Raw genomic sequence first — 230,686 nt, forward strand, 5'->3', positions numbered from 1 at the left:
GGCAGCTCCCTAGTGGCTTATGTGATGAAAAATAGCGTTGAGTTCCATGGCCCATTAGATTTTTCTGCATTGGAAGTGGCATTTCTAACCGTGATCGAACGTCATGCGCCACTACGCACCAAATTTATTAGTGTTGATGGTCAACCGTTACAACAAGTTATGCCGGCGCCGGACAGCTTCGTCATTCAACGTGATGGCGAATTTGTGGTCGAATTTGACTTAAACGAAGGCTATCTCATTCGCGCTCATATTGCAGAGCAAGATCCAAACACCCACACATTAACGATTGCGATGCACCATATCATTTCAGATGGTTGGTCAACCCGGATCATTCTTAATGAGTTAATTGCTGCATACAACAGTGAACTGTCTGGAGCGCCGTTGGATTTAGATTCGTTACCTATTCAGTACGGAGATTACGCTCGTTGGCAACAGACTCATTATCAAGGTGAATGGTATGAAAATCAAAAATCTTACTGGTTTGAACAGCTAGAAGGTATTCCTGAATGTGTCTCTTTGCCGTTAGATTTTGTCCGCCCTGAGCAGCAAAATTATGCAGGACTCACGTTCCCAATCACAATTGATCATGAACTAACGCAGAACATTAAAGCATTAGCACAGCGTCATCACAGCACATTGTACATGACGTTACTCGCCAGTTTCTCGTTGTTAATCGGGCGATTATCCAATCAAACGGATGTGGTGATTGGAACACCGATTGCCGGGCGTAACCGTACTGAGTTAGAAGATTTGGTAGGGATGTTTGTTAATACGCAGGCATTACGTGTGAACTTAGACCAAGTGACTGATGTTTCATCGTTAATCCACCAAGTGAAAGCGACGGTTCTTAAAGCACAAACCAACCAAGATGTGTCATTTGAGCAAATCGTAGAAGCGGTGGCGCCCAATCGTAATATGGCACATAACCCTATCTACCAAGTGATTTTTGCACTCCATAATACGCCAAACCAACTGGCTCAAATGCAAGATGTTGATGTCCAAGTAGTGATGGGAGACTCGGATACTGCTCAGTTTGACTTAAGTGTTGGTCTTTATGAAGTGGATGGTCAGCTTAGTGGCTATGTAAACTTTGCTACTGCGCTATTTAAACAAGAAACGGTTGAGCGTTTCATGGCATGTTGGCATACGTTACTTAGCCATATGGTGCAGCAAGATACTCTTCAACCGCTAGCGTTGCCTATGCTGCCAGAACAAGAGCAGCAACGTGTTGTTGAGGACTTTAACCGCGGTAAGCAGGACTTTTTTTCGCATGTAACGATCACACAGCGCTTTGAAGAACAAGCTGAACGTTTCGCCGATCGTATTGCGGTAAGTTATGAAAACAACCACCTTACCTATGCTCAGCTAAACGCACGAGCCAACCAGTTGGCGCATTGGCTAATGGCTAATGGGGTTAAACCAGATAGTCGAGTTGCTATTGCACTTGAACGCAGTGAAAAGCTATTAATTGCGATTTTGGCAACGCTGAAAGCTGGCGGCGCTTATGTGCCACTTGATCCTAATTACCCACAAGAACGCTTGCAATACTCACTGCAAGATAGCGAGCCAGAAGTGGTTATTACCACGAGTGCACTGGTTGATAAACTCGGTAATTTGCCGGTCAATACACAATTAGCCTTGTTAGATAAGCCAGAGTGGCTTGATCTTACCATCGACAACATTGCCGCTGAGTGCAGTGGTCTCACCGCCCAACATATGGCGTATATTATCTACACTTCAGGTTCGACAGGTAAGCCGAAAGGAGTGATGGTTGAGCATCATAATGTGATGCGTCTGATGGCCGCCACACAGGGTGATTTTCAATTTAATGAGCGCGATGTCTGGACCTTATTCCACTCCTATGCATTTGACTTTTCAGTATGGGAGATTTGGGGAGCGTTGCTGTTCGGTGGTCGTTTAGTCGTGGTGCCACACTTAGTATCAAGAGCCCCTGACGACTTCTATCAGCTATTGTGTAACGAACAGGTTACCGTATTAAACCAAACACCAAGTGCATTTCGCCAACTGATTGCTGCTCAATCAGAACAGCCACATGATTTACGCTATGTGATCTTCGGTGGTGAAGCTCTTGAGTTATCCGCGTTATCACCTTGGTACCAAAAATCCCTTAATCGTCATACCCAGTTGATTAATATGTATGGCATTACGGAAACCACCGTACATACCACATATTATCCACTGACGGCTGCAGATGTGTATCGCACGGGTGCCAGCCCCATTGGACGTGGTCTAAACGATCTGCGGTTATATATTCTCGATGAATTCCGTCAGCCGGTACCTGTTGGTGTCACGGGTGAACTGTATGTCAGTGGAGCAGGTGTTGCACGCGGTTATCTTAACCGTGCAGAACTCACCGCTGAGCGATTTATGCTGGACCCATTTGTTGCCGATGGTCAAACCCGAATGTACAAATCCGGAGACCTAGGGCGTTGGTTAGATGATGGCAGTATTGAGTATTTGGGTCGTAACGATGACCAGGTGAAAATTCGAGGCTTCCGCATTGAATTGGGCGAGATCGAAGCTTGTGTCCGTAGCTTTGACCAAGTACAAGATGCCGCCGTTATCGCTGCCCCCAATGCAAGTGGTGACTATCATATCGTTGCTTACTATGTGAGTGAACCAGCTCAATCGGCGTTCGATCTTGAAGCATTACGGGCTCACGTGGCTGATTTAGTGCCAAATTATATGGTGCCATCGGCTTGGATGCAGCTTGATGTGATGCCATTAACCGGAAACGGTAAACTGGATCGCAGAGCGTTGCCAGAGGTGACAACGCAAGATGTGGTCCGCCACGCTTACCAAGCACCACAAACCGACAATGAAATGTTGTTAGCTTCCCTGTGGAGTGAATTGCTGGGCGTTGAACAAATTGGACGTCAAGATAATTTCTTTGAACTGGGCGGCCACTCATTGCTTGCGGTTCAATTGATGGCCATGCTGCGAGAGCATCATTGTGATATCGCAGTTAAACATCTCTTTAATCAACCAGACCTCGCTTCGTTAGCGGCAACCATGGATCCAAGTGAAGACAGTCACGTTGTGATTGAAGAAAATCGCATTCCGCAAGGGTGTGACTCCATCACTCCAGAGATGTTGCCTTTAGCTAACTTATCCCAAGAGAGTATCGATGGCATCTGTGCTCAAGTGTCGGGTGGGGCGAGTAATGTTCAAGACATCTATCCATTGGCGCCTTTACAAGAAGGGATTCTGTTCCACCATCTCGTTCAAGAACAAGGTGATGCTTACCTGACGCGTTTCATTACTGGATTTAGCACAGAGTCACAACTTGATGCGTTTTTAAGTGGCTTACAAGCGGTGATTAATCGTCATGACATCTTACGCACAGCAGTCGCATGGCAAGGATTAAACCAGCCAATGCAAGTGGTGTGGCGTGAAGCGAAGATGCCAATTCAAACGTTATCGTTTGATCAACAGAGCCAAGCAACAGGGGAGAGCGTGGCAGAATGTTTTCAACGGCACTTCGATCCTGCCACAACGCGTATTGAATTATCGGCCGCGCCATTGATTCACGCCTACCGTGTCTACGACCAACAGGAGCAGCGGTGGTTATTGTGTCTGTTAATTCACCATTTGATCAATGACCACACAACGCTAGAACTCTTGGTCGAAGAGGTCTTTGCCCATATTGATGGTCGTACTGATCAGTTGTTAGAACCAGTGCCATTCCGTCAATTTATCGGCCAAATAGAGCGACGTCGTGATGCTGACCGCGAGCGTGAATACTTTACGGCACAACTTGCTGATATCGATGAGCCTTGTGCGCCATTCGGACTGTTAAATGTGCAAAATTCTGCACAAGACATTGAGCAATCAACTACTTACATTGATAGCGCCAGTGCTGTGCAGTTACGCCAGTTAGCTAAACAACACAATGTCAGTACGGCCAGTATGTTCCACCTCGCTTGGTCGATGGTATTACGTGCGGCAACAGGGCGTCATGATGTGGTGTTTGGTACCGTGTTATTTGGTCGTATGGGCGCGGGAATTAATTCTGATCGTACTTTAGGTATGTTCCTCAATACCGTTCCATTACGTTTGACACTGGCAGACCAATCAGCCAGTCAATTGGTGGCAATGACTCACCAAGCACTCGCTGAATTATTAGACTATGAGCATGCCTCATTGATCATGACTCAGCAGTGCAGTGGTGTAGCTGCGCAAACGCCATTATTTACTAGCTTGCTGAATTATCGTTATCAAGGTGGGAGTGATGCGCAAGCTAAAATTCTCGACCGCATTGATCTCGTGTTCAGTGCTGAGCAAACCAACTATCCAATATCGCTGGATATTAACGATCATGCCAGTGGCGAGTTCTCGTTTGATTTGCACGTAGATCGCACTATTGGTTGTGAACGTGTTGCTATCATGCTGAATAATGCTATTGAACAGTTGGTGGATGCACTAGCAAACTCATCAGAAAATAGCTTCAATCCATCCATTCTAGCCGTAGCAGAGCGCACTCAAGTGCTGGAAGGCTTTAACCAAACTGAGCGTGATTACCCAACCGATACTTGCATTCATCACCGTATCGAACAAACCGCAGCACACTATGCCAATGACATTGCCGTGGTCGATGAAGACAAACAACTCACTTTTGCCGAGTTTAACGCGCAAGCGAACCAACTGGCACACTGGCTGGTGCAACAAGGGGTGACACCGGATAGTCGCGTGGGCGTTTCCCTTGACCGTAGCTGTGAATTAGTGGTTGCTCTGGTGGCGATTCTTAAAGCGGGCGGTGCGTATGTGCCAATGGACCCGGGTTATCCAGAAGACCGCTTGGAATATATGGTGCAAGACAGCCGCCCAGTGGTGCTGTTAACAACGTCTGAGTTGCGTCCTCGATTAGGACAAGTACCAAGTGATGTGCAAATCGCTTATTTTGAAAGGGCACTCCCTTGGGCCAATGAAGCTGCAACCAATCTCGACTCAGCCAGCTTAGGCTTAAGCGCTCGCAGCTTGGCGTACTTGATTTACACCTCGGGCTCAACGGGTAAACCGAAAGGTGTCATGAATGAACATTGTGGCGTGGTCAACCGTTTAAGCTGGATGGCTGAAGATTATGGCTTTAGCCGTGACGATGTGATTTTGCAGAAAACCCCATTCAGTTTCGATGTCTCCGTATGGGAATTCTTCTGCCCACTGTGGGTGGGCGCGACCCTTGTGATGGCCAAGCCTGAAGGGCATAAAGACCCACAATATCTGCGTGAGCTTATCGAGCGTCGCCAAGTGTCGATATTGCACTTTGTGCCACCGATGCTGCAGATGTTCCTAGAAGGCTGTGAGGCTGATGATTGCCCAAGTCTGCGTTTGATGTTCTGTAGTGGTGAAGCGTTACCAGCAGAAACCATTCGTCGCACGTACCAGATGTTGCCTCATATAGAACTGCATAACCTATATGGCCCAACGGAAGCAGCGGTGGATGTGACCCAATGGCACTGCCCACGTAATTTAGCTGGTGACCGAGTCTCTATTGGTTCATCGGTAGCGAACACACGGATGTACGTGTTAGATGCGCAAGGTCAACCCGCGCCGGTGGGCGTAGCGGGTGAAATCTTTATCGGTGGTATTCAGGTGGCGCGCGGTTACTTAAACCGGGATGACCTGACGGCAGAGCGTTTTGTGCGTGACCCGTTTGTTGCTGAAGGCGCCATGTACAAAACGGGCGACGTGGGTCGCTGGTTGCCAGACGGAACTATTGAATACCAAGGCCGTAATGATGACCAAGTGAAAATCCGCGGCTTCCGTGTAGAGCTGGGCGAAATATCGTCGGCCTTGAAAGGTTGCCAAGCGGTACTCGAAGCGGTGGTTATCGCGAAAGGAAGTAGCGCCAATAAGCGTTTGATTGGCTACTTTACCTCGGAAAGCGACTTATCGATTGAAGCGTTAAAAGCAGAAATGGGTGAGCGTTTACCAGAATACATGGTGCCAGCGGCGTTAGTTCAAATTGCAGAAATTCCATTGACGCCAAACGGAAAAATGGATCGTAAAGCGTTGCCAGAGCCAAGTGACGATGCTTTTGTGCGTCGCGACTATGTCGCACCACAAGGTGAGGTAGAGAACGAGTTGGCAACCATTTGGCAAACCTTGTTAGACACTGCGCAAGTGGGTCGTTTTGACAACTTCTTTAGTTGGGCGGACACTCACTGTTAGCCATTCAATTGATTGAACAGTTGCGTCAACGGGGTTATCAATTGGCTGTGAAAGCGCTGTTTGATCAACCGGTATTGGCTGAACTAGCGAAAACCTTAACGGGGGCAGAGCAGCAAGATTGGCAAATTCCAAACTACAGTTTGCCAGCTAATGGTGAGCAGATCACGCCAGACATGCTGCCATTGGTCGATTTGAATCAAGAGCAGATCGCGCACATTGCGGCTCAGGTTGCTGGGGGAATGGCGAATATCCAAGATATCTATCCATTAGCAACGTTGCAGGAAGGTATCTTATACCATCACCGTCTGCAGCAAGAGCGTGACCCTTATATCAGCCCAGTTATTTTGTCTTTTGCTACCGAGCAAGAAGTAGTGTCATTTACTCAAGCGCTGCAGAAAGTGATTGATCGTCATGACATCTTACGCACGTCGATGGCATGGGAGAGTTTAGAAGAGCCAGTGCAAGTAGTGTGGCGCAGCGCGGTATTACCTGTGACACAAATCACTATTGATGCACAAGCACTTGCCGATGGAGATGTATTAAACGAGCTTACTCGTCGTGCAAATGGTGATTATGCGCATCTTGATGTGACTCAAGCGCCGTTGATGGCGGCTTATCACACAGAAGATAGTGTTAATAACCGTTGGTTATTGTGTTTGATTAACCATCACTTAAACAGCGACCACACCACCATGGAACTGCTGGTTGAAGAAGTCTTTGCTCATATGGCTGGGCGTGAGGCGGAATTGCCGACACCATTACCATTTAGAGATTTTGTGGCGACGAGCCGTTTTAACGCTAATAGCGAACAGCATCAGGCATTCTTTACTGAGCAATTCGCGGATATTGATGAGCCTTGCGCACCGTTTGATGTCTTAGACCTAGAAGAAAATGGTGCGGTTGATGTCTCTCACTTAGGTCTTAACGCCGTATTAAGTCAGCGTATTCGAGCGATGGCTCGTAAACAAGGTGTGAGCCCAGCAGCGATGTTCCATCTGGCGTGGGGGCTAGTTATAAAAGCCACCTCAGGACGAAGTGATGTGGTGTTCGGTACGGTATTGTTTGGTCGTATGTCGGCTGGACAAGGTGCAAGTCGGGTACTTGGTATGTTCCTCAATACCTTACCGCTTAAGCTTACGTTAAGCGATGTCACGCTGGAATCAGCATTGCATGACACACACCAATCATTGGCGACGTTACTTGATTATGAGCATGCGTCATTGTCGTTAGCACAGCAATGCAGTGGTTTAGTCGGGGGCGCTCCGCTATTTAGCAGTCTAATGAATTACCGCTATGCAGGGGGCAGCGCGCAACTCGATGGTATTGAAAGCTCAATGGATATCGTCTACAGCGCGGAACACAGTAATTACCCTGTTACCTTATCGGTGAACGACCATATTACGGGTGAGTTCTCCCTTGATTTGCAAATTGACCAACGTCTTAAATCGCGTGGTATCGACACGATGTTGGTGGCGGCACTAGAGCAGATTTCGACGCAATTAGTGTCAGGGTTAGATGTACCGACTCATCAATTATCGGTCTTACCGCAAGCGCAATATCATCAATTGGTGCATCAACTGAATCAAACAACTCGAGTCGTTGATCAAGTTTCGTGTGTACACCAGCTCTTTGAACGCCAAGTTGAAATGTATCCAGATCAACTGGCAGTCGTGAGTGCGGATCGCCAGCTTACTTATGCGGAGCTGAACGCTCAAGCCAACTAACTTGCCCATTGGCTTGTTCAACAGGGGGTAGGTGTAGAAGATAGAGTTGCGCTCTGTTTTGACCGTTCTCCGGCACTGATTGTTGCCATGTTAGCGACATTGAAAGCTGGGGCTGGTTATGTGCCAATTGATCCCGCTTACCCAGCCGAGCGTATCCGTTATATGGTGGACGATAGTCAGCCACTTCTTATGCTGACAGATGGTACCGTGGATATGGCGGTGATCTGGGATACTCAGTCCCAGCCTGTACGAGAAGTGAATGTGATTCGTGATCGTCATTTGTGGGCGGATTCCATCGCAGAGAATTTGGCAATGGTGGGACGTAATAGCGCCAATCTGGCTTATGTTATCTACACCTCCGGATCAACTGGACAGCCGAAAGGGGTGATGGTCGAACACCATAACCTTGCTAACTTGATCGCTTGGCATAATCAAGCGTTTGATATTCAGCCTAATGATTGCGTATCCAGTGTTGCAGGGTTGGGATTTGATGCGGCAGTGTGGGAAATATGGCCACCGTTGTGCGCGGGCGCTTACCTGACATTACCAACCCTTGAAATCAGTAAAGATCCAGAACAGTTACTGGATTGGTGGGTGCAACAGCCGATTAAAGTTGGCTTCTTGTCCACTCCAGTCGCTGAGCTTTCCTTTGCTCGTGGCGTTCATCCCAGCACCTTGAAAACTTTGCTTGTTGGGGGGGATAAATTAACGCGTCAACCCCATGCGAATGCACCGTATCAGTTGGTTAATAACTATGGCCCAACAGAAACAACCGTTGTCGCGACGTCGGGAGTGATCAACCCCACGGACACAAGGTTGCATATCGGTAAAGGCATCACCAATACACAACTTTATCTTCTAGATGAACATGGACAGCTAGTGCCGCGTGGTGTGACGGGTGAGCTCTATATCGGAGGGCTGGGTGTCGCTCGTGGTTATATGAATCGCAATGATCTCACTGCAGAACGCTTCTTGCCGGATCCTCATCGCTCGGAAAGTGACGCTCGCATGTATCGTACTGGCGATTTAGCCCGCTGGTTAGAGGATGGCACGTTGGAGTATCAAGGTCGTAACGATGACCAAGTGAAAATTCGTGGATTCCGTATTGAATTGGGTGAAATTGATGTTGCCTTAAAACGTTGCGCCGGCGTTGATGAGTCGATTGTGATTGCTCAAGACACACCAACTGGTGACAAACGTTTGGTTGCTTATTTTGTTGGTGATGCACAGCGCGAAGCCATTCGTGACCAACTGGCTGAGCAGCTACCTCAATATATGGTGCCTGTTGCTTACGTAAGTTTAAGCAGCATGCCATTAACCGCGAACGGCAAAATAGATCGCCGTTCACTCCCTGACCCTGATGTCGATGCATTTATTACGCATCACTATGAGGCACCGGAAGGGGAAATAGAACAACGTTTAGTAGAATTGTGGTGTGAACTGCTTGGCGTTAAGCAAGTGGGTCGGCATGACCACTTCTTTGAACTGGGTGGACACTCGTTGCTCGCCGTCAAACTCATAACTCGAATTCGTGATGCTTTCAATGTGGAGCTGGCAATCAGTGATCTTTTTGCGCAGCCAACGCTCGCCGAACTGGGCGATACGTTACTGCAGCGCAGCATGACGGATATCGACATGGAAGAGTTGAAAGCGATGGCATTAGCCGCTGGGTATGACGAGTCAGAGCTGGATTTGGTGCTCGCTCAATTGGCAGATAACGAATTGGTGTAAGGGGCGTAAGCCCCTGAAAATAAAAATTATGAATATTCCACAAGATAAAAAATTAGCCGCGCTCAAGGCTATGATGCAAAAGCGAGCATTACAAGGTAAAGCGACTCAATCGAGTGCTGCCATTGACACGCGCATTCCATTAGTTGATCGCGCTCAACCACTACCGTTGTCATTCTCTCAGCAGCGGCTTTGGTTTATTGAGCAGCTCGATCCTAATGCAGAAAGTGCCTACCACATTAATGGTGTTGTCCACTTAACTGGGGCGTTGAATATTGCAGCGCTTACTCAGGCATTAAATAGCATCGTTGAGCGGCACGAAGTCTTACGCACTTGTTTTCCAGCAGAGCAAGAGCAGCCTGAACAAAAAGTGGCACAGCCTAGTATTGGTATGCCCTTTGAGCACTTTTCTTTAAACGATAGCTCTGCCATTGATGACAAAGTCAATGAGTGGTTGCAGCAACCATTTTGTTTAGCTTCTGGTCGATTAGTTCGCACAGCATTATTTGAGTTAGCGCCAACAGAATTTGTCTTAGCTTTGTCGATGCATCATGCGATCGCGGATGGTTGGTCGCTTGGGTTATTGCTAAAAGAGTTGAGCGAGTTATATCAAGCGTATTGTGCCAATCAATCTACACCATTATCATCTCTAACATGCCAATATGCAGATTATGCCGCTTGGCAACGTGATTGGTTAAATAGTGCAGCGGCAGAGCGTCAAAGTGCTTATTGGCAGTCATGTTTAGCTGGTGCTCCCGAACTACTTAGTTTACCGACGGACTTTCCTCGTCCAGAAAAACAGAGTTATGTGGGAGATAAGGTTAAGATCGAATTTGATGCCGAGTTGTCGGCGCAAATCCATCACTTTAGTCAGCGTCATGGAATGACCGATTACATGGTGATGTTGGCAGCATGGTCATCGTTATTAGCCCGTTTTTCTGGACAAGATGATATCGTCATCGGTTCACCAATTGCGAACCGCTCACAACGTGAAACAGAAGTGATGATCGGCTTTTTTGCCAACACATTAGCGCTACGTGTTGATACGTCTGGTCAGCCAAGTGTGGCTGAGTTTCTTGCTCGTGTGAAACAACAAAATATTCAAGCTCAGTCTCATCAAGATTTACCTTTTGATCATGTTGTCGAGAAACTCAAACCTAACCGCTCTCTCTCTTATACCCCGATTTTTCAGGTGATGTTCGCCTGGCAGGATTCAAGTGCCGATCAATTGCAACTGGGTGATGTGAGTGCCCAAGTGATGGATATCGAGAGTGAGGTACAAGCGCAGTTTGATTTATCACTCTCATTGGGATGGTCCGGGGTAAATATTGAAGGGGATATCCGTTATCCGACGTCTCTTTTTAAACGTTCCACCATTGAACAATATCTTAATTGTTGGCGTCAGTTGTTGGGTCAATGGATCGCCAATGATCAGCAGTCCATCGACCAAGTTACTCTTTTAGATGACACGCATTATCAGCAAGTCACACGAGATTTTAATGGTGATAAACAGAGTTACCCTGTCACTGAGTGTATTCACCAACGGTTTGAAGCCATGGCACTACGTTATCCCAATAACGTTGCGGTGAGTTTCGAGCAACAAACGCTCAGTTACCGTGTGCTAAATGAACAAGCTAACCAACTTGCGCATTGGTTACGTGCTCAAGGTGTTGGTCCAGATAGTCGCGTTGCAATCGCCTTGCAACGCAGCGAAACACTGTTGGTTGCTATATTGGCAACATTAAAAGCGGGTGGGGCTTATGTACCGCTTGATCCAAATTACCCACAAGAGCGTTTACAATATTCACTGCAAGATAGCCAACCACAAGTCGTGATTACTACCAGCGAGTTGACGGATAAGTTAGGGCAACTTCCTGTTGGTGCGACCTTTGCGCTATGTGATAAACCGCAGTGGTTACAGGAATCAACGAGCAACCTGGCTCCTGAAGAACTGGGATTAACGCCACACAATATGGCTTATATCATCTATACCTCTGGTTCAACGGGTAAACCTAAAGGGGTGATGGTTGAGCATCATAATGTATTGCGCCTACTGGCAGCGACAGAGGAAGAATTTGGGTTTAATCATCGCGATGTTTGGACACTGTTCCACTCTTATGCGTTTGATTTTTCGGTATGGGAAATATGGGGAGCATTGCTGTTTGGTGGCCGTTTAGTCGTTGTGCCACATTTAGTTTCTCGTCAACCCGATGTATTTTATCAACTATTGTGTGAAGAGCAGGTCACTGTTCTTAACCAAACGCCAAGTGCATTCCGCCAATTGGTCGTCGCGCAAACCGAGCTAAAGCACCAACTGCGCTACGTGATTTTCGGTGGTGAAGCGCTGGAACTTTCTGCTCTTGCACCTTGGTATCAACGCGCAATGAACAGTAATACCCAGTTGATTAATATGTATGGGATTACAGAAACAACCGTACATACCACATATTACCCACTGAGTGCGCAAGATGTGACACGCACGGGGGCCAGCCCAATAGGTGTCGGTTTACGTGACTTAAATCTCTACATCTTGGATCAATATCGCCAACCTGTCCCTGTTGGTGTGACGGGGGAATTATACGTGAGTGGTGCCGGTGTTGCGCGAGGTTATCTTAACCGCGCTGATCTCACCGCCGAGCGCTTTATGTTAGATCCATTCGTTGCCGATGGCAGCACTCGCATGTACAAATCTGGCGATTTGGGTCGCTGGTTAGATGATGGCAGTATTGAATACTTAGGGCGCAATGATGATCAGGTGAAGATTCGTGGTTTTCGTATCGAACTGGGTGAAATTGAAGCCTGTGTCCGCAGCTTTACAGGGGTTATTGATGCTGCGGTGATTGCTGCCCAAAATGCAACTGGTGAGCAACAGATTGTGGCTTATTACGTTGGCGATGTTGCGCTTGATGCGTTGCGTGATCATGTGGCAGATCTGGTGCCAAATTATATGATTCCTGCGGCTTGGATGGCATTGCATGCATTGCCACTCACCAGTAATGGCAAACTTGACCGTCGCGCATTGCCGCAAGTAGATCAAAGTGCGATGGTGCGTCATGAGTACGAAGCTCCAGTCGGGGAAAAAGAACAGCTTCTGGCTCGCCTATGGAGTGAATTACTCAATGTTGAGCAAGTAGGACGCCAAGATCATTTCTTCGAATTGGGTGGCCATTCATTACTTGCGGTTCAGTTAACCTCAAGAGTTCGTGCACAAAGTGAGTGGGAATTATCTCTTGCTGACTTATTTGCTCATCCTGTTTTGGCTGACTTGGCCTTGATGTGTACTGAACAAAATGAGCGCGCAACCATTGTGCCACGTGCTAACCAAGCAGAAGCGCCACTTTCATTGGCGCAGCAACGTTTATGGTTCCTTGCCCAAATGGACCGCCAAGCGAACGCAGCCTATACCATTTCAAGTGGTGTGGTCATTGAAGGTGAGTTAAATATTGCTGCATTACAGCAGGCATTGAATTCACTCTATGTACGCCATAGCGTATTACGCAGCCAATTTATTGATCGCGATGGTATCCCTTATCAAGTGGTTGATGACCTAAAAGTGTCATTCCCATTTAATGTCGTGGAGGGGGACAGTCCATTTACGCCGCAATTTGATCTGGCTACGGGAGAGGTGGTTGCTGCGCAATTGAACCGCATCAACGAAGGCTACGCGCAATTGCGAATTGCCATGCACCATATTGTTACCGATGGTTGGTCTATTGCGACCTTTATCAAAGAGCTGGGTCGTGCTTATGCAGCCTTGGTTCAACATCAACCGGTCCAATTGGATCCCCTTTCTATTAGTTACGGTGATTTTGCTGCTTGGCAACAAGAATTTTTAGTGGGTGAACGTCTGGACAAACAGCAGGCGTATTGGCTAGATCAACTTAAGTCTATGCCGCATTTTCTGCATTTACCGACCGATTATGCTCGCCCAGCGAAGCAAGATTTTTCCGGAGCGAGCCTCGCCGTTGATATTGATGCGGATCTGACTCGTCAGTTAAATCAATTAAGTCAACAACATGGCTGCACCTTGTATATGACATTACTCGCCAGTTGGTCTGCATTGATGTCACGCCTTGCTCATCAAGAGCAAGTGATTATTGGTTCACCGATTGCGGGGCGCACTTTAGCCGAAACAGAAAATTTGCTCGGTATGTTTGTTAATACACAGCCAATGTGTGCCAATGTTGATGCGCACATTACGACAAGCGAACTACTTAGTCAGATCAAACAAACCGCATTAGATGCTCAGGCAAATCAAGATCTGCCGTTCGAACGTATGGTTGAGGCAGTATCGCCTGAGCGTAATCAATCGCACAGTCCTATTTATCAAGTCATGTTTGCATTACAAAATATGCCAAGCGAAACCATTACCTTAGATGGTTTACGCCTGAGTATGTTGAACGAAACGGTAACCACAGCGCAATGTGACTTGAGCCTTTTGGTCAGTGAGAATAATGAGCGTATTGTTGGGCAACTCAACTATGCTACCGCACTATTTGATCAAGCGACCATTGAACGTATGGTGGGGTATTGGCGAGCGTTGCTACGAGGAATGGTTCAATCGGCACAGCAACCGATTCATGCTATCCCTATTTTGTCGGCCAGCGAGTTTGAGCAGGTTATCGTTGAACATAATCAGACAAAAGTAGACTTTGGCCGTGATGTATCGATTACCCAACGTTTTGAAAATTGGGCGCAAGAGACACCTGATGCGATTGCGATTGTGCAAGGAGAGCAGCGTTTAACCTATCAAATGCTGAATGTGCGTGCCAACCGTCTTGCTGATGAATTAATCCAGCAAGGTGTTCAATACGGCAGTGCTGTTGCTATCTGTATTGAACGTTCAATTGAGCTGATTATTGCTGAGCTGGCCATTGTAAAATGTGGCGCCATCTATGTACCTTTGGACCCGAAAGCACCGCAAGATAGGCTGAACTATATCGTACAAGACAGTCAGGCGATGGCTTTAATTATGGCTGATGAAGCGCAGCCTATGGTATTTGACTGCGCACTGCCGCGTATCAATGTGATACAAGCAATTGAGAAAGCAAGTGGCCACAGCCTTGCGAGCGCCAATCCAAATATTAATGTGCGTGGTGATTCAGCTGCTTATATCATGTATACCTCAGGCTCAACAGGCCAACCGAAAGGGGTCGTGATCGCCCATCGAGGCGTTGCTCGCCTGATCAGCCATAACGGTTATCTTGAATTTAGTCGTTATGATCGCGCCTCTTTTGCAGCTAACCCAGCATTCGATGCCACAACATTAGAAGTGTGGGGGCCATTACTCAATGGTGCCGCTGTCGTGGTCATTAGTGATCAACTATTACTTGAACCGACCAAATTAGCCGATGAACTGATAGAGCAAGGTGTGACCATTCTATGGCTCACCATTGGGCTATTTAATCAGTATTCCGATCTGTTAGGTAAAGCCTTTAGCCAAGTGCGCTATTTGATGATAGGCGGCGATGTGGTTGAGCCTCGGACGGTACAAAAAGTGTTGCAAAACACGCCACCTAAGCACTTATTAAGTTGCTACGGACCGACGGAAACCACCACCTTTGCTATGACGCATGAAGTGATGCGGGTCGATGATGTCGAACGCGCTATTCCGTTAGGCAAACCGATTGGTAACACTCAAATCTATGTATTGGATGAACACCATAATCCTGTCCCTATGGGGGTTACGGGTGAAATTGTGATTGGTGGTGAAGGGGTTGCCCTTGAGTATCTCGGACGTGAAGACTTGACGGCGGAACGCTTTTTACCCAACCCATTCAGTTCAGAGCCTGGTGCGCGCATGTATTGCAGCGGTGATTTAGGACGTCGTCTGCCGGATGGCACAATAGAATTTCTTGGTCGTAATGACTTCCAAGTGAAAATTCGTGGTTATCGGATTGAATTAGGCGAAATTGAAACCGCGTTGCAAGCATTACCAGCCATCAATGACGCGGTTGTCATTGCTAAAGGTGACAGTGCAGAGAATAAGCGCCTGATTGCTTATTATACTTTGGCGCCGCACAACGATATCACGGTGGCGGATCTTAAATCTACGTTAAGTCAACAATTCCCGCCATATATGGTACCAGGGGCGTTTGTTGTGATTGACAGCATACCTTTGACACCGAATGGCAAAGTCGACCGCCGCGCGTTACCTAATCCTGACGAATCCGCGATTAATACTCGTGAATATGTTGCCCCACAAGGTGCTTTTGAGCAGCAATTGGCCCAAATTTGGGCGCAGTTGCTTGATGTCGAGCAAGTGGGTCGTGATGACCATTTCTTTGAGTTAGGTGGGCATTCATTACTGGCGGTGCAGTTGATATCGCGTATTAAGGAAAAACAAGCCATTACGTTAACCATCACGGATCTCTTTGATCATCCGACATTAAAAGCACTAGCCGCACGCATGGCCTTCGTCAAATTGGCCGCATTTAAAAAACACGATCTTGCATCGGCAGCACAAAAATTGTTTAAGGGGAAAGTAAATGGCTGATACCAGTTTCGATTTAGAGAGTCTATCACCAGAAGAGATGATGGCGTTGCTCGAACAGCTTGAGCAAGAAGGGGCGCAGCAAGAAGTCGTAGAACAAGAGACTGCGATTACTGCGCAACATCTCGATCACTATCCCTTGTCGCTCGCACAGCAAAGGTTGTGGTTTTTAGCACAAATGGGCGAGGCAAGCGACAGTGCTTACTTAATTGAAGGCGGCATTCGTCTGCAAGGTCAATTAAATGAAGATGCTCTGCAGAACGCGTTAAATCAAGTCTTGATTCGTCATAGTGCACTAAGAACATCTATTGTGATGCGTGGCGATCAGCCTATGCAGCAGATAGATCGTCAGTTACGTGAATTTCCGTTAAGTAAAGTGAACTTAACTCGAGAACAAGCGTTAGCCAGTTCATTTCATCCCCAGTTTGATTTGGCGCAGGGGCCTCTCGTCGCTGCCCGCTTAATCCAAATCGAAAGCAACGAGCACTGGTTACAGCTTGCGATGCACCATATTATTTCTGATGGCTGGTCGATGAGTGTCTTTACGCGTGATCTTAACGAATGTTACTGCGCTCTGATTGAAGATCGCTCCCCATTATTGGCCCCGTTAGACATTGAATATGGTGATGTCGCATTTTGGCAACGCGAGTTTCGTCAAGAGGCGCTAGAAGAAGAGGCAAACTATTGGCGTGAACAGTTATCGGGCATTCCAACGTGCTTAGATCTCTACACTGATTTCCCACGTCCGGAAGTACAAAGCTACGCGGGTGATGCGTTAGCCATTGAATTAAATGAGACATTAACTCAAGCACTCAAAACGCTGTCGAATCGCCATGGCTGCACGCTGTATATGACGTTGTTGGCGAGTTGGTCTGCATTATTGTCACGTATGAGTAACCAAACTGATGTCGTGGTTGGTTCGCCAATTGCTGGACGCAGCCAGCAAGAAACAGAAAATCTGATCGGTATGTTTGTGAATTCACAAGCGATGCGGGTCAATTTTGCTGAGCCAGTGAATACGGCTCAGCTACTAGAACAGGTTAAACAGACCACATTAGCGGCGCAAGAGCATCAAGAGCTGCCGTTTGAAAAAGTGGTAGAACTGGTTGCGCCAGAGCGCTCAATGTCTCATAGCCCAGTGTTCCAGGTGATGTTTGCGCTGCAAAATTTACCAGATGCCAATGTCTCTTTACCGGGTATGACTATTTCAGAGATCGCACAAGAGGTCACTACCGCCAAATTTGATTTGAGTTTGGTGGTCAGTGAAGTCGACGGCCAGCTTAAAGGTCAATTGAGCTATGCGAGCTCACTCTTTACTCCACAAACTGCGCAGCGTTACCTTACATATTGGCAACGTCTGCTTGCCGCGATGGTAGAACATAGCGCTGCTCCGGTGCAGTCTTTGGATATGCTACCTAGCGAAGAATACCAAGAGTTAATTCATCACCTCAATCCAGCATTACCTGACGTGATGAAATCCGGTCTTGTACAGCAGCGTATTGAGAAGATCGCCCTTAATTACTCTGATTCCGTGGCTGTTATCACTGAAGAAAAAGAGCTGACCTATGGTGAATTAAATGCGCAAGCTAACCAGTTGGCACAATGGTTACGCTCACAAGGTGTGACAAACGATCGCCGAGTTGCCCTGTGCTTTGATCGTTCCTGTGATTGGGTGGTGAGCATGCTCGCTATTTTAAAAGCGGGCGCGGGGTATGTGCCAATTGATCCGAGTTATCCAGCCGATCGAATTGAGTTCATGCTAACCGATAGCGCGCCAGATCTATTGCTAACCGATGGTTGTGTTGATTTAGAGCCAGTAACTACACAACTCGCTGAGCGGTTACCTATTGTTAATGTGTGTGAACAAGGGGCGTTATGGGCCAACAATAGCACTAAGAATTTGCCGGAAAATGGTCAAGCGACAACATCATTGGCTTACATTATTTACACCTCAGGTTCTACCGGAAAGCCGAAAGGTGTCATGGTTGAACACCATAACTTGCTCAATTTGATTGATTGGCATAACCAAGCTTTCGATGTTAAAGCGGGAATGTGTACCTCCGCCGTCGCTGGGTTAGGGTTTGATGCTGCAGTTTGGGAAATCTGGCCGGCACTGTCTGCAGGTGCTTGTTTGACGATGCCAACACTGAAAGTATCGAAAGATCCTGAAGCCTTATTAAATTGGTGGGTTGATCAACCTATTGAAGTGGGCTTTTTATCGACCCCACTTGCTGAGCTTGCCTTTGCTCGCGGTGTTCAACCGCCGCATTTAAAAGTACTCTTGGTTGGCGGTGATAAGCTCAACCGCCGTGCTCCAGAAAATGCAACTTACCGTTTAGTGAATAACTACGGCCCGACAGAAACAACCGTGGTAGCGACGTCAGGCGATGTACCGCGCAGCGAAGGGGTGTTGCATATTGGTCAACCTCTGATTAATTCACGAGTTTATATTCTTGATGACTTTGGCAATCTAGCACCGAGAGGCGTGAGTGGTGAACTCTATATCGCTGGCGCGGGTGTCGCCCGTGGGTATCGTAACCGCGATGATTTAACTCAAGAGCGCTTTTTACCCGATCCTTTTGCAGATCAAGTGGGTGTGCGTATGTATCGTTCTGGGGATTTAGTGCGTTGGAGAGAAGATGGCACCATTGAATATCTCGGCCGTAACGATGACCAAATTAAGATTCGCGGTTTTCGCATTGAGTTAGGTGAAATCGCGACAGTTTTACAACGTCAGCCCCATATTGAAGAAGCGATTGTTGTTGCTCAAGGTCAGCAAACCAAGCGGTTAGTCGCGTATTTCACTGTCGCAGATCATCACCAAGTGGATGTGGAGGCGTTACGCCAAGAACTCAGTGATGAATTGCCGGATTATATGATTCCTGCCGCGTTTGTTGAATTAGCCGTGATGCCGTTAACGGCCAACGGTAAAGTAGATCGTCGTGCCTTACCAAAACCGGATAACAGTGCGTTTGTACATAATCAGTATCACGCTCCGCAAGGCGAAGTCGAATGTCAGCTGGCTGACATTTGGGCGCAACTGCTTGACGTTGAACAAGTTGGACGTGAGGACAACTTCTTTGAGCTTGGTGGCCACTCATTAATGGCGACGCAACTTGCCTCTCGAGTGCGTTCACAAATGCAGTGTGATTTATCGTTAACCGCGCTGTTTGCCAACCCTCAATTAAAAAGTTTGGCGGCTTCGTTAACTAATCAAGAACAGAGTTCAGCACTTAGCGCTCCCATCTCGCGTTATGAACAAGAGCAAGCGCCATTGTCCCTTGCGCAGCAGCGTTTGTGGTTTCTTGCGCAAATGGAGCCTGAATCGCAAGCGGCCTATACCATCGCTGGTGGAATAAAACTGATCGGTGATTTGAATGTGACGGCGCTACGTTCTGCGCTCAACGCCATTATGAAACGGCATGATTCATTAAGAACACACATAGCTGTGCAAGATGGCCAACCGGTACAACGGGTGGATAATAGTATTGTTGAGTTTCCTTTGTTGGTCGTTGATCAAGAAGATAATGCGATATTCAAACCCCAGTTTGATTTGGCGACAGGGCCGCTAGTGACGGCGCAATTGGCCAGAATCAATCACCATGAACATCGCATTCAAATTGCAATGCATCATATTATTGCCGATGGCTGGTCGATGGGCGTGCTCATTAACGAACTGACGCTTGCATACCAACAGGCGGTGCAACAGCAGCCAATATCATTGGCGCCATTAGCGATTCAATATACAGATTTTGCCCTGTGGCAGCAGCAAGCACTAACGGGAGATCATTTAGAATCGCAACAAGCTTATTGGGTTAACCAACTGACAGGTGCACCTGACTGTTTAACTTTACCAAGTGATTACCCACGGCCGTTGGAGCAGCGTTATAACGGTGCAAACGTGTTAGTGAATCTTGACCGCCAGTTAACGGCTGATCTCAAAGCGTTATCGCAACGCCAAGGCGCCACGCTGTTCATGACATTGATGGCAAGTTGGGCGACCTTAATGGGGCGTTTAGCCAACCAAAATGATGTGGTGATTGGTACACCTGTTGCTGGCCGAACTCGCACCGAAGTTGAACCACTGATCGGCATGTTTGCCAATACGCAAGCTATTCGAGTGGATTTAGATAACAATCCCACCATGGCTGAGTTAATTACTCAGGTAAAAGAAACGGTGATTGCAGCGCAAGCGAATCAGGATATTCCATTTGAACAGGTGGTTGAGGCGGTATCACCAACACGAAGTTTGGCGCATAACCCAATTTTCCAAGTCATGTTTGGCTTACAAAACTTACCAAAAAGTGAATTCGTACTGCCGGGTCTGCAAGTTTCTACGCTCGATACGGAACAAAACAGTGCGCAATTTGATTTGAGTTTGATGCTCAATGAAGAAAATGGAGAACTCAACGGTTTCTTAAATTTCTCTACTGCATTGTTCACTGCGAGTACACTGGAACGTTATCTAGCGTATTGGCAACGCCTATTGCGTGCGATGGTCGATAATGAAACCGATTATCGAGTTGATCATTCATTGATTCTTGACGATCAAGAACGCACTCAAGTGCTGGAAAGCTTTAACCAAACTGAGCGTGATTACCCAACCGATACTTGCATTCATCACCGTATCGAACAAACTGCAGCGCGCTATGCCAATGACATTGCTGTAGTCGATAAAGACAAACAGCTCACTTTTGCCGAGCTTAATGCGCAAGCGAACCAACTGGCGCACTGGTTGGTTCAACAAGGGGTGAGACCGGATAGCCGCGTGGGCGTTTCCCTTGACCGTAGCTGTGAATTAGTCGTTGCTCTGGTTGCCATTCTTAAAGCGGGCGGCGCGTATGTGCCAATGGACCCGGGTTATCCAGAAGACCGCTTAGAATATATGGTGCAAGACAGCCGTCCAGTAGTGCTGTTAACAACATCTGAATTGCGCACAAGATTGGGACAAGTGCCAAGTGATGTGCAAATCGCTTATTTTGAAGGAGCACTTCCTTGGGCCAATGAAGCTGCAACCAATCTCGACCCAGCCAGTTTAGGCTTAAGCGCTCGCAGCTTGGCGTATTTGATTTATACCTCAGGCTCAACGGGTAAACCGAAAGGTGTTATGAATGAACATCGCGGTGTGGTCAACCGTTTAAGCTGGATGGCTGAAGATTATGGCTTTAGTCGTGACGATGTGATTTTGCAGAAAACCCCATTCAGTTTCGATGTCTCCGTATGGGAGTTCTTCTGTCCACTTTGGGTGGGTGCCACCTTAGTGATGGCCAAACCGGACGGGCATAAAGACCCACAATATCTGCGTGAGCTTATCGAGCGTCGCCAAGTGTCGATATTGCACTTTGTGCCACCGATGCTGCAGATGTTCCTCGAAGGCTGTGAGTCAGGTGATTGTCCAAGTCTGCGCTTGATGTTCTGTAGTGGTGAAGCGTTACCAGCAGAAACCATTCGTCGCACGTATCAGACGCTGCCTCATATAGAGCTGCATAACCTATATGGCCCAACAGAAGCAGCGGTAGACGTAACGCAATGGCACTGCCCACGTAATTTAGCTGGTGACCGCGTATCCATCGGTTCATCGGTAGCGAACACACGGATGTACGTGTTGGATGCGCAAGGTCAACCCGCACCAGTGGGTGTGGCGGGTGAACTGTTTATCGGTGGCGTTCAGGTGGCGCGTGGTTACTTAAATCGTGATGAGCTGACGGCAGAGCGCTTTGTGCGTGACCCATTTGTCAGCGATAGCGACGCGACCATGTACAGAACCGGAGACGTGGGTCGCTGGTTAGCGGATGGGACGATTGAATATCAAGGTCGTAATGATGACCAAGTGAAAATCCGTGGTTTCCGTGTAGAGTTGGGTGAAATCTCTTCAGCGCTGAAAGGATGTGACGCCGTGCTTGAGGCGGTGGTGATAGCCAAAGGCAGCAGTGCGAATAAGCGTTTGATTGGTTACTTTACGTCGGAGAGCACGTTGTCGATTGAAGCGTTAAAAGCGGAAATGGGCGAGCGTTTACCAGAATACATGGTGCCAGCGGCGTTAGTGCAGATTGCTGAGATGCCACTGACACCGAATGGCAAAATGGATCGTAAAGCGTTACCAGAGCCAAGTGATGATGCTTTTGTGCGCCGCGACTATGCGGCACCCCAAGGGGAGTGTGAAACACTGCTGGCCAATTTGTGGGCACAACTATTAGATACCCATCAAGTAGGTCGTTTTGATAGTTTCTTTGAATTAGGCGGTCACTCTTTGTTGGCGATTCAATTGATTGAGCAATTGCGCCAACAAGGGTTTGAGCTCAAAATTAAAGCCTTATTTAGCCATCCGACGTTGGCAGATGTTGCAGCAACACTGCAAACGAAACAGCAAGAGGTTGTGATTCCTGACAATCAGATTCCAGCGACCTGCGCTCACATCACTCCAGATTTATTGCCTTTAGTGACCTTGTCACAAAGTCAAATTGATACCATCGCAAAACAAGTTCCAGGTGGAATGGCGAATATTCAAGATATCTATCCGTTAGCACCTCTGCAAGAGGGCATGCTGTTTCATCATCTGCTAGAACAAGGTGGTGACCCATATGTGAGCCGATTTATTCAGTCTTTTGCACAACGTGAATCATTAGATCAGTTTGTTGCGGCACTTAATGGGGTAATAGCACGTCACGATATTTTACGTACTTCTATGGCATGGGAAGGCTTAGCTGAGCCGGTACAGGTGGTTTGGCGCAATGCCGAGCTAAGTGTGTCAGAACTGTCGTTAAATGGAAGCAGTGATGCAGTCGAGCAGATTAAACACCATTTTGATCCTGCGGTGACGCGTATTGATGTTGCTAGAGCGCCTTTAGTTGAAGCTTATCGCGCTTTTGATCAACAAAATCAACGTTGGTTATTATGCTTGTTAGTTCATCACTTATGTAATGATCACACGACCTTAGAGCTGATGATTGATGAAGTGATGGCGCTGTTAACCGGTGACCATGATCGCCTCACGACACCGGTTCCTTTCCGTCAGTTTGTCGCTTACAACCGTCTACAACAAAATGAAACGGCGCAGCGGGAATATTTTACCCAGCAGTTGGCAGATATTGATGAACCCTCTGCACCGTTTGGTCTACTGGAAGCGAAAGTTGGGCAGCAAACGCAACAGCATATTGAGTTACCGGCTGAATTGGCCCAACAGATTCGTCACTTAAGTCAACGTCACCATTTAAGCAGTGCTGCACTGTTCCATCTGGCGTGGGGTGTGGTTCTGCGCCATGCCATAGGTCGTGATGATGTCGTGTTTGGGACGGTATTGTTCGGCCGTATGGGGCAAGTTGAACAAGCAGATCGTGCGCTTGGTATGTTCCTTAATACATTACCGGTACGGGTGAGTTTTGATTCATCAGCGCCATGTAATGTACTAGAAGCGGTTAACAACATACAGCAAACGCTAGCTCAATTGATGGAGTTTGAGCATGCACCGCTATCATTAGCGCAGCAATGCAGCGGTATTACAGGTAAAACCCCATTATTTAGTAGCATGGTTAACTATCGCTATCAGACAACGGGTGAAGCGCAGCAACGCGATGATATTGATGTAAAAGTAATTTTTAGTGAAGAACGTACCAGTTATCCCGTTAGCGTTAACATTAATGACCATGTGGGAGCTGGGTTCTCACTCGACATTCATGTGGAAAATAGCATCGGTTGTGCACGAGTTGCCGACATGTTTATCCAAGCCATTAAGCAGTTGGTGGTTAGTCTTGATGCGCCTATTACCGCGCTACAAGTACTCAGCGATCAAGAGCGCACGCAAGTGCTGGAAGGCTTTAACCAAACTGAGCGTGATTACCCAACCGATACTTGCATTCATCACCGTATCGAACAAACCGCAGCGCGCTATGCCAATGACATTGCTGTAGTCGATAAAGACAAACAGCTCACTTTTGCCGAGCTTAATGCGCAAGCGAACCAACTGGCGCACTGGTTGGTTCAACAAGGGGTGAGACCGGATAGCCGCGTGGGCGTTTCCCTTGACCGTAGCTGTGAATTAGTCGTTGCTCTGGTTGCCATTCTTAAAGCGGGCGGCGCGTATGTGCCAATGGACCCGGGTTATCCAGAAGACCGCTTAGAATATATGGTGCAAGACAGCCGTCCAGTAGTGCTGTTAACAACATCTGAATTGCGCACAAGATTGGGACAAGTGCCAAGTGATGTGCAAATCGCTTATTTTGAAGGAGCACTTCCTTGGGCCAATGAAGCTGCAACCAATCTCGACCCAGCCAGTTTAGGCTTAAGCGCTCGCAGCTTGGCGTATTTGATTTATACCTCAGGCTCAACGGGTAAACCGAAAGGTGTTATGAATGAACATCGCGGTGTGGTCAACCGTTTAAGCTGGATGGCTGAAGATTATGGCTTTAGCCGTGACGATGTGATTTTGCAGAAAACCCCATTCAGTTTTGACGTCTCCGTATGGGAATTCTTCTGCCCACTGTGGGTGGGCGCGACCCTAGTGATGGCCAAGCCTGAAGGGCATAAAGACCCTCAATATTTGCGTGAGCTTATCGAGCGTCGCCAAGTGTCTATATTGCACTTTGTGCCACCGATGCTGCAGATGTTCCTAGAAGGCTGTGAGGCTGGCGATTGCCCAAGTCTGCGTTTGATGTTCTGTAGTGGTGAAGCGTTACCAGCAGAAACCATTCGTCGCACGTACCAGATGTTGCCTCATATAGAACTGCATAACTTATATGGCCCAACGGAAGCAGCGGTAGACGTAACGCAATGGCACTGTCCACGGGATTTAGCAGGAGACCGCGTATCCATCGGTTCATCGGTAGCGAACACACGGATGTACGTGTTGGATGCGCAAGGTCAACCCGCGCCAGTGGGCGTAGCGGGAGAACTGTTTATCGGGGGCGTTCAGGTGGCGCGTGGTTACTTAAATCGTGATGAGCTGACAGCTGAGCGCTTTGTGCGTGACCCATTTGTCAACGATAGCGACGCGACCATGTACAGAACCGGAGACGTGGGTCGCTGGTTAGCGGATGGGACGATTGAATATCAAGGTCGTAATGATGACCAAGTGAAAATCCGTGGTTTCCGTGTAGAGTTGGGTGAAATCTCTTCAGCGCTGAAAGGATGCGAAGCCGTGCTTGAGGCGGTAGTGATAGCCAAAGGCAGCAGTGCGAATAAGCGTTTGATTGGATACTTTACGTCGGAAAGCGACTTATCGATTGAAGCGTTAAAAGCGGAAATGGGCGAGCGTTTACCAGAATACATGGTGCCAGCGGCGTTAGTGCAGATTGCCGAGATGCCACTGACGCCGAATGGCAAAATGGATCGTAAAGCGTTGCCAGAGCCGGCAGAAGACGCCTTTGTGCGCCAACAGTATGTGATGCCAATCGGTGATATGGAGCTAACACTGGCATTTTTATGGCAAGAACTGCTGGGTATCACCCAAGTGGGTCGTTTTGATAGTTTCTTCGAATTAGGTGGGCACTCGCTATTGGCGGTGAAATTAGTCAATGAGCTGCATCAACGTGGCATTATATTGGATTTAGCCACCTTGTTCGAGACGCCGGTACTGTGTGAATTAGCGGAAACATTCACTCAGCGTCAGCAAGAGCAGCGCTCTTTGACTCTATCGTTCCGTGAAACAGGTAATCAAACACCGCTATTCATCGTTCCTGAAGCAAGTGGTGAAACCTTATATGGGCCGCTATTAACCGCACATATTGATAGTGATATTCCGGTTTATGGCCTAGTGGCTCCTGATCGCAGTGAGCCTTCACTAAAAACCGTGCAAAAAGTGGCGGAGCATTATGTGCGAGCTATTCGTCAGCGCCAATCACATGGGCCATATCGTTTAGTCGGTTGGTCATTCGGTGGCACGATGGCTTATGAAATTGCCGCACAATTAATTGGTCAAGATGAGCAGATTGAGTTTCTTGGCATCTTGGATCGTTGGGCGGTATTACCCAGCTTTGAGCGTGAGTACCATCAAGGCGTTCGTTTCGAGACTATCGAACAAGAAATTGCCTTTATGAGTAAAGAAATTGTCGAATATCAAGTTAACCACAGTGAAGATTGTCGTGTGTCGGCGGAAGATATTCGAACACTTCTGACGGAAAGTGAACGGTGGCAGGACCATTTTTGTCTGGCGCAAAAAATGGCTATCTTACCGCGCGATTGGAATGCAGAATATTTCTATAACTGGCTGATTCATCGCAGAGATTTGCTTCATGCAGATTATAAGGTTCCAACAATACCAGTGTCTATTGATCTATTTGTTGCTCAGCAACGCCCAATGGAAGAGCAGGGGATACATGATCCATACCTCGCTTGGGATCAGGTGCTACCAACCGATGCTATTCGAGTCACCCCATTATCAGGAGAGCATCAATTGTTAATTTCGCAGCCTTGCGTGGCCGAAACAGGTAAGGCGATTAGCGACGCGATTGCTAAACGACGAAATCAGCATGAGGTTCAACAAACGCCAAGTTACGATCCCGTCGTTAAACTGCAACTGGGTAAAGTGGATTGTGCACAGGTATTTTGTATTCCAGGAGCTGGCGATAACGTCTTTAGTTTTATGGATTTAGCTGGGCAGTTAGGCAATGATGTGAGTATTTTTGGCTTACAACCAAGAGGATTATGGGGCAAAGAAGCTCCCCATTCTTCAGTTGCTGCAGCGGCCCGATTCTACTGTGAAGCCATGCATAAACACCTAAATGACCAACCGCTGCATATTGTCGGTCATTCCTTTGGTGGATGGGTCGCTCTGGAATTGGTTAATCAGTTAGAAGAGATGGGAATCCCCGTTGCTTCTTTGACCATTGCCGATTCACGAGTTCCTCAGGCTCATCAAATGGAATATACCGATGTGGCTGCAATGATGAAGTTGATATCGTTATTTGAGATGCAAGGTGTTGAGCTCAATTTAACGGCTGAAATCTTAGAGTCACTGTCATTCGATGAACGATTACGCCGAGTTCATCAAAGCTTGGTAGCCAATCGCATCATGCCAGCGACATCTCGAATCAATCATTTACAAGGGATCTTCCGCGTATTCTCAACCAATATTCGGACTAGCTATTGGCCAGAACGTCGTCCTAACACGACGATCGGGTTGTTGTTATCCGAAGAGGCGAGTCAGCAGCAGCAAGAAGGGTGGTTAGATTGGTCGCCAGAAATACGCGTACAACAATCGACAGCAAACCACGTTAAGCTCCTCAAAGCGCCTTTTGTGCAACAACTGGCTAAATTGATTCAGTTATAAGTGAGTCATGGCTGTAGGGTCCGCTCTACAGCCATGCACAAACAAGGTGGCATTGAGCCTGATAAAAAACAACGGAGGTGAAAAGATGATTAGGACCATTATGATCCGTTGTAAATGGCCCAGTGTTTTCGCCATAACGTTAAGCAGTCTTGCGGCTCTTGCTGGGCTGGGAATGCTAAACAGCATCATTATAAATTTGATGGAACTCATGAGCAGCCATCAAGTTAATCGCGTCGGCTTTATCATCTTTGCTATCGCTGGGATTGGGGCATTACTGTTTGGATTAGGGAGTAGGTACGTCACCGCTAAGTTGAGCGCAGATGTTGTGTGTGAGTTACGCGTTCAACTGACTCAACGCTTAATGTGTACACCCTATTCCATCGTTGAGACGTTAGGTCACCAGCGAATTTTATCGGTCATTAATTCCGATGTGGCTAAATTTGCAGATGGATTGCTGCGAATTCCCGATTTTATCTACAGTGTCGTTACTGTGGCACTTTGCGCAGGGTATTTGGTTGCGTTGTCCTGGCCGTTGTCTCTTGTCGTTTTTGCTTTTTTCATTATATGCGCGCTAGGTGTGCAACTTTTTTCCCGTGCGGGTATACGTCAGTTGCACATTTTACGTGGTCATGAACAAGATCTGTTTGATGGAATGACGACCCTTGTAAAAGGAATGAAAGAATTCAGTATTAATGTTAATCGACGACGCTTTGTGTATAAAAATAGGGTTACTCGCCACTGTAAAGACATTAAAGAACATCGTGTAAAAGTATCTTTTATATTTCCAATGCTAAATCATATCTCAGATAAATTAGTATTATTCCTTGTGGGTTCTATTATATTTTGTGCGGGAAATTATTGGTTAAACACATCGTTTAACATAATTATTGGCTTTATTTTAACAATACTGTATATGGTAAAATATATCGATAATCTGGTCGGATCAATTAACAGATTGGGTGATGTGTACTCTTATTTTAAGAATATTGAAAATCTAGGTTTAAGTCATGCAGCTAATTTTGAGACACATATCCAAAATAATACAAAACTAGTTGATATGAAACAGTGGAATGAAATTAAAATAAACCAATTATATTTTAAATATAATCGTATCGATTTAGATGAATACTGTTTTTCTGTTGGACCTATTACAACACAATTTAAGCGCGGTGATGTGGTGTTTATTACTGGCGGTAATGGCTGTGGTAAAACAACTTTCGCCAAATTGATGTTGGGGTTATATCGACCAACTAAAGGCAGTATTAGTGTAGATGGTTTACCTATCTATCATCAGGATGAATGTGAGCTATATCAACAACTTTGTTCTGCAGTGTTAGCGGATTTTCATCTGTTCAATCAGGTTCTTGGTGCTGATGATGAGCCAGCTAATGATGCGGATATTATGCCGTATTTACAACGGCTAGAAATGGATAAAAAGGTTTCAACACATCATGGTTGCTTCTTGTCAACGTCATTATCTCAAAGTCAAAAAAAGCGTTTGGCTTTGATAATGTCGTGTTTGGAAGACCGTTCTATATGTGTATTTGACGAATGGACGACTGAGCAAGATCCAAAGTTCAAAGAAATTTTTTATACTGAAATAATACCGCAATTAAAACGAAAAAATAAACTGGTTATAGTTATAACTCAGGATGATGAATATTTTGAATTGGCTGATCAACTGATCCGACTTGAAAGTGGTCAGCTTGTAAAAGATATTCATCTAGAGCAAAGTGAAATTAATCTAAAGAAATATTTTGTTAAATAATAAATATACTGTCTAGCTGGATAATTAAATTTAAAGATTATCCAAAAAATTGGAAGTAACGTTTCTGGCTTAAAATATTTGTCTTTTTGTGCAATACAAAAGGGCCCTTTTTAATTGTTAAAATGCGGGTTATCTAAAATGGAAAATCTGAATCGTTTATCACAATTACGTGATGAAACGCAGGCAATGCCTTTGTCCTCTGCTCAACAGGGAATGTGGTTTGCCCAACAGCTTAATTTAGAAGCGAATCCCAAGGTATTCAAAATTACTGAATATTTAAAAATTGATGGGAAAGTGGATGTACAAATTCTACTAGATGCGTTCCAGCATACCCTGAGTGAGACAGAATCTTTTCAACGCATTTTTTATCATACTCAATTAGGTCCACAACAGCAGACAGTGGAGCACCAGCCTTATGTGATCCCTGTTATTGATTGCAGTGAAGCGGCAGACCCAGAACAGATGGCAGGAGAGTGGGTCGAGCAAGAAAGTCAACGTTATTGGGATTTCGACCATGACCGCCTGTTTTCGCTCGCGGTATTAAAAATTAGTGATGAATGCTATTGGTATTTTGCTTGTGCACATCATCTTATTATTGACGGATTTGGCGCGCAGTTACTTTCAGCACGAGTGGCTGAACTATACAGTGCCATGGTTGCTGGAGAGCCGTTGCCTGAATGTGATTTCACTCCGTTAACCAAAATTCTTGATAGCGAAGAACGTTATCGCTCCGCGAAGGCTTATCAAAAAGATCGCCAATATTGGTTAGATCAAATGCAAGGCAAACCGACGCCACTGAGTCTGTCCGATAAACGTGCCGTGTGCACTGATATCTCGCGTCGTCAATCGTATTTGCCTGAGGAGACTCACCAAGCTCTACGTGCATTAGCCGCTCGTTTACACACACCATTACCGCAATTATTAATTTCGTTGACGGCACTCTTTTTACATCGAATTACCGGTGAACAGGATCTGTTAGTGGGTTGTCCTATGACCGGTCGTAGCAACAAAGTCGCGCGCCGTTATGCCGGAATGATGTCTAACGTTTTACCTCTTCGCTTAGCGATTGAGCCGAGTGCTACTTTGGCTACGTTAGTTGAACAAGTACAGGCGCGAGTTCTCAGTACGGTTCGTCATCAAAATTATCGTGGAGAAGAGCTTAGTCAGGAGTTAGGTCTTGTGAATTCTGACGATGCTCTGGTACTGACTCATATCAACATTTTGCCGTTTGAATATGATATGACCTTTGGCGGGTTACCCGTGCAGGCTAATAACGTATCACTGGGCCCATTAGATGATCTATCGATTAACGTGTGTGATCGTGGAGAAGAGCAAGGCCTCGAATTATGTATTGATGCGAACGCAGCACTGTATGATGACGCAACGCTAGATGCGCACTTTAATCGTCTGTTCCGCTTTTATACCGCAGCGACACAAGTACCGCTTGAATGTGAGTTGGGTGACTATCCAATAATGACCTCTCGTGATATCCAACTGTGGGAACAGTGGAATGATAAAGTGGAATATTTTGGCCCTCATCAACCAGCGTATCGCCTTTTTGAACAACAAGTTGAATTACGTCCTGATGCGATTGCCTTATCAGCAGAAGAGGGAATGTTAACCTATGATGCGTTGAATCGTCGTTCTAACCAACTTGCTCACTATTTGCGTGAACGTGGCGTAGGTCCTGAAGTCAAAGTTGCGGTGTGTTGTGATCGTGGTTGGGATTGGTTGATCGCTTTGCTTGGCGTGTGGAAAGCAGGGGGAGCGTATGTGCCGATTGATCCTGCTTACCCAATGGAACGCATCGATTATATTGTTGAAGATTGTGCCCCTAAATTTATGATCTCTGATGGCATTGTGTCGTTTGAAGAAAGCCAGACTCCGGTTGAAGTCTTGCATATGTCTGACGATGAAGTGTTATGGATGTTTGGCAGTGAAGAAAACCTCACACACCCTGAATATGAACCGAATCATTTGGCCTACATCATTTACACATCCGGCTCGACGGGCAAGCCGAAAGGGGTGATGGTAGAGCATTGCACGCTAACAAACTTGATTCATTGGCATAATCAAGCCTTTGATATGGGCGCAAGTAGTGCGACCTCAAGCGTGGCGGGAATGGGATTTGACGCTACCGTTTGGGAAGTATGGCCAGCACTGTGTGTCGGCGGGCGGTTATGTGCACCCAAATTGGCGGTCACGCGCGATCCACAACAACTGCTGACTTGGTGGGCTGAACAGCCGGTTGATGTTAGCTTTCTTCCTACCCCAATCGCGGAGCTGGCTTTTGCTCAAGATATTGCACCGCAAACACTGAAATACTTACTGGTTGGTGGTGATAAGTTAACGCGCAACGCCCCCGAGCATGTAAGTTATCAGTTGGTGAATAACTACGGACCAACAGAAACAACCATCGTCACGACGTCGGGGCTAATGAAAGGTGCAGATGTATTGCACATTGGTGAGCCGATTGTAAACAGTCGTATTTATATTCTCGATGAGCGTCAAAAGCGTGTGCCTTGGGGCGTGACTGGTGAAATCTATATTGGTGGTGCCGGGGTAACACGAGGGTACATTAACTTGCCAGAACAAACAGAAAGCCGCTTCTTAGCTGACCCGTTTTCGGAGTTGCCTGGTGCTCGTATGTATCGCAGTGGAGATCTTGCTCGTTGGCTACCTGATGGCAATATTGAATTTCGTGGCCGTAATGATAGCCAAGTTAAAATTCGCGGTTTCCGGATTGAATTGGGTGAGATAGCCCATGCCTTGCAAGCGTGTCCTGACGTTGAGTTGGGCGTAGTGACTGTCGATAAAGAGAGTCAAGATCAGCGGATTGTTGCGTACTACACGGTGAGTCAAGAAGCACAGCAACGTCCTAGTCCCAAGTTGTTGAATGAGCAACTGACTGAAACTCTTCCTGCTTATATGATGCCTTCTGCTTACGTGGATTTAGAGGTGATGCCTTTGACTGCAAATGGCAAGGTGGATTACCGCGCGTTACCTAAACCGTCTGAAGACGCCTTTATTCATCGTGAGTACGAGGCACCGATTGGTGACGTGGAAAATCGTTTAGCGATTGCGTGGCAAGAGCTGCTGGGCATGGAAAGCATTGGTCGTCAGGACAACTTCTTTGAACTAGGTGGCCACTCATTATTGGCGGTCCAGCTAATTGAAAAACTGCGCCAACAAGGGGATGAATTGGCGATTAAATCGCTATTTACTCACCCAACGTTGCAACAGTTAGCCACCCAAATTAATAGTGACGACTCATCAATAGAGCAAGAGTCGAATGCGCTCGAACAAGCGCATTTAATGGCTTTTGGTCATGATGTTGCTGAGCAAGGAATGGAAGACAGTGCTGGCACAGAAATGACCCAGTTACAGAAAGACATTTTGCAGTATCAAGCTTTGGCCGAAAAACAAGCTGAACCTATGATTGCCATGCATGAGCGTTATAGCCAAGCCCAGTATTGGGACCAATTTATTACCGCTTACAATGAAACGGGCACTCAAGCTCCTCTGTTCTATATCGGTCATGAACATATCGATGCAGAGTGGATTGCTCAGTTAGGGCACGCAATCGATTCGGATGTGCCGTTTTACAGTTTATGCTTAACGTCATCGGTGTTACCTAACTTACATACGATGCAGAAGATCGCTGAATATTATGTTACTGCTGTTCGTCAGCGTCAGCCTCAAGGCCCTTACCGCCTGATTGGTCATGGCATTTGCGGTATGGTGGCATATGAAATTGCAGCGCAGTTACAAGGTGTTGATCAACCGGTAAGTTATTTAGGATTGATTGATTGTTGGGGCGTGACAACGCAAGTTCAGCAAACTCAGTTAAGGGAAAAGGCTTCAACGCCGGTGGTATTTGGTATTGATAGTGTGACTGGCAAAGAGTGGGTCAATCATGAGTATCAGATTCATCGTCTCCCGCTCGCGTTAGATCTGTATGCATCAGAACCGCAACAAGGCTCAATGGGCTGGGAACACTATTTTGCACCAGAGCAATTAACGGTAACGCCGAGCACGGTCGCGACAGATGTGGCTCAAGGGGTCATGCAGTACTTAACGACTAATCCGATGGTAGCCAATTTGGCTGAGTACAATCCTGTTATTCCGTTGCAAACAGGAGATAAGAAAGGCGCTATTGCGATTTGTATCCCTGGTGCTGGGGACAATGTCTTTGCCTTTGTTGATTTAGTTGAGCAATTAGATAGTGCAATGACAGTATACGGTTTACAGCCGCGTGGAATATGGGGCGATCTGCCACCTCATACATCAGTACAAGCAGCTGCTGATTTTTATTTGCATGCCATTTTGCCGCACATTGAGGGGAGACATGTGCATGTTATTGGTCATTCGTTTGGTGGTTGGGTTGCCATTGAACTTGCGCGTAAACTTGAATCTGTCGGTATTCAGGTTGATGAACTCGTGATGGCCGATACGCAAGCGCCTCAAGCGATTCAGCGCGAATATACGGATTTAGAAGTGGTAGCCTATTTAGCTGGATTAATGGAAATGCATGGGGTGAATCTATCCATGACATGGGAAATTCTCGAAACGTTGGAGCCAAACCAGCGCATTGAGAAAGTTTATCAGCAATTGTTACAGCATCATATTTTACCTGTTGCAACGACCAAAGAGCAGTTTATGGGCATTGTTCGGGCATTTGCAACTAATTTAAGAACTGGGTATCAACCTTCGCAATGGCCAGGAGCTCCAACGCGACTATTATTGTCCAATCAAACGATGAGTGAGCAAAATGTTTGGCTAAAACATTTACCGAAATTAGAAGTTGCCCATTCACCTGTTAATCATATGCAGTTATTGAAAAAGCGCCATATTCGTCAATTAGTAGAACTTATTCATGTTGAATAAATAAAACACATAGTACTGTAAAATATAATTTTAATAGTTTTGGTTAATAATTATTTATGTCAACTTGATAATAGATTAATGTTATTTTGTTTATACGAATAAATTATTAATGGTATTTATTGTTACTATAAAAAATGAGACATTGGTCCCATATGTAATCTTGCTATGTAATAATTAAAGTATGAAGTATTAATTATTTTATAAATAGATTAATATATAGATAGTTTTATATATTAATACTGAATTGTTTTTTAACTATATGATTATTAGATAGTTATGCCTATTTGGGGCAGGGTGTTTTTGTGCCTGAATATGGTATAAATATAACTGTTTATAGTCATGAATAGAATGATTATAACGTATGCTATCTAATTTAAACTATTCATCTTAGATAAAAATACCCTGCGGGCATTGTTCTGTGGGGTATTTTTGTTTGTTATTTTTAGAGCCTTTTATTTTTTAAAAGACTAACTTTAATTGCGTAATAGAGAGTCTAAATCTATGATTGATCTGAATCGTTCATCTAATAATTTCGGTGAACAACAGAGCGTTGCATTACCTTTAACAGCAGCTCAACAAGGCATTTGGTTTGCTCAACAATTAAATAATGAGGCAGATGCAAAAGTCTTTAAAGTTATCGAATATATTGAAATTAACGGGCCGATAGAAGCGCCTCTTTTAGTTAAAGCCATTCAACATGTACACAGTGAGACTGACGCGTTGCAGATGAATTTCACTGTAGCGACTGGCGGTGATGTCTGGCAAACCTACCATCCACGCTCGTGTTTGGTCGATGTGGTTGATGTGAGTGATAAGCCATCACCACAAAACGCTGCTCAAGCTTGGTTGGATCACGAAAGTCACCGCACTTTTGACGTGCACAATGGGCCTTTGTGCGCCTTTGCTGTGATTAAATTAGCCAATGACCGATATTGGTACTTCTCCTGTGCCCATCACCTTGTTATGGATGGGTTCGGAGCACGTCTTTTTTGCTCTCGCGTTGCAGATGTTTATACTGCGCTTGCTCAACAACAAGCCGTACCCGATTGTCCGTTTACCCCATTGCATGATGTAATTGAACTTGAAACGCAGTATCAGGACAGTCGCCAATTTAGCAAGGATGAAACCTATTGGTGTGAGCAAATGGATCATCGTCCGGCTGCGCTAAGTTTGTCAAATCGACACGAGACATGTGTTGAAATCGTCCGAAGACAATCCTATCTTCCCCGTCGTCTCCATCAAAAACTTATCGCGCTTGCTCACACTTTACACTCTCCTTTACCCCAACTTCTTATTACACTCAATGCGCTGTACCTTGCCCGAATCACACACCAACAAGACGTGGTGATAGGGTGTCCGATGACCGGACGCCGCCAAAAAGCCGCGCGTTTGTGCCCAAGTATGATGTCAAATGTCTTGCCATTACGCCTAACCATATCACCGGAATGTTGCTTAGCAGAGTTGGTTGATCAAGTTAATGCTAAGGTGATGAGTATGGTTCGCCATCAAGCCTATCGCGGCGAAACGTTGGCGACGAAGCTCGGATTGGTCAGCCAAACGGAATCGCTGTGCTTAACGCACATCAACATATTGCCTTTTGATTACACGATGACCTTTGCGGGTCATTCCGTGCAAGCCCATAACCTGGCGCTTGGGCCAATAGAGGACTTAGCGATCAATATTTGTGATCGTGGTGAACAGAGTGGGTTAGAGCTGTGTCTTGATGCTAACCGTTCGCTTTACAGTGATGAAGAACTAGAGGCTCGTTTCACACGAATTATGAGTTTTTATGAGCAGTCTGTTGAACAAGAACTGACGACAAACATTGGGGTGTTCCCAATTTTGTCTGAGCAGGATAAAACCCATTGGTCTAAGAGTAATGCGACTGAACTGAATTTTGGCGCGTTTCAACCTGTTTATCAATTGATAGAACAACAGGCACAGCACCATCCAGACCTAATTGCACTTAAAACAAAACATGACGTTGTCACTTATTCTCAATTGAACCGTCGAGCGAACCAATTAGCACACTTTTTACGTAACGAGGGTGTGTGTGCTGAACAGAAGGTGGCGGTGTGCTGTGACCGTTCTATCGAATGGGTTACGGCCTTATTGGCCATTTTAAAAGCAGGTGGTGCCTATATTCCTATCGACCCAGCTTATCCAAATGAGCGCATTGAGTACATGCTTGAAAATAGTCAACCTAATGTGCTCATTACAGATGGGATTGTCGATTTTTCGGTAATGCCGTATCAGCAGAGTAACGAGGTTCCGTTAATAAATGTTGTGCGAGACAGTGCACAATGGTCCCAACAAAGTGAACAAAATCTCGATCTATCCGACACCAGCTCGCATGACTTGGCTTATATCATTTACACATCGGGATCAACGGGAAAGCCCAAGGGTGTGCAAGTAGAACATCATACCTTGACCAATCTGATTCATTGGCACAACCACACGTTCAATGTTAAACAAGGCACTGGAGCATCAAGTGTTGCTGGAATGGGATTTGATGCTGCTGTTTGGGAAGTTTGGCCACCTTTGTCTGCTGGTGGATGTCTGCATATGCCATCGGTCAGCGTCAGTAGTGATCCACAACAATTGCTCGATTGGTGGATCGATCAGCCGATAGAAGTTGGATTTTTACCGACTCCGATTGCTGAATTGGCCATGGCACGAGATATCGCGCCAAGCACACTACGTTATTTATTGGTCGGCGGGGATAAATTGACACGTCACCCAGCCGACGATAAGCATTATCAGTTGGTGAATAACTATGGTCCAACTGAGACTACTGTCGTTGCTACCTCTGGGGTAATGAAATCATCAGGGACTCTCGATATTGGCGGCCCAATCGCCAATACAAGGATTTACATCCTAGATGACAGATTGCAGCCGGTGCCGCTTGGTGTCACAGGCGAAATATATATTGGTGGTGCGGGTGTCGCACGTGGCTATCTTAATTTGCCGGAGCAAACTGAGCAGCGCTTTATTGCTGACCCTTTTACGCACTGCTTAGACGCAAAAATGTATCGCACCGGAGACTTAGGTTGCTGGCGTGACGACGGCACTATTACTTATCAAGGTCGGAATGATAGTCAGGTCAAAATACGCGGCTTTCGAATCGAATTGGGGGAAATTGCCAACGCACTTCAACAGTGTGAGGGTGTGGTCAGCGCGGTAGTGATCGCGCAAGGGCAGCACGAAGATAATAAACGTCTGATTGCTTATTATACCAGTGAACAATTGGCACTCGATAATCAGGGGTTACAACAGCATCTTAGTCAGCTGCTACCCGGTTATATGGTGCCAGCTGCCTATGTTTATCTCGCAGATATTCCATTGACTGCTAACGGTAAAGTGGATTATCGGCAGTTGCCAGAACCTGATACTAGCGCATTTATTCAGCGTAAGTTTGAAGCGCCCGAAACAGAATTAGAATGCCTGCTAGCCAATATTTGGCAAGACTTATTAGGCGTAGCAAGTGTCGGGCGTCATGATAATTTCTTTGAATTAGGCGGACACTCACTACTGGCGGTTCGGTTAATTGATCAGTTACGCCAGCATGGGTATTCGTTAGCGATTAAGTCACTGTTTACTTATCCAACCTTAGAGCAGTTGGCTAAGTCGTTAGCCGCATCGGATCATCAAACGCTCTTTAACCAAGTTCCTGAGAACAAGATACCCAAAGGGTGTCGAACCATTACACCAGCATTGTTGTCTCTGATTGAATTAACGCAAGAACAGATCAATATGGTCGTGGAGGCCATGCCGGGTGGTGCGGAAAATATCCAAGATATTTATCCGCTGGCTCCGCTGCAAGAGGGGATATTATTCCATCATATGTTGGCAGAAAAAGGCGATCCTTATATTACTCGGGCGATTAAGGCGTTTCCTGATCGTTCTGCCCTCGATGCGTTTGTGCACGCTTTACAAGCTGTGATTGAGCGTCATGACATATTACGTACGGCCATTTTATGGGACAAACTAGAGCAACCTGTGCAGGTGGTGTGTCGCCATGTTGAGCTGGACGTCGACACTTTATATTTCGATGAGCAGGATAAAGTAGCAGCCCTTAAAGAGCGCTTTGATCCCGACATTACCCGAATTAATGTGCAAAGTGCACCGATGATGGAGTTGCACGCGACACAAGACCCCGACAATGAACGTTGGCTCTTATGTTTAATGATGCACCACCTGTGTTTCGACCATACAACGCTCGAATTGATGATGGAAGAGGTACAAGCACACATACTTGGTTGTGAAGCACAATTACCAGCACCACTGCCATTTAGAAATTTTGTCTATGAAAGCCGCAAAAATATCGATATTGCTGCTCAAACAGCCTATTTCAGCGAACGTTTTGCTGATATTGATGAACCTTGTGCCCCCTTTGGTTTATTGGAAGTGCAAGGCAATGGTAGCGATATTAGTGAATTACGCGTACCGCTCAATGACACATTGGCAAAAGAGGTACGCAAAGTGGCTAAGCAAACGGGCGTCAGTACCGCAAGTCTGTTTCATTTAGCCTGGGCGATGGTGTTAAGAGCAGCAACGGGAACCGATGATATCACTTTTGGTACGGTATTATTTGGACGAATGGCGGCTGGCGATGGTGCCAACCGTGTATTAGGGATGTTCTTAAATACGTTACCGCTAAGATTACAACTCGAGGCGCTGACTGTTACACAAGCGGTATACGAAACGCATCAACGTTTGGCAGAACTGTTGGATTATGAACATGCTTCGCTTTCTTTAGCCCAACAATGCAGTGGGTTAAGTCAGCAAACTCCGCTGTTTAGTGCACTGATAAATTATCGCTACGATGGAGGAAGCAGCCAGCTAGAATTTGAATCTGCACCAGTGGATTTGGTTTACGCAGAGGAGCGGACTAACTATCCAATGGTGATGTCGGTCAATGACAATCCGGGCAAGGGTTTCTCGTTAGATCTGCAAGTCGCCGCACATGTTGGCTGTGAACGGGTGAGTGATATGGTTATCATGGCCTTACGAGGTATTGTAGAAAGTTTAAGCTCTGCTCCTCATCTGCAACTAAACCAAGTGAACGTGTTATCGCAGCAGCAGGTACACACCCTCGTTAACGAACTAAATCAGACCCAATTGACGTTAAATCCGAGCGATACGTTAGTGAGTTTATTTATCCAGCACGCCCTGGCATATCCGAATGATGTTGCCATTATTACCGAAACAAAACAGATAACTTATGGTGAATTGGAGCGCCAAACCAATCAATTGAGTCGTTATCTACGAGCACAAGGCGTCGATAAAGATCAACGTGTAGCTGTCTGCTTTGATCGCAGTGTCGATTCTGTATTAGCCATGTTAGCCGTTCTTAAATCAGGCGCCGCTTATATCCCTATGGATCCTCATTATCCCGCTGAACGTCTGCAATATATGGTCGAAAACAGTCAACCCAGCTTGGTATTGACCGATGGTGTGATTGATTTAGGCGCGGTGTTAGTGCAGCAAGACGTAGAGATCGTGAATACGCTGCGTGACACGCAATGGCAAAATGAATCCAACGCAGGCTTACCACATCATGTTGAACCTGATGATCTTGCCTATATCATTTATACCTCTGGTTCTACGGGCAAGCCGAAAGGTGTCATGGTTGAACATGGTAACTTAAATCATCTGATTCAATGGCATAATCACCGTTTTGCGTTGCAGCGTGGTACTCATGCTTCTGCCGTTGCTGGCGTTGGTTTTGATGCGAGCGTTTGGGAAATGTGGCCGCCGCTTGCGGTTGGTGGCACGTTGCATCTGCCATCAATAGCCGTGTCACGCGATCCAGAGCAGTTAATTGCTTGGTGGCAACAAGCACCATTGGAAGTCGGGTTCTTATCCACGCCGATTGCTGAATTAGTGCTTAAACGTCGTCTCACTCATCCATCGCTACGGTACTTGTTAGTTGGGGGGGATAGACTCAATATTGCGCCCCCAGAGCAGTGCACCTATCAGCTAATCAATAACTATGGACCAACGGAAACCACAGTGGTGGCAACCTCTGGCGAAATTACGGCAACGAATAAAACCTTAGATATAGGTCAGCCAATCAGTAATACGGCTATCTATATTTTGGATGCTCATGGGCAACTATTACCACGTGGTGTCGCCGGGGAAATTTACATTGGTGGTAAAGGGGTTGCTCGCGGGTATCTCGATTTACCCGAAATGACGAGTCAGCGGTTTTTACCTGATCGATTTAGTACCACGAGCAACGCGCGAATGTATCGAACTGGAGATTTAGGTCGCTGGTTAGACAATGGCACGATTGAATATTTAGGTCGCAATGATAGCCAGGTGAAAATTCGTGGCTTTAGGATTGAGCTGGGGGAAATTAGTGCCACATTAGGTACGCATGGTGGCGTTGAAGAAGCCGTCGTTACTGTAACGCAAACAGACAATAAACAACTTATTGCCCACTACGTTGGGCAGGCTCAAGCGTCTGCGCTTAAAGCCTACCTTACCGCGCGTTTGCCAGAGTATATGGTGCCAGTGGCTTATGTTAAGCTGCCCGCTTTACCATTAACCCCGAACGGTAAGCTCGATTATCGATCGTTACCTCATCCGCAGCAAAGTGACTTCGTCACACAAAGATATGAGGCTCCAGAGGGAGAGGTTGAAATTCATTTAGCTCAAATTTGGCAACGTTTGCTTGGTGTTAATCAAGTGGGTCGTCAAGATAGCTTTTTTGAGCTTGGCGGTCACTCAATGTTGGCTGTGCAATTCTTAAATGAAGCGCGTCAGTTGGGCTATGAATTAAGCCTATCGTCACTGTTTACTTCTTCTAAGCTGGTGGATATTGCCGATTCTATTCAACGCCAAGGTCAGCAAGCGGATACTGCAGTGGCACTGAGACCGATAGAGGGCGATCAACGAGCGCTATTTATTGTGCCGGAAGCCAGTGGGGAAATGATGTATGCGCCTTTATTTGCTGCTTATATCGATAGCGATATCCCCGTTTACGGTTTGCAAGCGCCAGATCGTACAGAAGCACCATTTAAAACTGTTGAAGCTGCTGCCGCTCGATTTGCCCGTATTATGTGTCGTACTCAGCCTAAAGGCCCGTACCGTATGACGGGAATCTCTCTTGGCGGTACTTTGGCTTGGGAAATTGCTAAACAGTTATTAGGTCAAGACAAAGAAGTGGAATATGTAGGTATCGTTGATACGACGGCGATTAAACCTCAGGTGGCGCGCCACCAGCAACGTGATTCAATGACCGATGATCAACAACTGCGAGCAATGAGCAAAGAAGTGTTCGATGGTCTAGCGGCGGATATCTTGAGTTTAAATGAAGATAATACCCCAGAAGACAACGATAAAACTTGGTTTGATTATTATCTTATGGCTGCAGAAATGGGCATTCTTCCTTCAGGGTGGAGTGAGCATTATTATCGTCAATGGTTGTTGCATAGAGAAGGGATTTTAGCCGCTGATTATCAATATCGTTCTTTACCTTTGGAGATGGACTTACTGATAGCGGAACTGCGCCCTGAGCATGAAACAGCTGAAGACGCCCGATTCCTGTGTTGGGATCGCTTCATGGAACCGGAAAATATCCGTACGGCGTTAATAAAAGAAACGAACCACTATCACGTGTTCGTTGAACCTTATATTGGCTACATGGGGGAAGCCATTTCTCAAGGCATTCACCAGCGAGAAGATGAAGTTATCAAGCAACGGCCACTAACGCAGGATAAAGGCTATCAAGCGATCACCGTATTGCAATCATCTTCAAGTGCAACCAAGATATGTGTTTACCTTCTGGATCCGTGCGCTTTAGTGACAGGGACGGATAACATTGTGCAGCAGTTTGATGCTTCATGGAACGTCATTGGTATCAATCCACGCGGTATCTATGATACTTCAGTACCTCACACTACGGTTGACGCCGCCGCATCTTGTTACTGGCATGCGTTACAAGCGAATCTCTCTGTTGATTTACCGGTTACCATTATTGGAGAACACCAAAACGGCTGGATAGCTGAGCAATTAGCCCAACTGATGGTACAAGAACAGCGTAATGTTGAAACGGTCTGTTTGTTGAATCCACCGCAGCAAAGTACGTGTGATGTGACAAATCTTGAGGCGATGGCATGGTTTGTCGCGCAAATGTCGATACTCGGGCGAGTAAGTGGTGTGACCGAAAGTGATCTACAACAAATCGATCATCATGAAAGAGTCGCCATGTTGCATCAAATGTATGAGTCTCAGTTAACACTCGACCAGTTTGAGCGACTGCTTTATGTTGTGGCAACGCAACTACGCATGCCAAATATTGGCTCGGCGAACAGTTTAGAAGTAAATGATATCGCGATATCTAAACTGACGGGAGTTACTTCAAAGCTGATTAACCAATTGGTGAAAAACTAAGTAGAGATGGGAGTAGTGGGTTGGCCATTACTCCCTTTCATTGTTCATCATACCCACGTTGATTTATTGTCTCACCTCCGGTGATAGTTTTAATTAATAGACAAAGCTCTTGTTTCTACTATATTTATACTATACGTAAGTGACTTTCTGAGGTTACTTACTTATCGATACCTTTATCTAATACTGTTTTTTTATACAGTTTACTGTTGACACTTTTTTATACAGTTGTATTCTGTACGTATGTACAGTGGTAAAGGAGGTAGCTATATGTTGTGGGAAACCATGGAACGCGTTAACCGCCTGCGCCAAAAGGCGATGTCAGATCCAGAATTTCTTGAATCAGCAAAAGAGCATGAGGACACGCTCAAATGGGTTGAACAAGAATTTGAACCCAAACGGTACCGAAGAGAAAAGGTTAAGAAAGCAAAAACGCTGGCTGATATTTATGAGAAAGCGGCGTTTGGTGACAATCCATCGGGTACAGAACATTAATATTATTTAAGAGGAGCTCATATGAGCTCCTTTTTTATTTTATTTATGACACCAAAAAGTAGATAAAATGTGTGGCGCGATTTATTCGTGGGAGTCATTTCCAGATTATATGCTGCTAGTTCAATATTTTTATGTCGCTCGTTGCATTTGTGTCTTAAATCTATGAATTACCCACTTTGGGTTATCGATTTATAACTTTGGTAGTAGCAGACAAGCCGATCCTTACTAAACTAATTTCAAGCAAAGCTAACTTTCACTCTGGCTAGTGCGTGAGGTAAGCATGACACGTCGACAAGTGATTAAACTTGGGTGGCTCATCGGATTATTGGTCATTATTATTGCAGTCTTAACGATACGAAGGCTGGGAGCGCCTATTGGCAATAATAAACCTGTTCAATCCCAGCCCATCAAAATTGGCGTGTCTCAAACTCCTCTTTCTTCACCACTTATCGTCGCCAAAAGTCTTGGTTTGTTCAAATTACAAGGGCTCAATGTTGAATTAGTTCCATGTAATGGCGGAGTGGCATGTGTTAATGACCTCTTTAATCACCATGTCGAATACGCTACCGCGTCTGAATCTGTGGTGATGTTTCGCAGCTTTCATCGCGACGACTTTGCCATAGTGACGAGTTTTGTGAGCTCTGATAATGATGTCAAGTTGCTGGCATTTGCCCACAACGGAGCAGAACACATTAGTGATCTGGTGGGTAAAAAAATTGGGGTTATCAAAGCCAGTGCAAGTGAGTTTTATTTAGACTCAGTGCTTATTGCATCAGGGCTGAATACCGACGAGGTAACTAAAATTTACTACCCTCCTGAACGTTTGGATCAAGCATTGATTAACCATAGTGTTGATGCGATTTCGGTTTGGGAACCTTGGGGATACAAAATCAAAATGGGGGTTGATAAAGAGGTCACGAATTTAGGCTTAGCAGGCATATATGATTTATCCTTTAACCTAATCGCAATGAAGGATGACACTAAACACAGACAAGCGCAGGATCTTGCCATCTTGGAGGCATTGAGGGCTGCTAATTTGTGGATAGATCAGCATCCGGATAAAGCGCAGCAGGTCATAGCAAGTAAATTGGGGTTAGAACAGCGTCAATTGGATTGGTCTTGGCAAGATTACTCATTCCGTTTGTCGTTGGGCAATTCAATTCTGACAAATTTAGAACTACAAGCGCGGTGGGCGATGGATAATAAATTGGTTTCTGGAATGATGCCAGACTATCGTAACTTTTTAGATTCACATGCTTTAAAGCAACTGATTCGGCTTGAGCAAGGTGAGGTCGTCAAATAATGATCAATTCCATAACAAAAAAATTAACGATTTTGTTTGTTTCTGCCATCTTACTCGTTGGGTTTATTGCTTTTTCTATCGGTAATTTGTGGTATGAACAAAATACAACATTTGTCGAGTTACAACGGATTACTGAAATTCAACGAGATGTAGACGGATTACGCAGTCAATTGTGGGTTTTTCTACAATATGACGATCAAAAAAGTTTAGAACAGGTATACAAAGCGCAAAAGAAATTAGATGCAACGTTAAAATCACCAGTCGATGTGACCTTTAGGGTAGATAAGCTGATTAAGATGAATAACAGCTTAGCCACGTTACTAACGCAAGAAAGAACCATGGTGGCCCGAGATAAAAGGTTCGTGACATCTTCTTTAACCCGATTTGTTGGTACCAGTGAACTGTTACACTCTCGATATAATATGATTGTACAAAATATGACTGAAGAGCTCATTTATTTACAACAAATGGTGTTAGAAAAGAGCAATAAAAATCAAAGTTTCTCTGTCGTCTCTGCGTTAATACAACAGGTCATATTAGGGGTTATCGTATGTAGCCTTGCTTTTATGATCCTCAGAAGATTCAAACACGGTTTCACGTTAATGAAACAAGGTATATCAGATCTTGCCAAAGGCGACTTAGACAGCCGTTTGTCACACCACAATTTGGATTCAGAATTTGTTACCTTAGCTAAATTCTTTAACCAGATGAAAGTTTCACTACAGAATACGACGTATTCGAAAGAAGAACTTCAAAGTGAGGTAGAAAGGCAGACTTACAAACTACAAAAACAGAAGGAACGACTACGGTTTTTGTCAGAAAAAGATGCGCTGTCTGGCTTATATAATCGTCGCGCACTGAAAGATAACCTTAATAAAGCGATTATTCAGGCAAGACGTACTCACTTAAAGTTGGCCGTGTTGTTCATTGATCTGGATAAATTTAAACACGTTAACGATAATTTTGGTCACGATGCCGGAGATAAAGTGATCGTCACGATTGCAGAACGGTTAAATGCGAATCTGCGTGAGTCTGACTTTTGTGGTCGTTTTGGTGGTGATGAATTTATTGTTTGCCTTGACTTGCTCAATGATTACCAAGGCGTTAAAGAAAAGGCATTACAACTTATCGATGAACTGACTCAACCAATCGAATTAAAAGATGGCTCAGTGACGAGGGTTGGTGCAAGCATTGGTATTTCTCTCTATCCGTTACAAGGCAATGATGCTGTGCAGCTTATTAAGGCTGCCGACCAAGCTATGTATCAAGCAAAAAGCAAGAGGGATGGTTCTTATTGCTGTGCTCTTATGGATGAGATCGAACAAGCGCAGTTGGGGTAACCCAACTGCGCTGTGTCACTTAGCTTAGCAAGTCATTAAGCGATGTTAAACATCTGCTTTTTTAACGTAATAAGGATTAGAAAATTTCTTCGGTGCGCCTAATTCGGAGTGCACTAACTTATTCCATAATGTCTTATCAAATGTGCCTTTCGGAATCGAAGGGTAGAGTGTTTCTAGCTCTTCCCGTGCAAGATTTATAAACTCTTTCTTTTTGATTTGGTTGTAGCGTTTAACAACCCGATTATATTTACGCATCCATTCTAATTTAAACGCTTTTAAACGTTGCTCAGCCTCTTCCAGTGGCATTCGAGACAAATAAATACGTTTATAAGCCACTTTACGATCAATCATGGTTAGAATAGTGGTCTGAATATAACGGCCATGATGGGTAATGGATATCTCTTCTTCTGTAAAGGGAACAAGACACCAGCCTTTAGGCAGAAAATCATTATTACGATACTGCTTATTGCGTTCTGAAAGTGCTTTATGAAGCACTAAGTCTGACGTACCTCTAAAGGTCGCTTGCCATTTTGCGATGCGTACCTGAATTGAACCGGGTAGTCGATAGACATTGGTAAATTTATCTGGACTCATTGGCTGTAACGGATTTGTTTTCGTTAATGAAAAAACCTAATCACAAAATGTGAAATGATCAGGAAATAGTAAATAAAGCAATGACGGTTAAATTAGAGAAATGGAATCGTGCCATTGCTCTTCATTCTATCTTAGTTATTCTTACTCTGTGTGAGCGAGTTCGCATATTCTAAATCGATTAATCATTCAATTGCGAGTAAACGAAGAATTAATTGCTCGTCATTGTATTAAAAATTAAATAATTCTCAACTATAGACATTTATCTTTCGGTAACGTTCCCATAATCAAGTTGCGAAACCTTAAAGTGATACTAACGCATTTGCTTATGGATTCAGTGAATAACCGTGTAAAGATTCTGTTATTTTTATCAATATACTCAAATGATCTTATGACATGAGATTTATAGGGTCTTCAATAAGTTCCGACCAAATTCAATGATGCCACTAATAGTGGCTCTCTAGCAACGTGTGCTATCAGTAGAATAATGGCCAAGTTTGTCAATAATCAGAAGTGAAAATTCATTCTTTATCAGTCAATTGTCTCAATAACGTATCAGTTTTTACAAAAATATCATTTATTTCATTAAAATTTGGGAAAAACGTCATGTTTTTGTGTATGATTAGCGCGTTTTTTATCCATGTTATTGATATTTGTGTTTTGGGAATGAAATGAACTTGGCAGACATCGATGTACTACGCTTAGCAACGGTAATCAACAACTCGCTATGTTGTTTTATTGCCTGCATATTTTTGCTTTTACTACGTGGTCAGTTCACCCAGCATAAACGCATGGCTGCGAACTGGTTTATTATTTACTGCTTTCTTTTTGGAATTGCTTACGCTTCAACTTTATCACGAGAGTGGATTGATATACGTATCGTTGTCATGATAAATAACTTTGCCTATCAAACGAATACCTATTTAATGCTACTTGGTGTGTTGTTTTGGTACGAACGAAAAGCATGTTGTTTCGTTCGCCTGTGTGCAGTAGTTCATGTCTCCTTATTTACCACATTTATGTATTGGATGGTTTTGAAACATCCTAACCAATTTCATGTGCGCGTATATGTTGCGGGTGTAAGTCTGGCTGTCGTATTCGGCTATGCCGCATACGTCGCTTACAAAAACCGTACTCCAGGAAAGTTAGCGGATAAGGTATTGACCTACGGGTTATTGTCCTCTTCTGTGATGAGCTTGCTACCGTCACTGTGCTTTTTTATTTCAGAAAAACCGATTTATTTTGTTGGTGGTGTGATTGTTGCGCAAAATGTTGTCACATTTATCCAGTTAGCATCGATATTGTCACTATTATTATTCGATAAAATAGAACTTCATTATAAGCAGGCGATCCACGATAAGTTAACGGGGCTATACAATCGCCACTATTTTGAAGAACGCGCCAAAGATGTATTGAGTCAAAATCTCGGCCCTTACTATATTGCGGTTATCGATATCGATCATTTTAAGCCAATCAACGATCAGTATGGCCATTTACAAGGTGATATTGTGTTAGAAGAAGTCGCCCAATTGTTGGACCTCACTTTTCAAAATGATTTGGTGGCAAGGTTTGGTGGGGAAGAGTTTGCCATTCTTTTCCATCAACAAAGTTGCTCACGGGTGTATGCAAAATTGTCACAGTTTCGTTCTGAGGTCGCTGCGCATCAGATTCCTATCGAAGGGGACATTGTGCAAATTACGGTAAGTCTTGGTGTTGCGGAATTAAAGAGCAATCATTTTGAGCAATTAGCACGCAGTTTCGCTAAAGCAGATGAAGCACTATATGAGGCAAAATCCCGTGGGCGTAATCAATTAGTTTGTTTATAGAAAAAAGCCAAGTTTAGACTTGGCTTTTGGGTAAGATTGGTAGTGCGATATACGATTACTGCAGGAGAATTAATCCACTGGGTAAAGCATCACCATAAGCACGTTTCGACTCACTTTCACTCAGTTCTTTGACCTCGCTGACTAAACTATGCCACGATTCAGGCACTTTACTGTGCGTGAGTTTTTCTAACACTGAATCACTCAGGTCGTCGCGAATATCCAGTGTGCGATCGCCCGTTTTACGGCACATCATCACGGTAGCAAAGGCGATCATCTGTTCTTCATTCCAATCTTGTTCGAGTAGCTTAGGTAGCCACTGCTCGATTTGTTCTCGGGGAATAACATTATGAGCACTGCCATACAGGGGTACACGAGAGCCTAATCGGCCTAGTGCCCACCAATGTGCAGATTGAAACTCCGTTTGATTAAGCGCTTTTTTCATAAACCAAGTGGCAAGCAATACTTTATCATCGATTTCTAAATGCTCTAGTGATGCCGCAAGTCGTACCATAGCTTCGTAGCTTTTGTCTTGGGCATCTTTCCCTGTTTTCGCGTTACGAGCGGCGCCAGGATGAAGATATTTAGCAATATCAGCCAATAGGGTTTCTTGCTGTTCTTGATCTAAGCCTCCAGCAATACGTCGCCAGAATGTCCACCAATCACTCCACGATGCATGGCTTGGAAACTGTAGGCCTTGCTGATAAATCGGCCATATCTGTTCAAGGCGCCAACTGTCGGTTGGGGCACCAAACCCTGGACGTAAGGTATAGCCTGCTAATCTAAACCAATGTTTTTCATGTTGTTCCGAGCGACGTCGACGCTTACGCCCCAGTGCAAAGGTATCAAACAGATGTCGTAGCGTTGTAAAATCCCACGTCTCACGTTTTCCTAATGTTTTCTCTAACGTTTTATTAAGCGTCTTAATTTCTTTAGGGTCGGCGCTCGTTTTGTTACCACTATATAAGCGGCTGATTAACTCTTGGGCGTGTCGTACTTGGTTAGATATTTCTTGTTGGTCGAGCGCTAAACTGTCGCTGTGTTGACCACGAACTTCAAATTCGAGCGACCATCGTTGATTGTCATCTTCTATACTGACACATTCCATTTTTAAGGTGCCCACTTCTGTTAGCTGACATGCTAACTGTACTTCAACACGCTGTTTTTGGTTGGCTTGTAACTCTGAGTTATCGTCGCCAGCTAACGTAGTGATATATGGAGGCAGAGGCTGAAATTTATCGGCATCGACGGGCGTTAAAAGACCATTTTGTACTTTAGTGCCTGGTTGAATTTCATCATGGGTTGACGTCAGTAGGTTAAAACGTACTGGTTCGCCTAAAGTGAGTGAAAAACGTCGACTGGTTAAACGAATTTCCTGACTTTCTTCGGTTCCTTTCGCTAGCAAACACAACGCCTTGGAGCGCTGCTTTTTCTCTGGAAGGTGAAGGAAATAAGAACGAGCTGCACCACCACCTATTTTGAGCTGTGCACCGCGCCTAGCTTTGCCATATGCCACAGCCCCTAGGGCTACAGACCAATCCGGATGAGGGTTGTCTAATACATTGACCTCTTCGCCACGCCAGTGACTCAATAGCTCAGTTAAACGTGAGCGGATTAAATCACTATTGAATACACCGCCATTAAACAGTAATCCAACAGGTACTGCAGGTTTGGTATCGTCGCTATGCAGCGCTTGGCGTGATACCGCTTGGTGTTGATGAATAAACTCGGCAATATGTTTACTGACGGCAGGATCGGCAACATAGGGCAATCCAAATTCAACCATCGCACTGCGGCGTTTGTCTGGTACGTCGTCAAGTTGGCTGATCGGGAAAAACCCTTCGAGAGCGATTTGATGAACTTCCTGTTTAGATAACTCGACACTTTTGGTGCCACCAAGGAGTTTTGAACCACTGCCAAGCAGGGTGATTTTAACCTGCTCAGGTGCATCAGATGACAAAAGTTGCTCTTTGGCTTTACGGGTTTGCTGAATCAGTTTAGTTAGCGACGCAGCGTTAAGCTTTTTGTTTTGCTGAAAGCGTTGTTCGGATAGGTGGGCTAATGCTAAATCCAAATTATCCCCACCCAGCATAAGGTGGTCGCCAACGCCAATACGGTCAAGGCTTAACGAATCGTTATTCATTTGTGCACTGATCAAGCTTAAATCTGTTGTCCCGCCACCTACATCACAAACTAAGATGAGGGGGACATGACTCAGCTCTTCTTGCGCACTGTCTAGATGGCGTGCATACCAGTCGTAACAGACGGCTTGTGGTTCTTCTAATAATAAAATATGAGCTAAGCCAGCCAGTTTAGCCGCTTCTAAGGTAAATTTACGAGCGGATTCGTCAAATGAGGCTGGCACGGTTACCACGACCTCTTGTTGCTCCAGTGGGTGGCTAGGGTGGCGATAATTCCACGCTTGGCGAATGTGATTTAAATAACTGGCGCTGGCAATAATGGGGGAGACTTTATCCACATCATTCGCTCCAGCCCAAGGTAATATAGGCTGTGTGCGGTCTACGCCCGTATGTGATAACCAACTTTTGGCACTGGATACTTGGCGACCTTCGACTTTCGCACCGAGCTCACGGGCCCACTCACCAATAATTGCATTGTCTAAATCACCCTCCACGGGTTGGTTGTGCCAGGGTAATGTGGTGTCGCTGGGAGAAAACTGATGGTGTGCTGGATGGTATCGAAAGGAGGGCAATAGTGGTTTACGTACCACTTCGCCTGGCCCGATTAATTGGTCGATAGGAAACAGTTCAACTTGCTGTTGCTGCAGGTTATCGGTCAACTCACAAAATGCAACTACCGTATTGGTTGTGCCTAAGTCAATGCCGACAAGAAATTGGGGAGTTGTCATAATGACCTCGTTAATTGGTGACACGAGTCGGTTGGTATACCCATAAAATAAACGGCGCCATAAAGGCGCCGAAGATCATTGATTAAACGTCTAGATCTGAGCCTGACTCAGCGACATCACGGACATCAAACTCGACATGCCAACGTTGTTGGTTGTCGACTGCGACAGCGTGAAGTTGAAGTGTACCTAGCTCTGTCACTCTTGATTGTAGAGTAACAGGGACCACTTCGCCTTCATGACGACCTTCTGAGACGGGGAGAGTGACTTGGATTTCGGGTAACTCTTCAAGCTCTTGTGGCGTCCAATAATCAAGGTGGGTACCGGCTTCATCATCTCGACGTACCGTGGAACCATAAAATTGGAAGTGAACCGGCTGACCGATAACAAGACCAAATTGCTGGCTCGGTACGTTAATTTCACTGCCTTCTTCCATGCCAAAGGGAGCCACACACAGCGCTTCCATTGGTGCTGGCATACCTGGGATGGCAGGCATTGCGCTTTCAATTCCCACGTAGTATGAAGAGGCGATACCCCCACGAATACGTACACCGTCACCACGGCGAACCGAACCATAATAGGCCGCACCGCTCGCAACAGAAAGATCGAGGTCTGAGCCTTCAAGCATGATGGCATCTTCTTCAGACGCTTCAATTAACCAACTGTTAATTGTGGTCAGTAAGCGTTCCGCCAGAAGTGATGATTTCAGCACACCACCATTTAGGAGCACCTTATTAGGTTTAATAAAATCGGCTGGTGGGGTTGGCATACCTGGCATCGGGAAAGGCATGCTGTCCGCTTCACTTTGACCACCTTGCGCATTAGCCTGTTTGGTCAAGAATGCAGCGATGTGACGTGTGATACCAGCGTCTTGCGCATAAGGTAGACCCATCTGAGTCAGTGCGCCACGAGGTTTTTGAATTGGGTGATCATTAATGGTCACCAGAGGGAAGAAACCTTCCACAATGGTTTGTTCCACTTCTTCACGGGTCAATTCGGTTTTTAACGTACTACCAAGCAGTTTTGAGCCACGGCTTGGTACGACAATTGGCACAGATTGAGTGTCATTAACACTGAGTAACGTTTCTTTTGCATCGCGGCAGGCGTGAGACATGGCTTGAATTTGCCAAGGTTGCAACTCTTTACCTTGCTGCGCCAATTTCATTTTCAGGCGATACGCTAAGGCTAAATCCATGTTGTCGCCACCAAGTAGGATATGTTCGCCTACAGCAATTCGGTTAAGCGCTAAGTTACCATTTTCCTCGGTGACTTCGACCAATGATAAATCGCTGGTACCACCACCAATATCGATAACAAGAACGATGTCTCCGACATTAACCTGTGTACGCCAAGCATCTTGAGTGTGATCAATCCAGTGGTATAACGCTGCTTGAGGTTCTTCTAACAGCGTAATATTGGTTAAGCCAATATTACGCGCTGCTTCTGCGGTAAGATCACGCGCCGCTGGGTCAAAAGAAGCGGGAACCGTGATAGTGACATCTTGGGTATTCAATGGATACTGCGGATTTTGATGATTCCATGCCTGTTGCAAGTGATCAAGGTAGAGCTCGGTCGCGCGTAATGGCGATACTTTTTCTACTTCTTCAGGGCTACCTGCTGGCAAAAATGCTTGGCGACGGTTCACACCGCCATGGCATAGCCATGATTTTGCACTTGCCACTAAACGAATCGGTGTTTTTGCACCGAGGTTGCGTGCAATGGCACCAACTAGAGCGTTAGGTTCATCTGTCCATGGTAAGCGACGCGCGTTAGTCGCCATTTCATGTTCATGGGGTTGATATAAAAAAGAACCTAATTGTGAGCGGCTTTCGACTGTACCGGGGGCTGTCATTTGTGCGATAGGCATCACCTGTACTTGAGCGCCTTCTTCTTGAAGATTAAGGTACGAAAGAACGCAGTGTGTGGTGCCTAAATCGATACCGACGCTAAATGTCGCTTGTTGATCCATTACAACTCTACCTCTGCTGGTGCAACGATAGAGGCGTCATAGTTTTCAGCTAGCTTAGGCAGATTGACCTCTGTTGCTTGCCAACCTTTGTGAATCAGTGTGCCCGTAAAAGGAGCCTGACCGGTTACATTGCCTGTTAGTCGTACAGATTGAGGATTAAACCCTTCATTTATTGTAACGCGAGTCTCTTCTTCTTCGTTACGTACTGGCGCAAGCGTTAAGTATTCATCCAATACTTTTTTACCACCAGAGTGGATCACGCGTGCAGCGGCGCCCACTTCTTCATCAGAAAATTGAGTCACATCTTCTTGTAAAAAGTCGATAAGACGAGCCTCTTGCTGGAACAGTGATAATAGTTGTAAAGCTGAATCAGTAGGAGCTGTCGCAAGTTTAGATTCAACTTCGACCACTTTCTCTACCACTTTTTCAACTTCGACGACTTTTTCTACTTCAACAATTTTTTCAACTGGTTTCTCAACTTCGACGATTTTCTCAACTGGCTTTTCAATGATCTTTTCGCTGACTTTGCCTTTTTTAGCGATCGCGTAGATAAATAGAGCAACAGTAGATGCAGCGAGTCCCGCATGTACCATATCGAAGGTGGTTGGAATCAAAGTTAAATCGAAGTTCATTTTGAATTCTCTACAGATTTAAGCTGCTAGCGTAAGCTCAACGTTTACGGTAACAGACAGATTATTCATGGGATAACTATGCGCTGATAGTAACATATTCCACTTATGACGCGCGGAGAAATTCACTCAAACCTGACGAATTGAGGTTGATAGCGTATCTTTTAGACATATCTGCGATCTTGGTTATGCTACTTTTTGGATAAATGGGCCACAAGTCCATCTAATTTGCGCGGATATTAGGTTAATTGAGCGTTGGATTGATAGAGCGTCTCAGGTAGAATCGTCCCTTTTTAGAATGTTATGAAAGGATTGGATTAACCGATGAACCATAACCGTGTCGTATGCTTCGATTTGGAAATGTGCTGTTGGAATGAAAACGGAGTAGGTAGCACCGGGGAAATCATTGAAGTTGGTCTAGCTGAGGTTGATCTCAGTGCTGGAGAAATTGTAAAACGAGCGCAATATTACGTAAAACCTGAACACGATGACATTTCACTGTTTTGTGTTGAGTTAACAGGAATTACACCACGTAAAATTGAAAAACAGGGGCGACCCTTAGCGCAAGTGATTCAATCTATGATAAAAAATTTCGGTGGTCCAAAGAAGATTTACGCTTCTTGGGGGCGGGATGACTTAATTCTTCTTAAAGAATGTGAAGCTAAAGGGATTGATGCGCCATTTAAAGAGTTCTTGAATTTAGCGACGTTGTATCGGATTCAACACCGATTAAAAGACAAGCGTATTGGCCACCGTGCTGCGCAAGAGTCTTTAGGTATCGACTGGGAAGGTCGTCAGCATAGTGGGTATGTTGATGCTTATAATTTGGCTAAGCTTGCTTTGGCGATTCTTTAATACCGCATTATATTGTCACAAAACTGTCTAATCAGGGTCATGAAAAAGACACATTCACTTTGTATCGTATGCATACTCGTCCGAGTGACAATATAATAACGATCCCATTTACTGGTTTATGGAAAGCTCACTGATCATGCGCTTTCCTTTTTTTTTTGCCTTAAGTTCTAGCTCTAAGAAAAATCGCGCTATTTCTTGCCTTTCTCTGTCACTAATAACTTCGCACGAATAAATTCACCGTGATCAACATAAAGCAGTTCTGCTGCTTTACGAATGACGGCATCTTCAAGCGGGTCTATCTCACCATCGGCGTGAGCAACTTCCCACATGGCTTTGATTAAATCAAAACGGGCTTCTTGAGACAATTCGCGCAATTGAGTCGTAAATTCATACAGAGAGGCGGATTGTTTAATCTGTTCATCGGCTTGAGTGATCAGTGCTTGAGCGTCACTGTCGCTAACATTAAGCAGCTTCTTGAGCAGTTCCAACTTAGCGTCGTGCTCTTGTTGATTGATATCGTGATCGGCACCCGCCACTTCAGCCAGCAAACAGGCAATAGCAAAATTGGGGTTTTGGCTTTGTTGGCTAAGATCGGTTCCCTCAAGTAATTGTTTAAAGAGAGAATGTAACGAGTTAAACATAAAGCGACACCTTGTTTTGTTTGTTGACTTGGTTGCAGCAGCTAATACTGCTTTCTATCTTTTTGAGTTGTTGCTTGTTAAGCATTATGTAAATGGTGATTATTTACAACTATATCAAGCCCGATGAACTTCATTTTGGTACAGTCGGGGCAAAGACCACTTCATGGCCCGAGCTAGTGATAATACCGACATATGAAGGTTTGCCCTCTTTATCTAATTTGAGTTCTCCGACTGCTGCAGAGTTCACTAAGTGGCGATATTTTTCTTGGTCAGGATGACGTTTACGAATTTTAAGCCGTTTACGTTTAGTGAACCAGTTTAATGGCGAACGTGGGCTATATAAAAGGGTATCGGCATAATCACAGAGGGTCAATAATGGTTCTGGGAATTGGTTCTTAAACCCACTACACGTGATTTGAAATATATTAGGGCTCGATTTACGCGAGCGCAGGTGGATGTCATAAGCAAAAGAGTAGTGCACATCGCCAGACAAAATAACATAGTTCGTTGGTGTTTTACTGTGCGTAAAAATGCTTAACAAGGTATTGGCACTGCCGGGGTGAGCCATCCAGTTTTCTGCATCGACCATCAAGGGTTTGCCAAACCAAGTCATGATACGTTGCAGCGTTTCAATGAACTTAACGCCGAATATAGGCGCGGCAGACACAATCAATACTTTCTCTTGATGGAGAATATTTTGCTGTAGTTCCATTAATGCCTCCCAATCCATCAAACCGGAGGGGCGGTTTAAATTGGATTCTGAGCGCCACCGTTGAGTTCGAGTATCTAACACAATCATCTTTGGCGATGTATCTGTGGTGTAATGCCAATGCTCATAATCGTATAGGTTAGCAATGAACTGATCATGGTGCTCCTTTGTAGGCTGATGAGCGTATTGCTTAACTGTAGCGAAAAATTCATTATCGAACTGCTCAGGGCAATTTCCCCAACCTTGAAAGAACCAATACCCCATCAAAGCATTACCAATGATACGTTTCGCCAGCGGTTGATGCATCGCGGCATATTCCCAACCTGCTGTTAGGTTCCAATCGTCGGTGACATCATGATCATCAAAAATCATATATGTGGGTAGATGAGCGAGCATGCGTTGAATATCGTGAAGACCACGATAAAACTGATTAAGGGCAGACCACTCTGTTTGCCATTCTTGTTGAGTGGCCGAAGGTAAACTCTCAAAAATGGTACGATAATGTTGGCTCTCTAATAGTGATAGGTTATCCCATAACGTAGGGGACCAGACTAAGAGATACATAGCGGCAAACTCGGCAAAACTTATCAGGTGATTATCACTGTCGGTCGAGGTGAAAATTGCCCGATTTTTGCCCCCTTTTAAAGGTGTGTTTTGGGCATTAAATGTTGGTAATAAGTCTTTGCGCCCATAATAACTGCTTGGATGTTGGTAGAGCGCTTTACTGTCAGTAAAATCGGCTTTATCAAACGTTTCATCATATAGTCCTAACTCGGAAATGACGCGGTGAATAGCCGCGAGCATAGGGCCTGCAACATGATCAGCGTATATTTGATCGCCACTCATCATGAAAAGGTCGGGGCGTTCGTGTGGTAACTGTTGAGCGACTTTTTTACTCACTGTATGCAGCGCATCTTTACAAGGATCATGCGGGTTGCGACACGAGCCATGCAAGATGTAATCAGCGCGGCCAGTAAAACGAAAATACGGTTTTGCTTCACCTTCATAGCAGAGGTGGGGATAGAGTTGACTTAACGGACCATGTTGCGTGTTGATGTCATAATAGTAGTGGGTATCAGGTGTTAACTGACAGGGTAAACGCAGTAGATAAATCCATGCCTTAGACCCAATTTGAAAACGGTTCGGGCAAGCAGTTTCAACTGTTTCCTCGATAGAGGCGGAGAAAAATGGGGTTTGTTGCTGCGACTTTTCATCACTACTGCTCCTGCTAAACAGTTCAACGTTACCTTGTAACTCTTCGGAAGTGGCAAGCCAAATCACCACTTCATCGGATGAGCATTTTCTAATAATAGGGCCAACGAGTAGCAGAGGAAGCGATGGGGAATGGTCTTGAGGCAATCGAAACTCCTATTCAGCTGGGGTTCCTTCTTCAAAAATGATGGAGCCCAACATTTCAATGAATTCAGCACTGGTACGCTCATGAGCAACCAAAAGCAGAGCTAATAATGCCTCAGTTTTTGCCTTTTGTCCGCTGTCTTCTTGTAAGATTCGTGCAATTTGTTGTCTGATAAGTTCGACTTCATGTTCAACAAACCCCCGACCTTCTTCTTCACCTTGTTCTTCTTCTGGCGCATTGTCGAAATCTAAAAAGAGGAAATCATCATGGCTATAAGCATTGACGAGTTGTTCAGGCAACCAGATATCGCCAGTAACTAACTCGGGGTCATTACCGTCAGGAAGAGTGTGTAATAGTGCTTTAAGTTCAGACGCTTTCACAGTATCGAATCACTTAGTGAGTAAAGAAAAAGTATTGTAATAGAAAGTGTATCGGTTTGTCTCATATAAACATAAGCACGCAATAACTGTTTGAGCAAACTTTGCGGCGGTTTTTCGACAAAATAGGTAGGACAGCGTTCGCTGATGGGAAAAAATAATAAAGGCCATCACGATGATGACCTTTGACTAACGGTGGTTGACCGATATTGCCTTATAGGCTGATAGCGCTTAGTTCAGCTTTTGCTGTTTCTAGGCCTTTTGCTAGGTTTTCGTCGCCCATGTTTAGTGCTTCAGCGTAAGCAAATTCCACATCAGTGATACCAATGAAACCTAGAATAGTTTTTAGGTAAGCGGTTGCGATGTCTTGCGGTGCATCTTTATGAATGCCGCCACGAGTTGTGATAACGACCGCTTTCTTACCTTTGATCAGACCTTCTGGGCCATTTTCAGAGTATTGGAAAGTCACGCCAGCGCGAGCGATTAAATCAAACCAGTTTTTAAGCTGAGTTGGTACGGTGAAGTTATACATTGGTGCTGCGATCACAAGTGTGTCTGCTGCTTTCAATTCTTCGATTAGCGTATCAGATAAAGCAACGACTTCTTTTTGTTCTGCTGTTTGATCTGCGTTACCAGCAGAACCAAGTGCGTTCACAACTGAAAAATCCAAAACAGGAAGTGGATTTGCAGCTAGGTCACGTAGAGTGGTTTGCTCTTTATCAAATTGAGCAAGGTACTCGTCTAGAAGTTTGCTTGATTGAGAATATTCACCAAGAATGCTTGATTTAAGTGCTAATACACGAGACATAGTGTGTTTCCTTATCCGTTTCATTATTGTGTCGTTGATGGTGTCATCATATCGTTGCGTTAGAAGCATCTTAAGTAGGTAAACTTGCTTAACATGTTCAACTTTTTCGAATATAGACTCTATGATTATCCGCAACTTACTGTTTATTAACAAGCTTAATTCTGTTTAATTAATGCATTTATCATTCGATTGAGTGATATTACATTGCAATATGGCACGTTTGATTTTGTGACAACGGGTTTAGCACTTGCAACTCTGTGTTACAATCCGCGCAGATTTTTGTTTCAACAGAATAAATAGGAAGCGCTTTGACTCATTCTCAAGTCAACTCAGACAAGCCTGCACATGCGCAGGCCAATAGTGCAAAGTCCCTTAAACAAGCACTTAATCAATGTTTGATTAAAGATCGTTTTCGTCTCAGCAAACGCATAAACGGCGCAAGTAAAATTAAAAATAACGAAGCGCGTAGTGCCGTATTTGATGAAATCGCTCTCGATATCGCCAAATCAATGATGGTGGTTCAGCAGCGTCAGCAAAGAACTGTGACGTTGGAATATCCTGAACTGCTGCCAGTCAGTCAAAAGAAAGATGACATCGCAGAAGCGATTGAAAATAACCAAGTCGTGATCATTGCGGGTGAAACCGGCTCAGGTAAAACGACGCAAATTCCTAAGATTTGTGCCGAACTCGGCCGTGGTCAATTTGGTTTAATTGGTCACACTCAGCCACGTCGTCTGGCGGCTCGCTCTGTTGCAAATCGTATTGCAGAAGAGATGCAAACCCAAATGGGAGATGTTGTTGGTTATAAAGTGCGTTTTAGCGATCAAGTGTCTGATCAAACGCAAATTAAACTGATGACCGATGGTATTTTGTTGGCGGAGATTCAAAATGATCGTTTTTTGAATCAATACGACACCATCATTATCGATGAAGCTCATGAGCGCTCGTTGAACATCGATTTTATTTTGGGCTATCTAAAACAGTTATTACCACGTCGCCCTGATTTAAAAGTCATCATTACTTCAGCGACTATTGATCCCGAACGATTCTCAGAGCATTTTTATGATGCACCTATCATTGAAGTCTCTGGCCGAACTTATCCTGTAGAAACCCGTTATCGCCCATTAGGTGGTGAAGAAGAGAGTGAAAGTGACCACGATCAGTTAGAGGGCATCAAGCAAGCGGTAGAAGAACTGTGCGATGAAGGTTTGGGTGATATTTTGGTGTTTATGAGTGGTGAGCGTGAAATTCGTGATACTGCTGACGCGCTAGGTAAAATGAAACTGCGTGATACCGAAATAGTGCCATTGTATGCGCGTTTGTCTGCCGGCGAACAAAATAAGATATTTCAGCCGCATGCAGGACGCCGCATTGTGCTTTCAACCAACGTGGCCGAAACATCGTTAACGGTTCCGGGTATTAAGTATGTGATTGACCCAGGTACCGCGCGTATTAGTCGTTACAGTTATCGCACGAAAGTGCAGCGCTTACCGATCGAACGTATTTCTCAAGCCAGTGCCAACCAGCGTAAAGGCCGTTGTGGTCGTGTTGAAGAGGGGATCTGTATCCGCCTTTATTCAGAAGAGGATTTCAATGCCCGCTCTGAATTTACTGACCCAGAAATTTTACGTACCAACTTAGCCTCGGTTATCTTACAGATGACGGCATTGGGCTTAGGTGATATCGAAGCGTTTCCGTTCGTTGAAGCGCCAGATAAACGCAACATCCAAGATGGTGTTCGATTACTTGATGAGCTTGGTGCGATCAGTGAAAAGACCAAAGGCGACAAGAAGGTAAAAGTATTGACGACAATGGGGCGTCAATTAGCCAATTTACCGATTGATCCGCGTTTAGCGCGTATGGTTCTCGAAGCACCTAAAATGGGCTGTTTGAAAGAAATCATGATTATTGCATCGGCGTTATCGATTCAAGATCCGCGTGAACGCCCAAGTGATAAAAAGCAATCGTCTGACGATAAGCATCGCCGTTTCTTCCATGAAGACTCCGATTTCTTAACTTTTGTTAACTTGTGGGAATACCTGCAGAAGAAACAAAAGGAACTGAGTAACAACCAGTTCCGCCGCCATGTAAAAGAAGAATACATGAACTATCTGCGTATTCGTGAGTGGCAAGATGTGTATACCCAATTGCATCAAGCAATGCGTGACATGGGCGGCAAACTCAATACTGAGCCGGGCAGTTATCAAGGTGTTCACACTGCGATTTTAACGGGTTTACTTTCACATATAGGCCTTAAAGATCAAGAGAAAAACGAGTATCAAGGTGCGCGCAATGCTCGTTATCATATTTTCCCTGCTTCAGGACTCTTTAAGAAACAGCCTAAATGGGTGATGTCAGCAGAGCTGGTTGAAACATCGAAACTTTGGGCTCGTGTGGTGGCTAAAATTCAACCTGAATGGGTAGAGCCGCTGGCAAAACATCTGATTAAACGTAGTTACAGTGAGCCGCATTGGTCGAAAAAACGTGCGGCGGTTATGGCTCATGAAAAAGTGATGCTATTTGGTATTCCTATCGTGGCCAAACGCCTAGTGAATTACGGCAATATTGATTCAGCCGTCAGCCGTGAAATCTTTATCCGCAGCGCGCTGGTGGAAGGTGAATGGGAAACGAAACACGCTTTCTTTAAACAAAACCGCGCATTGCTGCATGAAGTGGAAGAGCTTGAACATAAATCTCGTCGGCGTGATATTTTGGTCGACGATGAAGAACTGTTCCAGTTCTACGATCAACGAATCGGTACTGATGTAGTTTCGGGGCGTCACTTTGATACATGGTGGAAAAAAGTTTCCAAAGACACACCGGAACTTCTTAACTTTGAAAAAGAGATGCTGGTTAAAGGGGATGCAAGCCATGTCACTGAGCTTGATTACCCGAATTTCTGGTATCAAGACGGACTCAAACTTAAGCTCAGCTACCAATTTGAGCCGGGAGAAGATAGTGACGGTGTCACAGTTCATATTCCATTACCTATCTTAAACCAGGTTGAACCCCAAGGATTTGATTGGCAGATTCCAGGGCTACGTCATGAGTTGGTGGTGAGTTTGATTAAATCGCTACCAAAGACGCTACGCAAAAACTTTGTTCCAGCGCCTAACTACGCCGATGCGTTTCTCGCTCGTGTCAAACCGATGGAATTACCGCTGCTCGATGCGCTAGAAAAAGAGTTGCGCCGCATGACTGGTGTCGAAGTATTACGTGAAGATTGGAAATGGGACCAGATACCAGAGCACTTGAAAGTGACGTTTCGTGCAGTCGACCATCGCAATCGTAAGCTTAAAGAAAACAAAGATTTATTTGAGCTAAAAGAGAGCTTAAAAGAGAAGGTGCAAGAAACCTTATCAAAAGTCGCAGACGATGATATCGAGCAAAAAGATCTTCACACTTGGTCATTTGGTGAGTTGCCGCGTGTTTACCAGCAAAAACGTGGGGGCTTCGATGTTAAAGCTTACCCAGCGCTGGTAGATAACAAAGACAGTGTCGAAATTAAACTATTCGAAACCGAACAAGAACAGCATAGTGTGATGCAGCAAGGTCAGCGCCGTTTAGTGTTACTTAATGTTCCATCACCAATCAAATACTTACATGCGAATTTACCAAATAAATCAAAACTTGGACTGTATTTTAACCCCTACGGTAAAGTTCTCGATTTGATTGATGATTGCATCGCATGTGGGGTCGATAAACTGATTGAACAGCACGGTGGCATTGTTTGGGAGCCAGAACAGTTTGAAGCATTGAAGGAACAAATTCGTGGCGAACTCGGCGATACAGTTGTGGACATTGCGCAGCAGGTAGAAAGTATTTTGACGACAGCGTTTAATATCAATAAACGACTGAAAGGGAAGATCGACTTTTCTATGGCATTTGCGCTTTCAGACATCAAAGCACAAATCGAAGGTCTCATTTTTAAAGGCTTCGCTACGGAGTGTGGTTGGAAACGTCTGCCGGATATCCTACGCTATATGAAAGCAATCGAGCGTCGTATGGAGAAATTACCGATCGATCCTAATAAAGATCGGTTGCACATGCTAAAAATAGAATCCGTGACTAACGATTATCAGGAACTCTTGAATAAGATACCGAAAGGAATGGTCGTACCGGAAAAAGTTAAAGAGATCCGCTGGATGATTGAAGAGTTGCGAGTGAGTTACTTTGCTCAGCAGCTTGGAACGCCTTATCCAGTCTCAGATAAGCGAATTAAAAACGCGATAGATGAATGTTAGGTATGGGATTTGCATCTTCCTGATATATCACTATAATCTGGCGGGATATGTGGCAAAGGATGGCCGATTACAACCTTTGCCGCACTTAAATAGAGAAGGTTAATCATGAAAAAGACATTACTAGCATTGGCTCTGATCGGTGCATCTACTTCAGCATTTGCTGATTCATGGGTTTATGGCGGTGCTTCAGTAGGTACGGCTGATTTGAATGGTGAGTCAGGTACAGCATATAACGTGCATGTTGGTACAGGCCTTCTACCTCTTATTGGTGTCGAAGCGGGTTACAACAAATTTGAAGATTTCAGTAACTCTGGCGGTTTAACAATCGATGATACTTACGTGGCTGTAAAACCAAGTATTAACTTTGGCCCACTGCAAGTGTACGGCAAAGCGGGTCTTCATAAATGGGATTCTTCTTATTCTCACGATAACGGTGATGATGGCTATGACACTATGTATGGGGTTGGTGCTGACTACGAAGTCTTTGGTCCAATATCTGTGGGCGCGAACTTCATGAATTACATGGTTGATGGTGATAACGTAGAAACATACTCGCTAACAGTTTCAATCAACTTACTGTAAAGACAAGTATTTATATTTGTTTCAATAAAAAGGAGCCGTGTAAACGGCTCCTTTTTTATGTCATCGAAGTTAAAATCTAAATCGCTAATTCGCTCAAGTGAGATTTAAAGATAACGTGATTTGAGATGCTGTTTGAAGAACGCTGGATTTAACACTTCTCCAGTCGCTTGTGTAAGAATTTCATTGGTAGTGTACAAACTGCCTTTGCTCCAAACATGGTCGTTAAGCCATGTGAAAATAGGAGAAAGATCGCCAGAATCCAAAACACTCTCTACATCAATCGTTTTGCGCATGGCTGCCATAAATTGAGCCGCATACATTGCACCCAGTGTATAACTTGGGAAATAGCCAAATGAACCATCGGTCCAATGAATATCTTGCATGCACCCTTGGCGGTAATTCCCTTTTGTCGATAAACCTAAGTAGCCTTGCATTTTTTCGTCCCATAATTCTGGAACATCGGCACAAGTGATCTTGCCATTCATTAAATCACGCTCAATTTCGTAGCGCAAAATGACGTGTGCAGGGTAGGTTAACTCATCAGCATCAATGCGGATAAAGTCTTTCTTCACCCGAGTGTATACTTTTTGCAGGTTAGCTACGTCAAACAGACCCTCAGTACTATCGTCGAATCGGCCTTTAATGAGCTTGGCTAAATGGGCGATAAAATGTGGGTTGCGGCCCAATTGCATTTCAAAAAATAGGGACTGAGATTCATGCACCCCCATAGAACGGGCTTCGCCAGCACGAGTACCAGCCAATGCACGTGGCAAACCTTGTTCATAACGAGCATGCCCCGTTTCATGAACAATACCCATAATGGATTGAACAAATTCACTTTCATCGTAGCGCGTGGTAATGCGCACATCGGTAGGTACACCCCCACAAAATGGGTGAACACTTTCATCTAACCGGCCATGAGAAAAGTCAAATTGCAGTAGCTTCATCACTTCTTTACCGAGTGCTTTTTGTGCTTGTGCCGGGTAGTGACCTTTGGGCTCAATCACAGGTTCTGACGCTTGCTTTTCTATGGCTTGATCGATCATGTCAGGTAGCCAAGATTTTACATCGGTAAAGACTTTGTCTAGCGACTCACTGGTTGTGCCGGGTTCATATAAATTAAGCATTGCATCATAAGGCGTTGTTCCTGCCACTTCTGCTCGAATTTGTGCCTCTTGCTGAGACAATGTGACCACTTCTTGCCAGTTTGCAATAAATCCTTGCCAATCGTTTTGAGTACGCTGTTCACGCCATGCATGTTCACATTTTGACCCAGCGAGTGATTTGGCTTCCACAAATTCGTCAGGTAGGACGGTCGCTTGTTGCCATTGCTGCTTCATTTCTCTGAGAATAGCACTCTGAGTTTGGTCGAGATTTTCTTGCGCTGCGGATTCGAACCATTCCTCTAGTTGAGGTTGGGTTCTCATTTGATGGATATGAACAGAGAGCTCAGCCATCGCTGCGCCGCGAGCTTCGGCACCACCGGAGGGCATGATAGAAGATTGGTCCCAGCTAGAAATGGCGTATAAGTGCTCAAAATTGGCGACTTTCTTTGAATGCTTAACTAGTTTTTCGAATGCGCTCATAGAATAGACCTACATGATAAAAGAATAAGTTTTGATAATAGCAAACAGGCGCAAATTATCATCTCATTTCTCTTGTGGTTGGGTAGGGTAAAACGCGCATTATCATAGGGTTGGTCGTTATATCCGATGCCAAGTAAATTCTGTCACTCGCTATCAACATCAACATAACTCTGACAGTTGGTTGTGGATGAGGTGACATACTAAATAGTGCTGAGTAGGGCGAGGAACCTTGCCTATGCGAGCAAAAACTTGCTCAGTCTTAGGCAGGTTATTGCTTAAATAAGTGATAGATAATTATAACTATATGAATTTTATAGGTGAGAGACTTGGCATTGACCTTGCTCTTATCTATAGACCATCAACATGATGGAAAAAGTTCACAATGTGGTCATGAGTATGAACGAATCTGATACACAGGCTTAATAAAAAATAGTATTAGAGGGGCATTGTGGAAAATATAAATAAAAACAACCCATTGGTTATTCAACGTTAGAAGGATTTGTTATGCCAACTCCATGTTATATCTCTATTGAAGGTCAAACCCAAGGTCTTATCACGGCCGGAGCTTGCACCGCAGATTCAATTGGTGACTCTTATGTAGAAGGTCACGAAGATGAAATGCTGGTTCAACAATTTGACCACAATGTGACCGTTCCGACCGATCCTCAATCAGGTCAGCCTGCAGGCCAACGAGCTCACAAGCCATTCAAATTCACTGTGTCTCTCAATAAAGCCGTTCCTTTGCTATACAACGCACTGGCTGCTGGTGAAAAAATGACATCGGTTACTTTAAAATGGTATAGAACTTCTATTGAAGGTAAGCAAGAAAACTTCTTCACCACGACACTAGAAAACGCATCTATCGTCGATATTCGTTGTGAAATGCCTCACTGCCAAGACCCAGCAAAATCAGATTTCACACAAAATCTGACTGTCTCAATGACATATCGCAAAATTACTTGGGATCACGTTAATGCAGGCACGTCCGGTGCTGATGACTGGCGCACACCAGTTGAAGCGTAATCTTAGCAAGTACACAACTATCGCCTGCTTATTGGCAGGCGATAACATAAACCTTAAGCACAGAACATCACATTAACAATGATGTGTTTTGTGCTTAAGGTTTTGACGTATATAAAAAGATCATAGGAAATGTCAGGATGGCGACGTTAAGTTATAAAATACAAATTGATGGCTTAGAAGAAGATACGTTTGTAGTTCGAGGATTTGATGGGCACGAATCCATCTCGGATAGTCAGTTTAAAGGCGAGCCCTGCTATGGTTTTCGCTATATGGTGCAATTGGCGAGTCGTCAATCAAATATCACCGCCGATCAAGTTGTCGACCGAGGCGCAGAATTAACTCTGTATCGTAATGGGGAGCTAGTGCAGCGGGTTAACGGTATCGTGCGCAGTTTCAGTAACGGTGATATCGGTCATAATTTTAGTTTTTACGATTTAACACTAGTACCATCGCTAGAGCGTCTCTCTTTACGTCACAATAGTCGTATTTTCCAACAGTTGACAGTTCCTGAAATTATTTCTGTATTGCTTCAAGAAATGAAAATCACCGCGTTTGCTTTTTCTGTCGCGAGAGACTGTGCAAAGCGTGAGTTTTGTGTGCAATATCGAGAAACCGATCTTGAATTTTTACATCGCATTGCCGCCGAAGAGGGCTTAGTTTACAGCTTCGAACATACAGAGGGTAAACATACCATTCTGTTCACTGATAAAACGGAAAGCTTTCCTTGGGTAAGCGAATCTGTTCCTTACAACGTGTTATCCGGTGGCGCTGTTGACACTCAATATGTGTCAAGTTTGGTCGCGAAGACTCAATCAGAAGTGTCCAGCGTTGAACAACGTGATTATAGTTTTAAAAAGCCAACTTATACCTTTGCGCAAAGCTCAGCTGCGACCGATGCGCAATATCAACAGTCAGATTACGAACACTATGATGCGCCAGGGCGCTATAAAGATGACGTAAGTGGTAAAGCGTTTAGTGATATTCGATTAGCCTACTTACGTCGTGATGCTAAAACCCTGACAGGGAAAAGCAATCATATGTCCCTGCGCGCTGGTTATCAGTTCAGTCTTGAAGAACATTTAAATGATGAGTTAAACACGGATTATCTTGTGGTTGGAGTGTCTCATCAAGGTGAGCAACCTCAAGCGTTAGAGGAAGAAGCGGGAAGCGGCGCAACCACTTACGCTAACCAGTTTAAGCTGATTCCTGCAACATCACTATGGGAAGCTGTGCCGCAGCCTAAACCTCAAGTGGACGGTCCGATGATAGCGATTGTCGTTGGCCCTGATGGCGAGGAGATTTTCTGTGATGAGTATGGCCGGGTTAAATTGCATTTCCCATGGGATCGTTATTCTAACACTGATGAACTGAGTTCTTGTTGGGTACGCGTAGCTCAAGATTGGGCGGGTAGCCAATATGGTATGGTTGCCATCCCGCGTATTGGCCATGAAGTGATTGTTTCGTTCCTTAATGGCGATCCCGATCAGCCTATTGTCACTGGCGGTACTTATCACGAGACCAACACGCCTCCTTACGTATTGCCGGATAATAAAACCAAAACGGTAATTCGAACCGAAACTCACCAAGGTGACGGTTATAACGAATTAAGTTTTGAAGACCAAGCTGAGCAAGAACAAATTTTCCTGCATGCCCAAAAAGATTATGAAGGCATTACCGAAAACGATCATAACCGTCAGATTCATAACAATAAGAATCTAACTGTAGATGCCAATCACTACACCCAAGTGAAAAAGAACGTCCATGAAACCATCAAGGGCGAAAAGCGTGAAGCAGTCAATAAAAACCGCACCTTTATCATCGACGGAAACTTACACGTTAAAACCGGTAAAGTGTGGGTGAACGACACCACGACAGAAGTACACATCAAAGCAGGTCAAAAAGTCGTGATTGAATCCGGCTCAGAAATTACCGTTTCTGCTGGTGGCAGCTTCGTTAAAGTCGACCCATCCGGTGTGCACCTTTCTGGCGCTGGAATTAACCTCAACTCAGGCGGCAGTGCAGGAAGTGGTACAGCGATTAGTGCATTGGCAGCAACTCTACCAAAAAGCTTGACGAATGACACCGCAGTAGAAGAAATCGTGAATGGAGATGTTGCAGCGACACAAGCGTCAGGAACAGCCGCTGTAACCACAGGCCAAGGTAAAGATGTTACTATGGCTGAAACAACCACTGCAACGTCTACAAGCACTAGTTCATCATCTTCAAGTACAACAAGTAGTTCAACTTCAACAGCAGCGTCCAGTGCCATAAGCAGCGCAACATCGAGCAGAAGTGCAGCGACAACGACAGCAAGTACAGAAACTACAACATCAACGTCAGAAACAACCAGTGAAGATACTGATGACTCATCTAAATCCGGTGGGGCAGGCTTTAACTACATCTTCTCGGCTTAAGGTTTTATTATGAAATTTGTATACCCAATAACAAAATCAGATGGCAGTGAATTTCCAAATCAAGACGAATTAGAAACAGTCATTAGCCAAGAAACGATAGGCCAATATGGCTTTAACCCAAGCCACAATACATTTCATGGTGGCATTCATTTTACTAAAGTAAATGCGCCTTGGGTAAGAAAGTATTACCCAATTAGAGCAATTGCTGATGGCAATATTATTGCCTGTCGTTTATCTGAAGATTATCCCGAAACTGAATACGGACATCAAAAATTGCCGTTTAGCCACAACTTCTGTCTTATCGAGCATGAATTTGACTATAAAGATGACGACGACAATGATGCCACCTTCAACTTCTACAGCCTTTATATGCATTTAGCGACCATAAATGATGACAAAAGTGATGTAGAAGAAGAACCTATTCAGCATGTATTGGCTCAGTCGTGGTTTGCCAGAGCGATGCCAAAAATTTCTAACGAATTAAATACATACGTTAAACTGAAGAAAGGCACGGTTCTCTTACTTGATGAAGATTCTCAACCACGAACGTTTGAATCTAATGGGATTACTTATAACTTTAAAAAGTACGAAATAAAAGATAATAAAGGACTACGAGATAGTCTTGCAGGGGTGGGTAACAACGTATGGTTAGCGGATGATCCATCACCAAAAGAAAGTGATCCTCAATTTATCATTACAGGGGGACCCGTTGAAAATGCGCCTGAACCTATTTGGTTTTATCAGAAGCTGACAGGTGAAATCACTTGTAATACATCTATTCGTGTTCGTTCTGACCCTAAAACTAACGGTGATGCCGGTGATGTGATTGGTCAAGCATATAATGGGTGCACGATAAGCTTTTCAAGAACCAGTGATACAAAATTCTGTCGCATTGGCGGAAAAAAATATTTGATGGCGCGATGTGATTTTACGAATAATAAAGCGTTTCAAGGTAATCAACAAACCGTTAAGTTAACATCAGGCTGGATTGCCATCACTGATGCTTACGTAAAAGTGAATGAAAAATCGGATATTTTAGATTTTAATGATGAAAATACGCCTGTTACGTCAACGAATATTCCTGTGAAAGCCGGTGAGCCTATCGGCTACTTAGGCCGTTTTGACGTGTTAATTTATGATCAAGAGCGGGGGTATGTGGCAGATAAAAGATATCAGCTTCATCATGAATTAATTTCGCTCGATAAACCACCAAAAGCCTTTTTAACCGCATTCTTCGGCGATGAAAAAGCGGCCAACTTACAATTTGCATCGGATGAAAATTCACATGGATATCTTCTCAAGAAAGATCCAAGTGATTTTTTCCGCGATCTAGCGTTATGCGCTAAAAAGTCAGTAACCAACGCTGAAAAGTGTGACGCTGTCACAGTTGAAGATGATGAGCTAAAATCGGTATTGCTACCTCAAGACGCGAGTAAGTTGACGGTCGTGCAACACACGAGTGAGTGGTATCATAAGTCTGATACTAGTTTGCTATTTCAAGAGTTAACGTATTTGTTTGGTGATAATAAAAGACTTAAACATGAAAAAGACCGTGCAGACCAATTGGCCTGGATGCAAGACACTGCGTTGTTTAAAGATAATGCTGTAGTGTGGAACTGGTGGCCTATAAGTAGTAACATTTTATATAAATATACTTGTCGAGATAATAATATAGTTGTAAAAGCGACCAGATATAATTCAGTGATGGGACCTGTAATTTGGGGAAATCATTCATTAGATTCTGTTAATGAAATTTGGGATAAATTAATAGACAATTCAACGATTACTCAAAATGAAAGTATAATTATAAAGAGTATGGCTAAAAATGAAGGTAAATTGGATTCTGTGCAGAGTTATGATAGTGAATTACTCACTGCTGGAGCAATGCAAAAGACGATAAAAGTAGAAGGGAATGGTGAGTTATTAGAACAATTAATTAAATTTAGTGAGAACAATAAAAAAGAATATATTGAGTATTTTTATGATTATGGATGGATTATTAAAAATGATAACTTGTTTTTTCAACATCAAGATATAGCAGATGGAAGGTTATTATCAGGAAATGAATTAAAAACGATAATAAGATCGTCATGTATAGGAAAGAATGTTGGAGATGTGATTGATTGTATACCTATAAAAAATCTAGGTTATTCAATCCAACAAGATGCATATGTTAAGTTACAAATATTAGATTTTGTGAAAAGGCTCAGATTTGTCTTAAATTCTCAAATAACGATAAAAAATAACTCACACACAATTGGTAGTATTTTTACTGATAATTTATCTCGAGCTGTAATTTTAGATCAAAGTGTTAATAGGCCAGGATACGTTAAGCGAGATCTGGAATTGGCAATAAATACTTATATTAAAAATAGTAATATAAGCTCAATTATTGACTCTTTGGACGATGATAACAGAGGTGACGTAATAGAAGGTATATTAAGAATATACAAATCAAATAGAAGAATGACTGATTCAATAAAAAGATTTGAAAATATTGAGGAAATATTAAATGCATAAATTTAATATATTGACTTTGACGTTAATAAGTTTTAGTTTTTCTGCTTATTCACAGTTATTAAGTGTGAGTAAAAATAATATCATTTACAATGATAATTTAAATTTGTATTCAGATGTTAATAAGTTTTCATTTGGGCAACCGAGCGATATATTTAACTTTTCGCCTGATAAAAAATATGTATTAATTCAAAGGATAGAGAACTATACTTTATATGACAGTAATAATAAAAAAATAAATGGGTCAAAAAATTATTGTGATGTAATACGATTAAGTGATGGTTGTCCTATCAGTTACTTTTCTGGTGCTATTTGTGGTGCATACTGGAATAATAGCAATGAGTTAGTATGGTATGATGGAACTGTAAGTATAAACGATAGAGACGTGAAATTATTAAATCCACATAAACTATCTAAGTTCATCGAGCAACAAGGATTAGTTTATAATATATCCGCATACTCAAGATGTTATCCTGTCAATGTTAATAATAAAGACTCTTATGAAAAAATAGAGTTTTATTTAAATAAAACAAATAGACTTAAAGAGGCGAAAGAACTTAATAATAAATTAAAGAATATCGATAATTAAAATTATTAATATAAATAGTTATGAATTGAATTTACCCCAAAAAAGGTGATGGCTAAGTCCTGATTTCGAAAATTGTTGTGTTCAGGACTAAAATTTTTCTGCAGGGGTTAAATAATTCTGTGTAACAATCAGTGTATTTTAATATTTACCCTTGATATTTTTATATTGAAAAAATAATATTATTAGTTATTGGGCCAAGGAGAATTAAGTGTATAAATTCATATGGTTAATTGGTCTAAGTTCATATTTTTCGAATTGCAGTAATGCGGTTGAATTAAATACTGATAATTTCCCCAATTTAAAATCAACATCAACATCAACATATTCATATACTATTGGTAAGTCAGTTATACATAGCGATTACTCTATAATATTCGATTCGTTTCTTGGTAGCGATGGGAATACTTCCTGTGTTATTCCTGTTTATGATGGGGAAATAGAAAATAAATATTGCTTAACGAGTGCGATTGATTATAGTGAACATAAAATGAAACAATATTTTTATGCTGTTAACTTGGGTCATATAGACATACAAAATTTTACAGACAAAGACGTAAAAGTTAACTATTCCTCCGTATCTAGTGTTAAAAAACATAAATTTATTTTTAATAAGGTTCCAGTCTTAAGTGTATCTGGCAAAGTTGAGCATAGAGCGACATGTTCATTATCAATAGATGATATAAGTGATCCTGAATTCCCAGTTTTAAATATCGAATCGACAATATGTGAATTAGGACAGTAGTTTTTTAGTAAGTGAATACAAATATGATCCTCAGACACTATCCTTTTTGGCAATGATTATTCACAATGAAGTAGAAGAAATAAATCTTGGCTAGAGCCATTATGTGCTTTTATACGTAAGCTTGGATGTTGTAATACTTAACGCTGAAAACTCTTTGTCCAAAAGAAAGGAACAGTTCAGACAACGAACGATACTTTGATAGTTAGGTGATATTTCAAGGTGAATAAGTTACGAACTTGTTGTATGACTGGTGAAACGATAATAGGCTAAGGAGTGTCTCTTCTATGTACGTTATAAATTATTTTAATATAATCAAAGAGATTATGTAATATGGATAATTTTTTCATCATAATTATCTTTAGTTTGTTCATCAACTTTTCAGCATCAGCTAATCAGATTAAAAACTATACTGTAGATGTCGATATTAATAACGACGGTAATGTAGATAAAATTGAAATATTTAATAATGAATTATATTTTTATTTGAATAAAAACAATACCTATAAATTGATTGATCACATCAACGATTTTTCTAGCGATGGTGGATATTCGCTAACGTCTGTAACTTCAGATACAAATTTATTAAAACTTAGCTACAGTTTTTCTAACAGTAATGCTGAAAAATTAGATATATATCTTTCTTATGATGAAACTCTTTTTTTGACAAAAATAATAGGAACGCATAGCTTTCCATTTGATTATGATAATCGAATTGAATCTTGTACGAAATTTATAAATAAAAAACTGATAAATAAAATAGCTCTTGAGGAAGACTTGTTAGACTTCAGTAAAAGCCAATGTATAAATGAGTTTGAAATTACTGATTCACTTAAAGATTTTATAAAAAGAGCTAAATATGAAAGCAAAGATAAATTAATGTTAGTAAGCCGTTACAAAAAACTAATGACTCTATATCCTATAACAAAAAGAAATGAATATATTTATAATAATATTGGATATTTTTTATATAAAAAAGAGATGTTTAAAGAATCTATTTACATACTTAATGAAGTAATTAGTTTTGATAGTAATAGGGTTTTTGCGTTATTAAATATTGCTGATGATTATTGGTTTGACCAACATAAAAAAGATGCGTATAAATATTATTTAATATATATCAATCTTATGAAAAAATTAGGTAAAGAAAATAAAATACCCAAATATGTTGATGAGCGTTTAATATATTATAAGAACAATTAATAAAGGGAATTAGGCTCTAACACAGATTAATCTAATTATAGCGAATCATAAATTGTTGCCTAAGAGCCTGCATTACTTTTTAAGGTGAAACATATCGTTCAGATTTTCATGACGTTACAACTGAGTTCCAAAATGTACGTTGGAAACTTTTTCAGCAAGTATTGTTATCAGGATATACATTTTAGTTAGAATTGGAATTTATGTAAGTTTGGATAAAAGGTAAATCCCCACCTTTAGGTACGACAAAGTGACTAGTGATCTTGGTTATGTAGAAGAAGAATAGTGCGCTACGATAGAACAGAAAATTTATAAATTGACTTTAAAACTCGGTATTTTATGAGAAAAATAATCATATTTCTATTTTTATATATAATTAACTTTGTAACATATTCGTCAATTCTTTCAGATAATGAATTGGCGTTATCTTTAACTAATACTGAAAATGTACCGCTTAACACAAAAGAATTCAAAACAATTAATGGTGATATTGATATAAAAATAAACAAGAGCCCAAAAAACAATAGTTACGAAGATAGGTCTGGTTTCACTATGCCTTCTACTCAAGATATTACTATAAACATAAATGATGGTTTATTTGTGAAAAAATTTTATGATATACCATCATATGGACAGTTTATAAAATTCAATTATTGTTTAGATAGTAATAATGTAATAATACTTTCAATTATTTTAAAAAATGGCGATTTTTCAAAAACGTTTGGTGCCTATTTAGATCATAAACCATTGTTATTAAAGATCAAAAAAGACAAATTAGAAAACTTAACGGAAAAACATCCTAATTTATTCAAAGATGACGATGGTAGAACATATACTAGTACTAGTGGCGTAGTTTATCCGTATATATCATCAAAATCAATTTTAAATAGATTAGTCTCTAAGGAGATTTGTGTATCAAATCTACCAATTGATGAAAAAATCATATCAAGTGATCAGACTATTTCTCCACCTATGGCAAGTAAATTAGCTGAGGAAGGAAAAAACTTACCGTTAAATAATTTATTAGAAATTATAGATGAGTATCCGGTTTCTATAAAAAATGTCGTAGACTATAATAATATCGGATATTTTTTATATAAAAATAAAAACTATAAATCTTCAAAATTTATTTTGGAGTATATTTTACAGATTTTTCCCAAAAGAACGGTTGCATATATTAATTTAGGTGATACCTATTGGAAGTTAGGTGAAATAAATGAAGCTAAACATATGTACAAATATTATATTTATTTTATGAAGAAAGAGGGGAAAGAAAGTAAAATTCCTACATATGTGCTTGAACGTAAAACAACCGAAGTTAAATAAAGGTACTAGTTTTAGGTTTTGTTGCGTAATTCGATGGAACTAAATCAGGAAGTTACGATCTGTTCGGCTACATCCGTTAATCATCGTAGCCTTATGCCGAAACCTCGTTACAAAACAACTAACTGGAAGCAGTAAAACAAAGCCTAAGCCCTAATCAATCGTGGTTCAATCCTTTTCGTCACAAGTGGCCCGAACAGGTTCATGAATGGAGTGGTGAGCGTTGTAATGGTTATGATTTTCCTACCTGTTGTATGAAATAACGTATAAAACGTAACCCCCCATATTCAAAGTGGATATGGGTTTGTAGTGGCATATTAAACTTAAGCCTCTAATTCAACTTCGAAGTGATAGACTTCTATCTTGACTGGAGCTATTCCATACGTGAAGTGCGACACTTGCTAATGTAAGGCAGCCAATGTTATTTCTTTAAATCTTATCGCGTTCATGTTGAAGTCTAAACACTTTCGTTAGAGATAATTAATCGGTAGTGTAGTGAACTTTATATCGTTGTCCGTTACTGTTGTTAGGTTGGTTCCTTTTTCACATGTTTCTTTAAATCATTAGCATTTTCTGCATTCATAAAGTTTATGAGAAATAGTGTGGAATGTATTTTGGCTATATCGATTAATAATTTCACAAAGTAAACAAAAATGTAATAACGCTGAATTTCATCATGTAAGTGAATGTGTTTATTAGGTTAAATTATTTATAATCAACAAATTACAATCCGTTAGGTGGTGTTTGTATACTATTAAAAATCTATGATTAATTGAATTATTCTCGCTGATGTTCACATTATTTCCTCAGTTAATTGCAACAATTTATCAATTTTACATAGGATCGTTATAACCATATTTCAAGGTTGTTTTCTGCTTTTTATAGCGTTATGGTAATAAAGAACTTGCTAAAATGTGCGGGGGATAATGATGAATACATTACCTAAGCTGCCTTTTGAGCAATCTGCAATTTTTTTAGATTTTGATGGGACACTAGTAGATTTAAAACCGACGCCTGATGCAGTGATAGTCACTGATAAAGTCAAAAATACGTTGCGGCAAATAAACCGCGAGACGAATCAAGCGAGTGCCATCATAACCGGACGTAGTGTAGATTCACTCGACAGCTTACTGGCGATGCCTGAATTTAAAGTGAGCGGTAGCCACGGGATGCAGTTTCGTTTTGGAAACAGCCATACCGTTAATCAACATCCAGATGTTGTTGCTTTGCCTCAGTCTTTGTTGGACGAATGCCTACTGTTTTGTGCAGAGCAGCAATTGCTTCTTGAAGACAAGCCTCTTACGCTTGCCATCCATTACCGTGATCAACCGTTTAAAGAGCAGATGGTTGAACATTTTCTTAACGATGTCATAAACCGGTATTCAACACTTAAGCTTGCTGTGCAAAATGGCAAATTTATACGGGAACTGAAACCAGAATTTATTAATAAAGCTTCTGCTCTTACATACTTCATGAATTGTGCTGAATTTGAGGGGCGAGTCCCTTGGTATTTTGGCGATGACGTTACTGACGAAGATGCCTTTAAATGGGTCAACAATCACCATGGTGTGTCCGTTAAAATCGGCGAAGGGGCGAGTTGTGCTAATTATCGCTTGGAGTCTCCCGACGGTGTCATAGAATTTTTTCAAGCTATGCTGGAAAAAGGAGGGAACCAGTGATTGATAACAGTCTTGATCTTGCGTTGATTGGTAACTGCCGTATTAGCGCATTAATCGACAAAATGGGCGAGGTGGTATGGTCTTGTATGCCTCGTTTCGATAGTGACCCGGTATTTGCCTCATTACTTAAGACGGGTGAAAAAACGGAACAAATTGGCACCTATGGTATCGATTTGGATGGCTTTTCTCATAGCAAACAACAATACCGTAAAAATACGGCAATATTAGAAACAACGTTGTTCGACCAAAAAGGAAACGGTGTAAGGATCACTGATTTTGCGCCACGTTTGATGCTTTATGGCCGTGTTCACCGGCCAGTTTCCTTAATCCGAATACTGTCTCCAATTGGCTCACCAAAGATTCGAGTAAGGCTGCGTCCTGCGGATAATGAAACTGGGCAGCCTTATGTCAAAATCGAGGGGAGTAACCATATTAAGTATCTTAACGATACGCTTTCTCTTCGGTTGACCACCGATCTCTCGATTACTTGTATTCAAGATGAAAGTTGGTTCATTCTCGATCAAGATTCTTACTTAATCTTCGGTAATGATGAAAGCCTTGAAGAGCCTATTCAGCAGCTAACACTACGTTTTCTTAATGAAACAGAGCAGCATTGGCGAACTTGGGTTTGTAACTTAGCAATACCTTTTGAGTGGCAGGATGCGGTAATTCGATCGGCAATTACATTAAAGCTGTCAGCTTATGAAGATACCGGGGCGATTGTTGCGGCCATGACGACCTCGGTCCCTGAAGCCAAAAATACTCAACGCAATTGGGACTACCGGTTTTGTTGGTTGCGGGATAGTTATTTTACAGTGCACGCCTTAAACCGGTTAGGTGTCACCGCGACGATGGAGCAATACCTGCGTTATTTGATCAACCTCGCCACTAATATGGATGATGAATATCTTCAACCGGTGTTCTGTATTAATGGCAGTAAGCAGATGGAAGAAAAAATCATCAAGAAGTTGGATGGCTATCGAGGTATGGGGCCTGTTCGATTTGGTAACCAAGCTGCGGATCAAATCCAACATGATGTATACGGAGCTGTCGTACTTTCTGCTACGCAAATGTTTTTTGATGAGCGGATTCGCAAACCTGACGATAAGCGACTTTTCCCAGTTTTAGAACAAGTGGGTGAGAAAGCCGTTCAATACTATAACCAGCCTGATGCGGGATTATGGGAGTTACGTGGAAGTCAACATATCCATACCTTTTCCAGCATCATGTGTTGGGCTGCGGCGGACCGATTAGCTAAAATCGCCGCTAAGCTTCATCTGTCTGGCCGCCAAGAATATTGGGCTCGTCACGCCGAGTTAATCAAGCAGGATATTGATAGTAACGCTTTCAATAAAGAAATAGGCAGTTATACCGCCACATGGGGTGGCGACACTATGGATGCGAGTTTGCTATTAGCCTGCTCACTTGGATTTGTTTCGGGTGATGATCCTAAATTCATTGGGACCGTGGAAGCGATTGAACAACATCTACGGCCAAAAGGGAGTAAATACATCTTTCGTTATGTGATTGAAGATGATTTTGGCGAGCCTGAAAATGCGTTTACGATCTGCTCTTTTTGGTATATCGAAGCGTTATGTGCCATCGGGCGGTGTACCGAGGCGAGGGAATTATTTGAAGACTTATTGCAACGCCGCAATCACGTTGGGTTGTTATCAGAGGATCTAGACCCAGAGACAGGAGAATTGTGGGGTAACTTCCCGCAAACCTACAGTATGGTAGGCATTATTAATTGTGCTCGCATGTTAAGTCAAAGATGGGAGGATGAATTATGAGTCGACTTGTTGTTGTGTCTAATCGTGTTGCCAAGCCTGATACGGTAAAAGGGGGCGCTCATGGCGGCCTTGCTGTTGGAGTGTTTGCTGCGATGGAAGAATCTGGCGGTATCTGGTTTGGTTGGAATGGCAGAATTGAAAACAGACCGAGCACTGAAGTGAGAGAGGAGAGCCGCGGTAATATCGATTTCATTACGGTTGGCTTAAGGCAAAACGAATACAAGAATTTTTATCTTGGATACTCTAACAATGTTATTTGGCCTCTGTTTCACCAACGCCCTGATTTAATGCGTTATCGCAATCATTATCGGGCGGGTTATTTAGGCGTTAACCGAAAATTCGCCAATCATTTACTGCATTATCTAAAACCCGATGACACCATCTGGATTCATGACTATCAATTGATTCCAATGGCAAAAATGTTACGTGAGGCCGGGGTTAAATCTAAAATTGGTTTTTTCCTGCATACACCTTTCCCTGCATTTGATTTACTGCGTGCGTTACCGTATTACGACAATATGCTTGATGAACTGTTGAATTATGATTTGGTTGGGTTTCATACGCCGATTGATCAATTTGATTATCACCAAGCTATCGAACATACCTTTGGCGGTACGATTACAGAAACGAATCACATTACCTGTCACGGTCACGAACAAGACACTGGTGTGTATCCCATTGGCGTCGATCCAGAAGATATAGAAACCGCGGCGAATAAAGGGGTGAGTACTAAAGAGTATCTGCAATTACGTGAAGAACTTGGAGATAGAAAACTGATTATAGGGGTGGATCGGCTTGATTACAGTAAAGGGATATTTCATCGTTTCCAGGCCTATGATCAGCTACTCAAGAATAACCAAGACTTGCATCGTAAATTGGTCTATATGCAAGTGGCACCGACGTCTCGTGGCGACGTCAAAGCCTATGAGCAACTTGCCAAGCAAGTAGAACAATCAGCGGGACATGTAAACGGTACTTACGCAGATTTTGATTGGACACCGCTCCGTTATATTAATCGCGGGTTTAGACGTAGCACGGTTATCGCTTTATATAATATGTCTCATATTGGATTCGTAACGCCCTTACGTGATGGCATGAATCTAGTAGCTAAAGAGTATGTCGCAGCACAAAATCCAGAAGATCCAGGTGTACTCGTGTTATCAAAAATGGCTGGGGCGGCTTACGAGTTGGATGCGGCTTTAATTGTGAATCCATATGATACTGAAGCGGTGGCCGATACGTTAGCCAAAGCGATACGTATGCCGCTTGATGAACGTATTGACCGATGGAAACAAATGATGGCGATCATACGTAAAAACGATATTGTGGCGTGGCAAAGAAACTTTCGCCAAGATTTAAGGCATTACCCGCATAAACTGTTTTGATACGTTTTTAAATCAAGAAGGTTTAATGACGTTGTCACAACATAATTTTGTCTTATAGAGTAATGATTTATTAGAAATAATTTCTCAGTACATGATAATTGTTTACAGACATTCAAGGGCAGTTGCGGTATAACCTGATTAAAGCCGTTTATTGCCCGAGGGATCAATGTACATACAAAATTTTGAAGCTTTTGTCATAGCCATTACCATTTTGACTTTAACACCCGGACTTGATACGGCATTAGTGATTCGTAATACGTCACGTGCAGGTATTAGTGATGGTTGTGTAACGAGTTTTGGTATTTGTAGTGGACTGTTTGTTCATGCCACGTTTTCTGCAATTGGTATTTCTGCAGTGTTAGCACAATCAGCAGAACTGTTTCAAGTCGTGAAAATGATTGGAGCGGCCTACTTAATATGGCTTGGCTACAATAGTTTGAAAGGTTTGATAAAAGGGAACAGTGGTGGTTTGCATGTTGAAACGGCCAATAACTCGAACTTAAGCATTCGTCGTTCGTTGCGCGAAGGTTTTCTATCTAACGTACTTAATCCGAAAACGGCGGTCTTTTACTTAGCATTTTTACCGCAATTTATTAGTCCGGCGCATTCAGCGTTACTGCAATCATTGTTTATGGCAGCGGTACATTTTGTGATCGCAATGATTTGGCAGTGTGCATTATCTGGCGCTCTCAATAAAGCGAGAACTCTGTTGAAAAGCGCTAAGTTTATGCGTTGGATGGAAGGTACAACAGGATGTGTTTTAGTCGGTCTAGGTGTTAAGTTAATGCTTGAACGTCGATAACATTTTGATTGTTTGAATAAAGCCTGGTTGTGTAAAACGTCAACCAGGCTTTTTATTATCCCTATTAAAAGTGTAACCCATGATCAGCAGCAAATTGAGTAATCCACTGGGCTGCGGTAATGAGCAGAGGAAATAAATAGTGGAATGCCACTTCTAATCCCCGTGCAACATCATGAGTCACCACTCTTATCCAGTCGTCATTACCTAATGCAATTCTTACCGCTAACAATGACGATAAAACGAAGAGAATAAATCCCATTAAAGCTTCGTTTTCTGATGCCTTCCATAAATGCAAACAGACTCTGGGCCCAAATGGGAATAGTGGAATACTTCGCCCATTGGGGAGATCTGCAAGTAGATGAATCAATGCCCCGTAAGTTGCGCCAAATAAAGCCCCTTTTGCTAAATCCCAAGCTAATTCACCATGATGAAAGTGGGAGATAAATAGCCACCACCATGAGAATGAAAACAGTCCGATCCAAAGTGCAATATCATGAGACATACCTCGATGATCAAACAGCGTTTTGGATACATGGGCTTTACTGCCATCTTCATTAATTTCTGTGTCACTTTCAGTGGTATAGCGTATTTCTACATCGTCTGGAGCCGTCACACCCCACGCACAACCGATGATAGACATAGCGATAATTGGCCAAGGTAAATGCTGTTTAATACCGATGACGATGGGAACGCTGACGGTAAGAGCCGCGGTAATACGATGTCCTTTGCGGTTCATTTTATACTCCTAGAAGGCACCTACAAAAAAGAGTAGGGAGGTAATTGTTTGATAATCTTAAAGAGTTTATTAAGTGGTGTGTTGGTTTACAGCAAGAATAGAGCAAAGAATTGAATGAGCGATATGATTCGATTAGGTATTGTTCAGAAAGATAAAAAAGCGACACCAATCGGTGTCGCTACAATACAGAATCTTGGTTAAAAGACTTAGTTGGTTTCTAGCGCAACATTATCATCGTTGGCCGTTTGTGCAGGTTTAAAGTACAAACGAGTTTCTTCTGTAATCACTTTACGTAGTAAAATCAATCCGATTAGGTTTGGAATCGCCATTAAACCGTTAACAATATCGGCAATAATCCAAATAAGATCGAGTTGTAAGAAAGCGCCAGAAGCGACCAAGCAAATAAAAATGAATTTATAAGGTAATACTGCTTTGGTGCCCATTAAGAACACGACACAGCGCTCACCGTAGTAGTTCCAACCCAAGATGGTGGTAAAAGCAAAGAACATTAGACCGATAGAGACTAACATTGGGCCAGCATCATGCGCATTTAAACCAACAGCAAATGCGTAGGTTGTCATTGCCGCACCCGCATAATCGCTTTGCCATGCACCGGTAAGAATTAGAGCTAGGCCTGTCATGGTACAAATTAAAATAGTATCAAAGAAGGTGCCGGTCATTGAAATCAGGCCTTGGCGAACACAAGAATCCGTTTTAGCTGCCGCTGCGGCCATTGGAGCACTGCCTAATCCCGATTCATTTGAGAACACGCCGCGAGCAATCCCTGATTGAATCGCTAACATGATAGAAGCGCCCAAGAAACCGCCAGTTGCTGCTGTTGAGGTAAAGGCCGATTCAATCACCAGTGAAATTGCATCCATTAATTTGTCTGCGTTGGTCACAATAATCGCCAAGCAAGCAATGATGTAAAACACGGCCATCGCTGGAACAACTTTACCCGCGACTTTCGAGATCGATTGAATGCCACCAATGGTCACAATAGCAACCAAGAGTGTGAGCACAACGGCAGTCACTTCTTTAGAAATACCAAACGAAATATGGGTAGCATCAACAATAGCATTCACTTGAGCAAAGGTACCGATACCAAAAAATGCTACACCTATGGCAAAAATGGCAAATAATGTCGCAAGTAAATTAGAGCCAACACCATACTTCAAGAAGTACATTGGACCGCCAACCATTTGGCCTTTATCGTCAATTTTACGATATTTAACAGCAAGTAAACACTCAGAGTATTTTGTTGCCATACCAAAAAGTGCCGCTAACCACATCCAAAATAGAGCGCCAGGACCGCCCAATTTGATCGCTGTTGCAACACCAACAATATTACCCGTGCCTATGGTGGCAGATAGCGCAGTACATAACGCAGCAAATGCCGAAACATCCCCTTGTTTTGCATTGCTTTTGTCTTTGCTAAACACCATTTTTAGTGCGGTAGGCAGGTGGCGAAATTGGATCATTCCTAAACGGAACGTAAAGTAGATACCTGTACCGACTAATAAAATGAGTAGTGGTGGACCCCAAACAAAGTGGTCAATAGTTTGTAAAATGTCTTGTAGGTTTTTCATTCGTTTCCCCTTAATAAACAACATATAAGGAGAAGAGGGAAAGGGTGGGTCGTGAAAAAAACGATCGCAAAGCTGCCAAATGGCAACGTTAAAATTAGCCTTTCTCTCCTCTGTCCTTTTGCCTGAGAGTTTCATCTCACCATGTGTGAGATTTGCTCCTTCGGCGACCGATTTAACGGTTCTCTCCAGAGGTTCCTCCAACTACAGTCCTCGCATATTCTTATAAAGAATAAAGCACCTGAAAGATTTACTTCTTCGGCGGGTATGTCTAACCTATTTGTTACTTATAGGTTAACATCCTCTCTCCTGCAGTCTTCATCGGAACAATTATCTGTAACAGATAATTTGCGCAAAGAATACTAACGAAAAGTCAATGTGATGTCATCTACAAAATTGCCATTTATTATCGTTTTTTGCTTTTAAAACTGCGAAGGATATAAGATTTCGGTCTACCCCTATGATAGCGATGATTAATTCATCGAATTTTGTGGGAAATAAAGCCAGTTGGGCAGATTTTTCGAATTTATCAACTTTTCTCTGACCTTTCCCTTTGTTTCAATGGTATAAAATAGAAAACCAAAGGAGCAGACTCATGACCAGACTGATCGCAATTGTGCTATTGCTGGCTATCGCGTATCTATTAATACGGTATCGGACCAATGCTCGGTTACAGAAAGGCGTCGTGATTACAATATTTTCCGCTCTTATTCTTTATACAGTTTCAGTGGTAATCATGGAGTTGTTTCGCTGAGGTACAACTTAGGAGAAAAATGTGGACCATCACAATAATATCGATGACAACGAAGATGTAGTGGTAATAGAGCAGAGAGATAAGCGTACATATATCTATATCGGTATTGCCGCTGTTTTGGGATTGGCATTAGGTGGATTAATTGGCTCGACGCTAACATCGTCAAAATGGCAATCCGCTTACGATTCATTGAATCATAAGTATGAACAATTAACGGATAAAAACTCGGATATATCGAAGCAAGCGCAAAGTGATTTGGCCCAAGCCAATCAACAGCTGCAAGATAAAATTGATGCCGCAGTGACTAAAGCAACTGAGGATAAACAATCTCAAATCACCAAGTTAGAAAAAGAGGTTGCTGAACTGGAGAAAGTGAATGATTCTCTTGATAGCAAGGTAACTAACCAAAAAGCAACCCTAGCTAAAGTGGATGAGCAGAAAGATAAATTAGCTAAGAAAGCGAATTTGCAAGCGAGCGTTTTTGAACGTTCACGCGAGATCTTTCAAAAAGAGTTAAAAACCAAGCAAGAACTAGAAAAATTGCAGAAAGAACGTGATGATTTAGCTCCAAAAATTAAAGAACTGAAAAAAGCGTGTGATCTTTATTTAGCTGGAACCTCTTGGGATGCTAAATCTGACTCTTGTGATAAACAAGATGAAGCAAAGGCTCGCCTAGGACAATTAGATCAGATGATTCATGTCCATCAAATGGATTTGAAACAGATGAAAGCGTTGTCGGAAGATATTGGTTTAAAGTAGATACCACTACATCATTGCCCACATACCGATATCAACAGATATAAAAATCAGCGCTATATAGCGCTGATGTTTTTATAGGCTGATGTTAATCGCGGAAGTTATTATATTGCAATGGCAGTTCTAAATCAGAACCTTTAAACATTGCAATTACAGACTGAAGATCATCGCGCTTTTTACCAGTGACACGGACTTTATCGCCTTGAATCGATGCTTGAACTTTTAGTTTGGCATCTTTGATCATTTTCACCATTTTTTTCGCAGTAAGCGTTTCGATACCTTGCTGGAAGACCACGTCTTTATTCCAGTTTTTACCCGATTGAGATGCAGGCTTTGAATCCATTGAACGGGGATCAACGCCTCGTTTGGCAAGGTTATTCCGTAAAATATCCATCATTTGTGTGATTTGAAAATCACCTTCGGCTTTTAATTTCACAATATCGTTTGATAGATCAAAGCTTGCGTCTACGTTACGAAAATCGAAACGAGTGGAGAGCTCACGGTTAGCATTATCTACAGCGTTACGAAGTTCAACGGTATCGATTTCTGAAACAATATCAAAAGAGGGCATAAGTCACTGAATCCTGTTTTCATTAATTATTTACACGACGCATGTCGCTACTTTATCAAGTAGATCCGATTATCGCGTTAACCAGTATTTTATCACTTTTTTGGTTAGGCGCTTGAATTTGTTTATCATTATGACAATTTATCGGTTTTTATCCTATCAAATCGCGGTTTTTATCTACACTTCGCATATTGAATAGCACAAATTCGTTACAGTGGTTCAATAAACATTCAAAATGATAAGTGCAGGGTCTTTACTCTTGAGTGGCGCTGATGTGGGATGTTTTATTTTTAATCAATAACGAAATTTTTATTAGTAAAGTGAAAATTTATGCAAAATAAATCAATAAATATTGATTTTTGGCTTGAGTTTATTGCCATCTAAAGGTATTTTCAGACTTAACAACATAACGATAAACGGAGCAGTAATGAGTTTTGAACAATCAAGTGTGATCCATGAACAACTCGCTCTGGGAAATAGCTTACCTGGCGCTGATAGTCAGGGAAAAAGTCCATTTTTATTTGTGTCTTTGTCAGAGCTAATTGCAGAGTGCGTTTTCTATCACCCAACACTCGTATGTGGCACAGAAGGACTAACAGAACTAGAAAAAAATTCCTTAGATGCTTTACTGAATGGTCAGTCAATTGAAGAGCACTTTGTCTCAACTTTAGTTGCACAAATTGAACATGCGATAACGGCCGACCACCAAACAGTTCGAGTCTCTTTAAGTAACGCCGATAGCCATGATTTTCAAGCATTGATAGGTGGTAGTGTAGAAAACAGTGAAGTGAACCCAGCGATCGGTTTGCGTGGTGTTTCTCGCTATGCATCGAAATCTTATGCGGCTGGCTTCGCTCTTGAATGTAAAGTGATCAAAGCATTACGTGAAAAAGGGCATGATATTGAAATCGTTGTGCCATTTGTTCGTACTTTAAGTAATGCCGCTACCGTTATTGATCGCTTAGCCGAGCAAGGTTTACCGCGCGGATTAAACGGATTAAAAGTGTCTTACGTTTGTAACGTGCCTTCTTCTGCATTATTGGCTGAACGTTTGCTCAAATATTTTGATGGCGTTGTTATTGATTGGGATCTACTCACACAATGTACGTTAGGTATCGATAAACAGAACCCAGAATTGGAGCATCTCTATAACCCAGAGAGTGAGGCTGTGACTATGCTCGTCGCCGAAGCAGCAAGTGCCGCAGAAAAAGCCAATAAGCCGTTAGTGATTGTCACTACTGCGTTAGCACAATACAGTAAGCTGCAAGCCTACTTGATTGATAATCACCCTAATACCTGTTTGTTTGATTTTTAAATAAGTACGGTTGGTAATAAAAAACACCAGAGTCGTCTTCTCTGGTGTTTTATTTTTAGCTATTTTCTATTTAGCCATCAATGGGATTGAAATTATCGGGCATTGGGATTGACTCAATATCGACAATTTTGCTTCGGTTTAATACGACTTTCCATCGGTAAAATTTAGGTGGAGAGACATGGCTATTTTCTTTAACGATCAAATTAAGCAGGTGACGTTTTTCTACGCGCTCTTTACTCACTTGTCCTTTATTCAATACGTAGATTTTATTTGAACCTTTATCCATTAATCGGGTTATCGCACGTAAATCGATGAGCATTGTTTCCCGGGTTTGTTCGTAACCACTAAGAAAACGTGACGTTGTCATCTTTGTGTTTGAGTGATAGTGGAGTATCTGCTCTTCACGTTGAACAACACGTTTTTTGCGAATAACCTTAATGGTATCAGGGAGCTCTGCGAGTTTTGTGTAATCGAGCCATTCATACTTTTGCCCAACTTGCTTATTCGTTGTGGGATCAAAATAAGCTCGGCACCAACGAGGCTTCCCTTTACGTACCCGACGCCATAGCCACTCTTTCATTTCATCTTTAAATATTTCACGGATAGCGTATAAAAATGCCATTGCGATAATAAAAGAGGCGGTGATTTCACCTAAATAATCCCGCGCCGTTACGGCGAGAATAGTCACGAAAATCATAATAAATCCCGTCGCACCGCCTTTAACCATGCGTTGGACGTTTTTACCAAGAAAAGTGGTGTCTTCTTTTAATACAATAGGGTGTTCTATCAACCGTCTTAACAAGCGCATCTTATTACTCAAACGAGTGATATCTTTATCTGCTTTTCTACTGTTGTAGTGATTTAAGGCTCGATGAGCTTGCTCTTTTTCCGCCAAAGTAATCAAACGTTCTTTGATGGTTTTATAGTCTTGGTCACGGGGTAATCCAGAAACAATCGAAAGAAATTTTTGTTCTGTATACCAAGATAGATAGTTATCGACATTGGCGTAATAACGTTTTAGATGTTCTTCATAGGGAATGGTACGGCGTAACCGTTTTAGAATATCAATCGATAGTTCAATCACAGTGTCGACTTCTTCAGCCACATCAATGACCTCATCATCATCTTCTTCGTTACTACTGCGCTTTATTTTGCTTACCGCGTTATCTAGAGCAATCACATATTGATACGCGTATAAACTTAAACTCACTCGATATTGTGTGGTAGAAAGCCGGCCACGCTGTGCTAAACGGCTGTGTACTAAGGGGAGTAATATTTTATCACTGAAATAAGAGCGCTTTTGGTGAATAGAGCTAATATAAAAATCAACTTCGGTCATCAGTTCAGGACCCAGTCCTAATTCACCGGGGACAAACAGGTAAAGATCTAAGTCAAGTTCCTTACTCTCTGAAACTTGCGTTGCTATTTTTAGCGTCACAGAATCGTGTTTATCTACCGTGATCAAAGAAAACTCCCTAAAAATTAATAAATTTCTTTTTACAGATAAAGAAAGCATAACAGAGATGACGTATAATCTCTGCAAATTTGATGTGAGACAATTTTAGATGATTAATGTAGGTCAGATTAACCGCCTCGAAGTAGTAAAAATTGCCGATTTCGGTGTTTTTTTGGATGCAGGAGAGTATGGCAGCGCTTTGTTACCAAATCGTTTCGTTCCTAACCAAACTGAAGTTGGGCAAACTGTTGACGCATTCCTCTATTTCGATTCAGAAAACCAGATTGCTGCGACCACTGAGCAACCCATTGCCAAAGTAGGCGAATGGGGCCTGATGAAAATTGAGGGTGTTAACAGTATCGGAGCGTTTGCAAACTGGGGAATTAAAGGCAAGGATCTGCTTATTCCATTTAGTGAACAACGTGGGCGTTTGGCTTTAGGGCAAACCATCCTTGTTTATGTATACACAGATAAAGCATCTGGCCGTATTGTTGGTACCACTAAGTTCAATAAATGGTTGGATAATACCCCCGCCAACTATACAAAAAACCAACAAGTTGATTTGATCATTGCGGAACGCTCTGATTTAGGTTTCAAGGCGATCGTTAACGGACAACACTGGGGGATGATTTTCCCGTCAGATGTTTTCGGTAAGTTGTTTATTGGTAAAAAGCTGAAAGGTTTTATTAAGAATGTTCGTGAAGATGGCAAAATCGATTTAGCGCTGCAAAAAGTCGGTGTCGCTAAAATGGATGATCTTAGTTCGAAAATCGTTGATACCTTAGAGAAAAAAGGTGGCTTTTTGCCGCTGAGCGATAAGTCTTCACCAGAAGCTATTTTTGCTGAGTTTCGTACAAGTAAAGGTACATTTAAAAAATCGATTGGTGGATTATATAAGCAGGGTGTGATTGTGATTGAGAAAGACGGCATTCGCCTAGTTTAATCAACACAAGTAGCCCATAAAAAAGGCCCATAACCTTAGAGATTATGGGCTCAGGGGAATGGCTCGTGAGAGCCTGCGCTAATTGGGTTTGAGCGTCAATTTGATACTTTTAATAGTAGTACAGACTGACGAAATAGCGACCATTTCCCACGATTAATTTTTGCGGTTTTTATGAGGCTAAAATAGGTTTTTATCACGAACTAATTCGCGTGGAAGACCATTTTTAATTCGGTTGCCTACCCATTTTCCTAAGCCGATCACGTTCTTATCGTAGCACACGACTACTTCACCTTTTCCAGATAAGTTATCTGGGCGAATATCTCGACCCATATACCACTCTCGAGCTTGCTCAGTATTTAACTCAACGCTGTGATCTATATTCCAAGTTGCTAGAGCTGTTGCAACTTGATGTTGCCAGCGATAACCCTTTTTATGAGTTTCCGCTATTTTAATTCCCATACGAGAAAAACGGACCTCACCGAGCATCTCTTCTAACGCGTCAGGAAATAGCCATACGTCATTATCGCGAATCCAAAGAGTACTGTACTCAGGCAACACAATACCTAAGCTAGATTCTAACTGTTGAGCAATGTCTTGACTGACTTTTTTAGTGGCTTTTGCAAATGGGAATTTACCTAAACGCTTTTTCACTTCTGGTGTCGTGACGGCTGCGTGTTTACGTAGTTTGGCAACAAAGAAGCCTTCACAGTCGTAGACTTGTGGGAAAATATGCAGGAAGCCATCTTCCGTTAATGCTTTATTGGCCTCGGGGAACAGATCGTTTAAAGGCTCAAAACTGACCGCGTCACCATACGTATTTTTCAGGTGCCAACAGACTTGTTGGTTTTCTTCTTGGCTTAAGGTACAAGTGGAGTAAACTAAGGTGCCGCCGACCTTAAGTGATTGAAAAGCGCTTTCTATTAGATCTTTTTGCGTATCAGCGATGCTTATCACTGATTCTGGTGACCAGTTTTTCATTGCATCGGGATCTTTACGTATCGTTCCTTCGCCAGAGCAGGGCGCATCAAGTAAAATAGCGTCAAACTGTTCGGGTAACCAACCACCAAAAATTCGCCCATCGAAATTGGTTAATGCCGCATTTCTCACACCACACCGTTCGATATTCGCGTGTAATACTTTGACGCGGCTGGCTGAGAATTCGTTAGCGACTAACACGCCTTCGTTATCCATTAAAGAAGCCATTTGTGTCGTTTTTGAACCTGGTGCTGCTGCCACATCTAACACACAGCGATACGACGGGGTCTCATTAGTATCTGAAAAAAGTGCGCTGACTGGCATCATGGAACTGGCTTCTTGAATATAAAATAAACCAGCCATGTGTTCTGCCGTGTTGCCAAGTGGGACTAGCGTTTCATCTGCTTCTATCCAAAAGCCTGTTTCACACCAAGGTACAGGGGACAGTTGCCATTGTTTGTTATGCGCTAGTTTAAGGAAATCATCGACACTGATTTTGAGGGTGTTTACACGAATGCTTTTGCGTAAAGGACGCTGACAGGCAGCAATAAAGTCGTCCATGTGAAGAGTGTCAGGCATTATTTTTGCCATCGCTTCTAAAAAGGACTGCGGGAATTGGATGTTAGGGTGCAAAACGGTATCTCTAAAACTGTGAGTAGCGGCATTATACCGATAAGAATAGGATAAGCCAAAGTCGTGTGTAAAAAGAAACACCCTCTAACCGTGATGGCTGAGGGTGTTATGATCATGACGTTTTAATCTGTGTAAAAGGGAACCTAAGGCTTAGGTATCGGTGTTTGCCACTGGGTCCATTCATCTTCTGCGGATTCATGTAATCGAAATGCATGGCCTGATTCAGCGATCGGTTTTAGAGCTCCATTTGCTGGTGGAGTCGCGAAACTTACGCCGCCACGCACAAGGCTATCTAATGTGCCCGCTTTTACTTTCGCGCCCGTAATACCAATCGATACATTGACGCCCGAAGTATTCCAAAACACGGTATTGGTACGAATTAAATAAGCGTATTGAGGTTTGATTTCAATGGTGGAAACGACTCGGTCGGCTAAATCACCGAGTTTAACATCGAGTACTCGGCCAACTTCTATCTGGCGAAAATAGACGGGCGTGTTCGGTGAAAGTGAGTGGCGCATCGGGCTTTGCAATACAAAGCGAACGCCATTTTGTTGATAAGCCGATGAACTCAATTCAAATTGATGCGTTTCTTTGCCTTGTCCCGGGGCGACATTAATGGTCGGGTGCAATAGTTTATCCACATTATCCACCCCGTGTAAGCTAATATTGGCTTTCGCTACCCAAAATCTTGAGCCAGTTCGCGCCACATATTGGCTATATTCGGGTTTAATTTGCACCATAAATGTCATCTCGTTACCAGAAAAGTTAGGTGTGACATGGGTGACACTACCGATATTGACCCCCTGATATTCAAGTGGCGTACCGGCTTTTACGCCATAGTTTTCGGAACTGCGCAGGGTAATTACGCTGCCGTGGCGTTTGGCTTGTTCATAGCTACTATATAAGGTCCAATCATTGCCAGATTTATTTTCAACCCCGTTGAGGGTATCGAAAGCGATCCCTCCCTTAAGTAAACTCTGTAGTGGACCAGCCTGCATACTGACACCAGATAGTGACGCTGTCACTTTTACTCCGGAATGATCCCAAAATACGGAGTGGTCGTTAATCAGGTGACGATATTGGTTATTTATGTTGGCTTCGATGCGTACTCCCTTCGGAGTGAGCGTGTAGTTAGATACACTGCCGACTTGCAAATTGCGGTAGAGAATGGGGCTTCCCTTTTGCACGGATGGCAGAGTATCCGCCACCAAGGATATTTTGCTAGAGCCTGATTGATTAAACTGCGCAAGTTCGGCTAGCGATTGGCTTGAGTACAATTCATAGGAAGAAGCTGGGTGATTATCCCCTTGACTCGTAAAGCTAATTGAACCTGCTACCAGCTGTTTGGCTGAAGGCAGTGACACACTGACACCATTTTCTGTTAGTGAAGCATTGACTGAGTTGGAGAGGTAAAAACGGCTTTGAGACTTCACTAGTGATTGATATTTTTTATCTAATTGCAAATAGAAACGGACTTGCGAATCACCGATTAATTGGACATGTAACACTTTCCCAACGGGAATACCACGGTAAAGTACGGGAGTATTGACTTCAATACCGTACGAATCAGCGGCGTGCAGCGATAGGGTAAACGTATTACTGGTTGCAATACTGCTTTTCGCCTCTGCCGCAAATTGGCGATTACGCTCACCATCTCCTGGAATAAAGCTGAGGTAATTACCTTTAATAAAATTACCGAGATTTTTTACGCCACTTAACGAAACTTGTGGTTCTTCAAGAACAAAGCGAGCATTGGTGGTTAACATATCGGCAAATGCTGGTTCGATAGCCGCATCGGCAATGGTATGAAGTCGTTTGCTGTCTAACGAGAGGTTGGTGATTTGCCCAATTTCTATACCACGAAACATGATTGGGCTTCCGGTCGAGGTAATGCCACTATGATCCGGCAGTTGAATAGTAATCGGGACGCCACGGCCTGCCGTTTTTAAGTTTTTATATAACTTAAACTGAGCGTTCTTTGCCACAGGATCGCCACCATCAGGTGAATCAACGGCAATAGCGCCACTAATTAACGCATTTAAGCTATCAAGATGAACACCGACACCATGGAAACCGACCTCGGCACCGACGCCACTCACATTCCAAAAACGGCTCTGTTTGGTAATGATATGGCGGTATTCATCTTTAATCGATGCTTGAATTAAAACGGCTTTATCGTCTTTGGCTAGCTGATAACTATATACCTCACCAATAGGGATCTTTTTGTACACAATTTGCGACCCAACCGAAATTCCACCCAAATCTCGAGCTTTTAGCGTAACAGTTAACCCATTATTAGCCTGCAAGTTTGCGGGGGCATTATCGAGGCCATGATATTTGGTCGGATAATCAGAATCTCTGTTTTCTCCTGGCTGCAATGCAATATAGTTTCCCGATACTAAGGCATCTAAACCGGAAACGCCGGATAACGATGCTTTAGGTTTGACCAGCCAAAATTGTGTGTCATGGGAGAGCAGCTTAGTCGCTTCTGGATAAATATCTGCAGAGACATAAATGCTATCAAGATCTTGCGAAAGTTTGATGTCTCTGACCATGCCAACTTCAAGGCCTTGATAGCGGATAGGGGTTCGGCCAGCAACGAGCCCTTGGCCGTTAGAAAACTGAATTTGGATTCGTTCACCAGCATCATTGACCGATTTCATCACCAGCCAACCGGCCAAGAGCATGGTGACAATAGGTAAAATCCAAAGTGGAGAGATTCCCCAAGAGCGTTTCATTTTCGGGGAGTGAACAGCATTATTATTCATCGGCAGACCTACAAATGGCGCTTTCCTCATTGGTGCTATCCCAAATCAAACGAGGGTCAAGGCTCTCTGTCGCGAGTAAGGTTAAAAAGACCACCAAGCCAAAGGCGATAGCACCATTGCCTGGAACAAAATTGAGAATTTGCCCACGATCGACGAGAGTGAGCATGATGGAAATGACAAAAAGATCGAGCATCGACCATTTACCAATCACTTTGATGATTTGATAGATTTTCATTTGCCGTATTCGATTGCCTGTCTGAAAGCGAATGCCATATAGGATATAGCCTAGCCCCACGATTTTAGCGATAGGGACTATGATGCTAGCAACGAAAATAATGATGGCGATACTTACCATCTGACTATTCAGTAGGGAAATGACACCGGAAAATATGGTGTCTTCTAATCGTTGCCCGTTGGTGAGCAAAATGGATATAGGCAAAATGTTGGCTGGGATAAGCGCCACAGTTGCAGCCATTAGGTAAGCGCTCGTTCTTTCAATCGAACGGGGTTTTCTTACATGCAAGGTATGATGGCAGCGCTGGCAATGACTTCCTTCCGGTTGAGATAAATGGCAATGGTTACAATGTATGTGTTTATGTTGATGTTCAAAACTCACTTCGGGACGCCATAATTCCCAATAACGACGTAAACTGACGCGGGTTATCAGCAATATGCACAATATTTGTAGACCAATTAACGCGTAAAGCGCCGGGCCGACACTGATGTCTGATATATCACTGAGCTTAATACAGGCCACCAAAATACTGACCAAAAAGACATCAATCATAGTCCAGGTTTTTAAACGTCGAATCAATGAAGTTCCGATTCGCAGCCCAATAAACCAATGTTTATGTAGCGATATATGGCATAACACTAGCGCTAAACACAGGGTGATCGGCGCTACCACGCTGCAGAAGAACACCAATACACCAAGAGGGAAATACCCGGCTTCAATCAGGCACCAGGCGCCATCAACAATGGACCCATGAAAGTTAACGCCAAGCAAATGAATATGAATGAATGGGAAACTGTATGCGGGTATAAAGAGTAATAGACAAGTGAGGGCAATGGCCAAGTTTCCGGATAATGAAGGACTACCGCCGCGGCTTTGCTGAGTACCGCAGCGTGGACAATAGGCATTATTTCCCGCCGTTGGATGAATAGAGAGAATCGGTAATCCGCACCCCTGACATAACCTGACGGGCGGTGCATGGCGAGTGTTGTTTAGTGCTGGCATCGAATCTTTCGGTTGTATTATGTTCGGGTTATAAAAGGTACATTGTCACTTTTTGTGAAAATTAAAATTCAACGCTAAGGACGATGTATCTATTAGGCAGAGGTTTGTTCACCATTACCGTATAAAGTTTGATATAGGCCTTCTTGTTCAACCAGTTCTCCATGTGTTCCTGCTTGCGTGACACGACCATCTTCTAAAACATAAATCAAATCGGCCTGTTTTACTGCAGAAAGTCGGTGAGCCACGATCAATGTTGTTCTGTTTTGTAAGAACACGCTCAGTGCATGGTGTAACGCAGCTTCTGTTGCGGTATCGAGTGCTGATGTTGCCTCATCCAAAATCACAAACTTAGGATTACTCAATATCATGCGTGCAATCGCTAAACGCTGCCGCTGACCACCAGATAGGCGGATACCATTACGACCGATTTCAGTATCGAGCCCATCAGTGAGCTGTTTTATAACGTCTTTCATTTGCGCGACATTAAGCGCATTCCAGAGTTCATGCTCTGAATAAGTGTGGCCTAAAGTCAAATTGTTGCGTAGCGTATCATTAAATAGCACGGGTTGCTGTAAAACTACGGCAATTTCATCGCGTATAACATCGAAACTAATATCATCGGTGGTGGCACCATTATATCGAATTTGGCCACTATCTTGACGATAGACACCGATCAGTAATTGAATGAGGGTTGATTTACCACCGCCACTGGCACCGACGAGTGCCACTTTTTTACCGGCTGGAATCGACAAGGAGAGATGGTCGAGTACAGGGTTTTCTCCATTATAAGAGAAGGTGATATTGTCGACGTTGACGTCAACATCCTGCCCATCCTCAAACGGATTCACCTTACTAACCGGACGATACTCTTCTTCTAAGTCCAATAGCTGATTAATACGCTTTAGAGCAGCTTTCGCTCCATACCATGAAAATTGGATGCCGAGTAACTCTTGAACTGGGCTGAGCATAAACCAGAGATATCCAAATACAGCAAATATCTGGCCGATGGTCATGTCACTGAATAACACCATTAACATGGCGACGGCGCGAAACAGTTCAAAACCCATTAAAAATAGTAAAAATGACAGTCGGCCTGCGGCTTCAGATTGCCAAGCAAACTTATCGGCACTTTCACGGACTTCGTTTGCTTGTTGTTTTAACTGATTAAGGAATTGCTTTTCTCGGTTTGCCGCGCGTAACTGATAAATACCATCAAGTGTTTCAATTAAACGTGTTTGAAAACGTTCGAACGATTGGTTTTCTATTTTTTTTAGTGATTTTACTTTCGCACCTAGTTTACGAGAGAAATAGAGCACGATAGGATTGACCAGCAAAATGAAGAGGCCTAAACGCCAGTCGAGCCAGAGAAGAACCCCAGCCGTGCCCAATACCGTGAGTAATCCAATAATGAACTTGCTGAGTGTTGTGCCGATAAATTGGTCAATCGTTTCAATATCTGTGATTAAATGGGCATTGATTCCACCGCTTCCTCTGGTTTCATATTGTTTTATGCTAATTCGCCCCAATTTATCTATCATCTTGCAACGCATTTGATACGTGATGGTCTTCGAGACCAAAGTAAATTGCCGGTTTTGCAAAATATTAAGCAGTTGTCCCGTGGTGCGCATCAGCACAATGAGGAACAGCGTAAAAAAGATGTACCCAGTGCCTGTTTGCCAAGCACTTGGCAAAATGTGGTTCATAGCATCCAGGCCTTTACCTGGTTTATTTAACAGCACTTCATCCACCATCAAGGGCATGAGTAGCGGAATGGGAACGCTAACTAAAGTAGCAATAACCGCTACTGTGTTAGCGAAGATAAGTTTCGATTTGTGCTGTTTTGCTTGTTTTATTAGCCAAGAACCGCTAATAGTGTCACTGGAGTACGTCATTAGAGTCGTTCAATCATCCTAATCTTCGATAGAGATAGCATTGTACGAACTACTCTAAGTGAAGTCTTTCTTTTTTAATTGGAAATAGTTATGAATATCGAACAGTACCAACGTTTAACCAAACAAGCCGTTTCATTGATTGAATCTGAGCCTAATTTAATTGCGAACTTATCCAATATAAGTGCGCTATTGAATATGGAGCTAGAAGATTTAAACTGGGTGGGCTTCTACTTGATGGATAACGACGAGTTGGTATTAGGTCCCTTCCAAGGTCTACCTGCTTGTGTGCGTATTCCAGTAGGTAAAGGTGTTTGTGGTACTGCTGTTGCAACCAATACCGTGCAGCGTATTTACGATGTTCACGAATTTGAAGGCCACATCGCATGTGATGCGGCGAGTAACTCAGAAATTGTTATCCCATTCTCTATTAATGGAAAAGTCGCTGGTGTGTTGGATATTGATAGTCCAAATATTGGTCGATTTTCCGAAATTGACCAAGAAGGGCTGACAAATTTGATGACAGAAGTAGAAAAGCTGCTTAATTCACACGCTAACAATGCATAAATTCGTGTTTACCTGTGGTTTTTCCTATACAGGTCACTATAATACCGAGCATATTTGTAAAATGTTTAGCGGTCTAGCCGCACAAACCAGGAATCCTCATGGAAAACACTGAAAAGTTAAAAAACAGCAAAGAAGTGATTGCATATATTGCTGAATGTTTCCCTAAATGCTTTACTTTAGAAGGTGAAGCAAAACCTCTGAAAATTGGTATTTTTCAAGATCTTGCTGAACGCCTTAGCGACGATGCTAAAGTCAGTAAAACTCAGCTACGTGCCGCGTTAAGACAGTACACTTCTTCTTGGCGTTATTTACATGGTGTAAAACCTGGTGCAGTGCGTGTTGACCTAGACGGTAATGACTGTGGTGAATTAGAAGAACAGCACATTGAGCATGCTCAAACGGCTCTAGCAGAAAGCAAAGCACGTGTTGATGCTCGTCGTAAGGAAAGAAACAAGAAGGCTCGTGAAGAAGGTAAAGCTAAGAAAACAGCGAAAAAACCTCAAACTCGTCGCCCTCAATCAAAAGCGCCTAAAGCGGATAAAAAGCCAGTTGAAACGCGTGCTTTAAATTCCGATGAAGCAACCATCGGTAAACAAGTGAACGTCAACATGGGCAAAGGCAACATGGCTGCGACCATTGTTGAAATCAATAAGGAAGATGTGCGTGTTCAGCTTGTTAACGGCCTGCAAATGGTTGTGAAAATGGAGCACTTGCGCGCATAAAGGAGACATTCCTACGCATGAAATGCCGTTCAAAATTGACTCTGATTGCTGCTAGCCTTGGGCTAGCAGCCTTTTCAGCTCAGGCTGTAGAAGCCACTATTCATGAAGAAGACTTACCCATGCTGGCGCCTTTGGCTCAACATGAAATCGCTAGCAAACGAGTCACTTCCCGATTTACCCGTTCTCACTATAAACACTTCAATCTAGATGATAATTTTTCCAAAAAGATCTTTGATCGTTATTTGGGAATGTTGGATTACAACCGTAATATTTTTACTCAAGCAGATATCGACTCCTTTAAAACTTGGTCTACCGAACTCGATGATCAACTTAAGGCAGGCGAAAATGATATCGCATTCAAGCTGTATAATTTATCTGAGAAGAAACGTTACGAGCGTTACCAATACGCTTTATCATTGCTTGATCACGAGATTAAATTTGACAAAAAAGAGTCAATTGAACTCGATCGTTCTAAAGAAGCATGGCCAAAAAACGTGGCTGAGTTGGATGATTTATGGCGTAAGCGCGTTAAATACGATGCGTTAAACCTAAAATTGTCGGGTAAAAAATGGCCCGAGATTAAAAAGACTCTGACCAAACGTTATAACAACGCCATCAAACGTCTAACACAGACTCACAGCGAAGATGTGTTCCAGATGTACATGAATGCGTTTGCTCGTTCTATTGATCCACACACTAGCTACCTTTCCCCACGCAGTGCAAAAGAGTTCCAAACGGAAATGAGCCTGCAACTTGAAGGTATTGGTGCTGTGTTACAAGCAACGGACGACTACACTGAAATTCGTTCGCTCGTAAAAGGTGGTCCAGCGTCGAAGAGCAAGCAATTAGCCAAAGGTGATAAAATCATTGGCGTTGGTCAAGACGGCAAGAAAATTGTTGATGTCGTAGGTTGGCGCTTAGATGATGTGGTTGATTTGATCAAAGGTCCGAAAGGGACAAAAGTTCAACTGCAAATCCTTCCTGAAGGGAAAGACGCAAAAAGTCACGTTGTCACAATTGTTCGCGATACCATTCATCTAGAAGACCGAGCGGTTAAATCAAAAGTATTTAATGAAAACGGTAAGAAGATTGGTGTACTTGAAGTCCCTAGCTTCTATGTGGGCCTCTCTAAAGATACGGATAAGTTGATCACTGAGCTTAAACAGAAACATGTTGACGGTATCATTGTTGATTTGCGTAACAATGGTGGTGGTGCACTGACAGAAGCAACGGCATTAAGTGGATTGTTTATTTCTAGTGGTCCTGTTGTCCAAGTTCGTGATAGTTATGGTCGCGTTAACGTCAATAGCGATACCGATGGCAAAACCAGTTATGCCGGACCTATGACCGTTCTGATTAACCGATACAGTGCATCGGCGTCAGAAATCTTTGCCGCAGCAATGCAAGATTATGGTCGCGCAGTTATTTTGGGTGAAAACTCGTATGGTAAAGGGACGGTTCAACAGCATCGCTCACTCAACCATATCTATGATTTGTTCGATCAACCTTTAGGTTATGTGCAATATACCATTCAGAAGTTCTATCGAATTAATGGTGGTAGTACTCAAAATAAAGGGGTAAGACCAGATATTGCGTTCCCGACACCGATTGACCCGAAAGATACCGGTGAAAGTGTGGAAGATAACGCCTTACCATGGGATAGCATTGATCGCGCTGATTATCACCAGTTACATGATGATAAGGCGTTAATTAAAGAATTAACGGCACAGCACAAACAACGCATCGCCCACGATATGGAATTTGGTTTTATTGCGCAAGATATTGCTAAGTACAAAAAAGACAAAGATGACAACACGTTATCTTTGAGTGAACAAGTACGTAAGCAAGAATCTAAAGAAGCCGATCAACAGCGTTTAACACGTATTAATGATCGCCGTAAAGCTGCTGGTAAACCTTTGTACAAATCAATCGATGATGTACCAAAAGATTACGAAGCTCCGGATGCTTACTTAGATGAAGCTGTCGATATTACTGTTGATATGGTTAACGATACCAAATCGTAATATCGAAGCAAAAAAAGATAAAGCGGGCTTATAAGCCCGCTTTTTTCATTATGGTTACACTACAGGTTGTGACTTAATACGATTAATGATTGGTATCATGTGAGCAATCTAGCTTGTTTCTTTCCTACGCTTAATGAATAAGCTGAGATAGGAGAGTAACAATGATGAAGTGGATGCATAAACTATTAGCCAGTGTTGCTCTGCTGGTGGCTCCATACGCGATAAGTCATGAGAACAAATCCCATGATTTGACTCAGTTTGACCAACCGTTACTGCTCGGCGATTGGTATTTTGTTAACCCAGAACCAGAAAAGTCCCAAGACGGTTTTCTCGCCATTAAAATGAGTTTTCATTCAAACTATCAATTTACCATCGATATCCAGAAAAAAGATTATGATATTGACCATTGGGAAGGTCTGTATTCAGCAACAGACCATACGTTAGCCATGGATTTGGGTAATGATTCTCCACATATTTATGAATATAAAGGGAACCACAATATGCTCTATATGAATGGGCTATATTTCACTAAGGGGTTACCTAATGCATTAGCAGGAATGTGGAGTAGTGAGAGTGTCAGCAGTGATGATAACAATATGAGTGACGCTGTAACACATGTTGATTTATTACTGCAACCTGACTTTGTGTTCCTATTTAGAGCGACTGACGCAAAGGGTGAACAGAAAGTACATCAAGGTGTTTACTACACAGAGCAAGACCATTTGGTCTTGATGTATGAAAAAGGTGAGCATGATACAACATTTTCGCTTAAGGATAATAAACTCACTTTGAAAGTAGAAGACGGTGCGATGCTTGCGGTATTGGATAGGGTGAAATAGAAATTTTGAGTTGCATAAAAGTAAGTTGCGTATTTTATCCATTACCCATCACTTAAATGCTGATTATTTAAACACTTAACACGAGGTAATTGCTCTAAATTCCTCGTTTTTTCATTTCTAGGGGTTGTTATTCATCCCAACAAGCCTAAGATCTGATAAGACCCAGATAACATCAAAAGGACTATTTTTCCTGATGTTATTATTTTTTGAATTCTACTCGGTATGAGAATTTTGAATTCAGCGACTTGGCGTTATCTGGGCGATACTAAAGATTACGGCGGAAATTATTCAACGTAAATTTTGGTATTTGCAGTCACATATACATTACGTCAAAAGGATTACGGCAATGGCTCAAACTCCACAAGCCAAACATAGAAAAGATTATAAACAGCCTTCCCATACTATCACTGATATCGAACTGACTTTTGATCTGCACGATACAGCGACAACAGTTACTGCTGTCTCTTACGTTAAACAGTTAGGGAATGAAACCACACTAAACTTAGACGGTGAAGGGTTAAAGCTCGAAGCGGTTAAAGTTGATGGTGCTGATTGGCATGAATACACCGAACTTGATGCAGGATTGGAAATCCGTGACTTACCTGCGGAATGTGAACTAACGATTGTCACCTTGATTAATCCGGAAGCGAATACGGCACTGGAAGGTTTGTATAAATCCGGTGGCGCTTTCTGTACTCAGTGTGAAGCGGAAGGGTTCCGTCGTATCACTTATTACTTAGATCGTCCGGACGTATTAGCCAAATACACGACAACGGTTATTGCGGATAAACAGCAATACCCATTCCTATTGAGTAATGGTAACCGTATTGAAGAAGGGATGACTGACAATGGTCGTCATTGGGTGAAATGGCAAGATCCTCATCCAAAACCCTCGTATTTGTTCGCTTTAGTTGCGGGTGACTTTGATGTTCGTCGTGATGAATATCAAACTCAATCTGGACGCAAAGTCGCGCTGGAAATCTTTGTTGATAAAGGTAACTTAGATCGCGCAAACCATGCCATGGTATCACTTATTAATGCTATGAAATGGGATGAAGAACGTTTTGATCTAGAGTACGACCTGGATATTTATATGGTTGTGGCCGTTGATTTCTTTAACATGGGCGCAATGGAAAACAAAGGCTTGAACGTCTTTAACTCTAAATATGTGCTTGCTAACAATCAAACGGCGACTGATACAGATTACTTAGGTATTGAATCTGTTATCGGGCATGAATATTTCCACAACTGGACAGGTAACCGCGTGACTTGTCGCGATTGGTTCCAGTTGAGTTTGAAAGAAGGTTTAACCGTTTTCCGTGATCAAGAATTTTCATCAGATTTAGGTTCTCGCGCAGTCAACCGTATTAATAATGTACGTATTATTCGCGGCCCTCAATTTGCTGAAGATGCGAGCCCAATGTCTCATCCAATTCGTCCAGAACAAGTGATTGAGATGAACAACTTCTACACGGTAACCGTGTATGAAAAAGGTAGTGAAGTTATTCGTATGATGCACACTCTTCTGGGTGAAGAGGGGTTCCAAAAAGGCATGAAGTTATACTTTGAACGCCATGATGGTACTGCAGCAACATGCGAAGATTTTGTTTCTGCAATGGAAGACGCTTCCGGCATTGATCTTAAACAGTTCCGTCTATGGTATAGCCAATCGGGTACGCCAACCGTCACTGTTTCAAGTGACTATGACGCGCAAGCTAAAACGTATGCGTTAACCGTAGAGCAGGTAACCGAACCAACCCAAGATCAAAAAGAAAAACAACCACTGCACATTCCTTTCGACATAGAATTGTACGCAAAAGATGGTCAAGTGATTGAGTTACAGTGTAATGGAAAGCCCGTTCATCATGTCTTGGATGTGAAAGAAGCAAAACAGACGTTTGTGTTTGAGAACGTGGCTGAGCAGCCAATTCCGTCATTACTTCGCGAATTTTCAGCACCGGTAAAATTGGTTTACGATTACCAAGATGACGAACTTACATTCCTAATGGTTCATTCTCGAAATGAGTTTGCACGTTGGGATGCAGGGCAGATGCTATTAGCAAAATACATCCGCAGTAACGTTGAACAGGTACAAAACGGTAAAGCAGTTGAATTACCGGAAGCCGTTATTGATGCATTCCGCGGGGTATTACTCAGTGATGAACTGGAACCGGCATTTATTGCTGAAATGTTATCACTACCTAATCACAACGAAGTGTCTGGTTGGTATAAAACTGTTGATGTTGATGCCATTGCTACTGTTCTAAAAGCGATCAAGCAACAGTTGGCTGATAATTTAGCTGATGAATTTGGTGCGACTTACCATACGCTGAAACAAACAGAATACACTATCGAGCACGCTGCGATCGGTAAACGAGCATTACGTAATGTATGTTTGAGTTACTTAGCGTTAACTGATCAAGGCGAAGCTTTAGTGAAAGCGCAATACGACAGTGCAAATAACATGACAGATACGATGGCAGCGATGTCGGCAGCAAACTCTGCTCAACTCGCATGCCGTGCTTCTATCATGGAAGACTACAGCAATAAGTGGAAACACGATGGCTTAGTTATGGATAAGTGGTTTATTTTGCAGGGTACAAATCCAGCATCGGATGCATTAGCCAATATCAAAGCAACGATGAACCATGAAGCGTTTAGTTTGAAAAACCCGAACCGTACACGCAGTTTAGTGGGGAGTTTCTTTGCCAATAACGCAGTGAACTTCCATGCGAAATCGGGTGAAGGGTATCGCTTTGCTGGTGAAATTCTTCGTGAATTAAACAGCAGTAATCCACAAGTTGCATCACGTCTTATCGACCCATTACTTAAATTCCGTCGTTATGATGAAGAGCGTCAAGCATTGATTAAAAAAGAGCTTGAAACACTCAAAGGTTTAGACAACCTAGCGAATGACTTGTATGAAAAAGTGACTAAAGCATTAGAAGGCTAAGCCTTTTATCCGTAAAATGAGTGGCACCTAGGGTGCCACTTTTTTATTGTTATGAATCAATATTATTTTTCGCTTAACATCTCTTATCAACGCTTTTTTGAGTATTACTCTGGAGCGGCAGCCACGGTGATGGTCGTGACGGATAATGGGCTGCGACTACAATTACCCGCAGCGCGTTTTCGTCCGCATTTAAGCCAACTGGGAATTCGAGGTCGGTTTCGCTTAACCACCGATAGTCATAATAAATTCAAACAACTAGATAAATTATAATCTCAATATAAAGAGGTAGATGAAACCGGACACAACCGTTTTATCTGTTTAACCGTACTAATCCCTCAGATTATATAAGTGTAAAGTCAATCTAACGCACAATTTTAAACATTTCCTCTGTTAGCGTATTCAAAAGTGTTAACGTGCAGTAAATAAAAGGTAAATAATCTCTTTACAATTAGCAGGCATTATCCAATGTAAGCACTATGCTTACATCATATTAATAGCGAAATGTCATGTTAATCTTGGAGTTGCCTATGACCGCTCGTGAAACTTTGATGCCGGTTCTACTCGAAAAAGTCTATCAATTGATTCAAGATCGATTAGAACTTGCTCAGCAGCCTTTAGTTACTCAACTAGCCCAACATCTTTTCAGTAACATCTCTCAGGATGATTTAGTCTCACGGAATGAGTCAGATCTCTACGGAGCCATTGTGAGTTTATGGCACCATATTAGTGAAAAATCCGCAGATGAACAGTCGGTTAGGGTATTTAATCCAACAGTAAGCCGTCAAGGGTGGCAATCCACTCATACCATTGTTGAAATTGTGGTACCTGATAGCCCGTTTTTAGTGGATTCAATAAAAATGGCATTAAGCCGGTTAGATTTAACCTCGCACTTGATGCTGAATGGACCAACGCAAATTGCGCGTAACAAACGGGGCACGATAACCAGCATTAATCAGAGCAAGGGAAATTGGCATTCACTGTTTCATATTGAAGTTGACCGCCTTAATACCCAAGAAGAAATGGATGAGTTAAAAAACGAATTACTCTCCATGCTTGGCGATACCAAACTTGTTGTTAATGATTGGCAGCCAATGGTGAGCAAGCTCTCTCAGGTGGTGGATCAACTAGAAGCGGATCGTAAACAGATTCCGATCGAAGACGATCGTTTCGCCGAAACAATAGAATTCCTGCGCTGGCTTGGCGATCATAATTTTACTTTTATGGGCTATAAGGAATTCGATCTGGTCGAAAATAATGGTGAGACAGAGCTCGTACCTACCAAGGAGCAAGGATTAGGATTGTTTTCTCAACCAGAAAAAGCTCGCCGTATTAAACTCACCGAATTTTCCGATTCTGCCCGTTTGGAAGCACAAAAACCGTATTTACTGATTGTGACCAAAGGTAATAAGCAGTCTAAGATCCATCGTCCGGCCTATACCGATTACATTGGGATTAAAAAGTTTGATAAGAATGGCAAAGTCGTGGGTGAGCATCGGTTTACGGGCTTGTACACGTCTGCTGTCTATAATCAAAGTGTAGAAAGCATTCCTCTAATTTGTGAAAAAGTGCAGCGGATCATTGAAGCCAGCCGATATCGCTTAGGATCGTATGCTCATAAAGCGCTCCATAATATTTTAGAAAACTATCCACGCGATGAACTGCTTCAATCCTCTGAAGAAGAATTACTGGAAGTTGGTATGGGCGTGGTGCAGATGCAAGATCGGGATCTATTACGCCTGTTTGTCCGGCGTGATCCTTTCGGACGTTTCTTTAGCTGCATGGTTTACGTATCAAAAGATCGTTATAACACCGAACTTCGACGTCAAACTCAACGGATCTTTAAACGCTATTTTGGTTGTCAGCAAGAGGTGGAATTTACCACTTACTTTTCAGAAAGCCCACTGGCTAGAACCCACTATATCGTGAGGGTTGACGACAATAATATGGAAGTGAATATCAATAAAATAGAGCAGAACTTGATGGAAGCATCGACCACTTGGGATGATCGTCTCTCTGAAGCCATCATTGCCAATTTTGGTGAAAGTACTGGGTTGCCACTCTCAAAAGAATATATGCGGGCTTTCCCACGGTCATATAAAGAAGATGTGATGCCAGGCTCAGCGGTTGCTGACATCGAGCGGCTTGAAGAACTTAACGAGAATCACAAATTGGGGATGTTGTTTTACCGACCTCAAGAAGAGCGCAGCAACTCTAAAGCAGTACGATTAAAACTGTATCACCGTGCAGAACCTATCCATCTATCTGATGTCATGCCGATGTTGGAAAATTTAGGGCTACGAGTCATCGGTGAATCGCCTTATGAAGTGGTTAAAACGAATCTCCAAACGTATTGGATTCTCGATTTCTCAATGCTGCATAAAAGCGATAAGGATGTTGATTTACGTGAAGCGCGTGATCGTTTTCAACATGCTTTTGCTCAGATTTGGGCTGGGGAATTAGAGAGTGATGGTTTCAACCGTTTAGTGTTAGATGCTGCGCTCACTGGGCGTGAAGTTTCTATTTTACGATCATATGCACGATATATGCGCCAAGTGGGGTTTCCGTTTAGTCAGCACTATATCGAAGAGACTCTAAATCATTATCCGGATCTTGCGAAAACCCTAGTGGCGTTATTTGTGCGCCGTTTTGATCCAAAATACAAAGGAGCAAATAAAGGTCAGCAAGATTTGATCAAACAGATAACCGATCAGCTCGAACACGTAGAGAGTTTAGATGATGATAGGATCATCCGCCGTTATATGGAGATGATTTTAGCCACATTGCGTACCAACTATTACCAAACTGATGAATTGGGCGCAGTTAAACCTTGGCTTGCCCTGAAAATGGAGCCAAGAGCGATTCCTGAAATACCAGCACCGGTTCCTGCCTTTGAGATTTTTGTCTATGCACCTGATATGGAAGGGGTTCACCTGCGCGGTGGTAAAGTGGCACGGGGCGGATTACGTTGGTCTGATCGCCAAGAAGATTTCCGTACTGAAATTCTAGGACTAGTCAAAGCACAACAAGTTAAAAATACAGTGATTGTTCCTGTTGGTGCGAAAGGCGGCTTTGTGTGTAAGAAGCAACCATTGCTGACTAGCCGAGATGACATCTTTGCTGAAGGGCAACGTTGCTATAAACGTTTTATCCGCGCTTTATTGGACGTGTCAGATAACATTGTTGAAGGTGAAATCGTACCACCGAAAAATGTGGTGCGCCATGATGAAGATGATCCTTATTTGGTTGTAGCTGCTGATAAAGGCACGGCAACGTTCTCTGATTTGGCCAATTCTGTCTCTCAAGAATATAACTTCTGGCTCGGGGATGCCTTTGCCTCTGGTGGTTCTAATGGTTATGACCATAAGGCTATGGGGATTACCGCAAAAGGGGGATGGGAGTCGGTAAAACGGCATTTCCGTGAAATGGGTATTGATTGTCAAACGACAGATTTTACTGCCATTGGTGTGGGTGATATGGCGGGCGACGTGTTTGGTAATGGGATGTTGCTTTCGAAACATACTCAATTGCAAGCAGCGTTTAACCATATCAATATCTTTATTGATCCCAATCCTGATGCTGCAGCGAGTTGGCAAGAACGGGATCGTCTATTTAATCTGCCACGATCCAGCTGGGAAGATTATGATCAGTCTTTGATCTCGAAAGGCGGCGGAATCTTCTCGCGCAAAGCAAAATCGATTCCTTTGTCTCCAGAAATTCAAAAAATGTTAGGGATAAAGAAAGCATCATTAGCGCCAAACGATCTGATTAAAGCGATTTTACGCATGGAAGTGGATCTACTGTGGAATGGTGGGATCGGAACTTATGTGAAGTCTTCCAGTGAAACTCATACTGATGTCGGTGATCGCGCTAATGATGCGTTACGTATCGATGGCCGAGAGTTACGCGCTAAAGTGGTTGGTGAAGGCGGTAACCTTGGTATGACACAGAAAGGACGTATTGAATATGCGCTGAATGGCGGACGTGTTAACACGGACTTTGTCGATAACGTGGGTGGCGTTGATTGTTCTGATAATGAAGTGAACATTAAAATCTTCTTGAATTCGCTGGTGGCTAACGGCGATCTCACGGTGAAGCAGCGTAACCAAACTTTAGAAAAAATGGAGCAAGAAGTCGGAGAGATCGTGCTCGAAGACGCATACTGCCAGTCTGAATCTATTTCGATTACTGAACATCAGGGTGTCTCGGTGATGAAAGAGCAAATGCGCTTTATTCATACCATGGAGAAATCCGGTTATTTGGATCGTGCTCTAGAATACATCCCCGATGACGAGACATTACTAGAACGAGAAAAGCAGGGACAGGGGTTAACTCGACCTGAAGTTTCCGTTCTCATTGCATACAGTAAAATGCTGTTAAAAGAGCAGCTTGCTTGTGAAGGAATAGCCGACGATGAGTACCATGCCAAGCAGTTAGTGCAATACTTCCCAACGGAGTTACGCCGTCACTATTCATCACAAATGCCAACTCATCCATTGCGTGTGGAAATCATTGCGACTGCATTAGCCAATCAGATGGTGAATGAAATGGGCTGTAATTTCGTGACACGTCTTCAGGATGAAACTGGCTCTAATGTGATTGATATTGCGAATGCGTATGCTGCAGCGCGAGATATCTTTAGTTTTCCAACGGTGTTAAGCAAAATTCGTCAGTTGGATAATATTGCCACGTCCAAGGCGCAATATGATGTGTTCTTCGTTGTGCGCCGAACTTTACGCCGTTTAACTCGGTGGTTTTTGCGTAATCGTCAGGGTAAGCAATCGGTACAAACATTGATTGATCGTTTCCGTGGCGATGTTCAAATTGTCATTTCTTCACTGGATCAGTTTATTGTTGAGTCAGAAGTGGCAGAGCACAACCGTATGGCACAGCGTTGGGTTGAGCAGGGGGTTGATAGCGAAACCGCTAATTATGTGGCTCGGTTATCGAGCTTGTATTCAGCGTTGGATATTTCAAGTGTTGCAAAAGAAAGAGGGCAAACAGTACAAAAAACGGCGCATGTGTACTTTACATTGGGCGATAGACTGTCACTGCACTGGTTCTTAAATCAGATCAACAGTCAAGCGGTGGATAATAACTGGCAGGCACTTGCTAGAGCTGCTTTTAGAGAAGATCTCGATTGGCAGCAACGCCAGTTAACTGCTCAAGTGTTAGTTTGCCAATGTTCTCCAGAGGAGCTGGATGTGATGGCCGCTTTAGATGGGTGGATAGCCGCGAATGAGGTATCGTTGCAACGTTGGGAAAACATCCTCAATGAGTTCAAAGTGGGTACTGTGCATGAGTTTGCTAAGTTCTCTGTTGCACTTAGAGAGTTGATGTTGCTCAACTTAAACTGTCAAGCTGCCGAATAATAATTGAATTGTATTGCAAATACGTCAATAATAACGCCCCGTTTACTCGGGGCTTTTTTCTTTCGGAGGCACAATGCTCTACCGCTTAGCCAGATCTGGCTTTTTCAAATTGGATGCTGAAAAGGCACACGAACTTGCCATTCAGAATTTCAAACGTTTTAACGGTACTCCTCTCGATCTTTTCTACCGTCAAACTCTTCCTAACCGACCAGTAGAGTGCATGGGGTTGACGTTCAAAAACCCAGTTGGTCTTGCTGCTGGATTAGATAAAAATGGCGAATGTATTGAAGCATTTGGTGCTATGGGCTTCGGTTTTGTTGAAGTTGGCACAGTCACGCCTCGTCCACAGCCTGGTAATGATAAACCACGCTTATTCCGCATTATACCGGCGGAAGGGATCATCAACCGCATGGGATTCAACAATAATGGTGTTGATGCGCTCGTTGAAAATGTGAAGCAGGCGAAATATGACGGTGTTATTGGTATTAACATCGGTAAAAACAAGGATACGCCAATCGAAAATGGGGTAGATGACTACCTAATTTGTATGGATAAGGTGTATGACCACGCGGGTTATATTGCAGTCAACATTAGTTCGCCAAACACACCAGGACTACGTACGCTGCAATATGGTGAGGCGTTAGATGAATTGCTTGCGGCATTAAAGCAAAAACAAGCCGAACTGGCGAAGCAATACGATAAGTATGTTCCATTGGCACTGAAGATCGCACCAGACTTGAGTGATGAAGAATTATCCCAAATTTGCCAGTCTTTGTTAAAAAATAACATTGATGGCGTGATAGCGACAAATACAACGTTAGATCGCAGTATGGTCGATGGAATGAAATTTGGTACTGAGACTGGCGGTTTAAGTGGTCGTCCATTGACTGCACGCAGTACAGAAGTGATCAAATGCTTGTATAAAGAGTTAGGAGATGAGATCCCGATCATTGGTGTCGGCGGGATCGATGATTATGTCTCAGCGAAAGAAAAACTACTTGCCGGGGCGAAACTGGTGCAAGTATACAGTGGCTTTATTTACAAAGGTCCAGGTTTAGTACGAGACATCGTTAAAAACCTATAGATTAGCTGAATAATAACAGCACTTGTCTATCACTAATAAAAAGTGACAAGGTGACTTTCAGAGGAAATGAGACATTCATTTCCTCTTTTTTTTTCTCTGGTCACTAATAAAATTACCTCAATTCGTTGGCAAAGGTAATTAAGCGTTTACCTAAATTCTAAAAATATAATGGAAATAGAGAGAGGGCATAATGCTTAAACCCAGTGATAAATGGAGCTGGTACTACTCAGATAGTGATGGTTATCTGATGCTCGATCTAGATGATGAGATGGTGTTTCGCACCAATTTAAGCCGCAAACTTTTAGTGGATTGTGCGTTTGAATCTCAGCCATTCTCTGTCGATGATGCATCAGACTATCAGACATATAAAGAGCAGATAGCGCATCTACCACTGAGTGAACCACGCAAAGCAGAACTCGCTTTATATTGTGTTGCAGCTAAGCGCTTCCATAAGCCTGTGCAGCCTAAGAGCTGGTTCTTTGATTACCAAGGCCTAGGGTATCAACCTGAGATGGGGGATATTGTGAGCTTGGTTAATGAATACAACCAGGGACATTTCATTGTTCTCGATGTTGGTGATAGCGCTAGTCTATGTGCTGTTGTCGATTTAGAGGCGTTTAGCCTGAACGGGGCAAAATCATTGAGCTTTGGTCAAGTGATTAAAGTGATGCATGACAGAATGGTCTGTGCCAATGAGATATTGATTTCACATGACATTGCTCTAGTCGGTTAATCCAGTAGGGCAATCGTGTTTCCTTTTTAATTTCCTTAAGTCATTTCGTTCCTTTGTTTTATTTTCCAATCGGCGCTACGCCGATTTTTTTTTGTCCTTTATTCCTCATAAGCTGATTCCTGCTTTGTTTCCCTTCTGCAAAATGTCTCTTTTTTCTGCAATCTGTGTGAGGATTGTGCAAAATCGTACGTCGGATTTCCTGCAAATGTGACAATTTATTCTCCACTTCTTAGTCAATAGATGCCTTAAAATTCCTGTTTTATGCCAAAAAGTAACTAAATTACAGCGCATATTGTTACTTGGTATAGACCAATTTGAATGTGAATAAATACTCACTATCGCTATAAGCCTTTATAAATGGTGAATGATAAAAATAAGAATGAGCCCATTAGAAAACGGACATGAATTGGCGATGTGTTGAACAATTGAGTGAGAATTTTTGAAAATCACCCAGTTACATTTAGGAATGGTTCGCAATGTCAGTTATAATCACAGACCATTTTAAGCAGTCTAAGAGCACTATGAATCAGTATTTGGCGGTAACCTCAAACGGACTTGAGAACCTATTAGTTGATGAACTAACCCAGCTAGGAATTTCTAACGCAAAACCTGTTCAGGCAGGGGTAAAATTTAAAGCATCGAATGAACAGATTTATCGTTGCTGTTTATGGAGTCGTCTCGCTTCACGTTTTGTGCGTATTGTGTCGGAATTTACCTGCCAAGATGATATGGATCTGTATCTAGCGACCACAGCTGTTAATTGGGTCAATCATTTTCATAGCTCGAAAAAGTTCGTGGTTGATTTCAATGGTACTAACCGCGAAATTCGTAATAGCCAATATGGCGCGATGAAAGTGAAAGATGGGGTTGTTGATTGCTTTACGAAGAAAAACCTACCGCGTCCGTCGATCAGTAAAGAAGATGCTGATCTGCGTATTCACGTACGGTTACACCGTGACAAAGCTATTTTAGGGATAGATATGGTTGGCGGTGGACTGCACTTACGTGGATATCGTCCCAAATCGGGTCGTGCTCCACTGCGTGAAACACTAGCGGCTGCGATTGTTTCTCGTAGTGGTTGGGATACCACTAAACCGTTATTAGATCCTATGTGTGGTTCTGGTACGCTTTTAATCGAAGCGGCGATGATAGCGGCGAATATGGCGCCGGGCGTTAAACGCCAGAGTTGGGGTTTTGAAGCACTTGAAGACTTCGAACCCGAGTTATGGGCTGAGATTAAATCGGAAGCCAATGTTCAAGCTCGACGAGGTGTCAAAAAAGTTGACGCTAAGTTCTACGGCTACGATAACGACCCACGAGTCCTTGAAACGGCGAAAGAGAATGCGCGTCGTGCTGGTGTCGACGAGCTTATCGAATTTCGCTTAGGCGATGCGGCGAAACTGACTCGCCCACAAGAGTTTGAAAATGGTGTTATTGTCTGTAACCCACCTTACGGTGAACGTTTAGGTACGCATCCAGGCTTAATTGCCTTATACACGGCGTTTGGCGCACAGCTTAAATCTGAGTTCGGTGGTTGCCAAGCGTCTATATTTTCAAGTGATGACGAATTATTAAGTTGTCTGCGTATGCGAGCAGACAAACAGTTCAAATTGAACAATGGTGCGTTACCGTGTCACCAAAAAAACTATTCCATCAGTCAACGTGCTGCAGGTGATGCAACAACAACGGCGCAAGCAAGCCTTGTTGCACCAGATTTTGCTAACCGTTTAAAGAAAAACATTAACAAAATCGGTAAATGGGCTAAGCGTGAAGGTTTAGATTGTTATCGTATCTATGACGCCGATTTACCTGAATATAACGTTGCGATTGATATCTACTTAGACCATTTGGTGATTCAAGAATACGCCGCACCAAAAGACATTCCAGAAGAAAAAGCCAAACGTCGTTTAACCGATATTATTCGTGCTGCTATCCAAGTACTGGATATGGATGCTAACAATGTCGTGTTAAAAGTGCGTGAGAAGAAAAAAGGGACGTCTCAATATCAAAAGCTTGGCCAACAATCAGAAATGCTCACGATGCACGAGTATGGGGTTAAGCTGCTGGTTAATCTTTATGATTATTTAGATACCGGTGTTTTCCTTGATCATAAGCTGACCCGTCGCCGTTTGGGCGAAATGGCATCAGGTAAAGACTTCCTTAACTTATTTGCTTACACAGGCTCAGCGACGGTGCATGCTGCTGTTGGGGGCGCTCGTTCAACAACGACGGTAGATATGTCTAAAACCTATCTCAATTGGGCAAAAGATAATATGCAGCTTAATGGTCAGGTTGGCCGTCAGCACCGTTATGAACAAGCCGATTGTCTGCAGTGGTTAGAGCAATCAAAAGGTGAGTATGATCTTATCTTTATCGATCCACCGACGTTCTCTAATTCAAAACGCATGGAACAGACATTTGATGTCCAGCGCGATCATTTAAATGTTTTCACTCATCTAAAGCGTTTACTACGTCCTGATGGGACCATCGTTTTCTCAAATAATAAGCGCCACTTTAAAATGGATCTTGATGGATTGGCTGAGCTTGGCCTTGAAGCAACGAATATTTCAAGCCAAACGTTACCGATGGATTTTGGGCGTAACAAACAGATTCACAACTGCTGGATTGTAAAACATAAAGCGTAAGACTCGTGATTACCTTATTCAGCACAATAGGTTGCCACTTATGTGAAATGGCTTACCAACAGCTGCAACAAGCTGGGGTAAGCCATTTGGTCAAGATAGTTGATATTGCCGACGATGAGTATTTGAGTGCTCGTTACGGTGTCACTATTTCAGTGTTGCAATACGCTGAGAATGAACTGAATTGGCCGTTTAATTTCAACGAATTAATCCAATGGTTAGATAGAAATGGCATTGATTACCATCAATAATGGACTGCTTGCGTTTGGCGATCATCCATTACTCGATAACGCAGATTTTGCTCTGCAAGAAAATGAACGTGTATGTCTCGTTGGCCGTAATGGCGCGGGTAAATCGACTTTAATGAAAGTGTTATCTGGGGATATTTTGCTCGATGATGGCAAAATGTCAGTCACACAAGACGTGGTGGTTTCACGTTTGGAACAAGATCCGCCTCGGGATGAGCAAGGCACTGTTTATGATTACGTGGCGGCTGGACAAGCGGAAGTCAGTAAACAACTCAAGATCTACAACGATCTATTAGATCGAGTGGCTGAAGATCCTTCTGAATCCAATATTAAGAAGCTGGCGACGGTTCAAGAACAGCTTGAGCATTCTGGTGCATGGCGTTTTGATGACAGAATCAAGAACGTGTTAGGAGCCTTAAACCTTGACGCACACACTTTATTGACTGAGCTGTCAGGTGGATGGCAACGTAAGGCGGCATTAGCGCGAGCGTTGGTGTGTGATCCAGACGTGTTACTCCTAGACGAACCGACCAACCACTTGGATGTCAGTACTATCGAGTGGTTAGAGGGATTTCTAAAAGATTTCCGTGGCTCTATTATCTTTATTTCGCACGACCGTGCATTCATTAAATCGATGGCTACCCGTATTGTAGATCTCGATCGTGGTCAATTAAGCTCATTTCCTGGTGATTATGAGAATTACTTAATTGCCAAAGAAGAAGCTTTGCGTGTTGAAGATATGCAGAACGCGGAATTCGATAAAAAGCTTGCGCAAGAAGAAGTCTGGATTCGTCAAGGCATTAAAGCACGGCGTACGCGTAATGAAGGGCGTGTAAGAGCTCTTAAAAAACTGCGTGAAGAGCGCAGTGAGCGCCGTGAAGTGCAGGGCAAGGTCAATCTACAAATTGATGATGCAGCCCGTTCTGGCAAGATTGTGTTTGAAGCCGAACATTTGAACTATGCGATTGAAGGCAAGAATATCATTAATGATTTCACTTTCAATGTAATGCGTGGTGATCGAATTGCTCTGATTGGTCCAAATGGATGTGGTAAAAGTACTTTATTGAAGCTGCTGCTCGGTGAAAAAGAACCTGATGCAGGCCGCCTCCATTGCGGTACAAAACTCGAAGTGGCTTACTTCGATCAATATCGTGAGGTATTGGATCCTGAAAAATCGGTCATTGATAACTTGGCCGATGGTAAGCAAGAAGTCATGGTTGGTGGTCGTCAGCGCCATGCATTGAGTTATTTACAAGACTTTTTGTTTGCACCTAAACGCGCTCGTACACCTGTTAAAGCATTATCTGGTGGTGAGAAAAACCGTTTGTTACTCGCGCGTATTTTCCTCAGACAAAACAACTTATTGGTACTCGATGAACCCACTAACGATTTAGATATCGAAACATTGGAACTTTTAGAAGATTTGCTTGCCAATTATCAGGGTACATTATTATTAGTCAGTCACGACCGTGAATTTGTTGATAATACCGTAACCACAAGTTGGATCTTTGAAGGTGATGGCCAGATTGAAGAATTCGTTGGCGGTTATCACGATGCTCAGCAACAACGTGCACAGGTTAAGGCGGCGCGTCAAAGTGATGAACGTAAAGAAAAGGTAAAAGAGGTTGAGGAATCTCCCAAAAATGCCCAATCTAAGCCGAAATCTAAGAAGTTGTCTTATAAACTGCTGCGCGAGTTGGAAGCTCTACCAGAGAAATTAGAACAATTAGAAAATGAAATAGGCTCTTTGCAGGAGCAAGTGAATAATCCAGAATTTTTCGCTCGCCCTGTCGATGAGACCCAACCCATTTTAGACAAGTTGGCTGCAACAGAGCAGGAGCTTGAGATTGCTTTTGAGCGATGGGAAGAGCTCGAAGCAATGCAACAGGACAGTTAATTAAGAAGTTATGAAACAAAAGACATTTAAAAGAACCGTTGTGTCAGCAGCGGTACTGCTCGCATCAGCGAATGCATCTGCTGCTTTATACGAAGTTGTTGAAGTGACGCCTCCTAATAGTGGTTATGCCAGTGCATTTGGTGTTGCGATTCAAAAAGGTAACCTTTCTGGCGATCCAGTACTTGGCTGTTTTGATGATTCAGCAACGATCGGCACATGTGAATCGGATTTTGCTCTCGCTGGTGAAACTCGCTCTGTTGCTATCAATGCTGGTCAAGCGGTGGATGGTATTAGCTATCGAGAAGAAGCGCCTTGGGCAATGGATAACGCCTTTATCTACATTCAAGACCAAGATGCATTTGAGGATTACTGTGACAGCGAATTACTTTACGCTACTTGTGAAAGTTGGGCGAAGGTTCGCTGGGACGTATGGAATGATGAGAAAAGTGGTGATACCACACCTAATGCTATTGCTTTCCTTGAAGAGAGTGGTTCGCCAACGCTAGTTGACACTGATGGTACTAATAATACCGTGATCAATAGTGTGGACAGTAATGGTGATGCAACAGGTATCAAACTAGCCGCTGGCGAAGTTACATATGCGGATGATGACGGTGGTTATGTTCGGAGTGATGTCTCTCAGTTATATTCAGGCTCAACATCGCTGACTGCACCTAGTGGTGATGCTGTTCGTGCTTGGAAATACGACGCGACGAACGACTTTATCTCTGGCAGTATTGGCACCTTTTCTTCTACTGATAATGGTGATTACTATTACACCAAAGCCGCATTGTGGAACGCCGCTGGTACCGCTGTTCAACTGAACTGGCCAAGTGGGGTTCGTGATGAAGACGATCGCTTAGCTCAAGGCAGCATGCGTGATTTTTACGTAGATACAGACACTAGTACGATTTATGGCGTGGGTTACAACACCTTCGATGACGATGAGAACTATATGAATGCCGCAGTATTCAAGGTTTCTTACACTGGCTCATCGGATACAAGCTGGCAAACGGCAAGTAATTGGACAACTACCGTGGTGTCTAACGCAGAATCAGAAGACAGTGATGACTACATCTACAGTAACAGTAAGTTAACTGCTATTAACGAAAACCTTATCGCAATTGGTGAAGCAAAACGTGATGGTGACCACCCGAAAAATGGTGCAGCCAATAATCGTATGTTTGTTGTTTCTGATGTAACCAGTCCATCAGCAACGTATTTCTCTGGTGGTATATTCTTTACTGGTGCTGGTGGTAAAGCAGAAGCGATCAACGATTATAACGAGATTGTTGGTCAGGTTGATGCTGAAAACGTGCGTGAAAAGGATGGTAAAGTTCGCCGTAAACGTGCATTTATATACCCATATAGCGGCACTGGTACCGAGTCAACACGTCGTGCCATCTTTAATAATCAAGCATGGTGGTTAGACAACCTGACTAATGGTGGTACGTATTCTTCTGCAAACAATGCTTATCGTATTATTGATGCCTCTGACATCAATGATGCTGGCGTTATTTCGGCAACCGCATTGAAGTGTGATGGTGGGTATGACTCAACAGATTACGACGCGACTTGTGGTGATGGCAAACAGGATGAAAGTGTCGTTTCTGTGAAGCTTGTTCCAATTCCAGGTGCAACATCGTCAGACATCTCTGAACGTGGTGAATCAGACGATAGTACCTCACGTAGTGGTGGTGCCTTTGGATACGGGGCTTTGATTCTATTAGGATTCCTTGGGTTCCGTCGTAGAAAATAAAAATTTGTCAATAAGGGCACAAACTCACAGATTTGGGTTTGTGCTTTTTTTTAGTCTTGTCATCGTCCAAAAATTAAGCAATTCTTACAGGGTGGTAATAAAAACGCCACATATTAGTCATGTTTAAACACAAGCTAAACTGTATGAGGACTTGAATATGAAGAGACAGAAGCGTGATCGCCTGGAAAGAGCTCAATCTCAGGGATACAAAGCTGGACTAAACGGCAGATCGCAAGAAGAATGTCCCTATACACAACAACTTGATGCCCGTTCCTATTGGTTAGGGGGCTGGCGAGACGCAAGGGAAGACAAACAAATGGGTCTCTATAAGTAAATTCCCCACACAATATGCTCAATTATGTTATCCCTTAATTGGGAACGTTAAGCCCCGTATCAAGGGGCTTTTTAATGGCTAAAATTTATACCTATATCGTTTATAGCATGAGTTTTAATGCACTATAACTAAAGCTATTGTGAACAAAAAAACGACCCTCGGGTCGTTTTTTCTATTCTGTCTGCGATTAAAATGCAGAAGTGTCTTGGAACAAGCCCACTTTCAGATCTTTTGCTACGTAAATTTCTTTACCGTCAACTAAAACGCGACCATCAGCTAGGCCCATTACCAGTTTACGGTTAACCACACGTTTCATGTTGATTTCGTAAGTGACTTTTTTTGCAGTCGGTAGGATTTGACCAGTGAATTTTACTTCACCAACACCTAGTGCACGGCCTTTACCTTTGCCGCCAACCCAACCAAGGAAAAAGCCAACTAGCTGCCACATTGCATCTAGACCAAGACAGCCCGGCATGACTGGGTCGCCTGGAAAGTGGCAATCGAAGAACCAAAGATCTGGAGTGATATCGAGTTCAGCAATGATAAGACCTTTACCATATTCACCTTCAGTCTCAGACATTTTTGACACACGGTCCATCATCAGCATATTAGGCGCTGGCAATTGAGGGTAACCTGGGCCAAAAAGTTCACCACGACTAGAAGCTAGTAGGTCGTCACGGTTGTAAGAATCTCGTTTATTCTGCATTATCAATTACTCCAATATTTGATAGGTGCATGTTAGTGAACACCTGTACGCCAAACAACTCCGATCAGTGGGAAAATAGCCAATTTTTCAGGCGATCGATCAGTGAACTCGGCTGTTCATGTTTTTCAAAATTATCAATACGTTCGGCAATCTTATTTAAGATGCTCGAGTTTTCATCACTTCTAAATGGTTCACCTAAAAGAAGTGGGATGACATCATCAACAGTTGATACCGGCCAAATATTAAATTGACCAGAACGAATACTGTCGACCACAGTAGGGTGCAATGCCAAATGCTTTAAGTTGCTCGCTGGCAAAATAACGCCTTGTTGACCAGTAAATCCTTGGTGTTCGCAAACTCGATAAAACCCTTCGATTTTTTCATTCAGTCCACCTACGGCTTGTACACGCCCAAATTGGTCGACCGCACCAGTGACTGCTTTTTGCTGATCGATAGGGGTCTCTGATAGGGCACTGACTAAAGAGCATAACTCTGCTAATGATGCACTATCGCCGTCGACTTCACTGTAAGACTGTTCAAATACCACCGATGCTGAAAATGGCAGCGGCATATCTAAGTTTAGGGCACTACTGACGAATGCTTGCATTATCATCATGCCTTTAGCATGTAGATTACCACCTAGATCGACTTTACGTTCAACATCAGCAATGTCACCATCACCAAAGTGAATAACGCAGGAAATACGTGCCGGTTCACCATAAGATAGCGGATGCCCAGCCACATCAACCACGGTTAACCCATTCACCTGGCCGATTTGTTCACCTTGCGTCTCAATGATGACTTGCCCGTCAAGAATGTCATCCATTGCTCGTTCTGGTAAATAAGAAGCTCGGTAATAGCGATCTTTAATGACGTCTTCAACATGGACTGCAGTAATGGTTTGACCATGTGATTTACGCTTGCATTCACTCAATATCGAGCGATGCCACAATAAACACAGCGGGGCATAATGTTGGTCTTCAGTATAACGAGCACCGGCTGTCAGTAATGCTTTAATGCCATCAGCGGTAAAATGTGGAATGTCATATTGCTGGCAAAGCCACTTAAGGTAACCTAGATACTGAACTATCGACTGTTCATTGATTTTTAGATCAAGTTCGATTTCACTAAATAGACATAAACCCGAGTGAATATCTGGGTCTAAATAATCCACATCACCAAGTTGGTTACGGTCTCCCACAACAACTAATTTAACGTTATAACGTTTGGCCGTGGAAGACTGGATGGGGGATTTAGGGTCGCAATTTAACGGGTAGGTTTCTTCACCTAACAGTGCCGCCTTAAGCAGTGGCCAACTCACGGGGTTAGCAATGAGTAAATTTGCTGAAACAATTAAATAACCGCCATCGGCTTTATCTAGCAATCCTGATACTTCATGAATCACATGGCCGTTCTCTGCTTTTACTTGGCCAAATAGAGTATCAATATTCAGAGATTCAGAAATGATAACCGGTGTGTCTTCATTCACGCGCTGTTGTATGGTGCCTTGAATAAGATGGCGATAGATTGAGTTATCGGGAGCGTTAATCAACAGTAGGCGAGTAAAGCCATCCATTTCGATAAACTGAGAAAGGGTTACAGACAGGCGAGGTTGCACGTCGAGTAAGTTATTTTCTTCCAAAGATGCATATTGCTCTATCTGGCTGTTGTACGCATCATATTGAGGCGTCACTGAACGCCAAATTTCTTTTGTCATTGAAATGTATTACTGATGAAAAGGAGCTAAATTATATAGAAAAATAGATCTGATACCAATCGAAGTCATGCTCTGTGAGTGATTACATAACAAAAGAGTGCTTAATCGCTCAATCATTAAACATTGATACCCAAGTAACCTCCAATTGGTCAGTGTTATTTTAGTCATGATCTCGCTCTACTTTTTTTGCTTTTAAATTGAATCTATGAATAGTATGGGTTACGCTGTCACCATCAACGAATACGGGCTTGTAAACAATGAAATATCAGCAACTTGAGAACCTTGAATGCGGATGGAAATGGCAATACTTAATCAATAAATGGAAAGCGGGTGAAGCGATTACCAAATACATTGATACAAGTGAATCTGAATTAGCGATTACACAACTAAAAGCCATCGAACATGAACCCATCATGGTCTTAGAGTGGATTGATAAGCACATGGCTCCCGAGTTCGACAATAAACTCAAGCAAGCAATTCGTGCCAAGAGAAAACGTCACTTCAATGCAGAGCAAGTTCATACTCGTAAGAAGTCTATTGATCTAGATTATCGCGTGTGGGAAAAATTATCTGCACGAGCGAATGATCTCGGTTGTACATTATCTGACGCAATAGAATATTTGCTGAGTGAAGCTTCTCGTAGCGAAAAAGCAAGCCGTACCGTAACCAGTTTGAAGGAAGATTTAAGTAAATTACTCTCAGATTAGAGGTGTTCTATGTGGTACCTTATCATTGTTGCAGCCATTGTTATCGTTTGGTTAGTTGCAGATCGGCCAGTGTTGAAAGTCAAATTTAAAACCGACAAGATTTTTTCCATTAAAGGTCATTGTCCACCAACATTTAAACGACATCTTACCGACATTATTGAACATGAGAATTTCAGTGGTGTACTGAAAGTGTATCAGCTGCGCTCAGGAATGAAGTTAGTATTTTCAAACCAAGTACCGAAGAAGATTCAGCAACGTATTAGAAATGCGTTTCCTCATCAAGGATTCAAATCCAACAGCCAAAAAGCGAAATCGCATTAGTCTTCAGTGTTATTTTATGAAGTAATTAATATGAGTTACTTCATAAAACTCCATATTTTAACGCACTATAACTAAATCTATTGCAATAAATGTAATAGCAATATAACGAACTGTTAAATTAACCGCTCCACTAAACTAAGCATTCCAGCAAATCGCCAAGAGTCGTAACATTCATGTTACTTTTGATTGTGGAGCTCAAATCACATAACTATCATTGTTAATGGTAACTTCATCACCTTTAATTCTTTCAAATATGGCTAGCTTTAGAAGTGGTATCAGATAGCCAAGAAAGGTGAACCGTATGCCAAACTATTATCTAGATAAAACCCCTCAAGTGAATGGCGAATATTACGTGCATACTGAGGGATGTATTCAAATGCCTTTACCAAGCGATCGCACTTTTTTAGGTAATTTTAATAGTGTACAAGCCGCATTGGAAAAAGCAGGACGTATACATCACCGTTGTCGTGCATGCGATAATTGCTGCGTTCCTTGTGAAGTGAATTGATGTCGTAATGCTGTGACAAACAATTAGGGTTGTTAGATTTAATAAATATAATTTGCTGATAAGACAAAGCCCCAGAAATGGGGCTTTTATCGTTCATAAAATGGAGTTGGTTGAAGTTAGGGATTACCAGATACGAGCTCAGTAGCCTGTTCTGTCGCACTTTGCGTTCTTGATGCTAATGTTCTGACTTCATCTGCAACGACAGCAAAACCGCGGCCTTGTTCTCCAGCGCGAGCTGCTTCTATCGCTGCGTTTAGCGCGAGTAGGTTAGTTTGTTTAGCTATATCACTAATGATCGTGACAATTTCACCGATTTTAGTAAAGTTGTCTTGCATTTGTTGTTGTGTTTCTAGCTCTGTTTCTCTTGCTCGTTCTTGTTGTTTTTGCGCTTCAATATCGGTTAACGCACCAACTACACGCAGAGGATTGCCATACTGATCACGTTTGGTTTCTCCCTTTGCTCTAAACCAGCGAAATTCCCCTGATTTCATTTTCAAACGATATGAGACATCATAAGGGGTTCGCCCTGATTTGTCGGTTAAGTGATCGACAAACACTTTAAACGTTCTCTCAGCATCGTCTGGATGCAGTCTTGAAGCCCAACTATCAAGGACATTTGGAAATTCTTTTTCAGTTTCAAATCCGAGTAAACGTCTGAATTGATCAGACCACCAAAAAGGGTTGTTGGGATTCACAGGGTCACCAGCAATGACCTCCATATCCCACAAACCGTCAGACAACATTTCATTGGCTAGTTCAAAACGATCAATAAATTTATCGAGTTCACCTTGTTTTATCTTCTGTTCGTGGATATCAGCTAATGCACCTGCAACTCGCAGAGGTTCACCTTTCGAATCCCGTAACGTAGCTCCCCTGGCTTGAAACCAGCGATACTCACCATTTCGATGCTTTAATCTATATTGAACGTCATACCCAGTTTGTCCCGATTTATCATTTAGATGGGCCATAAAGGCATCAAAGGTCGGTTGCTTATCCTCTGGATGTAACCGATCAGACCAACTGCGAGCAACATTTGGAAAATCTCTTTCGTCATTAAAACCTAATAAATGACGAAACCCTTGTGACCACCAAAACGGGTAATCCTCATCAAAGTCTCTGCCGGGAATAAAAGTTAAGTCCCAGAGGCCATCTGCAGTCGCTTCACCCATTAAATGAAAACGCTGCTCTATTGATTGCAATTCATGTTCATTACTTTGCAATTGTTGAGTTAGCTCAGCGATGTCTGATTCAAGCGTCTGCTTATCATTCTCTAAAAGGTGCACCTGTTCGACTAGTGATTGAGTTAAACATAGCAAAGAATCGAATCTATTTTTGGCGTCTAAATTAGAATGTGCCTGTTTGGAGAGCATTAGAGTTAACGCTTGATCTAACAATTGGCTGTTCTTTTTGCTCAGCAGCATGTAGTCCCATCCCATAATGAAAATAATTATAAAAGCATTAGAATTATTATTAACATCAATAGTAGTAAATCTTTTTAGTTTTGCTGAAAGGAGATGAGAAAAAGCCACTACTGTTTATATATACAGTAGTAGCTTTGAGTGTAACACGATGATTTAATGCACGATATGAGCAGGGGTAAAACTCATTGTGATACTTTATTAGACTAATTAGTAATGGGATATCAAGATACTGTATAGTTATACAGTATCTTATATGTAACTGGAAAAGTTTAATTACTTAGCTGAGATATAGACATCCATTTTTTACTAGGCTGTGAACATGATCGGTAGACCAAGTTTTAAATGTGCCATTTTTACGCACCTTAATATTTGCTATGCCGCCATTAGATAGTTTAATTTGTCTTACTCTGAGAGCTCCAAGCTGGGTGGTTACCGTTGGTTCTTTACCCTTATTGTCAGAGGTAATCTTAATGTCACCTTGGGTTTGAATGGTTGTGATTGGAGTAATGCTTTCAGAAGTACCGTCGGTGTGCAAAACATAACTTTGACCGTCGGTGTAAGTGTAACGCTTACTGCCATCTTCAAGTTCGATTTTTTCTTCCAAGACTTTTTTCATGAGATATTTACCCTTATGAGTTTTCTGTCAAGGTCGCTTTTGGTGTACCAAATAGTTGATAAGCATCAAAAATGGCCAATATACAGTTAATTGTATATCGTGAGCTACTATACCACTTTAGAATCATCTCATCAGGTATGCTATTAGGCGATTTAGTCATAAAAATTAGGTGGATAAATTACTCAAGGGAGCAAAAATAGATTAAAAATCGTCTAGTGCGTCGAAAAAATGTGTATATAGAATGGGAATTCACTTCTTAATCGTAGACTCCATCGCATATGTAAATCCGCACTAGAGTAACGGTAAAGCAACTTTAGTAGGGTAGTTGGGAAGGCGCAGTAATTTGCTTTGTACTCCTTTTTTATCCATGCATAACCTTGACCCACGTAAGTGGGTCTTTTTTTTCATTTTGAATATCTATCAACTTTATTAAAGCCAATTGTCTATAAATAGCAGTTAAGTACACTGATGCACTTAGATTAGACATTTTCTATGAATAAAATATATTTAATTTTATCGTATTAGCCCAATAACTATCTAAAGTATCAATTGTAAAATAATGGCAAAGGCATACTTATCTCGCAGTTGAAATAGGACTATGATCAATACAGTTTCTTAGTTGGCAAAGGAGCCTAAAATGAGTTTTCGTGATCTCGAAAATTTTGAAAAAAAACTTCAAAAAGATATAGAGTCGGGTAAGGCGCAAACTAAAGAATACGCGAATAACGTTGATAAACTTTACGCCGAAGTTAGACAATGGGTTAAACCATTAGAAAAAAGTGGCAAATTGAAACTCAACCAAGTTGATGAAACACTATCAGAACTTGATGTTACTGATTACCACTTAAATGCGTTAGAGCTAATTGCTGGTAAAAAATTAGCTTTTTTAAATCCTAAAGGAGTCTCTGCTAAAGCATCAATAACCCATAAGGGTGTTGTTAATCTTGAAGGAGAAGGAGGCTCACCGTCATTCACTATTGCTTTAGCTCCAAATGGAACATGGAAAGTCGAATCAGAAAAAGGTCAGTTCGAAGAACTAAATGAACAACAATTTACTGCTTTGCTAAAGAAAGTTGTTCCAATAAAGTAAAATAACATCGATCTATCATCTTTTAGAAGCTTATAAAGCCCGCACTTCAATGTGATATCGAAGTGCGGGCTTGTCATTTTATAGAACGAATACTCACAGGTTGCCGTTTTCAATAAGTCATATCGGTTAAAAGCCACAGTTAATACCCAAATACCCATGCGATAAAGCCTCTCTTTTCCCTCATAGCACTACGTAAAACCAGAAGAAGTATTAATTAAGTCAGACCAAGAAAACCAAGATATGAATCTGCGGGATTCAACTCTCCAACGTAAATCATTGAATAATTAAACCAATGTGAAGGTAACGCAGCTGGGTAAAACTGAATAGCCCGAGATGAGGCTGTTCTTTCTGAATGGAAATGACTACGCATGTTGATGTTAAAGAAAAATTAACTTAACTATATGAAAATAATTCGAATTATTAACATGAAGATAGGGGATTTGGATGCATGAAGACCTTCGTAAAACGGGCATAAATGATAATTCCTATATATCGACAACCGATTGAAAGGTTTTACCTATATGTATTGAATGCAGTAAAAAATAGTTATTTGTTTATTTTAAATCCTTAATACAACAAATATTCCAAGCTTAAAAAATAATAACTTTTATATATAACTAACTGTTTTAGTTATAAAATATTATAAATAAAAAGCAAATATCTATTCTTCATTTGCACAGAATTAGATAGTTAAACCTTACTGATAAACTTTGAACCCAGTTCAAACAAGATGATGTAATCATCAAGCAATACAATATATGTGTTTATATGCATGGAAATCAGCATCGATTACGACTAAGTTTAAATTGTCCTTAAATGAAGCATGAAGATGACTTTACGCTACTTTAATTTTTGATAGTGCTTAACTCCAATTAGCCCGCGATAAGCGGGTTTCTTTTTTATTAGAACGCACAACATGTCTCGACATCTGAAGGCATTATTGGCCATCGGATTTTCAAAAGCACAGCTACAAAACCTTCAAGGTAGTGCCAACGTTGTGCCATTACTTCAAGTTATAAAAAAAGTCGACTTCACACAACAGCATCCTAGCGATTATGTTGAGCCTAAAGCCGGACATATCTCAAGAATGTATGGGGTCAGTGAAGACGACAACATCATTCGATTACAATATGCTTAGCTAAAATTAGAAATCTTCCCAGAGAACGTGAACGTTGAAACACGAAACATCCCAGCCAAAGACAATCGTCCAGCGCGAGTGATCTGCGAGCAAGTCGCGTATGTGCATCTCGGTGGCAAGTTCCCAGTAGAGATGAAGCTCCAGCTCGAACAAAACCAACCGGCATACACAGCAGGAACATACGGTGTGCATCCATCAAGCTTTAGCGTTAATCAGTTCGGTGGGCTTGAGTTAAAACGTTTTGGCTTAGTGATCGAATCCTTGGGTAAACTTGAACGGCAATCAGCGTAAAATACACAGTCAATAAGCCATTGAAAACCCGTGTTAAAACTTAATATCCAAGTACGCATTATGTAAACTTAAGGTAAATAGTGCGTCAAGTTGCAGTGAAATAAACTCTACCCCTTTGAGGGTAGAAGTTAGTGAAGTACAACGAGATGACCAAAAACTATGTTTTTCGTGAATTAAAATGTGGTTTAACCATCGAAGAAACAGCCGAAATATGTTTTAAAACTGTGAGAACCGTCAAAGAATGGGACGCAGGAAAACCAATACCAAAAGAGTGTAGGCGATTGATGAGAGTTATATCGAATAGAGAACTACACCACAGTGAGCAGTGGGAACAATTCGAAGTAAGGAACGGGAGACTAAAGTTACCAACAGGGCAATACGTTACACCGCAACAAATTTTAACAGGAATTGCACTATTGGAAATCCAATCAATAAACGAAATTGGCGTTAACACAAAACTGTTAAAGTACGCCAGAGCACTTGCCAAGTTAATGCCAAACCGATAAATCATGTCTCATTTTGAGACAAGGGTACACATGTATAAAAAGACAGGGTAAGCGGTTCGCCCTGTATTTATCCTTAAGACTTTCACCCCGTATTACTATACGGGGCGCGCTAAATTCAAAACCCTGCATCTCCAAAAACCGACCGACCGGAGCAAGAACCGGTACGAATTTAAACGCTGAACTACCTCAATGGTCTAGCAGGAGGAAGGGAAGTTTTTTCAACAAAGGCAAGGACGCAGGTTTTCGCACGTTTTATCCTGGCAATCAATTTAGTCCTGGGGGCGTGCTTGTACCGCTAAAGCGGTGAGTCGCTCCGCTCCGTGTCGCGCAAGCGCGAGATAGTCGGGAGGAGTTGTATGTCATTTTTGACATACAGAATTGACATACAAACAAACAGGGGGGGTTATTCCTTTCCTCGGTTCCTCCCCGGCGAAACGGGGCCCCTCCGAGGAAAGGACATAGACTAGAATTTTATTGGGGATGCTTCTGCAATTAAATCCGGCTGAGTCATTACAGCCTCTCTACAAACTACTATTCTTGATGAATCGTGAAAATACGCCTCATAAACACATGAGGCCAATTCTTTAAATTCATAACCCATCTTCTTTAAATCATAGTTATTAAGCGTAAACATTTTCTGAGCGCCAGAATATACATCAAGATAAACACGATTAAATGTATTATCGGCATCGACAACCGTATCGTTTCTTTTTCTGGATATATAGGAAACTTGTTTAGAATATCCAGCCACAAATAAATCATAATCAGCTAATGGGCCAAAATTCTTACGCCTTGGTTTGGGCGAACCGCTAGGAACCTGAGCCTTTGTATTTACAGTAACAGTTGACTGAACTTTATTTACATGGGCATGTTTGACTGTTTTATCTTCCCTTATTACAAGCTGATAGACCAACAAAACAATGGTCAAGCAGAACATGAAACCAGCACCAATGAAAGGCCATGTTTTCCAGAGTGGCTTAACATCAGCCGCAGCAGCCTCGACAACAGCACCGGAACTTTGAGTGTGACTCTGATAGAAGGGAAAATACTCTTTCTTATATCTACGCTGCTCGACGTTTAAGTCCTCGGACGTATCACCAAGGCGCACTTTCTTGGTGTAGGTCTTATCGCTACCAAAAGCGGTATTTTTAGCGCAGTAATACGTCATTTCAATCATTGCCTTAACGTCCTTATGAATCTTGCGTAGATTCTGCGTTAAGAGAACAATATCTATCCCGTAGTGACCATGAAGCGAGTAAAACTCTAATATCTTTGAGTCTAGCTGTCTGTTTGGTAGAACCATATGAGCCTCATCCACAACGAAAAGAGGCCCACGGTTTTGCTCATCACGCCAATCATCTTGGTAATCTTCAAAGCGCGAAAAAGGGCGCTGCATACTGCCGTATTCTGATAACTTGCCGTCTACCACCTTGATAAGGTCTCTAACATGAGGGCCGAATACCTTAACGAACTGGTCAACGTTAAGTGACACATTAGTCACGACCTTGCGACCATCTTGAATGGCAGGAATTATATGATAGACAACAGACTCGTATGATTTACCGCTACGAGGACGGCCAACAATACCATATATCATTATGAGCCCAACCTTGTGAACGGAATCAACTGTAGAACGAGACGAATACCAATGGCAGTCGCTATCAATACCAAGCAATTAGGCAGTCCAATATTGGACAGAACCCAAGCAGCGGTTGAAGGTATAGAATCAGTTAATTCAGACAAATCAAAGGGAGCAAATAACGTCATAATATAACTAATGACGACCTCGATTAAATCAAATATTTGGTCGAATACCCATGCAAATAAATCCTTAAGCGCATCTACCAGACTTAGAAATAACTTATAGAAGAACTCTAATAAGTCATTAAATAATTCTACTATCCAATCCCACATATTAACCCCCGAATATTATTTTGCGGCAAGCAAATAGAGTTGAAATGTACATGATGATTCGGACTAAATAGAATATCGTGTCCCAATCAATATAATCATTAAAATCAAACGTACCCAGTAGCCAGAATTCCATTGTTAGACTCGGTCTAGACGCATTAGACAAGTCGATTGAACCGAATATGTCACTAATGCCACTAGTGACCGTCTCAGCGATGGAATCAAATCGGTCATTAAAGACCCCGACAATTCCGTCAGGATAACTAGGCGTATAGAACGATTCACAAGTTTCCCCATCTAAGCAACCATCACTCAGGCCAGCGCCAGACGTGTCCAAATTCCCAAGGCCCGTGACCGCATCAGCAATTGTTCCAACATCATCACCAATTCCATCAACAGCCGAAGCGATACCATCAACCGATTCACCAACAGCATCAACAGAGTCTTTAACGTCAGACACTGAATCATTCACCAAATCAACGGAGTCTTTGACGTTAGTCACTGCATCAGTATTGGCTTGCATCTTCTCGTTAAAATCACTATTGAGCGCCTCAATAGCCGCTTGAGTTTGATTACCTTCTGAGACGACAGCCGAATCAATAGAATTAAGGGCCGATGTCACACTAGAATTCATGGTATCAACAGCAGACACGACTGCATCTAAATCGGCATCACTGGTTGAATCATCGGAAGAGTCGGAACCATCAGACGAGCCAGAATCGTCCGATGAATCAGAACCATCATCAGAGCCGGAATCGCCAGAATCTGAACCATCGTCAGAACCTGAATCACCTGAATCTGAATCATCGCCACTAGTAGAACGTGAACTAATACCGTCCTCATCGCATGATTCGCCAGTAGAGATAAGCGAAGATGAACAGGTTCCAAGAGTATCGGAGCAAACAGAGGAGTTATCTTTATAGGTACAACTGGACGCACAAACATACACATGAGTGCCGTAAGTACTGTAATCCCAACTATAGGAGCTTGTTTCTAATCCCGCCTCACAGGATTCCGTGTCATCGTCCCCGCCATCATCGGTTGACTCTTCACAAACACCATCATCATTCAAAGACTCACCGTCAGGACATGATTCTGTGGTATATGTACCAAACGCGATAAGTGCGTAAGAAGAGAAAGAACCACTACCATTTTCTGGACTTGTATACGAACCACTACCATAAACACGATTCCCACTATCATAAACCGTTTCTATCGTGTACGTGAAAACACCACGAGTAAACTCCATTCCTACGAAACAATTATATGAAGTGAAAACTTCCCCAACAGTATTTAGGCAAGTTAAGCCCTGCAAACTAACTTGTTCGACTTGGTAGTAAGTTGTCGAATATGAATAAAAGGGTGAGCCGAGAAAAAGGAATAGTAAAAGAAGTCGTTTCATACTGTCACCTAAACAAAAGGGAGCCGAAGCCCCCTTGATTAGTCGAAGTTCTGAGACGCTACAAAGCCAGCGAGTCCACCCAGTAGCGCAAAAACAATTAACTGAATATCGTGCAGGGCAATGAGCATATTCAGACCTTACGCTTTGTTGATAGCGCGCTTAGCAAGCGTAATTGCTTTCATTGCCAAAGCGATACCAACGATAGCCACGCCCGCAGTACCAATGTAACCAGCTACTGTAGAAAGGTCGATTGCGCCAAAAATGTCATCCATAGTCGTTACCTCAAATTGTACGTATTAATCGAATAGCTATCTTGATTGCATAGGTAGATAAGTAGCCAACTGCAAAGACAGCGAAGAAACCGAAGCTAAACGCAGAGCCAGCATCGGCGGCGGTAATCTGTGTGTATGACGACAATGTATTGTACTCATCGACTGTTATACCGATATAACCCGATGAATCACCGCAGTCCTCAAGGGAGGTGTCAGTTACTGCGAGAAATCCATCACTATTAGGTATCAAACAAACAGACATACCGATTCCTTATTTCTGGATTGGTTTAATATCGACAACCCAGTTTTTCTGAATGTTATTAGGGTCAACATCCAAAACTAAATCGCATTCCAAAGGGAACTGGTTTTCAAACGTTTGGAGCTTATGCAGCAAGCTCAGATTGTCCGTACTCATTGGAACGGTTTTTTGCATCAGGCCAACGCGAGTACAGCGACCTGATTGTGATTCTGTCCAACCGTCATTAGCACCGAGAATGTTAACGACAGCGAAGTTGTAAGGTCTGTTAGAGCCTTTTGATGTACCTTGACTGTGTTCGCAGCCAAGAATATGAGCACGAATAGTGTTAGCCATGAGCTAGTTCTCCAGTTTTTTGATGGTGGTATTCCCAGCCGACTGGAAAGTTTATTCGGTCGGGAATGTCGTTTAATTCAAACCCACGTGTCAGAACTTCCATCACGTGAGAGTCATCTTCATAGAGCAAGCGCATAGCGTTAACGAGCTTGCCATATTGAACGCGAGCATGTTTGATTGCATTTTCTAGGTTGGTTTTAAACGTCAGCTTAACCGTAGAAATACGAACTGGTTGCACCTCAGAAATGAGTGAGGCTAGGGCAGGATAAGCACCTGCAAAATAAGGGTCAGGATTGACGATAATATCCAAAGGAATCACGCGATAACGGTTGCCTATTTGAACCTCGAAACGATTCCAATTTGGGTATTCCGTAGAGTTAAGTTGAGCGCCTTTATGGTAGCCACGGAACAACTTTCCGTTATTACGGTCGCCAACATAAAATGTATGGCCCTTATCAGGAACAAAGCCACATTTGCGCTTATCGGTAGCACTAGCGCCAGTACCGCCAAGGAACTCACCCCAACAAGGCGGTTTACCTTGAGTGATGAACATGCCATCTTGATAACGTTCTTTGATTTCATCGATGGTTATGTTTCCTTCTAGGTCATCTAGGGCCAAGTCAACACGGGTTAACTTAGTGCCAGCCATTTGAGACAGTGCCTTGTGTAAACGTTCCATGCTGATAGCGGTGCAGCCTTTACCAGAGAACGACACATAGAAACCAAAGTTAGCCGCACCCCAAGCAACAATCCCAGCTTGGATACCGTTACAAAGAAGTTTTGCACTGTAGCGATAACCGGAATAACCACCGCGACGTTCTACCGTCCAAACGTTGCCGTCATAGGAAATTTCTTCCTGTAACAACTCTAAAAATGATTCGAGTTCACCATGACAAAGGACGTCCAACATATCGATGCCAATGTTTGAAATGAGCTGTTGGTAAGAGTCATGGAAAGATGTGTCCGATTCGATATACAAATCAGCATCACATAACGCGTTATTAAGAGCCGAAAAGTACAGGTCTTTATTGGCGTAGTCGTTTTCATCTACGCATCCGAGAACTTGAGCCAAGTTTTCACCGAAATAGGCGATTTTCTTGTTTTCTTCACGCATAGTAGCCATTGGGTGAGCCGACTTAGCGGAACCATCAGCAAAGGCATAACGTTGTTTGGCCATTTCTTTACAACGCTCAAGAATCAGAGGCGTGCCAGAGAATGATACATAGTCGATGATAGTGCGGCTCATAACCATTCCCCTTGGTTGTCAAACGCACCAGAGGCGCGCAAATCCGGTTCATTTTCTGGCGTAACTTCGATAAGGTCGCGTCCTGAATCACATGCGTATGAATACATTTCCATGCGAGTGCGGAAGTAATCTGGATAACCATCGATTGAGACGTAATAACCGTCATCATCAGCCCAGTAATACACAGGAGAGTTAGTACCGCACATAAAAGAAACCACCTTAACCAGCTTAGGGAGACCGCCAGAATCGGGTTAAGGCCGAAACCAGCGGTCAAAATCGCGAATTAACGCAATCATAGTTGAAGATTTTCGCAATTACTAGATGCGAAAAAACGCAACCAATGAGCTATTATCGGGAAAACGGAGGAATTGCCATGTACCAAAGTAAACTGTTAGATGCCTATAAACAGGCTCAAAACTACGTACAAGACAAGCAAATAGCACATGACTTAAACGTGAACCCGTCAAGAATCTGCGAAATGCGCAAAGGGAAACGTTATATATCTGATTCAGAAGCAGTTTTTCTAGCTGAAAACTCAGGAATTGACCCTGAGATAGCATTGTTAGGTTGTCACGCTGACCGCAATGAAAATCCGCACATCAAGCAGCTATGGGAAACCATCGCAAAAAAATTTAACGGGCATGGATTACATTTAAATTCAATGGCATACGTCAGTTTAGGAACGCTCGCCAGCATGCCTTTAATCGAGCACTTACAGTACGCATTATGTATATTATGTTAAATATAATATCTGGGCACGGTAACTAGTGCTTGGTATCGCCCCCTCTGGGTGTATCTATTGAACATAAGCTATTTACCATAAAGTATATAATATTCCTATTTATCATCTTCGATTAAAAATAGGAATATTATTAAAGCCAGTACGTTATGATTGTTTATCTGGCTTAATAAAGACCAAGCCCAGATTTTCTGGGCTTGGTCTATTGGCTAATTCCCAGGAATGAATTTAGATAACACACCCGATAAGTCTTTAGTTCGAATTGGCTTCATAACAAAGTCATTCATACCGGATTTCAAACAGTCATTTTTATCCTGGTCCATCGTGTGCGCTGTTAATGCAATGATTGGTACGTTGAGACCTTTCAGTCGAATCTGTTTTGTTGCCTCAATACCATCCATTATGGGCATCGACACATCCATAAAAACGAGATCAAACTGTTTATCATGATTAAGGAGTTTAATGGCATCTTGACCATTATCAGCAAGTGTTACAGTGTAACCCAGTCGATTTAAAATGAGCTTGATGACCATTTGATTGGTTTTAGTATCTTCAACTACAAGAATTTGTTTAGCATGATTTTTTTCTGAACTCTGCTCATCAATTAAGTCGAATCGATTAGACTCACGGCTGCTGACTTTTGATTTCAAAGGCAGCATGATTGTAAATGTACTTCCTTGATTGACTTTGCTTTCGACTGAAATCTTACCGTTCATCAACTCAACTAAATGTTTAGTAATGGTTAATCCTAAACCGGTACCACCATATGTACGCGTAATTGAGTTGTCTGCCTGAATGAATGGCGAAAACAACTGCTCAATTCGATCATCATCAATACCAATCCCAGTATCTTTTACCGTGATCATTAACGAGTCAGACACGGTTCTCAAATCAACAGTAACGTTACCTTTCTTAGTAAACTTAATCGCATTACCAACAACGTTAAATAAGATTTGCATTAAACGAGTAGAATCAAGCCAATATACATTTTCGTGACATAGCTGATGTGTCACTGTGAAATTAATCCCTTTTTCTTGGGCCAGTTGCTTGTGATAACTAAGTGAGTTACCCAATTTCTTCTCTAGATCTATCCAGTTACACTGTAACTTAAAGTGCCCCGATTCTATTCTACTCAAATCTAAAATATCATTGATGATGATAAGTAACAGCTCTGCAGAATTTTCCATCTGCTCAAGAAGATCACGTTGTTCCTTTGAAATGTCCTGTCTTAACACATCAATCAAACCCAAAACGGCATTTAATGGTGTACGAAGCTCATGACTCATCATTGCTAAAAATTGGGATTTGGATTTGTTGGCTTGTTCTGCCTGTTGCTGCGCGATTGAAAGTTCGCGAGTTTTAATATTTACTAGTTGTTGAAGTTCTTCTTTATATTCAATATCACTAATCGCGCGCTCTAATAAAGGACGAAACCGTAATAGTGTTGCTTTTGTTTCGAGACTAAACTGCCCTTTTCTCTTACCAATCAAGAGTAAAACGGAGTTGCTTGCTTCAGCGCTAATACCTGTCATTAAGACCGAATTGATCTGTTTCTTGAGACTAGAAGATAGATGGTGAAATTCATCCTGCTCATTAGGTTCAAACAAGACAATACCTTCACCGCTCAGCACTCGTTGAAACTTTGGCGTATTACGCCATTGTTTTCCTTGAAACGCTGGGTTGGAAGTGAGAAATGTATAGTACGAAGAGCAATGCTTACTCTTTGAAATAACAATAAAATCATCGAATTCTATATAGCGCCCAAGAACCCGCTTCAACTCTTCAAAGATTTGATATTTGTTGTCTGCGTTACTCAATGCGGAAAGCGCAGCGAGAATAACACGGTTTTCTTCTGCTAATTGATGCTCTCGTTCCTTACTCCGTTCTAATTCAAGTAAGGTTTCTTTTAATAGCTCTGCTTGGTCCGAATTCATAATCAATTACTGTTACTCTGATTCGTAAAAAATCACTGAAGAAATCATTAGATTCCCATGAGCATTTTCACCGCAAATGAAACGCCCTTGTTCACCGAAGGTAAACGGACAAATGAACGGTTGATTGTTCATTTGTGCAAGTAACTTTTCATATACTTGGTTGATTTTATTTCCTAACCTTAACATTGAGCCGCCACAGTGAATGATAATAGCGCCTAGCACCATTGATTCTCTGTAGTTCTTAGTATTTGCTTCTTTTACTACCCGAGATGCCCGAGAAATCAACTGTTCTAGTGAACCAGTCATTAAACTGATTTCTTCTCCAGTATGAACTTCTGCAAACAACTCCAATCCACCATTTACAATTAATTGTAACGGATGTGTGAGCTTATAATATGGCTGTTGATGTACCGTTCCCGCAATCCGACCAATGGGGAAACGAGCAATATGATCAAAGATATACTGTTCAGAAATATGTTCACCTGCGTGATCTCGAATCCAGCCTTTGTATACATATTTCGCAGGTTTTCCATCTATCTCATAGATGATTCGTCCAGAGGCTTTAGTAATCGTTCCTTTGTACTCTGTTGGTGAATAACCATCACTAAAACCACTAGTTAATGGCTTTGAAGGGAAAAATAGCTGCATTGCAAGACCGTTAGTTGTCGAGCCACTATCGCTAATTAATGACCATTGGTGTTCGATATGGTTGTCTGCTGAACTGCCACCAATGATAGGTACTTGAGTACCAAATTTCATATCAATCGCTTCTATAAAGCGTTCTTCATTTCCTGGAGTGGCATGTAAAACAATTAAACTCGGAACTTCACCGGCTCGGTCTGCATGTTTTAACGCTTGCTCGATAACATGAACGGCTGCTTGCGGATAGTTCTGACATGAAGAAAGATCGACTAACCCAGAACCATAAGCACAAGGTTCTTTATCATAAATCGCCATAATGCTTACAACTGGACCGTGATGAAAGCCTTTTTCGGTCATCACTCCTTTGCAAGAAGAACAACCAATAAAAGGAATTCCGGGAAAGGATTGCTTAATGTTAGCTGACAAGATTTCCGGTTTGTAATCTTGAGTATAGTAGCAGAGCATTGATGCTAGCCCAGTGGTATCAATAGCCGCTAGTAGTTCAGCGACTGCTGAAGCCTCATCTGGCGCGTGACTGACTGAGGTTAAAAAACGCATTGACGTATTCAGTGTTGGATTTATCAGCATTTATACCCCAATTTACAATCTAATTAAAACCGGAACTGTCTAGATGAAATATTGCTCGCAAAAATGGTCGATAACATTACAGTTTTATCGAAATCAACGTCTTATCGTTAATTTTTAATATTGGATTAGACCCTAACTTGTCGGTGTCAACATTTAAAATCCACTGTCCTTTATCTGATTTTTCAATCACACCTTGTTCTGTATTTAAAGACCAAGTTGCGGGAACCTTGTCCAGCTCATATGAACCCATTGAAATCTTAGTAATAGTAAATGCATTTCCTTGCAGGCTCACTGTGCATTGATTTACACCCATACAGTCCATGACTTGCTGATTGCTGTAGGTCCATGTTCGCCAAAAAAAAGCAACGATCAAAAGTGCCAGCACCGCCAGGATTTGTATTAATCGCTGTTTAGTGAGCTTCTCAGCTGCCATGATTCCTCTCTTTGTCACTCATTAAATATACCAATACTAGCGTTACCTAAACGTCCTGTTAAAAACAAATCAAAATGTGGTTCGGACTGATGAATAAATATAGTAACGTTTGGCTTTGGCGCTTATAATGCGCCACGTATTAATCGGAACATCAAACACCACATAGCCTTTTAATATTATCAGTAAATTCACATTGATAATATACTCCTTATGAATAGCATGGCTTAACTGTCAATAAAGTATTCAATTCGTTCATTACCATAACTAAAGTTGATTTAGATTCTTCTCCTATTAAGAAATTACACACATAGATTTTGATCACAAAAACTGAAGTTTATTTTCTCAAATGACACTAGATTACTCAAAAAGATGCCATTTTTAGATAATTAATGACCAAATCTATAGCTTTATAGCTATACGTTGTGATGAGTAGGTAATATTTCCCATTACCAGAGGGACTATTACGTGCTATATGCAGCTAATGTTATATTAATATTATGATTTTAAAGGGATTTATTTTAGCTATGCTTTGAGTTTTAGTAATGCTAAAATATTGATGTACATCAATTAGTGAAGGTTATTATGATTTCTGAAAAGCCTGCTGCGAAACGCATCCAATCTGGTGGCTGTGCCATTCACTGTCAAGATTGCAGTATCAGCCAACTTTGTATCCCGTTTACTTTGAATGAATCAGAGTTAGACCAGCTTGATCAAATCATTGAGCGCAAAAAGCCAATTCAGAAAGGCCAAGAGCTTTTCAAGGCGGGAGATGAGTTAAAATCTCTTTATGCTATCCGCTCTGGTACAATTAAAAGCTACACCATCACGGAACAAGGTGACGAACAAATCACTGCATTCCATCTTGCTGGTGATTTAGTAGGTTTTGATGCCATTACATCAGATAGCCATCCTAGCTTTGCTCAAGCACTAGAAACATCGATGGTTTGTGAAATTCCTTATGAGATATTAGACGATCTATCAGGTAAGATGCCTAAACTTCGTCAACAAATCATGCGTTTGATGAGTAATGAAATTAAAGGTGATCAAGAAATGATTCTCCTGCTTTCAAAGAAAAATGCAGAAGAACGTTTAGCGGCCTTTTTGTATAACTTATCAACTCGTTTCTCTCAACGTGGCTTTAGCCCTAGAGAGTTCCGTTTGACGATGACTCGTGGTGATATTGGTAACTACCTTGGTTTGACGGTAGAAACAATCAGTCGTCTACTGGGTCGGTTCCAAAAATCTGAAATCTTAAGTGTTAAAGGTAAGTATATTACTATTCTCGATCATGCTTCATTGATGGAGATGGCTGGTGTGACACAAGATTCATAGTTTAGTTTCAATGAAGTAGCTCTTTAATGAGCTACTTCATAATTCCCACAAATTCCTTTCCCTTTTCTAAAATAATTCGAAGTTCTGCGCTAAAGTAACCATAGAGTTCTCCTCCACTGATAAGGAGCCCGTTATGAGCATCTATAGCAAAATTTTAGTGGTTGCAGATATTAATCGAGATGACCAACCCGCACTTGCTCGCGCCACTCAATTGGCAGCCCAAAGCAAATCAAGAAGTCACATTTTGTTCTTCTTGTCTATTTACGATTTCTCTTACGATATGACATCCATGCTCTCTTCAGATGAAAGAGATGCTATGCGTCGTGGCGTCATTCAACAAAGAGAACAGTGGATGAGGAAAATTGCCGAGCCTTATCTCAATGATGATTTCGATTTGGATGTCAAAGTGGTTTGGCATAATCGTCCGTATGAAGCCATCATTCATGAAGTTTATGAAGGTCAACATGACATTCTGGTGAAAGGGACTCGCAAGCACGACATGCTTGAATCTGTGCTCTTTACACCAACTGATTGGCATTTATTACGTAAATGCCCCACTCCGGTACTGTTGGTAAAAAATGCGCAATGGCCACACGGTGCGTCAATTATCGCATCAGTGCATGTTGGTTCAGAAATGCCCGCCCACCAAGACCTGAATGACAAAATGGTTGAGCAGTTATTGTGTTTGAGTCAACGCCTTGATGCGATGCCATATTTAGTCAATGCGTATCCGATTACACCAACTAACATCACGGTTGAATTACCAGAGTTTGATCCCACAACGTATACAGAAGCCGTTCGTGGTCATCACCTAACTGCGATGAAAGCATTGAGACAAAAACATGGTCTTGCGCAAGAAAATACCATTGTTCAACAAGGTTTACCCGAAGACATTATTCCTCAGGCTGCCAAGGATCTTAACGCTGGCATGTGTATTATCGGCACTACAGGGCGCACTGGTTTATCAGCAGTCTTTATTGGTAACACCGCTGAACATGTTATCGATAAAATTGACTGCGATATTCTCGCCTTAAAACCACAAGGCTATATCAGCCCACTTGACCCCAATAATACCAAATAGGGTCACAACTTCCCCTTGAAGCAACTTGTTTCAAGGGATTGTTACTTTTCCCGGCGAAAAACTGGAATCTGTTCTATTTATGCGTATCATACGCACTTCATTTTGTTTTCAAAAATATTAAGACTGCAAGCTAATGACTGAGCAAACTCAAGAGCGCACTAAAGCTCAACAATACAATTTCAATAAACTGCAAAAACGTCTGCGTCGTAACACTGGCCAAGCTATCGCTGACTTCAACATGATCGAAGATGGTGATCGCATTATGGTATGTTTGTCTGGCGGAAAAGACAGCTTCACAATGTTAGATATCTTGATGAGTTTGCAAAAAAGTGCACCTGTTTCATTCGAACTAATTGCAGTAAACCTTGATCAAAAGCAACCAGGCTTCCCTGAACATATTTTACCTGAATACCTTGAATCATTGGGTGTGCAATACAAGATTGTGGAAGAAGACACATACTCCATCGTTCAGGACAAAGTACCTGAGGGCAAAACCACATGTTCTCTTTGCTCTCGCCTTCGTCGTGGAATTCTATATCGCACAGCAAAAGAACTTGGCGCGACTAAGATAGCGCTTGGCCATCATCGCGATGATATTCTTGAAACGCTATTTTTAAATATGTTTTATGGCGGTAAGATGAAAGGTATGCCACCAAAGCTTGTTTCTGATAATGGTGAGCACGTCGTCATTCGCCCATTGGCGTATTGTCGCGAGAAAGACATCATTAAATTCTCAGAGATGGCTGGCTACCCTATTATTCCGTGTAACCTATGTGGTTCGCAGCCAAACATGCAACGCCAAAATATTAAACAAATGCTTAATGGTTGGGATAAACAATTCCCTGGCCGTATTGAAACTATGTTCCGTGCCATGCAAAACGTGGTACCAAGTCACCTTGCTGACTTAGAACTTTTCGATTTTAAGTCAATCAACCGTGATTCAGGTGTCATCAATGGTGGCGATATTGGTTTTGATAAAGAAGAAATGCCTCAAAATCAAGTTGATGATGAAGACATGGTGACTGAGTTTGATCCTGGTTTACAACTTGATGTAACCAACCTATAAATTTGAATCTTCTCTTTGTTCGATACAAATAAAGCTGCCAGTGGCAGCTTTATTTTTGCGTAATCATTTTAGTTAAAATATCCACTGGAATACTCTTATTCAAGCCAATATTCCTGATTGTGATCGATCATCGCTTGAATGTCCTGAACGTATTCTTCTCCACGCTCTGAATATTTATTGAGCCCTTTAACCAATTGAATAGCTGCAAAAGTGGTCGTTACACTTTCACCTTTGGTACGTAACTGAGCTCGAATCTGTCGAAGTGCCTTATAAGCGCGATTGCGGTTTACATTCATAAAGTAACGGTGGATAGATTCGGATACCGAAGAAAATTTGGCTACTTCATGCGTCATACCATCCGCTCTATCGCGTGGAACCAAGCCACATCCTTTACTATAACACCACTGGCCAAAGTAGTTATTTGCCTGACGCGCAAATCGCGAGGTGCCCCAAGCTGATTCGTTAGCGGCTTGCGTCAGTACTAATGCTTCAGGTAAGACATCAACACGTAGCAACATTTGCTTTAACCAATCCTTGGTTAACGCGTTCTTCGCTAACTTCACATTGTACAATTCACCCAATAACTTCGCGTTCACAAGATCGCGTGGAGTTACGGAATCGGTTTGATATTTTTCTTTTAAAGCTAGGAGAAAGCCTCTTTCTTTGCTCACGCGAGTATTCTCAGCAGTCACACCTTTACGCATGTACTTAAAAAAGGCTTTCTTGCGAGCGGTAATATTCTTGATCTTTGAGAACTCAGGAGGCCGCGGCAACTGTTCGTATTGCTGCGGCGCGATACCCAACCGTTCATTATCTGTATTGACATAGTAGTAGCTGCAACTTGCCATCACGAGCACAGCAGCAATCACTAAAAATCTAAGCATTAAACACCTGACTTTGGTTATCGTCACCACTGTCATCATTGTTATTGTGGTTTGTCGCGACAATTTTTAGGCGAATACCAAACATATTACGATAGATAATCCCTTTCACATGAAAGAAAAACGGCAATACCAGTAATAGTCCTATTCCATAAAACATTAATGCTGCAACAAATAACCCCATGATAACTAGATAGATAATCGCTAATGGTAACAGTTTTCTATTGACTGCCCTCAACGATAACATAAGTGCATTCAGTGGTCTCATGCGTTTTTCACAAATTAACAACACCGCATTACTAAACGCTAAGGACAAATACAACGCAATGGGTGGCAATAATAAATTCGCTACCCCTTGTAATAGTAGACTAACAAGGGTTGCAATGATAACTGAGATAGTAAACTGTAAGCCGCTCGTCATTTGACGCGTTTTTGTTTTCAAACCAGCTGAATGGCTCATGGCCATTAAACAAACACCGGCAAAAAACGGTGCAGTAACAACCTCATAGCTGAAATTAGCGACATACAAAGCGCGAACAAATCCATCAGGCAATGTACCGTTTTTAGCAAAGTTTTCAAACACGGTAGTTGCGTCAGTCACCTGCATATTCAGAGCAATAAAGAAAATGACAACTTGCAGTATCGCTAAAATAATAATAGCGGGAGTAAAAGAAAAGAAGTGTTTGATGGTGTGATCCCATGCTTCTTTAAATACCTTTGTGACACTTAATTCATATTTTCCAGAAAGTGCAGTCTCGATACTGCCTCCCAAATTAAAATCTTTTTCTATCTCGTTACTCATAAATCGCTCTAGTGGCTATGTATTTTGTCTGAGAGACATAGTGCATACACTATTACCCTGGCATCTTGAGATCATTTGGGTATAAAAAGGCTCAAAAATTGTCTCAGACTCTTAAAAAGTAGTCAGCTATTATACTTAAATGCAACTCAGTCCCAAATTGTAATCCAAATTTCTTTTTTGTTTTTAGCGACAATGGTGAATTCTTCAACAGAATCTGCTGGTATAAAACAATGAAATTGTTAAGGTATGTTACTAAGTTATTTTTCATTACCTTTGCGTAGCAATAGTTTTTGTGTTTAGGTAACAAAAAAGCTATCCATTCGTGCGCATGATGATTATGATTCGCGCCTCAATATAGTGTAAAACAACCGGTCAATATGTAGTCAAAACTGCAGACCAAGGTGGGAGAAAAACAGAAGTTGAACAAACAACATTCCGTTGAGCAACCAGTTGTCAGATTAACTGGTGTGAGCAAAAGTTTTGATGGTAAAGAAATCATTTCAAACCTTCATTTAGACGTAAACCATGGCGAATTCTTAACCATTCTCGGTCCTTCTGGCTGTGGTAAAACCACGGTACTTCGCATGATTGCGGGGTTCGAAAACGTCGATTCCGGTCAAGTCATTCTCGATTCGCATGATGTGACACATACCCCTGCAGAGCAGCGTTATGTGAACACCGTATTCCAAAGTTACGCACTGTTTCCCCATATGACAGTGTTTGACAACGTTGCATTTGGCTTAAGAATGCAAAAAGTGCCCGCCGCAGATATTCAACCTCGGGTTCTAGAAGCATTAAAAATGGTCCGTTTGGAAGAAATGGCGCAACGTAAACCTAGTCAACTTTCTGGTGGTCAACAGCAACGCGTCGCCATTGCGCGTGCTGTAGTAAATAAACCGAAAGTATTGCTGCTAGATGAATCACTATCCGCACTGGATTATAAATTACGTAAACAAATGCAAGGTGAACTTAAGCGTTTGCAACGTCGCTTGGGTATCACCTTTATCTTCGTAACACACGATCAAGAAGAAGCGCTTTCAATGTCTGATCGTATTATTGTGATGCGCGATGGCGTCGTCGAACAAGATGGCTCCCCGCGTGAAATTTATGAAGAACCTAAAAACCTATTTGTCGCCCGCTTCATTGGGGAAATTAACGTGTTCCCTGCTGTTGCTAAATCACGCATCGATGACAAGCGTATTCTAGTGGACATTAATGGTGTTGAGAGCACCGTTTACCACAAAGAAACGATTGCGCAGGCTCAAAAGCTACAAGTGTTACTTCGCCCGGAAGATTTACGCCTAGAAGAAATATCTGATACAGAAAATGAAGGCATCATCGGCTACGTTCGTGACCGCACATACAAAGGCATGACTTTGGAATCTTTAATAGAGTTGGATTCAGGTGACACGGTTATGGTTAGTGAATTCTTTAATGAAGATGACCCAGATGTAGACCATAAAATCGGCCAGAAAGTGGCGATCACTTGGGTTGAAAGTTGGGAGGTCGTACTCGATGACCAGTCGCAAATTTAACTTACAAAAAACGATTGTCTTTGTCGTTGTTGGCTGGTTGGCGCTGTTTGTTTTAGTTCCCAACTTGATGATCATTGCGACGAGCTTTCTTACCCGTAGTGAATCTCACCTGCTAAGTTTCACGCTAACGTTTGATAATTATATTAAGCTGTTAGACCCTGTTTACGCTCAGGTGGTTGCACACTCATTCTACATGGCAATCGTTGCGACCTTAATATGTTTAATCATCGGCTACCCGTTTGCCTATATCATTGCAAAAATGCCGGAACGCCGTCGCCCGATTATGCTGTTTCTTGTGATTGTTCCTTTTTGGACCAATTCATTAATCCGTACTTACGGTATGAAAATTGTTATAGGGACTCAAGGCGTTCTCAATAAATTTTTGCTCTTTGTGGGAATCATTGATCACCCTATCCGGCTCATGTACTCAGAAACAGCGGTCATGATCGGCTTGGTGTATATCCTGATCCCTTTCATGATTTTGCCGCTCTATTCTGCGTTAGAGAAACTCGATATAACTTACATTGAAGCAGCACGCGATTTGGGAGCAAACAAGCTACAGACCTTATTAAAAGTGGTCCTGCCGTTAACGATGCCAGGGATTATCGGCGGCTGTTTATTAGTCTTACTACCCGCTTTGGGGATGTTTTATATCTCTGATCTACTGGGTGGGGCTAAAAACCCGTTGATTGGTAACATCATTAAAAGCCAAGTATTAAATTCTCAAGATTGGCCATTTGGTGCCGCAACCAGTATTGCCCTAACGATAGCGATGGCAATCATGCTGTATGCGTATTATCGCGCCAGTAAGCTGCTCAACAAACAAGTGGAGTTAGACTAATGGGAAAAACAATCCGCTTCAGTTTTATGGGATTGGTATATCTCTTTTTGTACCTCCCTATTGCCGCGCTCATCGTTAATTCATTTAACGCGAACCGATTTGGTTTTCGTTGGGATGGCTTTTCGACCAAGTGGTATCACTCATTGATGAATAACGACAGTTTGATACAAGCTGCCGGACATTCTCTTACGATTGCGGTGATTTCTTCGACAGCCGCGACCTTGATTGGTAGTTTGACTGCCGTTGCACTATACCGATACCAATTTAAAGGTAAACGCATGGTCGGTGGACTGCTTTTCGTGGTTATGATGTCTCCTGATATTGTGATGGCCATTTCACTATTGGCGCTATTTTTGGTGCTGGGTTTCCAACTTGGGTTTATTACCTTGCTGTTTGCCCACATTACATTCTGTCTACCATTCGTCGTCATTACGGTATTTAGTCGCCTAAAAGGCTTTGATGTAAAAATGCTCGAAGCTGCAAAAGATTTAGGTGCTAATGAATGGGTTATTCTTAGAAGCATCATTTTGCCCCTAGCGAAACCGGCAGTGGCTGCGGGTTGGTTACTAAGTTTTACCCTTTCACTTGACGATGTCATTATTAGCTCGTTTGTCACTGGCCCAACCTACGAAATTCTGCCACTTAAGATCTATTCAATGGTTCGAGTAGGCCTAAACCCGGATGTAAATGCGTTGGCAACGGTGATGTTGATTGTTTCGCTGGCACTTGTTGCCATTTCGCAATTCATCGCGCGCGAAAAAAAATGAGATTGTACCGTTAAATAGTGAGTGAGTAAGCATTCATTGTAATGCGTCCTCGTTTGATGAAAACAGAATACCTTTCGGTATTCTGTTTTTTTATTGAGACTGGCTAACTTGTTGGTTCATCGATATAATTTTCAAATGAGATAACAGTTCAAACCTATTAATAAAATAACAATCAATTGCTGTCTATTGCATATTTTGTTGGTATACTAGCGGCCTTATTGCATATGCAGTCATATCAAAAATAAGTGAATGTTGAGATCATTACCTGTGATACACGCTTGAGTCCTACGTAGTGTGGTAGTAAACAGCCATTTATCAAATGCCTGAATACCAACATTCATGAACTCTCCGCACCTATCTAGTTTTTGATCAATACATAGATTCCCTTATCGTATTTGGTATCACTTAACCAGTGAGTTTCTTGCAACAACACATGGACAACATGGAAAAGTAATGAAAAATAAATTGTATGCGAGCGCGCTTTGCGCAGTGGCTTTGTTTAGCGGTAACGCGATGGCTAATGACAATGAGTTGTACTTCTACAACTGGTCTGAATACATTCCTCAATCGGTTCTTCAAGACTTTACTAAAGAGACTGGTATTAAAGTTATCTACTCAACTTATGAGTCTAACGAAACCATGTACGCAAAATTGAAAACACAAGGTAAAGGATACGATCTAGTCGTACCGTCAACTTACTTTGTTTCAAAAATGCGTAAAGAAGGAATGCTTCAAGAAATTGACCATTCAAAACTTTCTCATTTCAAAGATTTGGATCCTAACTATCTAAACAAACCATTTGATCCACAGAACAAATATTCTATCCCTTACGTATGGGGTGCAACGGGTATCGGTGTGAACACTGATATGTACGATAAATCTAAATTCACAAGCTGGGATGATCTTTGGAATACAAAATACAAAGGTCAACTGTTGTTAACCGATGATGCTCGTGAAGTATTTGATATCGCACTGCAAAAACTTGGATACAATCAAAACTCACGTGATCCTAAAGAGATTAAAGCAGCATACAACGAGCTGAAAAAACTGATGCCAAATGTATTGGTTTTCAACTCTGATTTCCCAGCGAACCCATACATGGAAGGTGAAGTCAGCCTAGGTATGCTTTGGAACGGCTCTGCGTATATGGCTCGCCAACAAGGCGCTCCAATCGAAATCGCATGGCCTAAGAAAGGCACTATTTTCTGGATGGATAGCCTAGCGATTCCTTCAGGTGCAGCTCACAAAGAAGCGGCATACAAGATGATTAACTTCCTACTACGCCCTGAGAATGCAGCGAAGATCGCAGAAGAAATTGGTTACCCAACACCAGTTAAAACTGCGTATAAATACCTACCAAAATCATTTTCTGAAGATCCAAACATCTTCCCACCACAAGATGTGATGGATAACGGTGTATGGCAAGATGAAGTGGGTGACAAAACTGAGCTTTATACTGAACTGTTCCAAAAACTTAAAGTAGAAAAGTAAGCGTTCGCCTAATGACAAAAACCGCATCAATTGATGCGGTTTTTTATTTTTCAAATGCTTGGAATTATTCGTTCTGCATCGCAAGTAACTCTTCTACCAATTTTGGAACTTCGACACTTGCCTTACCGTAACGCTTCTCTTCAAACTCACTTTGTACCGCACTTGGCGCTAAGTTAAGTTCGATAGTATGAGCGCCTGATAATGTTGCGTCGTGCACAAAGCCTGCCGCTGGGTAGACAACACCAGATGTACCAATAGAAATAAAGAGATCCGCTTCTTGAATCGCTTCGTAGATCTCTCCCATCTGTAGTGGCATTTCACCAAACCACACAATATGAGGACGTAACTGAGCAGGAATTTGACAGCAATGACACAAATCGCCCATATGCAAATCCGTGGCTTGATCAATCACCTGTCCTGATTCAGAACACCGTGCTTTGAGTAACTCACCATGCATATGAATGATATTTCTACTACCGCCACGCTCATGTAAGTTATCAATATTTTGCGTTACAATAGTTACCCTACCGTCTAATTCCGCCTCTAAACGTCCTAAGGCGACGTGTGCTGCATTGGGGCGAATATGTTCTGACAGAAGATCGCGTCTTCGTTGATTATAAAAGTCTTGAACTAACTCAGGGTTGCGTAGAAAGCCTTCCGGTGTACAGACATCTTCAACTCGGTGATTTTCCCACAAACCATCTTCAGTACGGAAAGTTTGTATCCCCGACTCGGCCGATATTCCTGCGCCGGTCAGCACCACAACATTGCGATATGGAAATTGCATGACACGTCCTTTTTCTTTCTACGATATTAAATCTCTTGATTATACCCAAGTAACCTCAAGATGCTGTTTCAGCGAGAATGTATTCGCTCTTAGGCAAGGCACTGATTTGAAGACATAGTCATTCTACGTAGAAAATCAGTAACACAGCCTAGGAGCGAATAAAACTCGCCCTTCGGGAGCTCATCAACAAACCTATTTCTGCGCCCAATCACGTTAAAAGGGAATGACCATTCCTGCCGTGATTGAGCTTGACCTAGGCTCGTTGATGAAGCTCTGAATCCTGCATCTTGAGGTCATTTGGGTATATAAAAGCTTAACACTTATACCTATATTGCTGTAGTGGTTTGTGTTAGACCTTAGTCTGTAGACCTTTGTTGTAGCAATAAAAAAACGAGTAGGCTCACCGCCTACTCGTTTATCTATCCTTAAAACGGTACTTAATCTTCGTTGGTTGAAGAAATTCGGTGGATACTTAAATCTGCGCCGTTGAACTCTTCCTCTTCAGTGAGGCGCAAACCGGTGGTTTTACTTAATGTGCCATAAACAATAAACGACCCAGCGACTGCCACGATAATCCCAACTAACGTACCTAATAGTTGTACAGTGAAACTAACACCACCAATACCACCTAAGGCTTTCTGACCAAAAATACCGGCAGCAACGCCACCCCATGCACCACAAACACCATGTAGCGGCCATACACCGAGTACATCGTCGATTTTGGTTTTATTTTGTAACGCAGTGAACAACCAAACAAAGAGCACGCCAGCAATAATCCCGGTAATAAAGGCACCAAACGGGTGCATTAAATCAGATCCTGCACATACTGCCACTAAGCCCGCTAACGGGCCATTATGAATAAACCCAGGGTCATTTTTGCCCGCCACAAGAGAGGCTAAAATTCCGCCTGCCATTGCCATTAATGAGTTCATCGCGACTAATCCGCTAATACCGGCCAGTGTTTGCGCCGACATGACATTAAATCCGAACCAGCCGACACATAAAATCCAAGCACCCAATGCGAGAAAAGGAATATTGGATGGCGCAAAGTTGGTATGTTTACCCGCGCGAATGCGACCATGGCGCATTCCCAATAATTTGACAGCAACTAATGCGATCCAGCCGCCTACGCCATGGACAACGACAGATCCAGCGAAGTCATGGAATGGCGCACCAAAAGTCGCCGTAAACCAACTTTGTAAACCCAAGTTACCATTCCAGATGATGCCTTCGAAAAATGGATAAACAACGCCAACCGTAAAGAATGTAGCGATTAACAGTGGATAGAAACGCGCACGTTCTGCCACACCGCCAGAAACAATCGCGGGGATAGCCGCAGCAAAAGTCAGTAGGAAAAAGAATTTCACTAATTCATAACCATTACCTTGTGCAAGTTCTGTCGCACTGCCAAAAAAATGATGACCATACGCAATCCAGTAACCAATAAAGAAATATGCAATGGTTGAAATCCCAAAATCAGCAAGAATTTTGACTAGAGCATTCACTTGGTTTTTACGCCTGACTGTTCCCACTTCTAAAAAAGCAAACCCGGCATGCATCAAAAACACCATGATAGCGCCTAATAGTAAAAATAAAGTGTCGGAACTTTGCGTCAAGGTTTGAATAACACCTTGTACCTGACGGACGTCGTTGATCATTCTCGTTTACTCCATAATGCAATGCGCACCAATAATGTGCTGCGCATAATTGAACTCACCATAATGGTGATTTAGTAATTTTTTATTCTGCTTTTGCAAAAAACGATCCGTTATAGTGCAATGTTAATAAAAAAACCGACTATTTAAATATAACTATTTGAATTAGTTAAAATAGGAAAAGCATTTATGAGGAAAGAGTAGAATTGATTGTCATTTGAAAAATGTTTGCATACGCACCAATATAGTTCATAAGTACAATATTGGTGCGCACTTTATTGGTTAGAGTATTAATCTAAACAACATAAAATCACACATGCGTTAACGGTTTACTGATTATTCGTTATCACTATCCCATTCTTTAAATTTACGCTCTAATGTTTTACGCGCGACGCCTAAAGCGCGGGAAGCGGCTGATTTATTGCCTTCGTGCACTTTCACCACTTGTTCTATATGATGACGCTCAACCTGTTTAAGTGGCCAATCATCAGGGTAGCCCGTACTTTGAACGGGTACTGATTCTTTCGGCTCTGCATAATAGGGAATCTGCGAACCATGTGAGACCGTCACAGTTACCGGTGGACCACTGCTGTATTTTTCACGGTCTCGCCAATATTCACGTGGTGTTTTACCAAGTAAAATACAGTTTTCGATTAAGTTACGTAGCTCTCTTACGTTTCCGGGCCAATCGTATTCACGAATAATTTTAATATCTTGGTCATTCCATTTAGGTAATGGCAGACATAAATCCGTGCATAAACGCCCCGCGAGAAAAGGCACCAACTCGCGCAAATCACTTTTACGATTCTTAAGTGGTTGTACTTCTACCCGAACCACATTTAATCGATAGAGTAACTCACTGCGAAAACGTCCCTGTTGAACGAGTTGATGTAAGTTAACCTGAGTACCAGCAACAACTCGTACATCAACTTTAAATTCATACTTCGAACCTATGGGTCTAATGGCTCGTTCTTCTAGCACATTGAGTAATGTATCTTGTGCACTGAGTGGAAAATTAGCGATTTCGTCTAAATAGAGTGTGCCTCCATTGGCTAATTTAAACACCCCCTCTTTCAATTTGCGCACACCATCACGGGCAACGATTAACTCACCATATAACTGGCTGCTTAATGTCTCCATTGAGATAGATGCGCAGCTGAAAGGCACAAAAGGACCAATGCGTCGGCTCTTTTCATGTAGTTCACGTGCAATCAGCTCCTTACCGGTGCCTGGCTGGCCCTCAATCAATACACTCGCCTTTGAAGGACCAATGTGTTCGATATGTTGACGCAACAGCTTGGTAATTTCTGACTGACCAATAATCTGGCTTGAGCTATGGCGAGTAAAGTTGAAGTGATGTGCACCTAAACGTCGATCTTTGAGTCGCCTTTCCATACAACGTTTAATCATATGGGTAAGCTGATCAGAGTTAACAGGATTAATAATGAAATCACATAGCCCAAGCTTAAACGCAGAAACCACTCGATCGAATTCAGCAAGCTGAACCAATAGCAGAACGTCTGACTTTTCTTCATGCCAATGAGCTAGCTGCTCCCAAATCACCTCTTCCTCGAACACCACATCGACATCGACAATGACCAAATCATAATGATGCTTCTCTGCGCTGTTTACTGCGTCAGAATAACTACTCACGCTATGAATAGTTGCAAACCAATTTTCTAATGCGTGCAATAGATCATGCTGATCTTGTCCTTCGTATTGTATGACCAGAACCGAAAACGCCTGGTACAAAGGCAAATGTTTTAAGTCAGTATTGGCAGTCATTACATTCTCTATCTATTCGAAGACGCTATAAAGGTAGGGGCTCTCTGACATAACGGTTAGTCGCTTTAGATCAATTTGTGCGTTACATTAGAGTTTATTGATAAAATTAACTGAAACGTTGCTTTTTCATAAAAATAATAAATATAAATTAGTAACTTATCTCTGATACTTAAGTGGTAAATTGCACATGGTGTGTGTAACGTATTGAGATATTGCTGATTTATTTATTTTGACTACCGAGCACTGATATAACGCAAGGTTTATACGCGCCTTCTTTAGTAACCTAGCGTCGAACTTTGATAGGGATCTTAACCATGCTTTCTCCTTCACAAACCACATGGGTCATATTAGCGGGTGGACAAGCCAGCCGTATGGGTGGTCATGACAAAGGGCTCGTTCAACTTAATCAAATGCCGTTAATCGAGCATGTAATAGAACGATTGCGCCCTCAAACTTCTCACATTGTCATCAACGCCAACCGTAATCTATCCACCTACCAAGCGTATGCCCCTGTGATTAAAGATCTTTTTTCAGAATACCCAGGTCCCTTGGCTGGTATGCACGCCGGATTAACCGCCAGCAAGAATGAATGGGTTGGGTTTGTGCCATGTGATTGCCCTCGCCTACATAAAGATCTCGTCACGCGTTTCTGTGCTCATGTGACAGATGGAATCGATGTACTCGTCGCAACCGATGGGGATAAGCAGCAGCCAGTATTTGCGTTAATGCACCGCCGTGTATTACCCAAACTGACTGAATTTTTACAACGTGGTGAACGCAAGTTGATGTTTTTTATCCGAGAATGTCGTTTTCAAGAAGTGGATTTTAGCGATGCTCCTGAGTGTTTTCTCAACTTAAATACACCACAAGAGCTAGCAAAATTTGGAGAATTAACACAATGATGTTACCCAATATTCCATTACTGGGTTTTGCCGCCTACTCAGGTACAGGTAAAACCACATTACTTGAAGCATTACTACCAAAACTAACGCAGCGTGGCTTACGAGTTGGGGCTCTTAAACACGCCCATCATGATTTTGATATAGATAAACCCGGTAAAGACAGCTACCGCTTACGCAAAGCGGGGGCAAATCAAATGGTGATAGCCTCTCACCTGCGTTATGCAAAAATCACCGAAACACCGGAAAACGAAGCTGAATTTGCCACCCTACTGCAGCAATTTGATATTGAACATCTCGATATCATCTTAGTTGAAGGCTGCAAAAATATTGCTTTTCCAAAAATCGAGTTACATCGTGAGAGCGTAGGAAAACCATGGCTTTACCCCCATGACGATAGCATTATTGCCGTCGCATCAGATCAGCCTCTATCGGCAACGTCTCATCAACTGACATATCTCAATATTAATGACATTGATGCTATCGCGACATTCGTGACGGAGTACGTAAAACCGCAAGTATCGGCTCCATTAGAAAAACAAAAACAGTCCGGCAGTTGTGACACAGAACATCAACACCAATCCTTGTCGGTTAATGCTGCAATAAAGCGCATTACCGATTCGCTGACACCCGTTAGCGGTACAGAATCTGTGCCACTGAATCACGCTCAACACCGCACAATAAGTGACGTCGTCACTTCATCTATTAATGTCCCTGCCTTTTGTAACTCAGCCATGGATGGGTATGCGATAAGATCAGCCGATATTGAACACACCGAATTCAAAGTTGTGGCGAATGTGCTAGCCGGTCATCACTATTCAGAATGCATTCAATCAGGCCAGGCAGTAAAAATTATGACGGGAGCGCCCTTACCAGAAGGCGCCGATACCGTCATTATGCGCGAACAAGCTCAAGAGGAAAACGGCATGGTCCGTTTCCCTAACGCCGCGATAAAGGCGGGACAAAACGTACGCCAACCTGGTGAAGATCTGCAAATTGGCCAAACTGTGTTCGAATCGGGCCAGCAAATTGGGTCGGCCGAGCTGGGGATGCTTGCAGCACTCGGTCTTGATAGCGTCAATGTTAAACGACGTTTGAAAGTGGCGGTATTTTCCACCGGTGACGAAGTATTTGAACCAGGAAACCATCCCTCTGCTCACGGTCTTTTTGATGCTAATCGCTATAGCCTAAAAGGTTTATTGACCCGTCTACACTGTGATGTGCTCGATATGGGCATCTTGCCTGATAACCTCGCGGTGATCACCGATTCACTTACCGACATGGCGAAACACGTTGATCTCATTGTCACCTCGGGCGGTGTATCCGTTGGCGATGCAGATTTTGTTAAACAGGCGATGGAATCGACGGGTCAGGTTAATTTTTGGCGAATTAACATGCGCCCGGGACGACCATTAGCGTTTGGTCGGATCAAAGATACGCCCATTTTTGGTTTACCAGGTAACCCGGTTGCTGCGATGGTGTCATTTATTAATTTCGTCGAACCGGCCGTTTATAAAATGCAGGGAGACCTCACTTGGCAGCCGTTAAAAACTCAAGCTAAAGCAGTAGAAAAAATGCGTTCTCGCCAAGGAAGAACCGAATTTTCTCGAGGCATTTATACAGTGAACCCACAAGGCCAACTCACCGTATCGACCACCGGGCATCAGGGCTCTGGATTACTGCACTCGATGAGTCAGGCAAATTGTTTAATCGAAATAGCTGAGCAGGTCGATACAATAAAACCCGGCGAATACGTGACAATTATCCCACTACAAGGCAGAATCTAGGCCTTAATGAAACACTTGAGAATTTATCATGTCGCGCACGATTATTTACACCTATAAAAACGAAGAAAAAACGCTGACGTTTACTTATGAAAAGTATCGTTCTATCCATGAAGCAGTTGCAGATGCTGAAGGAATCGATCTCACTGAATATCTAAAAATGGAACAGCAAATCGAAGCGATTTCTGATAAAAAAGCGGTGCGTAATTACCGTGACAATCACTTTAGAAAATTGGGATTTGGCACAATTACGTTGAAGCCCAAAGAAAACTTCGGCGTAGGGAAAAAACCTAAATCATAATATTAGGGCTGCATTTATGCAGCCCTTTACTTTCGGCTGGCATTAACGAATATTCAGAAACGCCGCGCCTCGTACACCACCAGAATCACCATGGCGAGCTTTTACAATTTGTGGGCATTTAGCCACAGAAAGTAAATATTGAGGGATGCGCTTTGGTAACTCTTCATAAAGCAAATCGAAGTTAGACAGACCACCACCTAGCACCACTACATGAGGATCATTGGCGGTAAACAGATTCGCAAAACAGATCGATAAGAACTCAAGAAATTTATTCACAAATTCCGTCGCATCTTTTTCACCCTGTTCGTAGGCGTTGATGATGTCTGGTGCTGATTTTTTCTCACCGTAATCATGGGCATACAAAAGCTCAAAACCACGGCCGGAAAGATAATTATCTAAACACCCTTTTTTTCCGCACCCGCATTGTAGTAACGGAGGATTGTCACCTAAAAAGAACCAAGCATCGATAGGCACACGCATATGCCCCATCTCACCAGCCACGTGATTGCGACCAGAGAAAATTTTTCCGTCATACACCAAACCGCCACCAAAACCAGTGCCAAGAATAAGCCCCATCACAGATGGCGATTGACGAAACTCTTCATCCCACGCTTCTGAAAGAGCGAAACAGTTAGCGTCATTTTCAATCCGTACTGAACGACCAATGGCAGCTTCTAAATCGGCTCGCATCGGTTTACCATTTGCAGAAGCAATATTCACCGTGAGAACCGTGCCATCATCGGCATCTTCCATTCCTGGGATTCCCAGCCCGACTAAGCCTTTTTCGCCAAATTTCTCGTCATAGCGTTCAACAATCTCCGCAATGGATTGAATCAGTCGCTGGTAATCTCCGGTGTCGGTTGGCACACGCTCTGTGGCGACGCGATTTAACTGCTCATCAAACGCACCGAATTCGATTTTTGTCCCACCGACATCAAATCCGTAATACATTACGCTACTCCTCGTATTTGGGTTCTTTACTTTCCTGTTTTACTTAAGCATACCATTAAGATACTGTTTGTGCGGTATTTTCATGCATATTCACTCACTTATTACTTTCTTGTGACGTTATACCGTGTTGCGATAGCGTATCACGATAACGTTGCAGTGCTGGTCTTGCAGAACTGTAAGCGGAGCGACTTTTCCCGCGCATATAGCTTTCCTTAAACGCTTCAAACCAAGCATGTAATACCTGTGCGCCCCAATGTTCACCTACCGCGTCAAGCACTAAACAAGCCACCTCTGCGGTGGCCAAATGCTGTTCATTATCTGATTTACGCATCATATATTCAGATAGTACGGTAGGATGCACAGATATCATCGGCAAATCAGCCAAGTAACTCGATTTTCTAAATATTTTTTTGGCTTCGCGCCAACTTCCATCCAGAAAAATTAACAGTGGTTTTTTACCTGATTGAACCACGGAGTTAGGCTTAATGGTTCTTGCTTGATCCTCCTCATGTTCTGCAGGAAAAACCAACACAGGATAGTAGGCAGGATCGTTTAACAGCGCTAACATGGATGGATCAGGTTGCGTGCGGTTCCACTGATAAACAAAGGTTTCTTTCACTGTGTCTGCAATCAAACGGCCTGTATTACTCGGCTTAAACACCTCGTTTTCAGACAATATCAGTAACACTGCAACGTCTGTTGTAATATTCGGTTGATAGGCGCATAAACAGGTTTTTTTATCGACTCGACAATATGGACAACGATCGATTTTAGCTCCTCTGGCAGCAAATGGACGAGTTGATAGTTGCAAGCGATGTTGATACAAATGGTGAAAACCGTGAATTCTCATTATGACTAATAGTGGTGACAAAAATGGTGAGAATTCTACTGCTGGTTATCTGCTGAAGCCAGCACTAATAGTGAGGGGATGCGAATGAATGGATACAATCAATGGGTACATTGGAGTTTCTTTCTGTTAGTTTTTATTGTATTCGCAATTTGGGAGTCGAACCGCCCTAAACGCACGCTCACCCAAGTCAAACGACTACGCTGGCTAAATCATATCCTGCTCGCGTTTGCCAATTTGTGTCTACTGTATTTTCTGATTCCATTTTATTCGATTACATCCGCTATTTGGAGTCAATCTAATGGGTTTGGTATTTTAAACACTTTTCACTATCCCCACTGGGTCGAGCTAGTGATCACTTTACTCGTGCTCGATCTATCGCTTTACTGTGTTCACGTTTTATTCCATCGCTTACCTTTACTGTGGCGCATCCATTCTACTCACCACAGTGATTTAGATGTTGATGTGACAACGTCACTAAGATTTCATCCTGTCGAAGTACTACTGATGGTCTGGGTAAAAATCGGGATAATTACACTTCTTGGCGCGCCCGTTTTTGCTGTCACTGTCTACGAAATACTATTTGGTTTATCCATCTTGTTTAATCACAGTAATATTCGTTTGCACCCTTTGCGTGAGCGCCAGTTAAGAACATTAATCGTGACACCAGATATGCATCGAGTACATCACAGCAGAAATCCGTATGAAACCCATAGCAATTTTGGCTTTTCAATTTCACTTTGGGACAGGTTACTCGGCACCTACACCGCTCAACCACTAATGGGCCACGAGCGCATGAAGCTTGGTCTCGATCGCTTTCGTCACTCCCGTGAACAGTGGATTGATAGGCTGATTAGTCAACCATTTAAATCTCGTTAACAGTGAATCCTAATCGTTAGGTGATATAAATCCTTCAAGTCAATGAAACGTTAGGGATATTCAAACCGAGAGCAGAAGCAAGCTTTGACATTCTAAATAACTGTATGACAAACGCTCTGCTACACTGCAGTCAAAATAATTGATATTTTTATGTGTATTAATAATGAACTTCAATGCTGTTTGCATTCCTAACATGACCCAATCGCTGTTTACTTGCTGCATCATAAGTGTGCTTTTCATTACCGGATGTTCTTCGTCTCCCAACCTGACTCAGCAGATACGAGCGGATAAAAATGCCCTGCATACGCCAGCTGAGCAGCGAGAGTTACCTCTATTTTCTGTCTATGAAAACTGGCAAGGCGTTCCTTATCGTTGGGGAGGAACTACACAAAGTGGAGTCGATTGTTCCGCATTTGTACAAATTGCTTATCGCGAAGCGTGGGATTTTCAGCTACCGAGAACAACAACAAAACAAAGCCATGTAGGAATAGCAATAAAAGAACAGCAGGCGAAATACGGAGATTTGGTGTTTTTTAAGATAAGTCGAAAATCAGAACATGTGGGGATTTATTTGGGTAACCAGCGCTTTATGCATGCTTCATCATCAAAAGGCGTTATCATATCACGCCTGGATAACCCGTATTGGGCTAATACGTTCTGGCAATTTCGTCGTATCCGCCCTAACTAACTAGATTAGTCGTACGTTGCAACAGCAGTATCAAAAAGGTTTTTGACTAAGGCAATGTATTCATCCAAAAACACGATTTGACTATTAGTTGCTGGTTTTTTCCAAACGCCAGCGAGAACCTCACTCAAATCTTCAACCACGTCATCTGCTTCTTTTAGCAATTTGAAGCGAACGCTTGAGTGTAGTTCAGGGTTCTGTTCAAAGATGGCCATAATATTACTTGCCACCATGTCAGTGACAACATCTTCTACGCTCTCTTCGCCGATATCACCTTTATCGGTGAAAACATCAAGGTTGAACGAAAGGTGCTCTATGAGTGCTAAGTAACCGTCGGTTTCTACAACCACTTTTATTCCCCGCTTATACTGCTAAGAAGTTTAACCAGCTTTTATACTAATTCATGTGCGCCCAATTTAACAAGACCGAAACGGCGAATGTGGCGCTTTGAGCCAAATATTTGAACAATCGATATTTTTGCTAAGTAAAACACAAATTATCATTGACGTATCATTCTAGTTAGGTTGCATATCTTTACGTTCTCATTCTTTGGCTTAACGAAATAAGTATAGGCATAAATATCATCCTTTAGCTCAACTTAAATACCCCTATTATTTCCAACTGGATCACGTTTCAAGAGTGAATTTTAAGTTAAAAGAGATGTACATCTGTTTTACCTAACGTGGCGAATGCTCAACAATTGGCTAAGATAGTATTGGTAGCGCAGTTTGCGGCGCGAAAAGGAGTGTGATTATGTGGCCAGCAATAGCTCAACAACTCTCAGATACCTTGATGTTTGAATACAATATTCAAGAGAAACGCCGCATCTCTGGTGGTGATATTAGCCAGTCCTACATGATAAGTGATGGTCGTGAGCGGTACTTCGTTAAAACGAATGAACGAGAATTTCTCCCTCATTACTTGGCAGAAGAAGCGTCCCTGAAACTACTTAAAGAAACTCGCACTGTCTTTGTGCCCGAAGTCGTATTAACCGGTCAATCCAAGCAGCACTCGTTTATCATTCTTAATTACCTCCCAACTCATTCGCTAGAAGATACTCATTACAGTCGTGAATTTGGTATCCAATTGGCACATCTGCACAAATGGGGAGAGCAAAAACAATTTGGATTTGATGAAGATAACTACATTGGAACCACTATCCAACCCAATGCTTGGACCAATAAATGGTCAGTGTTTTTTGCCGAACAGCGCATCGGTTGGATGCTGCAATTGCTGAAAGAAAAAGGCTTAGAGCTGGTGGACATTCCGACTTTTGTCAGCTTAGTACAAGAGAAACTGTCTCATCACGACCCAAGGCCTTCATTACTCCACGGTGATCTATGGAGTGGTAATGCAGGACAGTGTGACTTTGGGCCTGTCTGCTACGATCCCGCTTCATACTGGGGTGATCGTGAATGCGATCTAGCGATGACAGAACTGTTTGGTGGATTTCACACAACGTTTTATGAAGGTTACGAAAGTGTTTGGCCGCTCGACAATGGCTACTACCAACGCAAAGATATTTATAACCTTTACCACCTGCTCAATCATTACCATCTTTTTGGTGGACAATATTTAACGGAAGTAGAAACGCTGATCAAAAAAATTCAGCAATCATAATCGCCGATCGTTGATGATCATCCTCGGCAACATTAACGGTTTAATACTAGATTAAGCCGTTATCCCCCCTCTTAACTAAATTTAAATAAACCATTGAAATACAATACTATTTATGGTTTTTATTATTCAAAAATGTGAGCAATCGATGTGCTTTTTCTCGCTTAACTTCTATTATTGATAAGTAAGATAGTTACGCTTCGTCAATGGAACGACGATGAACCCGAAGTGAACATGAAGCGAGGGCTTAACCATGAGAGGTATTATTGGTAAAACCATTCAATGTCCACACTGTGGGCATCATATCCCCGTTAATCTGGATACATCACTTGGCAGTGAAGAATTTTATGACGACTGCCCTGCTTGCTGTAATCCAATTCATTTTAATTTGCGAGTCGATGAAAGAGAAAACACCATCGAACTTGATGTTGATGCTGATGATGAACAATATTTCTAATAACCCAGCGCCAGTTGCAGATATTGCCCTCTGGCGCTAACGTTACTATTAATTACTGCGATAAGTGACAATGTCACTCAAAGGGTATCCATTTGCCATACCTAACGCTTAGTGAGCTCTATTTTCCATCACACGTTCCACGGTATCGACAATCGCTTGAGTTTGCGGGTCCAATTCTACATTAACCGCATCACCGACTAGACGTTCACCAAACAGTGTTCTGTCGAGCGTTTCAGGAATCAAATGTACATTAAAACGATTTCCGTCTACTTCCCCAATGGTTAACGAACAACCATCTAAGCCAATGAACCCTTTCGGTAAAACATATTTCATCAAGTCTGTTGGTAATTCAAACCATAAGGTTTTATTGTTCGGTGTCATGATGACTTCAACGATATTGGCCGTCGTCGTAATATGCCCAGACATTGTATGACCACCAATTTCATCGCCGTATTTCGCCGCACGTTCTATATTTACTTGGTCACCCACCTTGACTGAACCAAGATTGGTTAACGCTAACGTTGCTTGCATAAGATCGAACGAAACCAGGGCTCCATTGATTTCCGTTACCGTCAAACAGCAACCGTTATGAGCAACTGACGCACCAATTTCAATGTTCTCATTAAGTGGCGGAGCTAACTCTAGTGTGTGGGTTTGAAATTGTTCTTTTTTGTCGATAGCAACCACTGTTGCTTTCCCTTTTACAATACCAGTAAACATATTTATCCTCTGGACGAGTTTTTCATGGTGCTTAGTGTGACATTTCTTTATCATTCGCTCTAGTCATCTTTCAAGAAACCTATTTACAAGCCTATCGGCCTTGTTTCTGTTCTCTTCGCATACAGCGTGCATTTTTGGAGTCGTTTGTGCAACGTTATAAAAAAGAAGCCTCTAACTTAATTAAGCTAGCGGCACCCGTTTTGGTCGCTTCTATTGCTCAATCTGGAATGGGATTTGTCGATACAATCATGGCAGGCGGTGTGAGTGCCACCGATATGGCTGCGGTTTCTGTTGCATCAAGTTTATGGTTTCCCATCATTTTATTTGGTGTTGGCTTATTGATGTCACTGGTACCTGTTGTGGCACAACTCAATGGAGCATCAAGACAAAAGAAAATCCCATTCGAAATCCAACAAGGTATTTCGATGGCGCTGTTTTTGTCCATCCCCATCATCGTTTTGATTTTGAATACTGGATTTATCATCAAAGCCATGGGAGTTGAAGCTCATATGGCTGTCAAAACCATGGGCTATTTACACGCTATTATCTTTGCCGCACCTGCATTCTTGTTATTTCAAGCATTACGCAGCTATACCGATGGAATGGCATTAACAAAACCAGCGATGGTCATTGGGTTTATTGGGCTGCTATTTAACGTCCCTCTTAACTGGATATTTGTGTACGGCAAATTCGGCGTACCCGCTTTAGGTGGGGTTGGTTGTGGTGTCGCGACTGCAATTGTTTACTGGCTAATGTTTATATTGTTGCTCTTTTATGTCGTGACATCGAAACGGTTGAAACATATCGAACTGTTTTCTACGTTTTATCGCCCGCAGCTCAAAGAACAGTGGAATCTCTTCAAACTTGGTTTTCCCGTTGCCGCCGCGTTATTTTTTGAGGTGACCTTATTTGCTCTTGTCGCTTTATTGGTATCACCATTAGGCTCATTGGTAGTTGCCGCACACCAAGTGGCGATAAACTTCTCGTCCTTAATTTTCATGTTGCCAATGAGTATCGGTGCGGCTGTCTCCATCCGAGTTGGGAATAAGCTCGGTGAAGAAAACTTGCATGGCGCCACAGTCGCGAGCAACGTGGCTTTGATGATTGCAGTATCAACAGCAGTGATCACCGCTACGTTAACCTTTTTACTACGCCAATATATTGCAGAACTGTACACCGATAACCCAGCAGTGATTACGCTGGCAATGCAATTATTACTGTTTGCCTGCATCTATCAATGTACCGATGCCATTCAAGTGACTGCAGCTGGTGTTTTGCGTGGGTATAAAGATATGAGCGCCATTTTTGTCCGCACTTTTATTGCGTACTGGGTATTTGGCCTTCCGACGGGTTACATTTTGGGGCTCACAAATTGGGTTGTTCCCGCCATGGGCGCACAAGGTTTCTGGATTGGGTTTATCATTGGCTTAAGTTCAGCGGCAGTGATGCTCGGACATCGTTTATATTGGGTACAACATCGTGGTGGTGCACAATCGTTGGGTTATACGGATCGGCATGACGCAGAAATGAATATGCCGTTTGAGCGATCATAATTCTCCAGCATTATTATGATCGTGTCTGCCCAGTGAGTACGTATAACCACTGGGTATAACGATTAACTGGCACATAATACGTAGCGTAGAGGAGAGGAGAATGCGATGAGAGTTAGATTGTTGATTATTTCATCCATCTCTCTTCTTTTTCTGAGTGCTTGCCAATGGCAACGCCCGCACATAGAGCAACAGTTTTCAACCTATCTTGCACGCATCGCTAATATCCAAGATGTAGCTCCTATGCCCGAACCAAGCATTCAAACACAATCATTGCCTGACAAACGCGCCCTAAATCATCAGATTCCAGCAGTGACCTTGGGCATTCTCGACAGTTACCAGCTTCGTCATTGTCAGCTATTTCATTTAATTGCCGAGCGCAATTCTATTTTAGGTAAAGTTCAGGACCAATTTCGTAACCTTGACTACCAAATGGCGTTACTGCATGGTCTTCATCATTGCATGAACTCACCCGAAATAGATCCCAAACTGAAACATCAGCTCACTCAAGTGACAAAAACAAAAGAACAGCAGTTACCTTGGCAATGGCATAATTTTTTATACACCAGTGATGTTATGCGACACCAGCTCTCTAGCCATCGTTGGTATCTTCGTGATCGTAATTATGGTGATATTCAATCGGCATTAACTGCACTACTCAAAGTAAACCAATGGGTGATGACGCGGCCTCATTCAACGCCGTTGCCCCAACCTATCACGCCTTATCAAGAAACTTTAGATAAATCGCCTTTGCTTGGCGATCTCATGTTTTCGATGACCAACCTAACCCATTGGCTTAACACCGTAACACAGCAACTTAAGCATCATGATTCCGCGATTTGGTGCGGCTCAAATCGCGACCAGCGACGCTTTCACCAATTACAAAATGTTTTTTACAAATATTACGTCGGTGACATTCAGCCCTATCTCGCTTCTGTCGATGGCGCTTATCAACAAATCCAGTTGATTGCGCCGTTATTCGCCTCATCTTCACTAAGCGCAGTCGCTCCTTTTCCGTTAAAGAAAGTCCATCAAGAATTTCGGCAGGCGACATTACATCACATTGCGTATTGGCAACATCTATTTGAACGCTGTGGCGTTAAAGTTGGAAAATAATACTTATAATCAAACATTTAAAAGAGAAATTCGAGTTCTCCAATGCTTGAGGTGTCGTTTTTCACCGTTCATAACGGTTAAGTTATAGTGCGTTAAAGATCGTAATTATCTTAGATTGATGCAAATACACCGCTAATTCGCATCATAAAATGAGTTGTTTAAGAGTTTTATTTGAATCATAATATGAGTCAAATAAAACTCTCATTTGACTCACTGGTGAACATGATGTGGATATGGCAACGTGAACAATGGCCCAATTTTACCTGGGATAAACACCAAATCGAGCCGCGTTTGCGTCAAGTAAGATTAAACCAAGGTATCTTGGTCGGCAAAGTCAGTGCTCAATCTCAAGACGAAAAGCAAACCATGCTCGACACCCTACTGGCCAATATCGTCCACTCTAGCGCCATTGAGGGAGAAAAGCTTAATGCCTTTTCCGTACGCTCATCGCTGGCGAATAAATTGGGGTTAAGTGAGGAACGTCCATTTCCAACTACCGAACAAACTGATGGCTTAGCCGATATTATGCTTGATGCGGTAGAAAACCTCGATGAACCTCTTACTCTCAATCGCTTATTGCAATGGCATGAGAAGCTATTTCCCGAGGGATATACCCTATTTAACCCCGTGATAGGTGGTCAATTACGCGGTCATGCGCCCATGCAAGTCGTCTCAGGAAGAATAGACCGACCAAATGTGCATTTTGAAGCGCCCGATCGTGCGCGGTTAGACCAAGAACTTGAGCGTTTTATCCACTGGTTTAATGAATCTAAACAGGATTACTCGCTTGATCCACTAGTGCGGGCTGCACTCACTCATCTTTGGTTTGTTACGTTACACCCACTCGATGATGGCAACGGACGTATCACCCGTTTATTAACCGACTTGGCATTGGCACAAGCCGAGCATCAGTCTGTGCGCTTCTATGCGATGTCTGTAGGCATATTGGCTAATCGCAAAAGTTATTATCAGATATTAGAGCATACACAAAAAGGCGATGTGGATATTACTGAATGGCTACTTTGGTTTTTGGATACGCTCGAACATACGTTTGCCAGCGTATTGGCAGACATCGATCAAACCGTTTATAAAACCAATTTTTGGCGCCATATCGACCAAACTAAGCTCAATAGTGAGCAAGTTAAGGTGTTGAATCGTATGCTTGATGGCGACTTTGCCCAAGGTATCAATACCAGTCAATATCAAAAAGTGGCGAAGGTCAGCAGAGCGACGGCGACTCGCCACCTGACCGCCTTGGTAGAACATGACTGTTTAATCCGCTCAGATTCAGGTGGGCGTAGCACCCGATATTTACTGCCATAAATAGCAGCTCTTCCTCAGCCTTGCCAAATCATTTATTAGGGGTTAAAGAAGAGCTGTAACATGTGGAAACTCATAAAGTTATGGATCTAAATAATTTAGTTATAGTGCTTTATGATTCATAAAATAGTGCTGCAAAGCGTCCTTAACGAGCATGGAACGAGCGTACGATCATTCCTTTTGCACTACTAAACATCCACCAGCTTTATAAGCGAGCGGTCAAAAAAACCTATCCCCAAAAACACCCCATTTCATCGGTTTCAAGCACTTCAATAAAGCTTTCCAAGCGATCGACGGTTGGGTCAGGCTTATAAGTATGCCATTTTAGATCAGAGCGCATCCAAAAAATCTTCCAATGTTGTTGAGTGTTGACAAATGTGGCTTTGGCAATCGAATGGGTTTGGATCACGCTTGCATCTTTCCAATGGGGACGAACTTCAAAGACTTCAACACTGTAGTCGTAAACTCGAAAACTTAAATCAACCTTATTGCGAATTTTAGGTTCAGGCCGACGAGATTCAATATACTGACTCATCATTTTTTCGTAGCGTTTTTGTTCAAATTCAGAAAATGCCATCACTACCTCTATACGACAGAATTGCTCATTATTAGAATGCATGTAGTGTACCGAGATATCAGTGAGGAAGTACACCTAAAATACAGCAATGCTAGTCAAAAGAGCATGTTATTCGCTAACCAACCTGATTGTCAGACGCGATAAATTCATAATCACGTTCAATTTTAGCAATGCGCGTTTTAAAACTGGTATACCATTTCTCACGGCCAAGTTTTTGTGCTTCAAGATGTTCAATATTGGTTTTCCAACGTTGTATCGAATCAAGATCTTGCCAATACGACACTGTAATACCGACGTCTTCTCGTGCAGATTCCACGCCTAAAAAACCAGGTTCTTGCTGAGCTAATACCAACATTCTTTCGGCCATAGCTTGATACCCCTGCGTTAATTCACTACGGAGTGAGGTAAAAATAACAGCATAATAAGGGGGTTGTGGTGTTTGAGCGATTAAAGACACAGTGGGATTCTCCTTTTCTTATAAAAATAACGCCTCATCGTGAGGCGTTATTTATATTCATCGTTACGGCAGGGTTACGCTTTCTTGACGAAGGCTGCCGTCACCATCATCTCGCCCGCTTTATCAACTTTACAATCAAGCTGATGATCTTTGCCTTCAACAATCCGACGAATGATCGCTTTCGTCCCGATTTTTAAAACAAGAGAGCTACCTTTTACTTTCAAATCCTTAACTAAAGTGACCTTGTCACCTTCAGCAAGCAAAGTACCATTTGCATCTTTAACGTTAAGGGCATTATCTTGCGCGATTTCGTCAGGATTCCATTCATGAGCACACTCAGGACAAATCAAATGCGCTTGATCTTGATAGACATACTCAGACTGACAATTTGGACAAGGAGGAAACGACATAACAATATACTTCTCTATATAAACACAGTACCAGTACATAGAGTGACATGTTTTCTATCGCGTTACCATAAAGTCTCGAAGAGTCTATTAAGCTAGATTCAACACATTATTGGACATCTATGCCTCCTGCAAGCCTGTGACACTGTAATGTCTAGCGACATTTTTCGTCACTTGTCCCCAATGAGATTGCTTAACCCGGTGTTGATGAGCCATAAAAGCGGCTTGATCGACAAAAACTTCATACACATCAAACCTGCACGCTTGTTCAGGATGGGGCGTAACGTGAAACTCGATACAGCCGGCTTCTGCGCGTGTTAACGCAATATGTGTCGGCAGTTCAGCTTGTACGGCAGCCAATTCTGCTCCTGGAACAACGATATATCCTTGTAAAATAATACTCTGCAACTCTCAATTCCTTACGATCTATTTTATATACACTCTCAACCACTATTTACGCCCTAAGCGCTTTTCAATTTGTTTTTTCTCCCATTGAGGGCCAAAAAGATTCACTAACTGAAATGCATTTAAGCCATGAATGACAATACCAATCCCCCAACCTAATGCTGGCCACACAGCCCAAATATAGTGAGGATTGGTTAATATATTCACGACAAACAGCGCTGCAATAACAATCACATAGGTCACCAGACTGGAATAGAAACCTTTGATGGCCTGAACCTTCTTCTCCACTTTTTACTGTTCATCACTGATTACCGCACTATCGCTATGAAGCGCTGCTGTATCACTAAGTTGCAGCTCTGCGATACTGATTTCAAACACAGCAGCAAGGGATTTTAGAGATTCTAGGCTGGGCTTTTGGCCTCTCTCTATACGTTGAATTGTACGAACACTCAATCCCGAGAATTGGGACAGTTGCTCTTGAGACCAGCCTTTTTGCAAGCGACGTTGTTTGATCAACACCATTTCCTTTGTACGTTCAAATAACATAATCTAACATGGCAATAAAAAACTCACCGTGACATTCACCCGACAGCGCAGCGACATCATATATATTTCAGCCAGTTAGATAACAAAATCAAGCATCATACTAACTGAAGTCGATAGAAATCCGTCTCTTGATGTTTTGGATTAGGCTGGTAAAAACGCCATCCGTGACGATGATAAAACCGCAGAGCAGTAGGATTAGTGCGACTGACTGATAATTGTACTTGAGTGCATCCTGCATCGCGCAGTGTTTCCTCAATCAATGCATGTAACTGACTGGCTAACCCTTGCCCTCGATGCTCAGGTAATAAATAGAACAATTGAACGTAGCCTACCTCTGGTTCATCGTAAAACGTGCGAAACTCCAACTGCCCAATCAGGGTGTGACCCAACCAAACATGCAAATAGTACCAACGAGGATCCAATAAACATTGCTCAATACGTTCGCGATAACCCGCTAAGGATGCTTCATAGCCTTCGTCCGTATGAAAGCTGCAAAAATAGGAATCGCGCCGAGCAGCCAAACAAAAGAGAAAGTCTCGCTTTAGATTGATAGCAGCAAATTTAAGTGTCGTCATAACTCTTCTATACCTATCACATTAAAGGTATGGGGTAATTGCCGACATACATCGCGCAACGGTTTGGGGCTTTTCTCCGACAGGAGCAACGTAATCGATAATCGCTTGTGCCTGTTCGATGCTAAATAATTTAGCAATAACCCAAGCAGATAAGTAAAGTGACGACAAACACCCACCAGCCGTCGCCATATTACCAGCAGCATAGAAAGCCTGATCTAACACAGTGACACCCGATTCGATTACCCACGGTTTAGTCGTTACATCAGTACAAACAGGGATATCCGCCAACAAACCAAGCTTAGCGAGCAGCAACGCCCCTGAACATTGGGCACCAATAAGTTGTGTTTCTGTATTAAGAGATAGGCGATTCATAATATTGCGATCGTTTACAATCTCCCGAGTTTTAGTTCCACTACCTACTAAAACCACATCGGCTGTGTTCGCGAACTCGAGTGGTTGCTGCGCAGTGACTACAATACCGTTCATCGATGTCACCGATTCACTCGGACAGGTAATTTGTATATTCCAGTCAAACGGGCTCATTCGCCCCAATACGCTCGCTGCAATCAACGAGTCCAATTCATTGAATCCATCAAATGTCAGAATCGCGATATCCATATCAGTCCCTTTAAATCTTTATTTTTCGAATGCAACAATCAATGAGAGAACCCCAGGGCGTATCCCATTTAAACAAATCATTCTGCATCCATCGTAGCGTGCGGACGCACCATTTCGATCAACTGATGATCCCCGACTATTTCTACAGGAGCGACATAGCGGAAGCCAAATTGTTGGTAATAATGTTGTAGATATTCATGCGCGTGAACTTCTGTGTGAGTAACGCCTAATTTATCCGCATGAGTCAGCAGTGCTTGCACCACTTTGGCAGCTATACCTAAACCGCGATACGCTTTCACTACCGCCACCCGCGCCAATACAGCCTGTTGATACTCATCAATCACTAGCCTTGCTGTAGCAATCGCTTCGCCATGGGATGTCACTAATGCATGCAGCGCATCACTATCGAAACCATCATCATCTAATGCTTGTGGGATCCCCTGCTCAATAACAAATACCGAATGCCTAATCTGCTGTGCTTGAGCGATGAGATAAGCATCATTGCCGATTTGTATGTTCATACACTGCCTTCTTTCTCTATGACCAAGATACGCGCTTCTCCCTGAGGGTAAGCAACATGTTCTGTGCCTACTGACGCGTAGAAAATATCTCCGACGTGCAATAAGGTTGAGTGCTCTTGTCCTTCTTGCTTAAACAACATCTTCACTATCCCATCTAATACAACGAACACTTCTTCACCATCATTGATGTGCCATTTGTAAGGTTGGTCTGTCCAATGCAACCGCGTCGTTATTCCATTCATGGATGCAATGTCTTTCGCCCCCCATGCTCGGTTGGCAGTAAACTCTTTGCTGCGCGTAATCTCCAAACCTAACTCCCTTTAGAGAGTGCGTTTTAACGCACTTATTGTGTTCGCATTTAATGTAACTAGGCGTATATTGAAATCCTATTGGTTAACGTATCATCAATTAGGAAATAAATTAAATGGATTATGATATTGATAAAGCTGCGGAATTTGCCTTGGCATTGATGTACCTTACCTTTCACGACCAATCAGAGTTTGATACATCATGCCGGGCCTGGAAAGGCATCGATTTTGAAGTGATGGATTATCTTTACCAACAAGGATTGATTGATGATCCGGTGAACAAAAATAAATCCGTTGTGGTAACGCCAGAAGGCGTCAGCAAAGCTGAAGCGCTGTTTGAAACACTCTTAATGAATAGTACTCAAAAGAATCAATAGCATCATATTGAGTGGGTAAAATCAGGGACGAGAGCTAAAGATAAAATCTCGGATCAGTTGGGCACACTCATTTGCTGTGTGCTTACTAGTAGACACAGTAATATCGTAGGTGACGCCTTGATGAACACGACAAGCTTGCTCTATTGCAGAGCCATTAATTCGATCAGGACGTGACCGTTCTCTCTGAGCCAAAGTATGCTCATCACACATGACACCGACAAATATGTGCTTTACCTCTACTAATGCAGATAACCACGCCTGCTGTTCTTGTTCACCATTCATGACATCGTCCACAATCACTTTCAGGCCCGAGTTAGCTAAGTGTTTCACGGTAGAATGATAAGCACGATTGACCTGTTTCCCATAAGTACCGCTGCAGATTCGTTTAACTGTTCCCGCTGCGTGTTGCTGAGTTTGCCAATAAAACCCATCACTCGGCTCATCAGCACGGCTAAGCGCATTACTTTTCTCCGGCATCATCGCAATAAACGTATCAATGCCCATATGCAAATAGTAATCCGGCAATATGGCTTGTAGCGCTTTTGCTATCGAACTTTTACCAGAGCTACTCGCGCCATTTAAAATAACCACATCCATAGTATTGATTATGTCCTTACTGATTCACAGATAACTGCCGTTGATAACACTCAATCAAGTGTGGGGCAAATGCCTGAAAAAGCTCAATACAAGTACCTGATGTACTGACTCCCTGGGTAGCGAGTTGCAGCGCCCACTCTAGCTCATGGCGATAAGCTGGATAATACGGGTAAGCTGCATGCACACAATCATGAATATCGGTGTACCAACTTTGATCTTGTGGCGCTATGAGGTAATAAGCAGAGCGAATGAGTTTTTTCGCCACCACTTTGTTTGCAATATCTGGAGCCACCAATCCTTTAGCTGGCAACCTATCCATGAAGCCATCTAAATCTTCATTAAGCGCGTGCGCAATATGGACACTCGGTTTATGTTTAGCAAAGCCTACCGAGAGATCGTCCCCCCAGACACAGCAGCAACAATGTTTGAGCCAAAAGTGCCAACGATAGGTCTCTTGAGCGTCTAGGACTTCTTCCACATGCCCGGGATCAAAATCGATCTTCGTCACTGTTGAGAAACGTCCACTTAACTGGATCGCAAGCGTCATTAATTGCTCGGCATCTTGGGCTGTTAATGGTGAGTGAAACACCAGCGACATATCCAAATCTGATTGACCAACAATCGCATTGCCACGACCGATACTGCCGTATAAGTAGATACTGTGAATTTTATTAGGAAACTCAACTTGCAGAGCGGCTATCGCTCCCGCAACCACTGGCTTAAATTCTTCTTGAATATGGTCTGCCGAATACGGATTGGTAATATAACCAAGTGGGTCCAATCCCTGATTGATCATATCTGTCACTGTTCAGTCCTAGTATTAGTGATAAATGCACACGATATCGCCGCTGCGAATAACTATCGAATCTTGTCTCGTTTTAGAGGCGATTTAATTTACCAGTTCCACTCGTTCCAACCACATTGACTCTTTTCATCGACCACTTATCTTCTTTTATTCCTTTAAACACGGGCACCGAAACATATACTGAAAAGGGAATGAACTCAATATTTCTGCTGTTGATTCATTAAGATAATAAATTTTTGCAAGCGTAGAAGAGAGTTATGAACTCGTTTTGGCATAACAATGTATCATCTACGACGCCACTCGGTAATACCCTCGCATTCATTAAGCGAGCCTCGAAAAGGTAACCACAACGCTCTGCAACGGCAGTACTTTTGCGATTGGTCGCCGCCATTTTTATCTCAACACGTTTTGCACCGTGGGTTTCAAACGCAAACGATTCGACTAACGCAATCGCCTCACTGATAATACCTTTTCCCTCACAATCAGGATCTAACCAATACCCTATTTCAAAATACGGTACATTTTTATCACGAATAATAAATCCTATCGCTCCGAGATACTTACCAGTGCTTTTTGCCAAAATGTTAAACCAGAACTCTCCAGAAAATTGGTCGTAATCCTGTCTCGCTTGCTCGGTATTATTAAGTAAATCTTGCTTGGCAAATGAGGGCGTTACCCAAGGCAAAAAACGTTGTAATGATTGACGGTTACGATCGATGACTTCGTACATAGCATCGAGTTCATGTATTGAGGGCGGTGTTAACTGGATTCTATCGTTTTCCATCAAGTGGTTCCGTTAATAAAGGCAGCAATACACTAATGCAAAGCGCAATAAAATGGTTATAGCACTTTGTAATAGAAGATTTTATCTATTCCTGGCACTAAATAATCAGGATACCGACCAATCTCTTGATAACCATGCTTTTCATAAAAAGTAGGTGCCTGAAACGTGTAGGTATCGACTGCTATGTTTGAGATGTTTCGTTGCTCACAAAGCTGTTCTACCTGCGCCATAAGTTGACTACCAACCCCTTGTTTTCTCAGTGCGTCATCAAGCCACAGAAAACGAATTTGCACACAACTAATATAGATAAACCCTGTCAATCCACCGACCACCTCTCCAAGATCGTTGCGAACTAGGAGAGCGAATGATTCATCGGTTATCTCTGGAACAAATTTCTGATTATAACCACCCAGCCCTTGATAAATGGCGTCGATATCCTCTGAACGTGGTTCAAGACTCAAAGCGATTTCCACAGAATGGTTCCTCTTAGTTACTTGTTATTTTTTAAAGGTGCAGAATTCACAATCCCCACACCTTATCGTTAAATCGTCAAATCAATGGTTTTAACGCCAATGACACTAGCCGCTCCACCCACTAATACCTGAGTGATTAATTGATCTTGTTGCTCAATTGTCGCGGTAATGTGCGATGTACAGTTCATCGCCCGACCTTGTTCAAAACGAAAGTGATTATGTGTAGAACGGTAGATATGTTTTGTTAAATAACAGGCTAAAGCGCCACAGGCGCTACCCGTCGCTGATTCTTCGGGAATGCCATATAAAGGAGCAAAGTTTCGGCAACTGGCAGTAATATCATCATGTTCGAGACTAAGCTCAAAAGCGTGAATCCCCACGAGTTGATGTTTTTGACAAAAATCACTTAACCCACGCTCATCAATTTTCAGTTGCTCAAGCATGCCTGTCGGCACAGGAACAATCACATCGCTTAACCCCGTCGATATGACTTCTATCGGCAGTTGAGTTGTGGCAAGTTGCATCGCATCGATACCAATAAATGGAGAAATGGTTGCATAATCGAACGTTCCTAAATACTTAGGCAAGGTTTGCTGCATAATAACTTGGCCATTTGCTTCGACATTAACAGCCAGCAAACCCGCTTTGGTTTTTTGTGTATAGCTTCCCGGAGTGATCACCCCTTTCTGATAGAGGGTGGCAAAAGTAGCCAGTGTTGCATGGCCGCAAAAGTCTACTTCTCCCGTTGTGGTAAAGAAAGACACGTGAAAATCAGCTTCTTCTCCATGTGAGACAAATGCGGTTTCGGAGTATCCGACTTCCTGTGCGATTAATAACTTTTGCTTCTCAGATAAGGAGTCGGAATTTAGCACCACTCCCGCAGGGTTACCGCCCTTACTATTAACGGTAAAGGCATTCACTAACACAACCTCAATGTTCATCAACTTAAAATGATCCTTTAAATTCGATTTCGATATGGCTCATTACAAGAATTTTTCTATCAAAATTTCATCAATATATTGATCCGCAATCTTCGCGTGTTTTTTCGCAGTGCCAATCACTTCAAACCCTTGTTTACGATACACCGCCAAAGCACGCTCATTATCACTGCGCACATAAGCAAACAACTTCTCATATCCTTTTTTCTTCGCCACATCAAAAGTGGATTGAAAAAGTTGTTTAGAGATGCCTTGACCTCGGCAGCTTTCATCAACAAAGGTACCAATTACACCAACATGACTAAACGCTTTTGTATAAGAAGCAAATGGCTCAATATTTTGAAAAGCCAACACGTTCGTTTGGTCTTCATTCAAAGCAACAGTAAATACGCCTTGCTTAGGAAAATGAGCAATAAACTCTTTTTCTTGTTTAGCGGAGAACGGTGTATCTAATACTGTATACAATCCCTCTTCAATGATGGGATTTAAGACATCGACAATACCTTGAGCATAGTCGAGAATAACTTGTCTTACGACCAAAGCCATACACCTACACTCCTAACGCTATTTATAACTTATTAAAAATAATGAATTTATCTATGATGATTACGTCACGATACCAACAGAACACCGTGACCGAATTGCATGACAATTTCATTTTCTCGGCGCGAAGTCTCTTGAAAGCCAGCTTGAATATATGAATTTAGGGCTTGCTTGTTATGTTCATAAACCGTTAATACTAAGCCTGAACGTTGATATTGTAACAACAAGGATTTCGCCTTAGAGAGTAAAGCTTGGCCGATACCTTGCCCTTTATATGCACTTTTTACATACATTTGCACGATTGAAAACTGATCATTTTCTATCGTTATTAGTCCGCATAATCCCACAAGCATAGAGTGATGGAATGCTCCTATCATCAGGTTTTCCGAACTTTGATTTTTGATCTGACTTTCGAAAAATAACTCTGACTTTTTACGCTCAGTGTCATAATTGGAACCGTAAGCTTCTGGATGCAATTTTAAACTCTCAAGCCGGATGTCACGATAAGAAGGCACATCATCACTTTCCAAAACTCTACAGTTAATAACCATATTTACCACGTTCATTATAAAACTAAGCTAGTAATTGCTTGGCTTTTACTATGTTATCCACACCAAATACAAAACGATTATTCTCAGCTGGATATCCAAATTTGATCGTTAAACCATTATCGGTCAGTAACTTACAAATACCACCGAATGAACCTGGTTTACCCGTCACTTGCTTTTGGTCTTTGAACAGAATGAAAACATCAGATACTGACTCAATGTCTAGCACTGTTGGTTCTAACGCTTTTATTGCCGCTTGCTCATCATTGACAAGAAAATGCACAACCGACTTGTTGCCTAATGTGGATAAGCTTAAACCTTCAATATTCACTCCAGAATTACCCAGTGCTTCGCCGACTTCAATTAATATCGTTGGATCCGAATCCTGAACAATACATAAATCTTTCAAATCAGACCTCCTTGTCGCAGTTTAAATGCGTAAATTTGAATAGCTTAATAACGTTCCAGTCAATTGCACTGGCTGTTAGCCAGTTTCTTCCAGCTTTAAATATCTATAACTACCACAACTTAACCCGTGTTCTTGGTAACCGGCCAAGCTTTCAAAAACGTTGAAATGAGACACGATAACTACTCTCGAATATTCGTTATATTGTCTGAGTACCTTCTCTGTTCTGGCTTTTAACTCCATCCAAGATTCATAAGGAATATCTTGCGGATGTATGTTGTGTTTTAACGTATCTCTATGCTCGTGCCAACGGCGATCTCTTTCTGATAGTTCGATATAACCGCCAGATAAGTCAGCACGCCATTCTCGCAAATCGTGTTCAACGAATAATTCTAATCCCAAGCTTCGATTGAGAATTTCTGCTGTTTGCAATGCTCTGGTGTAGGGTGACGAGATAATGACTTGCGCATTTTCAGTACGTAATTCTTCTGCGGTGGCACAAATTGCAGGAATTCCATCTCGATTAAGTGGCGCATAGTCCTTTTCAAGTTGGGTCATTTTTCGTTCGTCACATAAGGAATAATCAGGAATGCCATGTCTTACAAAAATTATTTCCATATTAGTTAGATGTATCCTCTGCTTGGCTAACGCCGCAAACAGCGGTGTTTTTTAACCGTTTGACCATAACAAACATTCCTATCTCATACTTGTCAGTTTTATAAGCTATCTCATCAACGATTCCAAATTGATGTCGTTGATAGAATTTCTGGGCTTGTACGTTGTTTTTTAACACATCCAGCCATACGTATTTGCTATTGAGTTCTGATGCCAGTTCCACTACGCGCTCAATTAACGCTGAACCGAGATTATTGCCAACACTATCTTTTTTTACATAGATTTTTTGCAATTCAATGCATGGCTTACCCATACCATTCAGCTCAAAATTAATGTTCAATTTGGCAAAACCTACCAACATATTATTTCTAAAGGCGAGTAGATAGCGATGACTTGATGGCGAATTGATACACGATTTAATCGCTTCAATTGAAAAATCAGCATTTAAAAAGCTCTCACTGTCATTCCAAATATCAGCAAAGTGTTCTTTATATGTCATACGACCTAAAACCGATATTGCTGAAACATCGTCTAAAGTTGCTTCTCTTATATTGAATTCCATTTTGAAATTATTTGTGCCTCATAAGATGAAATATCGACTCCTGTTACTTCATATCCTAGTTTTGTAAAATAACGACTTAAATGTCCTTCTCCGCAACCTAGTTCAAGAAGCTTCCCCTTAGTAGGAATACCTTTGAGTGAAAGAACTCTTTCAATAAACTCTGACTCATGAGCAATTCTTTCGTTACCTCCCCATCCAGTTAAACCTGCATTTTTAACTCGAGTATATATTTCATCATGAATTAAATAATTAGACTCCATAACCTATCCTTGATAGCTAACCTCCGCGACCGCGGCTAAAAATGAACGCCAGTGAATTTTTAGTCCAAAGCCCAGAATGGTCTGGCTGCTTGCGATTGTTAAGGTATTGCCATAACCTGATATTCATCTTCATACACAATTTCACCAATATTCTCAGATTCATGAAGCTGTATTGGACTAATATATTTCTCAGTGATTAATTTAACTTCTTCAACCGCGTCAATAAATAAATGGGCCGTTGGCTTGAACCAGCATATAGCCTTCTTATTTCGATCTGAATCAAATATGTCTGGAGTCGGCAACGAATCTTGAAAAAAAAGAATCCTCCGGCAAAGCCGGAGGTTTTTCATATGCGCCTATAAGGCTCTCCTACTAGCAGCGCCCTAGCAGGCGCATAGTGATCTGACATTTGCATACAACTATTTCTTGCGACCCGTAAACGGGTTTCCTGCATATGGGATCGACAGTTGTTCTCCCATTTTATCTTGCTCCAATTGGTGCTTGATATAATTTTGGATTTTGCCTGTATTCTTACCTACTGTGTCAACGTAATAGCCCCGGCACCAAAATTCTCGATTTCGGTATTTGAATTTCAAATCACCAAATCGCTCGTAAAGCATCAAACTACTTTTACCTTTTAAATAGCCCATAAAACCCGAAACACTCATCTTCGGGGGAATTTCTAAAAGCATATGTACATGATCTTTACAGCATTCCGCCTCGAGTATATTCACATTTTTCCATTCACATAACTTTCGCAATATCTCTCCAACTGCTCGACGTTTTTCCCCGTAGAACACCTGTCTCCTATATTTGGGTGCGAATACTATATGATATTTACAGTTCCATCTTGTGTGAGCTAAGCTCTTCTCGTCCCCCATATTGGGACCCCCTTTCAATTTTTGTTTAACTCTTGTAGTTGCCAGACCACAAGATATTTCTAACAAATTGAAAGGGGTTTTATAACTGACTTATAGCTATAAGCTCGACGGAACCCCCAGCCTAGCTGGGGGTTTTCTTTGCACAATAATTGAAGCTTTTCCAACAAAAGCTCCTTATCGGCTAACTCCATCTCCTCACTTCTAGTCAACTTGAAAGCAGCCCCCATAATCCCTTGAGGTAGATTTGTATTCCCGTTTAGATATGGAACTGTATATCGCCGATACATAAATTCCTTAACGCCCGATTCTCTAGTGTTAAATAGCTCGGTCATTGGCATTTCCTTTTTCATAGCGCTTAAACTCTTTCGCGTCCTACACCTTTATTTGTTAACTAAGTATTGCTATTAAGTTCCTGTTGAATCCAGTTTTCTACTTTCAGTTCTTGGTTGAAAGTAAACTGACACCATATTTCTTTACCGTTTAAAATCTGCTCCAACCAATAACTACTGTCATCCCACATTCTGTCAAATGGTATGTCACTCATACTGTGCCATTCAGGAACGATCTCTTCAGATTCCGCAACTTTTCCTCTGCAAAATATAACTTTTAGTTCAACTCACGACTGCTAGCGCTAATTTGGGGAACAAAAATTCGTTACAGTAGAAGGTCAATTAGAACGTTTTGTTTTTTACTCGATATAATTAATTTCTTTTAACTGTCGCTGTATATAGGCCAGCGCCAACAAGAAACAACCCACCGGTTACATTAAATGCTCTTAGAAACTTAGCTTTTTTAAACAATTGGGTTGTTTTAGACGCCAAGAAAGAATAAAAAGTAACGTTAATAAACGCTAGGCATAAAAAAGTTAGCGCCAAAATACAAAACTGATAAACTACATTACTTTGAGAAACGACAAATTGAGGCATAAATGCAGAATAAAAAACTATACCTTTAGGATTTAAAGCATTCACCAAGAAAACATCTTTAAATAATTTTTTTGAATCAAAATCTGATGAGTCAATTTGTTGAGGGCTTACTGTTGAGCTAGAACTAAACATTTTTACACCTAAGTATATTAAATAGCCTGCACCTAAGTATTTTATCAAAATAAACGCTGTTGAAAACACCGACAAAAATACACTTAAACCTAACAGAGATAATGCAATACATAATGCATCTCCGAGTATTACTCCTATTGATAGCGGCAAACTAGCTCTGCGCCCATGTTTCAGAGATTGCCCCACAACGTAAATAATCGATGGCCCAGGTACAATAAGAATTAAACTGGCTGTTAGTACAAATGCTAACCATATATGTATAGACATGTTCTCCTTTCTCCTTGATAAAACATAACGCTGAGCGACTTGTTGTGAGCGAGGTTAAGACTTGGCTGTTATTAAGCCCAATTCCTTTTGTTTACGTTTACTTAAACTTTGTGAAACTATACGATAGGACTCTGATAAATAATACTTTAGTTCCTCGTTTAGTTTTTCTGAATTGCCTACTTGCTGAATCCATTTCATACCTCGACTGGCAAAGTATGGCGCTGGAATATAGCCCTCAGATTCTCGCAAGAATTCGAAATTGAGATCAGAGGTTTTGAACGTAAATGCGGGGACTCCATTTTTACTTTTGGTACCAATGGCGAATACTTTACCACCGACCTTCCATACATCAGACCCACCCCACTGAACTACATGGGTCGTGGCTCGTAATGAACTGCAAAATTGATTGAATTCTTTGTGACCCATGCTTATTTTCCCAAGAGTTCATAACGTGTAGGTCAATTGTTGACTGCTGGCGCTAATTTATAGAACCCAAATTCCTGTCAGTACGAAACGAAGTCAATTGCAACATTTTGTTTTGCGATTATTCACACGCGAAAGACTCTAGTGATTCACCTGTTAAACGGTAAATTACCCACTCATCTTGAGCTTTAGCACCTATTGATTCATAAAACTCAATTGCTGGCTTATTCCAATCTAATACGCACCACTCGAAACGACCACATCCTCGAGCAACGGCTTGCTTTGCTAAATATTTTAGAATTGCTTTACCTGCACCAATCTGTCGATATTCCGGCGATATATATAAATCTTCAAGGTAAAGTCCGTTTTTACCTAACCACGTAGAGTAATTGTAAAAATATACCGCAAAACCGATTGGTTCATTATTAACCAAACAAATGATCGCATGAGCTGTTGATTCTTTCGAAAAAAGACTTTGCTCTATATCTTCAATTTTAGCTTTTACTGACTGCTGCGATTTTTCGTAAGTGGCTAACTCATTAATAAATCTTAATATGGTAGATGCATCATTTATAGTTGCATTCCTAATCTCAATTTTATTCATTTATTCTCCATTTAATGCTAGGGCTGTTAAACGTTTAACCAAGCAAATAATTTCCAATCGTCACTCAGTTAGTAGAGTTTTTGCATTAAAATGCGAAGCATTGAGAGTCTGCTTGACCAACAGGTTATGCATTTACTTGGCTGCACCTATACAAGCCTGCTTCAGCCTGCATTCTAAAAGTACCTGATTGGTGTTTTTCCAAAATGGATCGAAATAATTTCTTCGCTTTTTTCTATATCACCTGCCTCTTCTGCAAGATAGGCACCTTCAAGTTCTTTTTGCTTTTCTCCGTACAGCTCGTAGCCTAGCTCGTCAATTTCTTTGGCGATCACGGGCTTCAGCTGAGGATATATAGAATAAATGTCATATCTCATATCGTGTAGTTCACAAATAGCACGACCCACGCGTTGAACGTTCTTCTTGCGATCTAGACCTTCTACTTCCTTTACTAAAGGCGCGATCATCACTATACGATCTAGCGCCTCAACCATTAATAATTCAATTATTTTTGCCTTATCTTCCATTACTCTACCTTATGTATAATACCTCACTCAATTGCGCACTACGCAAGAGTGAAGCGAACAAATCACTTTAAATCACAACTGCTGTAATTGACTTCGTATATTGCAGTGGATTGTTATAAGCACCGCCCCGTGAACAGAAAGTGAACCCAGTCATTTCTGCCTTGCTTGCGGGCTGCATTTATCGCCCTTTCAACGTCATACGTTACCCGATGAAAAGCAATGTCCCACTTTTGTTCAGAAGTTTGCTGCAATATTGCATAAGAAGCTTTTGACGAATAGTTTTGCATTGAGTGAACATTTGGTTCGTCATCTGTGTAGGCCTGCAAACCAACACTACCAGGGTTGATGACTATTTGCCCTGTCGATAGTTCAACACATCTTGGTGTATGGGTATGACCGCAAACTATAATTGGAGAGGATATGCCATCTAGTCTTTCAATGATTTCACAATCAGTCCGAACTATTGGTTTTCCAGTACGAATGTCTTCCAACAAATACTCAAGGTCGTCTCTCGGTGTTCCATGACATGCATAAATATCCGTGGTGATTTGCAAGTCGAACGGTAATTGCTTCAACCAACTTAATGGTTCTTGTCCCAACTCATTCAGAATGAATTGCATTGTGGATTTGATGCTATTTCACCTTCTGTAGCTTCATATATCTGCCGGTCTTGATTTCCCGATATAGTTATAAGGTTCAATGATTGCAAGTAATCATATGTCTGCCCGGCGCTATTGGCCCATATAGAATATCGCCAAGGTTAATAAAAGCAGTAACTCCTTTTACTCTCGCATCCTGAACCACAGCATCAAGCGCAAAAACATTACTATGAATATCTGACAATATTGCAAATTTTTCCACTATACACTTCCTGTGCTCATAAAGCCTTGTTATAGCGCTTTGCCGTTTACAAGTGACCAATGATGAGGCATTAACTCACGTATAGTTTTGAAAACCAATGCATTATCTGGTGTCGTAATTGCTGCTTTGACGTCCCCGCCCCAGTGAACTAAACGCTCTTGGCAAATCCCACATGGTGACAAGATTAGAAACTCGTCGTTCTCGTTTTCACGACACAGGCATAGAGAGTGGGTCACTCGCTCATTGAGTTTGTGAGCCTCTAAGTAAGCTCCTACTTCCATACACAATGAAAGAGCATCATTTTTAGTATCAGGGGCAATACTCGTTAATATTTTTCCTGACTCTGTTCTAACAGCCGCAGCACCGCCCCACCCCGAAGGATATCGTATATTTACTAGTTCTACTGCTGCTTGATAAAGCTCTTTTCCTATATCATCCATGACTATCCATATTCAATTTTATTGTGCGCTATGACGTCCACTTAACTTGCTGCCAACTGCACCACACTCAAAAGGGCCACTGTAATCACAAAAGCCAAACCGAACCAAAAACGCCATAGGTTGGAAGTCAGGTTGAAGCGTTTGTTATGTGCGTAGTTTCCAAATGTTACTACTATCTTTTTCAACCAAGCCGTCTTTCTCGAGACGCATTAGGTAAGTTATAACCGTAGAGGGAGCCAAACCTAGTTCACTAGCAATCCCCCTTGCCGAATAACTACCTTTACCTATTGTATCCAAAATATCCATCATTCGAGCCGGCATGGTTTCCTTGGTAATAGTTTTAGCCAATTCTGATTTTGCTCGTTCAAGATCTTCCTGGGATAACTTTGCGCCACGTTGGTTAATAGAGGCAAAAATTTCGTCCATTTGATGATCCACCTTCTCTTTTAAGTTGTTCGCCTGAAGGTAATGATTCTGGTCATCGAAGTCGCTTGGGGCATATAAAACAATATTTTTGAAATATAGAACAAAGAAAAATAACAGTACTATCGCCATAGGAAACGCCATGACAAAGTAAACAAAAATTGCTTGAATCTCTAATGGTAGCTTCACCAAAGCAACTGTGGCTAATGTTTCAGCTACACCTGCAAAAATGGCAATTATTGTCAATGGGTTACTTACTTTCATAACTCTCCAATTTAATTTTGATACCAAGCACATAACGCCCTGTTAAGGTGTGAGCAACGCAATACTGAAGCTCCTGCATACCACCTTAAACACAAAACGCAACGCATAGCAAAAATGCCAAGCGTTGCGAATCACTCTTAAACAGATTGTTATATCACCAAGCCTCAGGGTTCTCACAACGAGGGCAAACGTTCACTAAATTTTCATCCCAATACGACATCTCTTCATTAGCCCAAGGTAAGCCACAAACGTCACAGTCTACTTCAATTTGCCCTGACTCTTCATTCCCGCAGAATGTACATTTATAACCTGTAGGCGATTCACTATCAGGGATAATTGTTTGATTATGACACTCTTCACAATAGTACTCATTCCACTCAATAAACATTTGGTGCTTAGGTCGAGTGCCTCTGAATAATGCTTCCTTTGCTTCATGCACATCCATATGCGCTTCTGCTAAGGCGTGCTCATATTCGTCAGCCAGTACCTTAAAAGTGTCGTAACAATGCTTTCCAACTTCCTTTTCTAAGTTGAATAACGAAAACACGTCTGCAAATTCATCTAACCCTCGAACTAATCGACCAATGCACAAGCGAACTTCCTTTACCGTGAATTCAAACTGAAAGTGTTCAATGGCATTACGAATCCCTTTCATCCAGTCAATATCATCAATAAAGTCTTGATCAACAAAATGGTTACCGGTGATTGAACAAGTTTCGTGTTTGGCGATAGCCAACACATCACTTACGTTAACGGTAAATGGATTGTCGTGACCAGCCACTACAGCTTCGAAATCAAAGTCTTCTTTTTCTAACTCATAGTACGCTGCCAAAAGATCTATTTTCTTTTCTGATGCTCGTTGCTTTACTTTTTTATAGCACTTAGAAAAAACCAAGTTTTCATCAAGGCTTTGTAAATACATTTTCAAAACAAGTTCAATCGCATGGGACAAGTGCAGGATTGTAAATTTATAACCCTTGTCATCACCATTTTGAGCACTCTCTAGCTTAGCCAGTGCTTCGTTAAAACTATCTATTGCGTTCGATTTTATATCTAATTTTATTCTCATTATTGCCCCTAACCTGCTGAGTTTCCAGGTGATATAACGCCCTGTTAAGGTGTAAGCAACGCAATACCGAAGCTCCCGCATATCACCTTAACCACTAAAACCAACGCATAGTAAAAATGCCACGCGTTGCGAATCACTCTTGAACAGTTTGTTACAAGGATTTTACCACCAACATTTTATGGGCCCCTTTTTGAAACCTATACTCACTATCGACTAATTCGCACTTAATACCAAGCTTAGATAGATGATTAATAACTGTTTCTAGATGTGGCGAAAGATTATCTTTAAGAGTGACTAAGGGGTAAACTCGAACCTCTTTTGCAACACGGGTAAGCTCCTGTATTGCGTCTAAATGCTGCTGTAGATTTATTTGTTCACTGTATAAAAACAGGAAGTGAGAACAAACAGCAAGATCAAATTGACCAGACTCAAAGGGCAAAGACGGTAACGCCGCTTCTATGTATCTTTTTTCTTCTTTACCCCGCTCATAGTCAACTAAGAAAGCTTCCATCGCTGACATTCGAACTTCACCAAGTTCTTTTACAGATGCTATGGAATCCCAGATATAGTTATCTTGGTTTTCTTCCATTTGAGGCATGATTTCATCATATACCTCTGCAATTCTGGTTTTTAATTGTTCGCGTGAAAAGCTGTATGTGGGATCAATTGAAATAACAGAACCACCCCGTTTAGTGAGTACCGTATTAAATGATGCCGGACCATCACCACAGCCAAGTATTGACTTGGTAATATCTTGATCAGTAAGGCAGAACATTTTTTTATATTCTTGGAAAGATCTCCCCCACGGTACTATATTTTTCAATTCCATTCGGACTTTCTTAATCCTTGTAACGCTGAGAACAGTTGCAAAATGACGTGCCAATTATTTTGTCAATTGATTCGACTTGTTAGTTGTTGTGTTTCGTATTGACCAAGATTCTGATCTGAAATTTGCTCTCTTAAACCAAACCATTTCTCACAACTAGATAGCCATTGTTTTCCGCGAAATTCCATTTCTTGCGCTTTTTGTCTGAAGTTATCTGAATTAGTTTTGATAGCTAATTCTTCCATCATGTTTTTATTATCTTTCCAACCATCAGGATCGGATCTTCGTGAAATAATAAAATATTCAATAACACCTCTAAGCATCAGAATCATACCAATTTCACGCATTATATCGCCACGAACACTAGACATTATTCTGATAAATTCAGTTGGTATATTGTCTGAATCTAACGACAAATCAATGAGTTCAAAACCCGGGCAACAAGAAGCAACTATATATGCAAGATCGATTTTATGATCTAGAGGTAAGGCTTGATACCAACTTTCAATTCTTTCTAATGGTGAATCCATTTTTTCTCCGAAGCTTAATTAAAACAACTAACGCCCCACTCAATTGCGCACAACGCTGGTAGTGAAGCGAACAAATTACTTTAAACCACAATTGCCAGTGTTAACTGCGTCAATTGCAGTGGATTATAGTTACTCCATTCCACAACTTCTGGTTTACCAAAACCAATGAAAGGTGGAACATGCTTCTACTGATTACGAATATGCATGCGAAAAGCATTCGATGCTCATAACAATACATTCGAACCAGTAGAGGCAACTCGATTTCATCACGCATACTCAGGGACTGCCGTTCCACCGACTCTCTATAATATCTGCGAGAAACGAGTTTTCAGCACGTTCCAAATTCTAATTTACTCTTCGGAGGCTCACCATGAAAGCGTTCTCTCCATCCGATTTTCCTGTTCTAATCGGCATTGATTGGGCTGACCAAAAACATGATATTTGTGAAATTCTTCCTAACCAAACTTCACCGACTTTTTATGTCATTTCATCCAAACCTAATGCCATTCATGATTGGGCTACACAACTCAAATCGCGATTTCCAAACCAAAAAATCGCCATCGCTTGTGAGTTAAAAAAAGGGCCTCTCATTTATGCCTTAGAGCAATACGATCACATCATTTTGTTTCCCGTCAATCCAACTACCGTCTCTAACATCCGCAAAGCTTTTGCCAGTAGTGGGGCTAAAGATGACCCGACCGACGCATTCATTATTGCCGAATTACTCCAACGAAATATGGATAAATTCTCGCCTCTTGTTCCAGATCAACCTTCTATCCGAGCCATTACCCGGTTAGTCGAAGGACGGCGAAAACTCGTGCAAAATCGTGTCGATTTAACCAACCGAATCACTGCACTACTTAAAGAATACTACCCACAACCTGTTGAATGGTTTAAAGAAAAAGACACCGAAATTTTCTGTGACTTTATTACTCAGTGGCCCACACTTGAGCGAGCACAACAAGCGAGACCATCCACTTTACTTAAGTTTTTCAACGCTCATAATGCCCACTATCCAGAACGTAATCAGCGTCGAGTTGAACAGATAAAATCGGCAGTGACGCTCACTCAAGACCAAGGCATTATTGCCCCAAACACGCTCATGGTTATCATCTGTATCGAACAATTACGCCTGCTCATCAGAGCTATTACCGCCATTGATAAAGACATAAAACAACGCTATAAAGCCCAAAAAGATCGTGCTATTTTCGATAGTTTCCCTGGTGCTGGCCCTCAATTAGCCCCCAGATTACTCGTTGCATTTGGAACTAACAGACAACGATACAATAATGCCGCTGAGCTACAAAAATATGCTGGTATTGCTCCTGTGATTGAACGCAGTGGGAAAAAATCATGGACTCACTGGCGATACTGTTGCCCTAAATTCTTGAGACAAACGTTTATCGAATGGGCTGGGCTTTCTGTCCGTTTTTCATTTTGGGCAAAAGCGTTTTATCAGCAACAAATCGAGAAAGGAAAACCACATAATACAGCGATAAGAGCACTCGCTTTTAAGTGGATTAGAATTGCTTTTCGATGCTGGAAAACCAGTACACCGTATGACGAAACTAAGTATTTAGAGTCTTTAAAAGCAAAGGGATCACAACTTCTCACTTACGCATTAAATGGCTAAAATTTTACTTGTTGTCCATCTCAGGGCGTGTTGTTATATTACGTACTCAACATTGTATTTTACTTTTGAATGGATAAAGCCTAGGTGCTTTGATAGCACTTTATCCCATTCGGATAAAAGATCCGACACATAAACATCGTGAAATACATCACCCTGATCATGATTTGCTGAGTAACCACTGACTTTACCTATTTGTAAAGCATGCCTATCCAAAATGAAGCTATGTTCAGTTTCTCCCCGACCACCACGATTGGCTCCATGTGCAGCAAAACTATTACGAATATCGAAGACTTTACATTGACGCAATTCGTTAGCATCAAAGCTAATCCCCATCTTTCTAAGAATGACTAATATAGCTTGTTGCTGCATATAAATTGAATTTAAAACACCATAAAAATATAGGTACAACTCACCAAATGACAGTTCATTGCTACGTGCGACAAATGCATGCTTAGCTAGTTGAGTATCTTCTAACATATATAAGCTATCAATTACGGAGTTATAGTCGCTGCTATTTGTAACTGAGACTATTGGGTAAAGTTCTTCATCGAGGTCAATTTCAATTGCCACATCAGATATCATTTCGCGAACAGAGTCGATTAAATCGTCAATATCCACTTTTATCCTCCGAGTGATATAACGCCCTGTTAAGGGGTGAGCAACGCAATACCGAAGCCGCCGCATACCACCTTAAACACTAAAACCAACGCATAGTGAAAATGCCACGCGTTGCGAATCCCTCTTGAACAGTTTGTTAAATTGCTATTTTCCGTAGCTTTGCATTTGCTGACAACACGATTAAGTCACCTGAAATACGCCTTACGCTAAAATAGCCACCTGACGACGAAAGTTGGTGTACCTGAAGTGAATCTGAGTCAAGCCTGTCAAACCAGTATGGAGCTAAAGAGCATTGAGCAGAACCTGTCGCTAGATCTTCAGATATACCAATTTTGGGCGCAAAATATCTTAAAACGTATCCATTTTCGCCATTCGCTGCAGTCACGATTACAGCATGGTACTTACCAAGCTGCTTAAAACGCATATCATCAGGCTTAAAAACTCTTACAGATTCTATTGAGGGCAAGACTATAACTAGGTCTCGAGTTGAAAATACGTCAATAGCATCAACCGCCAAATCCGCTATTTCTGGTGGAACGACACATGTTTCACCTTTCCAGCTAGGCAACTCAAGAGTATACGCACCATTCTTTTTGGCAATTGAGACGTCTCCGTATTTGCTACTGAAAAGTACACTATCGAGTTTGTACTTAGAAATAATTGCAGCACCAGCCCCTAAGCTGCCATGCCCACACAGGTTAATTTCCCCATCCAGCGCAAACCAACGAATGTGATATTGTCCATTAATTTTGATAACAAAAGAGGTAACTGGAAGTCCTGCTTCACAAGTTATTTTCTGTAACTCTTCATCAGAAAGCCAACTATCAAGCTCTAATACACCACAAGGGTTACCAGAAGCCGACTCACCAACAAACACATCATATGTTTCTAATTTGATAATTCACCACCCTCGATTGCAATTTAACGTTGAGCTCAGTTGCGAAATAATTGGCGCTACATTTTGAGAAGCAAAATTCGTGACAGGTATTTTGTCAATTGAAGCGACTTGTTATACAAACTTACTATCCATATTGATTTTCTAAATATATCAAATAGAGTTTCCATTCCATTGATGATCAGGATCTGGGATAAAAGTTACTCCGCTTCCTATACCATCAGAATCTGCTTCACATGTAGCAATTAACCAGCCACCTGGAATTTTTGTTCGATATGAATAACGAGGACCACCTTTATTCTTTAGCTCTTCCCAGACTAAAACTGGTGCGTCAATATCATCATCACCCTTACGAGAAAATAAACCCATTCAAAAAATCCTAACTTAATTTGTTTGTATAACGTCTAATTCAATGGTGCATGAACACCATTCTTACAAAGAACAAGTAACTTAAAACCAAGAATGCCAGACGTTATATGCATCCATTGCAATTTTTTGTTATAAGCCTTTTTTGTAAGACTTTGCTAGCGCCTCAAAAATAGTTTTCCTCTTTTGAAGCAACTCCTGCCTTACATTATCCATATCACTTTCATTTAACGATTTATTGCCGTCATAATATTTTCTACGCAGATCTTTTAAGAACTCGCCATAATCTCGAACCTGCGTTGATATGTTCGTTAATCCTAAGAGCATTAATTTTGACTCAGCCACAGTCAGGCTTTTAAACTGGTCGAACAGTTCGGACTTTGTTCGCTCTAATTCTTCGGAGCGTTTCTCTGTCAACCCCATGCCTTGTTTGTTATTTCTAACCCATTCAATTATGAGCGCCCAGTAACATAATGAAACATGCGTTACTTCTTCAATATTTGAGCTGACAGATTCAAGCGAATCATAAAATCGTTTGCGACTCTCCTTTTTACGCTCATTTCGATGGTTTAACCACGTAACTAGAAAGGTACCGATTAAGGTAATAAGGCTACCTAATCCAATCTTGATCGCCGTATCAATTACTTGTAATTCTGTTACTTCCATTTTGCTCCTCAGATCGCTGGGCTTATAACAGTTATTATACTGAACCATTCTTTGGGAAAGGTTCTGTATAATCTCCCTTACCTTCCCCCTGTGGACAATTTAACTTCCTGATATCTCGTGGTTTACTCGTTTGCTTTATCCACAAGGCAGAAAAGTACAGAACATGTCTTTATAATCTATCCACAGTAAAAATCCTTATAACTGTATATATGTACAGTTATAAGGATTTTTACACGCTACCGCCCTTCCGTAAACGAACAATAGGCATAAAACTATAACTGTTGCATATAGTTATACCAAATAACTGTCGTCATTCCCATGACGAATATAGCATTCACGTTCACATTTAATGTAAATAAGCTATTGTTTATATTCGTTTTTGTAAAAAGTAGCTCACATAGCCAGGAGGTAAATCACTCAGTTCACCAAAAATGTCATACCCAAGCTTTTGGTAAAATGGTAACGCTTGAAAAGACGTAGTTTCTAAACGAAATCTAGGTATGCCTTTCTCTACCGCATAATCTTCCAATGTTTTGAGTAGCTGCGTTCCATATCCCTTAGCCTGATAATTTGGGGCAACCCACAAACCATGGACATGTAACCATCCCCATTTTATTTCACCTAAAACTCCCCCAACTATCTGTTGGTTATCATTTTTAATAAACGAGGCAATTGTCTCTTTCTCTAAATGGCCCGTATGCATTTCATTAAAGCCGTTAAGGCCTTGTTTCAATATTTCAAAGTCATCATTAGATGGTATGGTCGGATAAGTAATTATCATTAAGCCTCTTTAAAAAAAAAAACCAGCGCCGAAGCACTGGTTTATATTCATAGGTAATAAAATTACATATTAAGCAATTTTAGTTAACCAATTATGAGTATCGGGTGCTCGACCCCACTGAATATCGTTCAGTGCATTACGCAATTTTGTTGCCATTGGGCCAATGTCGCCATTACCAACTTTGTAATCTTTACCGTTGTAGATGAAAGTACCAACGGAAGTAAGCACAGCTGCAGTGCCAGAAAGCATGGCTTCAACACCTGGTTTTGCTGCACGTTCTAGTAGTTCTTCAGTCGATACTTCACGTTCAGAGACAGTCATACCTAAATCTTTAGCAAGAGTAAGAATACTTGAACGAGTTACGCCGTGTAAGAAGCTTGAATCCAGCGCTTTAGTGATGATTTCGTTACCATCAACCAATAGGAAGTTAGCGGCGCCAGTTTCTGTAATGTAACCATTTGGACAGAACAGGATTTGATCCGCTTGATATTTTTCTTTTGCTTCAATTGTTGGGCGCAACGCACTCGCGTAGTTACCACCACTTTTGATCATACCCATGTGAGATGCACAGCGCTGACCTTCTTCGTCAAGCAATAAACGAAGTGCGTGTGCACCACCAGCGAAATAATCACCAACAGGAGACAGTAATACATACTGCATTGAGCTATTGGATGCAGATGCTGCTTTACCAATTTGTGCTTCAGTACCAATGTGAGTTGGACGAATGTACATAGAACCAGGGCCTTCAGGTACATCTGCCGCAAATTCAGCAACGATGTCTTTGATCATCTGTTCTAGTTGAGCTTTATTGATCTCTGGTAGAGCAAGAAGTCTGCTACTTTGAGCAAAACGTTCAATATTTTGGTCCATTCGAAATACGTGGACGCTACCGTCTTCGTGGCGGAATGCTTTCAGGCCTTCAAAACAAGTGCTTGAATAGTGTAAGACGTGAGCACCTGGATGCAGAGAAATACTGTCAGAAGGTACGATCTGCGAATCAGACCATTTATTATCCTCGAATGTTGCTAATGCCATCTTAGGCATAAACACGCTACCAAAAGCCGCCATTATAATTTCCTACTAAATAATGTGATAAAAAGATGTTGTGCGATTAAGTGTGGGCAGGCGTTAGATTGGATGTCCATGACTTAATGCAGAAATACTAAAACAGATCGCTACGCTAAGAAAGAGCCTTCAAACGATTTATTCGATATTGTTAATAAGTGTTAAAAATAAAGAAAAAACAGTACAAAAAACCAATAATTTAAATAATATAAGAATTTCGTATTTTTAAAAACCCGTAGTATTGTGGAATCAGTGGTGCATTCTTCTTCAAAAACGTAAAATTACAGTATTTACCTGGTTACGATACAGCCAACTGAATAAAACGTGACACTGTTGATTCGCTATATTAAGTTGGTTATCTAGGAGCATTAGGCTCTAACTCATTCTTTTTATTTATCATTTAGGCAAGGATAGTTTATGAAACTTATAGGTATGCTGGATTCACCTTTTGTCAGACGAGTCGCCGTTTCCCTCGCCATGTATGAGATTGAATTCGAAAGTCTACCACTTTCAGTATTTGGTGATTTTGCGCGCTTTTCTGAATATAACCCAGTGGTTAAAGCACCAACTCTCGTTTTTGATGATGGAACTCGTTTGTTAGATTCCACACTGATTCTCAATTATTTTGAATCTTTGGCTGACGATTTCCATGCCTTAATGCCATCTGATCCAGCTAAGCTTGCGAGCGATCTGAGTATTCTGGGGCTCATTCTTGCGGCTAGCGAAAAAGCCGTACAAAACGTTTACGAACATAAGTTACGCCCAGATGAAAAACAACATCAGCCTTGGATTGAGAGAGTGACCAAGCAGTTAAATGCAGCGTGTCATGAATGGGAAATAGCATTGAGCAATCGTCCCCTGTCAGAAAAAGCGGATCAAGTGTCAATCACGAGCACCGTTATTTGGAGTTTTATTCAATTAATGATTCCTGATGTGATTAAAGCCAGTGATTACCCAACCATTAATGCCATCGCGAATCATTTTGAAGCCACCCCAGAGTTCAAACGCTTTCCACTCAAATAACCACTTTCGGACTGAATAAACTGCCTAAGATTACTTGGGCAATTTATCGGTAACAAACGAGCGATTACGCGTGGCTAACCACATCAATAGCCCCACCACGCCAACCACCAGTTGAATCGTACCCAAATTAGTAATCAGCGAATGAGGGGAAATCGACACCAACACCATCCCTAGAGAGCCAGAGATCATGCCAAAAAATTGAATTAATGCGACGGCAGAGCCCGTATCTTGATCTTGCTGATCCAGCATTAAGTTCATACCCGGTACGCGCACCACAATGACAGATAAGGTTGCTGATGCCGCCCCCAATGCGAAAATAAATGGCGATAAGCCACCGACTAACAAAGTGAATATTCCAGTCGCAGAGAGAAGAATAAAACTCCCGGTAATTAGGTTCTTAACCTTAATGCGGCGTGATAATTTAATATAAATAGTTGGCCCGAACGAAGCGCACAATGCGTTAAAAGCGAATATGTAGCTAAATTGCTGCTCTGATAGGCCAAACCCTGTAATGTAGATATACGAACCGGCAGCTAAAAATGCCATCATTGCCATTGGCGTAATTGAGAAAATCACCAACAAAATAAAGAATCGATAATTTTTGATAACCACGCCTAAACGTCCCCAAGAATAAAAAATCGATCCCTGATAACGGCTGCGTAACGTTTCGCGATACAACAATGTTAATACACCGGCAAATGCACCAAACAGTGTTAGAGCCACAAAAACAATGCGCCATGAAGCAAATTTCAAAATCAGCGCTCCAAGCACTGGCGCAACCATTGGGGCGATCGTAACCAGAGACATAATCGTCGCCATTACTTTTTCACGCTCACGCCCATCGTATAAATCTTTAACAATCGCGGTGGAAACCACGGTAATCGCACTACCAAAGAATGCTTGTAACACTCGCGAGCCGATCAACTGTTCAATATTCCCCGCCATGGAGCAACACATGCTCGCAACCATATAACCGACAATACCCACGAGCAATATAGGCTTACGGCCAAACTTTTCGCTCAGCGGGCCCCAAATTAATAGCCCAACCGCGTAGGTAACGAAATAGCAGCTTAATGTGAAGTTAACCATGGCTTGCGTGGTATTAAATACATGAATCATTTCAGGTAATGCAGGAAGATAAAGATCCATCGAAAGCGGAGGAAACGCGCTGATGATGACCAGAAAGAACAGCATACCTTTCTTTCCAAGCACCGTTTGGAATTGTGAATGAGATTGAGTCATAAACGTTAAAACTTATACTAGACGTGAAAGAGAAATCGTTTCCATACTACTCCTATCTAAGAAAAATAGATTGATACAAATAGACTTTTGTCTCGAACCTTATGCTTTATAGTGAGCGCAACGATAGCACCACTACTCTATATCTCGTCGTTCTCGCATAAAACGAGCAAAACGCGGTTTACCCGTGCTGGTTTCACCGTTATACCGATAAGTGATGGTTGCACCTACAGCCGGTGGCGACTCTCGCTCAGCATCGGTCAAACCGCTGCCAATATAAAATAAGTGCCCGGCTTCATTGCGCACACGCAATGCGCCTACTTTGCCCCGTAACCGCCCGTTACCCTTCTTATAACCAATTACTACCGCTTCTGCATCTTGATAACTTTTCAGCTTCAACAAACTCTCACTGCGCCCATTTTGATAGGAATCTCGGATCCGGCGTAACATCACCCCTTCCGCCCCATTGTGTTCAACACTATGATGATATGCTCGCAGTGCCTGCTCATCTTGAAACGTGCGGTAACCAACAACTTGAACAAACGGTTTATTTAAAGAATGCACCCAGTGATTGAGCACGGCATAACGCATTGTGTAATCTCCCGCGTGTTCTGGTAAATCAAACACCATCCAGCGAATGTTTTTCCATGCCCGCTCATCGGGATGATCATCTAATACGGTTTTTTGCACTTGATTGAATTGGCCACGGCCCGCCCAAAGTTCACCTTCCACGCGATGATCAGGCGGCATCGAGTCCGTAAACCACTTGGGGGCATGAATCACCTTGCCAGAACGAGTCACTAACTCAGATCCTGTCCATAAGGCGCGAATCCCATCGTATTTTTCACTGACCCAATAATCTCTTAGCGCGAGCCCAGATTGATAGTCTTTAGCTAACGTCAACTTAGGAACATCCAGAGTAAGCGCATGAGCACTGATTAGGACTGGAGAGAGTATGATAACGCTTGTTGCAAACATCGTGACGTTGTAACTCATAATGTATTCCCTGAACTGTTGATACAAATACAGGAATGTTACAAAGCATACCGTCACACGCTAAATGGTAAGAGACCGTCTCCCGGCATACCTCAGAAAAGTCAGCGTAACACCAAGTAGCTTGCACTCAACTTGAGAGAACACTCGAACAATTGATTATTCAGTAGCAACAATTTGGCTGAGCCAATTTCGGCCAGCCACAACTCCCATTCGATAACCTTCGTCTAAAATTGGCTTTTTCATGGTGAGGCGTTTTACCGCAAAATGGCTCGGAGGAGCGATCACATGAACAGTGGCATCTTTTGGTGGGTGATGGATAAACTCCAACGATGCATTGTAATTTTCAGCGCGATGCATCAACGAATCAGCAAGTTTGGGATGACGTGATAATAAACATCGCAACAACCAACCATTTTTAGTCTTACCCATCGTGTAATCGGCAGGGTGCGACAAAATTACGGTGATATCACGCGCGCCACGCCGATACGCTTCACGTACAGGAATAGAATCGGCGACACCACCATCGGTATAACAATCTCCAGCGAAACAAGGAGTATGGCGATACACGATAGGCAGCGCCTGAGTCGCTTCTAATACATCGGCCAAATTGTCTGAGTTAATTCGGTAATAATCAGCATGACCCGTATTAACATTGGTTGCCGCAGCCAAAAATTCAGTGTGATCAAACAGCGTCTGCGTATCTACTGGGTATTGTTGATTCGATGCATCGATTAGCCAACGAACATCGACTAAATCACCACCATGAATAAAACGGCGTAAATTAAAAAATTCTGCGCTTGTCGCTAGGCGTGTAATCACTTCAAAACTGCGTTTAGGTTGATGAGCTAAGTACCCGACCAAATTTGAAGCCCCCGCGGAAACACCGATTGCCAGATCAAATGGCTGGTAATCTTGCTCCATGAAAGCATCCAATACACCGCTGGCGAAAATACCGCGCATGGCACCGCCCTCAACAACTAACGCTGTTTTTGTGATTTGCCCCATAACTCCTCTCCCTATGACGTTACGTAACACTCATTAAATGACTGATAATAAACACCAAGATAACGGCTAATATGACAAACAACAAATTGAAAAAACTGATTACTGCAATTGAATACAACGATGTAAAGCAATCTATCGATGATAGAAAAACAGCAGATACTAGGTATCTGCTGTTTAAAGGAGGTTATGCGACGTGATGATACGGTTCTAACGATTTATTTCTCGCTTTACGCGGGCAGTTACAACAAACATGCCCACCATCACGACGATAATCTTGGCAGCAACTCGCTCGCACCATTCTCAGTGTGCCCGTGCCTTCTTTGCGTTTATAAACATCAAGGTGTTTAAGCGGTAGATCAAGCGCTTCCAGCCAATAAGTCGCTTCTTGAATCACGTCATCATCGCTGAAGTTATCGATGGTCGCACGCAAACGAGCAACGTTCGTCAAAATAGCATCAACAATTAAGTGACGCGTAAAACCAGGACGAATTCGGGTCCAGTCACTCATCGCTTCACGGTACCCCTCAAACAGCACATTAAGTTCATGTGCACAATGGCGGATTAAGCCTTGATGATCGCTTGTTTTCCACTGGCCATTTTTAAAACTGTAACCTGTGACAAAGGTATCATCGCGGTATTGCGCTATTTGGCTGATTGGTGGCACTGCATTGAGTTCATAATCATAAACCGCAATGAAACTTAAAAAGATAGGCTGCCAACACAAGATTTCCCACGTTCTGGTTAACCAATAACTGCTGCCGGCCTCAGGATGATTTCTCTCAAGAGCCTGATAGAGTTCTTTGATCCATGCGCTTATTTCTGGCTGTTTTTGAGGACTGCTTAGTAAGACATTATTGTCAGGACTGCAGATTTTACCATCAAGATATGGAGTTACTGATCGCGCTTTTTCGAACAGTAGTTCAAAGCGAGGATCGATGATAGAAAATAGTTGGAAGGCCATAATAAACGTCTTAGGTAACAGGGAAAGGTAAATAAGGGTAGCCAGAAGCTACCCTATTCCATTAACGCGTTTTTCAGTTAGGATGCGCGACTTTTTTGCACTTGCTTCAATTGAGTCAGATATTTTATCCAACTTTTCGCTTCTGCCGACGGTTCGATGCGATTCGCTGTTTTTGCCTGACTGAGTGCATGATCTAAGCGGTTTAACTTATACAATGCACGGGTACGAGCAAGAGCAACATCAGCTTTGCGTTTTGGATCTTTCACACGATCAAGCTCTGCTAACGCTTCACTGTAATCGCCTTGCTGAGAAAGTAGCTGGGCAACATTCCAGTGGTACTTACCATCTAATTGAGCAGCCAGTTTCCACGTTTTAATCGCATCGTTCCACTCTTTAGCACGCTGCCAATAAATGGCTTGCTCAGTCACTAACTGTACGTCGGAATTCAAGCCTTTAATGCGTTGCATCACTTGTGCCGCTCTTTCAGGCACACCGGCTTGAGCATAGAGCTGAGCCAGTAAATGCAAATCTTGTTTACCAAGATCCAATCCTTGTAAACGTGCCAATGCCAACGTATCGAGCGCATCTTTACGTTTATTCACGCGCATCTCTAGGCTCACTAACTGCATCCACCAGTTTTTCTGGTTGGGCTCAATAGTAATCAAACGTTTGAGTGTCGGAATTGCCGCATTCCACTGCTCCAACTGCAGTTGCGCCCCTACTTTTAATGATAACGGGCCGACTTTATCTGGTAAGTGGTAAGATTCATAACGCTGCATGGCGGTAAGCACTTGTTTCCACTGACCGAGTTGGTAATGCACTTGGCTAATACGCAGCCAAATTTTGTCACCTTTCTCTGTTTTTGGCAGTGTTTTCGCTAACACATAATAGTGTGGTAACGCAGTCTTATACTGTTTATCCATCAAAAGCAGATCGGCAAGCATACGCCGCGTACTCCATGCCGAATCGTCTTTTAACTCGTTACTCTCGACCGCTTTCGTTAGCTCTTGAATCGCCGGTTTGATTTTCTCACTTTGCCAGTAGAACACGCCGAGCATACGTTCAAAATACGCCAAATCATAGCCACGTGTCGGCATATGATCTTTCAATAACGTAATCGCTTGGTCATACTTACCATCTTTCGCCAACTCATTCGCTTTCATCGCTTTAGAGGAGGCATATTGGCTCAGTTCAGCGGCACTGGCTACTGAAGTCACCCCTAAGAGCATTAGACAAGTCATAAATTGTTTAATCATTTGGCTAATTTAAACTCCAATTTAACGGTTTGCCCTGGCTGAGTGACAGCTTTACCGTCAGCCACCTTAGGCTGGTATTTCCAGCTTCTTAGTGCTCGTCTTGCTTCCCGTTCAAACATATGGCGCGGATTCGCTTTTACCACTTCAATATCAGTCGGATGACCGCTTTCGTCGATAGTAAATTTCATAATCACGAAACCTTCAATACCACGTTTCAGTGCGCGCACGGGATATTGTGGTTGCACGCGATACAGTGGCATTGCTTGTTGGTTGGTACCCAAATCACCAAACGATGGCGCTTTAATGGCAATACCTTTAATGCCGGTATCCAAACCCAACGAAGGCACTTTCGCCGCCTGAACGTTTTGCGTGACTTGCTGCGTTGTCGCTTGATGATGTTGAGTCAGCGTTTTTTCTGGCTGCTGCGGCGTTTCTGGCTTTGGTGGCACCGCACGATGACGACGCTGCACATCGTGATCTTGCTCCATCATTACCATATCAAACCGCACTGGCTCGGTTTTTTTCGGCGCTCGATGAGAACCGTTGTCGATCATCCAAGCCATAAATGCAAACAGCATAAAAGAGACGGCCAACGCGATTGGAGTGGCTATCAATAATCGGCGCATCAGCGTTTCTCCGCTGCCAATGCAATATTTTTGATACCTGCCCCTTTGGCTGCATCCATCACTTTAACAACCGTGCCGTTATATGCATGTTCATCAGCCTGAATGACTAATGACGCTTTTGGCTGCTCAGTACGCAAGTGTTCGAGTCTTGCTTGAACGCGCTCAACATCTACATTCTGTTTATCAATATAAATGTCGTTTGCAGCAGTAATAGCAACAAAGATTCCTGCGTTCTTCTGGCTCGTGACATGCGAGGCAGTAGGACGATTTACTTCCACACCCGATTCTTTTACAAATGAGCTAGTTACAATAAAGAAGATCAACATGATGAACACAATATCCAACATTGAAGTAAGGTCAATCTGCGCCTCTTCTTGTTTTGACTGACGTCGACCGAGTCTCATCGTTGACTCCTTAAAGCTTTTTCTAATTTTATTTCAGAGAGTTGGCATTTTTTTGCTAAACGTGAATGTGCAAACATCCCCGCTAATGCGGCAACCATTCCCGCCATGGTGGGCAAGGTTGCGAGCGAAATACCAGATGCCATTAATTTAGGATCACTACTGCCCATCGTCGCCATCACATCGAACACAGAGATCATTCCGGTTACGGTGCCAAGTAAACCAAGCATGGGACAAATAGATACGAGTACTTTGATAAAGTTAAGGTTTTTCATTAACTCATCGTGTGCTTGGCTTAACCAGCCTTGCTTAATTGCTTGCGCGTACCAAGAGCTATGATCTCGGCGAGCTTGCCATTGTTCAATCCAATGTTGGCTCTGTTTAGGAAAACTGAGCACGATGTACAACACGCGCTCAATCACTAACAGCCAACTAATCGCCACAACAGCAGCCAGCCACCAAAGCACCGCCCCACCCTGATTCATAAAATCAGAGATCGGTAACATGGCGTTCTTTAGTGCAAAAAACCAGTCTGCATGAATCATGTTAAATCCTTACGCTGTGGCAACTTGCTTAGCGTTACTTTCTTTTTCAGCTTGTTCAGCCACCAAGCCAATACCTTGTTTTTCTAGGATATTGCGGATGCTTTCAGCTTGAGAACTCAATACGTTGTGGCTTAGTAATAATGGCATTGCCGCCACCAAACCAAGCACCGTGGTGACAAGCGCCATCGAAATACCGCCCGCCATCACTTTAGGGTCGCCGTTACCAAATTGCGTGATCACTTGGAAGGTTTCAATCATACCGGTAACCGTACCGAGTAGACCTAGCATTGGTGCAAGCGCGGCCAACAATTTAAGCATGGATAAACCACGTTCCAAATGAGTTTGCTCATCCACAACCGCTTCAAGTAAACGCAGCTCTAACGCTTCAACAGTAAGGTTTTTCTCTTTGCTGTAAACAGCCAGAACACGACCAAGTGGGTTGTCCGTTTTATTACTAGGATCTTTCAATTGCTGTTTGATTTGTTTACGTGCAATCGCCAACACGACACCGCGGTACCCAGCGATAATCAAGCCAATCACCAATAATGCAATGATGATGTTACCTACCGCACCACCCGCTTCTAAGCGATCAGTCAGTGTTGGCTCTAATGCTAACTGTTGTGTCAATGTGCCGTGCGATGGGTCTAGTACGACATCATCAACGTCACCCTGTAACACGCTATTTAATGACGATAATGTTGGTCCATCTGCTGGTTGACGATCATAAGCAATCGCATCTTTACGTTTGTTATTCCAGTTGACGTAACCTTGCTCAGTCACCAAGCCAAAGGTACCGAGGCGTACCGCTTTTTCTTGAACAGTTTTACCATCACCATTGATGTAGTTAATGCTCACTGGTGCAATATGGCCGCTAGCCTTAACCTGCTCTTCCATTGCATGCCATAAACCCACCAACTGTTTCATGGATGGTAATGATTTGGCGGCGACAATATCATCGACAACAGGTGCAAATTTTTGCGCATCTGCACCAGTCACTGAGTCATCGAGATGACTTTTCAGCTCTTTCGCATTTTGGCGCACAACGCCAAATATTTCGCCAAGCGAGCCAGTTTCTAAACGCAGTTTTTCTTCAAGACGTGCTAGCTGATCTTCGTTTTTACTGAAGGTCGCTGAAAGTTGGTCTGCTTCTTTTTGCAACGCATCACGGCGTGCAGTCAACTCCGCTTTTTGCTTGCGCAATAAACGTTCTTGAGCTTTAAAATCGTTTTCACGGGAACGGTCGTGCGCTGCCTGCTGTTGATTTTCACTGCGCGCTTTAGTAGTTAAATCACCCGCGGCATAACTTGGTAATGCTGTGCCTGAAAGGGCGAAAGTCACGGCAGCCGCTGTTGCGAGTTTTTTCAATGAGATCATGTTATTTGGCCTCCGCTTTAGTCAGTGATACCGGGAGCGTTAAGAATGATGGTGCAATTTCTTGGTTGGCCAATTTAAATGCTTTATCAATGCTCTCTTTTTCACCACTATCTAATTCTTGCCACTGGTTTTGCTTCGCATTCCAACTCCAGTAACGAGTTTGGCTTAAGTTACGAGCTACAAGTGACACGCGGCCTAAATACAGGACATCCGCTTCGACTTGTTGATCTTGTGAAAGAGCAATACGTCCTTGGTAGGTACCAAGTTTGGTGCCGTAGTCCATCTCGATTTGATACGCTTCAAGAATACGACGGAATTTTTCAGCATCAGATACATCTGCACGAGGCATCAATGCTTTGAGTTTTGCAAGACGTTGTTGACGAGTTTCAAGACGAACCGGTTTATCTTGTTTAATTAGAGCGTCTAAACCATCTAACATATCGTACATGAGTGGCACTATGCCCTGACGAGTGGTTTTGATCTCAGCAATTTGGTCATTCAAGCTGTTCATCTCGTCATGTTGACTGCTTACCAAGCCTTTTAAGTGGTCACGATACACTTCAAGATTTTTTGTTTCTTCTTTTAAGTGTTCGACTTCAGCGCGTAATTCAATAGAAGCTTGCGCACTTTTATCCACTTTCTTTTGGCTAACCGCAGAAGACACATTGGTGTTGTGTTCGATTGATTTGGCGTCCTCAAGGGAATTCGCAAAGACAGGCATCGCCGCTGCCAAAGAAATCAGGACTAAGCTAGGTTTCATCATTTTCATCATTTGTTATCAATTACCGCGTGAGGAATTCGGACATGTTATTGATAAACACTCTCATTATCAACATTGTTTCGAATTTTATCGTCTTTTAGTAGTAACCACAATAAATTCACGTACTTTACAGCACGACTGTTGGCAAACGCAGCAATGACGTTAATAATGGGTAAAAAAGGAGTTGATATTATGCAGTTATTAAAACGTATGGCCGCCCTATTATTAGTGACAGTAATACTTGGGGGATGCACTGGGAAACCAGATAATATTGAGCCCGTGACGAACTTTGACCTAAACAAATACCTCGGTACATGGTATGAAATAGCACGCTTAGACCATAGTTTTGAACGCGGCTTGAGTAACATTCAAGCCACTTACCGTTTAAAAAGTGATGGTACCGTGAATGTGGTTAACCGTGGTTGGAACACTGAGGAAAAACAGTGGGCGCAAGCAGTAGGGAAAGCCAAGTTTGTCACCACCAGTGACATTGCCCATCTTAAGGTCTCTTTCTTTGGTCCTTTCTATGGCAGTTACGTGGTCTTCTATCTTGCCGATGATTACTCGCTAGCCCTTGTGACCAGTTACAATAAAGACTATTTCTGGATGTTGTCTCGTACCAAAACCATTAGTAAAGACAAGCTCGATCATGCGCTTGAGATTGCTCAAAAAGCGGGATTCGACACGAGCAAATTTATCTATCCCAAACAGACCGATAACCCATTACTTTAATACGCTAAATTATTGAGTAACAAAATATAACAAAAACAAGTTTAGACGCAAAAATGTCGGGGAAGGTGTTCAACCTTCCCTATTTTTATCCCAGCTTGATTTACAGACTTAATCCCGTTTCCTTTGCTACCTGAGCCATGCTACTGCGCATTTCGTCGGCAATTTGCCCCATAATTTGGCGCTCTTCATCGCTAAACGGGTGAATGAGTATTTTCTCTACGCCGTTTTTACCAATAACAACGGGTAAACTCATTACCACATTATCCAATCCGTATTCTCCACGCAGCAAAGTGCCAACCGGTAATACAGAGTGTTCGTTAATCACAATTGCCTGGATTATACGAAATACCGAAGCGGCAATACCGTGCGTGGTATTATTTTTGCGTTTAAAAATCTCAAATCCAGCCTGACGAACCGACTCGAGTAACTCATCGGCATCAATACGGGGAATACCATTCGCATCACAGTAATAATCGGCAGGCTGACCGGCAATACTGATCAAGCTTTTCGGCGTAAAACAGTGGCTGCCATGCTCACCTAAGACATAACCAAATACGTTTTTCGGATCGAGGTTAATACGCTGCGCCACGATTGTCATTAATCTAGCCGTATCGACAACACACCCCGCTGATATCACTTTACTGGGCGTGTATCCTGTATTCGCAACGATACTATGTGTGACAATGTCACAAGGATTAGTTACCACAATAATAATGGCGTTAGGCGCGACACGCTCGACTTTCTTGGCAATAGCTACCCCAATATTGCTGTTAATTTCAGCCAAATCCATACGGCTCTGGCCTTGTTTGATCTGAGCTCCGGCAGTAATGACTACAATATTTGCGTCTAGTAGATCCATATAGTCATCACTTGGCGTAATACGGGTATTTTTTGTGAACGTTAGCGCCGCGGTGTGGCGAAAATCAAACACTTCCCCTTCTGCACGAGCCAAATCCTGATCTAATAATACTAATTCACTCACACTGCCTAACGTTAATAAGTAATTACAAATACCTACGCCAACTGCGCCCGCACCAATAATACCTATTTTCATTGTCACTCATCCTTATACAATCCATTGGATTCATCATACTCTTTTCAGCAAAATCTATACCAATAAAATACCGCATAATTTCATTATAATAGTGGATGATATAAACATTTAGCCTCAAAGTTGGTCATATACACTATACAACTGCACCAATATCGTGCAGTTATCCATTTATAAATCTCAACTATCGTCATTTAATAAATTGATGTATAAGCGACTATATTTCTTAAGATTTATGCGTAAACTACGCTATTAATACGGACAATTTCATAGGTTAAGGAGTGTGTATGGCACTGACAATCGTCGGCCATCGCGGCGTTGCGGCCCACTATCCAGAAAATACTCGTGTGAGTATTCAGGCTGCGATTGATTTAGGGTTAAATTGGGTTGAGGTCGATGTGCAGCCGACAAAAGATAACATCTTGGTTGTCTGTCACGATCACACCATTAATCGCTGTAGTGACGGTCGGGGAAGAATTGATCGCCATACCTTTGCAGAGCTATCACAGCATGATTTTGGATACTGGTTTGCTCCTCAGTTTACAGGTGAGCCTTTATTAACACTCAGCGAGTTGTTACAGATGGCCAATCAACACCATCTTAATTTAAATATAGAAGTAAAGGTTGACCGGCACCATGATGTCAATCTCGTGGTTAAGTTACTCAAAGCCCAATTGGCTAGCGCCAACTTAACTCACTGTAAATTGCTACTTTCAAGTTTCAGTCACGCCATTATGCGTGAGTTGCACCAGCAATTATCTAATTATCCTCTTGGCGTTTTAACCAGTCGTATCACCCGTCACGATATCGCACTTCTCGATGAAATCGACGCTTTCAGTTGTCACACCAATTACCAAAGACTGCGTCAGCAACACGTAGATAAGCTCAAACAGACCGGCAGGCAGATCTGGTGTTATACCGTTAATGATGGTTCGGACTTTCCCCTTCTCGATCAAGTTGATGCGATCTTCAGTGATGACCCAGCACAATTTTTATAATGATCGATTCACCAATAAAACAAAAGCGCCAGAGTAACACTCTGACGCTTATCATAATCAGCAAAGCTTATATTCTCGACAGCTCATATTCTCAACATAAAATCACCGCTATCGAGTTAGCAAGCCTCAACTTATTTTAAGTTTTCTGGGAAGTTTGCTGGTAATTCACTTGCTGGGCAGTTGATCACTTCTTCGTTATCACGGCCTGCATCACGTACGAATGTGATTTTCGCAAATTCATCAATCACTTCAGTTGGGTATGCAGGACCTTCTGCACGGTAAGCTTCCATTTGTTCAATGTGTTCGTTTTGGAAACATACGGTTTTCTTAGGATCGTTGATTACCCAACGTGGGAAGAAAATAGTACCGTGAAATACTTTATCAGCTAAGTTAGCAATCAAGCTTACATCAGTACCAGTAGGTTCAGTCCAAGACACTTTGTATACGTCTTGTGCAACGCGAACCAAGTAAACACGTTGATCTTTCACCCAACGGTTACCAACGATACCACTGTGAATACGGTAATCAGCTGTGGTTTCATTTTTGAAATAGAATTCATAGTTCCAACCGTTGTCATAAGTGTAGACAAGGTGTTTACCAACGATACCGCTTAAATCATTAATGTCGAACATATCAAATCCCTCATTATTTCGTTTCATTTTTGTGTTGCTGATCACTATACATCAAATTATTAGATATAAAATTCGTAATGTTTGAATAATAACTTTAAAAAATTTTATATGTTAAAAACCACTCTCGAACAATGGCAGGTATTGCGCTCTGTCGTAGAGCAAGGCAGTATTGCAAAAGCTGCTGAGCAGACATTCAAAAGCCAACCGGCCATTAGCTACCAGCTATCACAACTGCAACAGCGGTTGGGGCTTGAAATTTTAAATTTGAAAGGACGTAAACTCGTTCTTACTGAGCAAGGACGAATCCTGTTAGAGCAGGCCGTATTTATTCTGGATCAGTGGCGGGATTTAGAGGCACGCGCAGAAGCACTCACACAAGGTGAGCGTGCCGTCATCAGCTTAGTTGTTGATAGTCTATTCCCTAAAAGCGATCTGTTTAATGGTTTAAAACGCTTTAATCTGGCGTTTCCTAATACTCATGTGCATGTGAAAGAAACCGTTCGTGATGAAGGTATGATGCTACTTAATCAGGGTAATGACGATTTATACATCATTAGTGCTCCCGAGAATCTATCCGTGACCAAGTCAGCGGTGATGACGGTTGAAGTGATACCTGTCGCACATAAAGAACACCCTATTTTTCAAGTACCTTCTCACTTAAGAGAAGCGAAATTAAAATGTGTCCCTATGATTCAGGTTGTCGATAAATATCATCAGCAGCCTAATGATGAAGATAATCGTTATCAAGACTCATGGTTTTTCACGTCCCTTTCTTCAGCGGTCGACGCCATCATTAATCAACTTGGGTATGGTTGGATTCCCATCAGTGAAATTCATCAATATTTGGACAATGGCACCCTATGCCCTATTTTCGATGATCAACAAATGTTAAGAAACTCAACTCTATACCTAATAAAAAATCAGGACGCCCGCCATGACAGCGTGATACACGCTTTGGAGGACGCCCTACTTGAAAATATATTACCCAAAGAGGAGCACCATACTCCCCTTGATTAAGCTTTAAATGACATACCCAAGTTAGCCAGCATATCGGCTTTTTTCTGCACATCATTAGCCAAATCATACACGGTCGTAGCATCGTGTAAGGTTTGCGATGATGCATCTTTGATAGTCGTTAAGTTTTCATTAATTTCTTTCGCAACAACACTTTGCTCTTCTGCGGCGGTAGAAATCTGGTTAGCCGCATCATCAATAACTTGTACCGCATCACGCAGTTCACTGACACTTGATTTAGTATTTTCAGTATCTTCAACACATCGAGTGGCGGCCGCCTCCCCAGTTTGCATCGTTTCTTTTAATGTCGCTAATGTAGTGACGACATCTTTCATTGAAGATTGAATGCCCTCTGTCGCTTTATGCGTACGTTGACTCAACGCTCGAACTTCATCAGCGACCACCGCAAATCCGCGCCCTTGCTCACCAGCTCGCGCTGCTTCAATGGCCGCATTCAACGCCAGCAAGTTAGTTTGTTCTGCTACGCCCTGAATCTCATTCATAACCGAACCGATTTGTTCGATTTTTTCTGCTAACAGCTCAGTCGCCGCTGAGGAATTATTCACTTCACTCGCCACGGAGGAGACTCGCGTTGCTGTTGAATCGATATTTTTCATCACTGTTCGGCACAATGTTGAAGCATTACGCACCTGATCAGATGTTTGTGCACTATTACGCGCCACTTCATGGATAGTCGCTACCATTTGTTCAACCGCCGTTGAAATTTTTTCTAACTCTTCGGTTTGAATTTGAATGGCCTTTTGACTGTTCTTCGACAAAGATTCCATCTGTTTTACTTTAGACAACAGTTCACGTCCACTATCTAAAGTGCGACCGATAATGGTTTTGACCTTACCTTTTTGCATGCGAATATGAAATTCCGCATTATTGGTTGGCAAATCACAATAGAGATAACGTGAGATGCTATCGTAGTTTTTTTGTAATTCAGCGTTATAGCCAGCATGCTTAATAATTTCGCCATAAAATAAAGCAATAAATAGAAATGGAAGAATTACTGAAATATAAGGATTAAAAAGTACCGTCAGGGCAATAACTACAATGCTTAGGATCGCCGACAATGTTAACCGACCGCTGACTCCCATCGCTAAAGGGGACGTAATCCGTTTACCCGCGATCAGCTTCTTGTAAGCGGTTTCTGCCCGTTGACGAATCGCTGGAGTTAAGTTGCGACGAACAGACTGGTAGCCGACCAATTTCCCGTGCTCATAGATGGGAGTAACAAAAGCATCGACCCAGTAATACCGACCATCTTTACAACGGTTTTTAACCGCGCCGCGCCAATTTTGCTCGGTTTTCAAATGGTCCCACATATCCTTAAAGGCTTCTTTAGGCATGTCGGGATGCCGTACTACATTATGATTTTTGTTCACTAATTCTTCTAGTGTATATCCAGCCACCTGACAAAATTCTTCGTTTGCGTATGTAATGACGCCACGAGTGTCGGTTGTAGAAACTAACTCTGAATCTTTAGCAAATGTGACTTCTTCATTTATCACATGTTGGTTTCTGTTACTCATATATTCTTACACCCTTATTAGACGCTACAGATAAGTGTAATCAAGGGTTTGTAATTTGCATGATGAATAAATGAGAAAATGTACCCCTTACGAGCTACACCTTTAGAGGTGTGCAGTACATCAAATTTTTATATGAAGCGCTATTTATCGTTACAATAACAGTGTCGAGATTGATAGATTATGGCCACTTAAATACAAAAACGCGCAAGTGGTAACACCTGCACGCTTTTTCATAACATCGGTCATGATACCGTGTCATTCAAGATACTATTTCTACGCAAATATAGTCGCGTAAGCCTAGGCTCTGATGTGTGCCTCTTGGAATCGTTTGGGTATCGTCGTTATTATTTGCTGCTCTTCCAACGACGCCATGACCAAATAGCAAGTGCGCAAAACAATAATGCAGCAAAGAAGGTCATCTCGTAATGTTTAATATTATGTAAGAAAATTTCTACTGTATTACCAAAGACATACCCTAAAGAGCCGACTGCAATTGCCCACACTAACGCACCAATAATATTGAGAACAATAAATCGTTTTGGTGGAACATTACTCGCGCCGATTAAAAATGGCGTCACCGTTCGAATGCCGTAAAGAAAGCGGAACCCCAAGATAAGCCACACTTGGTGTTTATGGAGTAGAGTCAATACACGCTCTGATTTCGCCTGCCATTTTGGTCGTTTTTCGATAAAGCTACGACCTTTGATACGACCAATAAAATAATACAATTGATCACCAAATAGCGTCCCCAAGAAGGCACTGACAATCACCCAAAATAAATCCAAAAACCCTTTGTGGGCAAATACGCCGCCAATCACCAAAATGGTTTCGCCTTCAAAGAAGGTGCCAATGGCAAGGGCGATATATCCGTAATCTGATACTAACTGCTGCAGAGACATGACGACACTCAAATAACTGGCTATCGATAGCCTTAAAACACTGTGGTCGGTATTCTGCCACTTTATTGAGTCGAAATCATGAGTTTTGTGTTTACCTTATGAATAATCGGGCTATTTTTCACGCTTCATACTAAACAAGACGCGCATCTGGTTGATTTTCAGGCAATGCTTTTATAAAAGCAGGGTCGGATCGTAACGCTTGTTGTATACGCTGGATAATTGGATAAGGTGTAAGGTCAACATCAAAACGTTCCGCGTTATACACTTGCGGAACTAAACACGCGTCCAACATTGTGACAGCGTCACCAAAGCTGTACTTACCTGCGGTCTCCTTTAAACGGGATTCTAACGCGGCAAATCCCACTTGAATCCAGTGATGATACCACGCACCTTTCTCATCTTGGCTCACCCGTAAGTTTGAATCTAAGTAGCGCAAGACGCGCAAATTATTGAGTGGATGGATATCACAAGTGATGTCTTGCGCCATCGATAATAAACGATATTTTTCACCGACATCGTTGGGAAGCAAAGGAACTTGGCGATAAGTTTCATCCAAATATTGCATAATGGATAAACTCTGATTGAGTACGAGTGGACCATCAATGAGCACAGGAACCAGTTCGGTTGGGTTGATTTGTTTGAAATTCAATAAACTTTTGGCAGTTGCGCCACCTAAAATGTTAATCGGCATCTGTACATAATCTAGCCCTTTGAGATTGAGCACAATTCGCACACGATAAGATGCTGATGAACGCCAGTAACTGTATAAAGTTAACTCACTCATGGAATGGCTCCTACCACGTGAACAGTTTGTTCAATCGCCCCAAAAATAGATTCACCTTGTGCATTGAACATTTCAATTTTTATATCATCACCATGGCGCATAAATTGCGTTGTCGCCTCACCATATTTGAGTATTTCGATCATTCTTCGTTCCGCAATACAAGAATAACCAACGCCACCTTTTTCTACTTCAGTGGGCATGTCTAGATGTTGCTTATTAGAGACCGTACCGGAACCAATAATAGTACCTGCCACTAAACTGCGTGTTTTAGCAGCATGAGCAATCAGTTGAGGGAAATTGAACGTCATATCGGCACCAGTATTGGGTCGACCAAATAAGTGGCCGTTGTAAGTACTCAATAAAGGCAAAACGACCTTAGTGCCATCCCATGCAGGACCAAGTTCATCCAAGGTAACGGCAACCGGACTGAAAGATGAAGAGGGTTTGGCTTGATAAAAACCAAACCCTTTCGCTAATTCACCAGGTATAAGGTTTCGTAAAGACACATCGTTAACTAACATCACCAGTTTGATCGAATGCGCCGCTTCTTTTGAACTGCACCCGACAGGTACATCCCCGGTAATAACAGCCACTTCAGCTTCAAAATCTAATCCCCACTGTTCTGTTCTTACTTCAATTGGCGCATGTGGGGCTAAGAACGTGTCACTTCCCCCTTGATACATTAGAGGATCGGTCCAGAAGCTAGGTGGCATCTGTGCGCCGCGCGCCTTACGCACCAATTCAACATGATTAACATAAGCCGATCCGTCTGCCCAATGATAAGCACGCGGTAAAGGAGAATGGCATAACGCTTGATTAAATGGCTTAGCATCAGCACGTTTCCCTGAACATAATCCCAGATACACCTCTTTTAAATCTGGTTCGACTTGCAACCAGTGATCAAGAGCATATTGCATGGTGTTAGCAATCCCAGGCACCGCAACGTACTGAGATAAATCACGGCTTACCACCACAAGTTGACCATCGCGTTGATGGGACTGCAACGTTGCCAATTTCATAAGTTCTCCTACTTGATCAATCGATTCAGTTTCAACTCTCTTGCCAGCTATTCACATAATCAGCGAGCTCTATTTTTCGCGCCTCAGCACTAAAACGAAGCGCATTTTGGGTGTCGATCATAACCGCGACTTCATCGAGAAATGTCGGCGGTGTTTGTTGCGCTTTTTGATAGGCTTTAGGGTGAGGTCCATGGGTAAATCCTGCCGGATGAAACGTCATCATTCCCGGTTTAATGTGGTCACGACTAAAAAATTGCCCCATGTGATAGAACAGAACTTCATCATAATCATCATTATTGTGATAAAACGGCACCTTAAGCGCACCTTCATCTGTTTCAGCCGGGCGAGGGACAAAGGTGCATATAACAAAACCGTCAGCGACAAACGTGGTATGCGCCGAGGGAGGAAGATGATAACGATGAGACATGATTGGCCTTATATCGCGCCAATTAAGTGCGATAACACTGAGATCACCGTGCCAACCAATCGCATCCAGTGGATTAAATGGATAGGTAATAGTGGAGACAGTATCGCCCCTTTTTACAAACACACGCGTGGTGTGCTCGCTGTATTGTGCTTGAAAGCGTTCGTTAATTGCGGGAACACGTAGCACGGCAGGATCGAATATCGCGTGCCGCCCAACCAAGCCTTTATCAGGTAGACCGTAGCGCCCACCTGTATTTTCGATCATTAACAAGGTCAATGGCATATCAACTTCAAGGCGCCAAGTTGTTGAACGAGGCAAGACAACATAATCGCCAGCCGTGATATCTAGATGGCCATAGTCACTAAATAATGCCCCCGAACCTTGATGGACAAACAATAGATCGTCGCCATCAGCATTGCGCACCAATGCATTCATCGATTGGTCTAACTGCCACCAGCGGATTTTACATTGGTCATTATGCAATATGGCCTTGATATGCCAAGGCGACCGATGCGTTGTTTGTTCAACCAAATTCAAATCAAACGCGCATGGGCGAAGTTCACCCTGCCAATCCGACCACGCAGTGGGGGGATGACGATGGTGAAAATGCGTCGCAGGGCCATAAAACCCATCCCGCCCGACTTCCCGCTCATAAATGCCTTTGCTTGGAAAGTCTGCATGCGCCTGATTGGAATGGGTACCTTCTCGATATGGATAATGCATCCTTTTAGTCATGAGAAATCACTCCACGTCGCAGTTGGTCCTCCTCAATGGATTCAAACAACGCTTGAAAATTCCCCTCACCAAAACCGTTGTTACCCTTGCGTTGGATAATTTCGAAAAATACCGGGCCAATAACCGTTTCCGTAAATATCTGCAATAAAATCCCGTCAGTCTCTTCATCACCATCAATGAGAATATGCCGTTTATGGAGTTGAGCCACGTCTTCCTGATGAGCAGTAATGCGATCATCAATATGTTCATAGTACGTGTCTGGGGTTTGCATAAATTGGATTCCCCGCTCTCGTAACGCGTCAACGGTATAATAAATATCATTTGTTGCGAGCGCGATATGCTGAATGCCTTCACCATTGTATTGACGTAAGAATTCTTCAATTTGTGATTGGTTATCGCATGATTCATTTATAGGAATGCGGATCTTTCCGCAAGGGGACGTCATTGCACGGCTGACTAAACTGGTGTATTTCCCTTCGATATCGAAATGACGAACTTCACGGAAATTGCCAATCTTTTCATAGAACTTAGCCCACATATCCATATGGCCGCGTTCGACATTATGAGTAAGATGGTCAACTTGAAGTAACCCAGTGTTGGCATTTTCTAAGCGTTGTCGATAATCCTCATAAAAATGGAAATCGACATCGTAAATCGTATGTTCTCCATATCGATCAACAAAGTAAATCAAGGTGCCTCCAATCCCCTGAATAGCCGGAATATTGAGTTCCATTGGCCCTACCTCTCCTTGGTAAGCTACCGCTCCATGCATACAGGCGTAATCTAATGCCTTCCCTGCATCACGCACTCTAAATGCCATACCACATACTGAGGGACCATGAATTTGCGCGAAGGTTTCAGCTTGGCTACGTGGTTGAGCATTGACAATAAAATGAACTTCGCCATGGCGATACAACCAGGCTTCCTTAGAGCGATGTTTGGCGATTTCGACTAACCCGAGTTGAGTAAACAGCGTTTTTAGAGCATGGAGTTGCTCATCACCGATTGCGGTATATTCAATGAATTCAAAACCATCAGTGCCTAGGGGATTAACAATCGACTTCATATTCATACTCCGAATAGAACACTACTTTCTAATGCTGGAATATAAAGAGGAAAACACAACTATTGATTGTCGTTTTTTTTAACTGCGAACCTATTGAGTTGGCAAAATTTATTTACACTAGGTATAAAATAGGTGACTCACATACTATTTTTATCTGTATATCAGTAAGTTAAACTTACGATTATTAATATATTTTAAACTAACAGTTATGCATAATTTAGCATTACCAAACCCACAGGTCAGACCAGAAAAATAATTCATTAAAATGATAATCATGCTATTGGTTATGCATCATCTCTCGCTTATACTGCAAATTCGATAGAAAGTTTCACTCTTGAGACATATGCAAACTAATGCTTAATAGAATAACTAGACGGCGTAAGACCCTTATTCGGCGAGCCGCGATTTATCTTATACCTCTACCTATATCCCTATTTCTGGGATTACAACTAGCACAGCATAATATCCAACTTAAGATGCATAATATTGCATACGAGTATGTCCAGAAACTCGATAAATTAATTAGTAATATTCATCAAACTAACCAGTCATTACTATTATCAAACGTTCAATGTGACGAACTTCACGATCAATTTTTATTTAATTCGACCATTCGAGAAGTGTTTTTAATCAAAACAGAGGTGCCTTTTGTCTGCTCGTCCAAACGCGGGGTACTTAATAAAGATCTCTCACAATATTACCCATCAGGAATCGTCAGATCAGGCGAACATCTACGTACTCTAAATGCTGATCATACAACACGAACTTTGATTATTCGTGATGGCCAACTGGGTAATCCTCATCACGGTATTTCGACGGTAATTAACGAGCAATTTTTGGAAAACAGCCTAGGCTATACACAAGATACGCGGCTCAAGAGCCTCATACTCTCCTATGATGGCGCAACACTTCCCGAACGAACCCGACTTGACAAAAAAGATGGCCAATACATCGCAGGTTCACGCAAATATCCTTATATGCTCGGTCTAACACCTGCAAAAGCTTTTATTTCTAACCAAACCATTTTGTATTTATACAGCGCCGCCCTTCTATCACTTATCGTTTCTAGCGCGTATTTATTTTTGCATCACTGGTTAGTAAAACGCCTATCACTGTTAGATGAATTAAAAAAAGCACTTAAACGCCGTGAACTCTTTCTCGTCTATCAACCTATTGTTGTAAGTCAATCGAATCAAATCTCAGGCTTTGAAGCTTTGCTGCGTTGGTATAAACCCAAAGCTGGGTTTATTAGCCCAGAACATTTTATCGATCTTGCGGAGAAATCCGGCTTAATCGTTGATATTACGGAATATGTTTTATATCGGGCATGGCAGGATTGGAGCAATAAGAAAGTGGTACAGCCACTACATCTTAGCATCAATATTCCGCCGTCTTATTTGGAAGATCCATCGACGATTACTCAACTAAAACGTTATGCAGATAGATTTAAGACCATTAATATCCAACTCGTAGTAGAAATTACTGAACGCCAGTTACTTAAGTCTTCAGGACAAGCGGTATTAAATGAATTACGCCAAGCCAATATTCATATCGCCATTGATGATTTTGGCATTGGCAGCACCGCACTGTCTATATTGCAAAATATCGAATTTGATTATCTGAAAATCGATAAGTGCTTTATTGATAGTATTGAGGTAGAGGACGGACACACTCCCGTACTCAATTCCATTGTGGACTTAGGACATAGATTGTCGGTTCAATTGGTCGCTGAAGGGGTTGAAAGTCAAACTCAAGCCGATTATTTACACGAACTGAAAGTGGGCTATCAACAAGGTTTTTGGCATGCAAAACCAATGGATATTTTAGCAGCAAGCAAGTTGGTAGCGCAAAACGGATAAAGGTTACACGCTACCACTTTAAGCAAATATTCTCTTTAAACATCTACGTTTTTATGGACTGAAAACCGAATTTGGCGCACTTTCTGCCAATCAAATCCACCAAAGCAGATAAACGCAAATACCAGTACTATCACGCCATAATGAACGTAAGTCACCATTATAGATCCTGGGGTACTATAAGAAACCCATGTTGCTGCAAGGTTAAACAGCCAGTGCAAAAACACAATAGTGGCAGCGGCGGCTAAGCTGCGTAGCAATGAGACTTGCTGTTCAATTTGACGGACTAAAAACATCGCAATTGATGCAGCAGGTAAAATCGCGAGCCAAGTTCTAAACCCTGGTGTTGGCCAAATTAAAGTAAAGACAAGCGTCATGACAGATAGACCTAACCACGCTTTGTACGATTTGAGCAGCCCCATAAAATCATATTCTGAGCGATTTTCTACTTGATATATGTTCCAAGAAACAATCATACCCAAGATACTACCCAGCAACATATCGGTTAAAAATGCGTTTCCGGTAAAGAATTGAGCCACAATCTCCCACACAATCGCGCCGATTAATACCGGCAACCAATACGGTAAATCGATATTGTCTTTTTCTTGCCATAACATGAACACACTACTCACTAAAATCGCGGTAATGACCGATGGCAAACTGTATCCAGCGATATGTGGATATTCAAGAATGGGTAAAAAGACATACGGTCTTGGGCAATGCAGCCCCTGCTGAAGCAATAGACAAAGTAAACTCGTACACGCCATGCTAAAAAACAGTTTCAACACAATTTCTTGTCGTAGGTAATAAAACAAGATGGGGAATAATACTAAGGCCAAGATAGGACTCGTAAATACGTTGCCAAATTGAACAAGACTCACAACCACTTGAGCAACACTGCTTGGCATCGAACTCACACTATTTTGGATATCATAAATCCACTTAAGCTCTAATTGGTTAAGCCATGGCGCCACTTGAACCATGTTACTCACACTACGTGTTGGTTGGCTCGTTGCACGATTGAAAAAATGTTTAATCATTGGCCATTGTTCAGGAAAACGATAATCTGCCGCGTCCACACGATTTGGCGCAATAAGCATTGCCCCTGACGTTTCAATACCATAATCAGGCGCTACCCATGCGGGTAACGTATTACCACCTTCATTATTATCTTGTTGATATACCAATAAATTTGACTGGCTAACACAATCAAAGAAAATACCGGTCTCGGTCTCCCCTAACTTAGCTTTAATATCAACAACCAGTCCGGTTTCTTCCCATGTTTCTCTTTGCGCTGCAAGACGAGCACTTTCACCTTGCTCAATCATTCCCCCTGGAAGGGACAATGTATGGGTAATCAGTTCTTTTACTACAACCAGTTGATCACCTGCTCTAATCAGGCAAAGCGCTCCCTTGCGACCTTCTGCTGCAGTTGCTGACTCGTCTGCGCGAGCTATGTGAGTTATTGAGATCAATAACGCACTTATAATTAATAGACACAACCGCTGATACACGTATTAATTCCTATTTCGGTCGTTAATCGACCGCCTTTCTCAACCAATGAAGATGCTGCACAAAACCAGCATCTTGATAAAAACGCTGCGCATTTTTGTTGAAGTCCCACACTTCAACAAAAATTTGTTTCACAGCGTACTGCTTAAATGTCCACTCAAGTCTACCAAACAAATGTGTTGCAACATGCTGCTGTCGATATTCTGGCAAAACATACAGTTCGTCTATACTGCCCATCAACACAGGTTTGCTAACACTGGATACCAATTCGCAAAAATGACCTGTAATAAACCCAGCAGGACATTCATCCAACATAGCAATAAATACCAAACATTCTGGGTTATCGAGATAACGAGCGATGCTTTTTTCCTGCTCAATCTCGGTGGCTGTTTTAAAATGTTCTGGACAAGCTTGATGGTGTTCATCATGGAGCTGATACATCAGATCATTAAGTAGCTCTAAGTGCTGTGTTTGAGCACTTATCAATGTAATTTCTGCCATACTTGGACATAGAGTAAAAAATATAAGCAGCAATTTTATAAGATTACTTAGCAAAAAAACATCTGTTAATTCAGCTTTTATATGCTTTAAACACCAAGTTTCAAAATAAATTTCCCATATTATTGAACAGTGTTCATAAAAAACCGGTTCCCTGTTTTAGTCTTGTTGTATATCTCCATCAATTAGAGCCAAACGAAACGTAAGATTTGTCTTGTTGAGATAAACAAAATCATTTAGTTACAACTTCTAACAAAATACCTCTTAGGGATATTGGCAACCTAGCGATTTCGCCTAAACTGGAGAAAAGTGAAATGGTGACTACCGACGATTCGTCAGTCAGTAGCGCTCTCTCCATGATAAAACGGGATGAAACTGATGTTGAAACCTATCCGCTGTGTTGTAGCCTTGATTGGTACGTCGGCGATGCTATTTTTTTCAAGCCTGACCATGTCAGCTCCACTCGAAGAGCTCCACTTATTAATTCCTGGAGGTCAAGGCGGTGGTTGGGATATGACAGCCCATGATACTGGGACCGTTTTACAAAGTACTGGGCTGGTTAAATCAGTCACCTATCAAAATATTTCCGGCGGCGGCGGCGGAAAAGCCATCGCCCATTTAATAGAGACAGCACCGCGGCAAACCAACACTCTGATGATCAATTCAACCCCTATTGTATTGCGTTCGTTGTATGGTGTCTTTCCTCAATCTTTCCATGACCTAACGCCAGTCGCCTCCATTATTTCTGATTATGGTGCGTTTGTTGTCCCCGTGAATTCAGAGCTAAAGACGTGGGATGATGTGATACAAGCCTTCAAGAATAATCCACGGAGTATCAAGGTTGCAGGAGGCTCCGCTCGAGGAAGTTTAGATCACCTTATCGCAGCAGCTGCTTTTCAAGGACATGGGTTCAACCCGAGACAAGTACGCTATATTGCCTATGATGCTGGCGGTAAAGCTTTAGAATCTGTGATGAGCGGTGAAACACAACTGCTATCAACGGGCTTTGGTGAAGTCATTCATCTTTATAAAGAAGGCAAAATCAGGATCTTAGCGATTACAGCTCCTACACCTATTGCCAGCGCTCCTGACGTACCGACTCTGGTTGAATACAACAACCCATTTGTGTTTGCCAATTGGCGTGGTTTTTTTGCTGCCCCCAATACATCCCCCGCCCAGGTAGAGCAATGGGTACAGACTTTAAAATCAATGTATAAGACCCCAGAATGGAAAAAGGTCCGAGACAATAACGGTTGGAATGATGCATTTTTGGCGCAAGAAGATTTCAAGTTATTTTTGCTAAAGCAAGAACAACAAATGCGTGATTTACTACGTGAGCTCGACTTCTTGCGTTAGTCCAAGCAGATGCGAACATTAGTAGAACATGATATACTCAGCGCAATTAATTCTTGATATTGCAACATTGCCCATGTTGTGTACCGAGCCCATTCGTATAAGAAAGGAGCTTGTTTATGACTTACCTACTCGCTTTTGCGCTATTTCTTGCGATCATTGTTCTCATGTCTCTAGGTGTTATCGCCCATAGGAAACCCATTCAAGGCAGTTGTGGTGGGCTTTCCAGCGTTGGTGTTGATAAAGTTTGCAACTGCGAAACGCCCTGCAAAGATCATGCAAAACTCCACCAAATTCAAGAACCTGAAGACAAGTAGTCTTATCTATTTTTCATATAGCATGCCGCTCTCTTCCAATCAGAGCCTTGCCTAAGAGTGCTGACATAGTCGACAAAACAGTCTTCTGTGGTTACTTGGATATGTCACTAGCTTAACCAGCAATAAAGCCTGATGTAACAGGCTTTACCTGAGTTACAACGATTCACTTTCAAATATTATTTGAAAGTGAATTAATTTCCTTCGCTTTTTTAAGCGTAATCCGTGCGGTAAGGTGTGCACCTAGCATTCACCTACTAAGGATATCTTCATGGACATTACCGCACACGCTAAATCGCGCTATTCAACTAAAGCATTTGATGCTTCAAAACGCCTTAGCGACGAGCATGTTCAAGCAATCAAAGAATTGATTCGTTTAAGTCCTTCAAGTGTCAACTCTCAACCATGGCACTTCGTCCTTGCAAGCACTGAAGCGGGTAAAGATTCTATCGCTAAATCAACCGCTGAAAACTATGTGTTTAACGAACCTAAAATTCGCAATGCTTCCCACGTATTGGTGTTTTGCGCAAAAACTAATATTGATGAGGATTACTTACTGCAAGTATTAGACCTTGAAGATCGTGCTGGCCGCTTTGCTACCGATGAAGCGAAAGCAGGTGGACACAACGGGCGTCTATTCTTCACTAACATGCACCGTTTCGATCTTAAAGATGAAAAGCATTGGATGGAAAAACAGGTATATCTTGCATTAGGTACGCTACTTCTTGGTGTTTCCACCATGGGTATTGATGCAGTGCCAATCGAAGGCTTTGATTCTAAAGTTCTTGATAACGAACTCGGCCTACGTGAACAAGGTTATACCAGCTTAGTTATTGTCCCTCTTGGTTACCATAGCGATGCAGACTTTAATGCAAAATTACCGAAAGCGCGCTGGTCTCAAGAAGAAGTGATTACGGAGATTTAAGAGATAGCATGTCAACAGTACACGTATTCGCCGAGATAAAGGCTAACCGCGGTTACGAAAACGAGTTAGAAAGCGCATTGTGTAACCTACTTGAACCCTCTCGAGAAGAGCTTGGCTGTTGTCAGTTTGAGTTATATCGTGATAAAGGCGTTGATGATGTGTTCATTTTACAAGAAGTATGGATTTCACAACGCTCTCTTGATATGCACATGGAATCCGATCATTTCCAATCCTTTTTGAATTCTGTGCAAGAAAATCAATGGATCGAATACATTACGCCGCGCACGCTTAACTTTTTGGGTTAACCGTATCGTTACGGTTAACCAAGATTTATGGCTAAACCAAAAAACACCGCTATTAGAACGAGTATAGTGCGTGTTTCCTAGTCAAAGCGGATAACGTTTATCGTTATCCGCTCTTTTCAAATGCCCGCCAATATGTTGTGATTGTTAGCTAATGCTCAACAATTAGACCTACAATAACTTCATGAAAGCGCTTAACGACCTATATATCTTCGTTGAAACAGCAAAACACGGCAGTTTTTCAAAAGCAGCCCACGCAGCTGATGTTACCCCAGCGGCAGTCAGTGCCGCAATAAAACGCCTAGAAACCCAACTTGATGTTGCCCTATTTATTCGTTCAACGCGCAACTTACGCCTGACTCACGAAGGTGAAACCCTACTAGAAAAGGCCTCACAGGCATTGAATACCATTCAAGAAGGTATCGACCATATTTCGCAAACTCAAGGGGAAATTGGCGGGCACATTATGCTATCCGCGCCTTCAGATTTTGGCCGCCATTTATTGCTTGGTTGGCTAGAAGAATTCACTGATATTTATCCTCACATACAAATCACCCTTGAGCTGTCTGATGGAGTGAGCAATCTATACAACAAACCTATCGACATGGCGATCCGCTACGGCGTACCACCCGACTCCCGCTTGGTTGCTCTACCACTATGCACTAGGAATCGACGTATCGCTTGTGCAACACCTAGCTACCTTGATAAGCGCCCACCTATTAGTCACCCTAAAGATCTTATCGAACACAATTGTTTATGTTTTCAATTAGCGAGCTCAACGGATAACCATTGGTCATTCATGCGTGATGGAGATTCTGAAACGATTACCGTCAGTGGCCATTTTAACGCCAATGATGGTGAAGCGGTTCACCAATGGGCATTAAAAGGAAAGGGGGTTATTTATAAATCATTAGTCGATATGAGTAGAGATTTATTTACCCAGCGCCTGCATCCACTACTCCTTGATTGGAAAACCGAGCCTTGCCCGCTTTATGTTGTGTGTGCCGACCGACGCTTACTAAATCCAACCACTAAAACACTGCATGAATTTTTACGCTTAAAATGTGAAAAGGTGCTCACAGAAGCTGAACAATACTTGACTGAAAATTACTACTCACCGAAATAATTTAACCTACCGAACCGACCGATTGTGATCATTAAAGAATGCAATAAACGCGTTCTTTGTTGATGGTGATCACACCTCCCTTCTACATAAATCGCTGTTAAACTCCATGTATTAAGTATTCACTGCTCCAACCAGTGAAGATGCTCGCCTTTAAATAGTGTTTTATAATGCCCAACTTTGCAGCATATTGAACTGCCATTGTATGATCATAAATACCCTAAAGCACATAAACCCCGAATAAGCTTTTGAAACGTAAACATTTATATAATTATGCATTACAAAAAGCCATTGATACACACGTCACTAAATTAGCACAACTCACTTTTATTTAATTAAACATTAGAATAACTGCCAATTTCATTACTTTACGTACTGTTTTTTTTATTGTGTAATCGGACTTTTGACACACTTTTGACTTTGACTAAACGGACTAGAAAAAATGGACCACAACTCTCCTTCTAACAAACTTGGACTCTGGACTGGCCTCGCGCTATGGAAAAAAATCCTGATCGGCATGGTGCTCGGAGTCGCAGTCGGTGCCCTGTTAGGAAAGGACGCAGCCCTACTTAAGCCGATTGGCACGCTATTTATTAACGCGATTAAAATGCTAATCGTGCCATTGGTATTTTGCTCTCTCGTGGTTGGTATTACCTCGATGAAAGATACCCGCAAAATGGGGCGTATCGGCGGTAAAGCGATCGTACTTTATTTATTGACTACCGCTGTCGCTATTGCGATTGGTTTAGGGCTCTCTGCAGTCATCCAGCCAGGCGCAGGATTAAATATGACAGCATCTCAATCGAGTGTGGCGAAAGATGCACCCGCTTTGGTGCAAACTCTGCTAGCGATGATCCCACAAAACCCTATCAAAGCCTTGGCAGCAGGTAATATTTTACAAATTATCGTGTTTGCAATAGGCCTTGGCGTTTCTTTAGTATTGATTGGCGAAGAAAAAGCGGCTCCAGCCGTTAAAGTGTTCCAAAGCCTTGCTGAAGCGATGTACAAACTGACTGAAATTGTCATGGCATTTGCACCTTACGGCATATTTGGTTTGATGGCATGGGTTGCTGGCACTTATGGTCTAGATGTACTACTTCCACTGATTAAAGTGGTCGGCGCGGTTTATTTAGGTGCGCTTATTCACGTAGTTGTGTTCTATTCTGGTGTGTTAACCTTTTTAGGTCGTTTGAATCCACGCCGTTACCTTAAAGCGATCACCAACCCAGCGGCAGTCGCATTTACGACGTCTAGTAGCTCAGGGACATTACCAGCAACTATTAAAGCATCTCGCGAAGAAATGGGCGTTTCAGAGGGTGTATCTGGTTTCGTGCTGCCACTTGGCGCAACGATTAACATGGACGGCACAGCACTTTACCAAGGTGTTTGTGCGTTATTTATTGCCCAAGCATTTGGCATCGATCTATCGATGGCCGATTATATGACAATCATCCTCACTGCGACCTTAGCTTCAATTGGTACTGCAGGCGTACCTGGCGCAGGACTTATCATGTTATCGCTGGTACTTAGCACGGTTGGTTTGCCTATCGAAGGGCTTGCAATTGTGGCAGGTATCGACCGTATCTTGGATATGGCGCGCACCACTATCAATATCTGTGGTGACATGATGGTAGCGGTTGTTATCGCTAAAAGTGAAAAAGAATTGGATCAAGCTGTCTATGATGCTGATTAATCAACATCATAATAGTCGATAGCTGCATATTTCCGACTATAAATAAAAACCGCGCTACACTGTAGCGCGGTTTTTTTATCACTGATAAATCGATATTATCGACAATCACCGAGTCTTATTGGTGCTGACCTAACTTCACTAAGCCATTCGAATGAAACCAAAGTGCTTCTTTACGGCGACGACCGATAAGGATGGGGCCATCATCGTAAAATAGGAAATTTTTCCAATGGCGCTTAAAGACCGACCACTTAGTTTCTAATATATTGTATTTTTCATAGCAAAAATAAACGGTTACATCATCTTGCCAATCGATATGTTGTGTAATCGCAACCGGCATTTCTGGGTCATCACTTTCCCATTCAGCCATCCAATCAACTTCATCACCCCAAGCTTTATTGTGCATTGGCCAATCTTGTGAGCTCAAACGTTCTGAATCCGGGCTTTGCGCACTAATATTGTCTTTCCAAAATTGTGCGGCTCGTTGCGCCGTCATTGGCTTAATCTGTGCCAAATCTTCTTCAGGTAATGGCATTGATTGATGAGTAAAAATCCACTTTCTTTGGTATTGATCCAAAGGCAAATACGACATGAAGTGTCCTTAAACAGTGAGTCGCCTCATGGGGCGACGAGATCTATCATTTTACTTGACTTGTTAAGTCTATTTATACGGTAACTAACCTTGCCAATGCAAATTGGTTAACGACATCATTTTATGATCTTGCCATTGCCCATTAATCAACAAGTAGTCTTTAGCAAAGCCTTCTTCGACAAAGCCGGCTTTGTTTAACACAGCAGCGCTGCGCTGATTATGCGGCATGTAGCAAGCGCTAATACGATGCATATTTTGCATATCAAACATATAGTGACATGCCATTTTTAGCGCGCGCGACATAATGCCTTTTCCTTGGGCACTTTCTGCCAACGAATAACCCACCGTACAAGAATGCATAGGAAAGCGAACCAGATTGCTAAACGAAATGGTGCCATACATGGCTTGCGTATTTTTATCGGTGATCAACAAATAGAAACCGATGCCTAATCGATGCAATTCATTGAGCTTAACCAATCGTTGGTGCCACCCGACATAAGAGTAGAACGCCTCGTCACGTTCAGGTTCCCAAGGTTTTAGAAAATCGCGATTAACCGTAAAATATTGGCTAATTAACTGCGCATCACCGACTTCAGCTGTGCGCAGAACAATATTGTCATCCACTTCATACACCTGACTGGGTGTACTATGCTTGCTCATTAACGTTTCCTAATTCCATATTCACGTAATTTATTCGCGATCGATGTATGCGATACATTCAATCGTTTAGCTAATTTCCGACTCGATGGAAACGATTGATAAAGTCGGTCCAAGACTTGTGATTCATACTCTTTCATGATGTCGTCAAGCGCTCCATCTAGATTAAGTGTGGCATTACCACCCGACATATGTTCGGTTTGTGGTAAATGAAAATGATCGACACTTAGCGGCTCATCTTGCACTTCGGTCAGCGCACGCAACACCATGTTATCCAGTTGGCGCATGTTACCGGGCCACTGATATTGCGTCAGTTGGTCAAGTAACTCATCATCCATCGGTGGTTTTAACATGCCTAACTTGTTACTGTGCTTGGCCATAAATAGCTCCAGCAACGGTTGAATGTCACTTGGGCGTTCACGTAAAGGTGGAATGCGTAGCGTCAAGACGTTTAAACGATAATAAAGATCTTCTCGGAAACCACCATTTTCCGCGAGTTCAGCTAATTGGTGACGCGTCGAGGCAATGACACGCACATCCACATGCATTTCATGCTCTTCGCCCACGCGGCGGAACGTGCCATCTTGTAAAAATCGCAGTAGCTTTATTTGTAAATGAGGGGTCATTTCACCGATTTCATCAAGGAATACGGTGCCACCATCGGCTTGCTCAAAAATGCCTTTATGCCCTAATTCATGGTTGAAAGAGCCAGGCGCATGACCAAACAATTCTGTTTCCGCGACATCATCAGGAATCGCAGCGCAATTGAGTACTAGAAATGGATGATCGCCTCGTTCAGAGCGATTATGACAGGCGCGAGCCAACATCTCTTTACCCGTACCTGTTTCGCCTTCAATTAAAAGCGGTTGATCGAGTGAGGAGAGCTTTTTCGCTTGATTGATGAGCGCCTTATGGCGATTAGAAACCCCAACAAAATGCTCAAACCCAAGATTAGAGTGTAATGGCACTTCTTCTAATAAATATTGCGCTTCTTTTACGCTACGGATCATCATCATCGCACTAGCAAGCGTGGATTCTTTCGATTCACCCGTAATATAAACGGGCATCACTTCGAGTGCATAATCTAATCCGTCTAACACCACTTGATCGCGCAAACGTGATTTGCTGCCTTCAAGCCAGCGCGTGAAATTAAACGAAGGAACGAGTGAGGATATTTGCTGCCCAATCACATCTTCGGCCGTTTTATTCAGCAGTGACAGCGCACTTTGGTTGGCCATATCCACCGACCCTTTCAGGTTGATGGCCAAGACCGAATCAGGAAGATTATTGAGGAGAGAAATCAATTCGGTGTTGTGACGTTCCATAGGCATAAATTGAATTTTACGCACATCTTTGACGCCAGTAATGCGGCGAATTTCAGCCATCAATTCACTGAACGTTTCGAAATCAATATCAGGGCAGTTTAAATAGATAATTCCGCTGATATCAATTTCAATACCACGCAAATCAATATTTCTGGAGGCCAGAATATCGAGCAGTTCTCGGGTCAAACCGAGTCTGTCTTCACAAAAGACTTCTAGACGCACTTCGCTGTTATCCTAATTACAAGTGTCACGAAAAGTTGACAGTAGTTTCTATCAAGCCTACCAGTGCGTCAAGTAATCTCTTCTTTCTATTGTAAAAACTGCTCACTACTTGACTGATATTGCTGCAATTTTAGTCAATATATGTTTACGTACTTCGCTCAGTTTAACCCGGCGTTGCTCGGCCCATGGTAAGGGGCGCAGTAATGTCATCGCTTTAATACCTAAGCGAGCGGTCAGAATGCCGACACCAATGCCCTGCCCAGCTCGTGTTGAGACCTTAGCGGCCAGATCCATCGACATCAAATCAATACTCGCATCCACAACCAACTCGCTAGCACCAGCAGCAGCCATATTGACCAATACGGCTTTAAACAGCTTCAATCGAGACCAATAACCAAGCTCGACGCCGTAGAGTTGCGCCAGTTGATCGACCATTTTTAAACTGCGCCACCCCACTAGCAACATATCAGCCATCGCGAGAGGGCTGACCGCCACCAAAGCGGCGGCTTCGGTCGAGTAACGCGTCACAATCGCGGTTGCCTTCTTGTCTTGCTCCGCCACCACCATGGCATCATAGAGCTCCAACACTTCTGCATCGCTATGGCTACCATTTAGCGCCTGCTGCCACCGTTGCAAGCTAGGTGTATTTGCCGGTAACTCTGACTGCTGAGCAAGATGCTGACAAAAGGCTTCGCCCTCCCCCACAGAATTGCGCGCGATCAGTGATTCGGCCTGCTCTTGAACCGAAAAGTGATTTTTTAATCGCTTAAGTTTCCAAAGCTCACGCCCCAGCGCACCAATACCAAAACTGGCAAGTAATGAAACAAATCCCGTCCAACCAAGACTCAGCCAATCAGACTGCTGAAATGCCTGAACGACATTGTCGATAGCTTGCCAAGCGACAAGCCCTGTAAAGGTGCCCAATACCGCGGTCCATTTCCAAATCCGCCCCGATTTTGGGCGAATGACTTGTTCCAGTTCTTGTTCCGCATCGGTTTCAGAATCGACGGGCATTTCAACCGGAATGAATTTCTCTGGTTGGGTAAATTGCTGTTTAGCGTTAAGTTCCGCTTCTTGTTCTTGGTGTAGTGGCTGGTCAAATATCGCTTTACCTTTATAGTCACTCATCGCAATTTATCTCCTAACAGAATCTCTAAAGCTTTATCTAAACGTATGTGTGCCAACGCTGCGTCACTTTCTGTGGGTAACGGTTTAAATTGCGTAAATTCAAACTGATGCTTATCCCAATAATCTGGGTTAGGCAATTTAGCCGGCACATCTCCCGGATAAAGCGTTAAGTTATCTCCGGCTTGTGTCGTCCCTTGCACTGCGGATTGCTGTCTTTCTCCTTGCTGGATATAACCAGAAATGGTCGAACGTACCGATGCCATACTAATACAGCTCATATCGATATTTTCATACGCCGCATGCTGCCAAGCCGGATGCACCATCTGCTGCAGTAAACTCACCAAATTAACGTGTTGATCTGGCGTTATGTGGTCGGCTTTCGTCGCAGCGAACAATACCTTATCGATTTTGGGAGAAAATAGACGGCTAAGTAACCCAGAACGGCCATACCGGAAACTGTGCATCAGCTGTTCGAGTGCACTGCGCATATCCATAAACGCATCAAATCCCGTATTCAAAGGCGTCAAACAGTCCACCAGCACAATTTGGCGATCGAAAGTGGAAAAATATTTACGATAAAATCGTTTCACCACTTTCTCTTGATACTCTTTGTAGCGCGCTTGCAGTAGCTCCAAATAACTGCCCTTTGTCACCTGTGCACTAGAGATATTGTCGACTGGGAAAAACTGTAAAACCGGCGCTCCGCTCAGTTCGCCCGGCAGCACAAATCGCCCCGGTTGTACCCAATGTAACCCAGCCGCTTTGCATTGGTGTAAATACTCGGTGTATTGTTCTGCCAATTGGGCTAATACTTGTTCGTTAGCCTGCTCATCTAAATCCAACTGAGCCACAGAATCTAACCAAGGCTGGGCCAATTCCTTTCTTTTACCATGCAAAGCGTGATACTGCTGTTCGCTCCAAGTGGCAAAATCCATATCCAATAACGGTAGATCCAATAACCACTCACCGGGGTAATCGATAATATCTAGGTACAAGGTAGCAGTCGAACCCATCAAACGTTTGGTCCGTTTTTTTGGGCGATAACGAATAGCCAGACGAATTTCACTGACGTCTCGGGTCGGTTCTGGCCATATTGGAGGATTGGCATACAACTGACCACATGCCTCATCATAAGTAAAACGAGGCACCATTAAATTGGTTTGCGGTACCCGGCGAGCACCGATCACACGTTTATCTCGCGCTGCAGCCAGCAACGGTAAATTGTCATGAGTAGCGCTATTGAGGAGCTGATTAACTAACGACGTGATAAAAGCCGTTTTCCCTGCGCGAGATAACCCAGTCACTGCTAGGCGCACGTGAGAGTCGGTGCTTCGATGCATAAATTCAGTAACTTCTTTACTGATGGATTTCATTCAACACTCCTAACCAAACACAAAGGAAAGCATACACTTGACGAGATTAACGGAGGATGAATTCCTCCTTGAGAAGGCACGCGAACAACGCGCTTTTTTGTATGTCGAGAACGAGATGAGCTAATCGTCTTCAATCAATTTATAGATGACCCATAAAGCGAGTTCGAGTAACACCAACAAGCCACAAGAGAGCAGTACATATTTATTGTGAAACAGGTTCACGCCATTAAAAATAAAGTCGTATGCAAGAAAGCCCCCCACCACAATCAAAAACAGTAATTGTAAAAAGCGTACAAAACGTGGCATAGAGCCCTCCCATTGATTGATTGGTCTAATGAATAATGGGTGCGCAGCAGGTGAATTTCAATGCGTCATTAGATACCGATCATTTTTCTTAGAGTATACAAACAAAAAGCGCAGCTTTCGCTACGCTTATGTCATTTATTTGCCAGAACTTTTTTGCTTATGCGTTCTGTTTTTCCGCTTCTTGGATCTTCACTTTCCAAGTATCTGGACCAATTTTGTGAGCATTAGCGCCAGTTGAATCAACCGCAACGGTCACAGGCATGTCTTCGACTTCAAATTCATAAATCGCTTCCATACCGAGGTCTTCAAACGCCACAACACGTGCTTTCTTAATCGCTTTGGCTACCAAATACGCAGCGCCACCCACCGCCATTAAGTAAACTGCTTTATGGTTTTTGATTGACTCAACCGTTGCATCGCCACGTTCAGATTTACCGATCATCCCCATCACGCCCACTTCATCGAGCATCATGTCGGTGAATTTGTCCATACGGGTTGAGGTGGTTGGGCCTGCAGGACCAACAACTTCATCACGCACAGCATCAACAGGGCCAACGTAGTAGATGAATTTACCTTTCAGATCAACACCATCCGGTAAGCCTTCACCATTGGCTAACATACCTTGGATACGTTTGTGCGCCGCATCACGACCCGTTAAAATTTTACCGGATAACAGTAATGTTTCACCAGTGCGCCAAGTTTGCACGTCTTCTTTCGTCACTGTATCCAAATTCACGCGGCGAGTATTTTCGTTCGCTTCACGCGTGATTTTTGGCCAGTCTTCCAATTTAGGTGGTGTTAGCTCAGCTGGGCCAGTTCCATCTAGAGTGAAATGCACGTGACGAGTTGCTGCACAGTTTGGAATCATACATACCGGTTTAGATGCTGCATGAGTTGGCGCAGTTTTGATTTTAACATCAACAACCGTGGTTAAACCGCCAAGACCTTGCGCACCGATACCCAATTTATTGACACGTTTGAAAATATCGAGGCGAAGTTCTTCTTCCGCATTTTGTGGACCACGTTCGATCAGCTCTTGGATATCGATGTGCTCCATCAAAGATTCTTTTGCCAATACCGCAGCTTTTTCTGCCGTACCACCAATACCAATACCAAGCATACCTGGTGGGCACCAACCAGCCCCCATAAGCGGTAAGGTTTTTTCAACCCATTCAGCGATATCGTCAGATGGGTTTAGCATCACCATTTTGGATTTATTTTCACTACCGCCGCCTTTTGCTGCGATACGAATATCGACTTTATCACCTGCAACCATGTTGATGTGAACCACAGCAGGTGCATTGTCTTTGGTATTAACACGTTTACCAGCCGGATCAGCCAGTACAGATTTACGCAATGGGTTATCTGGGTTGCAGTATGCTTGACGAACACCTTCGTCCACCATTTCTTGCACTGTCATATCAGTAGCGTCCCATTGCACGTCCATACCGATATCAACAAAACAGGTGACAATCCCCGTATCTTGACATAATGGACGGTGTCCTTCTGCCGACATGCGAGAGTTGATTAATATTTGCGCGATCGCATCCTTAGCTGCTGGGTTTTCTTCACGTTCATACGCTTTTTCAAGCGCTTGCACGAAGTCCAAAGGATGGTAGTAAGAGATGTATTGGAGGGCGTCAGCAACACTGCTGATGACATCCTGCTTGCGTATTACCGTCATTGCATGCCTCATTATTATCGTATGCTTCCATAAACGGCCAGTGATAAGGTGCTGTCGCTAGAACTGCGGCTATTGTCCTTATCTTCAAACCGACTATCACTATAGAATGTCCTAATATTCACCGAAAAATACCCGCTAATGATATGACTTATATCAACATTAGTTCGTAGAAGCCGCCGATAAATGAATGAGTTAACGATTATAGCGATCAAGATCAAAGCCAAAAATTACCGTTACCACTCACTTCAATTAGAACCTTCGTAGCGTGTCTGTTAAGAATAGTTGCTTAAAGCGTTACAACAAAATGTCTTTATCGTTCGCTTTTATTCACAAACTTGCTCACTAGACGTTTATAATATGCGAATTATGATACCCTTGGATTATCGAATACGCCATGTAATCCACTGTTTTCCTTGTTATATATCAAATAAAGCGCATGATTCATCCAGATAAATATCAAATAGAAAGCAAAATGCTGAGTTATCAACCAGATCTTGCTTCACAGCTCTTCAGTCATATCGAGCATCACCCATGGGCGATGCTACTTAAATCCGCTGCTGAGCATCATCAAGATAGCCGATTTGACGTGCTAGTGGCTAATCCTTTGGTCACATTAACCACAATTGGTGAACAAACGACGATTCAAACCGCGGATGAATTAGTGATTTCACCCGATGATCCTTTTGCACTGATACAACACTATCAGCAACGCTATATCCCAGATTGCCATTGTGACTTGGATGTGCCCTTCATTGGTGGGGCCTTGGGCTATTTTGCGTATGATTTAGGCCGCCGAGTTGAGCAGCTCCCGGTTATAGCCCAACGTGACGTGGACATGCCCGATATGGCGATCGGCCTCTATGATTGGGCGCTCGTTATCGACCATGCGCGTCAAAAGGCGATGCTAGTGGGTAATCATGTTGAACAACAGTGGCAATGGCTACAAAGCGAGGCCGAAAGTACTAAAGTTTCTGATGATTTCAGTATTGATCAGTGGCAATCCAATATGACTCAAGCAGAATACTGCGCCAAATTTGCTCAAGTGCAAGAGTACCTTCGCTCAGGTGACTGCTATCAGATTAACCTAACCCAACGTTTTTCTAGCCCATACCAAGGAAGTGAATGGCAAGCCTACTGCTTACTTGAAAAAAGCAACAGTGCGCCCTTCTCTGCCTTTATTCGTTTGGAACAAGGAGCAATATTAAGCGTCTCTCCGGAGCGCTTTTTACAAGTGAACCAAGGTAAAATTGAAACCAAACCTATCAAAGGCACTCGGCCCCGCGGCAAAACCGCTGAACACGATGCGCAGCTGGCTGCTGAACTTGCCGCTGCAGAAAAAGACCAAGCTGAAAACCTGATGATCGTGGATTTACTGCGTAATGATGTAGGTCGCGTTGCTAAACCAGGAACGGTTAGCGTGCCTAAACTGTTTGACATTGAATCCTTCCCTGCAGTTCACCATTTGGTATCCACCATTGAAGCGCAACTCGATGAAAGTTACAGCATGTACGATTTACTCCGTGCTTCTTTTCCCGGTGGTTCAATTACGGGGGCGCCGAAAATTCGTGCGATGGAAATCATTGAAGAGTTAGAACCGCAACGCCGTAGTGTGTATTGCGGTTCAATTGGATATATCAGCCGTCACGGTGTCATGGATACCAGTATTACCATTCGTACTCTTATCGCTTGCCAACAAACGTTGTATGTTTGGGCTGGCGGAGGTTTAGTTGCCGACAGTCAAGATCTCGATGAATATCAAGAGACTTTAGACAAATTATCGCGTATTTTGCCAATATTAGGCGCACCATTTACCGTGCAGTAACCCTCATACCAATGGAGCGATGACGTGTTACCCATCAGTCGTGAAGCTTTACTCGCACACTTTATGCTAAGCCCAACCGTGGATTATCATCCACAAACGCAAGCAAGAGTGGCGCATTTAACCGGAAAGCCGCTGCAGCAAGCATCGGTGCTGATTGGTTTTGTTAAACGCACCACTGGGTTACACGTTATCTTTACTCGCCGCGCTGAGCATTTAAAACATCATCCGGGGCAAATTAGTTTTCCTGGGGGAAAATTTGAAGAAGATGATGGTTGTTTACAAAACACCGCATTACGCGAAGCACATGAAGAAGTCGGTATTCGTACTAACGATGTAGAAATTATCGGCCAGCTTCCCCCTCTCATGACGGTGAGTCAATTCACAGTCACCCCTATTGTAGCTTTTGTTGACCCTCACTACCCGATTCAAACGGATCCCAACGAAGTAGCGGAAGTATTTGAAGTGCCAGCGCATGTTGTGTTAGATCCCAAACAGCTTCACAGTTGCCAATTTGAATTTCGCGCCTCACAACACCGTATCTTTGCCCTTACCTACCAGCAACATTTCATTTGGGGTATGACGGCTCAAATCATTCAAGCAATGCAACAGCAGTTAATTCTACTGAACCAGTAAATTCTGAACAATTATCTAAAATGCCATTAACAAACAAGACAAACACCAAAGCAAACGTTTGCGTAATTGCATCGATTTCGTGATCTAACCAAAAGTTTTGTATTTCTTTTACCTGAAAACAGAGAAAAACCCGCCTCAAGAGTTCCCAGCAGTGAATAATTTTAGGAAAATCACAACTAGCAAAATATTTAATCAATTTAATAACGAAATACCGCATGAATATCAATTCAAATACAATCTATACCACAGAACATACTAATAAATGGAATTATCAAGATTTCGTTTGGTCACTATCTCTATTTGGTACCGCCGTTGGTGCGGGTGTTTTATTCTTGCCAATTAAGGCCGGTGCAGGCGGTTTCTGGCCACTGGTTATTCTGGCGCTACTGTGTGCGCCGATGACATGGTTTGCTCATAAAAGCCTGTCGCGCTTTGTATTATCGGCCAAGAACCCAAATGCAGATATTACCGATACTGTCGAAGAACATTTTGGTAAAATCGGCGCCAACATCATCACTTTTGCGTACTTTTTTGCCATCTACCCTATCGTGTTGATTTATGGCGTAGGTATCACCAATACCGTCGATTCCTTTTTAGTGCATCAAGTGGGTATGGCATCGATCCCTCGCTGGCTTCTTTCTGGCTGTCTCATTATGTTGATGACATTAGCGGTAGTACTCGGTAAATCACTGATGTTAAAAGTGACATCAGCAATGGTGTATCCATTAGTCTTTATCTTATTTGCCCTGTCCGTCTTTCTCATTCCAGAGTGGAATACATCAATGATGGAAGTGGCGCCTAATTGGGGTGCGATGCCAAGTGTGATCTGGTTGGCGATTCCTCTTTTTGTCTTCTCGTTTAACCACAGCCCTATCATTAGTCAATTTACTAAAGAACAGCGCCGTAGATATGGTGATAATGCAGCTGCCAAAACCGATAAGATCACAGGAACAGCAGCGCTAATGTTAATGGCATTTGTGATGTTTTTTGTTTTTTCTGTGGTGCTTTCTCTCTCTCCCGCTCAATTAGCCCTAGCGAAAGAACAAAACATCAGCGTGCTCTCTTATCTTGCTAACATCCATCAGTCACCGATGATTTCGTATCTGGGTCCTATCGTGGCATTTGCCGCCATCACTTCAAGCTATTTTGGCCATTTTATGGGCGCTCATGAAGGTTTGGTCGGCCTGGTAAAATCTCGTTCAAGCATGCCAGTAAAACGCATTGAAAAAGGCTCATTAATCTTCATCGTCGTCACCACTTGGATTGTGGCGATCATCAACCCTAGTATCCTTGGCATGATCGAAAGTATGGGAGCACCGATGATTGCCGCCATCTTATTTTTACTGCCTGTTTTTGCTATGCGTAAAGTGGCGGCGATGAAGCCATTACGCACTTCTGCACTAGTGCAAATTTTTACAGTAATTTGTGGCGTTGCTGCCATTACTTCGGTAATCTACGCGACAGTTTAGTCACAGTGAAAACCCCATGTTTTATCAGGGATAACAACGTATCCTGACGAACAATAAGGGTTCTATTAAAACAGTCATATTTCGCTAGGCAATGCGTAGCGAAATAATGGTATTAGCCTCCCTTACCTGATGATAAGGGAGGCTTATTTTTGAGGTAATCAACATGATTAGTGTTTTTGACATCTTTAAAATTGGTGTCGGCCCATCAAGCTCACACACTGTAGGGCCGATGAAAGCCGGGAAGCAATTTATCGATGATCTACACGCAGAAGGAAAAATCGACCAAGTGGACGCCATCACGGTCGATGTCTACGGATCACTATCATTGACAGGGAAAGGTCACCACACCGATATCGCTATTATCATGGGGCTTGCTGGTCAAGCTCCCGAAACTGTTGATATTGATGCAATTCCATCTTTCATCAGCCAAGTCGAACAAACCGAGCGTTTGCCGATTGACTGTTACAATCATGTTGTACGTTTTCCACGTGAAAGTGG

Annotated in this window: 190 protein-coding genes, 5 pseudogenes and 1 riboswitch (2 of these 196 cut by a window edge); of the genes and pseudogenes, 87 read left to right on the plus strand and 108 right to left on the minus strand. The window is 42.5% G+C overall.

Annotation, left to right across the window (positions count from 1 at the left end; all coding sequences use genetic code 11):
• From I1A42_RS07550 to I1A42_RS07600, 12 genes and pseudogenes are all read left to right on the plus strand, one after another.
• A protein-coding gene (locus tag I1A42_RS07550; RefSeq protein ID WP_196123096.1) for a non-ribosomal peptide synthetase crosses the window boundary here: on the plus strand, positions 1-6,192 show its 3' portion. Its footprint begins 3,240 nt before the window's first position; the window shows 6,192 of its 9,432 coding nt (coding positions 3,241-9,432); the start codon falls outside the window, past its left edge; it ends in the stop codon at positions 6,190-6,192.
• Positions 6,193-6,200: 8 nt separating this feature from the next.
• Entirely contained in the window at positions 6,201-7,916 is a 1,716-nt protein-coding gene (locus I1A42_RS07555; protein WP_196123097.1) for a condensation domain-containing protein, read from the plus strand.
• A gap of 12 nt (positions 7,917-7,928) precedes the next feature.
• Positions 7,929-9,236: pseudogene (locus I1A42_RS07560) on the plus strand (amino acid adenylation domain-containing protein); the annotation flags it as partial.
• On the plus strand, positions 9,225-9,647 hold the full coding sequence (locus I1A42_RS24670) for a phosphopantetheine-binding protein (protein ID WP_230389442.1): 423 nt from the start codon (positions 9,225-9,227) through the stop codon (positions 9,645-9,647). The pseudogene I1A42_RS07560 and the gene I1A42_RS24670, both read left to right, overlap by 12 nt.
• 28 nt (positions 9,648-9,675) lie before the next feature.
• The gene (locus I1A42_RS07565; protein WP_196123099.1) at positions 9,676-16,140 is read left to right on the plus strand and encodes a non-ribosomal peptide synthetase; all 6,465 of its coding nucleotides are present in this window, start codon (positions 9,676-9,678) and stop codon (positions 16,138-16,140) included.
• A complete protein-coding gene (locus I1A42_RS07570) occupies positions 16,133-27,400 on the plus strand; it encodes a non-ribosomal peptide synthetase (RefSeq protein WP_196123100.1) in 11,268 nt (3,755 codons plus the stop codon). The genes I1A42_RS07565 and I1A42_RS07570 overlap by 8 nt, the downstream gene beginning before the upstream one ends.
• Positions 27,401-27,485: 85 nt before the next feature.
• Entirely contained in the window at positions 27,486-29,168 is a 1,683-nt protein-coding gene (locus I1A42_RS07575) for a cyclic peptide export ABC transporter (protein WP_196123101.1), read from the plus strand.
• A 138-nt stretch (positions 29,169-29,306) separates the two neighbouring features.
• Complete coding sequence (locus I1A42_RS07580) at positions 29,307-34,055, plus strand: non-ribosomal peptide synthetase (RefSeq protein ID WP_196123102.1); 4,749 nt, start codon at positions 29,307-29,309, stop codon at positions 34,053-34,055.
• Between the two features lie 501 nt (positions 34,056-34,556).
• Complete coding sequence (locus I1A42_RS07585) at positions 34,557-42,455, plus strand: non-ribosomal peptide synthetase (RefSeq protein WP_196123103.1); 7,899 nt, start codon at positions 34,557-34,559, stop codon at positions 42,453-42,455.
• Positions 42,456-42,722: 267 nt separating this feature from the next.
• Complete coding sequence (locus I1A42_RS07590; RefSeq protein ID WP_196123104.1) at positions 42,723-42,947, plus strand: hypothetical protein; 225 nt, start codon at positions 42,723-42,725, stop codon at positions 42,945-42,947.
• 280 nt (positions 42,948-43,227) lie between these two features.
• Positions 43,228-44,250: an ABC transporter substrate-binding protein gene (locus I1A42_RS07595; RefSeq protein ID WP_196123105.1), complete on the plus strand. Its 1,023-nt coding sequence runs from the start codon at positions 43,228-43,230 to the stop codon at positions 44,248-44,250.
• The gene (locus I1A42_RS07600; RefSeq protein WP_161157895.1) at positions 44,250-45,590 is read left to right on the plus strand and encodes a GGDEF domain-containing protein; all 1,341 of its coding nucleotides are present in this window, start codon (positions 44,250-44,252) and stop codon (positions 45,588-45,590) included. Before I1A42_RS07595 ends, I1A42_RS07600 begins: the two co-directional genes overlap by 1 nt.
• 45 nt (positions 45,591-45,635) lie before the next feature.
• Here I1A42_RS07600 and I1A42_RS07605 read toward each other — a convergent pair whose 3' ends face one another.
• The gene (locus I1A42_RS07605; RefSeq protein ID WP_161157896.1) at positions 45,636-46,184 is read right to left on the minus strand and encodes an MSHA operon transcriptional regulator; all 549 of its coding nucleotides are present in this window, start codon (positions 46,182-46,184) and stop codon (positions 45,636-45,638) included.
• A 668-nt stretch (positions 46,185-46,852) separates the two neighbouring features.
• On the opposite strand from I1A42_RS07605, the gene I1A42_RS07610 reads away from it, so the two are divergent.
• The gene (locus I1A42_RS07610) at positions 46,853-48,007 is read left to right on the plus strand and encodes a GGDEF domain-containing protein (RefSeq protein WP_196123106.1); all 1,155 of its coding nucleotides are present in this window, start codon (positions 46,853-46,855) and stop codon (positions 48,005-48,007) included.
• A 55-nt stretch (positions 48,008-48,062) separates the two neighbouring features.
• On the opposite strand, the gene I1A42_RS07615 is transcribed toward I1A42_RS07610, so the two are convergent.
• From I1A42_RS07615 to I1A42_RS07625, 3 genes are all read right to left on the minus strand, one after another.
• Positions 48,063-50,873 carry an Hsp70 family protein gene (locus I1A42_RS07615; RefSeq protein WP_196123107.1) on the minus strand — a complete coding sequence of 937 codons (2,811 nt, stop codon included), beginning with the start codon at positions 50,871-50,873 and terminating at the stop codon, positions 48,063-48,065.
• A gap of 82 nt (positions 50,874-50,955) precedes the next feature.
• Positions 50,956-52,839, minus strand: coding sequence for an Hsp70 family protein (locus I1A42_RS07620; protein ID WP_196123108.1), 1,884 nt, complete (start codon positions 52,837-52,839; stop codon positions 50,956-50,958).
• Positions 52,839-53,471: a DUF2760 domain-containing protein gene (locus I1A42_RS07625; RefSeq protein WP_196123109.1), complete on the minus strand. Its 633-nt coding sequence runs from the start codon at positions 53,469-53,471 to the stop codon at positions 52,839-52,841. Before I1A42_RS07625 ends, I1A42_RS07620 begins: the two co-directional genes overlap by 1 nt.
• Before the next feature lie 321 nt (positions 53,472-53,792).
• On the opposite strand from I1A42_RS07625, the gene I1A42_RS07630 reads away from it, so the two are divergent.
• Entirely contained in the window at positions 53,793-54,323 is a 531-nt protein-coding gene (locus I1A42_RS07630) for a 3'-5' exonuclease (protein ID WP_161157901.1), read from the plus strand.
• A gap of 188 nt (positions 54,324-54,511) precedes the next feature.
• Here I1A42_RS07630 and I1A42_RS07635 read toward each other — a convergent pair whose 3' ends face one another.
• From I1A42_RS07635 to I1A42_RS07650, 4 genes are all read right to left on the minus strand, one after another.
• Positions 54,512-54,964 carry a tellurite resistance TerB family protein gene (locus I1A42_RS07635; RefSeq protein ID WP_161157902.1) on the minus strand — a complete coding sequence of 151 codons (453 nt, stop codon included), beginning with the start codon at positions 54,962-54,964 and terminating at the stop codon, positions 54,512-54,514.
• 130 nt (positions 54,965-55,094) lie between these two features.
• Positions 55,095-57,032 carry an alkaline phosphatase D family protein gene (locus I1A42_RS07640; protein ID WP_196123110.1) on the minus strand — a complete coding sequence of 646 codons (1,938 nt, stop codon included), beginning with the start codon at positions 57,030-57,032 and terminating at the stop codon, positions 55,095-55,097.
• Between the two features lie 9 nt (positions 57,033-57,041).
• The gene (locus I1A42_RS07645; RefSeq protein ID WP_161157904.1) at positions 57,042-57,410 is read right to left on the minus strand and encodes a VC1380 family protein; all 369 of its coding nucleotides are present in this window, start codon (positions 57,408-57,410) and stop codon (positions 57,042-57,044) included.
• A 211-nt stretch (positions 57,411-57,621) separates the two neighbouring features.
• Positions 57,622-58,215, minus strand: a complete 594-nt coding sequence (locus tag I1A42_RS07650; protein ID WP_161157905.1) for an FMN-dependent NADH-azoreductase — start codon at positions 58,213-58,215, stop codon at positions 57,622-57,624.
• A gap of 308 nt (positions 58,216-58,523) precedes the next feature.
• Here I1A42_RS07650 and hrpA point away from each other — a divergent pair, with 308 nt between their 5' ends.
• Together hrpA and I1A42_RS07660 are read left to right on the plus strand one after the other, a co-directional pair.
• Complete coding sequence (gene hrpA, locus I1A42_RS07655; RefSeq protein WP_196123111.1) at positions 58,524-62,459, plus strand: ATP-dependent RNA helicase HrpA; 3,936 nt, start codon at positions 58,524-58,526, stop codon at positions 62,457-62,459.
• A 105-nt stretch (positions 62,460-62,564) separates the two neighbouring features.
• The gene (locus I1A42_RS07660; protein ID WP_196123112.1) at positions 62,565-63,041 is read left to right on the plus strand and encodes an outer membrane beta-barrel protein; all 477 of its coding nucleotides are present in this window, start codon (positions 62,565-62,567) and stop codon (positions 63,039-63,041) included.
• A 104-nt stretch (positions 63,042-63,145) separates the two neighbouring features.
• Here the strand turns inward: I1A42_RS07660 and I1A42_RS07665 are convergent, their stop codons facing one another.
• Positions 63,146-64,627 (minus strand): carboxypeptidase M32, encoded by a 1,482-nt coding sequence (locus tag I1A42_RS07665; protein WP_196123113.1) that lies wholly within the window; start codon positions 64,625-64,627, stop codon positions 63,146-63,148.
• Between the two features lie 504 nt (positions 64,628-65,131).
• Here I1A42_RS07665 and I1A42_RS07670 point away from each other — a divergent pair.
• The 11 genes from I1A42_RS07670 (at position 65,132) to I1A42_RS07720 (ending at position 80,091) form a co-directional block, all read left to right on the plus strand.
• Entirely contained in the window at positions 65,132-65,650 is a 519-nt protein-coding gene (locus I1A42_RS07670) for an Hcp family type VI secretion system effector (protein ID WP_161157909.1), read from the plus strand.
• 137 nt (positions 65,651-65,787) lie between these two features.
• Positions 65,788-68,064 (plus strand): type VI secretion system Vgr family protein, encoded by a 2,277-nt coding sequence (locus I1A42_RS07675; RefSeq protein WP_196123114.1) that lies wholly within the window; start codon positions 65,788-65,790, stop codon positions 68,062-68,064.
• 9 nt (positions 68,065-68,073) lie between these two features.
• Positions 68,074-70,584 carry a hypothetical protein gene (locus I1A42_RS07680; RefSeq protein WP_196123115.1) on the plus strand — a complete coding sequence of 837 codons (2,511 nt, stop codon included), beginning with the start codon at positions 68,074-68,076 and terminating at the stop codon, positions 70,582-70,584.
• Entirely contained in the window at positions 70,577-71,170 is a 594-nt protein-coding gene (locus I1A42_RS07685; RefSeq protein WP_196123116.1) for a hypothetical protein, read from the plus strand. The genes I1A42_RS07680 and I1A42_RS07685 overlap by 8 nt, the downstream gene beginning before the upstream one ends.
• 208 nt (positions 71,171-71,378) lie before the next feature.
• Complete coding sequence (locus I1A42_RS07690; RefSeq protein ID WP_196123117.1) at positions 71,379-71,912, plus strand: hypothetical protein; 534 nt, start codon at positions 71,379-71,381, stop codon at positions 71,910-71,912.
• Between the two features lie 330 nt (positions 71,913-72,242).
• Positions 72,243-73,112 (plus strand): tetratricopeptide repeat protein, encoded by an 870-nt coding sequence (locus tag I1A42_RS07695; RefSeq protein WP_196123118.1) that lies wholly within the window; start codon positions 72,243-72,245, stop codon positions 73,110-73,112.
• 336 nt (positions 73,113-73,448) lie between these two features.
• Entirely contained in the window at positions 73,449-74,435 is a 987-nt protein-coding gene (locus I1A42_RS07700) for a tetratricopeptide repeat protein (RefSeq protein WP_196123119.1), read from the plus strand.
• Positions 74,436-75,358: 923 nt separating this feature from the next.
• Positions 75,359-76,111 (plus strand): trehalose-phosphatase, encoded by a 753-nt coding sequence (gene otsB / locus I1A42_RS07705; protein WP_196123120.1) that lies wholly within the window; start codon positions 75,359-75,361, stop codon positions 76,109-76,111.
• Positions 76,108-77,904: a glycoside hydrolase family 15 protein gene (locus I1A42_RS07710; protein ID WP_196123121.1), complete on the plus strand. Its 1,797-nt coding sequence runs from the start codon at positions 76,108-76,110 to the stop codon at positions 77,902-77,904. Before otsB ends, I1A42_RS07710 begins: the two co-directional genes overlap by 4 nt.
• On the plus strand, positions 77,901-79,289 hold the full coding sequence (locus tag I1A42_RS07715) for an alpha,alpha-trehalose-phosphate synthase (UDP-forming) (RefSeq protein WP_161154582.1): 1,389 nt from the start codon (positions 77,901-77,903) through the stop codon (positions 79,287-79,289). Before I1A42_RS07710 ends, I1A42_RS07715 begins: the two co-directional genes overlap by 4 nt.
• Positions 79,290-79,455: 166 nt before the next feature.
• Complete coding sequence (locus I1A42_RS07720; protein WP_161154581.1) at positions 79,456-80,091, plus strand: LysE family translocator; 636 nt, start codon at positions 79,456-79,458, stop codon at positions 80,089-80,091.
• Positions 80,092-80,155: 64 nt separating this feature from the next.
• Here the strand turns inward: I1A42_RS07720 and I1A42_RS07725 are convergent, their stop codons facing one another.
• Together I1A42_RS07725 and I1A42_RS07730 are read right to left on the minus strand one after the other, a co-directional pair.
• Positions 80,156-80,827, minus strand: a complete 672-nt coding sequence (locus tag I1A42_RS07725; RefSeq protein WP_196123122.1) for a hypothetical protein — start codon at positions 80,825-80,827, stop codon at positions 80,156-80,158.
• A gap of 206 nt (positions 80,828-81,033) precedes the next feature.
• Positions 81,034-82,416 carry an alanine/glycine:cation symporter family protein gene (locus I1A42_RS07730; protein ID WP_196123123.1) on the minus strand — a complete coding sequence of 461 codons (1,383 nt, stop codon included), beginning with the start codon at positions 82,414-82,416 and terminating at the stop codon, positions 81,034-81,036.
• A 100-nt stretch (positions 82,417-82,516) separates the two neighbouring features.
• A riboswitch (glycine riboswitch) is annotated at positions 82,517-82,615 on the minus strand.
• A gap of 393 nt (positions 82,616-83,008) precedes the next feature.
• Between I1A42_RS07730 and I1A42_RS07735 the strand changes: the two genes are divergently transcribed.
• Together I1A42_RS07735 and I1A42_RS07740 are read left to right on the plus strand one after the other, a co-directional pair.
• Positions 83,009-83,167, plus strand: a complete 159-nt coding sequence (locus tag I1A42_RS07735) for a hypothetical protein (RefSeq protein ID WP_196123124.1) — start codon at positions 83,009-83,011, stop codon at positions 83,165-83,167.
• A gap of 21 nt (positions 83,168-83,188) precedes the next feature.
• Positions 83,189-83,926: a chromosome partitioning protein ParA gene (locus I1A42_RS07740; protein WP_161154578.1), complete on the plus strand. Its 738-nt coding sequence runs from the start codon at positions 83,189-83,191 to the stop codon at positions 83,924-83,926.
• Positions 83,927-84,011: 85 nt separating this feature from the next.
• On the opposite strand, the gene I1A42_RS07745 is transcribed toward I1A42_RS07740, so the two are convergent.
• Entirely contained in the window at positions 84,012-84,494 is a 483-nt protein-coding gene (locus tag I1A42_RS07745) for a YajQ family cyclic di-GMP-binding protein (RefSeq protein WP_196123125.1), read from the minus strand.
• A 424-nt stretch (positions 84,495-84,918) separates the two neighbouring features.
• On the opposite strand from I1A42_RS07745, the gene I1A42_RS07750 reads away from it, so the two are divergent.
• The gene (locus tag I1A42_RS07750; RefSeq protein WP_196123126.1) at positions 84,919-85,806 is read left to right on the plus strand and encodes a putative PEP-binding protein; all 888 of its coding nucleotides are present in this window, start codon (positions 84,919-84,921) and stop codon (positions 85,804-85,806) included.
• A 70-nt stretch (positions 85,807-85,876) separates the two neighbouring features.
• On the opposite strand, the gene I1A42_RS07755 is transcribed toward I1A42_RS07750, so the two are convergent.
• Positions 85,877-87,271, minus strand: coding sequence for a hypothetical protein (locus I1A42_RS07755; protein WP_161154575.1), 1,395 nt, complete (start codon positions 87,269-87,271; stop codon positions 85,877-85,879).
• Positions 87,272-87,371: 100 nt separating this feature from the next.
• On the opposite strand from I1A42_RS07755, the gene I1A42_RS07760 reads away from it, so the two are divergent.
• The gene (locus I1A42_RS07760) at positions 87,372-88,205 is read left to right on the plus strand and encodes a CvfB family protein (RefSeq protein ID WP_196123127.1); all 834 of its coding nucleotides are present in this window, start codon (positions 87,372-87,374) and stop codon (positions 88,203-88,205) included.
• A gap of 177 nt (positions 88,206-88,382) precedes the next feature.
• Here the strand turns inward: I1A42_RS07760 and rsmF are convergent, their stop codons facing one another.
• The 4 genes from rsmF to I1A42_RS07780 all read right to left on the minus strand — a co-directional run bounded on the left by rsmF (position 88,383) and on the right by I1A42_RS07780 (position 95,710).
• Entirely contained in the window at positions 88,383-89,813 is a 1,431-nt protein-coding gene (gene rsmF, locus I1A42_RS07765; RefSeq protein ID WP_196123794.1) for a 16S rRNA (cytosine(1407)-C(5))-methyltransferase RsmF, read from the minus strand.
• Between the two features lie 143 nt (positions 89,814-89,956).
• Complete coding sequence (locus tag I1A42_RS07770) at positions 89,957-92,581, minus strand: PqiB family protein (protein WP_196123128.1); 2,625 nt, start codon at positions 92,579-92,581, stop codon at positions 89,957-89,959.
• On the minus strand, positions 92,574-93,818 hold the full coding sequence (locus I1A42_RS07775; RefSeq protein ID WP_196123129.1) for a paraquat-inducible protein A: 1,245 nt from the start codon (positions 93,816-93,818) through the stop codon (positions 92,574-92,576). The genes I1A42_RS07770 and I1A42_RS07775 overlap by 8 nt, the downstream gene beginning before the upstream one ends.
• 92 nt (positions 93,819-93,910) lie before the next feature.
• Positions 93,911-95,710, minus strand: a complete 1,800-nt coding sequence (locus I1A42_RS07780; protein WP_161154571.1) for an ABC transporter ATP-binding protein — start codon at positions 95,708-95,710, stop codon at positions 93,911-93,913.
• Between the two features lie 90 nt (positions 95,711-95,800).
• Between I1A42_RS07780 and I1A42_RS07785 the strand changes: the two genes are divergently transcribed.
• From I1A42_RS07785 to rmf, 14 genes are all read left to right on the plus strand, one after another.
• Positions 95,801-96,274 carry a GAF domain-containing protein gene (locus I1A42_RS07785; protein ID WP_161154570.1) on the plus strand — a complete coding sequence of 158 codons (474 nt, stop codon included), beginning with the start codon at positions 95,801-95,803 and terminating at the stop codon, positions 96,272-96,274.
• Positions 96,275-96,372: 98 nt separating this feature from the next.
• Positions 96,373-96,996 carry an RNA chaperone ProQ gene (gene proQ / locus I1A42_RS07790; RefSeq protein ID WP_196123130.1) on the plus strand — a complete coding sequence of 208 codons (624 nt, stop codon included), beginning with the start codon at positions 96,373-96,375 and terminating at the stop codon, positions 96,994-96,996.
• Positions 96,997-97,013: 17 nt separating this feature from the next.
• Positions 97,014-99,020 carry a carboxy terminal-processing peptidase gene (gene prc / locus I1A42_RS07795; protein ID WP_161154568.1) on the plus strand — a complete coding sequence of 669 codons (2,007 nt, stop codon included), beginning with the start codon at positions 97,014-97,016 and terminating at the stop codon, positions 99,018-99,020.
• A gap of 164 nt (positions 99,021-99,184) precedes the next feature.
• Positions 99,185-99,859, plus strand: coding sequence for a hypothetical protein (locus I1A42_RS07800; RefSeq protein ID WP_196123795.1), 675 nt, complete (start codon positions 99,185-99,187; stop codon positions 99,857-99,859).
• 346 nt (positions 99,860-100,205) lie between these two features.
• Complete coding sequence (pepN, locus tag I1A42_RS07805; RefSeq protein WP_196123131.1) at positions 100,206-102,812, plus strand: aminopeptidase N; 2,607 nt, start codon at positions 100,206-100,208, stop codon at positions 102,810-102,812.
• Positions 102,813-102,863: 51 nt separating this feature from the next.
• On the plus strand, positions 102,864-103,082 hold the full coding sequence (locus I1A42_RS07810) for a DUF2835 domain-containing protein (protein ID WP_196123132.1): 219 nt from the start codon (positions 102,864-102,866) through the stop codon (positions 103,080-103,082).
• 257 nt (positions 103,083-103,339) lie between these two features.
• On the plus strand, positions 103,340-108,181 hold the full coding sequence (locus I1A42_RS07815; protein WP_196123133.1) for an NAD-glutamate dehydrogenase: 4,842 nt from the start codon (positions 103,340-103,342) through the stop codon (positions 108,179-108,181).
• Positions 108,182-108,254: 73 nt separating this feature from the next.
• Positions 108,255-109,265, plus strand: a complete 1,011-nt coding sequence (pyrD, locus tag I1A42_RS07820) for a quinone-dependent dihydroorotate dehydrogenase (protein WP_161154564.1) — start codon at positions 108,255-108,257, stop codon at positions 109,263-109,265.
• A gap of 190 nt (positions 109,266-109,455) precedes the next feature.
• On the plus strand, positions 109,456-109,998 hold the full coding sequence (locus tag I1A42_RS07825; RefSeq protein WP_196123134.1) for a cell division protein ZapC: 543 nt from the start codon (positions 109,456-109,458) through the stop codon (positions 109,996-109,998).
• A 521-nt stretch (positions 109,999-110,519) separates the two neighbouring features.
• Positions 110,520-112,643 (plus strand): bifunctional 23S rRNA (guanine(2069)-N(7))-methyltransferase RlmK/23S rRNA (guanine(2445)-N(2))-methyltransferase RlmL, encoded by a 2,124-nt coding sequence (rlmKL, locus tag I1A42_RS07830; protein ID WP_196123796.1) that lies wholly within the window; start codon positions 110,520-110,522, stop codon positions 112,641-112,643.
• A 5-nt stretch (positions 112,644-112,648) separates the two neighbouring features.
• Positions 112,649-112,891: a glutaredoxin family protein gene (locus I1A42_RS07835; RefSeq protein ID WP_196123135.1), complete on the plus strand. Its 243-nt coding sequence runs from the start codon at positions 112,649-112,651 to the stop codon at positions 112,889-112,891.
• Entirely contained in the window at positions 112,869-114,785 is a 1,917-nt protein-coding gene (locus tag I1A42_RS07840; protein WP_196123136.1) for an ABC transporter ATP-binding protein, read from the plus strand. The genes I1A42_RS07835 and I1A42_RS07840 overlap by 23 nt, the downstream gene beginning before the upstream one ends.
• A gap of 10 nt (positions 114,786-114,795) precedes the next feature.
• Entirely contained in the window at positions 114,796-116,544 is a 1,749-nt protein-coding gene (locus I1A42_RS07845) for a DUF3466 family protein (RefSeq protein ID WP_196123137.1), read from the plus strand.
• A 157-nt stretch (positions 116,545-116,701) separates the two neighbouring features.
• Positions 116,702-116,878: a ribosome modulation factor gene (rmf, locus tag I1A42_RS07850; protein WP_161154559.1), complete on the plus strand. Its 177-nt coding sequence runs from the start codon at positions 116,702-116,704 to the stop codon at positions 116,876-116,878.
• A 187-nt stretch (positions 116,879-117,065) separates the two neighbouring features.
• On the opposite strand, the gene fabA is transcribed toward rmf, so the two are convergent.
• Both fabA and I1A42_RS07860 read right to left on the minus strand, forming a co-directional pair.
• Entirely contained in the window at positions 117,066-117,584 is a 519-nt protein-coding gene (fabA, locus tag I1A42_RS07855; RefSeq protein ID WP_161154558.1) for a bifunctional 3-hydroxydecanoyl-ACP dehydratase/trans-2-decenoyl-ACP isomerase, read from the minus strand.
• Between the two features lie 64 nt (positions 117,585-117,648).
• The gene (locus tag I1A42_RS07860; protein ID WP_196123138.1) at positions 117,649-119,301 is read right to left on the minus strand and encodes a S16 family serine protease; all 1,653 of its coding nucleotides are present in this window, start codon (positions 119,299-119,301) and stop codon (positions 117,649-117,651) included.
• Between the two features lie 257 nt (positions 119,302-119,558).
• Between I1A42_RS07860 and matP the strand changes: the two genes are divergently transcribed.
• The 3 genes from matP (at position 119,559) to I1A42_RS07875 (ending at position 120,837) form a co-directional block, all read left to right on the plus strand.
• Positions 119,559-120,008 carry a macrodomain Ter protein MatP gene (matP, locus tag I1A42_RS07865; protein WP_161154556.1) on the plus strand — a complete coding sequence of 150 codons (450 nt, stop codon included), beginning with the start codon at positions 119,559-119,561 and terminating at the stop codon, positions 120,006-120,008.
• Between the two features lie 9 nt (positions 120,009-120,017).
• Positions 120,018-120,329, plus strand: a complete 312-nt coding sequence (locus I1A42_RS07870; RefSeq protein WP_161154555.1) for a DUF3634 family protein — start codon at positions 120,018-120,020, stop codon at positions 120,327-120,329.
• Between the two features lie 301 nt (positions 120,330-120,630).
• Positions 120,631-120,837: a hypothetical protein gene (locus I1A42_RS07875; protein WP_161154554.1), complete on the plus strand. Its 207-nt coding sequence runs from the start codon at positions 120,631-120,633 to the stop codon at positions 120,835-120,837.
• Positions 120,838-120,965: 128 nt separating this feature from the next.
• On the opposite strand, the pseudogene I1A42_RS25305 reads toward I1A42_RS07875, so the two are convergent.
• The 3 genes and pseudogenes from I1A42_RS25305 to I1A42_RS07885 all read right to left on the minus strand — a co-directional run.
• A pseudogene (locus I1A42_RS25305) lies at positions 120,966-121,580 on the minus strand (methyl-accepting chemotaxis protein); the annotation flags it as partial.
• A gap of 51 nt (positions 121,581-121,631) precedes the next feature.
• A pseudogene (locus I1A42_RS25310) lies at positions 121,632-122,273 on the minus strand (PAS domain-containing protein); the annotation flags it as partial.
• 262 nt (positions 122,274-122,535) lie between these two features.
• Positions 122,536-122,874, minus strand: coding sequence for a hypothetical protein (locus tag I1A42_RS07885; RefSeq protein ID WP_161154553.1), 339 nt, complete (start codon positions 122,872-122,874; stop codon positions 122,536-122,538).
• 637 nt (positions 122,875-123,511) lie between these two features.
• Between I1A42_RS07885 and I1A42_RS07890 the strand changes: the two genes are divergently transcribed.
• The 4 genes and pseudogenes from I1A42_RS07890 to I1A42_RS07905 all read left to right on the plus strand — a co-directional run bounded on the left by I1A42_RS07890 (position 123,512) and on the right by I1A42_RS07905 (position 125,899).
• Positions 123,512-123,964, plus strand: coding sequence for a hypothetical protein (locus tag I1A42_RS07890; RefSeq protein WP_196123139.1), 453 nt, complete (start codon positions 123,512-123,514; stop codon positions 123,962-123,964).
• An 898-nt stretch (positions 123,965-124,862) separates the two neighbouring features.
• Positions 124,863-125,102, plus strand: a pseudogene (locus tag I1A42_RS07895) (phage/plasmid replication protein, II/X family); the annotation flags it as partial.
• Positions 125,103-125,114: 12 nt separating this feature from the next.
• Positions 125,115-125,393: a single-stranded DNA-binding protein gene (locus tag I1A42_RS07900; protein WP_196123798.1), complete on the plus strand. Its 279-nt coding sequence runs from the start codon at positions 125,115-125,117 to the stop codon at positions 125,391-125,393.
• 131 nt (positions 125,394-125,524) lie between these two features.
• Positions 125,525-125,899 carry a phage protein gene (locus tag I1A42_RS07905; protein WP_196123141.1) on the plus strand — a complete coding sequence of 125 codons (375 nt, stop codon included), beginning with the start codon at positions 125,525-125,527 and terminating at the stop codon, positions 125,897-125,899.
• Positions 125,900-126,362: 463 nt separating this feature from the next.
• Here I1A42_RS07905 and I1A42_RS07910 read toward each other — a convergent pair whose 3' ends face one another.
• From I1A42_RS07910 to I1A42_RS07940, 8 genes are all read right to left on the minus strand, one after another.
• Entirely contained in the window at positions 126,363-127,496 is a 1,134-nt protein-coding gene (locus I1A42_RS07910) for a zonular occludens toxin domain-containing protein (RefSeq protein ID WP_196123142.1), read from the minus strand.
• Positions 127,496-127,813, minus strand: a complete 318-nt coding sequence (locus I1A42_RS07915; RefSeq protein ID WP_196123143.1) for a VSK receptor — start codon at positions 127,811-127,813, stop codon at positions 127,496-127,498. Before I1A42_RS07915 ends, I1A42_RS07910 begins: the two co-directional genes overlap by 1 nt.
• 1 nt (position 127,814) lies before the next feature.
• Entirely contained in the window at positions 127,815-129,212 is a 1,398-nt protein-coding gene (locus I1A42_RS07920; protein WP_196123144.1) for a hypothetical protein, read from the minus strand.
• 137 nt (positions 129,213-129,349) lie between these two features.
• A complete protein-coding gene (locus I1A42_RS25020; RefSeq protein WP_268982045.1) occupies positions 129,350-129,484 on the minus strand; it encodes a hypothetical protein in 135 nt (44 codons plus the stop codon).
• A 10-nt stretch (positions 129,485-129,494) separates the two neighbouring features.
• Complete coding sequence (locus I1A42_RS07925) at positions 129,495-129,746, minus strand: single-stranded DNA-binding protein (RefSeq protein WP_196123145.1); 252 nt, start codon at positions 129,744-129,746, stop codon at positions 129,495-129,497.
• Between the two features lie 9 nt (positions 129,747-129,755).
• Positions 129,756-130,076 (minus strand): hypothetical protein, encoded by a 321-nt coding sequence (locus I1A42_RS07930; RefSeq protein ID WP_196123146.1) that lies wholly within the window; start codon positions 130,074-130,076, stop codon positions 129,756-129,758.
• Complete coding sequence (locus I1A42_RS07935; protein WP_196123147.1) at positions 130,069-131,322, minus strand: replication initiation factor domain-containing protein; 1,254 nt, start codon at positions 131,320-131,322, stop codon at positions 130,069-130,071. Before I1A42_RS07935 ends, I1A42_RS07930 begins: the two co-directional genes overlap by 8 nt.
• Positions 131,319-131,528 carry a hypothetical protein gene (locus I1A42_RS07940; protein WP_196123148.1) on the minus strand — a complete coding sequence of 70 codons (210 nt, stop codon included), beginning with the start codon at positions 131,526-131,528 and terminating at the stop codon, positions 131,319-131,321. Before I1A42_RS07940 ends, I1A42_RS07935 begins: the two co-directional genes overlap by 4 nt.
• A 167-nt stretch (positions 131,529-131,695) precedes the next feature.
• On the opposite strand from I1A42_RS07940, the gene I1A42_RS07945 reads away from it, so the two are divergent.
• A complete protein-coding gene (locus I1A42_RS07945; protein ID WP_196123149.1) occupies positions 131,696-132,064 on the plus strand; it encodes a DUF3693 domain-containing protein in 369 nt (122 codons plus the stop codon).
• Positions 132,065-132,270: 206 nt separating this feature from the next.
• Here I1A42_RS07945 and I1A42_RS07950 read toward each other — a convergent pair whose 3' ends face one another.
• From I1A42_RS07950 to I1A42_RS07960, 3 genes are all read right to left on the minus strand, one after another.
• Complete coding sequence (locus I1A42_RS07950; RefSeq protein WP_196123150.1) at positions 132,271-133,995, minus strand: ATP-binding protein; 1,725 nt, start codon at positions 133,993-133,995, stop codon at positions 132,271-132,273.
• Between the two features lie 12 nt (positions 133,996-134,007).
• On the minus strand, positions 134,008-135,126 hold the full coding sequence (locus I1A42_RS07955) for an FIST signal transduction protein (RefSeq protein ID WP_329604827.1): 1,119 nt from the start codon (positions 135,124-135,126) through the stop codon (positions 134,008-134,010).
• 175 nt (positions 135,127-135,301) lie between these two features.
• Positions 135,302-135,658: a hypothetical protein gene (locus tag I1A42_RS07960; protein WP_161154535.1), complete on the minus strand. Its 357-nt coding sequence runs from the start codon at positions 135,656-135,658 to the stop codon at positions 135,302-135,304.
• A 582-nt stretch (positions 135,659-136,240) separates the two neighbouring features.
• On the opposite strand from I1A42_RS07960, the gene I1A42_RS07965 reads away from it, so the two are divergent.
• The 3 genes from I1A42_RS07965 (at position 136,241) to ttcA (ending at position 139,137) form a co-directional block, all read left to right on the plus strand.
• Entirely contained in the window at positions 136,241-136,990 is a 750-nt protein-coding gene (locus I1A42_RS07965) for an FNR family transcription factor (RefSeq protein ID WP_161154534.1), read from the plus strand.
• 133 nt (positions 136,991-137,123) lie between these two features.
• Positions 137,124-138,071 carry a universal stress protein UspE gene (gene uspE / locus I1A42_RS07970; protein ID WP_196123151.1) on the plus strand — a complete coding sequence of 316 codons (948 nt, stop codon included), beginning with the start codon at positions 137,124-137,126 and terminating at the stop codon, positions 138,069-138,071.
• Positions 138,072-138,204: 133 nt separating this feature from the next.
• Positions 138,205-139,137 (plus strand): tRNA 2-thiocytidine(32) synthetase TtcA, encoded by a 933-nt coding sequence (gene ttcA / locus I1A42_RS07975; RefSeq protein WP_161154532.1) that lies wholly within the window; start codon positions 138,205-138,207, stop codon positions 139,135-139,137.
• Positions 139,138-139,232: 95 nt separating this feature from the next.
• Here ttcA and I1A42_RS07980 read toward each other — a convergent pair whose 3' ends face one another.
• Together I1A42_RS07980 and I1A42_RS07985 are read right to left on the minus strand one after the other, a co-directional pair.
• Positions 139,233-140,021, minus strand: coding sequence for a glucosaminidase domain-containing protein (locus I1A42_RS07980; protein ID WP_196123152.1), 789 nt, complete (start codon positions 140,019-140,021; stop codon positions 139,233-139,235).
• On the minus strand, positions 140,014-140,820 hold the full coding sequence (locus I1A42_RS07985; protein WP_196123153.1) for a DUF2189 domain-containing protein: 807 nt from the start codon (positions 140,818-140,820) through the stop codon (positions 140,014-140,016). Before I1A42_RS07985 ends, I1A42_RS07980 begins: the two co-directional genes overlap by 8 nt.
• 401 nt (positions 140,821-141,221) lie before the next feature.
• Between I1A42_RS07985 and potA the strand changes: the two genes are divergently transcribed.
• The 4 genes from potA (at position 141,222) to I1A42_RS08005 (ending at position 145,454) form a co-directional block, all read left to right on the plus strand.
• On the plus strand, positions 141,222-142,355 hold the full coding sequence (potA, locus tag I1A42_RS07990; RefSeq protein WP_196123154.1) for a spermidine/putrescine ABC transporter ATP-binding protein PotA: 1,134 nt from the start codon (positions 141,222-141,224) through the stop codon (positions 142,353-142,355).
• Positions 142,336-143,196: a spermidine/putrescine ABC transporter permease PotB gene (gene potB / locus I1A42_RS07995; protein ID WP_196123155.1), complete on the plus strand. Its 861-nt coding sequence runs from the start codon at positions 142,336-142,338 to the stop codon at positions 143,194-143,196. The genes potA and potB overlap by 20 nt, the downstream gene beginning before the upstream one ends.
• Positions 143,196-143,963, plus strand: coding sequence for a spermidine/putrescine ABC transporter permease PotC (gene potC / locus I1A42_RS08000; RefSeq protein WP_196123156.1), 768 nt, complete (start codon positions 143,196-143,198; stop codon positions 143,961-143,963). The genes potB and potC overlap by 1 nt, the downstream gene beginning before the upstream one ends.
• Positions 143,964-144,416: 453 nt before the next feature.
• Complete coding sequence (locus tag I1A42_RS08005) at positions 144,417-145,454, plus strand: extracellular solute-binding protein (protein ID WP_161154526.1); 1,038 nt, start codon at positions 144,417-144,419, stop codon at positions 145,452-145,454.
• Positions 145,455-145,518: 64 nt separating this feature from the next.
• Here the strand turns inward: I1A42_RS08005 and cobB are convergent, their stop codons facing one another.
• From cobB to I1A42_RS08020, 3 genes are all read right to left on the minus strand, one after another.
• Positions 145,519-146,241, minus strand: coding sequence for a Sir2 family NAD+-dependent deacetylase (gene cobB / locus I1A42_RS08010; protein ID WP_196123157.1), 723 nt, complete (start codon positions 146,239-146,241; stop codon positions 145,519-145,521).
• Positions 146,242-146,678: 437 nt separating this feature from the next.
• The gene (locus I1A42_RS08015; protein WP_196123158.1) at positions 146,679-147,899 is read right to left on the minus strand and encodes an ammonium transporter; all 1,221 of its coding nucleotides are present in this window, start codon (positions 147,897-147,899) and stop codon (positions 146,679-146,681) included.
• Between the two features lie 333 nt (positions 147,900-148,232).
• Positions 148,233-149,681, minus strand: a complete 1,449-nt coding sequence (locus tag I1A42_RS08020) for a sigma-54-dependent transcriptional regulator (RefSeq protein ID WP_196123159.1) — start codon at positions 149,679-149,681, stop codon at positions 148,233-148,235.
• A gap of 314 nt (positions 149,682-149,995) precedes the next feature.
• Here I1A42_RS08020 and mobA point away from each other — a divergent pair, with 314 nt between their 5' ends.
• The 3 genes from mobA to I1A42_RS08035 are packed head-to-tail and all read left to right on the plus strand — an operon-like array spanning position 149,996 to position 152,665.
• On the plus strand, positions 149,996-150,583 hold the full coding sequence (mobA, locus tag I1A42_RS08025; protein WP_161154522.1) for a molybdenum cofactor guanylyltransferase MobA: 588 nt from the start codon (positions 149,996-149,998) through the stop codon (positions 150,581-150,583).
• Positions 150,580-152,367: a bifunctional molybdopterin-guanine dinucleotide biosynthesis adaptor protein MobB/molybdopterin molybdotransferase MoeA gene (locus I1A42_RS08030; RefSeq protein WP_408063517.1), complete on the plus strand. Its 1,788-nt coding sequence runs from the start codon at positions 150,580-150,582 to the stop codon at positions 152,365-152,367. Before mobA ends, I1A42_RS08030 begins: the two co-directional genes overlap by 4 nt.
• A gap of 28 nt (positions 152,368-152,395) precedes the next feature.
• Complete coding sequence (locus I1A42_RS08035; RefSeq protein ID WP_161154521.1) at positions 152,396-152,665, plus strand: DUF2960 domain-containing protein; 270 nt, start codon at positions 152,396-152,398, stop codon at positions 152,663-152,665.
• 42 nt (positions 152,666-152,707) lie between these two features.
• On the opposite strand, the gene nagK is transcribed toward I1A42_RS08035, so the two are convergent.
• Together nagK and I1A42_RS08045 are read right to left on the minus strand one after the other, a co-directional pair.
• Entirely contained in the window at positions 152,708-153,616 is a 909-nt protein-coding gene (gene nagK / locus I1A42_RS08040; protein ID WP_196123160.1) for an N-acetylglucosamine kinase, read from the minus strand.
• Positions 153,617-153,710: 94 nt separating this feature from the next.
• Positions 153,711-154,466: a tRNA-uridine aminocarboxypropyltransferase gene (locus tag I1A42_RS08045; protein WP_196123161.1), complete on the minus strand. Its 756-nt coding sequence runs from the start codon at positions 154,464-154,466 to the stop codon at positions 153,711-153,713.
• Between the two features lie 84 nt (positions 154,467-154,550).
• Between I1A42_RS08045 and I1A42_RS08050 the strand changes: the two genes are divergently transcribed.
• Both I1A42_RS08050 and I1A42_RS08055 read left to right on the plus strand, forming a co-directional pair.
• Positions 154,551-155,342, plus strand: coding sequence for a sterol desaturase family protein (locus I1A42_RS08050; RefSeq protein ID WP_196123162.1), 792 nt, complete (start codon positions 154,551-154,553; stop codon positions 155,340-155,342).
• 193 nt (positions 155,343-155,535) lie between these two features.
• A complete protein-coding gene (locus I1A42_RS08055) occupies positions 155,536-156,030 on the plus strand; it encodes a C40 family peptidase (RefSeq protein WP_196123163.1) in 495 nt (164 codons plus the stop codon).
• Between the two features lie 5 nt (positions 156,031-156,035).
• On the opposite strand, the gene I1A42_RS08060 is transcribed toward I1A42_RS08055, so the two are convergent.
• Entirely contained in the window at positions 156,036-156,377 is a 342-nt protein-coding gene (locus tag I1A42_RS08060; protein WP_161154516.1) for a DUF3802 family protein, read from the minus strand.
• 403 nt (positions 156,378-156,780) lie between these two features.
• Between I1A42_RS08060 and I1A42_RS08065 the strand changes: the two genes are divergently transcribed.
• Together I1A42_RS08065 and I1A42_RS08070 are read left to right on the plus strand one after the other, a co-directional pair.
• A complete protein-coding gene (locus I1A42_RS08065; protein WP_196123164.1) occupies positions 156,781-157,647 on the plus strand; it encodes a fructosamine kinase family protein in 867 nt (288 codons plus the stop codon).
• A 250-nt stretch (positions 157,648-157,897) separates the two neighbouring features.
• On the plus strand, positions 157,898-158,101 hold the full coding sequence (locus I1A42_RS08070; protein WP_161154514.1) for a CPXCG motif-containing cysteine-rich protein: 204 nt from the start codon (positions 157,898-157,900) through the stop codon (positions 158,099-158,101).
• Between the two features lie 108 nt (positions 158,102-158,209).
• On the opposite strand, the gene I1A42_RS08075 is transcribed toward I1A42_RS08070, so the two are convergent.
• Positions 158,210-158,821, minus strand: a complete 612-nt coding sequence (locus I1A42_RS08075) for a riboflavin synthase subunit alpha (RefSeq protein ID WP_196123165.1) — start codon at positions 158,819-158,821, stop codon at positions 158,210-158,212.
• A 146-nt stretch (positions 158,822-158,967) separates the two neighbouring features.
• Between I1A42_RS08075 and I1A42_RS08080 the strand changes: the two genes are divergently transcribed.
• From I1A42_RS08080 to I1A42_RS08090, 3 genes are all read left to right on the plus strand, one after another.
• A complete protein-coding gene (locus tag I1A42_RS08080; protein WP_196123166.1) occupies positions 158,968-160,374 on the plus strand; it encodes an MATE family efflux transporter in 1,407 nt (468 codons plus the stop codon).
• Positions 160,375-160,479: 105 nt separating this feature from the next.
• Complete coding sequence (locus tag I1A42_RS08085; RefSeq protein WP_196123167.1) at positions 160,480-161,487, plus strand: DUF3080 domain-containing protein; 1,008 nt, start codon at positions 160,480-160,482, stop codon at positions 161,485-161,487.
• Positions 161,488-161,712: 225 nt separating this feature from the next.
• Positions 161,713-162,810: a Fic family protein gene (locus I1A42_RS08090; protein ID WP_196123799.1), complete on the plus strand. Its 1,098-nt coding sequence runs from the start codon at positions 161,713-161,715 to the stop codon at positions 162,808-162,810.
• A 226-nt stretch (positions 162,811-163,036) separates the two neighbouring features.
• Here the strand turns inward: I1A42_RS08090 and I1A42_RS08095 are convergent, their stop codons facing one another.
• The 9 genes and pseudogenes from I1A42_RS08095 to I1A42_RS08135 form a co-directional block, all read right to left on the minus strand.
• Positions 163,037-163,426, minus strand: coding sequence for a DUF3024 domain-containing protein (locus I1A42_RS08095; RefSeq protein ID WP_230389356.1), 390 nt, complete (start codon positions 163,424-163,426; stop codon positions 163,037-163,039).
• Positions 163,427-163,499: 73 nt separating this feature from the next.
• The gene (locus I1A42_RS08100; protein WP_196123168.1) at positions 163,500-163,841 is read right to left on the minus strand and encodes an antibiotic biosynthesis monooxygenase family protein; all 342 of its coding nucleotides are present in this window, start codon (positions 163,839-163,841) and stop codon (positions 163,500-163,502) included.
• A 74-nt stretch (positions 163,842-163,915) separates the two neighbouring features.
• A complete protein-coding gene (locus I1A42_RS08105; protein WP_196123169.1) occupies positions 163,916-164,251 on the minus strand; it encodes a zinc ribbon domain-containing protein YjdM in 336 nt (111 codons plus the stop codon).
• 117 nt (positions 164,252-164,368) lie between these two features.
• Positions 164,369-164,656: a putative quinol monooxygenase gene (locus I1A42_RS08110; RefSeq protein WP_161154507.1), complete on the minus strand. Its 288-nt coding sequence runs from the start codon at positions 164,654-164,656 to the stop codon at positions 164,369-164,371.
• Positions 164,657-164,698: 42 nt separating this feature from the next.
• Positions 164,699-165,175, minus strand: a pseudogene (locus tag I1A42_RS08115) (2TM domain-containing protein).
• Positions 165,176-165,294: 119 nt separating this feature from the next.
• Positions 165,295-165,774 (minus strand): GNAT family N-acetyltransferase, encoded by a 480-nt coding sequence (locus I1A42_RS08120; protein WP_196123170.1) that lies wholly within the window; start codon positions 165,772-165,774, stop codon positions 165,295-165,297.
• A 21-nt stretch (positions 165,775-165,795) separates the two neighbouring features.
• Positions 165,796-166,392 (minus strand): DJ-1/PfpI family protein, encoded by a 597-nt coding sequence (locus I1A42_RS08125; RefSeq protein ID WP_196123171.1) that lies wholly within the window; start codon positions 166,390-166,392, stop codon positions 165,796-165,798.
• A 77-nt stretch (positions 166,393-166,469) separates the two neighbouring features.
• Complete coding sequence (locus I1A42_RS08130) at positions 166,470-166,913, minus strand: GNAT family N-acetyltransferase (protein ID WP_196123172.1); 444 nt, start codon at positions 166,911-166,913, stop codon at positions 166,470-166,472.
• On the minus strand, positions 166,910-167,221 hold the full coding sequence (locus I1A42_RS08135; protein WP_196123173.1) for a cupin domain-containing protein: 312 nt from the start codon (positions 167,219-167,221) through the stop codon (positions 166,910-166,912). The genes I1A42_RS08130 and I1A42_RS08135 overlap by 4 nt, the downstream gene beginning before the upstream one ends.
• 116 nt (positions 167,222-167,337) lie before the next feature.
• On the opposite strand from I1A42_RS08135, the gene I1A42_RS08140 reads away from it, so the two are divergent.
• Positions 167,338-167,598 carry a DUF6429 family protein gene (locus I1A42_RS08140; protein WP_161154502.1) on the plus strand — a complete coding sequence of 87 codons (261 nt, stop codon included), beginning with the start codon at positions 167,338-167,340 and terminating at the stop codon, positions 167,596-167,598.
• A 21-nt stretch (positions 167,599-167,619) separates the two neighbouring features.
• On the opposite strand, the gene I1A42_RS08145 is transcribed toward I1A42_RS08140, so the two are convergent.
• The 24 genes from I1A42_RS08145 to I1A42_RS08265 all read right to left on the minus strand — a co-directional run bounded on the left by I1A42_RS08145 (position 167,620) and on the right by I1A42_RS08265 (position 182,299).
• On the minus strand, positions 167,620-168,195 hold the full coding sequence (locus tag I1A42_RS08145; RefSeq protein ID WP_196123174.1) for a chloramphenicol phosphotransferase CPT family protein: 576 nt from the start codon (positions 168,193-168,195) through the stop codon (positions 167,620-167,622).
• Between the two features lie 16 nt (positions 168,196-168,211).
• Entirely contained in the window at positions 168,212-169,000 is a 789-nt protein-coding gene (locus I1A42_RS08150) for a nucleotidyltransferase domain-containing protein (RefSeq protein ID WP_161154500.1), read from the minus strand.
• 220 nt (positions 169,001-169,220) lie between these two features.
• Positions 169,221-169,784 (minus strand): GNAT family N-acetyltransferase, encoded by a 564-nt coding sequence (locus I1A42_RS08155; RefSeq protein WP_196123175.1) that lies wholly within the window; start codon positions 169,782-169,784, stop codon positions 169,221-169,223.
• Between the two features lie 56 nt (positions 169,785-169,840).
• Positions 169,841-170,257 (minus strand): GNAT family N-acetyltransferase, encoded by a 417-nt coding sequence (locus tag I1A42_RS08160; protein ID WP_161154499.1) that lies wholly within the window; start codon positions 170,255-170,257, stop codon positions 169,841-169,843.
• 68 nt (positions 170,258-170,325) lie between these two features.
• A complete protein-coding gene (locus tag I1A42_RS08165; protein ID WP_196123801.1) occupies positions 170,326-171,198 on the minus strand; it encodes a PhzF family phenazine biosynthesis protein in 873 nt (290 codons plus the stop codon).
• Between the two features lie 42 nt (positions 171,199-171,240).
• On the minus strand, positions 171,241-171,741 hold the full coding sequence (locus I1A42_RS08170; protein ID WP_161154497.1) for a GNAT family N-acetyltransferase: 501 nt from the start codon (positions 171,739-171,741) through the stop codon (positions 171,241-171,243).
• 65 nt (positions 171,742-171,806) lie between these two features.
• Positions 171,807-172,289, minus strand: coding sequence for a GNAT family N-acetyltransferase (locus I1A42_RS08175; protein WP_196123176.1), 483 nt, complete (start codon positions 172,287-172,289; stop codon positions 171,807-171,809).
• Positions 172,290-172,311: 22 nt separating this feature from the next.
• Positions 172,312-172,695 (minus strand): hypothetical protein, encoded by a 384-nt coding sequence (locus I1A42_RS08180; protein ID WP_196123177.1) that lies wholly within the window; start codon positions 172,693-172,695, stop codon positions 172,312-172,314.
• A 75-nt stretch (positions 172,696-172,770) separates the two neighbouring features.
• Positions 172,771-173,310, minus strand: a complete 540-nt coding sequence (locus I1A42_RS08185; protein WP_196123178.1) for a histidine phosphatase family protein — start codon at positions 173,308-173,310, stop codon at positions 172,771-172,773.
• 1 nt (position 173,311) lies between these two features.
• Positions 173,312-173,869 (minus strand): GNAT family N-acetyltransferase, encoded by a 558-nt coding sequence (locus tag I1A42_RS08190; RefSeq protein ID WP_196123179.1) that lies wholly within the window; start codon positions 173,867-173,869, stop codon positions 173,312-173,314.
• On the minus strand, positions 173,854-174,129 hold the full coding sequence (locus I1A42_RS08195; RefSeq protein ID WP_196123180.1) for a methyltransferase domain-containing protein: 276 nt from the start codon (positions 174,127-174,129) through the stop codon (positions 173,854-173,856). The genes I1A42_RS08190 and I1A42_RS08195 overlap by 16 nt, the downstream gene beginning before the upstream one ends.
• Positions 174,130-174,548: 419 nt before the next feature.
• Complete coding sequence (gene tnpA, locus I1A42_RS08200) at positions 174,549-175,010, minus strand: IS200/IS605 family transposase (protein ID WP_161153188.1); 462 nt, start codon at positions 175,008-175,010, stop codon at positions 174,549-174,551.
• A gap of 391 nt (positions 175,011-175,401) precedes the next feature.
• Positions 175,402-175,554 (minus strand): NUDIX hydrolase, encoded by a 153-nt coding sequence (locus tag I1A42_RS08205; protein ID WP_161154490.1) that lies wholly within the window; start codon positions 175,552-175,554, stop codon positions 175,402-175,404.
• Between the two features lie 157 nt (positions 175,555-175,711).
• Complete coding sequence (locus tag I1A42_RS08210) at positions 175,712-176,335, minus strand: LysE family translocator (protein ID WP_196123181.1); 624 nt, start codon at positions 176,333-176,335, stop codon at positions 175,712-175,714.
• 54 nt (positions 176,336-176,389) lie between these two features.
• Complete coding sequence (locus tag I1A42_RS08215) at positions 176,390-176,761, minus strand: MmcQ/YjbR family DNA-binding protein (RefSeq protein ID WP_196123182.1); 372 nt, start codon at positions 176,759-176,761, stop codon at positions 176,390-176,392.
• Positions 176,762-176,879: 118 nt separating this feature from the next.
• Positions 176,880-177,362 carry a GNAT family N-acetyltransferase gene (locus I1A42_RS08220; RefSeq protein WP_196123183.1) on the minus strand — a complete coding sequence of 161 codons (483 nt, stop codon included), beginning with the start codon at positions 177,360-177,362 and terminating at the stop codon, positions 176,880-176,882.
• 173 nt (positions 177,363-177,535) lie between these two features.
• Positions 177,536-177,886 carry a hypothetical protein gene (locus I1A42_RS08225; RefSeq protein WP_196123184.1) on the minus strand — a complete coding sequence of 117 codons (351 nt, stop codon included), beginning with the start codon at positions 177,884-177,886 and terminating at the stop codon, positions 177,536-177,538.
• Positions 177,887-177,999: 113 nt separating this feature from the next.
• Positions 178,000-178,506 carry a metallophosphoesterase family protein gene (locus I1A42_RS08230; protein ID WP_230389358.1) on the minus strand — a complete coding sequence of 169 codons (507 nt, stop codon included), beginning with the start codon at positions 178,504-178,506 and terminating at the stop codon, positions 178,000-178,002.
• Positions 178,507-178,582: 76 nt separating this feature from the next.
• Entirely contained in the window at positions 178,583-178,747 is a 165-nt protein-coding gene (locus I1A42_RS24685) for a metallophosphatase family protein (protein WP_230389359.1), read from the minus strand.
• Between the two features lie 29 nt (positions 178,748-178,776).
• A complete protein-coding gene (locus tag I1A42_RS08235) occupies positions 178,777-179,187 on the minus strand; it encodes a cytidine deaminase (RefSeq protein WP_196123185.1) in 411 nt (136 codons plus the stop codon).
• Positions 179,188-179,331: 144 nt separating this feature from the next.
• Entirely contained in the window at positions 179,332-179,874 is a 543-nt protein-coding gene (locus tag I1A42_RS08240; protein WP_196123186.1) for a winged helix-turn-helix domain-containing protein, read from the minus strand.
• Positions 179,875-180,028: 154 nt separating this feature from the next.
• Complete coding sequence (locus tag I1A42_RS08250) at positions 180,029-180,943, minus strand: hypothetical protein (RefSeq protein WP_196123188.1); 915 nt, start codon at positions 180,941-180,943, stop codon at positions 180,029-180,031.
• 151 nt (positions 180,944-181,094) lie between these two features.
• Positions 181,095-181,772 (minus strand): methyltransferase domain-containing protein, encoded by a 678-nt coding sequence (locus I1A42_RS08260; protein WP_196123189.1) that lies wholly within the window; start codon positions 181,770-181,772, stop codon positions 181,095-181,097.
• Between the two features lie 62 nt (positions 181,773-181,834).
• Entirely contained in the window at positions 181,835-182,299 is a 465-nt protein-coding gene (locus tag I1A42_RS08265; RefSeq protein ID WP_196123190.1) for a hypothetical protein, read from the minus strand.
• A 370-nt stretch (positions 182,300-182,669) separates the two neighbouring features.
• Here I1A42_RS08265 and I1A42_RS08270 point away from each other — a divergent pair, with 370 nt between their 5' ends.
• Positions 182,670-183,932 (plus strand): IS110 family RNA-guided transposase, encoded by a 1,263-nt coding sequence (locus I1A42_RS08270; RefSeq protein ID WP_196123191.1) that lies wholly within the window; start codon positions 182,670-182,672, stop codon positions 183,930-183,932.
• 33 nt (positions 183,933-183,965) lie between these two features.
• Here I1A42_RS08270 and I1A42_RS08275 read toward each other — a convergent pair whose 3' ends face one another.
• The 6 genes from I1A42_RS08275 to I1A42_RS08305 all read right to left on the minus strand — a co-directional run bounded on the left by I1A42_RS08275 (position 183,966) and on the right by I1A42_RS08305 (position 188,326).
• On the minus strand, positions 183,966-184,550 hold the full coding sequence (locus I1A42_RS08275) for a hypothetical protein (protein ID WP_196123192.1): 585 nt from the start codon (positions 184,548-184,550) through the stop codon (positions 183,966-183,968).
• Positions 184,551-184,686: 136 nt separating this feature from the next.
• On the minus strand, positions 184,687-185,448 hold the full coding sequence (locus I1A42_RS08285) for a PhzF family phenazine biosynthesis protein (protein ID WP_329604828.1): 762 nt from the start codon (positions 185,446-185,448) through the stop codon (positions 184,687-184,689).
• A gap of 150 nt (positions 185,449-185,598) precedes the next feature.
• Complete coding sequence (locus I1A42_RS08290; RefSeq protein WP_196123194.1) at positions 185,599-185,814, minus strand: hypothetical protein; 216 nt, start codon at positions 185,812-185,814, stop codon at positions 185,599-185,601.
• A gap of 129 nt (positions 185,815-185,943) precedes the next feature.
• Positions 185,944-186,477, minus strand: coding sequence for a hypothetical protein (locus I1A42_RS08295; protein ID WP_196123195.1), 534 nt, complete (start codon positions 186,475-186,477; stop codon positions 185,944-185,946).
• A gap of 367 nt (positions 186,478-186,844) precedes the next feature.
• Entirely contained in the window at positions 186,845-187,258 is a 414-nt protein-coding gene (locus I1A42_RS08300; RefSeq protein WP_161155811.1) for a GNAT family N-acetyltransferase, read from the minus strand.
• 69 nt (positions 187,259-187,327) lie between these two features.
• Positions 187,328-188,326 carry a branched-chain amino acid aminotransferase gene (locus I1A42_RS08305; protein ID WP_196123196.1) on the minus strand — a complete coding sequence of 333 codons (999 nt, stop codon included), beginning with the start codon at positions 188,324-188,326 and terminating at the stop codon, positions 187,328-187,330.
• 414 nt (positions 188,327-188,740) lie between these two features.
• Here I1A42_RS08305 and I1A42_RS08310 point away from each other — a divergent pair, with 414 nt between their 5' ends.
• A complete protein-coding gene (locus I1A42_RS08310; protein ID WP_196123197.1) occupies positions 188,741-189,346 on the plus strand; it encodes a glutathione S-transferase family protein in 606 nt (201 codons plus the stop codon).
• A 30-nt stretch (positions 189,347-189,376) separates the two neighbouring features.
• On the opposite strand, the gene I1A42_RS08315 is transcribed toward I1A42_RS08310, so the two are convergent.
• The 10 genes from I1A42_RS08315 to I1A42_RS08360 all read right to left on the minus strand — a co-directional run bounded on the left by I1A42_RS08315 (position 189,377) and on the right by I1A42_RS08360 (position 198,518).
• Entirely contained in the window at positions 189,377-190,588 is a 1,212-nt protein-coding gene (locus I1A42_RS08315; RefSeq protein ID WP_456243418.1) for a multidrug effflux MFS transporter, read from the minus strand.
• Between the two features lie 132 nt (positions 190,589-190,720).
• Positions 190,721-191,581 (minus strand): DNA ligase, encoded by an 861-nt coding sequence (locus I1A42_RS08320; RefSeq protein ID WP_196123198.1) that lies wholly within the window; start codon positions 191,579-191,581, stop codon positions 190,721-190,723.
• Positions 191,582-191,737: 156 nt separating this feature from the next.
• Positions 191,738-192,577, minus strand: coding sequence for a patatin-like phospholipase family protein (locus I1A42_RS08325; protein ID WP_408063526.1), 840 nt, complete (start codon positions 192,575-192,577; stop codon positions 191,738-191,740).
• A 193-nt stretch (positions 192,578-192,770) separates the two neighbouring features.
• Complete coding sequence (locus I1A42_RS08330) at positions 192,771-193,547, minus strand: siderophore ferric iron reductase (RefSeq protein ID WP_196123200.1); 777 nt, start codon at positions 193,545-193,547, stop codon at positions 192,771-192,773.
• Positions 193,548-193,624: 77 nt separating this feature from the next.
• Positions 193,625-194,803 (minus strand): tetratricopeptide repeat protein, encoded by a 1,179-nt coding sequence (locus I1A42_RS08335; RefSeq protein ID WP_196123201.1) that lies wholly within the window; start codon positions 194,801-194,803, stop codon positions 193,625-193,627.
• Positions 194,800-195,429: an energy transducer TonB gene (locus tag I1A42_RS08340; protein ID WP_161155804.1), complete on the minus strand. Its 630-nt coding sequence runs from the start codon at positions 195,427-195,429 to the stop codon at positions 194,800-194,802. Before I1A42_RS08340 ends, I1A42_RS08335 begins: the two co-directional genes overlap by 4 nt.
• Positions 195,429-195,833: an ExbD/TolR family protein gene (locus I1A42_RS08345; protein WP_161155803.1), complete on the minus strand. Its 405-nt coding sequence runs from the start codon at positions 195,831-195,833 to the stop codon at positions 195,429-195,431. The genes I1A42_RS08340 and I1A42_RS08345 overlap by 1 nt, the downstream gene beginning before the upstream one ends.
• Positions 195,830-196,375: a MotA/TolQ/ExbB proton channel family protein gene (locus I1A42_RS08350; protein WP_161155802.1), complete on the minus strand. Its 546-nt coding sequence runs from the start codon at positions 196,373-196,375 to the stop codon at positions 195,830-195,832. Before I1A42_RS08350 ends, I1A42_RS08345 begins: the two co-directional genes overlap by 4 nt.
• Before the next feature lie 9 nt (positions 196,376-196,384).
• On the minus strand, positions 196,385-197,746 hold the full coding sequence (locus I1A42_RS08355; RefSeq protein WP_408063527.1) for a MotA/TolQ/ExbB proton channel family protein: 1,362 nt from the start codon (positions 197,744-197,746) through the stop codon (positions 196,385-196,387).
• A 4-nt stretch (positions 197,747-197,750) separates the two neighbouring features.
• Positions 197,751-198,518 carry a DUF3450 domain-containing protein gene (locus I1A42_RS08360; RefSeq protein ID WP_408063528.1) on the minus strand — a complete coding sequence of 256 codons (768 nt, stop codon included), beginning with the start codon at positions 198,516-198,518 and terminating at the stop codon, positions 197,751-197,753.
• Positions 198,519-198,701: 183 nt separating this feature from the next.
• On the opposite strand from I1A42_RS08360, the gene I1A42_RS08365 reads away from it, so the two are divergent.
• Positions 198,702-199,241, plus strand: a complete 540-nt coding sequence (locus tag I1A42_RS08365; protein WP_196123202.1) for a lipocalin family protein — start codon at positions 198,702-198,704, stop codon at positions 199,239-199,241.
• Between the two features lie 100 nt (positions 199,242-199,341).
• On the opposite strand, the gene I1A42_RS08370 is transcribed toward I1A42_RS08365, so the two are convergent.
• Positions 199,342-200,295: a lactate/malate family dehydrogenase gene (locus tag I1A42_RS08370; RefSeq protein ID WP_161155798.1), complete on the minus strand. Its 954-nt coding sequence runs from the start codon at positions 200,293-200,295 to the stop codon at positions 199,342-199,344.
• A 284-nt stretch (positions 200,296-200,579) separates the two neighbouring features.
• On the opposite strand from I1A42_RS08370, the gene I1A42_RS08375 reads away from it, so the two are divergent.
• Positions 200,580-201,290 (plus strand): glycerophosphodiester phosphodiesterase family protein, encoded by a 711-nt coding sequence (locus tag I1A42_RS08375; RefSeq protein ID WP_196123203.1) that lies wholly within the window; start codon positions 200,580-200,582, stop codon positions 201,288-201,290.
• Positions 201,291-201,421: 131 nt separating this feature from the next.
• Here the strand turns inward: I1A42_RS08375 and I1A42_RS08380 are convergent, their stop codons facing one another.
• Positions 201,422-201,922: a phenolic acid decarboxylase gene (locus I1A42_RS08380; protein ID WP_196123204.1), complete on the minus strand. Its 501-nt coding sequence runs from the start codon at positions 201,920-201,922 to the stop codon at positions 201,422-201,424.
• A 108-nt stretch (positions 201,923-202,030) separates the two neighbouring features.
• On the opposite strand from I1A42_RS08380, the gene I1A42_RS08385 reads away from it, so the two are divergent.
• Positions 202,031-202,939 (plus strand): LysR family transcriptional regulator, encoded by a 909-nt coding sequence (locus I1A42_RS08385; protein ID WP_196123205.1) that lies wholly within the window; start codon positions 202,031-202,033, stop codon positions 202,937-202,939.
• Here I1A42_RS08385 and I1A42_RS08390 read toward each other — a convergent pair.
• The 6 genes from I1A42_RS08390 to hppD form a co-directional block, all read right to left on the minus strand.
• Positions 202,936-204,474 carry a methyl-accepting chemotaxis protein gene (locus tag I1A42_RS08390; RefSeq protein ID WP_161155794.1) on the minus strand — a complete coding sequence of 513 codons (1,539 nt, stop codon included), beginning with the start codon at positions 204,472-204,474 and terminating at the stop codon, positions 202,936-202,938. The two genes, I1A42_RS08385 and I1A42_RS08390, sit on opposite strands and share 4 nt — an antisense overlap.
• A 344-nt stretch (positions 204,475-204,818) precedes the next feature.
• Positions 204,819-205,373, minus strand: coding sequence for a DedA family protein (locus I1A42_RS08395; RefSeq protein ID WP_161155793.1), 555 nt, complete (start codon positions 205,371-205,373; stop codon positions 204,819-204,821).
• Between the two features lie 130 nt (positions 205,374-205,503).
• On the minus strand, positions 205,504-206,157 hold the full coding sequence (gene maiA, locus I1A42_RS08400) for a maleylacetoacetate isomerase (RefSeq protein WP_196123206.1): 654 nt from the start codon (positions 206,155-206,157) through the stop codon (positions 205,504-205,506).
• Positions 206,154-207,176 (minus strand): fumarylacetoacetate hydrolase family protein, encoded by a 1,023-nt coding sequence (locus tag I1A42_RS08405; protein ID WP_196123207.1) that lies wholly within the window; start codon positions 207,174-207,176, stop codon positions 206,154-206,156. The genes maiA and I1A42_RS08405 overlap by 4 nt, the downstream gene beginning before the upstream one ends.
• Before the next feature lie 31 nt (positions 207,177-207,207).
• Entirely contained in the window at positions 207,208-208,338 is a 1,131-nt protein-coding gene (locus tag I1A42_RS08410; RefSeq protein WP_196123208.1) for a homogentisate 1,2-dioxygenase, read from the minus strand.
• Positions 208,331-209,404, minus strand: a complete 1,074-nt coding sequence (gene hppD, locus I1A42_RS08415; protein ID WP_161155789.1) for a 4-hydroxyphenylpyruvate dioxygenase — start codon at positions 209,402-209,404, stop codon at positions 208,331-208,333. Before hppD ends, I1A42_RS08410 begins: the two co-directional genes overlap by 8 nt.
• A 476-nt stretch (positions 209,405-209,880) precedes the next feature.
• On the opposite strand from hppD, the gene I1A42_RS08420 reads away from it, so the two are divergent.
• Complete coding sequence (locus tag I1A42_RS08420) at positions 209,881-211,263, plus strand: EAL domain-containing protein (RefSeq protein ID WP_196123209.1); 1,383 nt, start codon at positions 209,881-209,883, stop codon at positions 211,261-211,263.
• Between the two features lie 35 nt (positions 211,264-211,298).
• On the opposite strand, the gene I1A42_RS08425 is transcribed toward I1A42_RS08420, so the two are convergent.
• Both I1A42_RS08425 and I1A42_RS08430 read right to left on the minus strand, forming a co-directional pair.
• Entirely contained in the window at positions 211,299-212,735 is a 1,437-nt protein-coding gene (locus tag I1A42_RS08425; protein ID WP_196123210.1) for a bifunctional NUDIX hydrolase/phosphatase PAP2 family protein, read from the minus strand.
• Between the two features lie 61 nt (positions 212,736-212,796).
• Complete coding sequence (locus I1A42_RS08430) at positions 212,797-213,273, minus strand: GNAT family N-acetyltransferase (RefSeq protein WP_196123211.1); 477 nt, start codon at positions 213,271-213,273, stop codon at positions 212,797-212,799.
• Positions 213,274-213,648: 375 nt separating this feature from the next.
• Here I1A42_RS08430 and I1A42_RS08435 point away from each other — a divergent pair, with 375 nt between their 5' ends.
• The 6 genes from I1A42_RS08435 to I1A42_RS08460 all read left to right on the plus strand — a co-directional run bounded on the left by I1A42_RS08435 (position 213,649) and on the right by I1A42_RS08460 (position 218,980).
• Positions 213,649-214,626 (plus strand): tripartite tricarboxylate transporter substrate binding protein, encoded by a 978-nt coding sequence (locus I1A42_RS08435; RefSeq protein ID WP_196123212.1) that lies wholly within the window; start codon positions 213,649-213,651, stop codon positions 214,624-214,626.
• 116 nt (positions 214,627-214,742) lie between these two features.
• Positions 214,743-214,940: a (Na+)-NQR maturation NqrM gene (gene nqrM, locus I1A42_RS08440; RefSeq protein ID WP_161155784.1), complete on the plus strand. Its 198-nt coding sequence runs from the start codon at positions 214,743-214,745 to the stop codon at positions 214,938-214,940.
• 268 nt (positions 214,941-215,208) lie between these two features.
• On the plus strand, positions 215,209-215,862 hold the full coding sequence (gene nfsB / locus I1A42_RS08445) for an oxygen-insensitive NAD(P)H nitroreductase (protein ID WP_196123213.1): 654 nt from the start codon (positions 215,209-215,211) through the stop codon (positions 215,860-215,862).
• An 8-nt stretch (positions 215,863-215,870) separates the two neighbouring features.
• Positions 215,871-216,167 carry a putative quinol monooxygenase gene (locus I1A42_RS08450; RefSeq protein WP_161155780.1) on the plus strand — a complete coding sequence of 99 codons (297 nt, stop codon included), beginning with the start codon at positions 215,871-215,873 and terminating at the stop codon, positions 216,165-216,167.
• Positions 216,168-216,348: 181 nt separating this feature from the next.
• A complete protein-coding gene (locus I1A42_RS08455) occupies positions 216,349-217,290 on the plus strand; it encodes a LysR family transcriptional regulator (RefSeq protein WP_161155778.1) in 942 nt (313 codons plus the stop codon).
• A 439-nt stretch (positions 217,291-217,729) separates the two neighbouring features.
• Positions 217,730-218,980: a dicarboxylate/amino acid:cation symporter gene (locus I1A42_RS08460; RefSeq protein ID WP_161155776.1), complete on the plus strand. Its 1,251-nt coding sequence runs from the start codon at positions 217,730-217,732 to the stop codon at positions 218,978-218,980.
• Between the two features lie 115 nt (positions 218,981-219,095).
• On the opposite strand, the gene I1A42_RS08465 is transcribed toward I1A42_RS08460, so the two are convergent.
• The 7 genes from I1A42_RS08465 to I1A42_RS08495 all read right to left on the minus strand — a co-directional run bounded on the left by I1A42_RS08465 (position 219,096) and on the right by I1A42_RS08495 (position 226,264).
• Complete coding sequence (locus I1A42_RS08465; protein WP_196123214.1) at positions 219,096-219,569, minus strand: DUF2947 domain-containing protein; 474 nt, start codon at positions 219,567-219,569, stop codon at positions 219,096-219,098.
• An 84-nt stretch (positions 219,570-219,653) separates the two neighbouring features.
• Positions 219,654-220,229: a ribosomal protein S5-alanine N-acetyltransferase gene (gene rimJ / locus I1A42_RS08470; RefSeq protein ID WP_161155772.1), complete on the minus strand. Its 576-nt coding sequence runs from the start codon at positions 220,227-220,229 to the stop codon at positions 219,654-219,656.
• Positions 220,229-221,773 carry a transcriptional regulator TyrR gene (gene tyrR, locus I1A42_RS08475; protein WP_161155770.1) on the minus strand — a complete coding sequence of 515 codons (1,545 nt, stop codon included), beginning with the start codon at positions 221,771-221,773 and terminating at the stop codon, positions 220,229-220,231. The genes rimJ and tyrR overlap by 1 nt, the downstream gene beginning before the upstream one ends.
• Before the next feature lie 105 nt (positions 221,774-221,878).
• Entirely contained in the window at positions 221,879-222,901 is a 1,023-nt protein-coding gene (locus I1A42_RS08480) for a YcjF family protein (protein WP_161155767.1), read from the minus strand.
• A complete protein-coding gene (locus tag I1A42_RS08485; RefSeq protein ID WP_161155765.1) occupies positions 222,898-224,274 on the minus strand; it encodes a YcjX family GTP-binding protein in 1,377 nt (458 codons plus the stop codon). The genes I1A42_RS08480 and I1A42_RS08485 overlap by 4 nt, the downstream gene beginning before the upstream one ends.
• Before the next feature lie 120 nt (positions 224,275-224,394).
• Positions 224,395-224,580: a hypothetical protein gene (locus I1A42_RS08490; protein WP_196123215.1), complete on the minus strand. Its 186-nt coding sequence runs from the start codon at positions 224,578-224,580 to the stop codon at positions 224,395-224,397.
• A gap of 157 nt (positions 224,581-224,737) precedes the next feature.
• Positions 224,738-226,264, minus strand: coding sequence for a fumarate hydratase (locus I1A42_RS08495; RefSeq protein WP_161155761.1), 1,527 nt, complete (start codon positions 226,262-226,264; stop codon positions 224,738-224,740).
• Positions 226,265-226,700: 436 nt separating this feature from the next.
• Between I1A42_RS08495 and pabB the strand changes: the two genes are divergently transcribed.
• The 4 genes from pabB to I1A42_RS08515 form a co-directional block, all read left to right on the plus strand.
• Positions 226,701-228,086, plus strand: coding sequence for an aminodeoxychorismate synthase component I (gene pabB / locus I1A42_RS08500; protein ID WP_196123216.1), 1,386 nt, complete (start codon positions 226,701-226,703; stop codon positions 228,084-228,086).
• 33 nt (positions 228,087-228,119) lie between these two features.
• Positions 228,120-228,719 carry a CoA pyrophosphatase gene (locus I1A42_RS08505; RefSeq protein WP_196123804.1) on the plus strand — a complete coding sequence of 200 codons (600 nt, stop codon included), beginning with the start codon at positions 228,120-228,122 and terminating at the stop codon, positions 228,717-228,719.
• A gap of 215 nt (positions 228,720-228,934) precedes the next feature.
• Entirely contained in the window at positions 228,935-230,188 is a 1,254-nt protein-coding gene (locus I1A42_RS08510; RefSeq protein WP_196123217.1) for an aromatic amino acid transport family protein, read from the plus strand.
• Between the two features lie 163 nt (positions 230,189-230,351).
• On the plus strand, positions 230,352-230,686 hold the start of the coding sequence (locus tag I1A42_RS08515; RefSeq protein WP_196123218.1) for an L-serine ammonia-lyase. It continues 1,027 nt past the right edge of the window; the window shows 335 of its 1,362 coding nt (coding positions 1-335); its start codon is at positions 230,352-230,354; its stop codon lies beyond the right edge, outside the window.

Origin of the sequence: Vibrio nitrifigilis (assembly GCF_015686695.1) — a bacterium.
Classification (GTDB): Bacteria; Pseudomonadota; Gammaproteobacteria; order Enterobacterales; family Vibrionaceae; genus Vibrio; species Vibrio nitrifigilis.

Excerpts from the sequence above, each read along its gene's own strand:
- I1A42_RS24670 (WP_230389442.1), top strand. The coding sequence starts at position 9,225 with ATGCCATTAACCGCGAACGGCAAAATAGATCGCCGTTCACTCCCTGAC.
- I1A42_RS07565 (WP_196123099.1), top strand. The coding sequence starts at position 9,676 with ATGAATATTCCACAAGATAAAAAATTAGCCGCGCTCAAGGCTATGATG.
- I1A42_RS07570 (WP_196123100.1), top strand. The coding sequence starts at position 16,133 with ATGGCTGATACCAGTTTCGATTTAGAGAGTCTATCACCAGAAGAGATG.
- I1A42_RS07575 (WP_196123101.1), top strand. The coding sequence starts at position 27,486 with ATGATTAGGACCATTATGATCCGTTGTAAATGGCCCAGTGTTTTCGCC.
- I1A42_RS07580 (WP_196123102.1), top strand. The coding sequence starts at position 29,307 with ATGGAAAATCTGAATCGTTTATCACAATTACGTGATGAAACGCAGGCA.
- I1A42_RS07585 (WP_196123103.1), top strand. The coding sequence starts at position 34,557 with ATGATTGATCTGAATCGTTCATCTAATAATTTCGGTGAACAACAGAGC.
- I1A42_RS07590 (WP_196123104.1), top strand. The coding sequence starts at position 42,723 with ATGTTGTGGGAAACCATGGAACGCGTTAACCGCCTGCGCCAAAAGGCG.
- I1A42_RS07595 (WP_196123105.1), top strand. The coding sequence starts at position 43,228 with ATGACACGTCGACAAGTGATTAAACTTGGGTGGCTCATCGGATTATTG.
- I1A42_RS07600 (WP_161157895.1), top strand. The coding sequence starts at position 44,250 with ATGATCAATTCCATAACAAAAAAATTAACGATTTTGTTTGTTTCTGCC.
- I1A42_RS07605 (WP_161157896.1), bottom strand. The coding sequence starts at position 46,184 with ATGAGTCCAGATAAATTTACCAATGTCTATCGACTACCCGGTTCAATT.
- I1A42_RS07610 (WP_196123106.1), top strand. The coding sequence starts at position 46,853 with ATGAACTTGGCAGACATCGATGTACTACGCTTAGCAACGGTAATCAAC.
- I1A42_RS07615 (WP_196123107.1), bottom strand. The coding sequence starts at position 50,873 with ATGACAACTCCCCAATTTCTTGTCGGCATTGACTTAGGCACAACCAAT.
- I1A42_RS07620 (WP_196123108.1), bottom strand. The coding sequence starts at position 52,839 with ATGGATCAACAAGCGACATTTAGCGTCGGTATCGATTTAGGCACCACA.
- I1A42_RS07625 (WP_196123109.1), bottom strand. The coding sequence starts at position 53,471 with ATGAACTTCGATTTAACTTTGATTCCAACCACCTTCGATATGGTACAT.
- I1A42_RS07630 (WP_161157901.1), top strand. The coding sequence starts at position 53,793 with ATGAACCATAACCGTGTCGTATGCTTCGATTTGGAAATGTGCTGTTGG.
- I1A42_RS07635 (WP_161157902.1), bottom strand. The coding sequence starts at position 54,964 with ATGTTTAACTCGTTACATTCTCTCTTTAAACAATTACTTGAGGGAACC.
- I1A42_RS07650 (WP_161157905.1), bottom strand. The coding sequence starts at position 58,215 with ATGTCTCGTGTATTAGCACTTAAATCAAGCATTCTTGGTGAATATTCT.
- I1A42_RS07660 (WP_196123112.1), top strand. The coding sequence starts at position 62,565 with ATGAAAAAGACATTACTAGCATTGGCTCTGATCGGTGCATCTACTTCA.
- I1A42_RS07665 (WP_196123113.1), bottom strand. The coding sequence starts at position 64,627 with ATGAGCGCATTCGAAAAACTAGTTAAGCATTCAAAGAAAGTCGCCAAT.
- I1A42_RS07670 (WP_161157909.1), top strand. The coding sequence starts at position 65,132 with ATGCCAACTCCATGTTATATCTCTATTGAAGGTCAAACCCAAGGTCTT.
- I1A42_RS07675 (WP_196123114.1), top strand. The coding sequence starts at position 65,788 with ATGGCGACGTTAAGTTATAAAATACAAATTGATGGCTTAGAAGAAGAT.
- I1A42_RS07680 (WP_196123115.1), top strand. The coding sequence starts at position 68,074 with ATGAAATTTGTATACCCAATAACAAAATCAGATGGCAGTGAATTTCCA.
- I1A42_RS07685 (WP_196123116.1), top strand. The coding sequence starts at position 70,577 with ATGCATAAATTTAATATATTGACTTTGACGTTAATAAGTTTTAGTTTT.
- I1A42_RS07695 (WP_196123118.1), top strand. The coding sequence starts at position 72,243 with ATGGATAATTTTTTCATCATAATTATCTTTAGTTTGTTCATCAACTTT.
- I1A42_RS07700 (WP_196123119.1), top strand. The coding sequence starts at position 73,449 with ATGAGAAAAATAATCATATTTCTATTTTTATATATAATTAACTTTGTA.
- otsB (WP_196123120.1), top strand. The coding sequence starts at position 75,359 with ATGATGAATACATTACCTAAGCTGCCTTTTGAGCAATCTGCAATTTTT.
- I1A42_RS07715 (WP_161154582.1), top strand. The coding sequence starts at position 77,901 with ATGAGTCGACTTGTTGTTGTGTCTAATCGTGTTGCCAAGCCTGATACG.
- I1A42_RS07720 (WP_161154581.1), top strand. The coding sequence starts at position 79,456 with ATGTACATACAAAATTTTGAAGCTTTTGTCATAGCCATTACCATTTTG.
- I1A42_RS07725 (WP_196123122.1), bottom strand. The coding sequence starts at position 80,827 with ATGAACCGCAAAGGACATCGTATTACCGCGGCTCTTACCGTCAGCGTT.
- I1A42_RS07730 (WP_196123123.1), bottom strand. The coding sequence starts at position 82,416 with ATGAAAAACCTACAAGACATTTTACAAACTATTGACCACTTTGTTTGG.
- I1A42_RS07735 (WP_196123124.1), top strand. The coding sequence starts at position 83,009 with ATGACCAGACTGATCGCAATTGTGCTATTGCTGGCTATCGCGTATCTA.
- I1A42_RS07745 (WP_196123125.1), bottom strand. The coding sequence starts at position 84,494 with ATGCCCTCTTTTGATATTGTTTCAGAAATCGATACCGTTGAACTTCGT.
- I1A42_RS07750 (WP_196123126.1), top strand. The coding sequence starts at position 84,919 with ATGAGTTTTGAACAATCAAGTGTGATCCATGAACAACTCGCTCTGGGA.
- I1A42_RS07760 (WP_196123127.1), top strand. The coding sequence starts at position 87,372 with ATGATTAATGTAGGTCAGATTAACCGCCTCGAAGTAGTAAAAATTGCC.
- I1A42_RS07770 (WP_196123128.1), bottom strand. The coding sequence starts at position 92,581 with ATGAATAATAATGCTGTTCACTCCCCGAAAATGAAACGCTCTTGGGGA.
- I1A42_RS07775 (WP_196123129.1), bottom strand. The coding sequence starts at position 93,818 with ATGCCAGCACTAAACAACACTCGCCATGCACCGCCCGTCAGGTTATGT.
- I1A42_RS07780 (WP_161154571.1), bottom strand. The coding sequence starts at position 95,710 with ATGACGTACTCCAGTGACACTATTAGCGGTTCTTGGCTAATAAAACAA.
- I1A42_RS07785 (WP_161154570.1), top strand. The coding sequence starts at position 95,801 with ATGAATATCGAACAGTACCAACGTTTAACCAAACAAGCCGTTTCATTG.
- proQ (WP_196123130.1), top strand. The coding sequence starts at position 96,373 with ATGGAAAACACTGAAAAGTTAAAAAACAGCAAAGAAGTGATTGCATAT.
- prc (WP_161154568.1), top strand. The coding sequence starts at position 97,014 with ATGAAATGCCGTTCAAAATTGACTCTGATTGCTGCTAGCCTTGGGCTA.
- I1A42_RS07800 (WP_196123795.1), top strand. The coding sequence starts at position 99,185 with ATGAAGTGGATGCATAAACTATTAGCCAGTGTTGCTCTGCTGGTGGCT.
- pepN (WP_196123131.1), top strand. The coding sequence starts at position 100,206 with ATGGCTCAAACTCCACAAGCCAAACATAGAAAAGATTATAAACAGCCT.
- I1A42_RS07810 (WP_196123132.1), top strand. The coding sequence starts at position 102,864 with ATGAATCAATATTATTTTTCGCTTAACATCTCTTATCAACGCTTTTTT.
- I1A42_RS07815 (WP_196123133.1), top strand. The coding sequence starts at position 103,340 with ATGACCGCTCGTGAAACTTTGATGCCGGTTCTACTCGAAAAAGTCTAT.
- pyrD (WP_161154564.1), top strand. The coding sequence starts at position 108,255 with ATGCTCTACCGCTTAGCCAGATCTGGCTTTTTCAAATTGGATGCTGAA.
- I1A42_RS07825 (WP_196123134.1), top strand. The coding sequence starts at position 109,456 with ATGCTTAAACCCAGTGATAAATGGAGCTGGTACTACTCAGATAGTGAT.
- rlmKL (WP_196123796.1), top strand. The coding sequence starts at position 110,520 with ATGAATCAGTATTTGGCGGTAACCTCAAACGGACTTGAGAACCTATTA.
- I1A42_RS07840 (WP_196123136.1), top strand. The coding sequence starts at position 112,869 with ATGGCATTGATTACCATCAATAATGGACTGCTTGCGTTTGGCGATCAT.
- I1A42_RS07845 (WP_196123137.1), top strand. The coding sequence starts at position 114,796 with ATGAAACAAAAGACATTTAAAAGAACCGTTGTGTCAGCAGCGGTACTG.
- rmf (WP_161154559.1), top strand. The coding sequence starts at position 116,702 with ATGAAGAGACAGAAGCGTGATCGCCTGGAAAGAGCTCAATCTCAGGGA.
- fabA (WP_161154558.1), bottom strand. The coding sequence starts at position 117,584 with ATGCAGAATAAACGAGATTCTTACAACCGTGACGACCTACTAGCTTCT.
- I1A42_RS07860 (WP_196123138.1), bottom strand. The coding sequence starts at position 119,301 with ATGACAAAAGAAATTTGGCGTTCAGTGACGCCTCAATATGATGCGTAC.
- matP (WP_161154556.1), top strand. The coding sequence starts at position 119,559 with ATGAAATATCAGCAACTTGAGAACCTTGAATGCGGATGGAAATGGCAA.
- I1A42_RS07870 (WP_161154555.1), top strand. The coding sequence starts at position 120,018 with ATGTGGTACCTTATCATTGTTGCAGCCATTGTTATCGTTTGGTTAGTT.
- I1A42_RS07875 (WP_161154554.1), top strand. The coding sequence starts at position 120,631 with ATGCCAAACTATTATCTAGATAAAACCCCTCAAGTGAATGGCGAATAT.
- I1A42_RS07885 (WP_161154553.1), bottom strand. The coding sequence starts at position 122,874 with ATGAAAAAAGTCTTGGAAGAAAAAATCGAACTTGAAGATGGCAGTAAG.
- I1A42_RS07890 (WP_196123139.1), top strand. The coding sequence starts at position 123,512 with ATGAGTTTTCGTGATCTCGAAAATTTTGAAAAAAAACTTCAAAAAGAT.
- I1A42_RS07910 (WP_196123142.1), bottom strand. The coding sequence starts at position 127,496 with ATGATATATGGTATTGTTGGCCGTCCTCGTAGCGGTAAATCATACGAG.
- I1A42_RS07915 (WP_196123143.1), bottom strand. The coding sequence starts at position 127,813 with ATGTGGGATTGGATAGTAGAATTATTTAATGACTTATTAGAGTTCTTC.
- I1A42_RS07920 (WP_196123144.1), bottom strand. The coding sequence starts at position 129,212 with ATGAAACGACTTCTTTTACTATTCCTTTTTCTCGGCTCACCCTTTTAT.
- I1A42_RS25020 (WP_268982045.1), bottom strand. The coding sequence starts at position 129,484 with ATGGATGACATTTTTGGCGCAATCGACCTTTCTACAGTAGCTGGTTAC.
- I1A42_RS07925 (WP_196123145.1), bottom strand. The coding sequence starts at position 129,746 with ATGTCTGTTTGTTTGATACCTAATAGTGATGGATTTCTCGCAGTAACT.
- I1A42_RS07930 (WP_196123146.1), bottom strand. The coding sequence starts at position 130,076 with ATGGCTAACACTATTCGTGCTCATATTCTTGGCTGCGAACACAGTCAA.
- I1A42_RS07935 (WP_196123147.1), bottom strand. The coding sequence starts at position 131,322 with ATGAGCCGCACTATCATCGACTATGTATCATTCTCTGGCACGCCTCTG.
- I1A42_RS07940 (WP_196123148.1), bottom strand. The coding sequence starts at position 131,528 with ATGTGCGGTACTAACTCTCCTGTGTATTACTGGGCTGATGATGACGGT.
- I1A42_RS07945 (WP_196123149.1), top strand. The coding sequence starts at position 131,696 with ATGTACCAAAGTAAACTGTTAGATGCCTATAAACAGGCTCAAAACTAC.
- I1A42_RS07950 (WP_196123150.1), bottom strand. The coding sequence starts at position 133,995 with ATGAATTCGGACCAAGCAGAGCTATTAAAAGAAACCTTACTTGAATTA.
- I1A42_RS07960 (WP_161154535.1), bottom strand. The coding sequence starts at position 135,658 with ATGGCAGCTGAGAAGCTCACTAAACAGCGATTAATACAAATCCTGGCG.
- I1A42_RS07965 (WP_161154534.1), top strand. The coding sequence starts at position 136,241 with ATGATTTCTGAAAAGCCTGCTGCGAAACGCATCCAATCTGGTGGCTGT.
- uspE (WP_196123151.1), top strand. The coding sequence starts at position 137,124 with ATGAGCATCTATAGCAAAATTTTAGTGGTTGCAGATATTAATCGAGAT.
- ttcA (WP_161154532.1), top strand. The coding sequence starts at position 138,205 with ATGACTGAGCAAACTCAAGAGCGCACTAAAGCTCAACAATACAATTTC.
- I1A42_RS07980 (WP_196123152.1), bottom strand. The coding sequence starts at position 140,021 with ATGCTTAGATTTTTAGTGATTGCTGCTGTGCTCGTGATGGCAAGTTGC.
- I1A42_RS07985 (WP_196123153.1), bottom strand. The coding sequence starts at position 140,820 with ATGAGTAACGAGATAGAAAAAGATTTTAATTTGGGAGGCAGTATCGAG.
- potB (WP_196123155.1), top strand. The coding sequence starts at position 142,336 with ATGACCAGTCGCAAATTTAACTTACAAAAAACGATTGTCTTTGTCGTT.
- potC (WP_196123156.1), top strand. The coding sequence starts at position 143,196 with ATGGGAAAAACAATCCGCTTCAGTTTTATGGGATTGGTATATCTCTTT.
- I1A42_RS08005 (WP_161154526.1), top strand. The coding sequence starts at position 144,417 with ATGAAAAATAAATTGTATGCGAGCGCGCTTTGCGCAGTGGCTTTGTTT.
- cobB (WP_196123157.1), bottom strand. The coding sequence starts at position 146,241 with ATGCAATTTCCATATCGCAATGTTGTGGTGCTGACCGGCGCAGGAATA.
- I1A42_RS08015 (WP_196123158.1), bottom strand. The coding sequence starts at position 147,899 with ATGATCAACGACGTCCGTCAGGTACAAGGTGTTATTCAAACCTTGACG.
- I1A42_RS08020 (WP_196123159.1), bottom strand. The coding sequence starts at position 149,681 with ATGACTGCCAATACTGACTTAAAACATTTGCCTTTGTACCAGGCGTTT.
- mobA (WP_161154522.1), top strand. The coding sequence starts at position 149,996 with ATGCTTTCTCCTTCACAAACCACATGGGTCATATTAGCGGGTGGACAA.
- I1A42_RS08030 (WP_408063517.1), top strand. The coding sequence starts at position 150,580 with ATGATGTTACCCAATATTCCATTACTGGGTTTTGCCGCCTACTCAGGT.
- I1A42_RS08035 (WP_161154521.1), top strand. The coding sequence starts at position 152,396 with ATGTCGCGCACGATTATTTACACCTATAAAAACGAAGAAAAAACGCTG.
- nagK (WP_196123160.1), bottom strand. The coding sequence starts at position 153,616 with ATGTATTACGGATTTGATGTCGGTGGGACAAAAATCGAATTCGGTGCG.
- I1A42_RS08045 (WP_196123161.1), bottom strand. The coding sequence starts at position 154,466 with ATGAGAATTCACGGTTTTCACCATTTGTATCAACATCGCTTGCAACTA.
- I1A42_RS08050 (WP_196123162.1), top strand. The coding sequence starts at position 154,551 with ATGAATGGATACAATCAATGGGTACATTGGAGTTTCTTTCTGTTAGTT.
- I1A42_RS08055 (WP_196123163.1), top strand. The coding sequence starts at position 155,536 with ATGACCCAATCGCTGTTTACTTGCTGCATCATAAGTGTGCTTTTCATT.
- I1A42_RS08065 (WP_196123164.1), top strand. The coding sequence starts at position 156,781 with ATGTGGCCAGCAATAGCTCAACAACTCTCAGATACCTTGATGTTTGAA.
- I1A42_RS08070 (WP_161154514.1), top strand. The coding sequence starts at position 157,898 with ATGAGAGGTATTATTGGTAAAACCATTCAATGTCCACACTGTGGGCAT.
- I1A42_RS08075 (WP_196123165.1), bottom strand. The coding sequence starts at position 158,821 with ATGTTTACTGGTATTGTAAAAGGGAAAGCAACAGTGGTTGCTATCGAC.
- I1A42_RS08085 (WP_196123167.1), top strand. The coding sequence starts at position 160,480 with ATGAGAGTTAGATTGTTGATTATTTCATCCATCTCTCTTCTTTTTCTG.
- I1A42_RS08090 (WP_196123799.1), top strand. The coding sequence starts at position 161,713 with ATGTGGATATGGCAACGTGAACAATGGCCCAATTTTACCTGGGATAAA.
- I1A42_RS08095 (WP_230389356.1), bottom strand. The coding sequence starts at position 163,426 with ATGCATTCTAATAATGAGCAATTCTGTCGTATAGAGGTAGTGATGGCA.
- I1A42_RS08105 (WP_196123169.1), bottom strand. The coding sequence starts at position 164,251 with ATGTCGTTTCCTCCTTGTCCAAATTGTCAGTCTGAGTATGTCTATCAA.
- I1A42_RS08120 (WP_196123170.1), bottom strand. The coding sequence starts at position 165,774 with ATGACGACACTTAAATTTGCTGCTATCAATCTAAAGCGAGACTTTCTC.
- I1A42_RS08125 (WP_196123171.1), bottom strand. The coding sequence starts at position 166,392 with ATGGATATCGCGATTCTGACATTTGATGGATTCAATGAATTGGACTCG.
- I1A42_RS08130 (WP_196123172.1), bottom strand. The coding sequence starts at position 166,913 with ATGAACATACAAATCGGCAATGATGCTTATCTCATCGCTCAAGCACAG.
- I1A42_RS08140 (WP_161154502.1), top strand. The coding sequence starts at position 167,338 with ATGGATTATGATATTGATAAAGCTGCGGAATTTGCCTTGGCATTGATG.
- I1A42_RS08145 (WP_196123174.1), bottom strand. The coding sequence starts at position 168,195 with ATGGATGTGGTTATTTTAAATGGCGCGAGTAGCTCTGGTAAAAGTTCG.
- I1A42_RS08155 (WP_196123175.1), bottom strand. The coding sequence starts at position 169,784 with ATGGAAAACGATAGAATCCAGTTAACACCGCCCTCAATACATGAACTC.
- I1A42_RS08165 (WP_196123801.1), bottom strand. The coding sequence starts at position 171,198 with ATGAACATTGAGGTTGTGTTAGTGAATGCCTTTACCGTTAATAGTAAG.
- I1A42_RS08170 (WP_161154497.1), bottom strand. The coding sequence starts at position 171,741 with ATGGCTTTGGTCGTAAGACAAGTTATTCTCGACTATGCTCAAGGTATT.
- I1A42_RS08175 (WP_196123176.1), bottom strand. The coding sequence starts at position 172,289 with ATGGTTATTAACTGTAGAGTTTTGGAAAGTGATGATGTGCCTTCTTAT.
- I1A42_RS08185 (WP_196123178.1), bottom strand. The coding sequence starts at position 173,310 with ATGGAAATAATTTTTGTAAGACATGGCATTCCTGATTATTCCTTATGT.
- I1A42_RS08190 (WP_196123179.1), bottom strand. The coding sequence starts at position 173,869 with ATGGAATTCAATATAAGAGAAGCAACTTTAGACGATGTTTCAGCAATA.
- I1A42_RS08195 (WP_196123180.1), bottom strand. The coding sequence starts at position 174,129 with ATGGAGTCTAATTATTTAATTCATGATGAAATATATACTCGAGTTAAA.
- tnpA (WP_161153188.1), bottom strand. The coding sequence starts at position 175,010 with ATGGGGGACGAGAAGAGCTTAGCTCACACAAGATGGAACTGTAAATAT.
- I1A42_RS08205 (WP_161154490.1), bottom strand. The coding sequence starts at position 175,554 with ATGAGTGACATACCATTTGACAGAATGTGGGATGACAGTAGTTATTGG.
- I1A42_RS08210 (WP_196123181.1), bottom strand. The coding sequence starts at position 176,335 with ATGTCTATACATATATGGTTAGCATTTGTACTAACAGCCAGTTTAATT.
- I1A42_RS08215 (WP_196123182.1), bottom strand. The coding sequence starts at position 176,761 with ATGGGTCACAAAGAATTCAATCAATTTTGCAGTTCATTACGAGCCACG.
- I1A42_RS08220 (WP_196123183.1), bottom strand. The coding sequence starts at position 177,362 with ATGAATAAAATTGAGATTAGGAATGCAACTATAAATGATGCATCTACC.
- I1A42_RS08225 (WP_196123184.1), bottom strand. The coding sequence starts at position 177,886 with ATGGAAGATAAGGCAAAAATAATTGAATTATTAATGGTTGAGGCGCTA.
- I1A42_RS08230 (WP_230389358.1), bottom strand. The coding sequence starts at position 178,506 with ATGCAATTCATTCTGAATGAGTTGGGACAAGAACCATTAAGTTGGTTG.
- I1A42_RS08235 (WP_196123185.1), bottom strand. The coding sequence starts at position 179,187 with ATGGATGATATAGGAAAAGAGCTTTATCAAGCAGCAGTAGAACTAGTA.
- I1A42_RS08240 (WP_196123186.1), bottom strand. The coding sequence starts at position 179,874 with ATGAAAGTAAGTAACCCATTGACAATAATTGCCATTTTTGCAGGTGTA.
- I1A42_RS08250 (WP_196123188.1), bottom strand. The coding sequence starts at position 180,943 with ATGAGAATAAAATTAGATATAAAATCGAACGCAATAGATAGTTTTAAC.
- I1A42_RS08260 (WP_196123189.1), bottom strand. The coding sequence starts at position 181,772 with ATGGAATTGAAAAATATAGTACCGTGGGGGAGATCTTTCCAAGAATAT.
- I1A42_RS08265 (WP_196123190.1), bottom strand. The coding sequence starts at position 182,299 with ATGGATTCACCATTAGAAAGAATTGAAAGTTGGTATCAAGCCTTACCT.
- I1A42_RS08270 (WP_196123191.1), top strand. The coding sequence starts at position 182,670 with ATGAAAGCGTTCTCTCCATCCGATTTTCCTGTTCTAATCGGCATTGAT.
- I1A42_RS08290 (WP_196123194.1), bottom strand. The coding sequence starts at position 185,814 with ATGGGTTTATTTTCTCGTAAGGGTGATGATGATATTGACGCACCAGTT.
- I1A42_RS08295 (WP_196123195.1), bottom strand. The coding sequence starts at position 186,477 with ATGGAAGTAACAGAATTACAAGTAATTGATACGGCGATCAAGATTGGA.
- I1A42_RS08300 (WP_161155811.1), bottom strand. The coding sequence starts at position 187,258 with ATGATAATTACTTATCCGACCATACCATCTAATGATGACTTTGAAATA.
- I1A42_RS08305 (WP_196123196.1), bottom strand. The coding sequence starts at position 188,326 with ATGGCGGCTTTTGGTAGCGTGTTTATGCCTAAGATGGCATTAGCAACA.
- I1A42_RS08310 (WP_196123197.1), top strand. The coding sequence starts at position 188,741 with ATGAAACTTATAGGTATGCTGGATTCACCTTTTGTCAGACGAGTCGCC.
- I1A42_RS08315 (WP_456243418.1), bottom strand. The coding sequence starts at position 190,588 with ATGACTCAATCTCATTCACAATTCCAAACGGTGCTTGGAAAGAAAGGT.
- I1A42_RS08320 (WP_196123198.1), bottom strand. The coding sequence starts at position 191,581 with ATGAGTTACAACGTCACGATGTTTGCAACAAGCGTTATCATACTCTCT.
- I1A42_RS08330 (WP_196123200.1), bottom strand. The coding sequence starts at position 193,547 with ATGGCCTTCCAACTATTTTCTATCATCGATCCTCGCTTTGAACTACTG.
- I1A42_RS08335 (WP_196123201.1), bottom strand. The coding sequence starts at position 194,803 with ATGATTAAACAATTTATGACTTGTCTAATGCTCTTAGGGGTGACTTCA.
- I1A42_RS08340 (WP_161155804.1), bottom strand. The coding sequence starts at position 195,429 with ATGCGCCGATTATTGATAGCCACTCCAATCGCGTTGGCCGTCTCTTTT.
- I1A42_RS08345 (WP_161155803.1), bottom strand. The coding sequence starts at position 195,833 with ATGAGACTCGGTCGACGTCAGTCAAAACAAGAAGAGGCGCAGATTGAC.
- I1A42_RS08350 (WP_161155802.1), bottom strand. The coding sequence starts at position 196,375 with ATGATTCATGCAGACTGGTTTTTTGCACTAAAGAACGCCATGTTACCG.
- I1A42_RS08360 (WP_408063528.1), bottom strand. The coding sequence starts at position 198,518 with ATGAAAATGATGAAACCTAGCTTAGTCCTGATTTCTTTGGCAGCGGCG.
- I1A42_RS08365 (WP_196123202.1), top strand. The coding sequence starts at position 198,702 with ATGCAGTTATTAAAACGTATGGCCGCCCTATTATTAGTGACAGTAATA.
- I1A42_RS08370 (WP_161155798.1), bottom strand. The coding sequence starts at position 200,295 with ATGAAAATAGGTATTATTGGTGCGGGCGCAGTTGGCGTAGGTATTTGT.
- I1A42_RS08375 (WP_196123203.1), top strand. The coding sequence starts at position 200,580 with ATGGCACTGACAATCGTCGGCCATCGCGGCGTTGCGGCCCACTATCCA.
- I1A42_RS08380 (WP_196123204.1), bottom strand. The coding sequence starts at position 201,922 with ATGTTCGACATTAATGATTTAAGCGGTATCGTTGGTAAACACCTTGTC.
- I1A42_RS08385 (WP_196123205.1), top strand. The coding sequence starts at position 202,031 with ATGTTAAAAACCACTCTCGAACAATGGCAGGTATTGCGCTCTGTCGTA.
- I1A42_RS08390 (WP_161155794.1), bottom strand. The coding sequence starts at position 204,474 with ATGAGTAACAGAAACCAACATGTGATAAATGAAGAAGTCACATTTGCT.
- I1A42_RS08395 (WP_161155793.1), bottom strand. The coding sequence starts at position 205,373 with ATGTCTCTGCAGCAGTTAGTATCAGATTACGGATATATCGCCCTTGCC.
- maiA (WP_196123206.1), bottom strand. The coding sequence starts at position 206,157 with ATGAGTGAGTTAACTTTATACAGTTACTGGCGTTCATCAGCATCTTAT.
- I1A42_RS08405 (WP_196123207.1), bottom strand. The coding sequence starts at position 207,176 with ATGAAATTGGCAACGTTGCAGTCCCATCAACGCGATGGTCAACTTGTG.
- I1A42_RS08410 (WP_196123208.1), bottom strand. The coding sequence starts at position 208,338 with ATGACTAAAAGGATGCATTATCCATATCGAGAAGGTACCCATTCCAAT.
- hppD (WP_161155789.1), bottom strand. The coding sequence starts at position 209,404 with ATGAAGTCGATTGTTAATCCCCTAGGCACTGATGGTTTTGAATTCATT.
- I1A42_RS08420 (WP_196123209.1), top strand. The coding sequence starts at position 209,881 with ATGCATAATATTGCATACGAGTATGTCCAGAAACTCGATAAATTAATT.
- I1A42_RS08430 (WP_196123211.1), bottom strand. The coding sequence starts at position 213,273 with ATGGCAGAAATTACATTGATAAGTGCTCAAACACAGCACTTAGAGCTA.
- I1A42_RS08435 (WP_196123212.1), top strand. The coding sequence starts at position 213,649 with ATGTTGAAACCTATCCGCTGTGTTGTAGCCTTGATTGGTACGTCGGCG.
- nqrM (WP_161155784.1), top strand. The coding sequence starts at position 214,743 with ATGACTTACCTACTCGCTTTTGCGCTATTTCTTGCGATCATTGTTCTC.
- nfsB (WP_196123213.1), top strand. The coding sequence starts at position 215,209 with ATGGACATTACCGCACACGCTAAATCGCGCTATTCAACTAAAGCATTT.
- I1A42_RS08450 (WP_161155780.1), top strand. The coding sequence starts at position 215,871 with ATGTCAACAGTACACGTATTCGCCGAGATAAAGGCTAACCGCGGTTAC.
- I1A42_RS08455 (WP_161155778.1), top strand. The coding sequence starts at position 216,349 with ATGAAAGCGCTTAACGACCTATATATCTTCGTTGAAACAGCAAAACAC.
- I1A42_RS08460 (WP_161155776.1), top strand. The coding sequence starts at position 217,730 with ATGGACCACAACTCTCCTTCTAACAAACTTGGACTCTGGACTGGCCTC.
- I1A42_RS08465 (WP_196123214.1), bottom strand. The coding sequence starts at position 219,569 with ATGTCGTATTTGCCTTTGGATCAATACCAAAGAAAGTGGATTTTTACT.
- rimJ (WP_161155772.1), bottom strand. The coding sequence starts at position 220,229 with ATGAGCAAGCATAGTACACCCAGTCAGGTGTATGAAGTGGATGACAAT.
- I1A42_RS08480 (WP_161155767.1), bottom strand. The coding sequence starts at position 222,901 with ATGAGTGACTATAAAGGTAAAGCGATATTTGACCAGCCACTACACCAA.
- I1A42_RS08485 (WP_161155765.1), bottom strand. The coding sequence starts at position 224,274 with ATGAAATCCATCAGTAAAGAAGTTACTGAATTTATGCATCGAAGCACC.
- I1A42_RS08490 (WP_196123215.1), bottom strand. The coding sequence starts at position 224,580 with ATGCCACGTTTTGTACGCTTTTTACAATTACTGTTTTTGATTGTGGTG.
- I1A42_RS08495 (WP_161155761.1), bottom strand. The coding sequence starts at position 226,264 with ATGACGGTAATACGCAAGCAGGATGTCATCAGCAGTGTTGCTGACGCC.
- pabB (WP_196123216.1), top strand. The coding sequence starts at position 226,701 with ATGATTCATCCAGATAAATATCAAATAGAAAGCAAAATGCTGAGTTAT.
- I1A42_RS08510 (WP_196123217.1), top strand. The coding sequence starts at position 228,935 with ATGAATATCAATTCAAATACAATCTATACCACAGAACATACTAATAAA.